We start from the raw sequence: 190,782 nt of genomic DNA on the forward strand, positions 1-190,782 counted from the left end.
TGAACGCCGTTGTCGCGAAGCTTTCGAACGGCTTCGTGCCGGCTGCCGCATAGACAATCCATTGGGCGCCGTTTAAGCACCGCCGCATGCTTCGGGGAATCTACGATTGGACGATGCGAAAGGCGGCGAGCGACAAGGCGCCGTCGGCGCTTGCGGCCGTCTCATTCGCCGAAAGCTCGTTTTTCCCGATCCCGCCCGACGTGATGCTGATCCCCATGGTGCTCAGCCGGCGCGAGAAGGCGTGGTGGTATGCCACCGTTGCGACCGTCGCCTCTGTACTTGGGGGGCTCCTCGGCTATGCGATCGGCTACTTTCTTTACGATGCGGTCGGACTGCCGATCCTGAAGTTCTACGGCCGCGAGCATGCGCTCGACGGTTTCATGACGTTCGTGCACGATTATGGCGTGCCGGCCGTCATCATCAAGGGCATGACGCCGATCCCTTACAAGGTCGTGACGATCGCGGCTGGTGTCGGCAAAATGAACCTGCTGGCCTTCATCGGAGCCAGCATCGTCGCGCGGGCGATGCGTTTTTTTCTGGTCGCCGGCCTCCTATATTTCGCCGGCGAGCCGATCCGCGCCTTCATCGAAAAACGGTTGACGCTCGTGATGACGGCATTCCTGGTTCTGCTGGTCGGCGGCTTTGTCGCCGTCAGGTATATTTTCTAGGCGGAGTACGTCGTCATGGCGCTTACGGGAAATTTCGAACGCGGGGCCGACTATCGGTGCGGCGCGGCCGCGCTGTTCCTGACGGCAGCGGCCATTCTGACCGCGCTCGGATTTCAATATATCGGCGGCTACGTACCGTGCATGCTCTGCCTGATCGAGCGATACGCCTACTACGCTGGAATTCCCCTTCTCTTCATTGCCCTTGCCCTGACGTCCGGTGGCTATCGGGGGCTTGCGGCGGCGCTGTTTTTTCTCGTCGCGCTGGCATTCCTCGCCAATTCCGGGCTCGGCGCCTATCATGCTGGCGCGGAATGGAAATTCTGGCCTGGCCCCGAGACGTGCGGGGGTGGGGAGTCGCTCACGACGTCGGCGGGCAGCCTGCTCAACGACATCCAGGGCATCAAGGTGATGAAATGCGATGAGGCTTCGTTCCGCTTCCTCGGCATCTCATTCGCGGGCTGGAACGTGGTTTCGTCGCTTTTGATCATGGCGCTGGCCTTGCGCGCCGGACTTGCCGCGAGGGAGAGGCAGGACTAGCTCCGGCCAACCCGTGGACGTTGTCCACAATTCTTGCATCGCACGAAAACGCTGATTTCGTTGCGCGCTCGATACTGTCAATTGAATATCATCGCAGCGACAGAATCGCGCCTTCGCGTTGCCCGAATGTGACGGCTATTCTCTCTTCGTTCGCGGAACATAAGCCTGGGTGGGGCGTTCCAAGCGTCGAGGGAGTTTTTAGTGGCGTTCCAGTTGCGTTTTTCGGGAGCAGTTCCCGAGATGCCTGCCCTCGGTAGTCCTTCCGAGTGCGTTCGCGTCCCGTCTTTGAGTGCGCGTTGCGTTGTTGCGTATCGTAAGCGTTCGTTGCGTAGCGTTGTGTCTGAGTGCGGACGGACGCCAAAAGAAGTTCTGTCCGGAACCTTCAAAAACCTAAGGCGAACCGCCTCGACAAAAAGGTCGATGCGTATGTCCCGGCGGTTCGCCCGCACTCTGCCTCGTGGTCCGTTGCCGGGTGCGGGCGAGAGTGTGGGATCAGATGAGTGGGCTTGGCGTCCGGTTGGAGATATCGCGCGTGACATTCTCAGACGGGCTGAAAAGCCCTCGGCGAGTTCGTCGGCGCGTTGAGTTCGGTAGTGGCGTTCCGTGTCGGTGTGTGTCGCTGTTTGCGTTCGTCGAAACAAAGATTTGGAAGGCAGCCGGCTTTCCCAATGAGCTGGCAGACACACGGAGCGTGATCGAGTTAGCCCTCAATCGAGACATCACGTGACAAGGTCTCGCGTAGTGGTGTCAAGGCGTTCTGTGTGTCTGCCGCCTGCTTGGGAACACGAATGCCTCCACCCAGGTTCCCCGTTGCGCGGTATTTTATGCGGAGCTGCACAATGACCCCCTCGGTTCCAGACCATCTCAATCCTATTCAGTGGCATCAGGCCGTCGCCGTCAGCCGTCAGGAATGTGCGCGTATCTTCCGCGACGGCGGTGCGCCACACGATGCACTCGTTGCGTTCGGATTGAGTGCAACCGGCGTGACGAGTTGGGAGCGTGCTGTCGATCTCATCGCTGCGGAGATTTGTGCCCGGCCCGTAAAGCGGGCGGCTTAGCATCCAGAAGCCATGACGCTATACGAACTCTATGGCTCGAGCTCTGTGTCCCAGTAGAGATAGTCGAGCCAGCTTTCGTGCAAATAATTGGGCGGAAAAAGCCGCCCATTTCTGTGCAATTCGAACACTGTCGGCCGGTAAGGCTCGTGCGCCGGGAACATGCCGGCGACTTTCGGCATCATGCCGCCCTTCTTCAGATTACACGGCGCGCACGCTGTGACGACGTTGTCCCAGCGGGTCTGACCGCCGCGCGAGCGTGGAATGAGATGATCGAAGGTCAGATCGCTTCTGTCGCCGCAGTATTGGCAGGAGAAGCGATCTCGCAAAAAAACGTTGAAGCGCGTGAATGCCGGATAGAGCGCAGGCTTTACGTACGTTTTGAGTGAAACGACGCTCGGCAGCTTCAGCTCGAAGGATGGGCTCCTGACGTAGCGTTCGTATTCGGAAACGATGTTGACCCGATCCAGGAACACAGCTTTCACCGTATCCTGCCAACTCCACAGCGACAAAGGATAGTAGCTGAGCGGCCGGAAATCGGCGTTCAGGACCAGAGCCGGACAATTGTCCGGGATTGTCGCGTGAGCATTCACGGTTGCCATAAACCTCGCGGTTTTTGATCCGTCGAATCGCGTCGGTCTTGTCAGGACGCGGGGATACTAGCCGCGCATATCAATTCTGTGAAGCATCCGCACCGATGTGAAGCGGCGGCGGGTTTTTTGCCTTATTTGAGGGGCTTGCGCGGTCTTGTGACGCGCTGATCCCAATTATGCCCCCGGGGGGGACGGCAGGTGACCGGCAACGATTGTCCTTTTGGAGCATAAAAAATTCCCGCTTCCACATCATTGCGCCGAACGCCCGCGTGACGATGCGCATCCGTAATCATCAGGCCGGTTTTTAGACACCGTCGTGCTTGGGTCACAAGCCGTCACTCTTGAACGACACTTTAAAGAGCGCCTGTGAGCGCGTAAATTCGCCCATGCCAGCGGGTGGTGGCGCGCGTAGAGGGGGCCTTGCAAGTGGATGCGTTCGGAAAGTCGGCGCTGCTGGCGTCGGCGGTAGTTCTATTGTTTGCGTTTCCCGCTGCTGCGCGTTCGTGGCGCGACATCTGGACGGCGGTGCTCAATGCACGGTGCGGCCTGGCGACGTTCTATCGGCTCGCGACCCTCACATGCCGCGGGAAGCCCACCAACAACTGGGCGATGCTTCTTTATCCGACAGCGGAGCGCGAGAGGTTCGACAAGGTCGCCGATGCCGCTACGCGAACCTATCAACCCGGCGTCGGACCAACAGGCGATTGCACCGAATGACATTAACGACACGATTTGCACCTTCGCCCAACGGCCTCTTGCATGTCGGGCATGCGCTTTCCGCGATCTTCGCGCACGATACGGCGCGTTTGAACGATGGCCGGTTTCTGTTGCGGATCGAGGATATCGACCTCGAACGCAGACGTCCGGAATACGTCTCTGCGATCTATGAGGATCTGAGCTGGCTCGGCCTCACGTGGGAGGAGCCGGTCCTCGTGCAGTCGGAACACTTTAAGGAATACCTCGCGGCGGCCGATAAACTGATTGCGACGGGTCTTCTCTATCCGTGCTTTGCGACACGCAGCGAAATTGCCGCCGCCGCCGATCCCGAAAAAACTGATCCTGACGGCGCGCCTGTCTATCCGGGACTTTGGAAGGGCGCTTCAGGTGAACAGGTCGGTGCGCGTATGGCTGCCGGTGATACGCCGGCGCTACGGCTCAATATGGATGCGGCGCTGAAGGTCGTACGCGCCAAGCGTGGCGAGAAACCGCTGACGTTCACAGAGATCGCAGAAGATGGTTCTGCACAGACGATCACCGCCGAGCCGCAGCGCTGGGGTGATGCGATCATCATTCGCAAGGACGTTCCCGCGAGCTACCATCTTTCGGTGGTAGTCGACGATGCGCGCCAGGGCGTCACGCACGTGACGCGTGGCAGAGATCTCTTTGCTGCGACCGATCTCCAGCGACTTCTGCAGGAGCTCCTGGATTTACCAGAGCCCGTTTATTCGCATCATAGGGTGATTTGCTGGGCGGACGGGCGGAAACTGTCGAAGTCAAATCAGGATATGGGATTGCGCGCATTGCGCGATGAGGGCGCAACGCCCGCCGATATCAGAAAGGTCATTGGACTTGCGTAAGCCGATTTGATTCGGCGTCGGATATTCTCGATTTAATTGCTTTCTCGCCTGGAGCTTTCGACCTCTGCAGCCTAGATCATTAAAATCTAGGGGCAATTTATTAGCCGGCCAAGCATTGAAAACCGGGGCGAAAGAAACCGTTGCCATATGGCAAATCTGCTTTGTCACCTTCACCCATCTATTCGTCTTGAGCAGATTTATTAGCGAACCAATTCTCGGTCGTTAAAAATTAATTGAAATAACGGCGATGCCTCCACTTGTGTATTTCCGCAAATCACCGCAATTTTTAACTACCCACTTATTTTTTCCCGACATCCTGGGAATCATGATCTATACATCGATAAATCGTCCTGTCGGGGATTCAGACCTTTTTACAAGGTTTTTCACGTGGATTCGCGAAGTGCGCCAAATATGGCCCGCAGCGAAACAGCAAAAAATCGAAACGACGGCGTATATCGAGCCGCACCGGCTGACGTTTGTCGAGCAGTGGGGTTATCTCTCGGATACGATCAAAGGCGCTCTTTCGCGCGCCGAAGAGGCAACGCGCTGCCACACGTCGGCGGCTCTACAACTCGATCTTGCGCAATATGCTCTGACGTCGCTGGTCGACGAGCTTTCGGCGGTCATGGATGTCGGCGGACGACGTCGGCCGGCCACTGTCCACATGCTCGACCTTCAACCGCCGCCGTTTGCGCCCCGGCCGTTCGGGGATGCCATCGCGGCCTGAAGCCGTAAAACCCCGATTTTTTGCGGCTCGGCCAAGCCTTTTTGTGCGAAGGCTTTCACGGCCTAAACTATTTTTGGTATTGATTCTCTCACCGGGGCGACAAAGGCATGCTCGTGTCCAGAGATCCAACACTTGCAGACCGGCAGCAGAACAAGACTCAAGGGGCGAAGCTCGCCGATCGCGCCAAAGAAGCACTTGAGGATCTTATCGCCGGTCCGCTCGCTTCCGGCATCTATCTCGTCGCCACGCCGATCGGAAATCTTGCCGACATCACGCTCCGGGCGCTCGCCGTTCTGGCGCGGGTCGATATCGTTTACTGCGAAGATACCCGGCACTCGGCGAAGCTCCTGCAGCATTACGCCATCACGGCAAAGACGTTGCCCTTGCACGAGCACAACGAAGACCGTGAGATCGAGCGGGTGCTCAGCGAAGCGGAAACCGGCAAGCGCATAGCAATCATTTCCGATGCCGGGACGCCATTGCTGTCAGACCCGGGATTTCGGCTGGTTCGGACGGCCGCAGCACGCGGTATATCCGTAATGTCCATTCCAGGTCCGTCGGCCGTACTGACGGCGTTGACAGCGAGTGGTCTGCCGACGGACGCATTTTTCTTCGCTGGCTTTCTGCCGCCCAAGGGGGCGGCGCGGCGAACGCGTTTAGCCGAGATCGCTCATATTCCGGGTTCTCTGGTCATTTTCGAAGCTCCGCACCGCGTCGAGGAGGCACTCGCCGACATGGCGGATGTGCTGGGAAACCGCGCCGCAGTCATTGCACGCGAATTGACGAAGCTGCACGAAACGATGGCGCGCGGAACATTGCGGATGCTTGCCGATCAAACCGCAGATGCACCGTTGAAAGGCGAAATCGTGATCGTGGTCGGTCCCGCCGAACCGCAGCCCGTCAGCGATGATGCGATCAGCATGCGGCTCGATGAGGTGCTTGGCGGGATGAGCCTTAAGGATGCTGCGAAAACGATCGCGAGCGAACTAGGCGTACCGAAATCCCGCGTCTATGCATTGGGCGTCAAGGCAAAGGACGAAAATCCGTGAGTTCGAACGCCGACGAAGGTCCGATCCGGCCGCTCTACGAGCAGCGGCGTCGCCGTTATCGAAGCGGCCTCAATGCGGAGATGATCGTCGCGGCCGTCTATATGGCTTTCGGCCACCGTATTCTTGGCCGCCGTTTCAAAACGCCGGTTGGAGAAATCGATCTCATTGCGATCAAGGGCCGGCGCGTGGCGTTTATCGAAGTGAAGCGGCGGGCAACGACCGAGGATGCGGAGGACGCCATCACTCTGACGATGCGCCGCCGGGTCCGGCGCGCGGCCGACCTTTGGCTCGCACGCAATCCTCGCTATCAGGGCTACGACGTCGGCTTCGACCTCGTCTTTGTCGTGCCCTGGCACTTCCCGATCGTGATGCGAGACGCACTCTAAAAAAAGGGCCCGGAAAGCGGGCCCTAAGTCCAGAGAGGCGAGTGCAAAGACGTAAAATTGCAAACTGATCGGAAACGACCGATCTGGGCAAAGTTGTAATGCGCAACGGGTGAACGCGGTTTGAACGGCGCTTGCAGAAAATGTTCATCTTTCGGGGGAGCTCAGGTCCATGAAAAGCGCCTGTTCTAGGCTTCACGGTGTCTAAATTCGGGGTGTGCTGCTTATGGTTATGCGGCAACGCGCCCCTGAATCCGCTGGTTGAAGGCCGCCATACCACATGTTAAGGGAACCGCGGCTTTCGAGGGGCGGCTGGTGGGTTCTGGCCCTATGCGCTTTTATTTTGTCGAAAGCTTTTCCTTGAAGCGGGTGCAGTCTCGGGCTTTTTCGTGCCCAGCCCCCTATGCGCCCAAGGCGCGACGGTGTGAGCGACGTGGCTACTGACGATACCATCGTTGAAGGCGTGGCCGGGCGCTATGCCTCGGCTCTGTTTGAACTCGCGAGCGAGAGTTCCAAGGTCGCCGATGTCGAAGGCGACCTCGGAAAGTTCCAGGGCCTCCTGGATGAAAGCCCGGATCTCGTGCGGCTTGTCCGGAGCCCGGTGATTGCAGCGGACGATCAGAGTCGCGCCATTGCCGCCATTCTCGACAAGGTCGGCATCAGTGGCCTTGCCGCCAATTTCCTGAAGCTCGTTACGAGCAATCGCCGTCTTTTTGTCATCCAAGACATCATCAAGGCTTATCGGGCGCTGGCTGCCAAGGCGCGCGGTGAAGTTTCGGCCGAGGTTACGAGTGCCATAGCGCTCAATAGCGAACAGATCGCTGCGCTAAAAGAGACGCTCAAAGCTTCCGTCGGCAAGGATGTGACTCTGCAATCACGCGTCGATCCGAGCCTGCTTGGCGGTCTCATCGTCAAGCTCGGCAGCCGCATGATCGATTCCTCGCTCAAGACCAAACTGCAGAACATCAAACTGGCTTTGACCGAAGCTAGTACCTAACTCCAGAACGCCGCGCGGGCGAAAACCGGGCGGCGTTTCGCTGACATAGCCGAGAATTGAACAAGGAGTCGCCTTGCGGCTCCGCCAATGAAACGACCAGGGAAGAGGGTCATACGTCAATGGAAATCCGGGCCGCAGAAATATCGTCGATCCTCAAGGATCAGATCAAGAATTTCGGCAAAGAGGCCGAAGTTTCCGAAATCGGCCAAGTGCTGTCCGTCGGTGACGGTATCGCCCGCGTCTACGGGCTCGACAACGTCCAGGCAGGCGAGATGGTCGAGTTTCCCGGCGGCATTCGCGGCATGGCGCTGAACCTCGAAGCCGACAACGTCGGCGTCGTTATTTTCGGCGACGACCGTACGATCAAGGAAGGCGATACCGTCAAGCGGACGGGCGCCATCGTCGAAGTTCCGGTCGGCAAGGGTCTGCTCGGCCGCGTCGTTGACGGCCTCGGCAATCCGATCGACGGCAAAGGTCCGATCAAAGCGGACAAGAAGATGCGCGTCGACGTCAAGGCGCCTGGCATTCTGCCCCGCAAATCGGTGCATGAGCCGATGGCGACGGGTCTCAAGGCCATCGACTCACTGATCCCGATCGGCCGCGGCCAGCGCGAGCTTGTCATCGGCGACCGCCAGACGGGCAAGACCGCTGTCATCCTCGACACCTTCCTCAACCAGAAGTCCTTGAACGCCGGGAATGACGAGAGCGCCAAGCTCTATTGCGTGTACGTTGCAGTCGGTCAGAAGCGCTCGACGGTGGCGCAGTTCGTCAAGGTTCTCGAAGAGCGCGGAGCGCTCGAATATTCGATCATCGTTGCAGCGACCGCATCCGACCCGGCACCGATGCAGTACCTCGCGCCGTTCACCGGTTGCACGATGGGCGAATATTTCCGCGACAACGGCATGCACGCCGTGATCGCCTATGACGACCTTTCCAAGCAGGCCGTCGCCTACCGTCAGATGTCGCTCCTGCTTCGCCGTCCGCCGGGCCGCGAAGCTTATCCGGGCGACGTTTTCTATCTCCACTCACGCTTGCTTGAGCGCGCTGCAAAACTCGGCGATGCGTCCGGCAACGGCTCGCTCACGGCGCTGCCTGTCATCGAAACGCAGGCGAACGACGTGTCGGCCTACATTCCGACGAACGTGATTTCGATCACCGACGGCCAGATCTTCCTCGAGTCAGACCTTTTCTATCAGGGCATCCGTCCGGCGGTGAACGTCGGTCTGTCGGTGTCGCGCGTCGGATCGTCGGCTCAGACGAAAGCGATGAAGCAGGTCGCCGGTAAGATCAAAGGCGAGCTGGCGCAGTATCGCGAAATGGCGGCCTTCGCGCAGTTCGGCTCGGACCTCGACGCCGCAACCCAGAAGCTGCTTGCACGCGGTGCGCGCCTGACGGAGCTTCTGAAGCAGCCGCAGTTCTCGCCGCTCAAGATGGAAGAACAGGTTGCCGTCATCTTCGCCGGTACGCGCGGCTACCTCGATGCGATCCCGGTTTCGGCGGTCGGGAAGTTCGAGCAGGGCGTTCTAGCCGGGTTGCGCGCGGAAAAGACGATCTTCGAGACGATCGCGAAAGAGAAGGCGCTGTCGGCCGACACGGAGAAGAAGCTCGTCGAATTCCTCGACAAGTTTTCGAAGAGCTTCACGGCTTAAAGATTTCCCTCTCCCCGTTTACGGGGAGAGGGCCAGGGTGAGGGGCTGAGGCGCGGTTCGGCATTTGCCGCCGCCCCTCACCCCGACCCTCTCCCCATGAAGGATGGGGAGAGGGAGATTGGCTCAGATCGGATTAGGACGCTCGGGTGGCCAGCTTAAAAGATATGCGCAACCGCATCGCCTCGGTGAAGGCGACGCGGAAGATCACGAAGGCGATGCAGATGGTGGCTGCGGCGAAACTGCGCCGCGCCCAGGAAGCCGCCCAGGCTGCGCGGCCGTACGCCGAGCGCATGGCCACGGTTCTTGGCAGCCTCGCTTCCAAGGTTGCCGACAAGAACGGCGCTTCGCCGCTGCTCGTCGGCACGGGCAAGGATCAGGTTCACCTGCTGATCGTGATGACGGCGGAACGCGGTCTCTGCGGTGGCTTCAACTCGAATATCGCGAAGCTTGCACGTGCCGATGCACACCGGCTGATCGCCAACGGCAAGACCGTCAAGATCATGACGGTCGGCCGCAAGGGCGCCGACAACCTGCGGCGCGATCTCGGCAAGAACATCGTCGAGCGCAAGGATTTCCAGGGCGTTCGCCAGCTCAATTTCGGTCATGCCGAAGGCGTTGCGAACCGCGTGCTCGAGATGTTCGAAGCCGGCGAATTTGACGTCGCAACGCTTTATTTCTCGGAATTCAAATCCGTCATTGCGCAGAAGCCGACGGCATTGCAGCTCATCCCTGCCAAAGTGGACGAGGCGGGTGTTGAGACGGCGAAGGGCGCGACGGCAATCCACGAATATGAGCCGGGCGAAGACGAGGTGCTTGGCTTCCTGCTGTCGCGCAATATCTCGACGCAGATTTTCCGCGGTCTTCTTGAGAACGCAGCTTCCGAGCAGGGTGCGCGCATGTCGGCCATGGACAACGCGACGCGCAACGCCGGCGACATGATCAACAAGCTGACGATCAAGTACAACCGCCAGCGTCAGGCAAACATCACGAAAGAACTGATCGAGATCATTTCAGGCGCGGAAGCGCTCTGATCCGGAGGCAAGTCTCATGGCTTATGTCACGCATGCGACGACGAAAGGCGGCCGGGACGGTCGTGCCGTTCTCGACGATGGAAAGCTAGCGCTTGCAATGGCGCTGCCGAAGGAGATGGGCGGCTCGGGCGAAGGACATAACCCCGAGCAGCTCTTTGCACTCGGCTGGTCGGCGTGCTTCGGTCAAGCGGTTCTGCTTCTCGCAAAGAAGCACGGACTTGACGGTCAGGCTGCGAAAGTCGGCTGCAAGGTCGAGATCGACAAAGACGCCACGAGCTTCGCCCTCAAAGCTGAACTCACGCTGTCGATTCCCGGTGCCGACAAAGCCAAGCTTCAGGCGCTGATCGAAGACGCCCATCAGATTTGTCCGTATTCCAAGGCGACGCGCAACAACATTCCCGTGACGCTGACCGTCGCCTGAACACATTTCGCTGGAGATAAAAATGGCTGAGAACGTAGGGAAGATTCATCAGGTCACGGGTGCCGTCGTCGACGTGCATTTCGACGGCAAGCTGCCGGAAATTCTGAGCGCGCTCGAGACGAAGAACCACGGCAACCGCCTAGTGCTCGAAGTCGCGCAGCACCTCGGCGAAAACACGGTTCGCACGATCGCCATGGACTCGACCGAAGGTCTCGTCCGCGGTCAGGATGTCGTCGATACCGGCGCACCGATCTCGGTGCCGGTCGGCGACGAAACGCTCGGCCGCATCATGAACGTCATCGGTGAGCCGGTGGACGAAGCGGGCCCCATCAAGACCTCCGGTACGCGCGCGATCCATCAGCCGTCGCCGACCTTCGCCGATCAAGCAACGGAAGCGCAGATCCTCGTCACCGGCATCAAGGTCGTCGACCTGCTCGCGCCTTACGCAAAGGGCGGCAAGATCGGTCTGTTCGGCGGTGCCGGCGTCGGCAAGACCGTTCTGATCATGGAACTCATCAACAACGTCGCGAAGGCGCACGGCGGCTATTCGGTGTTCGCCGGGGTCGGTGAGCGTACGCGCGAGGGTAACGACCTCTATCACGAGATGATCGAGTCGAAGGTGAACCTCGACCCGAAGAAGAACAACGGCTCGGCGAAGGGCTCGAAGTGCGCTCTCGTATACGGCCAGATGAACGAGCCGCCGGGCGCCCGTGCCCGCGTCGCGCTTTCGGGCCTGACGGTCGCCGAGCACTTCCGCGATCAGGGCCAGGACGTGCTGTTCTTCGTCGACAACATCTTCCGCTTCACGCAGGCGGGCTCGGAAGTGTCAGCGCTGTTGGGCCGTATTCCTTCGGCGGTCGGCTATCAGCCGACGCTCGCGACCGACATGGGCGCACTGCAGGAACGCATCACGACAACGCAAAAGGGTTCGATCACCTCGGTGCAGGCGATTTACGTGCCGGCCGACGACTTGACCGACCCGGCGCCTGCAACGTCGTTCGCTCACCTTGATGCAACGACCGTTCTTTCGCGCGCCATCGCTGAAAAGGGCATTTATCCGGCCGTCGACCCGCTCGATTCCACGTCGCGCATGCTCGATCCGCGCATCGTCGGCGAGGAGCACTATCAGGTCGCTCGTAAGGTTCAGGCGATCCTGCAGAAGTACAAATCCTTGCAGGATATCATCGCGATCCTTGGCATGGACGAGCTCAGCGAAGAGGATAAGCTGACGGTCGCCCGCGCCCGTAAGATCGAGCGTTTCATGTCGCAGCCGTTCCACGTGGCCGAAGTCTTCACCGGTTCGCCGGGCAAGCTCGTGTCGCTGCAGGATACGATCAAGGCATTCAAGGGTCTTTGCGACGGCGAATACGATCATCTGCCGGAACCGGCCTTCTATATGGTCGGTACTATCGATGAGGCGATCGCGAAGGCCGAGAAGCTCGCAGAAGCCGCTTAAAACCGGTCAACGCTGCGGGCGAGCAGCCCGCATCGTCGCGGGCTCCAGGAGAAAAAATAAATGGCGGAAGCCGCGACACAGTTCGGAAGCTGCTGCGAAGAGCTCAAAGAAGCTCTGGAAGGCGGCGATTTCGAACCGCTAATTACCGTTGGCCCCGACGGCGTGATCTATATGACCGTCGGGCTTGTCGACCTTGAGGAAGAAGAGCCTGGTCTCGTCGACCATCCGCTTTTCTTCTGTCCGTTCTGCGGCACAAAACTGCAGACTCCGGAAGAGGTCAGGGCCAAGGCCGGAGCGGAAGGCGAGGACGACGAGACACAGAGCGCCTAACGCGGCGTTTCGAAGAAAGAACTGGGTTCCGGGAACAGCGGACAAGCCATGGCAGGTACATTCAAATTTGAACTCGTCTCGCCCGAGCGGGTGCTGCTTTCGATCGACGCCGATCAAGTCGTCGTGCCGGGCTCCGACGGAGAGTTTGCGGTTCTCGCCGGTCATGCGCCGGTTATCGCGACGCTCCGTCCCGGTGTTCTCGACGTGACGGCAGGCGGTTCCAAGCGCCGGCTGTTCGTCAAGTCGGGCTTTGCGGAGGTTGATCCTTCGCGCCTCACGGTGCTGGCGGAGAAGGCCCACGACGTCGAAGAGATGTCTTCGTCTGCCATTGCCGAAGAGTTGAAGGCAGCGGAAGCCGACTTGGCGGCCGCGAAGGACGACAATGCCAAGCGCATGGCCGATACGCTCGTCAACGAGTTGAAGCGCTTATCGGCGAAGGCCGCGTAGTCGACACTTCGGTGATTTCAAAATAATCAAAAGCCGGACGGGACGTCCGGCTTTTTTTATTTAGATACGGCTCGTGGAACGTCAGCCTGCGAGATGTCCGAACGCGGACGTGACGCGCTCATAAACTTCGCGTTTGAACGGTATGATCAGCTTCGGCACGCTCGCGATCGGCGCCCACCGCCAAGCATCGAATTCGGCCTTCGCGCCCTCTTTCGGTGCAATATCGACTTCGCTGTCGTCGCCGAGAAAGCGCATCGCGAACCACTTCTGCCGCTGCCCGCGATAGCGGCCTTTGAGGGCGATGCCGAGGAGGTTCTCGGGCAGTTCGTAGGTCAGCCAATCGGAATATTCCGCGACGACTTCGACGCTGGTGACGCCCGTTTCTTCGCGAAGCTCGCGCAAGGCGGCGATGCGGGGTGGCTCGTATTTCTCAATCCCGCCCTGCGGCATCTGCCAGATATGTGCTGCGTGATCGCCTGCCCATTTCGGACGGCGGCGGCCGACCCAGACGAGGCCGTCACGATTGAGCAGCATGATGCCGACGCACGATCGAAACGGCAGTGCGGCGCGCGATAGCTCGGACGGATTTGGCAGCAACGTCATCGGCAGAATCCGTGCATAATCTGTGGATAAAAAGGTGCCATGATTCGCCATTGTCCAGAAAAACATAGCAGCCGTATGACATTACGCTGTCACATTAGGGACAGCCTGGATAATCCATTGGGGCCCGCGACCAGCCAGCAGGTGTCGAGCGCTGGATAATCGTCCTGCGTTTGGGCGCGCTCGTTGAGGCTTTATCTAGGAAGAGGCTTTGCCAGCGGAGCGAATGCGGCGAGGACGTCGCGATAAACCTCGCGCTTAAAAGGCACAATCAGATCAATCAGTTCGGTGGCTGGGCTCCAGCGCCATTCGATGAACTCGGCTTCGTGTCCAGGCGGTGGCGTGATGTTGATCTCGCTGTCGTCGCCCACGAAGCGGTATGCAAACCAGCGCTGCTTCTGTCCGCGATAGCGCCCGCCCCAGGCCTTGCCGATCAATTCCGGCGGAAGATCGTAGGTCAGCCAACGGGGCAGCTCGGCGATCGGGTCCACCGACCGAATGGCGGTTTCTTCGAACAGCTCGCGCCGTGCTGCAGCCGCGGGATCTTCGCCGGGGTCTATGCCGCCCTGCGGCATTTGCCACCATGAGCCCCGGCCTTCGGCATCATCTTTGGAACCTGCGCGCCGGCCCACCCAGACGTGCCCGTTCCAATTGATCACCATCTGCCCGACGCACGGGCGATAAGGTAAGGTCTCGGGGTCTATCGGCAGCTTGGAAGTCTCGGTCATCGGTCAGGCCTTCCTCAGGGTCACAAACGAAGGGCGCCGTGAGGCGCCCTTCGAAGTTCAGTATTCACGAATGACACCGCTCAATTAGTTGGGCGTCGGCTTGTTGTCGTCGGGCGGCGTCGGTGTCGTTGTGCCGCTCTTCGAGGGCGGAGGAGTCGGAGTTGTCGAGGACGGCGCTGCATTGTTTGCCGCTTCCGGACCTTTGGCAGTGCCATGCAGGAAGTTCAGCGCGTACTGCAGCTGCGTATCCTTATCGGCGTCCTTGGCAACGTAGGACGGGGAGCCGGATTCTTCGTCCTTGCCGTCCTTGTCACTGCCGTCGGGGTTCTTCAGGTGCCCGCGCAGGCTTGCCTCACCACGCGGCTTGTCGGCGCCGAGCTTTTCCTTCAGGTCATCAGGAATGGCCTCGTCGACGACGATATCCGGTTCGATGCCCTTAGCTTGGATCGAGCGGTTCGACGGCGTGTAATAGCGCGCCGTCGTCAGCCGGATGGCACCGTTGGCTCCAAGCGGGATGATCGTCTGGACGGAGCCCTTGCCGAACGAACGCGTGCCGATGATCGTCGCGCGCTTCTGATCCTGCAGGGCACCTGCCACGATTTCAGAGGCCGAAGCCGAACCGCCATTGATCAGCACGACGACTTTCTTGCCGTCCGAGATGTCGCCGGGACGAGCGTTGGCGCGCTGCGTTTCCTCGTTGTTGCGGCCTTTGGTCAGAACGATTGCGCCCTGTTCCAGGAAATCGTCGGAAACGGCGATTGCCTGATCGAGGAGGCCACCGGGATTGTTGCGCAGGTCGACAACGAAGCCTTTGATGTTCGGGCCGATCTGCTTGTCGAGGCTTTCCACCGCTTTGACGAGATTGGCGTGAGTCTGCTCGTTGAAGGTCGAGATCTTCACGTAGCCGATATCGCCTTCGGCGCGGGACTTCACGGGATTGATGCGGATCACGTCGCGCACGACCTTAACGTCGAACGGATCGTCCTTGCCCTTACGCACGACGGTCAGCGTGATCGGCGTATTGACCGGGCCGCGCATTTTTTCGACGGCCTGCTCGAGCGTCAGACCGGAAATCGCTTCATTATCGAGATGCGTGATCAGGTCGTTCGCCATCAGACCGGCTTTTGCGGCCGGCGTGTCGTCGATCGGAGAGACGACTTTGATGACGCCGTTCTCCATCGTGACCTCGATGCCGAGACCGCCGAACTCGCCACGCGTCTGCACCTGCATGTCGCGGAAGTTCTTCGGGCTCATGTAGGAGGAATGCGGATCGAGCGACGACAGCATGCCGTTGATCGCCGATTCGATGAGCTGCGTGTCGTCGGGCTTCTCGACGTAGTCGGAGCGAACGCGTTCAAGCACGTCGCCGAAGAGATCGAGCTGCTTATAGAGTTCGGAATTCTGTGATGACGTTGCCGAGTACGTCTGCGTGACGTTGAGCAGCGTCGTGGCCCCGGCCAAGCCTGTCATCAGCAGGAATGTCCAGAAAGCATAATCTGTCTTGCGCATTAGCCTTGTACCTTCTGCTGACCTGATGCCCACCAGGGATCGGGGTCGATGGGACGCCCGTCCTTACGAAATTCAACGTACAAAACGGGTCCGCTTATTTGCGCCGAAGACGGCGTATTCTTCTGACCACCACTCATTGTACCGACAGGCTCTGCGGCCAATACAAACTGGCCTGACCGGACGTCGATCTGCGACAGGCCGGCGAGCAGAACATGATAGCCGCCGCCCGCGTTGATGATCAAGAGTTGCCCGTAACTGCGAAATTCGCCAGCGTAAACAACCCATCCGTCACACGGCGACGTAATTTGCGCCGCGTATCGCGTCTCGATCACCATGCCTTTCGATTGGCCGCCGTATTGCGTCCGATCGCCAAATGCCAGGGCACGGCGGCCTTGGGCCGGTAGCGGCAGCTTTCCTTGTGCCGAAGCAAACGGGATTGCAGGCTTGATCCGTCCGGCATTGCCGGGAATCAGCGACGTACCGGACGGCGCCAGCTCGACCATCGCCTGCTTGGGTGCAGGAGGTGGCGTCAATATGGCAACCTTGGCCGGAGGTGCTACGGCTTCTGCTGCTGCCCCTGACGCTGCTCCCGACGCCGCGGCCACCGGCGCGGCAGCTGCGGGGGTCTTCGCGGCTACGTCCACCGCTGCCGACGGCGTCTCCGGAGTTTCGGGCGGCGGTGTGATGATCTGGGGGCCTGACGGCGTAGCTGCAGCCAGTTTGGGGGCTTCGGCGTGCCGCCCGGATTTGAGTTCGTCGTTGTAGGCGCCGAGTCCGGTCTTTTCAATAACCGTCCGATCGAGGCGCGTGATGAGCTCGGTCAGGTTGCTGACGTTTTTCGTAATTTCGCCGGCTGCGACGCGCACCTCCGCCAGTTCGGCCTGACGGTCTGCGAGGGACAGCTTCTTGGCTTCCATCAGACTCGCAAGCCGTGTGCGCGTCTCATTGAGGCGATCGGTTTCGGCTCTGAGGTGGGCTCCTTCCGTGCGGATGCTGGCCATCACGCGCTGCAGGTCGCCGAGCCTAGCAGAGAGGCTGACAGCCTGATCCCTCAGCTCGGGAAAGGCAGACGACAGCAGCATGGCGCTTCGCACCATTTTGAGCGCGTCTTCGCGGCGGGTGACGAGGACGGGCGGCGGATTGCGCCCGATCCGCTGGAGAGCCGCCAGCAGCGCTGCAATCTGACCGTGCCGCTGCTCCAGCGAGCCGCGGACCATCTTCTCCTGCTCTGCAAGCTCGGACAGACGGCCTTCGATCGCCGTCATCTTGGCTTCGCCGCGCTGGATGAGGTTGGCTGTTTCGATCAAGCGCGAGTTCAGCCGTTCGCGTTCCGCATCGAGTTCCGCGACGTCGGAACGGATCGTCAGTTCTTTTGCGGCGTTATCATTGAGCTGCTGACGCTTCTGATCGAGGACCTTACGCGCTGTGTCGGCATCCTTGGGAAGAGCATCGTCCGCCGCAAGCGGAGCAGCGAAGGCAATCGAAAGGGCTGCGGCTCCGATGATGCGGAGGCTCTGGCCTGCGCCAGGGCGCCACCGCCGAGTGTTCCGACATGCCGACAACTGGTTTGTCACTGGGCCTCAAGTCGAAAAGCGCATGGGGCCGGGGAGTGAGGAGGTACCCGCCTCGGGGCCGGAGCCAAATATGATGCCGCGCAAGGATTAAGACTTTTGCCGCCAAGAGCAAATTTCAAATGCGTAATGCAGGCCCTTTCACCGGAAAGCTCTGGGCTCCGCGTCGTTTCCGCCGATACTTGGCGATTGCCGCGGTCTGCCCATAGGCTTAAGCCAATTCGGGGATTTTGGAAGCGGATAGGCCGGATGCAAACATTTCTCTATCATGCCACTACCGTCGCCGCTCTGGCTGTACTCGCCGTACTGCTTTATGGCCTGTACACACTGATGAAGGGCAATAATTCCAACCTCAGCCAAAAGCTTATGCGTTGGCGCATCGGCCTGCAGTTTCTGGCCATCCTGATCATTCTTGCCTATGTATTTGTGTCCCGCTAAAGGCCGGACCGGCTCACCCGCGGCGCGCGAGGCGCCTTTTCGCCCCGGAAATCCAAATCAGGAGCCTTTGACCGATGGTCGTCCTCAATAAGATTTATACGAAAACAGGAGATGCCGGGACGACTGCGCTCGGTTCGGGTGAAAGGGTTCCGAAAACGTCGCCGCGCATCGCGGCCTACGGAACGGTCGACGAAACGAACGCCAACGTCGGCGTTGCGCGCGTCCACTTGGCGGGCGCAGACCCGGACGTCGACGCGATGCTGCTGCGCGTTCAGAATGACCTCTTTGATCTTGGCGCCGATCTGTGCGTCCCGGATCGCGGCGAAAAGCTTCCCTATGAACCGCTGCGGGTCGCAGATGCACAGGTCAAGCGGCTCGAAGACGAAATCGATATGATGAATGCGTCTCTTACGCCGCTGAGATCGTTCATTCTGCCGGGCGGAACCCCGGCAGCGGCGGCGTTGCACGTTGCGCGCACCGTTTCGCGCCGGGCCGAGCGCATGATTGTCGAACTTGCGGCTATTCCCGGAGAGCCCGTCAGCACTCCCGTTCTCAAGTACATCAACCGGCTCTCCGACTTTCTGTTCGTTGCTAGCCGCTACGTCAATGACCGTGGAAAGAGCGATATCCTCTGGGTACCCGGCAAGAACCGGTGACGCCTCAGCCGGGGTTCGCCGGGCCTTTGTTTACCCTGGAGCCCAAGGGTGTGCGCCGCGACGAGGCGGCGATTGACTTGAGCACAAGCGGCCCCTAGTTTTCCCTCTTCGCAGTTGCGAGAACTAGCGTCGCCGACCGGCTTTTTGGCCTGCTCGGCGGGTAGCGTTTAGCAGTCAGGAACACCTATCTGCGGCGGTGTGGCGCCGCAAAAGCCGGCGTCCATCCAAGCGCCGGTAAAAACAAGTACTGGGAGCGCCAGACATCTGGCGAGTCGCATGAAAATCGTTGTGCCGATCAAACGCGTCGTCGATTACAACGTCAAAATTCGCGTTAAACCGGACGGCTCCGGAATCGACTTGGCAAACGTCAAGATGTCGATGAACCCGTTTGATGAAATCGCCGTCGAAGAAGCGGTACGGTTGAAAGAAAAAAGCGGGGCCAAGGAAGTCGTCGTCGTCTCCATCGGTCCGGCAAAGGCGCAAGAGACTCTCCGGACGGCGTTAGCGATCGGCGCCGATCGCGCCATTCTCATCGAAACATCGGAGACCGCTGCGGTCGAGCCGTTGGCCGTCGCCAAGCTCCTTAAGGCCGTGGTCGAAGCCGAAAAGCCGGATCTCGTCATTCTCGGCAAGCAAGCCATCGATGACGATTGCAATCAGACCGGCCAGATGCTCGCGAGCTTGCTCGATTGGCCGCAAGGTACATTCGCTTCAAAGGTCGTAACCGAATCGGGTTCCGTCACCGTGACGCGCGAAGTCGACGGCGGCCTCGAGACGATCAAGCTGAAGCTTCCTGCCGTCGTGACGACAGACCTGCGCTTGAACGAGCCGCGTTATCCCTCGCTTCCCAATATCATGAAGGCCAAGAAAAAGCCGCTCGATGTCAAGAAGCCGGAAGACATTGGCGTCGATATCAGCCCGCGCCTGAAAGTCTTGAAGACGACTGAACCCCCGACGCGAAAGGCCGGCGTCAAAGTCGGAAGCGTTGCCGAGCTTGTTCAGAAGCTCAAAAACGAAGCGGGGGTTTTCTGATGTCGACACTTCTTCTGGCAGAAATCGCAAACGGTGCGCTGGCGCCTGCAACGGCGAAGGCACTCGCGGCCGCTAAAGATCTTGGCGGCGAAGTCCATATTCTTGTCGCCGGTTCCGATGCGAAGGCGGCGGCCGAGTCTGCGGCCAAGCTCGCCGGTGTTTCGAAGGTTCTGCTCGCGGATGCGCCGCAGCTTGCCAACGGCCTTGCGGAAGAGGTCGCTGCACTCATCCTCTCGCTTGCCGGAAATTATTCGGCAATCGTCGCCCCGGCGACGGCGTATGGGAAAAATATTCTGCCGCGCGTCGCCGCCAAGCTCGACGTGATGCAGATCTCCGACATCATCAAGGTCGTCTCGCCCGATACGTTCGAGCGGCCGATCTACGCTGGCAACGCCATCCAGACGGTTCAATCGACCGAGAAGACGAAAGTCATCACGGTTCGCACGGCAGCCTTCCAGGCCGTTGGCGAGGGCGGGTCGGCACCTGTCGAAACCGTTGCCGTGCCTTCCGCAGTTGGCACCTCGACATTCGAGAAAGCGGAACTCACAAAATCGGATCGGCCGGAACTCACGTCTGCGCGCATCATCATTTCGGGCGGCCGCGGTATGGGCAATGGCGAAAACTTCACCAAATACATTGAACCTGTCGCCGATCGCCTCGGGGCGGCGATGGGCGCGTCGCGCGCGGCGGTTGATGCGGGTTTCGTTCCGAACGACTGGCAGGTCGGGCAGACCGGCAAGGTCGTTGCGCCGGATCTTTACATTGCTGTCGGTATTTCGGGCGCCATTCAGCATCTTGCGGGCATGAAAGACTCGAAGGTGATCGTCGCGATCAACAAAGACGCCGAAGCGCCGATCTTCCAGATCGCGGATTATGGGCTCGTCGCCGACCTCTTCCAGGCTTTGCCGGAACTCGACGCAGAGTTGCAGAAAGCCGGCCGTTGAGCGCAGCGACTGGGACTCGTGGAGGACATCCGTTCATGGCGCAGACCCAAAAGCTGATGGAGAAAAGCAAAGCCGGCGTTCGGCCGGCGCGCATCATCAGCAAGGTCGGTATCATCGGTGCCGGGCAGATGGGGAGCGGTATCGCCCATGTTGTGGCTCTCTCCGGATATAACGTTGCGCTGAACGACCTCAAGAAGGAGGCGTTCGACAAGGGGTTTGAAGCCGTCGGCAAGAACCTCGCGCGCCAGATCGCCAAAGGCGTCATTCAGGAAAGCGACCGGAATAAAGCGCTGGAGCGTATCAGCTACGCACCGACGCTCGAAGCGTTCGGCGATTGCGATCTTGTCATCGAATCGGCGACCGAAGACGAAAGCCTGAAGCACAAGATCTTTCAGGCGCTCTGTCCGCATCTGAAGCCGACCGCGATGCTCGCGTCCAACACGTCGTCGATCTCTATCACGCGCCTTGCTGCGGGGACCGATCGGCCGGAAGACTTCATCGGCATGCATTTCATGAATCCGGTGCCGCTGATGGAGCTTGTCGAGCTCATTCGCGGCATCGCAACCGAGGATGAAACATTCGCGACGGCGAAAGCGTTTGTCGAAAGCCTCGGCAAGACGACGGCGGTCGCCGAGGATTTTCCGGCTTTCATCGTCAACCGCATCCTGCTGCCGATGATCAACGAGGCCGTCTATACGCTCTATGAAGGCGTTGGCACGGTCGAGGCGATCGACAAGGCGATGCGGCTCGGCGCTCACCACCGGATGGGACCGCTGGAACTCGCTGACTTCATCGGGCTCGACACCTGCCTCAGCGTCATGCAGGTGCTCTACGAAGGGCTATCGGACTCGAAATACCGTCCTTGTCCGCTGCTGGTGAAATACGTCGAAGCCGGATGGCTCGGCCGCAAGACAAAGCGTGGCTTCTACGATTATCGCGGCGAAAAGCCGGTTCCGACCCGATAAAGGGTTCTTACCCCAGCAGATTTCCGACTGTTTCGCCGATCTTGGCCTGCTCGATGACCGCTTGCAGTCCCGGATAGACGACGAGCCACGATGCTGCCGCAATGGCGATCGCAATCGCCCAGGACATGCCCCAGAATCGTGGGTTGGGCATACCGAACGGCGCCGAGTAGAGGCGTGGCAACGCGACGTAGGCCAGCGTTAGCTGGGCGCCGACACAGGCCGTCAGGAAACTCCAGTGCGACCGGTATGCGGGATCGTCCGTCAAACGCAGGATTGTCCGGACCGGGTGCCGGAGAAACGAGATTGCGACGGCGAAGAGTCCGTCACGCTTCAGCTGACTCAAAAATTCGCTTGTGAGCGCGCCCCAGCCTTCCTCATGGTTTCCGGTTGACGAATTTGAGGGCGTCCCGCAGCCGCTGCAGAACGGCCGGGAAAGTGCGGTTCCGCAATTCGCGCATAGTGCCGCCTGAATTCCTTCCGCGTTCCCCACGTTCGGCGAACTCCCCCCTGCCGACCTTGGAAATAGCATGCCGCCACTGTGCCAGAAAACTGGCGTGCACAGATGTTCCTCGTTATTCAGGTCGCTGTGATGGGATTGCAAGGAATGACACCATGGGCGGACAGCCGCGCGTTGCATTGGTCACAGGGGCGGGCTCCGGAATCGGGCGCGCCGCTGCCTTGAAACTTCAGGGCGTGGGCTATGATGTGGTGCTTGTTGGGCGCCGCATTACGGAACTCGAGATAACGGCCGACCAAGCCAAAGCGGACGGGGGGCGATTCCTTGTGGCTCCGGCCGATGTGACCGAAGAAGCGGCCGTCAAAGCAGCGTTCGATAAGACACAGAAAAGCTTTGGGCGCCTCGACGTGCTGTTCAACAATGCGGGGACGTTTGCGCAAGGCGTGCCGCTCGAAAATTTAAAGCTCGAAGATTGGCGACGCGTCGTCGACGTCAACCTGACTGGGCCTTTCCTGTGCGCGCGCGAGGCTATCCGCATCATGAAGGCACAATCGTCGAAGGGCGGCCGGATCATCAATAACGGCTCGATCTCGGCGCAGGTGCCGCGGCCGTTCTCGGCGCCTTATACGGCGACCAAGCATGCAATCACGGGGCTCACCAAGTCCATCTCGCTCGACGGACGGGTCGATAACATCGCCTGCTCACAAATCGACATCGGAAATGCCGCAACTGACTTCACTGCCAAGATGGCGAGCGGCATCCTGCAAGCTGATGGCAGCACCAAAGTCGAGCCACGCATGGACGTCGCGCACGTTGCCGATGCGATCCTTTACATCGCGAACCTTCCGCTCGATGCCAACGTGCAGTTCATGACCGTGATGGCAACGGCAATGCCGTTCATCGGGCGCGGGTGAACGGTTGGTCTTTCGGAACGACGTCTGTCTTGAGAAAATTCGTCAGGTCGCGCGTCAAATAATGAATATGGCCGGGAAGCTCGCGCCAGTCACGGATCTTCATCTGTGCCGGATGGTCGATGTAATCGGAATGGACGAGCACCGTCGTCATGCCGAGTTCGGATGCGACTTCGAGATTGTGCGGCATGTCTTCGAACATGGCGGATTGTGGTGATGCCACGCCGTGAAGTTTCAAAAGCTGATTGAAAGCCGCGCGCTCCGGTTTTGGCACGTACCCGAGTGCCGCGATATCGCAAATATCTTCGAAAAGTTCGAGCACGCCGAGGCGGCGCGCGACGTTTTCCGCATGGCGGCGCGAGCCGTTCGTAAAGATCAGCCGACGACCGGGTAACGCGGCAATGGCTGCCGCAAGCTCGGGCAATTCGGGTACGACAGACAGATCGATGTCGTGCACGTATTCGAGGAACGGGCCCGGCTGCAGCTTATGCACCTGCATCAAGCCCGCAAGCGTCGTTCCGAACTGGCGATAATAGGCCTTCTGCAAATGCCGTGCATGCTCGCGCGGAACGCCGATCGCCTTCGCGATATATTCGCTCATGCGCCGGTCGACCTGCGCGAAGAGATTGCAGGATGCCGGGTAGAGTGTGTTGTCGAGATCGAAGATCCACGTGTGGACGTGGCTGAATCCGCGCCGCATTGCAGTCGCAGAAGCTGTGGCAGGATCGGAGATTGAGGCGGTCGCCTCCATCAGCCTTTGCCCTTCTTGCGATCGGCGCGACGCACAAGCGTACCGACACCGTGCTCGGTAAAGAGTTCAAGCAATACGCAGTGCGGCACGCGCCCGTCGATGATGACGACGCCTTCGACGCCAGCCTCGACGACTTCGATGCAGCCTTCGATCTTCGGGATCATGCCGCCGGAGATTGCGCCACTCTTGATCATGGCATGGGCCTCGTCGATCGTCAGTTCGGGAACGAGCTGCTTGTTGCTATCGAGCACGCCCGCGACGTCGGTCAGGAGCAACAGGCGTTTCGCCTGCATACGTGCGGCAAGCGCCGACGCGAACGTGTCGGCGTTGATATTCAGCGTCTGACCTTCGCGGCTGATGCCGACCGGCGCGATGACAGGAATCAGATCCGATCGCGAGATGACTTCTACGATGTGCGGATTGACCTCGAGGGGGTCGCCGACGAAGCCGATGTCGACAGCCTTCATCAGATTCGACTGCGGGTCGGCCATCTCGGTAATTTTTTTTGCGATCATCAAATTGGCGTCTTTGCCCGAGATACCGACCGCCTTGCCACCCTGGCGGTTGATCGCCGACACGATCTCCTTATTAATCTTGCCGGAAAGCACCATCTCGACGACTTCGACCGTCGGCTTGTCGGTCACGCGGAGCCCGTTCACGAAATCGGATTTGATCTCGAGCTTGTTCAGCATGCTGGCGATCTGCGGGCCGCCGCCGTGCACCACGATCGGGTTGATGCCCGACTGCTTCAGGTAGACGATGTCCTGCGCGAAGGCGTTGGAAAGCTTCTCGTCGCCCATAGCGTTGCCGCCGAACTTCACGACGACGGTTTGCTCATCGTAGCGAATCAGGTGCGGAATGGCTTCGGCCAGAATGCGTGCCTGCAGATGCGCGCTCGGCCGGTCTTCTGTGGGAGCGGCGTTTTTTTCACGAGGGTTCTTCGTTGACGTCACGGGATTCCCCAAAATGCCATTGGACAGTGGGATATTTGTGCTTCGGATGCGCCGGGCGCTTTCGTCGCGGTCTTATAGCGCGGCGGCTCGCAGCCTCAACGGAATTCCCGCGCCTTGACGGGCTGGGGGCCGTCCTGACGCATGGCGGACACGGGTTGGGGACGAAAGGCATTCCAGTCTGCCCACCGCCGTGCCTATGCTGTAGCCTTGCCGTGTGAGCTTGTTTTGACGCTGTTTTTGACCGCATACCTGGAGACGTCGTGGGCGTAACTGCTGCTGATCTTGCTCAAATTCCGATGTCGCCGGATCTCGGTGCAACGCTGTCGCGTGGCGCCGAGTTTGCGGCCGCGGCCGGTGCGTCCGATGTAACTCTTGAGCACTTGTTGGCCGCGCTCTGCGACGATTCGGACGCCATCGCAGTACTCGACGCGAGCAACGTTAATATCGCGTCGCTCAAATCGGACGTCGTGGGGCAGTTTGCTCAGCCTGCCGCCGATCCGGAACAGGCGCCGACGAGCCTCGGCGTTTCGCATGACGTGCGCCGTATTCTCGAAGCCGCTGCTGCTGCGGCGCGCGGCAGCAGACGGCGAGATATTAACGGCGCCATCGTTCTCGCGGCCATTGTCGGCGACGGGCGCAGCTTGGCCGCGGACATATTGCAGGCGCATGGGCTGACATTCGACAGCGCAATCCGCGCCCTGCAGGCCGCGCTCGCGCCTGCGCCGCCTCGGGCTCCGGCCGCTCAGCCGCCGGTTGCCGACGATGTTCTGGCGCGAGCCCGGGAACGCGTGCAGTCGCGTTCGGCGCCGTCGTTGCGCGACCTCATGAAGGATATGCCACAACCCGCTCCGCCGCCGCCGATCGCGGCTCCGGTGGCGACAGGGGCCGCCAGTGAACCTGTAAGTCCCGAGACGCCGAGGACGGAATCGGGGTCTATGCCGCCCGCCTCCGCGCCCCCGTCTTTGGCTCAGCCTGCACCTTCGGCGCCGAATGAAAAGCCAAGTCCGGCATCAGGGGTGGAACCTCGAAGCGCAGCGCAGCCGGACAGCGCCGAAAATGCCGTGTCTCGGCGCGGACCCGATGTTTCACCCGGACATTCACCGCGCCCGCCCTTCGGCCCGTCGTTGGAACCGCCCGATCGGGCGGTTGCGCAGCCGTCGGTCCGAGGCACGCCTCCCGGGCAGCCCTATGCTCCCGCGCCGCCCGTGCGTGGGCTACATCCCGGTGCGCCGTCGCCGATTCAGGGCTTTTCTGGAGATCTTCCGCGTCCGCGACCCACGGGTGGACTGCCGCCGCCGATTCCGTTGCCGCTAGGTCCTGGGGCACCTGGGATGCGGGCGCCCTTCCCGGGTCCGACATTGCCCGCTCCCTCGCCCATCGCGCCGCCAGGGCCGCTGCAGAACGATTCGGGGCTTCGAGCCGACGAGCGCGTGGATCAACCGCCTGCCGGTGCGCCTCCGGCTGCGCAACCGCGTCCGCAACCATCGAGGGAGAAAGGCGCTGGCCGCAAGCGCGGCAGAGGCGCAAAAGCCGAAAGCGGACAGCTTGCCGAAAATATTCCGCGAGCCATGCGTGTCGGTAAAACGGAGCGCGTAGAAGTCCGCATCGCGAAAGCTTCGATCAAGTCTCTGGCGGAGAATCTCGATGGGGGCGGCGCCGTCTGGCAGCACCAGATTACCGTGACAAAGGCGATGGCGGTGCGCGTTCGCGCTCCGGACGGCGGCTTTTTCATCGAGACGGCATCGCCTGAAACGCAATGGATCGAAAGCAACCTCGGCTATGGGAGCGACGATTTTGCGAGCTGGCGATTTCTGATCACGCCGCAGTCGCGCGGCTGGTCGCAATTGCAGATTGTCGTATCGGCCCGGACGATCGGCGCGGACGGCGTGGCGGCAGAGACGGCGCTTCCCGATCAAGTCATCGAGGTCAAAGTTCGCCGGAACCTCAAACGTACGTTTGCGCGCCTCTTTAGCTGGACGGTCGCGGCAATCATTGGTGGCGTGCTTTCGACGTTCAGTGAGTCGGGCCTGACGACTGCGAAGACCTTGCTGGAAAGGCTCATCCACTAGGCTCGGCAAGAGCTGCGGATTGCCGCGGTCAAGCGCCGTGCGCGTCGAGCAGTTTTGCCACGACGGCGCGCAAGTCCTCAAATCCCATTGCGGTTTCCGCAGACGTCGCGATGACGTGCGGATAGGCGGCCGGATGCTTGGAGAGCGATTGGATGGTGTGCGCCATGACGCGGTCGAGATCTGTGCGGCTGATCTTGTCGGCTTTCGTCAGGATGACTTGATAGGAAACGGCTGCGCTATCGAGCAATCCCATGATCTCATCATCGACCGGTTTCAAACCGTGGCGCGCATCGACGAGCACGAAGACGCGCAGCAGCGTTCGCCGTCCAGAGAGATAGCCGCGCAGGGTCCGATTCCAGGCAGCAACTTTATCTTTCGGGGCCTCGGCAAAGCCATAGCCGGGCATGTCGACGAGGTAGAGGTCGGCCGCCGGATCGGTGAAGAAATTCAGCTCCTGCGTGCGCCCCGGTGTGTTCGAGGCTCGTGCGAGCGCACGCTGTCCGACGAGGGTGTTGATCAGGCTCGACTTACCGACGTTCGACCGGCCCGCGAATGCAATTTCAGGCCGGTCGTCGGGCGGTAGATGGTCGAGGTCGGGCGAACCGCGCGAAAACGTCCAGGCGCACGCGAACAGCAGGCGCCCGGTTTCGATATCTTCCGCCGAGTGCGCCTCAGACTCTGCCATGGTGCCTATCCGACCGCCGCTCCGGTCCGGCCCGCTCATGCGGGCGCCACTATTTTCCGGGCCCGCTACCGGCTCCGAAGAGCCTTAGGATCGGAGCGAACGTGCGTTTTAAATTTTCAAACAGGTGAATTTCCGCGCCGTTCTTCTTGTTGATGCGGAGCTGCTGCAGGATCGAGAGCGTGTTGCTCCATGCCCAGTAGATGACGAGGCCTGCCGGGAAGCTCGCCAGCATGAACGTGAACACGACCGGCATCCACTGGAAGACCTGCTGCTGGATCGGGTCAGGCTGCGGCGGGTTGAGCTGCATTTGCATCCACATCGTGATGCCCATGATCAGCGGCCAGATGCCGATATGCAGGAACGACGGACCGTCGAACGGCAGAAGCCCGAACAGGTTGAAGAGCGACGTCGGATCAGGGGCCGACAGGTCGTGAATCCAACCGAAGAACGGCGCGTGCCGCATGTCGATCGTGACGAACAGGACCTTGTAGAGTGCGAAAAAGACGGGGATCTGCAGCAATACGGGCCAGCATCCGGCAAGCGGATTTATCTTCTGCGTGCGATAGAGTTCGAAGATTTCCTTTTGCTGACGCTGCGTGTCGTCCTTGTATTGCTCCTTGATGCGTTGCATCTCGGGCTGCAGCTTCTTCATGCGCGCCATGCTCTCGTACTGCTTGTTGGCGAGCGGATAGAAGGCCGCCTTCACGAGCACCGTCAGTATGAGAATGGTGATGCCGAAGTTATGGACGATGCCGTTGATGAACTCCATCAGACGGAAAAGCGGGCGGGTGATGAAGTAGAACCATCCCCAGTCGATCATCCGGTCGAAGCGCAGAATACCGAGCGCGTTTTCATAGCCGTCGATCAACGACGCCTGCTTGGCGCCGGCAAAAAGATGCCCTTCGACGCCCTTGCGCATGCCGGCGGGTACGGTCAGCGCGCCGCGCAGATAATCCGTCTGGAATGCATCCTTTCCGGCTGGATCACGCGCTTTCAGCGCCGAGTACATGGCTCGGTAGGGTTCGTGCTGATCGGGAACGAGGGCGGTTGCCCAGTACTTGTCGGTGATGCCGAGCCAGCCGCCAGTGACGTTGTCGAAGGTCGTCGGAACACCACTTTTCAGGGCATCCGCGAATTTGAATTCCTGCAGGCCGTGCTCACCGGATACGCCGACGAGCCCTTCATGCAGAACAGAGAATACCTGAGACGGCGGATGGCCGCTGCGATGGACGCGTGCGTAGGGCAGCAGCGTCACCTCCGACTGCGTTTTGTTTTCGATCTCGTCGATAATCTTGAACATGTAGTCGTTATCGACCGAGATCGTGCGGTGGAAGACGAGGCCCCCGCCGTTGTCCCATGACAATACTACCGGCGTTTCCGGCGTCAGCTTCGTGCCGCTTTCAAGCGTCCAAAGCGTGTCGCGGCCGGGAACCTTGATCTGGCTTCCGCTTTGCGGGACCCAGCCGTATTCCGCGAAGTAGGGTTCGGGCGATCCGGCGGGCGAGAGCAGTACTACCTTGGGACTGCTGGGATCGACCGTCTCGTGGTACTTCGTCAGCACCAGATCGTCGATGCGGCCGCCCTTCAGATCGATGGAGCCATCGAGGGAGGGCGTTACGATCTGGATGCGTGGCGATGCTTTCAGCGCGTCTTCGCGCGAGACCGGTGCAGCAGCCTGCGGCTGAGCGCCGACCGGCGTTTCGCTGGAAGGCGGCGCGATCGGCGTGTTTCCAACGTTGGGCGGGTTTTCCGGCGCAGCTCCCTTGTTCTGCGCCTCGATCTTTTTATTGAACTCCTGGCGCGCCTGCTCCTGCTGGAGTTCCGGACGCGCGAAGAAGTACTGCCAGCCCATGAGGACGAGAATGGACAGCGCAACCGCGAAAATCAGGTTGTTTTGGTCTTTTGGATCTCTCGGGGAAGTCATCAAGTCCTCGGGTCAGCGCCGGCGTTGGCGAGGCTGTCACAGCCCATGAAGCAATGTTGCGAACTGCTCATAAACGGAAGGGGGCACCCCGTCACGTCGAACCTTTCCTAACGCCCGTTTTCCCCGATTTGGGGCGGGCGTCGTTTGCACGGCCTCGCTTAGCATTGTCGTGTAGCGCTGCGAAAGCGCGTGCGACGTCTTCGAGCAGCGTGGCGAAGGGTCGGTCGAGCGCAGCATGGCGGGCGACGATGACGTAATCGCAGGAGGGGCGCGCGTGTTGTGAGGCCGCCGCGGCAAACGCCGCCTTCAGCCTTCGGCGAATCCTATTGCGGGTGACGGCGTTGCCGATCTTTTTCGTAATGGTGAAGCCAAAGCGCGCTGTCCCGCCGTTTTCCGAGGCTTGGCGTTCCCGCGCCTCGATCAGGAACGCTGGCGTCGAGGAACGACGGCCGCCGCGGACGGCCAGGAATTCCGGGCGCGATTTGAGGGTTTGCAGTATCGGAATCCGAGCCTCCAGAGCTGACGGGCATCCTAAGCTCGTCTAGAAACCGCGACAAAATGCGCGTGTCGCGCTGCTCATATCATGATGGTTGGGAGCCGCTGCAAGGTTCAGGCAGAACGAAAGCCTGCTGTGCCATCTACGTGCTGCCGCCATGGATTACGCATGCATGCAAGCAGACGTGCTGGCAATCGTTGCCAACACGGAAAAATGCTCAGGTTGTAGGTAGACTGGCTCGCTGTCTCTAGGCCGACAGACGCTTGCGGCCCTTTGCACGGCGACGCGCGAGGACCTTCTGTCCGCCAGCAGTCAGCATGCGCTTGCGGAAGCCGTGGCGGCGCTTGCGAACAATACGGCTCGGTTGATACGTGCGCTTCACGGAAGTCTCCGTCCAAATGAGGTTCGCTTCCATCGCGCAGCGCGCGAAGCGAATAATGTTGTCTTTTCCGATGCTTAGAAAGGCCGCAACGCCAAGCGAAAAGCCACGGCGGGACGCGATTTCTCCGGAATTCGGGGTCTTATAATTTGGGCCCGGGGCCAAGTCAACGCGCGGAAACGGCTGCTGCGGCCGATCTTGAAGAACGTGCAACGGGTTCACGCACAGCTTCACACCGTCCCTCTCTCGATTGTTGCGACGATCGGCTTTAGCCTCAACCCATACGAGCGCGTCGTGTTGCGCCACTTTCACTTACAACTTTTGGAAAACGTTCATGCCGAAGGACATTCCCAATGCCGCCTCCGAAAGCCAGAACATCGAAACGGATTTCTGCGTTATCGGCGCGGGATCGGGTGGTCTTGCTTTTGCGGCAGCGGCGGTGGCCTTCGGCCAACGTGTCGTCCTGATCGAAAAGCATAAAATGGGTGGCGACACCCTCAATTATGGAAGCGTACCGTCGAAAGCTCTCCTGGCTACGGCGAGGCGGGCCAACACCATGCGCACCGCATCGCCGTACGGCATTCGCGATGTCGAGCCTCTGATCGACTTCGCCGGTGTGCGCGAGCACATCAAAAGTACGATCGCGCGCGCTGCGCCGAATGCGTCGCCTGAGCGTTTCGCCGGGCTCGGCGTTCGTGTCATCGCCGCCGCGGCCAAGTTCGTCGACAAGTCGACCGTTACTGCGGGTGACTTTCGCATCACCGCGCGGAGGTTCGTCATTGCCACCGGTTCCTCGCCCGTCATTCTGCCGATACCGGGGCTTCAGGATGTCCCCTATTTCACCAACGAAACGATCTTCGAGAACGCCAAGCCGTTAGCGCATTTGATCGTGATAGGTTCCCACGCGACCGGACTTGAACTCGCGCAGGCGTATCGCCGTCTCGGGTCTCAGGTGACGGTTCTCGAAGCCGGACGGGCGCTTGGTGACGAAGACCCCGAGCTTGCCGCTGTTCTGCTGACAAAACTCTACGACGAGGGCGTTGCAATTCGCGAGGGTGTGCGTGTCACGCGCGTCGCAGGTGAGCAGGGGCGTATCGCCGTCGAGATCGAGACGCCCGATGGACCAGAGAGAATAGAGGGGAGCGATCTGCTTATCGTCGCCGGACGGAAATCCAACGTCGCCGATCTGGGTCTTGAAGCCGCGGGCATCAAGTCGACGAGCGATGGGATCAAAGTAAATGCCGGGCTCAGGACACGTAATCGGCGTGTCTATGCCATCGGAGACGTCATCGGCGGTCCGTTGTCGTCACACGCCGCCGCCGAGCATGCCGAGGTCGTTCTTTGGCGCACTCTGTTTCGCCTTCGTGCCAAGGCTGCAGGCCGTGCTTTGCCGCGCGTGGTCTTCACCGAACCGGAGCTTGCCCACGTCGGCCTTTCGGAAACCGAGGCGCGGGCCAAGTATGGTAAAATCCGCGTGCTGCGCTGGCCGTACCATGAGAACGACCGGGCGCAGGCTGAACGTGAAACGGACGGACACATCAAGGTCGTAACGTCGAAACGCGGCGAAATCCTTGGGGCCGGGATCGTCGGCGCGCAGGCGGGCGAACTCATTCAGATGTGGGCACTTGCCATTTCGCAGGGATTGAAGATCAAAGCGATGACCGAATGGGTTTCGCCCTATCCAACCTTGTCGGAAATTAACAAACGCGCCGCGTTTCGTTACTTTGCAACATCTCCCAGCAATCCTTATGTGCGCAAAGTCATCGCATTGCTGGCGAAGCTCGGCTAATCATCTCGGGCAATGGAAGTTCTCAAATCGGTGCAGCGCGCGATTTTCAACGGCAACGGACAGCACGGAGACGACGAGGCGCCGAAGACCTCGGCCTCTGCAGGCCCTTGGCGCGCCTTGAAGCGTTTTTGGGAAAGCCGCGGCCTGCCGTCGAAGCTGATCGCGCTGACGGCGGTTTTTGTGCTTGCCGCCGAGGCGCTCATCTTTCTGCCGTCGGTTGCAAACTATCGTGTGACGTGGCTTCAGGAGCGCCTGACAGCGGCGCAGCTTGCGGCGCTTGCCTCCGATGCGTTTCCCGGCGGCCAAGTGCCTTCTGCGTTGCGCGCCGATCTTCTACAGACAGCGGAAGTGCGTGCGATCGCGTCTCGCCGGCAGGGCGAGCGGCGTCTCGTGCTCGCTCCCCAAGGCGATCTGACGATCGACTATGTTTACTATCTGCAGCCGGAGCCCGATTCATTCTGGGAAGGGCTCGGGCTTAAATTCGAGCAGATGAAAGATGCGATCACAACCATGTTCGGCAACGGCGGCCGGACCATTCGTGTCGTCGGGCACGCCGGACCAGACAACGCGGATCTGATCGAGATCGTCATTCCGGAAGCGCCGCTCCGCGCCGCGATGATGCGCTACGGACTCAACATTCTTTGGTTGTCGATCATTTTGTCGGTGCTGACGGCGGCGGTCGTCTATTTCGCGCTCAGCCGGCTGTTCGTGAAGCCGTTGACACGACTGACGAGAAGCATGCTGCACTTCTCCGAAAACCCTGAGGATGCGAGCCGCATCATGCCGGAGACGGGGCGCATGGACGAGATCGGCGTTGCTGAGCGCGAGCTTGCGAGCATGCAGCGGCAGCTTTCGGGCCTGCTGGCGCAGAAAAACAGATTGGCTCAGTTGGGGCTCGCGGTTTCCAAGATCAATCACGATCTGCGCAACATGCTCGCGAATGCGCAACTCATTTCAGACCGCCTTGTCGATATTCCCGATCCGACCGTGCAGCGTTTCGTGCCGAAGCTTATCGCATCGCTCGACCGCGCTATTCATTTCTGCAATTCGTCGCTGCAGTTCGGAGGTGTCTCCGAGGCGGCGCCACGCCGCGAGCTGATACCGTTGAAACCGCTCGTTGAAGAAGTGGCAGACAGTCAGGGTCTGCCGCGTGAAGGCGCTGTCGCCTTTGTCGACTTGGTCGATGCCTCACTTCTTATCGACGCGGATCATGAGCACCTGTTTCGTGTACTGAGCAATCTTGTGCGCAATGCGATGCAGGCGATCGAGAGCGCCGAGGGCAAGACCGATGGTGAGATTCGCGTCGTCGCGCGGCGTGAGGGCCGCAAGGTCCTCGTCGATGTGACCGACAATGGCGCCGGAGTTCCGCAGAAAGCACGCGAAAATCTGTTCAAGGCTTTTCAGGGTTCGACGAAGAAGGGCGGCACAGGCCTTGGGCTGGTGATCGCGGCCGAACTCGTGCAGGCCCACGGCGGCATGCTGACGCTCGTCGATAGCGCCAAAGGGGCGCATTTCCGCATCGAGCTGCCCGACCGGTCCGTCGATTGACGAGTTTGAGCTTTAACGAGTCACGACGGGCACCTGGGGCGGGCGGATTTGACCGATGGCCGAAGGTTGCGAGAGGTCTTGCGCTCCCGGGCATGACCCACTAGAGAGGGGGGCTTCTCCGCCCCGGTGTTCGCCGGGACCGGGCCGCACGGCCCCGATGTAGCGGAATGCGCCCGTAGCTCAGCTGGATAGAGCACCAGACTACGAATCTGGGGGTCAGGAGTTCGAATCTCTTCGGGCGCGCCATTCCTAAACAAAAGATAGAACTCCGGGCGCAGTATTTTCGAGCCCTCGCGAAGCCGCCCTGGCCAGGGCGGACTTGGAGCCTGATATGCGGATTTCCTTGTCTTTGACGCAGACCTCGCGGACTGCCAGCCGTGTATAGGCTTGCCTCGGTTGGGGTGGTCCATTCCGTAGCTTATCTTTCAGCAGGACGGCCAGCTGCGCGATTTTCTCTGGCGTGATGGTCGGTTCGCCACTCGCCACACGCTTCTGCAGATCGGCAACCTCGGCGGCGAGCTCATCGCGCCGAACCGCTCGATAAGGCGCTCTTTGAGACTCGCGTCTTCGGCCTCCATAAGACCTTGCTCGACGAGGGTCAGGAGACGGGTGATGGCGGCTTCGGCTTCCTTGTGGGATTGCCTGAGGCGGCTCAGCCGTTCCTTGCTTTCGGCCGACCGGTTGTTCGCCGATTTCAAATAAGTCTTCAATAGATCGCCCAAGCGCTCGGGCTGCAGAATGCGGGCGCTCAGCTGGTCGATGATGATCTCGTCGAGCCGATCCATGCGGATGCGTAATCCCCGGCAGATACCGTCCCTTCCCTCGCGGCGCATCCTTCTTGCGCGAACCGCCGACGCCGACCAGGATCTGCACCTGTCTGCATTCCGCGCGTAAGCGGACACGACATCGACTTCGTTCGAATGATGCTCCTGACCCTAAGCCGACATTAGTCTGACGACAGCCTGCTAGGAACGTGAGCTATGAGTTCGCTGTATCACCACCTTTCACAATCGCGGCAAACAGCTTCAGCAGGATACCGCATGAAAGTTCGGTGGCGGCCAAGCCTCACCTAGGTTCCTTCCGCCTCTGCATCACGCGCAGTCGTCAGTCCCCATGCGGAATAAAGGCAACATGGGCGACCTTGCTCTCGACCGTTGTCACACCTTCAACGCCTTGCAGTAAACGGACGGCATCGACGATCATCTGTTCATCGGTCGTTGCTCCCGTGAGCAGGATCTTGCCGCCCAAAACATGCACATCAAAGCAATTTTGATTGGACCTGGGGCCGAACCGGCGATCCATGGCAGCCCGCGCGCGAAACAGAATGAGCTGGTCCAGAAGAACGTTGCGGGATTGCTCGCTCTCTTGAAATGTGGAGCTCTCTGCGAGGCGAACGATATGTTCGACGCAGTCCGCGACCGGAACCCGCGCGGAATTGAGCACGATCGCATAGAGCGACGGATCCTCCCAGTCGATGCCGAAAAGCCTTTGCATTGTTCCATTATGAGCGGCGTCGCTTCGCTCAATTTCCCGCCGCGCGTTTGTGGCGATGCCAACGCCGAGGCGCTCGATCAAAACCCTTTCGCGAAATAACATCGGCGCGCAGATACGGACGCATATGACATGCGGTACCGACTTCAGGAGGTAAGTGGCACCCCAACCCCTGATCAGCACATTTCCCTTTGCAGCAAGCTCCAGGATTTCTTGGGCCGTGTACCGGGACATTCGCTTGCGATCGAGTGTCCACCGCTCCATCAACGACGTCTCGCCCTCGAGAAATCGATGCACCTCGCTTTCGGGCATGCCGGCTCGTTCGGCGATGTCGTGCTCGACAATCTCATGGTGAACAATAGCAAGCCCCAATTGATTTGCGAGGCCCGCCGCAACTTCGCTTCCGCGCGTTGCCATTTCGCGCGTCATGGCAATGACAGCCATCGTGTCCTCCTTTGCGGGATCTCGTGCCGGAGGATGCACACTTGCAGGGCCGGCACTTGACGCAGCGTTGCGAATGCTTTGCGTTCGCGCTCGTCGCCCAAAGGATGAAAAATTTTAGGCCGTTGTTGCCCCCATCGCAACTCCAACGGAGCGTGTTGGCAAGATCACCGACGATCCGCCCGGCTATCGGACTTACATCGACGTGGTGCTGCATTGCGAGAACGCCAGCACAATCAACCAATTTTCAAATCGGGACGGTAGCGCCCTTGAACCCGTTGGACGATCAATTACCTCAAGTACATGAACGCGAATCTCCATGATAGGGTCGCGATGCCAATCGAAGGGGTTGGCAATGGATAAAAGCAAAACATCGCAAGCGATTGGCAGGACTCGCTTAACGTACTGCCCGCCCTTCTTTAAGCGCAATAGACAATGACGTATGTCGTCGACGAGAGATGCATCAAGTGTAAGACCACCGATTGCGTCGAGGTCTGTCCGGTCGATTGCTTCTACGAAGGGGAGAACATGCTCGTCATTCATCCGGATGAGTGCATCGACTGCGGGGTATGCCGACCAGAGTGCCCAGTCGACGCCATCAAACCGGACTCCGAACCCGGTATGGAGAAGTGGCTTAAACTCAATAGTGAATACGCGCTGAAGTGGCCAAACATCACGATCAAGAAGGACATGCCGAAGGACGCGCGCGACCATTGGGACGAGACAGGGAAATTCGAAAAATATTTTTCGCCCAATCCGGGTGCAGGCGACTGAGCTGGTGGAGCAGCATGGTTAGCGCTCCTCGCCTGAGCCTTTGACCAAATGTCCCAGCAGGTCTATCGGAATTGGGAAAACGACCGTGGACGAGCGTTCGCTGGCGACGTCGTGCAGCGCCGCGAAATAGCGCAGCTGCATCGCCTGCGGCTCCTGCGCCAGGATGCGACCGGCCTCGACGAGCTTCTCTGCCGCCTGTTGCTCACCCTCGGCGTTAATCACCTTGGCGCGCCGCAACCGCTCGGCCTCAGCCTGCTTGGCGATGGCACGCACCATGCTCTCGTTTAGGTCGATGTCCTTGATCTCGATGTTCGTCACCTTGATGCCCCAGGAGTCGGTCTGTTGGTCGAGGATCTCTTGGATAGCGGCGTTAAGTCGATCGCGCTCCGTCAGCATCTCGTCGAGTTCGTGTTTGCCGAGGACGGAGCGCAGCGTCGTCTGTGCGAGCTGGCTGGTGGCTGCCATGAAGTCCTCGACCTTGATGATGGCCCGCTCAGGATCGATGATTCGGAAATAGAGCACGGCGTTGACCTTGACCGATACGTTGTCGCGCGAAATGACATCCTGTGGCGGCACGTTGTGGACAACGACCCGGAGATCGACCTTCACCATCTGCTGGACGAAGGGTATGAGGATGATCAGGCCAGGCCCCTTGACCCCGGTGAAGCGGCCGAGCGTGAAAACCACGCCGCGCTGATATTCGCGCAGAATGCGGATCGCCGCGAACAGAAAGACGACAGCGATGATGGCGAGGAGCAGGTAAGGCAGATAATCGAGTGTCATCGAGGCTCTCCTTGAGTGGCCGTTGGGTCCGTCCGACGCCGCACCATCAGGGTGAGGCCATCGATAGTCGCGACCTCGACCATTTCGCCGGGGGTGAAGGGTTCGTCGCCGCGGGCCTGCCAGCGTTCGCCATTGGCACGCACGTGGCCTGCCCCGGCCCGCCAGTCGAGGATCTCGGCCGGGAGGCCATGCATCGCCTCACCGCCGACGCGTGGCGGCCGGCGGCGGACGCGCCAAAGCGCCTGGCCGACGAAGATGACAAGGATGAAAATCAGGACTGCTGTGAGATCGATCATTGCCGGCGATAGACGGAAGCCTGGCGCCTCGACCTTGAGGAGCATCGCCGTGCCGAGCAGGAAGGCGGCGAGGCCGCCGAGGCCGATGACGATGGTAGGGTTGAATGCCTCAATGGTCAGGAGGATCAGCCCGAGCAGCATCAAAGCGAGACCTGCATAGTCGATTGGCAGCAGGTTGAGCGCGTAGAGCCCGAGAAGTAACGCGATGGTACCGATAACGCCGGGCGCGACCGCTCCGGGGCTGGTGAATTCGAAGATTAAGCCATAAACGCCGATCAGCAGCAGGATCACGGCTACGTTCGGGTCGGTAATGACCGAGAGCAAGCGCACGAGCCAGTCCGGCTGAAACGTCTCGACGACAAGTCCACGTGTCGCGAGTGACCGCGGTGCGCCGCCCACCACCGTGACGGTACGGCCGTCGATTTTCGCTAACAACTCTGCTGTGTCACCGGCAATGAGGTCGATCACGCCAGCTTGCAGTGCGGCGTTGGCCGATAGGCTCGCGGCCTCGCGCACGGCCTTCTCCGCCCAGTCGGCGTTGCGGCCGCGCAGCTCCGCCAGGCTGCGGATGAAGGCGACTGCGTCATTGGTCATCTTCGCCGTCATCGCGTCAGGCGGCGCAGCAGGAACCGTGCCCTTGTCGCCCTTGTCAGGCTGGCCTGGAAGGCCCGGAATGGGCGCGCCAATCTCAACCGGTGTTGCGGCGCCGAGATTGGTCCCGGGCGCCATGGCAGCAATATGCGTCGCGTAAAGGATGTAGGTACCGGCGCTCGCGGCATGGGCACCTGACGGCGCGACGTAGCCGACGACCGGGATCGGTGAGGAGAGTACGTCGGCGATAATCTCGCGCATACTGGTGACGAGACCGCCAGGCGTATTAAGGCGCAGAATAACAACTTCAGCACTGCGCTCGCCCGCGGTCGCTAGCGCCTCCTTCACGTATCGTGCGGTAGCGGGGCCTATTGCACCGTCGATATCGATTTCAAAGGCAAGCTTAACGGAACCGGCCTTGTCGGCCGCAACGGGCGGCGAGAAGGCCGCTACGGCAGCGGCGAGACCCGCAGCAACAAGAAGGGGCGCGCGGAATTTCACGCTCTAAACTCCCTCTCGAAGATTTGGGGTGTGAGCGCGCGGCATTCCAGATACCAATGCATTCCAGATACCAATATTGATCCCTGCTCCAGCCCAAAGTATTCGGTGCCACTTCCCGAGACCTGTACTGTGCCGGTTGAGCCCGACAGAGCCTGATGCATCAACGGGTCCGTGTGATTTGGTCGGCGCCATTTTTACATATTCAAATCAGCGACACCGGATTCTTCGCAGCTTCTCTAGGCTGGTGCGTCGAAATTGCGCCAAAGTCTAAAGCACCCCTGCATATAAAGTGATGCCGTGCCGACCTTCTGCTTGGGTCAAGACGTCAGTCAGTCGAGGCCCCAATAGAAATAAATTAACTGGCAAAAGGCGTTGATCACAGACCGTTCACCGGCTTGCAAATGCGAACTGGTCGACGAAAGGAGAACCACCGTGAAATGCCTATCTATCGCCATTCTTGTGCTCGCTCTGACTGCGGGCATCGCTGGCGCCGAGGAAAGAATTGCCGCCACCCTCTACAAGAAACCCGGCTGTCAATGTTGCGAGACCTACGCGAACTATCTTCGCGAGAATGGCTTCGACGTCACGGTGTTGGAACGCCCGAAAATGTCAGGGGTTACGCCGCAGTCCGCCGTACGCAAAGACCTCGAGGGTTGCCATTCGACGGTGATCGGCAAGTACGTGATCGAAGGCCATGTCCCGGTTGGTCCCATCAAGCGGCTACTCGCCGAAAAACCGGATATCAAGGGCATCTCGCTTCCCGGTATGCCGCAAGGTTCGCCGGGTATGTCGGGCATCAAGCAGGGTCCATTCGAAATTCTTTCCATCACCGGCAAGGACGGCCCAGCACCGGTTTACACGAAGGAATGATCTAAACGGCGAAGATCAAAACAGAGTCCACAGAGAGGTTCGCAACCCAAAAAGTACGGACTGCTGCGGAGTGTAACTGGGGCGCGGTCGTTGTGCACGCGCTGGCGACGCGCAAAGGCATGGGCGGGCAGAATGGCGCCGGTTTTCCGATCGTGAGATGCAGATGCGAAGATCCCGTGCCGCTGCCGTGCTTTGCGATGATCCAGGGCTTTGGTTCCTGATTTCGAAGACTGGTTTTAGGAAAGCGAAGTGATCGCGATCTGATTGACGGCATAGCCGGACGACTTTGACAGAGCCGATTGCGTCTCGATAGCACATACCGGCATCGATTATATCGCATTACGATGTATGTCGATTTATACGCCCGTCTTCGCGGCGTTCAGAGCCGGCATCTCAGAAAAATGAATCTCAGACATGCTTGAGAGAAGTCGCGTTCATGACTGTGCCATCGAAGTACAGTTTTGGTGTCGATACGTCTGAAGATGGGCAATTTTTTCGCGTTTTTCTCCGTAGGCGGAATGATGCTGCCGGGAGAAGGCGTTCTTCAGAATGGACACTCGGCTTTCGTTGCCATGTACCGCCCGATTGGCCGGAGTCGAGTTCCACTAAAACAGAAAGGACAATTCTCGGTGACAACCTCAAGTGCAAGCCCGCTCGTTACAGCCGATTGGATCAAGGATAATCTTAACAATCCGAAGATCAGAATCTTCGAAGTCAGCGTCGATCCTGAAGTCTATAAGCGCGCGCATATTCCAAGTGCCGTCAACCTCGATTGGCACGTCGATCTTGTCGATACCGTGAACCGGGACATCGCCTCGCGCGATAAGTTCGAAAAATGCTTGCGCAAGGCCGGTGTAAACAAAGACACGACGATCGTTATCTACGGCGATCATAACAACTGGTTTGCAGCATGGGGTGTCTGGATTCTTGACATTTATGGGCTCGGCAACAACGTGAAGCTGCTCGATGGGGGCCGCAAGCTTTGGGAGGCTCGTTCGCTTCCTGTCACCGCAGACGTGCCAAGCTTTTCCGAATCCTCAATCGTCTTGCCCGAACGCAATGAGCGCTTGCGGGCCCGCCTCGTCGACGTTCTGGCGATTGCGGAGGGCCGGGCCGCCGGCCGGTTGATCGATATCCGTTCGCCCGACGAATACAGCGGCAAGATTTTCGCGCCGGAAGGCGTCAAGGAATTGTCCATTCGTGCCGGACACATCCCGGGTGCCGAAAACGTTCCGTGGGGTACGATCGTGAACGACGACGGCACGTTCAAGCCGGTCGACGAAATCCGCGCCATCTATGCCGCAAAGGGTGTCGACGGTTCGCAGCCCGTCGTGACCTACTGCCGGATCGGAGAGCGGTCGAGCCATTCATGGTTCGCATTGAAGCGAATCCTGGGCTACGATGTCCGCAACTATGATGGGTCATGGACCGAATACGGCAACGCCGTCGGGGTGCCGGTGACCAATAAGAGCGGAACGATCTGGCTCGGCAAATAAATCGTTGAAACGCGGGGGCGGGCGACGGCCCCCGATTGACGTCGGGGCGCTCGACGCGCCAACCATGTCGGGATCTGATCGGCGACAGCTAAAAGGGCACCCATTCGTGGTTTATTCCGAGAATCTCATTCATGCCGTCGGCAACACGCCGTTGATCAAGCTGCGGCGAGCCTCGGAGGAAACAGGGTGCACGATTCTCGGCAAAGCCGAGTTCATGAATCCCGCGCAGTCGGTCAAAGACCGGGCCGCACTTTTTTTGATTGAGGATGCGCTTGAGCGCGGAGCCATCCAGCGTGGCGGCGTCATCGTCGAGGGGACGGCGGGAAATACAGGAATAGGTCTGGCGGCGCTCGGTTCGGCGTTCGGACTGCGCACGGTCATCGTCATGCCCGATACGCAATCGATAGAAAAAAAGGATGCGGTACGCGCGCTCGGTGCGAAGCTCGTCGAAGTGCCGGCTGTGCCCTACGCGAACCCCAACAACTATGTCCACTACTCGCGCCGCTTGGCGGAAGCGCTTGCGAAGACGGAGTCGAAGGGAGCCGTATGGGCGAACCAGTTCGACAACGTGGCTAATCGCGACGGGCACGCCCGAACGACTGCGGAGGAAATCTGGCAGCAAACGGGCGGCAAGGTCGATGGCTTCGCTTCCGCCGTCGGGACGGGGGGAACACTCGCGGGAATTGCTCTCGGACTCAGATCGCGAAGCGCATCCGTGAAGATCGCCCTCGCGGATCCGCCCGGCGCCTCGCTCTATTCCTACTACACGCGCGGCGTTCTCGAAGCCCACGGATCGTCGATAACCGAAGGCATCGGTCAAAGCCGCATTACCAGAAACCTCGAAGGCTTTTCACCTGACTTCTCATTTGAAATCCCCGATACCGACTCGATCCCCCTGGTGCATCGACTCGTCGTCGAGGAGGGTCTTTGCCTTGGCGGCTCCAGCGGGGTCAATATTGCAGGAGCCGTGGCGCTCGCCCGCTCGCTGGGGCCGGGTCATGTCGTCGTGACGATGCTCTGCGATTCCGGGACGCGCTATCAGTCGAAGCTGTTCAACCCGTCGTTTCTCGCGTCCAAAGATCTGCCGGTCCCCGCGTGGCTCTCGGCGGAGGACGTCAGCGTGCCGGCGGTGTTCGCGTAAGCCCCCGCAAGCGCCCTCCTCTCCGCCGTTCGATCTGCTCGGCGCGGCCAGCAGTAGGCAGTTCGTGCCGCTTTGGCGCACGTGTTTTCCGACCGGAAACCTAAGCTCGAAATTGGGCCAGCCATATACCTGACGGCAATATTTGCCGCCGAAGCTGGGATCAGCAAATATTCGCCGAAGTCATTCCAGGGAAAGAACGGTCATGAGAGGGATAGCGCTTGTCTTCTTTGCCTCGATGGCAATGGCAGGCTCGGCAATGGCCGGAGATACGTACGGACGTGGTCATGGCAACGGCGGCCGGGGTTGGGGTTGGAATTCGGGTCTCAACGTGTTCGTTGATGTGCCGATGACCGGCGCCGCCGCGGGAGTTCCTGAAGACCCGCGGAACGATTATTGCCGCGAAGCGCGTCACAGTTGCTTTGGCCAATGGGGTGTCGATGAGCCCGGCTATGGCCGCTGCATGCGGCGCAGTGGATGCTAAGGGACGCTTGAGTTCAAACGCTTTGCTTCAAGGCCGGAAAAACGAGTTCCCGGCCTTTTTCATTTGAAGGATGTCCGTCATTGGAGGAGCGTTCCTGCTCCGGATCATTGATCTGCCTTCTGTCCGGTGATCTCGTTCCACTTTGCTCCGAGCTGCTTTTTCAAATCCTCGACCTTTTTCGAGGCTTCGTCGGTTTTTGCGGTGAAGGCTGCTCGAGCCGCAGTGTAATCGGCGTCAGAAAGCTCGAACTCTGTCATGAATGGGCAGCCCCCGTGACTGAGTTGAGGTGCGAGATAGCGAACGCGCACGGTGTTGGCTGTCGCGCCAGGACCGACCTTCATGATGACCGAGTCCTTGTCCATTCGGCACTTTTCGCCCTTCGCGATCTTCTTCATATCGATGGTGACGAACTTGCCGTTTTCATTGAGTAACGTAACGCCCATCGTGCTCGGGATGAATGCCATTTCGATGCTGCTGGAATCCTCGGCGTGCGCCGCGAGGGGGACGGCGAACAGCGCGAGTGCAATGATCGTGGCTATGGATTTCATCTGCGTGGTCCTTGTGGGATGCGTTGAAAACGAAGGAATGCTTAGTTAGGCGTCCTGCGGGATTCTACAATCTCGATGTTAGACGCCACGACGCGAAGCATTGAGATATTCTCGCGGCGGGTTCATCGCTTTCCGTACGAGTTCGACGCAAAGTGCGTATATCGTCACAAGTCCGGCCTTCGGCCGCCAAGATCCTGACCTGATTGATGAAATATTATGTGTTTCGCCGGTGTTCCATCGATTTGGAATTCGGCGGCCGTGTCGCGCCGGGCGAAAATGCATTCGGCGCTGGGGATACTTCACCAGAAATTTTCGTCGTGATTTCGAGAAACATCAAATTCGCTGTAAATTAAACGCGGGCACACTTAGTGGGGACATTCGCCGATGATCGAATGGGCAAATAGAGAGCTATCGACACTTGAGGGACAACTCGCATTTTGGAAGTCGGGCGTCGCGCGCCTGGTCAACGGCCCCTATGACAACGATACCATTACCAAGTCCGTTATCGACACGCTCGAAAAGCATGTTGCCGAGTGGCGCGAGTTAATGGCTCGGCATGACATTCCCGTTCAGCAACTTCTGCCGTCGGACAGGGAGCATTAGACCTTAGGCGGCGCAAATTGAGTCTGGTGCTGCACGGCTCCGGACTACGCGGCGTCCAGAACGGCCAGGGGCCCGGCAGGGGGGATGCCGGGCCCCTCTATCGAAGCGGCGCGCTTGAGGGGTGAGGGACAGCGCACGTCTTCGATGAATCGTCCTCAGCGGCGCGAAGCAAGCACCGTGGAATTTGGCGTCACGGTTTCAGCCTTGCGAAATCGGATAGGCGTGTGCTGTTCAAGATCTCGATCTGGTATGCGCCGCGCAGGCGAATGACGTTCTGTCGTATCAACTCGCTGAAGCACTGTTCCAGAGCAGCCATCGAGATGCCGAGGTGGAAGGCAATCTCCGCATCCGAACGTCTCACTTCGATGATGTTATCATCTCTGGCGTCCTTGTTGCGATGCTCATGGTGTTGGAGGAACGCTGCGAGCCTCCCGATGTGTGAGGCGTATTTAATGAATTGCGGTGGCGGCTCCTTGCTTTTCAGGGGTATCAGTTTGGCCATGTCCTGAGGGGTCTGCATTGGTAACTCCTGCTAAGCTTGCGCACGGTCGAGCTTCGCGTTGGGATGCGAGCGTTTGCGCGACGCAAAATACCTGCGCTGGATGACTTGCAGACACCATTCAGCAGTGCGGCCTAAGACGGGCTTTTTGCCAATTAGGCCGGATGGCCTAATGCGGTTCACGTGTTTTGTCAGCGAGCAAGACGTGACTTTGAGCTGATGGCATACCGAGATTTAATACGAAGCGGCTTGATATCCGCCCCGATTGCGTTTCAGGCTACCGTCAGTCACCGCGGATGACGGATACCGGATGCGACGCATCTCCTTGAAAGTGCTTATCGCGGCCGCGATCTCGGTCGTATCGCTGTTGCTTACCGCGGCAGTTTCTTACGTCATTGCGCATGACGCAGTGAAGCGTCTGGAATTGCAGATCGGCCGGTCGCTCGCGCTGCTCGCCGACGAAATGCAGGATAAGCTCGACCGTGCGATGTTCGAGCGGTTGCAGTCTCTCGACGACATGACGGAGATTGCGAAGATACCTGCCAAGACCGAGACGCCAGAGTCCTTGCGTGTGTCGCTGGAGCGTTTCCAGACGGATTATGCCGACTACTCCTGGGTCGGGTATGCAAACCGTGACGGTCGGATCGAGAGTGCAACCGGCGGCGTGCGCGAAGGTCAGAATGTCAGTGGACAGGAGTGGTACAAGAAAGGACTTGAGGGGCCCTATGTCGGGGACGTGAAAATTCGTGACGGCGTTTCGGAGAAATCTCCATCCGGACAAGTGACCGATTTCATCGACTTGGCAGTCCCCGTATCAAACGAAAAGGAAACGTTGGGTGTTCTCGGGGCGACGCTCAGCGCGGATTGGGCTGAAGAGGTCAAGGATACGCTGCTTGGCAGCATGAAAAATTCGATTCACGCCGATGTCATCGTTTTGAATCAGAAAAAGCAGGTTCTGTTCGGGCCCGACAACGTGGCAGGAAAAGCCCTCGATCTGCCGAGCATCAAAGGTGCTCGCGCCGGGATCGCGAATTTCGCCGTCGAACAATGGCCGGACGGCCAATCCTATGTCACCGGATTTTCGAAGAGCGACGGATACCGGTCGTATCCGGGCCTGCATTGGATTGTGCTCGTCCGAGAAAATCAGACCCTGGCGTTCGAGCCGGTCAGGAGCCTGCAGCGGAACATTCTACTTTGGGGCGGAGCGTTTTCTGCGCTCGCGGCCGTTCTTGCTTGGATGCTCGCGGGCAAGCTGTCCCGACCTTTGCTTCAACTCGCGGATGCCGCAGAAGGTCTGCGTCGTGGACGTCAGGTCGATTTCCCCGCGGTCGATGGGTACGATGAAGCCCGCGTCCTGGCGCAATCGCTCCGGTCGATGGTCGCGGAACTCGGTGCGCAACGAGCTTCTCTTGCTGCCGCAAACCAAACGCTCGAAAGTCAGGTGCGCGAGCGTACGCAGCGCCTGGCTGAACAGAATATCGGACTCGAGCGCGCCAAGGCCGAAGCAGAGCAGGCGACCGAAGCCAAGTCGCGCTTTCTCGCTGCGGCAAGTCACGATTTGCGACAACCTCTCCATGCGCTCACCCTCTTTGCAAGAGCGCTTTCGCGGCGTGTCCAAGGGAGCGAAGCGACGACGCTGGTCGCGCAAATGGAAGAAGGCCTGCATGGCCTCAAAGGAATGTTCGATGCCTTACTCAATGTCTCCCGCTTGGATGCAAAGCTGATTGAGCCCACCAAGGTCGCGGTATCCGTTTCCGAAATCATCGAGCGTATTTCGGTTGGCTTCAAGGTTGAGGCCGAGCAGAACGGACTCAAATTCCTGAGCCGCGCGCAGAATTGGACGCTTGAGACCGATCCGGCGCTGCTCGAAACCATTATTCGAAATCTCGTTTCGAACGCACTCAAGTTCACAAGGCAGGGTGGCGTCATCCTGGCCGCGCGGCGCAGAAATGGCCAACGTATGATCGACATCTACGATAGCGGCCCCGGTCTTTCGCCGGAGCAGCATGAAAAGATATTTGAGGAGTTTTCTCGAACCGATCAGCGTGCGCGGGGCGCCAACGAGGGGCTTGGCCTCGGATTGTCGATCGCGCGACGTTATGCAGATCTGTTGGGCATGAGGATCGTCGTCTGCTCGCGGTGGCAGAAGGGTTCGCGGTTTACGATCATTCTACCGCCGGAGCGCGTGATCGAGAACACGCCGCTGCGATCTGGAGCTCCGAAGGACGAGACCGACATACATGGTTTCAATATCCTCGTGTTGGATGACGATGAGCTTATCGTCGCCGCGCTGAGCCGCGATCTCAGGGACCGCGGCAATGTGGTGTTCGGATATGAACGAGCCTCGGAAGCAGAAGCAGCGTTTTCTGAAAGACTTACGATCGACGTTGCGATTCTCGATTTCGATCTGCGGGATCAAGAAACGGGGCTCGAATTCATCAATCGAATGTCTAGCGAAATCGGCCGCTTTATTCCGGCTGTTATCCTCTCAGGCGGAACGGATTCTGCTACGCTGGCGACACTTGCCAAATCCGGGAGGCCATGGTTGACGAAGCCTGCCGATCCCGAACTCATTGTCGCGACGCTTTATGCGGTCATCAAGGCGGGCAGGGCTGCAGTACTTACTCCGGCTGCCGAAGAGCGTGTCAGCTTCGATTAAAATTCAGAGTCGTCCATGGTGAATGTCAAACGTGATGCTGTCCTTGTGGCCGACGATCATAGTCTTTATCGAACCGGCCTGGGCTTCCTATTGAAGGATAAACTTGGGTTCGCCACCGTCGTCGAAGCGGCGACCTTCGATGCGGCGCTTGATCGCTTGTCCGAACTCGACAAGATCGGACTTGCATTGTTCGATCTGGCGATGCCCGGCATTTCCGGCCCTGAAAGCCTTGGCGTCGTCAAGGAGACATATCCAGAAGTGCGCGTGGCAATCGTTTCCGGGTCGGAGGAGCGCAGCGACGTGCTGAAAGCGGTTGCAACGGGGCTCAGCGGCTATGTGCCCAAATCGCTGCAGGACGAAGAAATCGTCGCGGCATTACGGGACATTCTCGATGGGCGTATTTATGTGCCCAGGTTCATGACCTCTTCCGGTTCACCGGCCGGTGGTAAAACATCCACATCAGAACAGGTCGAGAAGAAGGGGGGGGCCAGCGGTGGGGCTGCCACGAAATCCATTTCGCCGCGTCAACGCGATGTCTTGGAATGCGTCCGCCGGGGCCTTTCCAACAAGGAAATCGCGCGGGAACTTGATATTGCAGAAGGCACGGTGAAAATTCACCTTGCGGCCCTCTTTTCCCATTTCGGCGCCAGGAATCGCACCGAACTTGCTACGAGGCGCTGACGTCCAAATCATTTACGCGCCTGCAGGGCCGGGCGTCGGACTCAGCCGTAGCCGAGCTTTTGGACAAGCCAAGCGTGCAGGATGTCGGGATCAAACGGTTTCCGGATCACGGGAAAGGGTCTGCAAGCCGCCGCGTAGTCGCCGTGGCCGATGGTCACGATCGTGGGGATCGACCGACCGAGAGCGGAAGCAATTGCCAGCGCGTCCTTAACGCCGCGCATCTGACCGCCAATTTCGACATCCGTAACGATTGCTGCGATCTGGTTCAGGCGGTTGCCTAGGGTCTTGATTGCCTCTTGCGAACTCCGCGCCGCAATGCACGCGTAGCCCCAATCGTCGATCAGCATCGTGAGCGCGAGCGAGGACTGGTAATTATCTTCTATGACCGCAACCAAGCGCCTCGAAGATGCCTCGGCGGGCAAGACCGATCGTTCGGTGTCAGAAACAAGCGCGGGCCCTATCATAAGTCGACTCCTGACCTCATCGTGTGGCGTCAGGAGAAATCTTTTCGACGCTGTTCGCCATTCAGCGGGAGGCTATAGGCTACACGACCTATTCTCTCAGCGCGGTCCGGCTATCCGGCCGAATAGTCAGAGATGGGATAATTCGTACACTATGTTAGTGGGTTAAGGAAAAGAGATGAGGCGGAGGGTGGCCGAATCGTCCGCGATTGTTGACCGGCAGCCGCAGCGTTATATGTTGCACGGCCGTCGGCAGTGAAAGGCGTTTGCGACCGGCTCGTACGTCTACCGGCAGGACCCAAGATCGCTTTATGAGCAGCTCCGCAGCGACGGTTCGCAAACGCGCGAATTGGTACAGCCCTCTCTCGATTTGGCGCTCTCTCGTCTTGCGTCCCCGGGCCTTCGCCGGCGCCATTTCCGGGCTTGCAGTTCTCTTGTTGCTGCCGGAGTCCTTTCATGGTCCGGTCCGCGAAGCCATGGCGTGGTGTGCCGGGGGTGCCGTTTACCTCATCATGGCGTTTCGCGTCATGCGGAGTTGCTCGGGGGAGGCTTTGCGTACGCGAGCAGCTCGCCAGGATGACAGTGCCGTCGTCATTCTCGTTCTCGTCCTGCTTGCCATGTTTTCGAGCTTCGCGGCCATCTTCGGGATCATCGCGGAGGCCAAGAGCGCGTCGAACGACGGCAAGCTCTTCTTTGTCGGGCTTGCCGGAACAACGATCGTCATCTCGTGGCTGGTGACGCAGGTCGTTTTCACGTTGCACTATGCGCACGAATTCTATGCGCCACACAGGCTCGTTAACAAGGACGCTCCGCAAGCCCTGGCATTTCCGCAGGACACGCAGCCCGACTATTGGGATTTTTTCTATTTTGCGACGTCCTTCGGTGCGGCGTCGCAAACATCCGACGTGATGATCAACTCGAAGTCGATGCGGAGGCTTACGACCCTGCATGCCATCGTTGCTTTCTTTTTCAATACGATGGTTTTAGCGCTAACCATCAATCTGGCCGCCAGCCTCGCCTGATCCGGTGGGTACCCCCGATTTATCTCGACAGACGACCCAATCTGGGGAACGGATTGCTGGAACAAATCAGCTGTTTCGGCTGTTTTGTTACTCTTAGCTCTATGCCATGGGGCACACCAAGCGCGCAAGAGGTCAAGTCGGTGGATGACAAGTCCGTTTCGTCCGAAATTCCGATTATGAGTCAAATGGCTGATCAGAGTGCGGAATGCCATTCAGACAAGGAACGGCAGCTTCTTGCCGCAATCATCGACGCAACGTCGGAATGCATCAAAATCGTCGGTTCCGATGGCCGGTTGGTGCAGATGAATGCTGCCGGTCTTCGGATGATCGAAGCAAACAACTGGGCGCAGGTTGAAGGGGCTCCTGTCATAAACCTCATTGCGCCAGAATTTCGCGACGAATGGCGGGCTAATCACAAGCGTATTTGCGCCGGTGAAAAGGTGAGTTGGACATTCGATATCGTCGGATACGCCGGCACTCGGCGGCATATGGAAACGCATGCGGTACCGATCCGTCTTCACGATGGCGAGACCGGTCAACTCGCGATCACACGCGACATCACGGCTCGGCGCGAAGACGAACTGCAGGCTGCTCGGCTTGCGGCAATCGTTGCGTCCTCCGACGATGCGATCGTCAGCAAGACACTCGAAGGTTTCATTACGAGCTGGAATGCGGGCGCGGAGAGAATATTCGGCTATTCAGCCGAGGAAATGATAGGGCAGCACATTACCCGCATCGTTCCTCCGGAGCTTCAATCCGAGGAAGAGGATATTCTCGCGCATCTTCGGCGTGGCGAGCACGTCGATCATTTTGAAACCGTGCGTCTTGCAAAGGACGGTCGTAGAATTGACGTGTCGGTTACAGTATCGCCGATGCGTGATAAGTCCGGCAAGCTTATCGGGGCCTCGAAAGTCGGGCGGGATATCACGGAGCGCAAGCGCTTCGAAAGACTGCAGCAGCTTTTGATCGGTGAACTCAACCACCGCGTAAAGAATACGCTGGCGACCGTCCAGTCCATTGCCAATCAAACCGTCTATCGTGCGAAAAGCGCCAACGATTTTGCAACGAGCTTCGGCGGCAGATTGCAAGCGCTGGCGAGAACGCACACTCTGCTAACGCGATCAACGTGGCAGGGCGCCGTGCTATCGGATATCGTTCGTGATCAGGTCCCGCTCAGCGAGATCGAGGGCGATCGTATTTCCTATTCCGGTCCTATGGTGATGCTGAACGCGCAGGCTGCGCTGCACCTCAGCCTCGTTCTGCACGAACTCGCGACGAACGCAATGAAATATGGAGCTTTGTCCAATCCGCTAGGAAAGCTCTCGATCCGGTGGATGGTTCGCACCGACGCTGGCCGTAACCTCGTTTTGAAATGGCAGGAACGCGGGGGTCCAACTGTCACGGTTCCGCAAGCGCGCGGCTTTGGCACGACCCTTATCGAAAAGAGCCTCGACGCACATGGCGGCCTCACATCAATCCGCTACGAGGCGGAAGGTGTCACGTGCGAAATCATGCTGCCGCTTCCGGAGAGCGAGCCTGCGACCGGCGGATCTTATTATAAGCCATTGCCCGAGAGGCCTCAGGCTCCCAGGTCGATGCAATCCAGCGTAGAGAAGCCGGTTGCGGGAAAGCGCATTCTTATCGTGGATGACGAGCCGCTGATTGCGATGGACATCGTCGCGAGCCTTGAGGATGAAGGCTGTCAGATCGTCGGTCCGGCAGGGACACTTCAAAAAGCGCTGAATCTGATCGAACGCAAGGAAATCGACGCCGCGTTGCTCGATGCCAATCTTTCGGGTGATCCCGTCGATACGATTGCCGCCGCGCTTGCGAGGCGGAAAATTCCCTTCGCGTTTGTCAGCGGCTATGGACGGGAGGGATTGCCGGAAGCTTACCAGCAGGTGGAATTGATCAAGAAGCCGTTCCAGCGCCAACAGCTGGTCGACGTCATTCAGCAGATGCTGACCGAAGACGATACTGTCGTGCCGTTCAGGAAGACGACGTAAGCCGGCGACGGGCGGGACGATGACGATGGGTGATTATAGCTTCTCGACGAATACAGTACCTGCGGAATAGCCGGCCCCGAAGCTGCAGATGAGACCGCGCTCGCCGGCTGCAAAATCGTCGTTCGCAGTGTGGAATGCGATGATCGAGCCGGCGGAGCTGGTGTTCGCGAATGTATCGAGAATAATGACGTTCTCGCCAGGGCGCGGATCGCGTCCAAGAACCTTGCGACCGATCATGTCATTCATGTTGATGTTGGCCTGGTGCAGCCAGAGCCGCTTCAGTGCGTGCGGATCGACGCCGATGTCGCGGGCGTGAGCCAGGATCATTTCGGAAACCATCGGCACCACCTCCTTGAAGACCTTGCGCCCCTCTTGGACGAAGAGTTTGTCGGACTTACCGATGCCTTCCGGTGCGGCGCGATTCAGAAATCCAAAGTTGTTGCGGATATTGTTCGAGAATTGTGTCTTGAGGCGCGTGCCGAGAATACGCCATGCGCCTGCAGTTTCAGAGCCGGTGATGATGACGGCGGTTGCAACATCGCCGAAGATGAAATGACTATCACGATCTCTGAAGTTCAGGTGGCCCGAGCAGATCTCGGGGTTGACCACAAGCACGGCTTTCGTGGAGCCGCTCGAGATGAAATCGGCTGCCGTTTTGATGCCGAATGTCGCCGACGAGCAGGCGACGTTCATGTCGAAGGCAAATCCGCCCAGCCCGAGCGTGTTTTGAACTTCGATGGCCATCGCTGGATAGGGCCGCTGCATATTCGATGCTGCGCATATGACGGCGCCGATGTCGTTTTTCGGCCCTGCCCAACGGTTCAACGCATCGGTGGCTGCCGCAACCGCCATTTCAGCGAGGATTGAAATCTGATCGTTTGGGCGTTCGGGAAGAATCGGCCGCATGATCGCCGGATCGAGAATGCCCGTCTTGTCCATCACGTGGCGCGACTTGATGCCCGATGCTTTCTCGATGAACTCCGCCGACGAGGGCAGCAGCGGCGCGATTCTTCCATCGGCGATTGCCGCGGCGTTTTCGGCGTTGAACCTCTCAACGAATGCGTTGAAGGCGCTGACCAGCTCCCGGTTACTGATACTGTGAGGCGGAACGTAAAGCCCGGTTGCGGCAATTACGGGTTGTGGCACGGCGGGTGTTTCCAAGATCCGGCGGGGCCCGTTCGGGCGGCCCCTTGTTCTTATCGATGTGCTTCCATAGCACGCCGATGAAGCACTGTCCCATGGGTACGGAATGGCATCGGCCCTGCGGTTTAAGCCCGCCCGATGCGTCGAATCTCGCTTGGAAAATTGCAGGAAATGGTGCGGCCACGCTTCAAATGTACCGAGCCCTTAAGAGCCCGCAGAGCGCGGCCGCAAGGAAACCCGGATACGCGATACCTCATTCCGGGATCCCTCAATACATAACTGAAATTGGTTGCGATAAAGCAAACGGGAAACGAACGGATACTTAACGCCGAAAGAATTCTCGCCTCAGAAGACCGCGCATCATCGGTACGGTGACGATGTGTGGAAGAACCTTTAACGCGACGACGAATGCGGTGTTGAAAATTCCCGGCACAATGACGCGCTGGCCGAACATGAATCCGCGATAGGCGCTTTTCGCCACGCGATCGGGAGTCAAGGATGGAAGGATGATCCGATAGAGCGATCTCTCGGCGCCCATGTCGCGATGAAATTCGGTATCTACAGGTCCCGGTGTCAAGGCAGAGACGCGAACGCCCTGACCCGCAACTTCGCTGGCGATCGCCTCGGTCAGCGACAGGATGTAGGATTTGCTGGCGTAATAGGCGGCTTGGTTGGGGCCGGGTATGTAGGCGCCGAGGGACGCAACATTCAAAATGCCGCCCTGTCTGCGTGCGATCATATCCGGCAAAGCGGCGCGCGTCAGGCGCGTCAGGCTCTCGATGTTCACTGCGAGAAGGCTCGAAAGGTCCTTTGGCGTTTGTTCCAGGAAGGGTCCGGCGAGGCCCATTCCGGCATTGTTGACGAGCACATCGAGGTACAGATTTGCGTTGGCGAGCCCTGCCGAAATGACGTCTGCGGCGTTGGGTTCGGTAATATCGCAAAGGATTGAAACCGGTTCGACGCCCGTTGCGGCCTTCAGCTCAGCAACTGCGTCGGCGAGTTTCAGTGCATTGCGCGCTACGATGACGGTCGTGCAACCCGCCTCAATGAAGCACTTTGCCAGGGCCAAGCCTATGCCACGCGATCCGCCCGTGACTACGACCGCCGGCTTCAGGTCGGCGACCGCAGCCCGTGCCGCATGAATGGCATTCGGGTCGACGGGCGCCCGCCATGGCATCAAACGGGAAAGCCAAACGGCGGGTTCATACGGCATGCGTTCTCCGTGGTATCCCATGAGCGGGCCGCATGGAACGTAGGCAGGCTTGCCGGGGTCAGCAAGGGCGACCCATTATACTGGTGGTACAGTCCGCGAACGCGTCCGATGTGTCGTTCGGGGCGCAAAAAATTCCTCCGATGCGGGGGGACGATCCTATTCTGTGTTCGCGAGCGTGACTTTCCATTTTTTCGGGGAAGTCCCAACCTAATTTCTCCATTCTTTCGCGGCACGGCTTTGTTAAAAAGGGGTCGCGGCAGGTCAGGGCAGGCCACGCTTCAGCTTTTTTCGGACACACGAAGCAATCGTCGGGTGGGGTGTCAGGGTGAGTCTTGCGCTTTTGAAGGACCGTGTACGCAGCAATGGCTACGTTTTGCTGCGGCGGATGGCTGTAATCCTGATCGCTGCTGTCACGGTCGCAGTCAGCGCCAGTATGCCGGTGAGCGTTGACGCGGTCGATGACGCAGAAGCGGCACAACGGCCGCCCTTGAACGTCCCCATATTCGTAACGTCGCGGGATGATCTTTGTTACGATAACGGTCAGCTGGCGGCCATCAAACGTCTTACTGTGCTGGAGCAGCGCCGTATCAATCGCAACGGCGGCGTTGCTGGTCGGCGTCTGCAATTGATGTTTTTCGACGATCGGCGCGACGGGAAGACGGCGGCCGCAAATCTGGCGTCGGCCCTCGCCGATCCTCAAACGCTTGCGATGATCGGTATGTCGAATTCGACGCGCGCGAAGGCGGCTTTCGATGCTGGTGGCAAAAACCTCAAGAAAAGCGGAATTCCTTTCATATCGGATATTTCCGTCGGCGGTCTCATCGCCGATTATCCGAACGTGTTCACGACCCGGCCTTCCGAAGACGAAGAGCGTATGCCGGTTATTGCAGAGTTTACCAAGCAGATGAAAGTTGCGGGCCCGGCATTCATCGGCTTGGAATCGGCTTTCGCAAGTAGCAGTTTCGGCGACGCGCTTACGAAGGTTCTAGGCGCGGGCGTGATGGCGGGCGATCACCGGCTGCATACCGTGGGCGACGATATTCTCGATGCTGGAGAACTCGCGTCGGCAATTACCGATCTCAAAAGCAAGAATATTGATCTTCTGTTTCTCAGCGTTGGCAGTAGCCGGACGAAGGATGTCCTGAAACAACTCAAGGAGGCGAATTTTACACCGCCGCTGTTCGTTACCGGCCGGTTGGACACGATTGCGTCGGATGGCGCCGATACCTATCCCAACGATATCTATCAGCTTGCCTGGGATGGACTCCCGAACGTTTACAACGATCGGCTTCGTAAGCTCGTTTCGGATTCTCCCAACCCCGGCGTCTGGATTTTCCAGGGTGCCAAGAACAAGGCGGCACCGGGTTGGAAAAGCGGCAAGTGTAAGCCGAGAGACGAGGACGTTCCTCTGAACGTCGTCGATAACGAAAACATGCGAGCGCTTTCGGTCGGCACTCAATACGCCGACATGGTCGGGCTCATCGCGGAAGCGGCGCGCGGCAAGGACGCCACGACCGGTTTACCGGAACTTCGCAGTTTGATCGTTCAGCGCCTTCAGACGGCTTATGCGTTAGGCCGCGGCACTTTCCAGGGTCGGTTCGATAACTGGTCGTTCCAGCCCTCCTCGCGGGCGGCCGCGCGGACGCCAATGATCCTCATGCTCCCGCGTGGCCTCGTGCATACGCAACTTGCGCCCTTGCAGTTCGCGCATCTGCGTAACAACCACATGCAACGCATCGATACGCTTTACGCCGACATCGATCTTATTGGGGCCGAACACATCGACGATAACGACAAGACGTTCCTGGCCGATTTTTATCTTTCGATGAACGACCGCGGCGGCGCGTCCATCGATCAAATCGAATTTTCGAACGCTTACCTGGAGCCCGGATCAAATGACCGGCAGATCACGGTTCGGCCCATTCATGATGGCGGGAAGAGCGAGGCGTTCCCGGACCACATGAAGATCTATCGGATATCGGGCAAGTTTCTCTACGAGCCGCAACTCCTCGACTATCCCTTCGATACGCAGAGGTTTTCAATCGACATTCAACCGAAGCACGGGAATGCGCCGTTCATTGTGCAGCCGCCACCGGACAATTTGCGCGATAGACTCGTCAGGGTCGACGGGTGGCTGCCGAAAGACCAGTACGTTGGATACGACGAAGATTTCGTGCGGACCGTCGATGCGCAGACGCTCGAGCCGAGTGTCGTACCATTTTACAAGGCAAATTTCGTTTGGCTGATGAAACGGCAGACGACCGATTATTTTCTGCGTGTCGTCGTGCCTCTCGGCTTCATCCTGATGATCGCCTATCTGTCGATCTTCATCTCGACACATCACTTCGAGGCGATTGTCACGATCCAGGTGACCGCGCTTCTGTCGGCGGTGGCGCTCTATTTGGCGCTGCCGAAGCTCGATGCGAACGTCGAGACTCTGTCGGATCGGATGTTCTTATTCAGTTACCTGATGCTGAGTGTCATCATAGCCATCACCATCGCGCGCGTGAACAAGTGGATAGAGCCAGTCAGGTGGCTTCGAAAGTCGCTGAGCTTCCTGCATATCGTCGGTGTGCCGCTGGCGACGGCGGCACTTGCCTTTTATGTTTACGAGGTCAGTTTGGGCTGATCCCGGCTGGTCGCCGAACGATCTTCACGTGGCGTCGCGCCGCGCGTGCGACATTGCAAGTCCTATCAGCGGCGTTAATGGCGTCAAAATTACTGCTCGATTTGATTATAACGAGCCATTAGCTTGCCTGGAAGCTAGTCTTCTGCCCGGGATAACCGTGTGGGAGACCGACGGGAGAGAGACGCGGGCATTCTGGCAACCCGTTGCCAGCCGAGGCGGTTTTGTCGCTGTCGAATTGTAGTCGCGCGGAGACGGATTGAGGTGTCTCCGGCAGTTAAACGCCGAAGGCTCGGCGATTGAGTTGCGTGCGAGCGGGGCGGAGAAATTTGATTCATGGCTGCACTTGTACGCATCGCGCTGCGGCTGCCATACACGTTCATCGTTCTCGCTCTCCTTATTCTGATCGCCGGAGGATTCGCGGCTCTCAGAACGCCGGTCGATATCTTTCCCGAAATCCGCATTCCAATTATCAGCACGATCTGGAAGTACACGGGGTTGCCCGCCAATGAATTGGCCGGCCGTATCGTAACATCGTATGAGCGAGCTCTGACGACGACCGTCAACGACATCGAGCATATCGAGTCGAGTTCGTTCGGCGGTATCGGGATTGTGAAGACTTTCTTTCAACCGGAGGTCAATATCAGCGTTGCGAACGCGCAGGTGACGGCGATCGCGCAAACGCTGATCAAGCAGATGCCGCCGGGAACAACCCCGCCGCTGATTCTAAATTATAGCGCATCGACTGTTCCGATCGTTCAGCTAGCTCTCGGTGGCGAAGGATTGAGGGAACAACAACTCTCCGACATCGGCCTCAATCAGATCCGGACGCGCCTCGTTACCGTGCCCGGAGCCGCTTTGCCCTATCCTTATGGCGGCAAGTTGCGGCAGATCCAGATCGACCTCGACACGCAGGCGCTTCATGCGCGCGGACTGTCTGCGCAGGATGTATCGGATGCGCTCGCCTCGCAGAACCTCATCAATCCGGTCGGTACGCAAAAGATCGGCAGTTTCGAGTATACGGTGCAGCTCAACAATGCGCCGTCGGAATTGAGCGCACTCGGAGATTTGCCGATCAAAGCAGTCAATGGCGGCATGGTCTATATCCGCGACGTGGCACACGTCCGTGATGGAAACCCGCCGCAAACGAATATCGTTCACGTCAATGGCTCGCGCTCGGTTCTTTTGTCGGTCTTGAAGAGCGGCGCCAATTCGACCCTCGACATCATCGCGGGTATCAAGAAGAAGCTCGAAGAAATTAAGCCCGGGCTGCCGGATGCGCTCAAGATCGAAATCCTTGGCGATCAGTCGGTCTTCGTTGGGAATGCCGTCAAGAATGTCATCCATGAAGGCGTGCTCGCCGCTGTGCTGACAAGCGTGATGATCCTGTTGTTTCTCGGGAGCCTGAGGTCGACGCTGATTATTGCAATTTCGATTCCGCTAGCTGTGCTCTCCTCCGTTGCTGCGCTCTCTGCAATCGGGGAGACGATGAATATCATGACACTCGGAGGGCTGGCGCTCGCAGTCGGAATTCTCGTCGACGAAGCAACCGTCACGATCGAGAACATCAATTATCATCTGGAGCAGGGGAAGGACGTCGAGACGGCCATTCTCGACGGCGCTGATCAGATCGCGACTCCGGCTTTCGTCTCGATGCTCTGCGTTTGCATCGTCTTCGTGCCTATGTTCTTTCTGGAAGGCGTGGCGAAGTTTCTGTTCGTGCCGATGGCCGAGGCCGTCATGTTTGCGATGGTCGCGTCATTCATTCTGTCGCGAACACTCGTGCCTACGATGGCCAAGTATCTGCTGAAGCCACACAAACCAAGCGAGCACGAACAACCAACGCGCAATCCGCTGAAAATTCTCCAGCACCGTTTCGAACTGGCATTCGAAAACATGCGGTTGAGCTATCGGAATCTGCTTGAGCGCGCGCTCAGCCAGCGTGCGCTGTTTCTTGCCTTCGCGTTTGCGTTTATCGCCGCCTCGTTTTATCTGGTGCCCTATCTCGGGCGGAATTTCTTCCCTTCCGTCGATTCGGGACAGATCCTCATGCACGTTCGATGCGAGATCGGCACGCGCGTCGAGGAGACGGCACGACAGTTGGCGCAAATCGAGCGCGCTATCCGGACGATCATCCCCGAAAAGGATCTTGGTGCGATCGTCGACAACATCGGCATCCCTTACAGCGGCATTAACACGTCCTACAACAACACGGGCACGATCGGGCCGCAGGACGGGGATATTCAAGTCGCGCTCAAGGAGGGGCATCGGCCGACTCCTGAGTATGTGAGCCTGCTCAGAGACGAGCTACCGAAACAGTTTCCCGGGGTGGTGTTCTCGTTCCTGCCGGCTGACATCACGAGTCAGATTTTAAACTTCGGCGCGCCGACTCCGATCGATCTTCAAATCCGCGGCAACAACTTCGCCGAAAACTACGCTTATGCCCAGAAGCTATTGCGTAAGATTCGCTTGGTTCCCGGCGTCGCGGATGCGCGTATTCAACAGTCGCGTTCAGCGCCTATGATCAGAGTGAACGTCGATCGCTCGCGCGCTCAATATGTCGGAGTGACCGAGCGTGACGTCACCGAGAGCTTGGGAACAACTCTTTCCGGGACGGGGCAAGTGTCGCCGACATACTGGCTCAATCCGAAAAACGGAGTGTCATATTCGGTTGTCATTCAGACGCCCGAATACAAGGTAGATAGCTTGCCCGCTCTCGAGAATACCCCAGTCAACGCGCCGGCGGCGCCGTCTCCACAGATTCTAGGCGGTGTCGCCAGCTTTGAGCGGGGTACGACGAATGCCTCGATATCCCACTACGATATACAGCCGGTGGTGCAGATCCTGACGACGACAGAAGGTCGAGATCTCGGAGCCGTCGCGGAAGATGTTCAGAAAATCGTTGACGACGCGCGGGCGGAACTGCCGAAAGGCTCGACAGCGGTGCTGCTTGGGCAAGTGCGCACAATGAATAGCGCTTATTCCGGAATGTTATTCGGGCTCGTCGGTGCTATCGTGCTTATATACCTGCTCATCGTGGTGAACTTCCAATCCTGGACGGATCCTCTGGTCATCATCATGGCGCTTCCGGCTGCGCTTGTCGGCATTGTGTGGATGCTGTTCACAACCGGTACGACGCTTTCTGTTCCGGCGCTGACAGGCGCGATCATGTGCATGGGTGTCGCGACGGCGAACGCCGTGCTTGTCGTCAGCTTTGCGCGCGAACGGCTTGCAGAGCACGGCGATCCGATCATTGCGGCGGTTGAATCAGGCTACATTCGTATTCGCCCGGTGTTGATGGCGGCGCTGGCCATGATCATCGGCATGGCGCCGATGGCGCTCGGTCTGGGTGAAGGTGGCGAGCAGAACGCACCTCTCGGGCGCGCCGTGATCGGCGGTCTCATTTTCGCGACGGCCGCAACATTATTTGTTGTTCCTGTCGTTTTCAGCCTGATGCATCGGCGCAAGGCAGCAGCTTCGCCAAGCGATTTCATTCCGGGAGATTACAATGTCGCCTGAGTTGCCCAAAGAGGTGCGGGCACGCTCGCGCTGGAAGATGTCGCTGGCAGCGGTCGTATTTATTAGCGCTACGTCGTTTATAGGTTTCACCGGCATCGAATGCCGGGAGCAAACGCTGGCGAGCCTCAGGGTAAAATCCGCCGAGCGATCCGTGCCGACGGTGGCCGTATCGACGCCCAATGTGCAGAAGAGCATCGGTACGATCGATCTTCCTGGGCGCCTCGACGCATATTCGCAAGCCGCGATTTTTGCGCGCGTCAGCGGCTACGTCGCGAGCCGAAAGGCGGATATCGGCACCCGAGTCAAGGCAGGAGATCTGCTCGCGGAAATCGATGCGCCAGATCTCGATCAGCAGCTTTTTCAGGCGCAATCCGAACTCAACAACGCCAAGGCCAATGCCGCGTTGGCGAAAGTTACGAATGAACGCTATCAGGCATTGCTGCCGAAGGATTATGTGACGCGCCAGGCGGCCGACGAAAAAGCTGCGGATTTCGAGGCGAAGACGGCGCTCGTCAAGTCGGCGCAAGCCAACGTCGATCGCCTTAAGGCGCTTTCGGAATACAAGCGCATCGTTGCGCCCTTCGATGGTATCGTGACGGTGCGTAACACTGATGTCGGCAACTTGATCAATACCGGTAGCGCGACGGGGTCGGAAATGTTCGTCGTCGCCGACATTCACAAACTCCGGCTCTATGTGAACGTGCCGCAAGCTTACGTGCCGATGGTCACGAACGGCACGACAGCGGTTCTGACGGTTCCCGAGCGGCCCGGCAAACAGTATGAGGCAAAGGTCGAAGCCTCCGCCGGGGCTGTCGATGTCGCTTCGGGAACGACACGCATGCAGCTTGTGGTCGATAACACGCCTGGTGAATTGATGCCGGGCGCTTATGCAAGCGTGCGTCTGACCGTCGGCGACAAGCGCGATGTTCTGGTCGTTCCGTCGAGCGCGGTTATTTTCGACAAGGATGGTCTGCATGTCGCGACCGTGACCTCAGATGATCGGGTTTTATTGAAACACATCACGATCGGACGCGATCTCGGGAGCAAGATCGAAATCGCATCCGGACTCGCGCCAGAAGACAGGGTGATCGAGAGCGCTCCTGATGACATTGCCGACGGTGACAAGGTGAACGTCAAAGAGCAGTCAAACCCCGCGACTGCACCGTCGTCGTCGAATAGTGTTCATCTGAACAACAAGGGCTGATCTCTCTTCCAGGAACGCCAGAGCAGCCGGGCGCGTTTTCCTTCTATCCAGTGATAGAGGAGTTTGCCTCGCATGCGGAAATTGCTTCTGACTGGTGCATCTGTGGTGTTCTTCGGCGTGTCGACGGTGGTCGCACAATCCGATCCTGGTGGCACCGCCCCGGAAAACTCCGAACCCGGTGCGAGGAACGCTGAGCAGGTCGAGCCAGGAAAAGTCGGCCCCGGCAGCGAAAAGAATTCGCGGGTTTCGCCCACGTCACCTGATATTCCGGCGCACGCGCAGCCGCCTCCAGACATCAATCTGCCAGCCGATTCCGGGTCATCGGGCAGCGGTGGTGGCGAACAAGGGCAATCCAACAAGAACTCCACTGCGCCGCATCCCGGGTCGCGTTAAGGCGTGTCCTTCGTGAGCTGGCCACCGTCCGTCTTGTGGATCTCCGAAGCAATGAAAGTGAGAATGGTGGTTAGATTGGCAGCTAGGCTCACGGCGATGTAAACTGGATACAATGGTGGGGAAAACTATCCGCACGCATTTCTTTCACTTGGCATTGCCACAAACGAGAGATTTGCTGCTGCCGTCGTCCGCAGCAGTTTGTGTATTTGTGTAGCCGCTGCAATCGCTATTCGCCAATCTAGCGAGGGTGACAGCCACAGAATGCCTTCGGTGTTCTGAAAAAAAGGCAAAGGCCTGGGAGCGATGGCAAAACCGTCGCTCCTTTTTCTTTATTGCGTTCAGCTACATCTATTGTGACTTGTTCATGACGGCAGTATTAGCTACCGCTCAGGATAGCGGGAAGAGCATCGCTGCTTGCTAGGTCGGACGAGCGGGACCGAAACCGGCAGACGTGAGGGTGGTGCAGTCCTGTAAGCCCTGCTGCCAATCAGCAGGGCTTCTTATTGATTTTTCGCTACAATAAATGGAACTTGGCGGTGCGGTAAGGCGCGCACTACATGCACTGAAGATCTTTGATGGATCGGGGGTGGGAATTTGGCTTCTCAGTATGAAGCGGCAGAAGAGATTAGATTTGAATCTCTTTCATTTTCGTCGCTTCGGCTTTCCGTTTCGCCTTAGGATATCTTTTTTCATATGAGGAACATCTTGCGCCTTGTCTACCGTCACAATTCTCCACGTGGCGCGAACTGATAGAACGGTAGCTGCTTTGCATACACGGGAGGCATATTGTCGTAGTAGTGCAAGAGGATTGAAAAAAGCAAACAGGCCCAAAAGCGATACTGCGATAAGAAAAACTGCGCATATCCAGGAGGCCTAATTGCGCGATCCAATGTTTAGACGTTATGCCACGTCCAATTTATAACGCAGGTTGTGCCCCAATATTGCCGCCCGAGCCCCTGAAATGGGTGGTTCGATTTGTCGTTAAATAGAGGATGGCTACGTGAATCGCCTTTCAAAAGAGATACTTGAGACGGACACAGCGGTTGGTCGGCGCGTTCGCGATCTTCGAATGGCTGCGAACAAACCAAAGGCGGACGTGGCCGCCCACTCTCAAATGTCGCTGGCTGACTATGCCATGTCCGAACGGGGAGAACGTCGGTTTCGCGCTATCGAGCTTTTCGGGATCGCGAAGTGCCTCGACGTTCGGATGAAGGACATTATGTCCGGCATCTAAAGCAGGGGGTTGGCAACAAGTTGAAATTGCGCAGTGTAGTATTTAAGCCGTATTTTCCCCACATATATAAAGTCAAATTCGAACTATTCTCCATAGTCTATTTTAGCTTGACCGGGCGGTTGCGCGCCGCGCTTTGCGGAGATGAAGTAGGGTAACGCGAGACTACTTGCGCGCACATCGGCGGAGACGTGTCATTACCAACATCTGCAAGCTGATTGGCGAACGAGTGGGAGATCTTCGAACGAAAGCTAACATGACAGCCGAGACCGTAGCTGAAGCTGCGAAGATGGACGTGTCAGATTACGTGCGGAGCGAAGCAGGCGAACGCAGATTCAGAACGTCTGAACTCTATCTCATTGCAAAGACGTTAGGGGTTGAATTGAAGGACATTGTGTCAACCTTATAATGTCGACCTGAATCCCTCAGCTTTCGCGTCGATCAAAACAGCCGTTTGCACGAGCAAGTTCTTTATCGCTTCGTACGTTTGCTTGTCTCGTGTTTGCGACGCTGCATCAAGCGCGTCCATTAACGTATCGCACACATCAAATAGCAGACTCGTCGTTTCGTCGGGCTCGAAATAAGACATGAATTGCCGGCACATTCGCGTACCCCTACATGGCAGCACAAGCGCTAGAACTGACGGGGTTGCTACTATCTCGCGAGTGAGATGATCTGGTGGACGACTCTGAAACGAAAGGAACACCCCTCCGTTCCTTTTGACACATGTGTTTATACTCAACATCATGCGCCCGTTACGCACCCACTATGCGATAGAACAGCCAAATGAGGCCAAGCCCCCGCTCCCTCAACGGAACGTTAGTATAAGCTTGTCCTTAGGTCGAGAGTAACTGTACACAAATATCACAACGGAACGATGTCCGGCGCCTCACTCGAAAAGCGATAGTCTTCTTAGGAGCACCGATGGTGGTCTCAGGGGCGAATAGCTTGGTTTGCGGTGCTTGGGCGGGTTGAGATTGACGTGTGCGTTCGTTTCCCGTCGCGTTGCCGTGCCCCGTATTGTTGCTCGTCTGAGGTTTGGCGTGGAACCAGAATTGTTGTCAGGGGCGGAGGGCCGTCCGGCAGCGCTTGTGTTCCCGTGCTCGAAATCGCAGTCATTCGGATTGTCGAGTATGGCGACGACATTTTCGCACGAAGATACGTCCTGGCAATCAATATTGCTGCTCTGCGGTATTTATCCTGCGAGACTGTTATGATGTGTAGTTCTTCGTCCACGCAACGAAGGCTCGCATCCAAGCACTGCAGTAGAATGCGCGCGCCTGAACCCATGATCTCATCAGGTTCGCCGTCCGGTGGCCAAATCTCTTCTGACAGCAACAGACAATCGACGCGATGGAAACGCGCATGTGCTTTTTTGAAAAATGCTGCGGCTTGCTTTGGAGAAGATCGGTCGAACTCTTCGCAGTGCACATTCTCCTGACCAAGGAACTTTGCCTTGAGTGCGGACAGATGTTCTCGGGGCGCACCGAGAAACAAGCGCGCCCCGTCGCACAATGCCGTTTTGGCGGAGCCCAAGACGCAGTCGGAGACCGCCACGGGAATGACGATCACTTTATTGTCCATTGATCCCATGGCGATCCCTGCAATCTAAGCGTGTATATCAGTATGAATGCACGTCAGCGGACACAATTCAATCGTGTGCCGGCGATTGCTGAATCATTCTGTGGATTGGCGGCCGCTGCCCAGCATCCGCCGCCGCTCGCCAATTTGCGGGGTTGCAAGCATAGCCAACACATAACAGCGCCGCGCGAGGGCGTCCGCAGAGCCTAATCGCACCGACGACCTTAGACCGCAGAAAGTGCGTGGCTCACTCGGTGGTCGGCAACGAGCACAGCTCGCGCTCAACAAGCCTTTGCCACGCGCGTTGTTTGACAGTCTAGAGCTTGGGGATTTGGCGTATCAGCATGAAGTGAGCGAAGGTGACGAGACTTGAGGCCATTTATTTTCGGCGCATCTTGCCGCCCACGCTTCGGCTTGTTTTCCAGCTCGATAAACTCCCACCAAACCGCGCTGAAGGGACCATATCTGTGAGCGCGCTTTCACTCCACGTACCTGTTAGCGGAAAATGAGGTTCGCAACTGGCGACACTGTGGAAGTTTGGGAGAATGCATGTTGTGTCAAGTACCTGCCTTGTGGTTGAAAGCCCGGCACCTCTTCAAATGGTTCCATAATGGCTAGTGGCACTTCGCGAATCCCCTCCATAGATGGACTGCGAGCAATTGCTGTGCTGGCGGTCCTTCTTTTTCACGTCGATCACAAACTACTGCCAGGTGGCTATCTCGGCGTAGATTTATTTTTTGTGATTTCTGGATTTGTCGTCACCAAATCCCTGGCTGAAAATAAGCTTCGCTACCGCGAGTTCTTGCTTAGGCGCTTCTATCGATTATTTCCCGCGGGAGCGACGACCATTCTCGTCACGCTTCTTGCTTTTGAGTTTGCGGGACACGGCTTGCTGTCGAAGCAGCATGTCCATTCGGCTATTGCTTCGTTCACTGCCACGTCGAACTTCTACTTCATGCGGCACAGTGGTTACTTCGACACAGCCTTACAGGGGAACCCCTTTCTACATTTTTGGTCGCTTAGCGTAGAAGAGCAATTTTATCTGGTTTGGCCCTGGCTCATAATTCTCATATCTGCTTGGCGCTTCTTCGCGAAAGCCGCATTTTTGATCGTCCTCGCTATTATGTCCGCTGCGATCTTTTGGTGGGCGCCTGTTGAGGCTTTTTACCTGATGCCGGCAAGAGCCTTTCAATTCGGGGCGGGCGCATTGGCATACTTCGTCTTAGGCCAGTATCGGCTTCTACTTCCAAGCATCGGAATATATGCGATGCTTGGATCGTCTATTATTCTGTTTTTCACGCATGACGGTACGCAATCGTGGTCGACAGCAATTCTATTGCCAACGGTAATTTTTGCGAGTCTCGTGTTACTGGCTGCGAACCAACCTTTGGATCGGCTTCTACTGCTGTTTCCAATTCAATATTTAGGGCTGGCGTCTTATTCCATATACTTGGCTCATTGGCCTATCATCGTCTACAGCAACATCGTTTACGATGCTGGTATTCAGACCAAGGTATTAGCTTTTTTGCTATCGATCGTGGCCGGAGTTGCTCTCCATTATGCGATTGAACGGCCGCTTAATTTTCGTATTTCCCAAAAAACTGCGCGTAAAAAGAGCCGCTTCTTTGTGATCTTCGGCGGGCCGGTGATTGCTGCGACAACGGCGTGCGTAATGGCCGTCATATTCGCTCAGATTCACGCGTCTGCAATGCCAAGCTCGCTTACCGCAAGTCGACAGGATAGCGATCTGGACGAGGCTGAGAAAATTTATGCGCAAACCGAAACGATACGGGCTGCAGCGATTAAGAAGTCCTGGGCATGTAACACCTTCGAACCTGGGAGGCTCAATGGCAATAAAAAATATAAATTGCTGGATGATCTGAACCTTGGCGAATGCCTGAAAGGAAAAAACTTACTTCTTGCCGACAGCACCGCTGAAGTTGCCGTCTATCTCCTTGCGACCACAGGCAAAGCCGACAGCTTGGCGCAACTCGATAGTGCTGGTTGCTCTTTCTTACTTTCTACGACTGCACCGGACTGCACTAAGATGAATGCACTCCGATTGACGCTCATAACAAATACGAGTTGCGCGTATTCAACCATCTATCTGGCTTTCAGCTGGGCAAAATATAAGCCCGACGATCTTCGTGCTCTTTTTGCATTGGTGGCAAAATCACCCTGCAGTTTTGTCATTTTAAGCCAGCTTCCATCTTTTACGGTAAACCCAGAGCAAGCATTGCGCGCCAATAATTCGAACAACGTAGATTTTACTTTCGAAAGTGAGCGAGAATGCCCGAAAGGCAACGGGTCTCATTGATGAGGTCTCGCGAGATCAGCCAAATGTTCAAATGCTTCGCTGGTCGCCTCTCGACAATCCCCATCCCGAACTTCCCGTTCTAACGCCAAAGAGTGAAATCATTTATCGCGACAGCTATCACTACACGGACGCGGGGAAGAGATGGCTCATGTTACAATACCTACGGGCGAAGGCGGGCGCGTCATGACAGCCTTACAGCTTGTCTGTGGGCCGGAATCGATTGCTCAGAGCCTGCCAGCAGTTGGCAAGTAAGCGACGCTCGCGCAAGGTTTCCAGGCTCAGAACGTCGGTAATTGAACCATCAACTGCCGCTGTTCGGGCGTGCCGTGCCAGTCTTTTATGTATGTTCCCGGCCGCTCGACTATCTGATGCAGATCGGCGTCTAGAGGCAGTGGCCGTTGCGAGGCGCGGAACCGATAGACGGCTTTGACGCGGTTCGACATCAGCAAGAGAGCCGGGGCGAAGCTGCCAGCTCCGATGCAGACGATCGACGCGCTGATGATCGTTCGCGCATCGGACACGAAGCCGAGAGACGTGCACTTCCAATTCAATTTTGTGGTGGCAAGCCATTCTTCCAATGCCGAAACGCAGGGGTTTGACCTGTCCTCGAAAACGACATGGACGGCATTGACGCCATAGCGTTGAACGGCATCACGGATCGCGACCTGATAGTAGCTGAGCGGCGGTTGCGTGTATCCGGGATGAGGCACTGCGTCAGTGAAGATGTCCCCGGCCTTGATATGAATGACCATCTTGCGGGGCCTCGGACCTTCGCGGCCGATATCTTTCAGAACGTAGTTCGATCCCAGCGATTTGGTTAGGGTAATCCGCTCTGCCGCTGTTGGCGCAAAGTCCTCGAAGCCTGCAAGGTGGAAGAACGTGCCTGAGAGCGTCGTCTCGCGCGAGGCCGACCTTGAGGCGATCAATTCGATACCGTCGAAAGTCCCGTCCTTGAGAACGAGATCGGGCGGCATATCGAGGTTGCCGACGTGGATGCGCTTGATCCCGCAACGTTTTGCGATGTGGACCGCGTTGACGAGTTGGATTACGGCGTTACCGAACCTCCCGCCTTTCTTGATGCTGAAAGCCGTGATTGGCGAAGCGCCGCAGTTCGTAATCTGCCATCGGTCGTTCGCGACCTGGTTCCGCGCCCCTGAGGCCACGAACTGCGCGCACGCGCCTAGAAAGCCAGTGTTCCGCATTGATGCTCCCCGTGCGAACATTATTCTCGCGGCTTTCCGTGTTGCCATGCGAAAATCTACCCCCGCTCAATCCTGCTAGCCGAACCTGACTTCAGCAAGACTGTTTCCCAGCACTCCCTTGTTGAGTGTCCGCGGTGTTCCTCGTCAGGACCTCTTGAGCGAATGCGTAGTAAAGGAGCAAGCGACCGAGCGTCGAGTACAGCAGGAACCGGGGTGCATCTGGTGATATTAGGCGGGATCAAACCGGGGATCGTGGTGTAGGTGTACGTGTGACTTGAGCGCCAACTTATTGATATTATTGGTGCCGCTTGTGTGACTCGAACACACGACCCCGTCATTACGAATTACAAGGTCTTGCTATTTCATCAGTTTTTCTTTGCGAATTTTTCTCCGTCGGTTGTAGCTGAATCAATGTGTTTAGCGCTCTAATTCAACCAATGACTCCGATCCTGTTCTCGTGTCAGGACAGGGAAGCGCGGGTTTATGTGCTAGGGATGTGCTAGCGGCCATTGAAAATGAACATCGCATGTGCTAGAAGTGACGTGTTCTTATCTGGGGCACGGGGCACATGGCGGGGAAATCTCAACACGTATTGCCGTTCAACAGTCAGGCCGTCGAAAAGGCGGGCACGAGAGACGGCAAGCAAACGGAATGGCGCATTGACGGGGTGCGCGGGCTGACCCTGATCGTCACTGAAGGCGGGGTGGCCACCTATGCCTATCGCTATCAGGTGAAGCAGGGGAAGAAGCGCAAGTTCAGGACGATCAAGCTAGGCCGTCGCGATGCAATCACCCTGCACGACGCGAGGAAAGCTTGCGAGGAACACAGGCGCGAAGTCGAGAAAGGAACCGACGTAGCGTTAGAACGCACCCTGAAGGCGCAAGAGTTCACGCTTCGGGAGTTGTTTGAAGAGCGCAAAGCCAAAGAAGACAGGCGCGCTGCCTCAACTATGAAGGGCTACGAAGAGATTTTAAAGGCCGATGTATTCCCGACCTTGGGCGACATTCCCGCCGCTGACATTAAGCCGGAACAGATTGTCGGGGTTCTGGCGGCAATCGAGGAACGGTCGAAATCCTTAGCACATCGGGCACGGTCTGCGCTGGGGTCAACATACCGATTCGGCCTGAAGCGACGGCTCGTAAAGCTCAATCCAACAGCGGGCCTTGGTTTCATCCATGTGTCCAAGCCTCGGAAGCGCGTGCTGAAGGACAAAGAGATTCGCGCTATCTGGAATGGCCTTAGCGCGTGTGTCGAAGTGTCAGAGCGTATGGCGCTGTTGCTGAAGTTTTGCCTGCTTACTGGGCAGCGCGAGGCGGAATGTGCTGGAGCACAGTTGAGTGAGTTCAAGCTAGGCACCGCAAATCCGCGCTGGGTTATTCCCGCAAACCGCATGAAGCGCAAAGAGCGGGATCAGTATGTGCCGCTCAACTCTGAAGCCGTCGCAGTGATCGAAGCCGCAAAGAAACTCGGAACGCGTGGCGGTTATCTGTTTCCGGCCGACACGGACAAGATAAAGCTGATCGAAGACGAGAGCGGCAAGATCGCACGGAAGAAGCCAAGAACTCCGCACATCAACCGCGAGAGCATGTCCCGAGCAATGGCGCGGCTAACGTCGAAGCTCAAAATCAACGACGCACACGGACACGACTTCCGCAAAGCTCTAACAACTTGGATACGCGAGAACGGACATTCCAAGGACGTGAGCGATTTGATTTTGCACCACGCCAGCGGAAGCGTAACGGGCTCACACTATGACTTCGCGGTTCTCGACGGGCCGGTGAGAAAGGCACTTCAAGCATGGGCAACACACGTAACGACACCACGTCAGAGCGCCGAAATCAGAAAGTTGACAGCATAAGTATACTTTTTAGGCCAACATTCTTTGAGTGCAGGACCATTTCGACGCTCCGCACGTAGGTTTTGCCCACAATTTATTTGGAAAATTTGAAATGGAAGTTCTGAAAACTATCGTCAACACGGCCGAAGATGGCAGGTTCTATTTAGTCGATACCGTTGAGAAAGACGGGAAGCTTTGGCTCGTCACAGCGTGGCTTGAAAAAGGGTTCTTGCCGGAACGAATGGTGAGAATTGATGACCTGCGAGCGTGCAAAGCAACCCCCTCCCCGGATGGTCGCCAACGAGCGCACTACGCACTTGATAAGCCGTTGCCACGAGCATTGTTTGATGGTTCCGATCTTGGCGATTTGAAGTATCAGTATGAAGTAAGGGACGGGGACGAAGTTTAGAGCATATGGCTGAGGTACACGAAACCGCTGCATCTCTTCGTTTTCATGGTGACGACCTCGATCCGGAGGAAATATCACGTGTGCTCGGTGCTCAGCCGACGCGCTGCAGAAAGAAGGGCGGGATTTGGATTACGCCTAGTGGCAAAGAGAAAATTGCCCGTACAGGTTCGTGGAATTTCGCCGCCAAAAAAGAACCTCCGTGTGACCTCGACAAGCAGATAAACAGAATCTTCTCTGACCTTAGTGACGATATCAACGCTTGGAAGGTCATTGCATCACGGTATCGAGGCAACATATTCGTTGGTCTGTTCCTATCCAGCTTGAATGAAGGACTAACTCTTTCTCCGACCACACTCAGTGCCATCGGATCGCGCGGGCTTGTGCTTGGCTTCGATATTTATAGCGGTGATGGCAAAGAGTAAGAGACACATTGAGGTATTAGCGCTTCGACTTCCCACCCCACTTCGGTCTATCCTTCGGCTCCATAAACTCCCCGCCGAACCGCGTCTGAAATTTCTCGACGTCGTCTCTCGTTCCAAAGCACCACACATTCCACCACTCGTCGTCGCGCACGAATGAGTGGCCGCGCCGTGCAAGTGATAGGTCTTCGCAGAACTCGCGAACCGCCTTTCCGACCGTCACGCTCTGACGCAACGCGATCTAGTAAGGCCAAAAACCGTCGATTTGTCGTGAAGTGATTTGGCCTTTGCGTCCAACCACCCACATGGGCGGAGAAAACCTCACTTCAGTATACCAGCAGTATATCTTTGGATTATAGACTATAAGTGGCATAAAATTCTCGGTATACTTCGCGTTGCTCAAATTTTTTAGATGTGCTTCGTTTGTAAAATTCTACGATTTATTTTTATTTTTACGTGGAAATTCTTGATTAGAACACTATTGATGCTTACATCGCTAGATAGATGATTTGAATAATCAGTGTTCTCATCGTTCTTTTTCTAGAAATATTTAAGGATTTTTCCCTCATGGCAGACGCCAACAAAACATCCGGCATGCGTTCTGAAATCGCGAACAAGTGGTCGAAAATCAGCGCTCAGGAAGTCTCGGCGCTCAAAACGACAGACGATCTCGTCTCGCAGGTTCAGTCCAAGTATCAGCTGGATAAAGCCCAGGCGCAAAAGGACGTAGATGCCTTTGCCAATGGTCGACAGCTCTAGTTCTGCGTCGCTGTTGACACGTCGCTCCTAGCATCAGCTCTAGGGGCGGCGAAGACCGCTCAAAACACCTCGGAGGCTGTCGTGCAGGAGCGAACAACGCGCAAGTCCGTTACGTTTCTGCATCCTTTCTCACTGTCTGGCATCGATGAGAAATTGGAAGCCGGAACTTACGAGATCGAAACCTGCGAAGAACTTATCGACGGATTGTCGTTCGTTGCCTATCGGCGCGTATCAACGACGATAGTCATAGCGGCGAATGGATACGGGCATGGCGCAAGACAAGTGGTAGCCATCGATCCGTTGGACCTCGAAGTCGCCCAGCAGATTGACGCCCTCGAAGCGAGCATGACGCCGAACTTTGCGTAGTGTTTCGCCCGCTAATTAGCGCTTAAGGAGCTTTGATAGTGGAAAGTGAATACATCCTGGTAACCAAAGGACCAGAGCGGGCGTGGACCGTAGTCCAAGAGCCGCGCCGACGAAATATGTTGAGCTTCGAGGTAAAATCACACGCCGTTGCGTTTGCACGTGCAGTTTCTTTTTCCCGCAAACTCACGCTCTTCATAGATGATGCATCTGGAGTTTCGATCCGTCAGTCGTCGGCTAGTCTGACCTATCCGACAGTTCTAAATTAATGCGTGTGCGCGGTAGAAATTGATAGCGGGGGATCGCATCTTTTGACACGGAGTATCCGTACGCTATGTGGGATTACCCGAAGAGCGCTGCGCATCAGGCGGCAATTAATGCGATGAAACCAGAACGGGACATTGCAGCAGCTAAGGCCATGGCGGCTCAGAGCAAACTCCAGCGGGCTCGCGACGCCGTGGCAGCTTTGAAAGAGCGCGAGGCCGAAATAGTCGCCACCCGCGAAAAGACGGCCCGTTTGCGAGCCGCACGGTTAGCTCGCGAGGCCAAGGATCAAGTGGAAGCTAAGCCATCACAGCTTGCTGCTCGCCGCTAAGCCCCGTTCCTCAAGGTCACCACTCGATTGAAGTAAGGGCCGCGCGCTTCGCCCGTCAGCGGTCCAGTTTTTCCAATTTCCGTAGACGTTCGAGCCTGTCCAAGAGCAGTGATGGAAGCTCATCGTTTTCGTTCGCCATCACTTTACGCAACAGTGGTGCCGCTCGCTTCGCAAATTCGACAGCCCACAAATCATCCGCCATCGCCCGCCTTATTGCAATCTTTGCGTCATCATCCATACGGAGCCAACCTCTGCTCATGGGTTCAGTTCCAGCTTGGTCCGATTTCGAATGGCCAAAGTGCGTTAAGATGCGAAGCTGCTGACGTATCTTCACACTTCGCCGATGCATGAAGTAATCGCATGTGCCCAGCGGTACAGGAACGAATGCCGCGCTAGGCTAGGTCCGCTTCAGCCGTAAGGAGGCGGCGGATATGGCGGACATGGAAGCGAAGTGCGACTATCCTTACTTGCTATCGACGCGCACACGGTTCTTGAATTTTGTTTTCAAGGGCGCGCGCCCGCTCGGCATGTCCTGGAAAGAATTCAACGGACGCCGCGAGCAACGAGAGATAGCGCTCGCAGCAACTCGCAAATTACCGGGCCAAGCGGCGGGATAAATCGGCGCGGCGGCCGAAGCCAAACGAAAAAAGGGGCACCGCTGATGGCACCCCTTCCGGTATCAAGGAGGTTTGGGTTACGCAGAGTAAGGGTATGAGCAATGTGCCTTTGATGCCCCGTCTTCCGACCAGGACGATTGACGCTAGGCTGATTCTGCTCCGTCTGTCTCAAACGGCCAACGTTCAATTATGCGAATTATTTCGCGGTGCAGCCGTTCAGCGTTTGCTCCCGGGCTTCTGGGATTTTGCGAACGTAGCCAAGACAGAGCCCGACCCGGCCGGGGGCTTCTGTGCGGGGACCTTCTTCGGCTTGCGTTTTTCTCTATTGGAATGCTGTTGGCCTTTGGCCATGGAAACCTCTTTGGGTTATGGAACGCGACCTTGCTATCCGGCGCGTCGCGTCGAGTGTTGCATACTGTCTATATGATCGCGAGCAATACCGAGAGAGGCACGGGCCAAATCCGGCTCGGTTCAAATGGCGGGCGGCCACCGTAGTCAGGTTCTTTTTCGTAGCCGGACGGCATTTGCACTACCTGTACTACCCCTGCACTACCTTGGTTTTGGGGGTAGTGCAGTAGATTACTGATTTATTTCAATATGCTATAAGCATTTACACTACCTGCACTACGTTTTCGACGTTTTTCACTTCGCCCGGCGCGCACAGCACGCACGCTGCACGCCACACGCATATTACACATACATATCCATACGATTTAAAAAGGTAGTGTAGGTAGTGTAGGTAGTGAGCAGGCCCGTATTTATTGGGCTTTTTGCATGCACTACCTCAAAACCAAGGTAGTGTAGGTAGTGCAGCCCAACCGCGCGCTCATCCGTGCACCCGTGCATCTGCGCCCAACCACGCGCAATCGAACAGAAACGGGGTCCACAGACTCATTTGCGAATTGGACGGGGAAATGCCAGCCGAATTAAACCAGCCGCCCACGACTCTCCTATTGCGAATATGAATCGCAAATACAACGAGTGGACAATTCTGTTGCTGCCGAATCACATTCGACGCGCCAATTCGGGCAGCGGGCGTAAATGTCCCCGACTTATCACCGGAAGCGCGTTATATATTAGGAATGGATTAACGGCACAGCAAATCACACCCCGCGATTAACGGGGCGATATACGGGTCACTTTCACAACAAGTCACGGGGATATGTCAAGTCACATAAGAAAGAAAATTGAGGCCATGGATGGAGAGGCCCGCGAAGAATTACTTCGCTTCGCTCAACATCCGTTTCGTGCAAAGGCGGATGCGCGTATTTGGCCAGCGTTTTTGTATAGAGAGTACAGGGCAGCTAAAGAGCGGTTGAAAGTAGCGAAACGTCGCTCGCGAATTGGTCTAGCTACGAAAGAGGTTGTCGATAAAAACGAGCGGGACGTAGCCACCACTATTTCAAACGCAAATGCTTATTGGGTAGAAGCACGCACCTTACTGCCGGTAGACAAATTGAAGCGCAGTCCGCCCGGAGTTCGCGGTAGGCACAAGACGCTTATTGCTGACCCTTCTTACCAAAATGGAGCAGTAGGCAAAATTGGCGGTGGTAGTGCGGGTCAAAAAATAGACCGTAGTCGTGGCATCGCGGGTATCTTAGTTCGGACGCGCCAGCTTTCAGAGCTTGATCTTACCTCACCACAGTTGGCTGAGCAGGTAGCGGAATTTATCCGGGCGGATCGGGTAACACTTAAGAATTTTGGTTTTGGTGCAGCGGTCGGGGACGGGCGCGCACATACCAATCTCCCCAAATCATTCTACGACGATTCCTTTCGTATAACCGAATGGCCAGATGCGAATGCGCATGTGCTGGCTTGGAAACGTCAACAACAGCGAGTGCGACATGTACCAGACAGGTCCACCGCGCGTATAACTTACCCAAAGCTTCATCCTGATCAGCCCGTTTGGGCCAAACAGGGTTCTACCCCGGGAAAGACTGTTAGCAAGGCGTATTGGGAAGAACGACACGCGGCACGAGTCGCGGAAGACTTGGCTCGTGCTGAAAGGCACCATGACGATTTTGTACGCTTTCTCGCTCGCAGGGATTTGCTCCGCGCTCTCAAATCTCGTGGCTACAAAATCAGAAAAGTGCCTAAGCGCCGAGTATACAAGCCAGCCGTATCCGGCAAATGGTTTCCCAAAATAGCGGATCGGCTTTGCAGTTCGGTCACGCCAAGTTTGGCTCCCCGCATGAGCACTCACACACAAGGAGAAGAAGAACGTATTGGTTTCCTACTCTATCATAACCCAAACAGACGTAGGCTTTAACAGGAGTAAAATGGAAAAAAGACATGGACTGCCCGCTGACTAGTGGCTTTCAACGAAGCAACTTGCAGCGGTCTACGGTGTTGCTACCGGCACCGTGAATATTTGGCGTTATCTGCGGGGCTTTCCTGAAACCGCAGTACAGAAATTTGAAGGTCGCGTTTTTTATTATAAGCCTGCCATTGACGAGTGGCGCAAGACTCGACCCCGCGCAACTGCCCGCGTAGCGTAACGGTCAACAACAACACTACCCCCCAATTAGAGACTTCCAAACTTGGCGTGCCATCCCGGTCCGTCGGGTGATGTGCGTTGTCACGAATAAAGGACTTACGAAGTGCCACTGATTGCAATTGATACTAATCAGAATGCTCCAAACGTTACTACGGAAACGGTGCAGTCATCGGGCTTTACAGTGCCCAAAGTGCTGCAAGAAATATTAGACAAAGAAGGGCCCGATGTTCCGAGGCTCGTGAGAGTACGGCGTCGAGTTGATAGGGTTATGACCCAGGTTGTTGCTCTAGCCTTAAAGGACGGCGGCGGCGGCGTTGTGCTCAATTTCGAAGATGATGGAGCATTGTTTGGGCTTCATCGCCGACCGGGCATGACAATCACCGCACATGGGCTAACGCCACAACGGTTGCGTCGTGTACTGATGGTTGCTTGCGATGCACTTGCGAAAGCCCAAGAGGAAATTTCCAACGAAGGCTTGCGCGCGTAACAATGCAAACAGAAAAAGTAAAAGTCACGAGTTCGTTAAACGGCGAAGCTCAGCGTTTCCTTGCATTGCTCGCGCCTGAAGCCAAGGAGTTTGATTGGCGGTTCATTTTACCCGATAGCCGATTAGACGATATCGGAACCGGCCTGAAGATCATCAATCAGCGGGGAAGTGCAAGATTTTCGAAAACTGCGGCACAGACTGCAAACGAAAAGGGATATGGCGTCTTCGTCACTGTGAACGAAACAGACGGCGCGGGTATCAAGGCGAAGAACATAACGCGTGTAAGAGCAGTCTTTGCGGACTTCGACGACGGTCTTCCCGATCAGTTTCCATTGCAGCCGTCTATGATTGTGCAAACGTCGCCCGGCAAAGCGCAAGTCTATTGGCTGGTCGAAGACGATATGGCTCCGGCGCAATTCGCGAGCATAGAAGCGCGCCTTGTTCAAACTTATAACGCTGACAAGAACGCCAAAGACATAGCGCGTGTCCTTCGCGTACCGGGGTTCATGCATACAAAAGGCGAACCATTCCCCGTCAAACTTGTTTCTCCAAAGAACGGCAAGAACGCGAAGCGATACAATACTCGCCAACTTCTTGATGCCTTTCCAGCAGTTGCCACGGAACGGAATAGCCAGCGTCCGCGCAATATTGAAAAGTTCGCCATAACGCTGGGCGTCAATGCTTTCGATACCGAGAAAGTTCAGGCCGCTCTCGCCTTCATTCCTAACGGTGACCGTGACGAGTGGCTTAAGGTCGGCATGGCTTTGCACCATGAAACGGGTGGTAGCGAACAGGCTTACGATTTTTGGGTGCAATGGTCGCGAACTTCGCCCAAATTCAATGAAACTGATCAGCGTGCAAAGTGGCTATCGTTCAATCCTGAAAACTACGACGGCCAGTTGATGAAGCTCGGGACGCTGTTTGCGTTGGCAAAAGAGCACGGATGGAAGCCGCCACAACGGCGCGAACTTATAATTGTCCCTCTCGAAGTTTCTGAGAAAGTCGCCTTCGACGAAAGCGCATTGGAGTGGGGAACCAAGCTTTGCCGCGAGAAGGCTGAAACCAAAGGCGATTGGGACGCAGACGAGCTTGGCGAACTCATGCAGCGTATGAACGCGGACCATTCCGTTGTTGATATCGGCGGCAAGGTTCTCGTCACAAAGGCGGAAGCAAATCCGCTTATTGGAAATCAGATTGTATTCATGTCTACGGAGGCCGCTCGCCAGAAATATGGTGCGGTGGTTGTCGGTGGCACGGAAAATAGGCCGATCACTGCATTCAATAAATGGGAGCGTTGGCCCGGGCGGCGCTACTACGAAGGCGTTGGGATGTTTCCGGGTTCGTCTGTGAAACCATCAATCGTCCAGAGAAATTATCTAAACCTTTGGGGTGGCCTTCGGATCACGCCGCGTAAGGGTGATTGGTCGCTTGTCAAACAGCACATGCTGATGATGTGCAGCGGTAATGAAGACCATTTCAATTGGCTTCTTGATTGGAATGCGCAGCTTATACAAGAGCCACAGAGGAAGCCGGGTTCTGCAATCGTGCTGCGATCCGCTCAGAAGGGCACAGGCAAATCTATGTTTGCAGGCTTCTGGCAGAAAATCTATGGGATGCAACACGTCGCCACGGTAACGAATTCTGATCAGATTGTTGGCCGGTTCAACGCCGTCATTGGGCAAAGCGTGTTGGTGTTTCTTGAAGAAGCGAGCTGGGGCGGTTCGCGCGCAAGTGGCAACGCTTTAAAGGAACGCATTACCGGTGCGACGACGACGTTGGAACGGAAGGGATTAGACCCGATCACGCAGCCGAACTATGCGCGACACTGGTTCAATAGTAACGAGGATTGGATTGTTCCGGCTGGCACGGATGAGCGGCGCTACTTCATTGCCGACTTCAACTTTGACCGCGCTAACGACCGTTCCTACTTCGACCCAATCTTTCGACAGATGTATGACGACGCCGGTGTTGAGGCGATGGCGCATGAACTGCTGGATCGAAAAATTGAGAGCGATTTGTACACACCGCCTGCCACCGCTGGACTTGAACGGCAACGGGAGTTCTCATTGAGCGGTGTTGAGCGGTTCTTGTTCGAAACGGCGAAGTCCGGGCAGATACCAAGAGACGATCTTTCAAGTTTTGCCCATGACCTCGGAACTTCTTCAACCGTCGTTTCCACAACCGCCGTTCAAAACACGGCGCGAGGTTATTGCGATGAATACGAGGGGCGTGCGCTCGATACTCGCCTTGGTATGATCCTCTCGGAAGTGGGTGTGCTGAAAAGCATGAGAATGGCTAGCGGTATGCGACGTTACCACTATGTCTTCCCGCCAATTGATGAGTTCAGAGCACGAGTTTCCAAGAAACTAAATTTGCCGATCACAATTTGTGAACCATTAGGGCATGAGGCTAACTTACGTGGCTCGAACGAAAACCAACGTGATCAACTTTGAGTCCGTAGCAGCATCGATCAGAAAGAAGTATTCCGCCGAAGCGGTCACACAGCGCGAGCGGGAGTTGCGATTTAAGGCGCTCGTCCATAAGCAGCAGAGACACCCGCTCGCGAACGTGACGGCTGATGAGCTTATTGCCGAAATCGAAGCATGGCATCAGATCGCAGATACGGTAAGCGGTACTGCAAAAATCTGGCGCAAACTTTATCGGCAAACCGGCCGTCAACTTCGATCAGCAAACAAGAAAATCGCGCGACTCGAAAAGAAGCTTGAGACGTTGCGGAAGCGTTCTGCGTAGTCCGCTTAGTGAAGGGCGTAGGTTATCCCGCTGACCGAAACGAGCGGTTCAAACGTAAACGAGGGAAAGTTCGCCCGTGAATGCACGATAAGCTTTTGCCCGTGCGAGTAGCGGCAAGGCGTAAGATGCCGAGTTAGTATTTTTAGTGTCAGAGAATGTTTGAAACACCGGAAGAATTTGTCCGAGCCGTCGAAGAAACGATGGCGCGCGACTCGTCAAAAGAAAAGGATCGCGGGCATGGGGACCTAATTCACTATGGCCGTGCCTGCTATCGCGAGTTCGCAGATCACTTCAAACGACTTGCAGCGCCAGACGAAGAACTCACTTTTGAGAACTACATAAAACGCTGCATCGCTATCGATTTCGTGTGGGCTAAGCGTGGGAATTACCCGCCATCACACGTAGTCGGAACGCTTGGCAAATTGTTCAACGTCACGCCATCTGTCGTCGCAAAAGAAGAAGCTCTTTATTACGCCGACTATATGGCTGCGTAACGGATAGGCTAATATGAATTGGCGGCGGGAAATAGCTAATCTCGTCGCCAATTTAGCAGTGAAAAGTACAGTACTGTATACATACCGTAATACAAACTGTACTAACATATTGATTTTATTTCCTATTTACCGAACTCGCAAATCAGCCCATTTTCTCGAATGTCACGGAATGGGCGTTTCGTGATTTTATTCAGAGAGGGCAGAAACAATGATTATTCATCCACAAGAAGTTGAGCGGCTTCCGAAATGGGCGCGAGTTCTTTCTACGGCGTTTAATAAATGGACACCGCAATCAATCCGAGAGGCAATAGACGACTGTGCGCGTGAGGTTTTCGATAACTGCGTCGGTCTTGGTCGGCTTCCTCAAAAGCTCAGCCACAACCTTGAAGCGCTCGTTACTTGGTGGTGGCGCTTGAAAATGGGCGAACGCGAGTGGGCAAATTGGATGCGGGAGATTGCCGAAGACGATGCCTACGAGGCGGAATGCGAAATAGACAATATCGGATTTGGCTTCGGGCAGGATGCGCGCGCATTTGAGGGGAATTTAATTTTCGCGTAACCGAAACGAATCAGACTCCCAAAAAGCACGAGGGCCGGATGCTGGAAACATCCGACCCTCATTTGATTCAACCCCTGTCTCAAGCAGGAGCTAAACCCATGACTCTTCCTAGTAACATTGCGTTAACTTGGCAAGCTAAAACGGCTTACGCTTGCACTGCACTTTTCTCGCTCGCATCGATCAGCACGAACGCCGTTTACGGTTGGTCTAAGGGCGACACGCTGCCATCACAAATCATTTGGGCAGTCCTTGCTATTGCGGTTGGCACGACTCTTTTGCTTGCGACCGCTGCACTTTTCAAAGCCTTGGCCGCTAAGAGCTACGGGCACGCGACCTTCATTGCGTTGGGCCTTGCGCTCTGTGCCACCTATAGTGTGGTTGCGGCTGTCGGTTCGGCCACGGGTCAAAGAATGTCTGCGGCTCTTTCCGAAGATAGCGCCGCAAGCCATCGTACAGACTCACAGAAGGCCATTAGTGAAGCTACCGCTCACCTATCGCAGCTCCCTGAGAAACGGCCTAGCAGCGCAATAGATGCTGAAATACAGGGCATCCTGATAGACCCGAAGCTTGAAGGCTGCAAAGAAATCAACGGGCCTCGCACAAGGGAGAAATGTCCCCATGTTGCGGAGCTTCGGAAAGACCTTGCGGAAGCCCAAGCGACAGAGATTGAGCAACGGGATTGGCAAGGCAAGCTCGATACGGCTCGGACTGAACTAGCCGCACTCCCGCCGCCCCGCGTCGTGAACAGCGATGCGCGGACCCTTGTCTCGTTCTTGGCAGCACTTGGCTATTCCGTAACGGTCGCACAGGTGAACACGGCGTTGGCTCTGTTGTCAGTGCTACTTATCGAATTGGGCGGCTCGGTGAGCTTGGCAGTCGGGATGGCCCTAAGTCTTCCTGAAGGGGATTTCGGAAAGCCTGTTTCCCAAGAGTCCGCGAAGGAAGCACAAGTCCCCTCGTCGTCCGCTACGCCCTTGTTATCGCAGGCACGCAATGCTGACGGCTCTTTGAAGGGGCTTCAGGAAGTCGAACGACAAGCCCCTGTCACTCCCTTGCTGAGCGTTCGCGAGAGACTTTTGTCAGAAGTTAACACTGCAAAGGGTGGATTGCGTTCAACGTATGAAGGGCTTGGGAAGCGATACGGAGTCACTGCAACTCGTATTGGCCAGATCGTTCGGGACTTAAAGAGGGACGGAGTTGTCCGCGTCAGAAGTTCGCGGAACGGGACGACGATTGTGCCCGCTCTCGGGATCGTAACAGCGGTCTAAATCACCTAGTCGCGGACGGCGTGCAAAAGATTATCACTGAGCATCTGAGATAGACCGACTAGCTCGTGCATCCCAGTGTTGCCGCCTTGAAGCACGCCCAATGTTACGCTCTCACCGTCATTGTCGATAGTGGCATAACACATGGCTCTGAGTTCGCCGCTTTCCGCTTTCGCTAATAATTCCTGAAGGCCGGTAACAAGTCTTTGCCGTTGTTCTTCGGATTTTTTGGCGCGCTCTTCACTAATCAAAACCAGATTGGCGGTCATAGCAGCTTACCTCTCGTGCAAAAACGAACAGGCATCACGCGTCCCGATAAGCCATCTGATTTGGACGGCTTCTGTCAACTCAACGACGGCAGAGGGAATTGAGTTCCTGCGCGCTGAGTCATTGCCGACACACACGCATGCTAAAACATTGTAATTCTGAACATAGAAGGATTGGATGAAATCAATTGAAGTTCTGAGAACGAGAGGTTTACCGTTCTCGCTGATGACGACTACGCATGATTTGCTTGTCGTGGCAGACGCAGAAAACAACGACCTCTTCACCTACTGTCCGAAAAAAGGAGTGATGCTTGGCCTTGGTGACTTTGACGACCGGCCTAGAATGTACACTCCAAAATGTCTTCAGCTTTTTATTGCGCCTATTGAAGACTTGCGCAGAATGAAACGGGAGTGGAAGGAAGCGGCGGCACGAGATAGTGGTAACGCTCTTCCCTTCATACCTGCTCTGACTGAGCCGGTGTACGTTGACGAAAGCCACAGTACAATGATTGCCAAGTTTGGTAAGTCGTGTCGCGAAATAGAAATGGAGGGGGAAGATTGATGACTCGGCAGATCACATCAGCAAGCGATAGATTGGACGAGTCGATTGCTAGGCTTGTGGCATTCGCTAACGAGCCCGCACAATCGGCTATTGCGGAAGTGCCAGAAGACATTCTTTCGCTAATTGAGCGTCATTCTGGCCCACTAACTGCCTGTGCTTACGATCAACTCGCGAAACCTGAAGCGCAGCGGAGATTGCTGTATGTTCAGCACATTGTCTCCGAACGAAAGATGGAAAAGCAGCGTAGCGGTACACGCGTTCAAAAGGCTTTCGCAACTTTCAAGTGGGCGTGTGGCCTTGACGTGCCGCCTGCTCATAAATCGTTAGGTGATGCTGAGAATGACCGCTTCAGCATACGGTTCATGGCGGTGATGACTCTGATTCCCGTTGGCGCTTTGGCGCTTATGATAATCACCGCCGTTATGAAACATCAGTAAGTCGCGCAAACGCGAACACGTAATCTTTCATACAGACATCTAATGTTGCTCCGTGGCCATTCGGTCGCGCGAGCTTTTTTGCTTTCAGACACAGGGAAGATGACAGACAACGTAGACAAACTACCGGGCGAACTCGCTCGCAATCTCGCAAAGTACCAAGAAGACATGACACCCGAAGAGGGCGCGCTTATCCTTGCGCCAACTAATCCCGACGAACTGATTGAAGCGCACAATACCGTAGCGTGGGCTGCTCATTCACTCAGTCAAGCAGCGATGACTCCCGAAGACCTTGACCCTTCATTTGCTGAAATCGTCGGCGCAGAGTTTCGCCAGCACAACACTATCGGCTCGATATTTTCGAGCAAGGCGCTCGCAAATGCTTTGTCGGAACAGGACGACTCCCGGCCGTTAACGCACCACGATATTGTGCAGAAGGTGGAAGCCCAAAACTTCCAACCGTACTTCGACTATTTCAAAGGTGCGCGGACTGAAGCGGAATTTGATGCCATTCATGCTGACATTGAACGCGAACTTGAAGACAAGCGCATTCAGCAGGCATCGGGTTGGACGGGAGCAGCGTTAGGATTTGCTGCCGGTCTAGCCGACGTTCCGACGTTGCTGCCGGGCGGCATTGCGGTGAAAGGCGCGGCCAAGCTCGGAAGCGCAGCCCGTGCGGCGTTAGAAACTGCGTTGGCCGGTACGCTTGCGAGCACAGTTGGGGAAATCCCGCTTCAAGCGTCGCAGCAACTTCGAACCAAAGAAGACGCGGCTCTATCTATCGGCTCTGCAACGATCCTGAGCGGCGTTCTTGGCGCAAGCGTACATGGCATCCTTGGCGGCGAAGCTACGAAAGCCATTGATCGCCTCGATAATGTGAGAGCGGACGCAGCGACGGGCTTCAAGCAAGCGACGACTGCCGGTGCTAAGCAACTCGACATTTACGAACAGACGGCGGCTCGCGGGCTAGATGGTCCTGACCGTCTCTTTTCTGGCGGCGCGTTCGAGTCGTTAGAGAAGCTTGGCAACGTTCCGTTCGTCGGTGATCTTCTTCGCAATCCTCGCATCGATTCCGAGGGCAGTATGTCCGGTGCCGTTCGTGACATCATTGCCAGGATGACGAACAACCCTTCCATCTCGTCTCAGAATGCAGCGGGCATTGCGTCGAAGGAAAGCGTTCAAGCAATCATCGGCCGCTATCATGGCGAGTGGGCGCAGGCTGTTCGCGAAGTCAACGAGATTTGGCGTAAGAATAAAGCCGCATACGGTAACGACCGCGAAGCCTTCAATGACAAGATTGCCACCTCTCTCGCCAATGGTCAGATGTTCGAAGACCCGGTTATCAATCAGGCCGCACAGGTCATGCATGATAGGATTTTCGAGCCGATCAAGAACGACCTAATCAAGAACGGCATGTTCACAGAAGACCTTCAGCCGAAGAACTCGATTGGCTACTTCCCTATTGTGTACGACGCCAATCAGGTCATGGCTCAGAAGGGTGACTTTCTATCGTACCATGCTGGCGCTTATCAAAGGGAAATAGAAGACCAAGCCCGGCAAGCACTGATCGCGAAGGGCGTTAAGGCATCCGATGTTGAAGATGCGAAGATTGCGAACCTTGGCGTTTCCAAAAAGGTGCTGAAAGTTGATGAGAACGGCGCACCTGTAATCAATCCGAAGACCGGCAAGCAAGCCATAGAAACTCAGGTTGTGACACCTGGCACTGTTGGCGAAACGCGGGTGGAAGCGTGGAAGGCATTTCAAGCTGACTCTGCGCGCATCACTGGCGAACGAGACAAGGCGTTAGAGAGCTTCGATAAGGACGAGGCAGCACCGGCCCCGACCATTGACGCTGAAGGCAACACCGTCTCCGATCTTCGCCCACATTTTGAGCAGCGCGACAAGATCAAAGATGCGAGGATTAATGCGACGGTTGTTCGGGACGAGAAGCTTCAGGACATTGCCGCACAGCGCCAGAAGGACGTTGACGAGGTTCAGGATGCTTGGCGTCAGAAGAATATTGAAGGCAGTCTGACTCGCGATCAACGTAGAATAGCAACGCTGGAGCGTGACAAGCAAATCTCGCGTATCGATGCAGCGGCGGAAAAGGAAGCCGGTCGCGTTCGGAGAGAGACAGAGAAGGAAATTAGGAAGTTTGACGGCCAGCTAAAGGAAGTACGGAAGACGGTTGTTGAAGAACACGCCGTACGGATCGATGCCTCCCGCACTGAACGTGACAGGCTCATTGCGGAAGCTGAAGACGAAGGGCGAGCCAATGTCCTAGCCGCTCGCGGCGTGAAGCTCGAAGACGGTGTTGAGAACACACTTAGAAAGTACACTCGAAATGGTGCGATTGATGCTGAGCGTGTTGCCAAGGATGCAGAAGCGCGAGCACAGGGTCTTTACGACGCCATAACGGGAAAGACGCGGTACATTTTTGGTCACGAGCTTCCAGGTTCGACACGCGGTTACTTCAAAGCTCGCAAAAATCCAGCCTACCATACTGACTTGATGGACCGGCGTTGGGTTGTTCGCGATCCTATGAAGCTTTCGGAAATGTACGTTCATGCTGCCGGTACTGACGCCGCGCTCGGAACGATCTTCAAGAAGTCTGTGCCGAAGATAGGTGATGACGGGAAGAAGCTCGTTGATGAGGCAGGCAAACCCGTCATGCACGAAGTTGGTGACGTTGGATTGTCCGAAGCGCTTAAAAAAGTCACGGCCGAATACGACAACTTGCTTTCCAATGTGACGGTGCCAAAGGAAGTCCAGGCGAAGCTCGAAAAGAAATACCACAACGATCCGGCCAAGCTTGCTGAGAACATGAACGTTGCCCGTCGTGAAGCTGAGAAGAATATTCAGTATCGCCGTGACAGGGACATTGCAAACATTGAGCTACTTCGCGACTTTGCCCGTGGCGTCCAAAAGAACCCGAGCCCGGCAAGCATCACTCGTGCAGCCGAAGCGGTGGGCATCTTCAACTACGTCACGAAAATGGGCGGTACGGTTCTTTCGTCTCTCGGTGATCCGATTAACATTGCTCTGTCGCAGGGTTTCGGAAATGCAGTGAAGTTCGGGTTGCTCCCCTTAGTTCGCGATATGCGGAAGGCGTTGTTGAGCGGTGACGATGATTTGCGCAGGCTGTCTCGTCTGTCTGCTGCGAACATGGAACTTGAGTTTAACTCTCGCATGGCGGCAATGGGCGATCTTGGGAACGTCTATTCCCAGGCGGACCCAATGTACAAAATGCGTCGGATGGCAGAAGAGTTTTCAAAGTATTCAGGCATCACGTATTGGAACACCTTCGTCAAACAGGTTGCCTACAACACAACGCAGGCTCGGATTGTTCAGAATGCTATGGCCGGTTGGGCAAAGGCATCTAAGGGCGAACGAGCTTGGATGGCGTCTCTTGGAATTGACGAGGGGCGATTAGCGCAGTTCCGCGATCACTACCTTACGCAGCCTGACAACCGGAAACTTGCTGCCGGTATTCCCGTAGCTCATTGGGATACGTGGGCAGATAAGAAGGTTGGTGAGGCATTCCGTCAAGCCGTCTACAACGAGAGCTTCAACACGATTACGACGCCGACGTTTTCTGATCGCATAGCTTGGGCAGGTTCGCCAGTCGGTCGCACAGTGCTTCAGTTCCGAAACTTTATGATCGCTCAGCAAATGCGGCTGATCGGGCGAAACGTGCAGCTTGCTTCAATCGACAAACAGTACGCCGCTAACGTCTACACCGGACTTATGGGCCTCGTGTTCATGGGTGCTCTGATCGATGCAACGAAGCGAGTTGTGAACGACCAAGGTTTGACCGGCACTCGGGGTGAAGACGGCGCTTGGGAAAAGTACGTTCAGGAGTGGCACGATAAACCGTCTCAGCAACTTTATAATGCCCTAGATCGTTCGAGCGTGTTTGGTGTTCTGTTCGAGGGCTCAAACATTCTCGACAAGCTCGGCCTTCCCTCTATCCAGTCTGCCGGTCGGTTTGTAACTGGCGAAGACAAGGACGAATTGGGCGGGACTTCACGAACTCGGAATGTGAGCACGGCGGGAGTCTTGTTTGGTCCGAGCCTTGGGCAGTTGGACGATTTGCAGAAGACACTTCGTTCCGTGAGCGACGGTGTGTTTGATCCTGACCACCAGTTGACGAGGCAGGATTACAGGCGGGCTATGCGTATGATCCCCGGCAGTTCAATCTTCTGGTTGAAGCCTGTCTTGAACGAAGGAGAGCGATACGTCGGGAACGTGATGGATTGGCCACGAAATTAAAAACAACGCGGGGAGAACCGCCTAAGGCTGCCTTAACTCCGGAACGCTGTTTATTGGGTAGTCGGTCGTTCTAATAAATTTAAGGGACTCGACTCGGATGCCATTCGAGCGATCATCAAGGGTTCGCAACTCAAGTTCAAACTTGTTCGCTGTTTCGGATGATGATTTGGCGAGATCATCAGCTATTTTTTGGAGATCGGCAGTTGATTTCGCCGAATCGATTTCAGGAGTTGCGTCAGCACCCAACGATGTTTTTAGCATGGAGGCCTGTGAGGCCAGCGTTAAAGCAGAGGCGATCACTGTCAAAGTTTGTGAGGCCGCTTGAGCCCGACGCGACCGCTCCAATGCAGCCTGTAGCTGGTTTTCGATTTCGTGAACTTTACTTTCAGTCTCTGCCTGTTGCCTTTGCAGTTCAGTAATGCGAGCGCGTTCTTCGGCGCTTTTCACCTTATTTTGCATCTGTACCACAGCAAGCTCTAGTGCCCGTGTCTGAGCGGCTTTGTTTTCAGCGTCTAATAATTTTTCATCGGCAAATCGACGTGCCGTGTCGTTTATAAGTTGTGTAGCTGGTATAGTTGATGCCTTAATTTTGTTCCCCTCTTTCGAGAACCACAGGAAGTAGGACATCGACCTATCTATTGTTGCCCCGGTGCTCGGAGCAGGGGCAATCGTGTCTTGTTGTTGGGCGGCTGTGTTTACAGAAAGTGGCGATGTTCCTGCTCCTACCAGTTGGACGCCGTCGCCAACCACGGAATAAAAGGGCGTTTCACCTTCAACTTTTTGAATATCAACTCGGTATAAAACTCCAGTTTGGCCCGTCGTTTTCAAAAGTTCTGCAATATTGTTGTCTTCGTGTTTTAGGTACTTTTGAATGACGTGGCTCAAACCCCACTTATTAAATGCTCCGGCGGCGGATTGTGCCAACGAAGCGGCGGCTGAAGCTGTGGTGGCACGGGCTGTCATTGATGAAGGCACAGCAAGGCCGTACGGATCAGGAGGGCCGCTGCCAGTTCCGGAAGTAGCGGCAAAACATGCGTGGGGCGGACCGGCAATAGTGGCAATGAGCACGAAGACGGCAAGCTTAGATGGAGAATAAATCATCACGAATACCTTCTAAGTAACTCGTGTAAATTCTGAATACCAACCTCCGCTGCGACGACTGCGTTACTGCCGAGCGCAATCCGGCTCCTTTCAAAGTTGATTTGATCAATAATTAAGCTCAGGGCATCGAACGTAGCTGACATATCAGTTCGTCTCTTCATCGCTTGCATATGTGCGAGTCTTGCATTCGCGTCAGGGATACTTGCGGTGTCAATTTGACAAAGCGAATCTGAAGGGACAGCGGGATCACCAGCGTTTGCCCTCCTGTCTGATGCTTTCTCCAAAACAAAATTTAGAATTCCCGTCGGCTTGCCGTCAATTTTTAGTTCTTCCTCTTTCAATGTTACATCGAGTGCGAGCCGATCATGGGCTCCGTCGCGAGCGTTTCTTATTTTTAGACTTCCGTGGCACATCCTTCGCGCGACTTGGTTTGGCTCAGTGAGCGGTGCTGATTGCGGGCGAGAGTCAATCGGATCGAACGAAGCAGCTGGTTTGACTAAATTATAAGGTGCCAACTCATTGAATTGATAGCAACCTATATCATCGTTCAGCCACTCTGCGTCGTCGTGGTCATTCACCCCAGTACAAGCAAGTAACACGGAACTGGGGACCATTTTTAGGGACGCTCCGATAGGATTGAGCGATGCAGCCTTCATTTGGTCAGTTAGTCTGTTTTTTGCACTCATAGCGTATGACATGGCAGAGTTAGGATTGCTTGGATCAACTACGCTATTGAGCCATGGAAGATAAACTTCGCGTATCGTAGAAGTGATTTCAAAGTTATTGTACCCAAGCAGGTTTTTTAGGTTCGTCTCTACAAACCCCAAAGGGCAAGCGACAAGAGCTGTTACGGGGTCTGTTAAATTTAAGACATTGACCTGTTGCCGGGCTGATTCGAGTCGAAAGAGAAGTTGTGAGAACACACGTTGAGTATTCGGATTTGTTCGCCACTGCTCATCGCTGATGGAGGGGTCATGCGATTTAAGCAATTCGACATAACCTCTGATAACCGCAAGCAATTCTGTTTGCAGTCGTCGTGTGTCTTGCTGCTTTAGTAACTGATCTATTTGATCCGGCAACTCGTCCAATTTTGTTAGGACGGCGGCTAGTTCCGTTTGAATCTCGGTGAGCTTCTGAAGCGCAACCTTCAAAAGCTGATAATTGGCGCTGATAATTTCACCAATTCCGCCGTCGCTACGATTATTGGCGGCGACCATGCTTGCCACCATCGAAGCAACCGCAATTGCAACTTGGACCCAAGCTTGCGCGAGAGAAGGGAAGAGTGTGAGAAGGGGAGTACCAACGAAAGCTGCTTTACCAATTGTGCGAGCCGAAAAAATTAACACGGTACTCTTCAGAAACTTTCGGCGGTCCATCGTCATGCGATTTTGACCCGCAAAATAATCGAAGCATTCGAATCGGCGTGTGGGGCACTTGAGCCTTTGCCCAGACTTATGGAAAAATAGAAACAAAGTTGTGACTTGTAAAGCAACACCGATAACGTCTGAAATCGTGCGGTCAGCGTTAGGAAAAAAGCACATCTTCTCGCTTCGACAACTCGCCAAAGCCATTGGCGTACACCGCGAAAAGCTCCGAAGAGTCATCAAGGCTGATCCCGCGCTTGCCCGTTTGACCGACCCCATCAGAGGTTGGAACGGGCCACGCGGCGGGCGAACCATTGAAGACCGTGTTGCGATAATTGAAGAAGCAAAGCGCGCGGGCAAGGTCCGAACAGTGGCCGACGCACTTATAATCTCGGACATTCATTGGGTTCGGTACAATCAGTATCTAAAACAGTCCGAGGCATGGCGGCGTGCTTTTGGTGGCATACCGTTCCCTGATCCTCCGCACGCTGTGTATGGCACGGGGCATAGGGCACACGTTCTCTATACGAAATATGTTCGCGAGAACGAGGCCAAGGGGATTGCTCAGCCGGAAGCGTCTTGGGGTGCGCTCGACAAGGCCATGAGGGCCGTTGAAAAACACATAAAGAAGAAGAACGCTGAATGCCGAAAGCTGAAGTGGGGTGACGCTTCAATCGATGTGCAGAAGAGAAAGCGGCGAGGAAGGAAGCAAAAGTTTTTCACGAAGAAGGACGCGGACAAGATCGCGAAGAGAAGATTATCGCACTTCTCAACTTACAACCTCCTTCGCTATCTCGCGGCTAGTTCGGGGAAGACTGTTGACGAGGTGGCAGCAGAAGGGGCAACGACGGCTCTAAGGAAGAAGTACTTCGCTGCGATTGCCGAAATGCGAGACAAGAAGTCGTTCAAGGAAGCGGTGGTACGGACTGCGCAGAAAAAGAAAGAACGTGCAGAGCTAGAAGCTAAGGCGGCAAAGTTCAGGAAGAGGCCGGATTTAGTTCGCCATCAATTTTCTTGTTAGAAGGGAATTTCGTCGTCAATATTTACGGGTTCGTCGTGGTCGCCAACCGGGGCTATTCCGGCCAAGACTAGTGCTTTGTTGAGCTTATCTACGAATGATTTATCACCCATCAGTGCGGGGTACGCCGGTACGTTTTGACGAACTGTTTCCCAGGCATCGCGAGGCACATTCTCTATCGAAGCGAGTTTATCGACCCGAAAAGAAGCAAACGTAGAGTCCGCTGACGCCGCGATTGTTTTTGATAGACACTCAATTATGCGGTCGCGCGTTTTTGGGCTATCCTTTATCGCTGTAAAGACCTTCTCGGCAACTTCTACGGCATCGCCGCCAGTCTTCTCAGCTTGAAGCTCTCCTATAAAACCATAGGGGGCCGCGCCTTTGTCGAGAGGAATAATCAATACATCACGGCAAACAGCAATTCCTACTTCTTGATCGGTCCAATTGCTCTGGCTGAAGTCCTTCGTAATAATGGCAACAAAGGCATCCATCGAATGCAGCGACCGTAAGATTTCATCGCGCCACTTTGCAGACACTTTGATGTCATCGTGCGCGACGAACGAAGAAATGCCATAACGCTTGAGCACTTCCCGCAAATTGTGCGCGCTAGTCTTTGCGGTGTGAACGTGGCTGATGAAAACTCGGAGATGATCAGTTAGCCAATATTTGCTTTCACCAATCGAGGGCGTATCTGGGCAACGGCCCCTTGATGGTATCAAGGCCAAGCTGCTTGGCGACATCAAACAATTGGTCTTCAGTGCAACTGTCCAAGAAATAGCGCGCAAGGCTTTCAGCGTAATAATTTCCGATGTTTTTTGGTGTGGCCAATCCCATCATTGTGAAGAACGTCAGCACGTCGTCGCGTGTCATTTCTTCGGCAATGGTATGCTGTGCTTGATTGATAGCTCGAACGCGATCAATAGGGCGCATTATGCGAAACTGCACCTTTTCCCCCTTTAGAAATGCGAGCAGGAATCAGAAGTCGTAAGATATGCCAAATACTGCATGCACAACCAAAATTGCGTATGATGTAAACTGAAAAAATGCAAAGTTCGCCCTGCGATCCTGATAGCTAACTAGAGTCTCATACGCGTTTTTGCCCACCCCGCCTCGAAGCACCCACCCCCTCGTTTTCGCGGACCACTACCCCACCCCCTCGCATTTCCGCAGCACATTAGCCCCCACATACGAAGCACGCGTTTGCGGAACGTCCCATGATCCGTGCACACGGCGTGACTCGAACAAGCTAGCGTTGCTCGCGTTTGTCTGCGGCTGCGTCGTTGTTGTGCGATTAGATCGTACAAGGAGCGCAATGCTCAATCGCAATGAACCGCGTCAAAGTGGGGCGGCAAGCAGTATATTCGGCAACAACTCGTTCATCGGGGGTTCAGTGGGCCGTGGTACGTTTCCAGCATTGAGGGGAACGGCATTCGAGCTTCACGATGGAAAAGTTTAAAGTTGTTCTGTGGGATGACTCGTGGGCGGCCAAAAGCTGGTACGGTGGCCAAGAAGAGTGTTTGCCTTCGATCCCTTGCTCGGAATACGCAGTAGCACCGAAGCGGCACGAAGCCGACGACTGCGACGAACTATCGGCACGCGCGGGCGAAGGCGACTGACTTTTAGGCCTGCCTCAGCATATAGGGGCTCATGGCTAGCGACCCTCTTCCGTGGGGCACTGTTTATACGCAGCTAGCGGTCCTTACCTGTCAGCTTCTTTATATCGGCGTAGCGGTGCCCAATCCGACGCTCACTGATCTGCACGGGTTTGGGAAGGCGACCGTCCTGAACCATGCGCTTGACGGTAGCGACTGAGGACCCAAGCATCCTCGCAACCTCTTCGTGCGATAGAAGCTGTTGGGCTGTTTGCTCGCGGGTTTCTGCGGTCAGGTATTCCCCGAGCTTCCGCCACGACGCATCGTATGAATTTGCGAGTTCGGCGGCTTTCTCGTCTAACAGGTGATCAAGCACGGGGCGTATGGCTTCGCCGTACTGTTTGATAATCCGCGCTTCGTCTTGTGCCGGGAGAAGCTTCTCCCGAACCGTTGTCGTCCGCTGCTTATTCCAATCGATCCCCATGCCCAAAGACTCGGTGATTTGCTCAACTCGAACAAGTCAGGACGGCTTGATTCAGAAGGGGGTTTTCAGCACTTTATGTGCTAGGGATGTGCTAGCGGAGCAATTTGCAAGCGACGATAGTGAGGGAAATTTAAGTCTCTGATATGCTCGTAACTATCTGATTTTATTGCAATTAATTGCAATGGTGCCGCTTGGGTGACTCGAACACCCGACCCCGTCATTACGAATGACGTGCTCTACCGGCTGAGCTAAAGCGGCAAACCGTCCCGAGGATTGGACCACGCGGGAAGGCGCGAGGGATACCCTCACCGGTTCGGAATTGCAAGCGCCTCCAGCAGCGCCCGATGCGATCGCTGGCGGCTCCAAGAGCCGCATAATATGCGACCTTTCGTGACGATCTAGCTGACCGCCCTAAAGCTGCGCCTCGCAATCGGCTGTTCCGGCTCGGGCGCAGGCGGTTCCGTTCCGGGATCGTCGGGGGCACGCGGCGCGACGAAAAGCTTCGTATCGTCCTTTTGAATGGATTGAACGGGCCGTATCTCGCGTTGCGCCTGAGCCGGCGGGATGTCGGTCGCTGTGGCTTTCGCGGCGGTGGCGAGCTTAGCGGCCTCGGCCGGCACAGTCTGTTCGGACGGCTCGTCCGATACGGCAGCCGTGTTTGCGCTTGCCGCTTCCGGCGTGGGCTTCACCGTGACCGTCACAGGCTCCGCGTCGATGACGTCGTCCTGTGTTGCGCTGGCTCTATCGGGGTTTGGGGTTGCAGGCGTCTCAGCCGGTGCCTCGATTGCAATCAGCTCCTCAAGCCGCCGCGCCAGGATTTCAGTGCGTGTCGCGTCGCGTGTCTCAACGGGGACACGCCACTGGAAGGCATCAAGCCTGCCGTCGACTGGCGAGATCGGCTCCCAGTGATCGGAGATGACGCCGTCGGCGATCCACGCCGGATCACGGGCGGCGTTCATCGCACGTGCCAGCCATTCGCGGACGCGGCCTTTCTCGCCGTTCTCGCCGGCTTCGATCCGCGCCATCAACGTCGCGACGCGCTGGGTCAGGCGCTCAGGCAGCAACGGCTCGAGAACGCGGCGGGCTTCGTCGTACATTCGAGCCTCGATCGCGGCCGTTGCGACGGCAATCGGGCTTTCGATCGAATGCGGGTTGAGCGCCGCGAGCTGACGTTCGCGATCGAATCGATCGCGCGTGCTATCGCCGACGCGCGCATAGGCATAGGCAGCTGCGAGATCGGGATGCGGTGACTTCGCCCACGTCTTCTGCAGCACCTTGGCGGCCTTGGAGGTGTTGCCGCGGGATGCGAGAATGCGTCCGGCAATTGCCGCGGCGGGCACCAAGTCCGATGCCAGACCATGCGCTTCCAGCGCCAACGCGAGAGCTTTGTCCGGCGAATCTTCCTCAACGTTCTGGGCCTTGGCGGTGAGAAGGACGGCGCGCTTGCGGTCGGCTTCGGCCTTGGCGATGTGTCCGTTCTTCCTGGCGTGGTCCAACGTCTGGAGGGCCGCCGTCCAATCCTTCTGTTTGCACTGCTGCTCGAACAGTGCGGTAGCGGACCAGCCGAGCTTCGGGTTGGCCTTCAGCGCGCGGCTCGCGAATTGACGTGCCGCCTCGCCCGCGCCTTGGCGCTCTGCCTCAAGGAAAAGTCCGCGTAAGCCGAGCTGCTCCGTTTCGGGCGATGCGAGCATCGCTTCGTAGATACGCCGCGCGGTCGCACGGTCGCCGGACAGTTCCGCCGACTGGGCGCGCAGGAGGTGCGTCAGCGGCTCGTGTGGCAGCGATTTTCGGGCCTGCAACGCGAAGCGCGAGGCCAGCATGCTGTCGCCCGCGCCGACTGCGATCAGGCCACTCGATACTGCATCGAGCCCTTTGCGCTGGCGCCGTTGGACGAGCCGGTCCCCGATGGCCGCGGGGCTGTTCCAGAGTGCGCGGAACACCGACCACAAGAAGACGATCGAAGCGATTGCCGCGGCGAGGAGCACGACGGCGCGGAACACCGATGTTTCTATATCGTACCCCTGCCAAACGATCTGCAGCGTCCCAGGGCGATCGGCAAGCCAGGCAAGACCCGACGCGATCAATGCGATTGTGAGCAGATAGACTACGAGGCGCACCATGACGCAAACCCTTCGCTGATTAAGGCGCTGACTTAGCCGTGGGCGCGGAGCCCGGAGCAATCGACGATTTGAGCTGTGCCTCGAGTTGGGCGAGCGTACTGTCGACGCCGACACGTGCATTCAGTCTGTCGAGGAAGGGGCGGGCTGCATCTTGCGCTGTCTGCGACAGGTCTTTCGACATTTCAAGAACGTCGCCCAGGCGGCCATCGTTAAGTGCAACCTGCATGCGGCCGAGAACTGCTTCCGTGCTCTTGTCGTCGGGTTTCAGATCGATACGGCGGACGCGAACCACGGACTTTGCTTCCGACCACAGACGATCCATGACGCCGGTATTCTGGGCTTCGGATTCGGCGTCCATTGCGGCATTGGCGGCTGGGCGGAACTCATTCTTGAGGTCGGCAAGCGTCGGAGCTCCGGTATTCTGCAAGTCTTTCAGCGCACTTAAATCGAGCGAACTGCCGGCGAGACTTTCAATATCGGCGAGTTGCGTTGAATATTTCTGGCCGCCGTCGATGAGCCGTTTCAGGTTCTGAAGCTGGAGAGCCAGGACGACCTGCTCGGCGGTTTTTTGTCGGGCGCCTTCGCTCTGGACGACCTGCTGAATGCTTTTTTCGAGGGCAGCGGTGCGCTCCGCGATCGGTGCGACGGAGGCTGCGATCTCGGCCGGTTTTGCGACGTTCGCTTTAAGAGCGTCGAGCGCCGTCGCTACCTGAGCCGTTTGGTCCTGGGCGGTTTTGAGATCGGCGGCGATGCGGGCGGTTGCATCCTTGTTGGCATTCACGTTTGCTTCGATCCGAGCTGCGTCGGTCTTGAGGCTCGCGACATCCTTGTCGAGCCGTAGCGAGCCTGCCTGTGCGGTCTCGCTGGCGGCCGTTGCGACCTGGACCCGGCTATCGACATCCTTCGTCACGCTCGCGCGCAAGGCGGCAAGCTGCGTCGACAGGCTGGTTTCGAGGTCCGTGACTTTTGCGGTCAGGCCCGCAAGTTGCTCGATGCGGGTGGGGTTCGGATCGTTAGCGCCGGCATCGGCCAGAGCCTTGAGCTTGTCTTCGAGTTTGCCGACGCGCTCTATGAGCTGCGTCGAGCCGGTATCCGATGCCGCCGAAGCAAGTGCGGCTTTGGTTTCTGCGATGAGGCGTTTCTGGCTGTCGGTCAGCGCGGGTATCGTCTGCGCGGTTTTTTCGAGATCCGCGACACGATTTGCGATGACGCTTAGATCGGAAGCCGACGCGTCTTGCGAGACTTTCTTTTCAAGCGCTCCGACGCGTTCGGAAAGCGATGCCGTGTCGTTGACGAAGCGCGACGATGTTGTTTCAAGCCCAAGCTCCGGTATCGCCCATTGCAACGCCAGGAATGATAGAACGCCGCCAACGATACCGGCGACGAGATGGCTGAAAAAGCCGCCGCGCCGGTCGACGACGACTCTTGCGTCTGCCGGTTTGCCTGTTGCCGAAGAGGAGGACCTCGCCTGTTCGGACTTTTGGGGTTCGGCTTGCATCCTGGCCTCAGAGTTCGATTGGGTGCGTGTGCTCGCTGACGCCGCGTACGTCGAAGCAGCGGCAGGAAGGGGAACTTGTTGTTCCGATAAAGGGGTGGTGCGGGAAGCGCCCTTCGATGTCGCGGACTCCGTGCCTTTTGCGACCGGCGTGATCTTGATCTCGGTCGCTTTCAGATCGAGCGTCGCGTAGGGCCGTTTGGCTGGGCCGCCGGGGGTGCTGCCCGTACCTTTACTCGATTTGTCGTCTGCCATTAGAAACTCACGACTCCGTACGAAACTCGCGATGAATTCCGGGGTGGATTAAACTCCGGGCAAAAATTGATTGAGCCTGCTGGACTTTCCCGCCGGACTTCGAATTCGCTCCTGCGTTCGCCTTCTTACTCCGCTTCCGGACGTGCTGCGAGACGTTTCAGCACGATAAATATTTCTTCGAGATTGGGGCGGTCGGCAATTATGATGTTTTGCGTTCCCAGGCGCAACCTTAGGACGTTCGCCACGGCCTCGGAGATGCATGCGTAGCTTATTCCGGAAAGATCGTTCGGTTTTGCGACGTCGGGGGCAACACTGGCCCAGGTTTCGGCCGTTTTCGGTGACATTAAAACGACGACATCGATAACACCTTCGCGAAGCGCTTCGGCAATGCGCGGCGATAACGTTTCCGCTGCAACAGAACGATAGGCGACGACCCGCCGGATATTCACGCCTTGTTCGGTGAGAACTGCCGGGAGGTCGAAGGCTAATTTATCGCCCGCAAGGTAAACGAACGTTCCTCCGTCCGCTTTCGATTTGCGGACGATTTCCGGGGCAAGCTCGGCGCCGGTACCGGGGCCTTCGAAAACGTCCTTGAAGCCCAATTCAAGCGCCAAGGCTGCGGTTCCCGGTCCGACGGCCATCAGCGGCAACATCGTTGCCGGCACGAGCGCGGCGGACGCTGACAGCGTTTTGAGGGCGTTACGGCTTGTCACGATCAATGTCGATGCGCCATCGATCGCGCTCGGAGGAATCTCGTTCGGTACGATGCGGATCAGCGGTTCAAGGCTGACCTCCCAGCCAAGCTGCTCAAGCTGCGCCTTCAGCTTTTCTCCGTCGCCTTTGGGGCGCGTGACGAGGACGTGCATCAGGCGCTCGAACGGGCAAGAATGGCGGGATCTGCGTTGCTCAAGACTTCGTCCGCGGCGGCAAGGCCGATTTCGTGGGCCGTATTCGACGGACCGGTGCGCGAGACGTCATATCTCTGCCTGCCATCGACGGAGAGAACCTGTCCGCGGAACGATAGCCGGTCGCCGTCAATGACGGCATATCCGGCGATCGGCGTTCGGCACGAGCCTTCGAGACGGGCAAGGAACGCGCGTTCCGCCGTGACGGCGAGCGCTGTCGGGGCATCGTTCAGCGGTGCGACGAGCGCCGCTGCCCCTTGATCGCCGGCGCGAATTTCAAGTCCGATTGCTCCCTGCGCGGCAGCCGGAAGCATGTCTTCCGCCGGCACAATCGCAGTAATCCGATCTGCCAGGCCAAGCCGGTTCAATCCGGCGACGGCGAGGAATGTTGCTTCGGCGACGCCGTCTTTGAGCTTGCGCAATCGCGTCTCGACGTTCCCGCGAAAATCAATGACGCTGAGATCGGGGCGCACACTGAGCACTTGCGATTTGCGCCGGAGGGATGACGTTCCGACGACCGCTCCCCGAGGCAGCGCGCCGATGTTGGCGTGCTTCAATGAGATGAAGGCATCGCGCGGGTCCTCGCGCGGCAATGTCGCGCCGATGGCAAGCCCGTCCGGCAGCGCAGTCTGCATGTCTTTCATCGAGTGTACGGCGACATCGATTTCGTTTGCGAACAGCGCGTCTTCGATCTCTTTCGTAAACAGGCCTTTGCCGCCGATGTCGGAGAGCGGCCGGTCGGTCACACGGTCGCCGGTGGTCTTGATAATCGTGATCGCGATGGCGTCCTCGGGAAGACCGTGGGCTTTGGCAAGCCTGTCGCGGACCTCATGGGCCTGGGCAAGCGCCAACGGCGAGCCACGTGTCCCGATACGAATGCGGGCAGCTTGCAAAAGGGTTTCTCCGGATGCTAGGCGGGGCTCTCGGCCCGCTGGCCAGTTCGGGCGACATTAATGCTCCAAAGGAACGCGAATTCCAACCTCGCCCATCAAGAACTTAACGAGATGATGCCGCACGTCGATTCCGCCCAGGGTTTGTCGCTTGTTCTCGGCATCGAGACGAGCTGCGACGAAACGGCTGCTGCCGTCGTCGAGCGGCGCGCCAACGGGCAGGGCCGAGTTCTGTCCAACGTCGTTCTTTCGCAATTCGACAAGCACGCGATCTACGGCGGCGTCGTTCCCGAAATTGCCGCCCGCGCGCATACCGATTGCCTTGACCGGCTCGTTCATGCTGCTTTGGCGGAGGCAAAAATCGGACTTTCCGATCTTTCCGGAATCGCGGCGGCGTCGGGGCCGGGACTTATCGGCGGTCTCATCGTCGGGGCAACCACCGCCAAGGCGCTGGCGCTCGCGACCGGCAAACCGTTTCTTGCGATCAATCATCTTGAGGCGCATGCGCTGACCGTCGGTCTGACTGACGGCGTCAGGCCGCCCTATTTGATGCTTCTCGTGTCGGGCGGGCATACACAACTGCTGCTGGTGGAAGACGTCGGCCGTTATCGCCGGCTTGCAACCACGATCGACGATGCGCTTGGGGAAGCTTACGACAAGACGGCGAAGCTGTTAGGCCTGTCGATGCCGGGCGGTCCGGCAGTCGAGAAAGCTGCGCTCAGCGGCAACCCCCACCGGTTCGATCTGCCGCGACCCATGGCCGGGCGCGACGATCCGCATTTCTCGTTCGCCGGTCTGAAAACAGCCGTGCGGCATGCGGCGATGAAAATCGCGCCTTTGTCGCAGGCCGACGTTGTCGATCTCTGCGCATCGTTCCAGGCGGCGGTTTGCGAAAGCGTCGTGGATCGTGTGCAGCGTGCAATGCGCGCCGTTCTTCCGTCTCTTCCCGAAGGACGGCCGAAACCTTTTGTCGTTGCCGGGGGGGTTGCGGCGAATAAGGTCTTGCGCACGGCCCTTGTCGGCATCTCGGAGGAATTCGGATTCGCATTTCATGCGCCGCCGCTCGGCTTATGCACCGATAACGGCGCGATGATTGCCTGGGCCGGAGCAGAACGGCTGGCACTGGGATTTATCGACGGACTTCAGGCGCCCGTCCGGCCGCGATGGCCGCTCGATCCCGACGCCGTGAAGGCGGCCGGTGCCGGGATCAAGGCATAAGTCTGAAGCATGCATCATAATGGCGTGCTAAGCTTTGCCGATATCGGAGTGGGGGAAGCGTCTTTGCAGTTGCGGTCAGTCAGCATCATTGGCGGAGGAGCTTGGGGGACGGCGCTTGCGCAAACGCTCTCGCACGATACCGTGGTCACGCTCTGGGTGCGCGAGCCCGAGATCGTCGAAGATATCAACGCGCGTCACGTCAACCGCGTCTTTCTGCCGGGCGTTGACCTCAACCATTCCGTTCACGCCACAGGAGATCTTGCGAGCGTCGCGACCGCAGATGTAATTCTTGCCGTAGCTCCGGCGCAGCATTTACGTGGTGTGCTGGTAAATCTTGCGCGGCACCTGACGAACGGTGTTCCCATCGTCATTTGCTCGAAGGGGATCGAGCAAGAGACCGGCAAGTTCATGGGCGACGTCCTCGAAGACATCGTGCCGCAAGCGACCCGGGCGGTGCTTTCCGGTCCGAGCTTTGCCGCCGACGTGGCCCGCGGATTGCCGTCGGCACTTACTCTTGCATGCCGCAACGAAGCCGTGGGGCGGGCTCTTGCGGCATTTCTATCGTCGCGGCAAATGCGACTTTATTGGTCGAGCGACGTGATCGGCGCCGAACTCGGGGGTGCCGTCAAGAACGTGCTGGCAATTGCGGCCGGCATTGTCGAAGGGCGAGGGCTTGGCACCAGCGCGCACGCAGCCATCGTGACGCGGGGCTTTGCCGAATTGAGACGCTTCGGAGAGGCGATGGGCGCGCGGCCGGAAACGCTGCTCGGATTGTCGGGGCTCGGCGATCTCATCCTAACGTGCGGCAGTACGCAGTCGCGCAATATGTCGCTTGGCCGCGCATTGGGCGAAGGACGATCGCTTTCAGAGATTCTCGGGGCGCGGTCGGCCGTTACCGAAGGCGTCTATACGGCTGCTGCACTCGTTCGCCTGGCGCGCAAAAAGAATGTCGAGATGCCGATTGCGGAAGCCGTGCATGAGATCATCGAGGGGCGACTTGGCGTCGACGAGGCGATCACTGGGCTGATGCAACGTCCGCTCAAGGCTGAGGATTGAGCAGACCGTTCGCGTCGCTTAACGGAATTGATGACGGCGCCTTTACCGAATTTCAAGAGAGTTTCGGCAAGATGTCTCTATCCGGCGACCGCGATCCTCCAGGTCCAGGCGCCACGCTGTAGAAGCGTCCCTTGTCGTGTCGCGTCCAAAGACCCCGTGCTTGCTGAGCATGGGGTCTTTGATTTTTAGACGGGTTGAGCGGTTTCGCGTTTCACGCTACGCAACATTTAGGTGGTTCGCGAAGGCGCCTGCACATGCCTGCTTATTGGCTATTGAAGTCGGAGCCCGATGCGTTCTCGTGGGATGACCTTGTGTCGCGAGGAGCGAAGGGCGAATCCTGGGATGGCGTGCGCAACTATCAGGCGCGTAATAATATGCGCGCCATGAAGGTCGGCGATCTCGGCTTCTTCTATCATTCGAATGAGGGAAAAGACGTCGTCGGCATCTGCCGCATCATCGCGCTGGCGCATCCCGAGGCCAAGGACGAAACGGGTAAATGGGAGTGTGTCGACGTCGCGGCCGTCGCGCCGGTGCCAAAGCCCGTAACGCTCGACGCCATCAAGGCCAATCCGAAACTTGCAGAGATGGTGCTCGTCAACAATTCTCGCCTCTCGGTTCAGCCGGTTTCGGCCGATGAATGGAAAGAAGTGTGCCGCATGGGTGGGGTCGATCCACGGAAGCTCAAGGTGTGAGCAGCGAACGTCTCGACCAGGCCGACCCTCAGGCGCTCGCCCATTTCATCGAAGCAAACACCGAAATGCTGGCGCCGCCGCTGGTCCCGGAAATTGTCCTGCATCTCGCTGCCGAGTCGCTGCCGATCTGGCAAAAGACGGAAGACGAACTGGGGGAAATGAACGTGCCGCCTCCTTATTGGGCCTTTGCGTGGGCCGGAGGGCAGGCGATGGCGCGCTACCTGATTGACACCCCCGATATCTGCCGGGATCGGCCTGTGCTCGACCTGGGCTCTGGGTCCGGGATCTCCGCGATCGCTGCCGCAAAGGTCGGGGCAAGATATGTTCTTGCCGCCGACATCGACCCTCTCGCACTCGCGGCGATCGAGCTTAATGGTAAAGCCAATGACGTGCCTATCGAGACGACGGGGGACGATCTTCTGGCTCAGCCGGGTCCGCGAGAAGGCGTCGTGATCATCGGCGATCTCTTTTACGAGCGCGAACTTGCCGATGGGGTCCTCGGGTTCATTGATTCCGCGAAAGCGGCGGGCTGTACCGTCTTGATCGGCGACCCGCAACGGAGTTATTTCCCGCGCGGTCGCTTCGAAAAGCTCTTTGAATATCAGGTCCCCGTAACTCGCGAGCTCGAGGACGCAGAGATCAAGCGCACGGCCGTCTGGCGTGCCTGAATTTGTTGAGATTCGGTATCTTCTTCGGTTCTACCTTCGAGCATGTTGTGGGGCACTGATTGTCGCATCATAATGTGGTGAATAGTGGCCGCACCCTAGACGGCTAGCCGGAGGAACGCACGAATGTCCGACAAAGTCTATCCTGTGTCCAGAGAGTGGGCCGAGCGCGCCTACATCAACGCCGATAAGTATCGGGAGATGTATGAGCGGTCAGTCTCCGACCCCGAAGGGTTCTGGTCGGACGCCGGTAAGCGACTCGATTGGATCAAGCCTTATACACGTGCCAAGAACACCACGTTCGGACCCGGCAAGGTCGATATCCGCTGGTTCGAGGACGGCACGCTGAACGTCTCAGTGAACTGCATCGACCGGCATCTCGCGACGCGCGGCGACCAGACGGCGATCATTTGGGAAGGCGACAATCCGAACGAAAGCGAGACGATTACGTATCGACAGCTTTCCGAACGCGTGCAGCGGTTCGCGAACGTCCTCAAGAAGCACGGCGTCAAGAAGGGCGACCGTGTCACGATCTACCTGCCGATGATTCCGGAAGCAACCTACGCGATGCTCGCGTGCACGCGCATCGGTGCGGTGCATTCGATCGTTTTCGGCGGGTTCTCGCCGGACAGCTTGCAGAATCGCATCGAAGATGCGGAATCGACGGTCATCATCACGGCGGACGAGGGATTGCGCGGCGGCAAGCCCGTTCCGCTGAAAAAGAACGCCGATGCCGCGCTTGCCAAATGCGCGGGCGACAAGAAAGTGCTCGTCGTGCGCCGCACCGGCAATCCGGTGTCATGGACGCCGGGACGGGACCTGTGGCTGCATGAAGAACTGGCGACCGTTTCAGCCGAATGTCCACCGGAAGAAATGAGTGCGGAAGATCCGCTCTTCATCCTCTATACGTCGGGATCGACAGGAAAACCGAAGGGCGTGGTGCACACGACGGGCGGCTATCTGCTCTTCGTCGCGATGACGCATCAATATATTTTCGATTATCACGACGGTGATGTCTACTGGTGCACGGCGGATGTCGGCTGGGTAACGGGCCACAGCTACATCGTCTATGGACCGCTTGCGAACGGCGCGACGTCGTTGATGTTCGAAGGCATCCCGACGTATCCGACCGCGTCGCGGTTCTGGGACGTCATCGATAAATGGAAAGTCTCGATTTTCTACACCGCGCCGACAGCCATCCGATCGCTGATGGGTGCGGGCGACGATCTCGTTAAACGCACGAGCCGCGCTTCGCTTCGGCTTCTCGGGTCGGTCGGCGAGCCGATCAACCCCGAGGCTTGGGAATGGTACTATCACGTCGTCGGCGAAGGCCGCTGTCCGATCGTGGACACCTGGTGGCAGACCGAGACCGGCGGCATCATGATCTCGCCGCTGCCCGGCGCCACGGATTTAAAGCCCGGCTCCGGAACGAAGCCTTTCTTCGGCGTGCGACCGGCACTCGTCGACGACAAGGGACAGATCCTCGAGGGTGAGGCACAGGGCAACCTCGTCATCCTCGACAGTTGGCCCGGGCAATCGCGCACGATCTATAAGGATCACGACCGCTTCGAGAAGACGTACTTCTCCGCCTATCCCGGAATGTACTTCAGCGGCGACGGCTGCCGGCGCGATGCCGACGGCTACTACTGGATCACCGGGCGCGTCGACGACGTCATCAACGTCTCGGGGCACCGCATGGGTACGGCGGAAGTCGAGAGCGCGCTGGTGTCCCATCCCAAGGTCGCGGAAGCCGCCGTTGTCGGATACCCGCACGATCTGAAGGGTCAGGGCATCTACTGCTACATCACCCTGATCATAGGCGAGTACGGCGATGACGGTTTGAAGAAAGACTTGGTCGCGCACGTGCGCAGGGAAATCGGTCCGATCGCATCTCCCGATCTCATCCAGTTTTCGCCGGGCCTGCCGAAAACGCGCTCGGGCAAGATCATGCGCCGTATCCTACGCAAGATCGCGGAAGACGATTTCGGAAATCTCGGAGATACCTCGACGCTGGCCGATCCGGCGGTCGTCGACGAGTTGATCTCGAACCGGCAGAACAGGCGCGCGCCGTAACCTAGAAATCGGAGGCGATGCCGCCTTTTTCCCAATCTCCGAAGCGGGTCGGCTCAGGGCCGTCCCGCCCGCCGACCTCAGACGGTCTTGGCTGATTGGCAGCCTGCTGGCGGCGCGCTTCGGCCTCCGCCAGGGCTCGGCGTGCCTCCGGCGTCAGCGGGCGCGCCTCGTTTTCCGCCTCGGCTGCTTTGGCGCCATCGCCTCGATTAGGATCCGTGTTCACTATCGGTGTGCCTTCAATTGCAGGCGGAGCCTGGTTCTTTCAGCCCTTTATACGATCTTGACGTGACCATATATATGCTGCGGTCAGCCGCAGAAAGGCCTGCGGCCGTTTTATGGGAACCGTCACGAATGCCGATGAACTATGCCAGGACTGCGCTTCTTCTGGCTGTGCTTACCGCGATTTTCGTGGCGCTTGGCGCTGCGGTCGGAGGTAAGTCCGGCCTCGTCGTCGCGTTCTTCGCGGCGATGGTTATGAACGCGTTCAGCCTTTGGAAGTCTGACACGGCCGTATTGCACATGTTCAATGCACAGGAGGTCGACGGCAGAACCGCGCCCGAATTTGTGCAACTGGTTCGCGATCTCGCTAAGCGGGCGGCGCTGCCAATGCCGCGGGTCTACGTCATGAACAATCCGCAGCCCAATGCATTTGCGACGGGGCGCAATCCGTCGAATGCCGCAGTCTGTGCGTCGACAGGGCTGCTTGAGACCCTGAACAGGGGCGAGCTTGCGGGCGTGATGGCGCACGAGCTTTCGCACATTAAAAATCGTGACACGCTGACAATGGCCGTCGCGGCCACGATCGGCGGCGCGGTTTCGATGTTCGCGCAATATTTGCAATTCGGGATGCTGTTCGGGGGCGGCCGTAGCGATGATCGCGGCGGTCTTGGCATTCTCGGTACCCTTGCCGCCATTATCATCGCACCGATGGCGGCAGGGCTCGTGCAGATGGCGATCAGCCGATCGCGCGAATATCAGGCCGATCGCATGGGCGCGATGATTTGCGGTAATCCGCTTTGGCTCGCATCGGCGCTCAGGAAGATCGACAGGTCGGCGCGGCGAATTGAAAACCCCGAGGCGGAATCCGTTCCGGCCGCCGCGCACATGTTCATCATCAATCCGCTCAACGGGCACGGTGTCGATAACCTTTTCTCGACACATCCCAACGTTGAGAACCGTATCGCTGCGCTCGAAGCATTGGCGCGTGAGATGGGTGTAACGGCAGGTACGCGCGGCGAGGCAGAATCCTCAGATTGGGATGCGATGCCCGATTCTTCGGACGACAGCCGCGGCGAGGTCTGGATCGGCGGCCAAAGATACACGAAACCTCCGAGCCCTTGGGGGTGACGTGTCGAAAGCAATGACTAACAACCGGCGCGCCAGGGGTGCGCCGATGCATGATGCTCGCACCCGACTCAAATCATCTGCTTCACGAGCGGGTAGCGATGGATTGCCGGCGCGTGACGTTGCCGTTTCGGCGCTGTTTTCCGTGCTTATTGAAAAGCGCCCGTTCGACGATGTCTTTGCAAAGGCCACGGCGACACGGGCGCTCGCGGCGCGCGATCGCGCTTTTGCGCGGCTGATCGCGACGACAGTTCTGCGCAACCGCGGTTCGCTGCAGGCGGTGCTCAAAACGTACCTTGAGAAGCCCTTGCCCGAGCATCTCGGCCGGCTTGAACAGATCCTTCTCGCGGCTGCTGCGCAATTGCTGCTCCTTCAAACGCCTCCGCATGCCGCCATTTCACTCGCGGTCGATCAGTGCCGGGCCGATCGCAATGGGCGGCGCTTCGGCAATCTCGTCAACGCGGTGCTCCGGCGGTTGAGCGAAAGCGGCAGCGGGCGTCTCGCTTCCCTCGACAATATTATGCTGACGTTTCCGGATTGGCTGCTTGACAGGTGGAGTCGGACTTATGGAGTTGCCGAGGCGCGGCAGATCGCGCGCGCTTCGCTCTCCGAGCCGCCGCTCGACATCACTGTCAAATCCGACGCGGAGGAGTGGGCGTCGCGTCTCAACGGCATCACCTTGCCGACGGGGTCTGTGCGCTGCTCACATGTCGGACGCATCGAAGATCTCGAGGGTTATGCAGATGGCGCGTGGTGGGTACAGGACGCTGCCGCTGCCTTGCCGGTTAAGCTCCTCGGAGACGTGACCGGGTTGTCCGTGCTCGATCTTTGCGCTGCGCCCGGCGGGAAAACGGCGCAGCTTGCGGCGGGTGGCGCGCGCATTCTCGCCGTCGACAAATCGGCGGGACGGTTGGCGCGTCTTCAGGAAAATCTTCGACGCCTCGGGCTCTCCGCGGACGTTTCGGTAGCAGACGCGCAAAGCTTTACCAGCGAGACGATGTTCGATGTCGTTCTTCTCGATGCGCCGTGTACCGCGACAGGGACGATCCGCCGTCATCCCGATATCCTTTACTTGAAGCGCTCGGAGGATATTGCCGCACTCGCCGCATTGCAGGCGAAGCTGCTGCGGCAGGCGGCTCGGCTCGTTAGGCCTGGCGGCACGCTGCTCTACTGCACGTGCTCGCTTGAACCTGAAGAAGGCGAGCATCAGATCGCAGCCTTTCTTACCGAGCGCAGTGATTTCCGGCGCCAGCCGATTCAACTCGATGAGACGGTTATTCCACTGCTGTGGCGGACGGCCGATGGCGATCTCAGGACGCTTCCCTCTTATTTTTCGGAGCTTCCCGAAGGGATTCGTGGACTTGACGGTTTTTACGCGGCGACGCTTGTGAAATCCGATTGTTAACCGATACCTGATCGTCACGCCTTGTTTTCGCGCCGGTGCAAGGTTAGGTCGAAAGTGACCGTGCACCAGTCAGGGAAACGCATGTCGAGCCTCAACGTCACTGAGCGTTTGAAAATTCGCTCGCTGTCCGTCGAGCGCCTGCGTCGCCGGGCTCTGACGCGCACGCTTTCTTCCCCAATTTTTCGCTGGCGTTACGCCGGGGCTGGTGCCGACCAAATTCTTATTGTGCCGCAAGAGCTGCGCGCTGCCGATCCGAGTTTCTGGAGCGAGGTCGCGCATGGCCACTTCGGCCTTGCGTCACAAATCGCGGATCTCAAGGGTGCTTCGCCGTTTCGTGTCGAGCCCCCGAGCCTTGCCTGGGCGCGCGAGCTTCATGGTTTCGGCTGGCTTCGCCACCTCGCGGCAACGGAAGAAGAGGAAGCCGCCGCTGCGGCGCGTGATCTGGTTCTCGATTGGATCGCGCTGCGGCGTACCCCGAGCGGCATCGCATACGAACCGGAAATCGTCGGCCGCCGGCTCATTTCCTGGATCGCACAGGCGGGCATGCTGCTCGAAAGTCTCGATGCGCGGTCGTACTCGGCAGTCATGTCGAGCATCGGTCAGCAGATCGTCACGTTGAAGGCGACGTGGCGCAATGCGCCGGACGGGATTCCACGACTGGTCTGTCTGATCGCGCTCGTCCTATCCGATCTCGCCGTCTCGGGTCACGACCGGCAGCTCAAGGACGCACAGGATGCGCTCATCGAGGAATTGAGCCGGCAAATCCTTGATGATGGCGGGCACGTGAGCCGCAGCGCCAGCGTCTTGGCCGACCTGATCCTCGATTTGCTTCCGCTCGGCCAATGCTTCCATTCGCGGGGTCGCCAGCCGCCCGAAGAGATCAGCGCCTCGGTCAAGAAATCGCTGGGCTTCCTGCGATTCATGCGTCTCGGCGACGGTATGCTGGCGCGTTTCAACGGCGTCAGCACCGGTTCGCCGGCAACGGTTGCGACCGTTCTTGGGTACTCTAGCGGCGATCTCGAAATGCCCTCTGCCGCTCGCGCCTCCGGTTACGTCCGTCTGGAGCGCGGCGATACGACGATCGTCGCTGACATCGGCGTGCCGCCGCCGCTCGAAATGGCGACCGAGGCCCAGGCGGGCGCGCTCTCTTTCGAAATGTCGTCGCGGCAATATCTCGTTCTGGCGAATGGTGGATTTCCGGGGCCAGCCGATCAAAGCTGGGTTTCTGCCGCGCGTGCTACCGCAAGCCATAACACGCTCGTTCTCGCTGAAGCATCGTCGTCGCGGCTCGTGCGGCATCCGCAGTTGGAGGCGATGATCGGAGGGCTGCCGATCAGAGGTCCTGATAACATCTTCTCGGAATATGGCGACGAGAATGGCCAGGCTGTCCTCAATGCCAATCACGACGGCTATCTGAAGCGCTTCGGGCTGATCCATTCCCGTCGCCTTTCTCTATCTGCTGTCGGCGACACGCTCGAAGGCGTTGATGCGCTGAGGCCGCCCAAGGGCCAGCTTCGGCTTAAGACTGATTTACCCTATGCGATCCATTTCCATCTGCATCCGGATTGCCGTTGCACGCTCGGCGACCGGACCGTCTGCCGTGTGAAGCTGCCGGACGGGCGTTTCTGGATTTTCAGTGCCAAGGATGTGTCGCTGTCGATCGAGGAAAGCATTTTTTACGTCGATAGCGCTGGGCCGAGACCGTCGCTCCAGATCGTGCTTCGCGGCACGACATTCGGCGAAACGGACGTTCACTGGTCGATGCGGGCCGAGTCCTCGGATATACTCAGTTAAGCGTCCGCTCTGTTAACGCGGCACAATCGCGCGTTTCTCCGCGGGTAGGATGGTCTTGCCGGTAAGAGCATGATAACCGCCTTTCGCAACCATGCGGGGTGACTATGGCCGATCCGAAAATACGACGTGCGCTGCTCTCGGTTTCCGACAAGTCCGGGCTTCTTCCCTTTGCCAGTGCATTGGCCGAGCGCGGCGTGGAGATCATTTCAACCGGCGGTACGGCGGCGGCTCTCAAGTCTGCCGGACTTAAGGTGATCGATGTTTCGGAATTGACCGGCTTTCCCGAAATGATGGATGGCCGGGTGAAGACGCTGCATCCGCGCGTCCACGGCGGTCTTCTCGGCATTCGCGGCAACCCGGACCATGAAAAATCTGCGAGCGATCATGGCATCGTGCCGATCGATCTTCTTGTCGTGAATCTCTATCCGTTCGAGGCGACGGTCGCGAAGGGCGCCTGCTACGAAGATTGCGTTGAAAATATCGACGTGGGCGGTCCTGCGATGATTCGCGCCGCTGCGAAAAATCATGAAAGTGTCGCGGTCATCGTCGAGACCGAAGACTATGCGCGGCTGCTTTCAGAGCTTTCCGAACACGGCGGCGCGACGACGTTGGCATTTCGCAAGGAGCTCGCGGCCAAAGCATTTGCGCGTTCGGCGGCCTACGATGCGGCGATCGGCAATTGGTTTGCGGGCGTCCTCGAAACTCCCGCGCCGGAGTGGCGCGCATTCGGCGGCAAGCTCACGCAATCTCTCCGCTATGGAGAGAACGCGCATCAGTCGGCGGCGCTTTATGTTTCAGATCGCCGCCGTGCCGGTGTCGCGACGTCACGGCAACTGCAGGGCAAGGAACTCTCTTACAACAACATCAACGATACGGATGCGGCTTTCGAGCTGGTGTCGGAGTTCGATGCGAAGTCTCCGGCGGTCGCGATCATAAAGCATTCCAATCCGTGCGGCGTGGCGATCGGCGGTTCGCTCAAGGATGCTTATTTGAAGGCGCTTGCGTCGGATTCCGTTAGCGCGTTTGGCGGCATCGTGGCGCTCAACCAGCCGATCGACAAAAATGCGGCCGAAGAGATCACGAAAATCTTCACCGAGGTCGTCATCGCGCCTGATGCGGCTGAGGATGCGAAAGCTGTTTTTGCGGCTAAGAAAAATCTGCGGCTGTTGCTGACGGGCGGGCTTGCCGATTCCCGCGCGGCGGGCTTGCTGGTCAAATCGGTTGCGGGTGGGTTCCTCGTGCAAACGCGCGATGACAAGAATTCCGATGATCTTGATCTGAAGGTCGTTACGAAGCGCGCGCCTTCGCCCGCTGAGCTCGCTGATTTGAAATTCGCGTTCAAGGTCGCAAAACACGTCAAGTCGAACGCCATTGTTTACGCGAAAGGCGGCGCAACGGTCGGCGTCGGGGCTGGTCAAATGAGCCGAGTCGACTCGGCGCGCATTGCAGCCTGGAAGGCGGCGGAAGCTGCGAAGGCGCAAGGCTTAGACGCGCCGCTGACGGTCGGTTCGGTCGTCGCCTCCGATGCCTTCTTCCCCTTCGCCGATGGCTTGATCACGGCGGCGGAGGCGGGCGTGACGGCGGTCATCCAGCCCGGTGGGTCGATGCGCGACGACGAGGTGATCAAGGCTGCCGATGAGCGTGGTCTGGCGATGGTCTTCACCGGAGTCCGCCACTTCCGGCATTGACGCTGGCTCACTCGGCTATACCAAGCAAGTGCCGCAAAATCATTGAGCGTTGCTTGGCCGCCCACCCCTGACCCCTCCCCGCGAAGGGGGGAGGGGAATTTGTGGTTGCTGCGCTATTTCGCGTGCTCCTTAGTCCTGACGAACAGCATCAGGACGACGCCGATCAGCAGGAACGCGAGAACGGCCGACATGCCGATGCGCTGGCTGCCGGTTTCCTGCGTGAGAAATGCGACGGCGAAGGGTGCGAGGAAGGCTGTCACCTTTCCGGAGAAGGCGAAGAGGCCGAAGTATTGCGTCATCTTCTCGGCTGGTGCGAGGCGGGCGAGAAGCGAGCGGCTGGCGGCCTGTACGGGTGCCGCGACGAGGCCGACAAGAATGGCGAATGCGAGGAAGACTTGCTCGCCCGTCGAGGAGAACGGCTTCGAGCCCACCATTTTTTCGGCGACCTCGATCGTAAACAGTACGTGCGTTTTGTCGACTGAGAGAATTCCTATTGCTCCTGCGACGAGGGCCAGTAGCGCGCAAATGATCACGGTTTTTGGGCCGAGCCGGTCATCGAAACGGCCACCGATCAGCGCGCCGAACGCACCGACCAGCGTCAAGATGATTCCGAAGATGCCAAGCTCCAGCGGTCCCCAACCGAAGACTGACGCGCCGTAGATACCGCCGAACGCAAAGATCGCCGTCAGGCCATCGGTAAAGATCATGCGTGCGATGAGGAAGATCATCAGGCTCGGCATCGACGGCAGCGACTTGACGGTGTGCCAAAGTTCGGCCGCAGCTGAGCGCTGCGGTTGTGCTGAACCGTTCGCCGCTCTCCGGTCCGGAACGAACAGGAAGAACGGAATGATGAAGATCGCGAACCAGACGGCTGCGAACGGTCCGGTGATGCGGTCGCTTTGATGCGAGGCGCTATCGAGGGTCAACAGCGGATCGAGGCCGAGGAGCGTTTTCGTCTCGCCCGGCATCGGCACCAGGAAGCCCGCGACGAGAGCCAAGCTCACCAGGCCGCCGAAATAGCCGACGGCCCAGCCCGTCCCAGACAGGCGTCCGAGTTCGCCCTTCGGCACGAGGCCGGTCATGATCGCGTTAGAAAAGACGGCCATCAGCTCGGCCGCTAACGTCGCCGCGACGAAGCCTGCGAGCACCAACAGGATAGTCATCAAGGGCGCGCCGGGCGTTCCGAGCCAGAGCGCACTCAAGCCTGCGAGAAAGACGAGCGAGAGTGCGGCCATCCATGGTTTGCGTGCGCCACGACCGTCTGCCGCGGCACCGAGGAAGGGGCTCAAAACGGCGATCAGAAGACCGGCGACCGAGGCGGCGTAGCCCCAGAGCGCCTGTCCGCAGGCTGCCTTCTCGCTGCCTTCCGCGATCAGCGTGCCGCAGACCGGATTCTGAACGATGGCGTTGGCAAAATAGGGGGCGAAAAGGAATGTCTGCACGAGGGTGTAGTGTGGCTGCGTCGCCCAGTCGAACAGCATCCATGAAACGAGCGCGCGTGCCGGTGCGCGTCTTATCGGGAGACCTGCCGCCAGTGCTCCGCTCGCGGCGGCGCCGCCGAGATCGACTGTCGCCATGCTTTTCCCCTTTATCGGTGCTGCAGCGCGCGTGCCCGCGAGCGCCTCAGCACATTTCGGTCGTTAGTTTCGTAGAACGATCAGGTGGTCTGGAAGCTCGTTCGGGTCGATTGATCCAGGCGGGAAGTGCTCGGAAAGATGTGCGCCGATCCGTTCTATCGCGCGAACAAAGCCATCCAGTGCCCTGCCGGCGCCGATCTCGCTCGTGAATTCATCGACAATCGATTGCCATGTTCCTTTTGGAACGCGCGTATCGATGCCGCTGTCGGCGATGATCTCGACGCGTTGTTCGGCGACGGAGACAAAGATCAGGACGCCCGTGCGGCCGGTCGTCGTGTGCAGGTTTTGGGCGAGGAACTGCTCGGCGGCGCGACGCCTGGTATTGGCATTCAGGATCGAACGCGGGACGAGCGCCATTCGTACCTTCGGATGCCAGGTGAGAAAGAACAGCGCCAGAAAAACGATCAGTTGAATGAGAAAGATAATCTGCACCTTCATCCAGGTGAAGTAGATCAGCGGCCAGGGGACGATCAGCGCCAAGAGTGCCGCCCACATAAGCGGGATATGCTGATAGCGGCTGCTCTGATCCGCGACCACGGCAACGATCTCGCCCGACGTTTTCCGCTCGGCCTTTGTGATCGCCTCAGAGATCAGCTCAGCGTCCTTGCTGCTGATGAAGCTCATAGCTCGCAACCGTTCTGTTTGTTTCGTCATTAGCGCTACCAGCTTCCCGAAGCACCGCCGCCGCCAAAACTGCCGCCGCCACCGGACCAGCCCCCACCTCCTCCGCCACCGGACCAGCCGCCGCCCCAGCTGCCGGAGCCGCCTGGGATGATGATGATACCGCCGCGTCGTCGTGGTCCACCCGGCACGCCCGTCTGCATGGATCTGGCGTTGTTGTAGGAGACCCACAGAATGAATGCGACGAACAGCAGGAAGACGAGCAACTGAAACATCTCTGCCGAATCGCCCTGGGGCGGCTGACCGCCTTGCGCCCGGCGCCTGACCTCTTCGGGATCGCCCAGAACGACCGTCTTGATGTCGCGTACGGCATCCTTGATGCCGCCTGCATAGTCGCCGCGCCGGAACTTCGGCAGGATCGCATTCTGGATGATGAGCGCCGACATCGTGTCGGTCATGTACGGTTCGAGACGGCGGCCGACCTCAATGCGCACCTTGCGGTCGTTCGGCGCGACGATGAGCAGGATGCCGTTATCCTTGCCCTTCTGGCCGATGCCCCATTTGCGCGCGAGGCCGATGCCGTAGTCCTCGATCGCGTAGCCATCGAGCGATTTGACCGTGACGACGGCGATCTGGTCGGTCGAAGTCTGCTCGAGTTCGGCGAGGGCGCGTTCGATGTCCACCTTCTCCTCCGGCGAGAGAAGTCCGGCCTGATCGGTGATGCGGCCGGCAAGCTCAGGATAGTTCGGAGCTGCGTAAACCGGGGCGATGAAAAATGCACACGCCGCCAGCAGGCTGAGCAGCGCGAGACGCACGCCCGCCCAGGGCTCGCGACGTGGCATCAAGGACCGAGCGGCGATTGCTGCGCCAGTCATCGGGCGGATTCCGTCAAGTTTGAAACCGTCGCCGTTACGGTTTGCTGAAATCGACCTTCGGCACCTTCTGTTCCTCGGCGGTAATATCGAACGTCGCCATTTCCTTGGCCGAGGGATAAAGAGCGGTTTTCCAGAGGCGTCCGGGGAACGTGGTGATCTCCGTATTGTAGGCGCGGACGGCATCGATGTAGTCGCGGCGCGCGATGGCGATGCGGTTCTCGGTGCCCGCGAGTTCGCTCTGGAGCGCCAGGAAGTTCTGCCCCGACTTGATGTCGGGGTAGCGTTCGACGACGGCCATCAGCCGGCCGAGCGCACCGCCGAGCGTCGATTGCGCATCCTGAAATTTCTTCATGGCTTCGGGATTAGTCAGGATGTCGGGCGGGATCTGAACGTTCGTCGCTTGCTTGCGTGCTTCGGTGACTTCAGTGAGCACCGACTTCTCCTGGTCGGCGAAGCCCTTCACAGACTCGACGAGATTCGGGATAAGATCGCTACGCCGCTTGTATTGGTTGAGCACCTCACTCCAGGCCGCTTTTGCCTGCTGCTCATATGTTGGAATCGTATTGATGCCGCAGCCCGCCATTGCAAGCGCAGCTCCGAGGATCGCGAGAAACGCGAGCGGCCGTACGACGAACATTCTGGTGATGGCAGTCATGGCGCGGATCGTCCCTGTTCTGGCGCCTCATAGGCGCACACGCAGTGAGCTTCGCAAGGCCGTTACGGCCCGCTCCTTTCCTATGAGCTTCCATTACCGCGTTCAAGTGACGGAACGGAGAAGCAACCGTCTCTACAACGATTAATGCGCTTGGCAATTGTTTTACCACGCGTGCGTCCGGCGGGCTTGGTCGTCTTTTCGCATCCGCCTGTCGTCGGCGCAACGCGCGAACAGCTCTGATCCGCCCGGCGGATATGCTTGGGTTCGTTCGCCCCGGCGCGGCCGATCGCTGATGAAGCGGCGCAGCCATTTACGACAAAGGCCGCATTCCAGTGCGGCCTTTTCAATTCCAGCTGGGTTCGCGCTAGGTCGGCAGATTTTTATTCGCAGGCTGATGAATTGGGAATAGCTGCTTCCAACGCGATAGCGATACATCGACGTGTATCGGGAAGGCCATAGCAAATAAGGGAACGCTGAATACCATGGCCACCATAATCATACATGCGAGTGTCGCCTGCATGACTTGAATGATGTGCTTCAATCGAATGCACCCTTCTTTGACATTGCGAGTGCATTATGGCGATTGAGTATGGCGCCAGGTTGGCGCCTCTGCGGCGCAGAAAAGGAAGTGCGGCGAGCGGAACGTCGCCGCACTCGGAATAGCTTACCACCAGCGGCAAAAGCGACGGCCGTGCCTCCACCAGCAGTGACGGTGGTGGCGATGGTGCCAGCGGCGCCAATACACATCTTGTGTCGGCGATGCTTGCTTGGAGATCAGGTTCAGTGTGTGAACGTTCCCGTTGACGGTTGCGCTGGCGTATCCTCCACCAAGCACCATCGCGGCAGCAACAATTGCTACCCCCAATGTCGTCCTCATTTCTGTCGTCTCCTTGGTTTTTGGCGCCGCCTTGACGCCGGGAGCGACTATAGTGAGTGGCTTTCCTCCATCTCTATACGGATTCGTAAAGTGGGATGTTTTCGGATGCGGGATGCAATTGGGCTACGCTCATGCAGGTATGAACGAAATAAATTGTGTTCCGCGATCGAGGCTCACCAACGAAGCCATTCGAGAGATTTCGGCCCGCGGCAGAAATCTTGGTGGTGCAAATAATAGCAGCGGCGGCCATCGAAATAATCGTCGCTGTAGAATGGATCGCCCGCGTATGTCGAAAAGCCGAAACGATATCCGTAGAGAGGTCCGGGGCGCGAATAGCCTTTATGCAGGTAGGCGTTGTGCTTATGGTGGGTTTTGACATGCGCCTTGTGTGAATGGCGCGAATGCTGGTGGTAGGTCGTGTTCGCGTCGGCGCCGGGTGCAAGCATCGCCAGTGCGGCCGCCGCCATGGCAAGTGCGCTTATGCTCTTCTTCATGTGCTGCCTCTCGGTGTGATCCCGCGCATACCTTCGCGGCTCTGCAAGGATAGATGTCACCGGGCTCTTGCGCGCAAGAATGGCTCCGGACGGTTAAATCCGGAGCCAGGTTCAAGGGAGCTTGGGTTTATAGTTGCAGTCTAGTAGCGGCAGAAACGGCGTCCGTGTCGCCAATAGCAGTCCGCATAGTCATAGTCGTAGTCATAATAGTCGTCGTAGTATGGATCGCCGAAATAAATAGCCGGGCCCCAGCCATACCAGCCGCCGCCTCGCCAATGGCCGCCGTGGCCACCGTGCCATCCCCCATGGTGGCCGCCTCCGAAATTGCGAGCCATGCGGGAACCGCCAAAGCTTCCGCCTCTTGCTGCGAAGCCGCCGCCGGCATGACCGCCACCGCTGAAACCGCCACCGCCGTGACCGCCGGCTGAGAACCCGCCTCCGCCACCTACATGCGCGGCGTCAGCCGCCGGAACGAAGGCCGCCAAAGACAACGCTGCGCCGAGCGCAGCCAGTGCGCTTATATGCTTTCTCATGTGGACCTCTGTGCTTTTTGAGCCGCGTTCGATGTTCCGCTGGTCTCGAAGCCGCCGGCTCTCCATGCATGAGCAACGCGCCTTCCGGACGAAGGTTGCCCGGACTGTGAGTGTCTCGGTTGGGCCCGTGAGATTCGAGCGCCCCGGGGCGAGAATCGCCCGCAAATACGGGCGTCGGCTCGGAAATATGGGCTGCGGTCACGCTGACGCACGGCGCCTGCTAGGCGGCTTTTCAGCGATCAAGCGATTGGCGACAGGGTGGGGTGGCCCTGGAACGTCTGGAGCGGGCGAAGGGATTCGAACCCTCGACCCCGACCTTGGCAAGGTCGTGCTCTACCCCTGAGCTACACCCGCAATTCCGTGACGTTCGGCACCTTGCGGCGCCGAGAGACACGCCTTATGGCGCATGTGCTAACCCATTGCAAGGGGCCGATCGCGGCTGGCCATGACGCCGCAGGATCGTTGATGTGGGAAGGCTGTAACGGCTTTGCAGCGAAAGAAGAATGTCGATATGCCTCTCAACCGCGACGACCTGCTGATCCGTCTCGGGGAGCTTGATATCAAGACGACGACTGTCGAGCATTCCGCCGTATTCACGGTTGCCGAAAGCCAATCGGTCGAGATCCCGCTGCCAGGAGCGCACACGAAGAATCTCTTTCTGAAGGACGAGCGGGGCACGCTTGTTCTCGTCATCGCAAAAAGTACGACGGCCGTCGATCTCAAGGCGCTCGCAAAGCGTCTTGGCATGGGGCGTTTTTCGTTTGGAAAACCCAGCCTGCTGATGAGCACGCTTGGGGTAACGCCGGGATCGGTGACGGCGTTTGCCGTTGCAAACGATATTGAGGGGCGTGTCAACGTGGTCATAGACGAGGCGCTGATGGTGCATGACAGCGTGAACTGTCATCCATTGGAGAACACGGCGACGACCAACATTGCGTGCGAGGATCTTTTGCGGTTCATTCGATCCACTGGCCATGAGCCCAGCGTCATGGCGCTGACCGCCGGAGACATCGCGGCGAGGAGTTGAAACCCATGGAATTCGGTACGAAAAAATCTGGCCCGGGGACTGCCGGTGCCGGGGACGTCATCAAGGACACGACTTCGGCGTCGTTCAAGTCCGACGTGATCGATGCATCCAAGTCCACGCCGGTCATCGTCGATTTCTGGGCGTCCTGGTGCGGTCCGTGCAAGCAATTGACGCCGCTGATCGAGAAGGTCGTGCGCAGCTACAGCGGCAAGGTGCGGCTGGCGAAAGTCAACGTCGATGAAAATCAGGCGATTGCCGCGCAGCTCCGGGTACAGTCGCTGCCGACGGTGCTGGCGTTTCGCGACGGTCAGCCGATTGACGGGTTCGTCGGCGCGCAGCCTGAGGGCGCAGTCAAGGCTTTCGTCGACCGTCTGATCGCAGACGACGCCGATCTCGGCCTTGGCGAACTGTTGAAGTCGGCCGAAGATTTGTTGGAGCAGGGGGATCTGCAGGGCGCCGCGGAGGTTTTCGCGACGGTTCTGCAGGAGGATCGGAGCAATGCCGAGGCGCTGGCTGGTCTTGCGTCCTGCTATCTGCGCAGCGGCGATACCACCCGGGCCAAACAGACGCTCGCGCTCGTTCCGCCTGACAAACGCGATGTTGCCGCCGTTAGGAGCGTCGAAGCTGCCGTTCTGCTTGCTGAAAAGGGCTCGACGGCGGGCGATCTTTCGGTTTTGAGACGGCGCCTTGAGGAAAATTCCAAGGATCATCAAACACGTTTCGACCTTGCCGTCGGACTCGCGGCGAACGGCGAGAGAGGCGAAGCCCTTGATCTTCTGCTTGATCTCGTCAGGATGGACAGCCAATGGAACGACGAAGCCGCGCGCAAGCAGCTTTTGCAGTTTTTTGACGCTTGGGGTCCGAAGGAACCGCTCGTGAACGAAGGACGCCGCAGGTTGTCGTCGATCTTGTTTCGTTGAGAGAGCGCGTGTGTCCGCGGAGATGAGTTAATTTGACGCTTACCGAACGTTACACGCGGCCGGCCGATTTGCCAGCGAGGATTCCGGTCTTTCCGCTTCGCGGCGCCATACTGCTGCCACGCGCCACCTTGCCGCTCAATATCTTCGAACCTCGTTATCTGGAAATGATCGATGACGCGATGTCGGGCGCGCGCATCATCGGCATTCTGCAACCTATTCTCGCGGATGACGATGATCAGGAAAGCCCCCTCGATAAGGCCGCGAAATTGCGCTCCGTCGGTTGCGCGGGCCGGGTAACCTCATACCAGGAACTCGATGATGGGCGGGTGATCATCACGTTGACCGGCATCACGCGTTTCGAATCCATCGGCGAAGCCGAAACGGACAAGCCGTATCGCATTATGAGCGTCAGCTACGACCGGTTTGCGAGCGATTTGACGGAAGGGCTTGGAGAAGAGTTTGTCGATCGGAAGAATTTGCTGCGTGTGCTGAAGACTTATCTCGAGGTCAACCGACTCAAGACCGACTGGACAACGATCCAGCGTGCATCGAACGAATTTCTTATTAACGCGCTATCGGTCATGTGTCCTTACGGACCGGAAGAGAAACAAGCTCTGCTCGAAGCGAAAGATCTTAGATCACGCGCCGAAGTCCTGGTGGCGCTCGCGGAAATCGATCTGGCATCGAACGGCAGCAGCGGTTCGACGCTGCAATAGCGTGCGGCCAATTTGCGGGAGGTTCTTGCAAGTGGTCACGGACATAGAAAACGAAGACGAGCAAACGAGTGCAGTCGATCCGAAGCTGCTTGAACTGCTTGTCTGTCCGCTGACCAAGACGCGGTTAATCTACGATGCATCGGCGCGCGAGTTGATCAGCATGGCGGCTGGTCTGGCTTTTCCGATCCGCAACGGCGTTCCATTGATGATAGAGGATGCCGCACGTCCTTTGACGGACGATGATTTCAAAGCACGTTAGGCTTTTGGATTTGTAGTCTCCGTGCTGATTGCTGCTACGAGTTTAAAGAAATTGGTCATAAAGTTCGATCATTTTTGCTGCTTAACCAAATCTCTTTAGAGTCCATAAAACATGAAGGTCGACTGTCTCCGCATTTCAGGGGCAGGCAGCTTTGTTGCAGAAATTATTTCGTGCGCGATTTGCCGATTGGCGCACTGTGCTGTGTCACGCAATTGCGTTCTGTTGGCGCTTGTCGAACTCCCGGCGCGTGGCGTTGGTGTTAGCGTCGTCGGGCTTCGTGCTGGCGGTCTTCGGCGTCATTCTCGAATGGCTGACACTACATTCCGGTATGCCTGGTATTGCCGTAGGCATCGTTCTCCTTTCGCTTGGTTCATTGTTCAGCTTGGCCCAGACAGGTCGCACGGCGCACACGATCGTCTACCCCAAGAACGATATCTATAGTCATGAAGCAGCGGGCCTCGAAGACGTCAAAGATGCCCATTGGGAGTTTGCGGATCGCGCGTTGCACTACCGCGAGCTTCTCGATGTTCAGCGGGATTTCGTTATCCGGCGTTCGGCCGATGGCCGCCTTGTTTTCGCGAACCGTGCATTTTGCGATGCGTTCGGCGTTCGCAGCGAAGCCTTGCTTGGGTCGACATTCGAGCCGCCCGTTCTTATAGAGGATGAATGGCCGGAGCCTTCAGCTTACGATCGCAGGGTCGTCCAACTGTTGCGAACGCAAAAGGGAAAACGCTGGATCGCCTGGGATGTCCAGGAGATCAAAGACGAAGAAGGCAGGATCGAATTTCAGAGCGTCGGACGCGACATCACTGTCGAGCGGGGAGTAGAGCGCGAGCTGAAGGAAGCGCGCAATCAAGCCGAAACGGCGAGCCGCGCCAAGTCCCGATTCCTTGCGTCCATGAGCCATGAAATCCGGACGCCGATGAACGGCATCCTTGGAATGATCAGCCTCATGCGCGATACACAACTCGATGCCGAGCAACGGACATGTGCGCGCATCGTTGAAGATTCCACCCGAGCGTTACTCAATCTTATCGACGATATTCTTGATTTTTCAAAAATCGAGGCGGGTAAACTCGATCTTGCGAGCCGGGCATTCTCGCTTAAAGCCTGTGTCGCGCAGGCGATGCAGCTATTGGCGCCGAGTGCTGCCGCAAAGCGTCTATCGTTTACCTCGACCGTCACGAACGATGTGCCGGAGTGGGTGCAAGGCGATGAAATGCGTGTCCGTCAGATTGTGCTCAATCTGCTGTCGAATGCCATCAAGTTTACCGAAAAGGGCGGCATCGGTGTCTGTCTGTCGCTCGTGGACGAGAACCGCAATTCGGATGGCCGATGCGCAGTTGCAATCAAAGTGACGGATACCGGCGTCGGATTTCCGGCAGAGTTCATGGCGCACCTGTTCGACGAGTTCGAGCAGAGCGCTGCGACAATGGTCCGTCATCCGGGAGGAACCGGGCTCGGGCTCGCGATCTCCAAGCGGCTTGCGCATGCGATGGGCGGCGATATTTTTGCCGAATCCAATCCGGAGCAAGGCGCGTCGTTCACGGTGGTCCTCCGTTTCCATGTTGCGGAGAGACCTGAATCTTATAGCCCGATCGTGCCGGCGCCGAGACTGCCTCTCGCTTGCAACGACAGCTTGGCAATGGACATATCGGCCGCCTGCAGTGTTGGAGGCAGCTTCAACGTTCTCATTGCCGAAGACAATCCGATCAATGCGCTGCTCGCTCGAAAGATCGTTGCGCGCGCCGGCGGTACTTCGACCATCGTTGGGGATGGCCGCCTTGCGATTGCGGCGGCGTGGGAGATGCTTCAGCGTCGCCAACCTGCCTTCGATCTCATTCTGATGGATGTTTTGATGCCGGGGGTCGATGGCCTGACGGCGGCGAGGTCGATCAAGGAGCTTTTTGACGAGCGCAAGCATTCCGGGCTTGTTTGCCCGCCTATCGTCGCGTTGACGGCCAATGCTTTTGCGGAAGATCGCGAGCGATGCTACGCGGCCGGGATGGACGATTACCTCGCAAAGCCCTTTGAAGCCCGTCAGCTTCACGAGGTGCTGTTGCGCTGGATGCCGCAACGGGTGGAGAATGCGTCCCCTGCGGCCTAGTTTGGGCGTTATAAATCTCAAAACTGTCACGGAATCATGCTAGCTCCCACACTGGGAGTCAGGTGAGGAAGGTTCGGCGATGTGGCAGCCGATTGCGGCCCGCGAGAAGCGGCGCGCTGGATTGCCGGTCAAAATTCTGGCGGGGCTCGGAACACTCGAGGCGCTTAAAGGTTCGTCGCGAGGTCTCAACGTCTTTTCGCGCAACATCGAACCCAAAATTTACGGCCGCGTTGGAAATCTCGAAGTTCGCTTGGCGCGGACCTGGTCGGAAATCAAGCTCGCTCAGCGGCTGCGCTATCAGGTCTTTTACGAAGAAATGTCGGCTACTCCGACGCGGCTCGCGCAATTCCGCCGCCGTGACGAAGATGCCTACGATGCCATTTGCGATCATCTGCTGGTCATCGATCTCGATCAGACGAAGCCGGCGCGTGGCGGCCGCCCGGAGCGCCCCAAGGTCGTCGGCACGTACAGAATTCTTCGCCAGGATGTCGCTGAGCGGGGACCTGGATTTTACTCCGCGAGCGAATACGACATTTCCGTTCTGCTCAACACTAGGTCGCGGACTCACCGCTTCATGGAGCTTGGCCGGTCTTGCGTGCTCGCGCCTTACCGCAGCAAACGTTCCGTCGAGCTTCTTTGGCACGGCCTCTGGACGTATGTGCGAGAGAATCGCATCGACGTGATGATTGGATGTGCGAGCTTTGAGGGTACCGACCTCAAAGAGCACGAGGTGGCGCTCAGTTATCTGCACCACCGCGCACTAGCGCCAAAGGAGTGGCGTTGCCGGGCGCGAGAAGATCTCTATGTTTCGATGGATCGCTTGCCTTTAGGTGCCATCGATACGAAGGCTGCGTTGAGAGCCATGCCACCGCTGATCAAAGCCTATCTGCGCCTCGGCGCCTACGTCGGAGACGGGGCGGTGATCGACCGGCAATTCGGCACGACGGACGTGCTGATCATCATGCCGGTCGAAAATATCGATCCGCGGTATTTCGAGCATTACGGCACGCCGGCCGAGACCAAGAGTCGAATTGCTGCCGACGCTTGAACGGGGACGCGCGAAATTCGTGGCTCGGGCGCGCAAAATGGCAACACTCATCCATTCATGTGGATTAGCGGGCTGCTTGGCGCCGATAGGGCCTTTGTTTGTGCTGGGAATTACGCAACGGCACCCGGGATAAGCCGGGGCTTGGCTGGTTGCCGTTCGTCCCGCCGCAACCTATGCATAGCGCGGGCTTCGACCGGGCTATGGGATTTCGTCCGGGAGGCCGCTGGGGCTAACCGGAACGATTTTCTGAATGTCGAAACACGACGTGCAACGCCGGAACCGGCACGTTGAATCTGATGCGCCGTCAACGGAAAAAAGCGCGAACTCAGGTGCCGGGCGCGCGGTTGCGGACGCCACGCCATCGATGGCGCAATACCTCGAGATCAAAGCCGCGAACCCGAATAGCCTGCTCTGGTACCGCATGGGCGATTTCTACGAGCTGTTTTTCGAGGACGCCGTCGTCGCATCGGAAGCGCTGTCCATCGTTCTGACGAAGCGCGGTAAGCATCAGGGCCAGGAAATTCCGATGTGCGGCGTGCCCGTCCATCGCGCCGATGAATACCTGCAGAGGCTCATCAAGCAGGGGTACCGGGTCGCGGTATGCGAGCAGCTTGAAGATCCTGCGGAAGCGCGCAAACGCGGCGCCAAGGCCGTCGTCAAGCGGGACGTCGTTCGGCTCGTGACGCCCGGCACCGTGACGGAAGAGGCCCTTCTCGACGCCAAGGCGCGCAACTATCTGACGGCAGTGTACTGCGAAACGCCACATGAGATCGGAACGACCGATGCCGACGCGCGTCTGGCTCTTGCTTCGCTCGACATTTCGACAGGCGAGTTCGAGGTCGGCGACGTTGCAGGCTCCGATCTCACAGGGGAACTGATCCGGCTGGCAGCCCGCGAGATTATCGTCGCGGATGGCTTGCTGGGCGATCAAAACTTCGTTCGGGCAGTCGAATATGCGGGCGGCAAAGTGACGCCGATCCCGGCTGCCTATTTCAATTCTGCGGCTGGCAGCCGCGATCTGAAGACGTGTCTCGGAGTCGCAGATCTTTCGGGATTCGGTGCGTTTTCGACGTCCGAGCTAGCGGCTATCGGCGCGGTTCTGAAATACGTCGACCTCACGCAGATGGGGCGGAAGCCGCTCGTCAATCCGCCGCGTAAAACTGCTGGGGCGCGGCTTTTCATTGATGCGGCAAGCCGGGCCAGCCTCGAGCTCATCAGAGCCGCGTCGGGCGAGAAATCCTCGACACTGCTCGCTGCGATGGATCGTACGGTGACGGGTGCCGGCGCACGCGAACTGCAGGCACGGCTGTCGAGCCCGTTGACCGATCCGGCTGCTATCGAGGCGCGGCTCGATGCTGTCGCCTATCTCGTCGACAATCGTCGCCTTTTAGACGAACTCCGATCGACGCTTCGCTCAGCGCCGGATTTAGCACGTGCACTTCCCCGCCTCGGATTTGGGCGCGGTGGTCCGCGAGATCTTGCTGCCGTGCGAGACGCGATCGGTGTTGCGCGTCGTGCAACGTCGCTCATCGAGATGTCGGCGCAGCCTTTGGGTTTGCCCGCCGAACTCAAGTCCGTTTGCGAGCGGCTGACGCAGGTTCCGGGGGATCTCGCAGAAGCTTTGGGTTCGGCGCTCGTCGACGATCCGCCGCTGCTTCGCCGCGATGGCGGATTCGTGCGGCCCGGATTCAACGGCGATCTCGATGCGGCTCGCACTTTGCGCGACGATAGCCGCAAAGTAATGGCCAAGCACGAAGCGCGCTATATCGAGGAAACGGGAATTAAGACGCTTCGCGTCCGCCATAACAATATCCTCGGTTTTTTCATCGAGGTGACGCAGCTCAACGCGAAGCCGCTGCTGTCGCCACCGCTGAGCGATAGGTTCCGGCATCGGCAGACGATGGCGAACGCGGTGCGCTTCGCGACGGCTGAGCTTCTCGATACCGAAGGGATGATCGCTTCGGCAAGCGAGCGTGCGCTCAATCTCGAACAGGAGATCTTTACCGATCTTGCCGAGCGCATCGGCGCTGCGGCTGCAGCTTTGGGCGCAGCTGCGGCTGCGCTTGCCGAACTCGATGTCTTTGCTGCGCTGGCGCATCTTGCACTTGAGCAAGGTTATACTCGGCCGGTGATTGACGCGAGCATGGCATTCGAAATCAGGGGCGGGCGCCATCCCGTCGTGCAGCAGGCGCTTGCGAGAAGCGGTGCGCCTGCGTTCATCGAGAACGATTGCATCCTCGGCAAGGACGGTAGCGAAGCACCGGCAGGCTTCGAGAACGCGCCTGACGCGCGCATATGGCTCGTCACGGGGCCGAATATGGCCGGCAAATCGACATTTCTTCGGCAAAATGCGCTGATCACTGTGATGGCGCAGATGGGATCTTACGTCCCGGCGAGGTCTGCCCGTATCGGCGTCGTGGACCGGCTTTTTTCACGCGTCGGTGCTTCCGACGATCTGGCGCGCGGCCGCTCGACGTTCATGGTCGAGATGGTCGAAACGGCGGCGATTCTGAATCAGGCGAGCGAGCGCTCGCTCGTCATTCTCGATGAGATCGGGCGTGGGACTGCGACGTTCGATGGATTGTCGATTGCGTGGGCAACAGTCGAATATCTACATGGCGTCACGAAAGCGCGCGCACTGTTTGCAACTCATTATCACGAGCTGACGGCGCTCGCGCGCAGGCTTAACGGTATCGCCAACGTGACGATGGACGTTACCGAGTGGCATGACACGATTGTCTTTCTACATAAGGTTAAAGCCGGTGCCGCGGATCGATCTTACGGCATTCAGGTCGCCAAGCTTGCAGGGCTACCACACGCCGTCGTTGCCCGGGCGCGGGAAGTCCTCGATCGCCTCGAGAAGGCAGACCGGCGTCCACGCACCGGCGACGATGGGCTCGGAGACCTGCCGCTTTTCTCGGCGATGCGTCCAAAAAGCGGACTTAACGAGCGTGCACCTTCCGCCGTTGAAAAGATGCTGCGCGCCATGCATCCTGACGATCTGTCGCCGAAATCGGCGCTTGAGAAAATCTATGAATTGAAGGCGCTGGCTGAAACCGAAAAGAAGACGCAGTCTTGACCCAAGACACGCTGACCAGGCTCGTTCCTCCGCCCTATTTCGACGGCGTGGCGGCGCGTCATGAGCTGACGAAGCATTTCAACACCAGCACCTCAACGGTCGATGCACGGCCGAAGGTTCTCGAAAGCCTCAAACGTCTGGTGAAGCTCGGGCGGGAATCGGCGCGGACTGCGCTTGAAGTCGACGGCAACGGGCGGCGCTGTGCTGCCGGTCTCAGCCTGTTTCAGGATGAGTTGATCCGGTTGATCTACGACTACACCGTGGTCCACGTCTATCGGGCAACGAACCCATCGGACGCGGAACGCATGGCCATCGTTGCGACCGGCGGTTATGGACGCGGATTGCTCGCGCCGGGATCGGACATCGATCTCCTGTTTCTGCTGCCGTACAAGCAGACGCCATGGGGTGAGAGTGTTGCCGAATATATGCTTTATCTGCTCTGGGACCTCGGCTTCAAAGTCGGGCATGCTACCCGCACGGTCGATCAGTGCCTAAAGCTCGGCTACGCCGATATCACCATCCGCACCGCGCTTCTCGATTCCCGGTTGATCCTCGGTGACAGCCAGCTCTTTGCAGAATTCGAGGATAGATTTCGGGCCGAGGTCATCAACGGAACGGCGCGGCAATTCATCGACGCCAAGATGGCCGAACGCGACGAGCGCATGCGCCGTGCATGGGAGAGCCGCTACAAGGTCGAGCCGAATATCAAGGATGGCAAGGGCGGTCTGCGCGATCTCCATACGTTACAGTGGCTGTCCAAATATATTTTTGGACAGGAAGTCGGCTCGGCTGCCGTCGAAGCGGGCATCTTCATGCCGGAAGAAGTCCAGACATTCCGCCGCTGCGAAGATTTTCTCTGGCGCGTGCGGTGTTTTCTGCATTTTCTGACCGGACGCCCGGAGGAAATCCTTTCGTTCGAAGTGCAGTCGGCAATGGCGCAAAGTCTCGGCTATACCAACCGTGGCGGGATGCGCGCCGTCGAGCGTTTCATGAAGCACTATTTTCTGGTCGCCAAGGATGTCGGCGATTTGACGACGATCCTCTGCGGCGCGCTCGAAATGCAGCAACTGAAATCGGCGCCGACCTATAAAAGCCTTCTCAATCCCCTCAATTGGAAGACGCGGCGCGAGGTTCGCCAACGAACCGAATTCCGCGTGGACAACGATCGGCTGAATGTCGCGGATCCTGATGTGTTTACGCGCGATCCGGTCAATCTCATACGGTTCTTCGCGCAAGCGGCAAGCATGGGGATCTATCTGCATCCGAGCGCGATCCGCGTGCTTCGGAGTTCGCTCCGGCTCATCGACGACAACCTGCGCGCGGACCCGGAAGCGAACCACATCTTTCTGTCGCTCTTGACCGCAAAGGGCAATCCCGAGGCGTCGCTGCGGCACATGAACGAGGCCGGGGTGCTCGGCCGGTTTCTTCCGGAGTTCGGCCGCATCGTCGCGATGATGCAGTTCAATATGTATCACCACTACACGGTCGACGAGCATCTGCTCCGGACCCTCGGCAATGTCACGGCGATCGAGCGGGGGGAACTCGCTGCCGAATTGCCGCTTTCGACGTCGATTTTTCGGTCCATCAAGAATCGGCGAGCCTTGCTTGTCGCGGCGTTTCTGCACGACATCGGCAAGGGCCGAAAGGAGGCGCACTCGGTAGTCGGTGCACGTATCGCGCGGAAAGTCTGTCCGCGACTTGGTTTGACGGCGGCTGAAACGGAACTTGTCGCGTGGCTGATCGAAGAACATCTGACGATGAGCAATTTCGCGCATTCGCGCGACGTCTCCGATCCAGATACGATCCGGGCGTTTGCCAACATCGTGCAAAGCCCTGAGCGATTGAAGCTGCTCCTCGTGCTGACCTGCGCCGACATCATGGCGGTCGGACCCGGTGTATGGAATGGCTGGAAGGGGCAGTTGCTGCGAACGCTCTATCATGAGACCGAGCCGTTGGTTGCGGGTGGACACACGCAAATCCCGCGTGACCAGCGAATCGATCACGCGCTTGCCGCGTTGCGCGAGGCGCTCGCCGACTGGCCCAAAAGCGATGTCGACGATTTCATCGCGCGCAACTATTCGAACTATTGGCTCCGTACCGATACGGCGACGCAAGTCGCGCACGCGCATGTCGTTCGCGAGGCAATCAAGTCACAGACCAAGCTTGCGACGTCGGTCAAAACAGATGCATTCACGGCCATTACGGAGTTGACTGTTTTCGCGCCCAATCACGCGCGGTTGCTCGCGCTCTTTGCGGGTGCCTGCGCAGCGTCCGGCGCCAATATCGCCGGGGCTCACATCACGACGACGCGCGACGGATATGCGCTCGACACTTTTTTGCTCAATCGAGAGTTCGATGACGATGCGGACGAGCTTCGCCGGGCGAAGCGGATTTCCGATACGATCGAGCGATTGCTAGCGGGTAAAGAAAAACTGCCCGTGCTTCTCGAGCGCCGTAGAGCGAACGCGCGCGGGGTCGAGGCCTTCGCGGTCGAGCCTGAAGTCATTATCAATAACGACCTTTCCGGCCGGTTGACCGTTATCGAAGTTTCTGGGCGCGATCGTCCGGGACTGCTCTACGAATTGACGTCGGTGCTTTCGGACCTATCGCTCGATATTGCCTCGGCGCATGTCACGACGTTCGGGGAAAAGGCTGTCGACGTTTTCTACGTGACCGACCTCGTCGGCAAACAGATTTTGAGCGAAGTCAGGCAGCGGGCTATACGGGACAGGCTTCAGTCGGTCATGCTTGACAAAGACGCCCCTGTCGCGCCGGAACGGCTCGCCGAGAGCTGAGATCAGAGCGCGTCCGCTGCACAGGAACAGGGCCGTTGGATGGCACTTGAATAAACGAGTTGCGGACTGATCGAGCTTCGGCTCAGGGGGAAAGGACTAACGCTTGCATGCGGGATCGAACCTCTATACGCCGCTTCCGCCATGAAGCTCTATAGATCGTTCGCAACTGTCGGGGGATGGACGCTACTCAGCCGCTTGTTCGGCTTTGTGCGTGACATTCTCATTGCCGCCACGCTCGGGTCGGGTTGGGTGGCCGATGCGTTCGTCGTTGCCTTCCGTTTTCCGAACCTCTTCCGGCGCCTGTTCGGCGAAGGCGCCTTCAACTCGGCGTTCGTTCCAATCTTTGCAAAGAAGCTCGAAGGCGAAGGCCCTCAGGCGGCGCGCACGTTCGCCGAAGAGGCAATGGCCGGACTACTATTCATTCTGCTGATCGTGACGATCTTCGCCGAATTGACCATGCCGTTTCTGATGTACGGCTTGGCGCCGGGCTTCGACGCGACTCCGGACAAGTTCGAACTCTCTGTCGTGCTGACACGCATTACGATGCCGTATCTCCTGTGTATGTCGCTCGTCGCGCTGATGTCGGGGGTCCTGAATTCGGTCGGCCGGTTCTTCGAGAGCGCCGCCGTTTCTGTCGTGCTCAATCTCGTGATGGCGGTTGCGACGCTGATTTCGCTTTGGCTCGGCTACAAGCGAGAGCCGGAAGCCGGCGTCATCCAGGCCTGGGCTGTATTCGTCGCGGGCTTTCTGCAGCTCGCGCTTTTGATATGGGGCATGCATAAAGCCGGCATGTTGCTCGGTCTGCGGTGGCCGCGCATGACGAACGACATGCGCAGGCTCGTGCAGCTTGGCATTCCCGGCGTCGTTTCCGGCGGCGTGACGCAGATCAACATCGCGATTGGAACGGTCATCGCATCGTTGGAGCCCGGTGCCGTCTCTCAACTTTACTATGCGGATCGTGTCTACGAATTGCCGCTGTCGATCGTCGGCATCGCCGTCGGCATCGTGTTGCTGCCGGACGTGGCACGGCAACTCAGGGCCGGCAATACGGCTGGCGTCATGGACAGCCAGAACCGATCCCTGGAATTCGCGATGCTTCTGACGATACCCGCGACGCTCGCGCTTGCCGTCATTCCGCACGATATCGTCCGCGTGCTTTTCGAGCGCGGCGCGTTCCACCCGGGAGATACGGCCGCGACGGCGTCCGTGCTGGCGATGTTCGCGCTCGGCTTGCCGGCATTCGTGATGATCAAAGTCTTTTCGCCGATCTACTTCGCGCGTGAGGACACCAAAACGCCGATGCGCTACGCGGTCATCAGCCTGACCGCCAATACCACCGGCTCGATCGCGTTGTTTTTTGTGCTGCGCGAACTCGGCATGATGCCTCAGCTCGGCATCGCCATCGCGACGACGCTCGGCGGTTGGCTCAATGCCTATCTGCTCTGGGCGCAGCTTCGGAAACACGATGATTTCATCGCCGACGCGCGGCTCCGGCGTAATATCCCGTTGATCATCGTTGCGAGCGTCGCGATGGTCGGGGGTCTTGTGGCTACGAGCTATCTGCTGACGCCTTATCTCGGGGTCGAGGCCAGGTTCGTTGAAAAGACGGCGGCGCTCGCCATCGAGATTGGAATCGGGGTTTCGATCTTTGGCCTATTTATCCTGGCTTTCGGCGTCATGTCATTCAGGCAGCTCGGTGCTTTCATGGGGCGCGGCAGCAAGGCCTGAGAGCAGGCTTGCCTCCAGGCGCTGAGCACGCGATAAGGCGGCCCAATCCTCGCAACACGGTATCTCCCATGAAAATCGCGCCGCTCGTTTTTTCCGGTATGCAGCCGACCGGAAGTCTGCACCTCGGCAACTATCTCGGCGCGATGGTCAACTGGATCGAGATGCAGAAGACCCATAGCTGCGTTTATTGCGTCGTCGATCTGCATGCGATCACAGTTTGGCAAGAGCCGGCCGAGCTTCGTCATGCCATCCGGCAGGTGACGGCGACCTACATTGCTGCCGGTCTCGATCCCAAGAAGAGCATCCTCTTCAATCAATCGCAGGTCAGCGCGCACGCGGAGCTCGCCTGGATCTTCAATTGCGTGGCGCGGCTCGGGTGGTTGAACCGCATGACGCAATTCAAGGAGAAGGCGGGTAAGGATCGCGAGCAGGCCTCCGTCGGCCTTTATGCCTATCCAAACCTGATGGCGGCCGACATTCTGGCCTATCGCGCGACGCATGTGCCGGTCGGCGAGGATCAGAAGCAGCATCTCGAGCTGGCGCGCGACATCGCACAGAAGTTCAACAACGACTTCAACAAGGAGATCGTTGCTGCAGGCTTCGAGGACGGCATTTTCTTCCCGTTGCCGGAGCCGGTCATCACCGGGCCGGCGACGCGGGTCATGAGTCTGCGTGACGGTACGAAGAAGATGTCGAAGTCCGATCCATCCGACCTGTCGCGGATCAACATGACGGACGACGCGGATACGATCGCGAAAAAGATCCAAAAGGCGAAAACCGATCCAGAGCCGCTACCGAACGACGAAAAGGGTTTTGAGGGGCGGCCGGAAGCCGAGAACCTTGTCGGCATCTATGCGGCGCTCAGCGGTCAGCCGGTGGCAGCCGTTCTGAAGGATTACGGCGGTCAGCAGTTCTCCTCCTTCAAAAAGGCGCTCGCCGAGGTCGCAACGGAGAAAGTCGGCCGCATTGGCGCGGAGACCCAGAAACTGATGAGTGATCCCGCCGAGATCGACCGTATTCTGGCCGATGGTTCGGCGCGGGCGCGTGCCGTTACCAAGCCTGTGATGGCCAAGGTCAAGGACATCGTCGGCTTCATCAGGAGTTGAAGTTCGGGCGGGATGCGCTGAGCGCGGCGTTGCGGCAAAGCGGAAGGAGTGGCAGCATCGCGAAATGAAACCGCGCCGCTCCTTCGAAGAAGGCCATCGCCGCAAGTTCCTGATCGTCGTCGACGAGAGCCAGGAAGTTGAAAGCGCGCTTTATTACGCGGCGAGCCGCATGCAGCGTTCGTCCGGCTCCATCGTCATGTTGTACGTGATCGAGCCCGGCGAACTGCAGCAGTGGTCCGGCGTAAGGCAGGTACAACTCGAAGAAGAGACGACGAAGGCCAAGGCGCTCTTCCGTCTCTTTCGCAGGAAACTGTCGCTCGCAGGCTTCGACACAGTCGAGACGGAGGATGTGATCCGCGAGGGTCGCCTCGCCGAGGAGGTGGTTAAGGCCATCGCGGAGGACGAGGACATCGCCGTTCTGGTTCTCGCCGCGTCCCTCGACGCGAATGGACCGGGACCACTTGTTGCTTCTCTGGCGGCTGGGCGCGTGGCGGGGGGTTTTCCGGTGCCGGTAACGGTGGTGCCGGGGCAACTTTCCCTCGCCGATATTAAGGCATTGGCTTAAAATCGCCGCGAGGCAGGGCGAAACAGCCGCGCTCGACAGCGCTTCAGTCCTACCTATATTAGAGGAATTCTAACGAAGCGCTTTGCTGGACGCTGTTACCTGCCAAGCGCCGCGAGCCGAACCGAAGCGAGATGCCATGTTCATTCAGACTGAAGCCACACCGAATCCGGCAACTTTGAAGTTCATTCCGGGCAGGGATGTGCTTGCCGGGGGGACGGCTGATTTTCGCACCAAGATGGACGCGGTCGGCTCGCCGCTCGCGACCCGCCTTTTTGCGATCGAAGGTGTCGACGGTGTATTTCTGGGCTCCGATTTCATATCGGTCACCAAAGGAAATGTCGAATGGCAGCACCTGAAACCGATGGTGCTTGGTGCCATCATGGACCACTACATGTCCGGTGCGCCCATGACGGACGAGGAAGATTCGAACGACGAGACGCCTGAGAGCTACGATCCAGAAGACGAGGCGACTGTCGCGACCATCAAGGAGCTTCTTGAGACGCGCGTCCGGCCAGCCGTGGCGCAGGACGGTGGCGACATCACGTTCTCCGGATTCCGGGAGGGCGTCGTCTATCTCCACATGCGCGGAGCGTGCTCGGGCTGTCCGAGTTCGACGGCGACGCTTCGGCACGGGATCGAGAATTTGCTCAAGCATTTCTGTCCCGAGGTTGTCTCGGTTCAGTCAGTTTAACGCCTGAAACCCTTTCATTGAGCCCCGCTCCGGCGGGGTTCTTTATATCTGCTCCTGGAATGACGAGGACCGGATGGGACAACCGCTCGATAGCGCGGCGCTCGATCAATTGTTCGATAAGGCGCACACGAACAATAAATGGCAACCGCGCGAAGTGCCGGATGCGCTATTAAAACGCATCGTCGATCATATGAAATGGGGGCCGACGAGCGCCAACTGCTCGCCGGCTCGAATTGTCTTCGTAAAGTCGAAAGAAGCGAAAGAGCGGCTGAAGCCGCATCTCAACGAAGGCAACGTCGCGAAGACCATGGCAGCGCCGGCGACGGCTATTCTTGCCTACGATCTCAAGTTCTATGAGTACCTGCCAAGGCTTTATCCGCCTGCGGATGCAAAAAGCTGGTTTGCGGGAAAGAAACAGCATGCCGACACCACGGCCTTCAGAAATGGTTCGCTGCAAGGCGGCTATTTCATCCTTGCGGCGCGTGCGCTGGGCCTCGATTGCGGCCCGATGTCGGGGTTCAATAATGCAGGCGTGGATGCCGAGTTTTTCGCCGGGACGGAAATAAAGTCGAATTTCCTGTGCAATCTGGGCTATGGCGATCCGGCCGGCATATATCCGCGCTCTCCAAGATTTAATTTCGACGAAATGGCAAAGATCATATAGTTCTCCTCGGAATGAACATTCTTTCGCTCGATACCTGCTTTGATGCTTGCTCGGCGGCCGCGGGCCGGGGGCTGCGCACGCTCACGCCCGCCATTTCGTTTGCCTTCGAACCGATGCAAAAGGGGCATGCGGAACAATTACTTCCGATGGTGCAGAGGGTCATGTCGGAAGCAAATCTGGAATTCGCGGCGCTCGACCGTATCGCGGTCACGTACGGACCCGGGACGTTCACGGGTACGCGGATTTCTGTCTCGGCCGCGCGCGCCCTGGCGCTTGCGACGGGGGCCGAGATCGTTGCCATCTCCAGCCTTCGCCTGATGGCGATGAACCCGCTCATTCCTGCAGCGCCGACACGTCATATCGCCATCGCGACGGACGCCCGGCGCGGCGAAGTCTATCTTGAGGTTTTCGATCGTCATTCATTGCAAAGCGTCATCGGTCCGCAATGCGCAGCAATCGGAGATGCCGCCCGCATGCTCGGACCATCGCCCATCGTCATTGCGGGCTCGGGCGCGGAAGCGCTCGCAGAGACGGCCCGTCAATCGGGTACTGAAGCGACCGCGATTCTTCCGGGACTTCTGCCTGACGCGTTCGATATGCTGTTTGCGGCTGCGGAACTTCCAACATCGGCAACGGTGCATCCCCTTTATTTGCGACCCCCTGATGCGAAACCGCCGGCGCCAAGTCCATTCGTCGGAGCCGGGGCATGAGCTCCAACGTTACGCCGTTCCGCAATGTGAAGCACGCAAGCATGCTATGGGCCGCACCGGAACGCGCCGAGGAAATCGCGGCGCTTCATGTCAAACTTTTCGATCCGCCGTGGGATGCCAATGCGATCAGGGGGCTGCTCGAACACCCCGCGGCCACGTCGCTGATCGCCGTTGCCGGTTCACCGAAAGCGGTCATCGGGTTCGTCATCGGCCAGCTCGCGGCGGATGAGGCCGAGATTCTTTCCATTGGCGTTTCACCGAACTGGCAGCGGGCAGGCGTCGCCGCGGGACTGCTTGAGGGTTTGGCGCGCGCGGCGCGCCGGGGCGACGCAAAGCGGATTTTTCTCGATGTTGCGGAGGACAACGAAGCCGCGCTGGCGCTCTATCGCAAGCTCGGATTTATCGAGGTCGGACGGCGCAAGCGATATTATCAGCGCGCTGGCCGCGAGCCCGTCGATGCACTGACGCTTGCTTTGACGCTTTAGCGAAAAGCGGGCTATGCGCCCTGATGTAGACGTAGCACCCTGCTGCTGCCTATAACGCGAGGAAGCCCGAGCGATTCAGGTTCAGACTCAGAGCCGCCTCCATTCGATGTCGGATGCCATGTCCGCGAGACGCGCGAAAAGCCTTACGCCCATTGAATCTCGTTGCGCCGAGTACGGCCTGCGTATGACGGGACAGCGCCGCGTCATCGCGCAGGTGCTTTCGTCTGCGACCGATCATCCCGACGTCGAGGAAGTGCATCGGCGCGCGCACGCGATCGATTCCCACATCTCGCTTTCGACCGTTTACCGGACACTGAAGCTTTTCTCCGCGAAGGGTATCCTCGAGCGGCACGATTTCGGACACGGACGCGGCCGCTACGAAGCGTCGATGGGAGACCACCATGACCATCTGCTCAATGTCGAGACTGGGCAGGTGATCGAATTTTCCAACGCCGACATCGAGGCTCTGCAGGAGCGCGTGGCGCGAGAACTCGGTTTCGAGCTTGTCGGTCATCGGCTGGAGCTTTACGGCGTGCCGCTCGCGAAAAAGAAGACGGCAGGCCGCAAGGCCTGAGTGACGCTTATGGCAACAACGGGATCGCTTCGCGCTTCTGCCGTTCTCACAGCCTTTTTCGGGCTGACGTTGCCATTGATGCCTGTGCAAGCGCTTCTACTCAGAGTGTCCGATAAGGCCGCGCGTCGCTTTCCGCACTGGTACCACCGGCAGGTGTGCCGACTTCTCGGCGTCAGGCTGAGCATCGAAGGCACCGTGGCAAAGGGCGCGCCGGTACTGCTTATTTGCAATCACACATCGTGGCTCGATATTCCCGTGCTCTCGGCGCTGGCGCCCGTCTCGTTCGTTGCGAAGCTCGAAGTCGGAGGGTGGCCGTTCGTTTCGGCGTTGGCGCGGCTGCAGCGGTCGGTCTTCGTCGATCGGACGCGGCGACTGGCTGCGGGTGATGCGGCGAACGAAATCACAAAGCGGCTTCGGCAAGGCGACACCATCGTGCTTTTTGCGGAGGGAACTTCCAGCGACGGCAATCGCGTACTGCCCTTCAAGACCTCGCTTTTCGGTGCCGTTGCGGGTGCGACGATGCCCGCGGCCGATCAGGTCGTCGTGCAGACGGCGGCGGTCGTCTACACCCACATTCACGGCGTCCCCGTTACGCGGGCCGAACGGCCACGGCTCGGGTGGTATGGCGATATGGAAATGACGTCGCACGCCTGGGGCGTTTTGAAGTCCGGCTCCATTACCGTGACCATCAAGGTCAGTCCGCCGGTGCCGCTCGCGGAGTTCAAAGACCGTAAGGATTTGGCGCTGAAAAGCGAACGCGCCGTGCGCCGCGATGTCCTGGCCATCCTGCGCGGGCGGTCGGACAGCGATCTGGTACCGGTCGAGCCGTCGGAGGAGGCGCGGAGGGCCAAGCTGATGGTGCCGGTGCGAAAAAGCGAGAAATGGACATGATGGGCCGCTTTTGTGCTATGCGCGTCGCTTGAGAATTCCTGTTTCAACCCTTTCGCCGGCTGATTTGACGACGTGAACCGTCCCGAACGCAAAACCTACTTCCTGAAGACTTTCGGCTGTCAGATGAACGTCTACGACAGTGAGCGCATGGCCGAAGCTCTAGCGCGGGACGGATATCGCGAAACTGCCGATGTCGACGGCGCCGATCTCGTCATCCTCAATACGTGCCATATTCGCGAAAAGGCAGCGGAGAAAGTCTATTCCGAACTTGGCCGCATCCGCGACGTGAAGGCTGCGCGCGCCCAGGACGGTAAGAACACGGTGATTGCGGTGGCGGGCTGCGTCGCGCAAGCCGAGGGGCCGGAGATCACGGCGCGGCAACCGGCTGTCGATCTCGTCATTGGACCGCAGAGCTACCATCGCCTGCCTGAGTTGATCACACGCACGACGGCCGAGCGGTCCCATATCGTCGAAACGGAATTTCCCGGGGATGAGAAGTTTGCGCGCATGAAGGCGCCGCGCCGCGTTTCGTCGCCGTCGGCGTTTCTCACGATTCAGGAAGGCTGCGATAAATTCTGCACCTTCTGCGTGGTGCCTTATACGCGCGGCGCGGAGTATTCGCGTTCTGTTGCAAAAATCGAGGCGGAAGCGCGTGAGCTTGTCCACGCCGGCGCGAAAGAGCTCGTGCTGCTCGGTCAGAACGTCAACGCCTATCACGGCGAAGGGCCCGGTGGACGGACGGCGAGCCTAGCCGATTTAATTGGAGTGCTTGCGCGTATCGATGGCGTGGAGCGTATTCGGTATATGACCAGCCATCCCCGCGACATGAGCGACGATCTGATTGCCGCGCACGCCGAGGTGCCGCAGCTGATGCCGTTTCTGCATTTGCCGGTGCAGTCGGGTTCCGACCGCATTCTTTCGAAGATGAACCGCAAGCACACGGCGGCCGAATACGTCGATCTCATCGCGCGCATCCGTAAGGCGCGGCCCGACATTGCGCTTTCGAGCGACTTCATCGTCGGATTCCCGGGAGAGACCGACCAGGATGCGGAAGACACGATCGCACTGATCGAGGCAATCGGCTTTGCCCAGGCTTTCTCGTTCAAATACAGTCCGAGGCCTGGAACTCCTGCCGCCGGGCACGATGATCAAGTTGATGACGCGCTCAAGTCGGAGCGGCTGTTGCGGCTGCAGGCACTGCTCGATTCCCAGCAAGTCTCCTACAACGTCCAGAGCCTTGGCGGCGTAGTTTCCGTGCTGTTCGAGCGGAAGGGCCGCGAACCCGGTGAATTTGTCGGCCGGACACCCTATTTACAGCTCGTTCACGCTGCCGGAGCGGGCGATCTCGTCGGGCGGACGGCCAAGGTTACGGTCAACGAAACGCGCCGGTCGAGCCTTTCGGGTGTCATTGCGTCGGCATAATGTGACTATAGGGCAGGGCTCCGATGTGGTGGGTTAACCACAGGACCCCTGTCCCGGCCGTCGTTGCCGCGTGGTAACGTGGGCAAGTGTGGTCGATTCGATTGATCATCAAAAGGAGTGTCGGGATTGGCAGCATTTCGCGGGGCGTCCGCGCCAGCGTCGAGACGGCCGAACAAGCCGGAACAAGAGACTGCTCGCATCGTTGTGCCCTTTGAAGACAACCGTCTGCTGACGCAGTTGCTCGGCGAATATGACAGCCATCTCGCACTGATAGAAGATCGTCTGGGCATCGACGCGCACGCACACGGCAATGTCGTGATTCTGACGGGCGCCACCAATTCCTGTGACATCGCCCGCAACGTTCTGGAAAAGCTCTACGCGCGCATAGCCAAGGGTGAGACGGTGGGAGCCGGTGACATCGACGGGTTGATCCGCCATTCACGTTCCGAGGGAACCGTTACCGACGGACAAGCGCAGATTGCGACGCGACGGAGAGTCGTCAAGGCCCGGACGCCGACGCAAAGCATCTATATTCGATCCATCGAAAAGAGAGATCTGGTTTTCGGCCTCGGTCCGGCGGGTACGGGCAAGACCTACATCGCCGTCGCCTTCGCCGCGCATTGCCTCGAACGCGGCCTTGTCGAGCGCATCATCCTGTCGCGACCGGCCGTCGAAGCGGGAGAGCGGCTCGGTTTTCTGCCGGGCGATATGCGCGATAAGGTCGATCCTTATCTCCGGCCGCTTTACGACGCGCTTTACGATGTCCTGCCGCCGGAAAAAGTCGAGCGTGACATCGAGACGGGCGTCGTTGAAATCGCGCCTTTGGCGTTCATGCGCGGTCGCACGCTGTCCAATGCGTTCGTGATCCTCGACGAAGCGCAGAACACGACCAGCATGCAAATGAAGATGTTCCTGACCCGCATCGGCGAGGGCTCGAAGATGGTCGTGACCGGTGACCCGTCGCAGATCGATCTTCCGTTCGGGACGAAGTCGGGCCTTGTCGAGGCCGTCGACCTGCTGTCGGAGGTGGACGATATTTCGATCATACGCTTCGAAGCTGGCGATATCGTGCGCCGCGACCTCGTCGCGAAGATCGTCGACGCCTACGAAAAGCCAAAGCACGGCTGATGCCCGAACCTCTACAACCGGCTGTACCTCGTGTGCTTGAGGTCGATGTCGTCGAGGATGACGGCGATTGGTCGGCGCTGGCCGATGCAAAAACTCTTATCGAACAGGCAGTTGCGGCCATCGCCCGGGAAATGGGTGGGGGCAAGGGTGCAGGGGCGATTGCGGTCGCGCTCTCCTCGGATGCCGGCGTCGAGGTTCTGAACGGTCAGTTTCGCGGCAAGCCGACGCCGACGAACGTGCTCTCTTTTCCGGCGGGCGAGGGGGCTCCGGACGGATTCGTCGGCGACGTTATCCTGGCGGCGGAGACAGTCCGGCGCGAGGCCGACGAGCAAGGCGTACCGCTTGCGCATCATGTGCAGCATCTGGTCGTCCACGGCATTTTGCATCTCTTTGGCTACGATCACATCTCAGCCGCCGATGCAGAACTCATGGAAGCCATTGAAATTTCTATTCTTTCTAAGCTTGGCGTCGCTAATCCCTACACGGGCGCCCAGGAAACCGGTACAAATGACTGACCGGCCCCTCGATTCATGGCTATGACCGACCACACACACGACAAATCGACATCTGACATTCTTGCCGAGAAAGGCCGGTCGCTCGGTGTTCAGGGCTGGCTACACGTTCTCCGCGCGAAGCTTGGCTTTGCTGTCCCGCAGAGCGTCCGGGACGCCCTCGAAGGGGCGCTCCGGACCGATGCGTCGACGAGCTTCACCGATGCCGAGCGCAAGATGCTGGAACGCCTCCTGCGTTTCGGATCGAGCCGGGTCGCCGAACTGATGGTGCCCAGAGCCGAGATCACAGCACTCGACGAGAACGAGCCGATCTCGGAACTTCTGGAGACATTCGAGGAAGCGGGGGTTTCGCGCATCCCTCTGTTCCGCGAAACGCTCGATGACCCGCGCGGCATGATCCACATTAAGGATCTGTTCCGGTGGTTCATGGCGGAAGCCTCGGGGCGTCCGCTGCGGTCAGGAAAATCGGATGGCGCGGAGGAAGCTCCAGTCCCGACGAAGATCGTGCTGCAAAATATCGATCTCAGCCGACCCATCACGACGGTCAAGATTCGCCGCCAGATCCTCTACGTGCCGCCATCGATGCCGGCTGTCGATCTGCTCATCCGGATGCAGTCGACCCGCATACACATGGCGCTCGTCGTCGACGAGTATGGCGGTACCGACGGGCTCGTCACGATCGAAGACCTCGTCGAGCAGGTGGTCGGTAATATAGAGGACGAGCACGACGACGATGAGGAAATCAACATCGTTTCCGATCCGAAACTCGGCGTCGTTGCGGCGGGACGCACGGAAATCGAGGAGCTTGAAAAGCATCTCGGGCTGAAGCTCATGCCGGACGACGAGGAGAACGACGTCGATACCTTGGGCGGCTTGATCTTCTCGATGCTCGGTCGCGTGCCGGCGCGGGGTGAGCTGATCCATCATCCTTCGGGCATCGAGTTCGAAATTCTCGATGCCGACCCGCGGCGTGTGAAGAAGGTGAAAATCCATCCGGCGCGCACGCTGCCGCAAAGCACAAAGACATCAGCCGAAGCGCCGAAGGCTTGATGGACGCCCAGAGCCAGACATTGCCGGTGCCTACTCTGGCAGCTCTGCGCTCACGGGTCATGGGGATTAGCGGCTGGAGGCGGGCGGTTGTCGCGATTGGCGCGGGCGGCCTTTCTGCGCTGGCTTTTGCGCCGATCTTTGCCTTTCCGGTCCTTTTCCTGACGTTTCCGGTTTTCGTCTGGCTGATCGATGCGAGCCCCGGATGGCGGCGCGCGGCGAGTGCCGGATGGCTGTTCGGCTTCGGCTACTTCTTCTTCAACCTGTTCTGGGTCGGCGAAGCCTTTCTCGTTGAGGCGGACAAGTTCGCGTGGCTATTGCCGTTTGCGGTGATGCTGCTGCCGGCCGGTCTGGCACTGTTCTGGGCAGCGGCGGCGGCCGTGGCGCGGGCATTTTGGCTGCAGGGCCTTGGCCGGGTTTTCGTGTTCGCGATTGCGCTTGCCGTCTTCGAATGGCTACGCGGCCATATCCTGACGGGCTTTCCGTGGAACGTCGTCGGCTATGCGCTGACCTATCCGTTGCCGTTGATGCAAAGCGCGGCGCTGTTCGGTGCCTATGGGCTGACTGCGATCGCGGTTTTCATCTTTCCCGCACCATTGGTCATGATGGCCGACCGAAAAGAGCGGCTTACGAGCGCAGACATTGCCCGTGCGAGCGCCGTTGCCGCCATTCCGATCGCGGCGCTCTGCCTTTATGGCGGCTGGCGGCTCAGTGTGCCGGAGGCATTCGTCCCTGACGTTAAACTGCGCATCGTGCAGCCGAGCGTGCCGCAGCGCGAGAAATGGATGGCCGAATATCAGCGCCGCATTTTCGACGATCATATCGCGCTGTCGCTCGCCAATCCCAAGGGTGAGAAGGATTCCCTTGCGGGGATCACGCATCTCGTCTGGCCGGAAGCCGCGATGCCGTTCTTCCCGCTCGAAACGCCGGAAGCGCTCGACATTCTTTCGGCGATGCTGCCGCCGGGCACGACGCTGATCACGGGTGCGATCCGGCACGATCCGCCGCTCGGGGCGGACCGGCACCTTCTTCCGACGACGAAAACACTGAACAGCATTCTCGTGCTCAACGAGCAGGCCCAGGTCGAGGCGATCTACGACAAGATCAAGCTCGTGCCGTTCGGCGAATACGTGCCTTTGGAATCGGCGTTGTCGCATATCGGCATCGAAAAGCTCACGCATGGTCGCGGTGCCTTCGCGGAGGGCGTGTCACCACGTCCTCTGATGACTATTCCCGGGCTGCCTCCGGCGCTGGGCCTCGTTTGTTACGAAGCGCTGTTTTCGGGTGATATCGTGCAGAGCAGTGCACGCCCTGGCGTTCTCCTCAACGTGACGAACGACGGATGGTTCGGGCAGTCGACGGGCCCTTACCAGCATTTCCACCAGGCGCGCATCCGGGCTGTCGAAGAAGGCGTGCCGCTAATCCGTGCCGCCAACAATGGAATTTCGGCCATCGTCGATCCTTATGGACGGGCTCTGCAGACACTCGGTCTCGACGTTCGCGACGTGATAGACAGTCGCTTGCCGCAGGCGCTACGGCCAACAGTTTATGCGAGAGCGGGCGACTGGATGTTGGTCCTGGTGCTCACTGTATTTGCGGCGCTCGCTGTTATACTCCCGAAATTGTACCGTTAATCAAGGATTTGAAGGCAACTTGTCGCGGCGGCGCTCGATGATTGACCTTGGCCACCCGTACACCTAGGAAGTGTGCAGCTATCTCTGGTTTAACTGTTGGCTGTAGAGCGATGGCGGACAATATTTCGACCGAAGAAGATTCTGGCGAGGAAATTTCTCGCGGTTCGCGCCGTGCGAACCCCATGGATGTTCACGTCGGCTCGCGAGTCCGATTGCGCCGTATGCTGCTTGGCATGAGCCAGGAAAAGCTCGGCGAGCACCTCGGCCTTACGTTCCAGCAGGTGCAAAAATACGAGAAGGGCGTGAACCGGATCGGCGCCAGCCGGCTTTTCGATCTTGCAAAGGTCCTGGGCGTGCCGGTGCAGTTTTTCTACGACGAGGCGCCGTCGGGCGTACAAACGACAGGCAATGTGATCGCCGGCTTCGCCGAACGGCCCGGCGAAAGCTACGTCGTCGATTTTCTTGGGACACGCGAGGGGCTTGAGCTGAACAAAGCTTTTGCCCGCATCTCCGACTCCAAAGTTCGCCGATCGATCGTCGATCTCGTCCGCTCGCTGGCTGGCGACGAGAACTGATGGGGCAGATTCCAATCGCGGATGCCGGCGTCGACTTTAGCAGAGGTGCCGGGCGTTTCGGTTAGAAGCGTTTTCGCTAGCCAAGGCCTGCTTGACCAATATTGTCGGGGCTGCGACAAACCGGCGCTTTTCCGAAGGTCGGCACCTGCTACATCGGCCATGCCTTCCGTTGGGCACATCGGAAGCAACTTCTTTCAACATGGGGGCCACAGTGGCGCGAAAGTCATTTCTGTTCACCAGCGAATCCGTTTCCGAAGGCCACCCGGACAAGGTCTGCGACCGCATTTCGGACGAGGTGGTCGATGCCTTCTATCGCGAGGGGCAGAAAGAGGGCATCGACCCTTGGAGCATTCGAGCCGCATGCGAAACAATGGCGACGACCAACCGGGTCATCATTGCTGGCGAATCGCGCGGTCCCAAGGACGTCACCGTTGCGGCGATCGAAGCGATCACGCGTAACGCTATCAAGGATATCGGATACGAGCAGGCCGGCTTCCACTGGGCAAACTGCAATATCGAGGTTCTTCTGCATTCGCAGTCGGCCGATATCGCACAGGGCGTCGATGCGCAGCAGCCGACCAATCAGGAAGAGGGCGCGGGTGACCAGGGCATCATGTTCGGATATGCCTGCAACGAGACGCCGGAGCTGATGCCGGCGCCAATTTATTACGCGCATAAAATTCTCTTCGATCTTGCGACAGCGCGAAAAGCCAAGACGGGCGATGCCGCCAAGCTCGGCCCGGACTCTAAGAGCCAAGTCACCGTTCGTTATGAAAACGGGAAGCCCGTCGGCGTCACGCAGATCGTCGTTTCGCACCAGCATATCGATGAAAATCTGAGCTCCCGGCAGGTGCGGGAAATCATAGAACCTTATGTTCGCAAGGCGCTTCCCGACGGCTGGATCGGTAGCGACACCATCTGGCACATCAATCCGACGGGTAAATTTTTCATCGGTGGCCCGGACGGCGATACCGGCCTGACGGGCCGCAAGATCATCGTCGACACTTATGGCGGCGCGGCTCCGCACGGTGGCGGCGCTTTTTCCGGCAAGGACCCAACGAAGGTCGACCGCTCGGCGGCTTATGCGGCGCGTTATCTCGCGAAGAACGTCGTCGCGGCGGGTATTGCTGACCGCTGCACGATTCAGCTTTCCTATGCCATCGGCGTCGCAAAGCCGCTGTCGATCTACGTCGACACGCACGGCACCGGAAAAGTCGATGAAGCGGCGATCGAGCAGGCACTCGGGACCGTCATGGATTTGACGCCGCGCGGCATCCGCAGCCATCTCGATCTCAACAAGCCGATCTATGCACGGACGTCGGCTTACGGCCATTTCGGACGTCCGGCGGAAAAGGACGGCGGCTTCTCCTGGGAGCGCACCGACCTTGCGCCAAAGATAGCCAAGGCCGTGGGCTGAGCATATCAGCGATTTGGTTTAATTTGAGCGGCTGCGAAAGCGGCCGCTTTTGCTTGGGTGCTTTGCCGACTTACATACCCTCACTTCATGGCCGGGCCTGACCCGGCCATCCAGGTACCTAGGCAATAGAGTTCATAGTGTAGCCCTGGATGGCAGCCTCGGAGGGCGGCCATGATGCGGGTGAAACGGGTGACGCGGGTCGTGATCAGCGACGTAGACAAAGAAAGCGAGCAGGAGCTTCGGTCGTATGGGCGGCGGCGCGGGCGCAAGCCGAGCGCGCGACAGGCCGCGCTCTTGCGCGAAGCCCTTCCGCGCTTTGCGGTTGATCCCGCCGCGCTACCCGAGGCGGCTCAAACGTGGCTCGAGATTGGCTTTGGCGGCGGCGAGCATTTGCTGTCGCAGGCACGTCGCAACCCGCACGCTCTGATCATCGGATGCGAGCCTTACGAGGACGGCGTCATCAAGGTGCTGAGCGCCATCGAGAGCGAAGGGCTAAAGAATATCCGCGTTCACATGAGCGACGTCCGCGACATGCTGCGCCAACTCGCGCCGGGTTCACTCGATCGCGCTTTCATCCTGTTTCCGGACCCGTGGCCGAAGCGAAAGCATCGCAAGCGCCGGCTGGTTAATTCTTTATTGCTGGATCTTCTGGCGCGCGTTCTAAAGCCCAACGCCGAGCTTCGGATTGCGACGGATATCGGCGATTATGCGCGGACGATGCTCGAAGCTTTCCGCCAGGAGCCGCGCTTCGTTTGGCGGGCCGAAGGTCCTGGCGATTGGCGCGTTCAGCCTGCAGATTGGGTCGAAACCAAATACGAAGCCAAAGCCGCGGAAGCCGGGCGGCGGAGATACTATTTCCGCTTTTTAAGGACCTGAGTGCGCGTGAAAGTCTTGCGCGTCGTTGCAATCTCGCCTATTTAACGGTCATTCCAATAACTCGATGATCAAATTGAGAGTGGACCTCCGGGCCCGCTCCAAACGGTCATTAAGCTCAGGACCGCCATTGAACGAGACGATCGCCAGCAACGTACCGCCTACGGAAGGAGGCCCCGATACGCGCCGCTTTCTGCGCGAGACGGGCGTTGCCGCCGAGATCGCCGCTATTGTGGAACCCGTGATCGAGGATCTCGGATTCCGGTTGGTGCGGGTGAAGATCCAGGGCGGCGGCACGGCCGACAAGATCGTGCAGTTGATGGCTGAGCGCCCGGATGGGTCGATCACCATTGATGACTGCGAGACGATTTCGAAACAGGTTTCGCCGGTGCTCGATGTCGCGGACCCGATCTCGGGCGCGTATCGCCTCGAAGTCTCATCGCCCGGTATCGACCGCCCGCTTGTGCGTCCGAGCGATTTCGAGGACTGGTCCGGACACGAGGCAAGAATCGAATTGACCGAGCCGGTCGGCGGACGCAGAAAATTCAAAGGCATGCTCGAAGGCTTCGAAGACGGAGAAGTTCGAATCGAGGCCGATACAGGCGAGCACGGCATTCAGCATCTCGGTCTACCCATGCATCTCATCTCGGATGCGCGGCTGGTGCTGACGGACGAACTCGTTCGCGATGCGCTCGCCCGCGCCAAGAAACGCCATTCTGACCGGCCCGGCGACGGCGCCGAACTCGACGAAGACGATCTGGAGGATTGATCCCATGGCCATGGCAGGCATAAGCGCCAACAGGCTTGAGCTTTTGCAAATTGCCGACGCTGTCGCGCGCGAGAAGACGATCGACAAGAAGATCGTCATCGAAGCGATGGAGGATGCCATCCAGAAGGCTGCCAAATCGCGCTACGGCGCGGAAAATGACATCCGCTGCGAGATCGATCCGAAGACGGGCGAAGCGAAGCTGACGCGTGTTCTTGCCGTCGTCGATACGGTTGAGAACGACGCGACGCAGATTACCGTCGAAGACGCCAAAAAGCGAAACCCCGAAGCCAAGGCCGGCGACATGATCGCCGAGACGTTGCCACCATTGGAATTCGGCCGCGTCGCCGCGCAGAACGCCAAGCAGGTCATCGTGCAGAAAGTGCGCGAGGCCGAACGCGACCGGCAGTTCGCCGAGTACAAGGATCGCGTCGGCGATACCACGAACGGAACGGTGAAGCGGGTCGAGTACGGCAACGTCATCGTCGATCTCGGCCGGGCCGAGGGCATTATCCGCCGCGATGAAATGATCCCGCGCGAAAACGTCAGGCTTGGTGATCGCATCCGCGCCTACATCTATGACGTTCGACGCGAACAACGGGGTCCGCAGATTTTCCTGACGCGAGCGCGACCGGAATTCATGTCATCACTGTTCCGCGCGGAAGTTCCGGAGATTTATGACGGCGTCGTCGAGATCAAGTCGGTCGCGCGCGATCCGGGAAGCCGGGCCAAGATTGCAGTCATTTCGAAGGATTCCTCAATCGATCCGGTCGGTGCCTGCGTCGGTATGCGCGGCGCGCGCGTGCAGGCCGTCGTCAACGAGCTGCAGGGCGAGAAGGTCGACATCATCCAGTGGAATCCGGATGCAGCGAGCTTCATCGTCAACGCGCTGGCGCCTGCGGAAGTCACGAAGGTCGTGCTCGATGAAGATTCCAACCGCATCGAGGTCGTCGTTCCTGAAGCGCAGCTGTCGCTTGCAATCGGGCGGCGCGGTCAGAACGTGCGGCTTGCGTCACAACTCACCGGCTGGGACATCGACATCCTGACGGAACAGGAAGAAAGCGAACGCCGCCAGAAGGAATTTGCGGAACGCACGCAGTTGCTGATGGATTCACTCGATGTCGACGAAGTCATCGCGCAGCTTCTCGTTACAGAGGGATTTGCGAGTATCGAAGAAGTCGCTTACGTCGATATTTCGGAGATCGCCCACATCGAAGGATTTGACGAAGGAACAGCCGAGCAGATTCAAAGCCGCGCGCGCGAGTATCTCGAGCAGCAGGAAGCAGAGCGCGATGCGAAACGGCGCGAGCTCGGCGTTGCGGATGAACTGGCGGAAATTCCCGGCATCAATACTGCGATGATGGTGGCGCTCGGCGAGAACGGCATCAAGACCGTCGAGGATTTTGCGGACTGCGCGACTGACGAGCTCGTCGGCTGGACGGAGCGCAAGAAGGAGAAGGACGCCGAGCCCGTCAAGCACAAGGGCATTCTCGATGGCTTCGAGCTTTCGCGCACGGACGTCGAAAACATGATCATGGCCGCGCGCGTTCACGCGGGTTGGATCAAGGCGGAAGATCTTGAGAAGCCTGCGGAAGGCGAACCTGAAGCCGCGTCGGATGACGCCGGCGCTCAAGGCTAAAGGAAATGTTCGGAGGAGCAGACAACGCGCGTGATGGCAGAGCGGCAAGAACAGCTGGCGACGGATCGGGGCGGCAACGCTTCCGGGTCGGAACGCATGTGCGCCGTCTCGCGGCAAAGCCTTGATCCGAGTCACCTGATCCGGTTCGTGCTGTCGCCCGACGGCGCCGTCGTGCCCGATCTCGAACGGCGGCTGCCTGGGCGCGGCGTTTGGGTCGGATGCGACCGCAGGCTTGTTGAAAAGGCCGTTAAAGCCAATACGTTTGCGAGGAGCCTCAAAACACGGGCCGAAGTCTCGGCGGACCTCGCTGAGCGCGTCGATGCCTTGATGGTTAAGCGACTTGCGGGGACGCTATCGCTCGCCAATAAGGCCGGTTTGGCCGTTTCGGGCTTCGAGAAGGTGTCGGCGGCCCTGGACAAGGGGCCTGTGGCCGTCGTGCTGCACGGGGCGGAGGCCTCAGTGGACGGGCGATCCAAGATCGACCGGAAATTTAAAGCTATTCAAGGTTCTCGGGGCCTTGTGGCGCCGATCGTCGATGTTCTGACGGTCGATCAAATGAGCTTGGCCATTGGCCGCGGAAGTGTGGTACATGCTGCGCTCACACCCGGAGGCCTGTCGGATCGGTTTCTCGAGGAAGCGGAACGCCTGATGCGTTACCGATCTTCGGCGACAGAGACCGCCAATGTTTTTTCTGAAACGCAAAGCGAAGGCTGAACGGACAACGCATGACGGATTCGAACGACCAGACCGATAAGACCATTCGCGTCGGAGCGCGCAAGCCGCTGTCGCTGCAGCGAACGGTCGAGTCTGGGCATGTGCGGCAGAACTTCAGTCACGGGCGCTCGAAGTCCGTCGTCGTCGAGAAGAAGAAGACACGGAGGCTTAGCGGCTCCGGTCCGGAGGGCGGCGAGGTTGCGCCAGCGGCCCCAACGACGAGCGAAGCGCCTCCGCTGCCGGTCAAAGCTCCACCTGCTCCGGCAGCAAGGCCTGCATCGTCAAGCTCGTCACAAGCGCGGACACTTTCCAACGAAGAGCGCGCAGCGCGTGAGCGCGCGCTTGCTGCCGCGCGAGCGGAGGGTGCAAGCCGGGCCGTCGAAGCAGAGCCCGTGCGTTTCGAGCCGGTGCGTCCACCCGAGCCCGAGCCGCGCGTCGAGGAGGCTCCGGCACAGAATGCACCACCGGCCGCTACTGCGACGCCCCCCGCTGCGCCGAAGCCGGCGGAAGCTCCTCCGGCGCCTGTCGCACGCGAAACGGCAGCTCCGCGCGAACGTCGCGATAATAATGCACCTCAGTCCCGCGAGGGTGGACGTCCGCCGTTTCAACGGACGGGTGGCCGTCCAACGGGCAACACTGCTTATATGCCGCGTGAGGCTGGCCGTCCGCGCGAGATCGAACTGCCAGTGCCGCCACGGCGCGGCGCTGCTCCGGCCGACGCAACGACAATCGAAAAGCCGGTTCGCCCGCAGCGGCCCGTGGTTGCTCGCGAGCAAGTCGAGGACGACGACAGCCGCAAGCGCGGCCCCGGCGGCGCGAAGGTGCCGCGTCCCGCCGTCAAGACCAACGACGACGGCCGCCAGCGTCAGAAGCTGACGATTACGAACTTCGATCGTGAAGCACAGGTCCGCTCGCTCGCTTCGCTGAAGCGCAAGCGCGAGAAGGAAAAGCTGAAGGCGATGGGCATTCAGCAACCGCGCGAGAAGATCGCTCGCGAGGTCGTCATTCCGGAAGCGATCACGATTCAGGAACTGTCGAACCGCATGGCGGAACGCGCCGTCGATCTCATCAAGTATCTGATGCAGCAAGGCGCGATGCATAAAATTACCGATGTGCTCGACGCCGATACGGCGGAACTCATCGTGCAGGAATTCGGGCATACGCCGAAGCGCGTTTCCGAAGCTGACGTCGAAATCGGTTTCGTCGGCGAGGAAGACGCGGATAGTGCCGCGCTGGAGCCGCGTGCTCCCGTCGTCACGATCATGGGCCATGTCGATCACGGCAAGACGTCGCTGCTCGACGCAATCCGTTCTGCGAACGTCGTAGCTGGTGAAGCCGGCGGCATCACGCAGCACATCGGCGCTTACCAGGTGAAGGCCGCGAACGGCGATAAGATCACGTTCATCGATACGCCGGGCCATGAAGCCTTTACAGCGATGCGCGCGCGCGGCGCGAAGGTGACGGACATCGTCGTCCTGGTCGTTGCGGCGGATGACGGCGTCATGCCGCAGACGGTCGAGGCGATCAATCACGCCAAGGCCGCGAAAGTTCCGATCATCGTCGCGATCAACAAGATCGACAAACCGCAAGCCGATCCCAATCGCGTACGCACCGATCTCTTGTCGCAAGAGATCGTCGTCGAGAGCATGGGCGGCGAGACGCTCGAAGTGCCGGTTTCGGCGCTGAAGCGGACGAACCTCGACAAGCTGCTTGAGGCGATCCACCTGCAGGCCGAAATCCTCGATCTCAAGGCGAATCCGACACGAACCGCCGAAGGCATTGTCATCGAGGCGAAGCTTGAGCGCGGGCGCGGTCCCGTGGGTACGGTTCTCGTCCAGCGCGGTACGCTGCACGTCGGCGACATCATCGTCGCCGGTACGGCGTGGGGTCGCGTCAGGGCGCTGCTCGATGACCACGGCGCGAATATCGACTCTGCCGGGCCGTCGGTGCCGGCCGAAGTCCTGGGCTTCGATTCGGCTCCGGAAGCGGGCGATCAGTTCGCTGTTGTCGAAAACGAGGCGCGGGCGCGCGAATTGACGGACTATCGCGTCCGCAAGCGCCGCGAGACGCTGGGTTCTGCGGGCTCCAAGAGCACGCTTGAGCAGATGATGCAGCAGCTCAAAGATGCCGAGCGCAAGGAATTTCCGCTGGTCGTCAAGGGCGATGTGCAGGGTTCTGTCGAGGCGATTGCCGGTGCGTTGCGGAAGGTCGGCAACGATGAAGTCGAGGCGCGGCTCGTGCATTCCGGCGTCGGTGGCATCACCGAGTCGGATATCGCGCTCGCAGCGGCATCGAAAGCCGTCGTCATCGGCTTCAACGTTCGCGCCAACGCGCAAGCGAAGCAGGCCGCCGACAGCCAGGGCATCGAGATCCGCTACTACAACATCATCTACGATCTCGTCGATGAAGTGAAAGCGGCGATGTCGGGTCTTCTCGCTCCGACAAAGCGCGAGGTCTTCCTCGGCTACGCGACGATCAAGCAGGTCTTCAATATCTCGAAGGTCGGCAAGGTCGCGGGTTGTCAGGTTACCGAGGGCAAGGTCGAGCGTGGCGCCAAGGTTCGTCTGCTGCGCGACAACGTCGTCATTCACGAAGGCACGCTTGCGATCCTGAAGCGCTTCAAGGACGACGTGAAAGAGGTCGTCGCGGGTCAGGAATGCGGCATGTCGTTCGCGAACTATCAGGATATTCGCGAAGGCGACCAGATCGAGTGCTTCCAGGTCGAGACGATCGCGAGAAGTCTTTAATTGCTCGCGCAAGCTGTTCCGCGCGCTAAGAAGCGCGCGGGCTTGCTCCGCGAGGGCGCGGCTCGCCGCCGGCGGCCTTTGACCACCCGGCTCTTTGAGCCGAAGTGTTTATTTAATTCGAGAGAAGAGGCTGCACGCGGTCCGATCCCGCGGCAGGAAAGAAATGACAAGAAAGTCTTCGCATTCCGGCGCGAAAGCGCCGTCGCAGCGCATGCTGCGCATTGGCGAACTCATACGCCACAAACTCGCAGAGATGCTGTCGCGGGGCGAAATCCACGACGATGTGCTCTCGTCGCACGTCATTACGATCCCGGAAGTGCGCCTGTCTCCGGATCTTAAGCTGGCGACCGTTTACGTGATGCCGCTCGGCGGCAATGACGTGAAGCCCGTTGTCGAGGCGCTGACGCGCAACAAGAAATACATCCGCGCCGAAGTCGCGCATACGCTCAACCTCCGCTACGCGCCCGATCTCAGGTTCCGCGAGGACGAAACGTTCGAAGAGGCGACGCGCATCGACCGGCTGCTCGACAGCGAGAAGGTCAGACGGGATACGGGGAAATAAAACCAATGGGACGCCGCAAAAAGGGATTGCCGGTTCACGGCTGGCTCGTGCTCGACAAACCAGCGAACATGACGTCGACACAGGCCGTCGGCATCATACGGCGCGTATTCAATGCGCAGAAGGCTGGGCATTCGGGAACGCTCGATCCGCTCGCGACGGGTATCCTGCCGATTGCGCTCGGGGAGGCGACGAAAACCGTATCGTTCGCGGTCGATGGCGAGAAAGCCTATCGCTTCACCGTGCGCTGGGGCACGGAGACCGAGACGGACGACACCGAAGGCGCGGTGACGAAAACGAGCGATCAGCGTCCGGATCGCGCCAGTATCGAAGCACTGCTGTCGCAGTTTCACGGCGAGATCATGCAGGTGCCGCCTGCCTATTCGGCGATCAAGGTCGATGGCGCGCGCGCCTATGATCTGGCGCGCGACGGAGAGACGGTCGTGCTCGAAGCGCGGCCCGTCTTCATAGACAGCTTGCAATTGGTCGATACACCGGACGCCGCGACGAGCGTGTTCGAGGCGCGCTGCGGCAAGGGAACGTATGTGCGTGCCCTGGCGCGCGACATGGGTCGCCTTCTCGGCTGCTACGGGCATGTCATCGCTTTGCGCCGGACGCAGGTCGGCCCATTCGACGAAGCCATCGCGGTCACGATGGACGAGCTGATGGCTGCGTCCGATTCCGGCGACCCCGAACAGCTTTCGCGATTGCTGCAGCCTGTCGAAGCGGCGCTTGCCGATCTGCCGGAGCTGCTCGTGTCGCAGAGCGATGCGGCAAGTCTGGCGCGCGGGCAAACGGTTCTGATCCGGGGACGCGATGCGCCGATCCTGTCGGGGCCTGCTTATGCAACTTCCAAGGGGCGGCTTGTCGCGCTCGGTGAGCTTGCAAAAGGTGCGCTTCACCCCACCCGCGTTTTTAACCTCGGTTGATGTGTAAGCCTGCGACGTAGATGTAATGCATTGAAATTACAAGAGTATTTACATTGCAATTCAACCTCGCGTTTGTCTGAGGTTCGTGTATAAGTAGCGCCGACCGCGCGGGGTGCTCGCACTTTCGCGCGGCTTTCATTTGCGACCCCGCTGGACGACATCCCGGCCGTGGCCGCTTCGAGCCAACTCCCAATTCGAAAGGAACAACCGATGTCGCAGATCGCACCTCACCGCCGTGAGGCGAAAACGGCCATCATCAAAGACAACGCGACGAAGGCCAACGATACCGGCTCGCCGGAAGTCCAGATCGCAGTGCTGACCCACCGCATCAACGAGCTGACCGAGCATTTCAAGCTGCATAAAAAAGACAATCACTCACGCCGCGGGTTGCTGAAGATGGTCAGCCAGCGCCGCCAGCTGCTCGACTATGTGAAGAGCAAGGACAACGCGCGATATCAGAAGATCATCGAGAAGCACGGTATTCGCCGCTAAGCCGCGAAGTCGCTTCGCGTTCAAGACGGGGCCAACCCATGGCCGTACGTGCAAAGATCTAAAAGAAGAGAGCCGTCGGCGCCGTTGCGGTGCCGGCGCGACAGGTGCTCGCCCGGCATGAGGCCGGCGGGCAAGTCCGACCGAACAGAAAAAGCGAAAACGAAAGATCCAACATGTTTGATATCCATCGAGTCGAAATCGATTGGGGTGGCCGCAAGCTAAAGCTCGAAACCGGCCACTATGCCCGCCAGGCCGACGCGGCCGTGATGGCGCAATACGGCGACACGACGGTTCTCGCGACCGTCGTCGGCGCACGCTCCGTAAAGCCCGGCATCGACTTCTTTCCGCTCACCGTGAACTATCAGGAGCGCACCTACGCGGCCGGCAAGATCCCCGGCGGCTATTTCAAGCGCGAAGGCCGTCCGACCGAAAAAGAGACGCTGACGTCGCGTCTCATCGATCGTCCGATCCGGCCGCTTTTCGTCGAAGGTTTCAAGAACGAGACGCAGGTCGTCGTGACGGTGATGTCGCACGATCTCGAAAACGATCCCGATATCCTCGGCATGGTTGCCGCGTCCGCGGCGCTGACGCTGTCGGGCCTGCCGTTCCTCGGACCGATCGGCGCGGCGCGTGTCGGTCTCATCGGCGGCGAACTCGTGCTGAATCCGATGATCGATGAGATGATCGAGAGCAAACTCGATCTCGTCGTCGCCGGCACAGCCGACGCGGTGATGATGGTCGAATCGGAAGCGAAGGAGCTGCCCGAGTCGCAGATGCTCGAGGCCGTGATGTTCGGTCACAAGCACATGCAGCCGGTCATCCAGGCGATCATCAAGCTTGCCGAGAAGGCCGCGAAAGAGCCGTGGGACATCCAGATCCCCGACAAGGCCAAGTACGCCGGCGAGGTCAAGAAGCTCGCCGAGAAGACGCTCAAGCAGGCGTTCTCGACCAAAGAAAAAGGCAAGCGCCAGGATCTCGTCGGGGAAGCGAAGAAGGCAGTTAGCGAGGGCATCGCAATTCCTGCTGATGATCCGAATGAGAAAGTTCTGCTTTCGGACGCCTTCAAGTCTCTCGAAATGGACATTATGCGCGGCGACGTTCTGAAAACGAAGATGCGCATCGATGGTCGTGACCTGAAAACGGTTCGCCCGATCCTTTCGGAAGTTCGCGTTCTGCCGCGCACGCACGGCTCGGCGTTGTTCACGCGCGGCGAGACGCAGGCGCTTGTCGTCGCGACGCTCGGCACCGGCGAGGATGAGCAGTATGTCGACAGCCTCGAAGGGACGAAGAAGGAGCGCTTCCTGCTCCATTACAACTTCCCGCCTTATTCGGTCGGTGAAGTCGGACGCATGGGCTCACCGGGCCGCCGCGAGATCGGCCACGGCAAGCTTGCATGGCGCGCGATCCATCCGATGCTGCCGTCGCAGGAGGACTTCCCCTACACGCTGCGCGTCGTTTCGGAGATCACCGAATCCAACGGCTCGTCGTCGATGGCGACGGTCTGCGGTTCGTCGCTGGCGCTGATGGATGCAGGCGTGCCGCTCAAAGCACCGGTCGCCGGCATTGCGATGGGTCTCATCAAGGAAGGCGACGACTTCGTCGTTCTGTCGGACATCCTTGGCGACGAAGACCATCTCGGCGACATGGACTTCAAGGTGGCGGGTACCGCAAACGGCGTGACTTCGCTGCAGATGGACATCAAGATCACGGGCATTACGGAAGAGATCATGCGCATTGCGCTCGATCAGGCGCACGACGGCCGCATCCATATCCTGGGTGAGATGGCGAAGGCGCTGACCGGCGCGCGTGAAGAGCTCGGCGAGTTCGCGCCGCGCATCGAGACGATCAAGATCCCCGTCGACAAGATCCGCGAAGTTATCGGGTCGGGCGGTTCGGTCATTCGCGAGATCGTCGCGGAGTCGGGTGCCAAGATCGATATCGAAGACGATGGTACGGTGAAGATCGCATCTGCCAATCGCGAGTCGATCGAGAAAGCGCTGGCGCGCATTCGCGGCATTACGTCGGAGCCCGAGGTCGGACAGATCTACAAGGGCAAGGTCGTAAAGGTCATGGAGTTCGGCGCGTTCGTGAACTTCTTCGGTGCGAAGGACGGACTCGTTCACATCTCGCAGCTCGCGCCGGGTCGTCCGGAATCGGTTGGTGCGGTCGTGAAGGAAGGTCAGGAAGTCTATGTGAAGCTTCTCGGCTTTGATGATCGCGGCAAGACGCGGCTGTCGATGAAGATCGTCGATCAGACGACAGGCCAAGAAATTCCGCGCGCCGAGGGTGAGCCGGAAGAAGTTTTTGAGAGCCGCCCGCCACGTCGCGAAGGCAACCGCGGCGGCGGTCGCGGTGGTCCGCGCCGTGAGCGCGGCTGATGCAGCATCCAAAGTTGCCAACATGAAAGGAGCCGCCAAATCCGTTGATTTGGCGGCTCTTTGTTTCTCTATCGAACGTCTAGAACCAATAGCATTTGCCGTGCCTGCAAACGTGGTTCGTACATTGGACGCGACCAATGCCCTTCACGTGCTTGTGCCAGCCGTTCAGTCCCCGGCGACATTTGCGATGCCAGAAGTGCGCCTCCACGACGTTCGACGATTGTGCGCTTACGTCTTTGAGCAGGCTCAGCGGTGCGGGTGAGGCCGCGTTGGCGGATGCGCCCGACATCGCAACCCCCGCTGCGAGCGCAACGGTAGCCAGCCAAATCTTGCTGTTCATTGATTTACTCCTCTCCCCGAACTCCGGAGATTTATCTCCAGTTGGCTCTAACGGGGCAAGGCTAGCGTCGCCCAAAAGGACCGCCAACTGATCAATCGCCGAGAAATGAGATCGGCGCGCCGCTGTTGCAACTTAGCGTCTCATGCGCGTCCGAAAGCGGGGACGTCCGGCCAGAATACGCGAGCTTTTTTGCTGACTTCTGCGGGATCGCCAGTGGTCAGGAGAGTCAGCTTTCCGGATTCGTCGCCGTTCAAATAGTGAGGCCGGCGCGCAAGATAATCTTCAAAGCTGTCGGAAACGACCTCGGGCTGCGAGAGAATGCGCGTGAACGGCGGCAAGTGTTTGCGAAACAGATGCTCGACGAGCGGGAAGTGCGTGCAGCCGAGGATCGCACGATGCGGGGGCATTCCATCCGTTTCGTTCAAAAGCCCGGCGATGCCTGCACGCACGAGGTCTTCGAGGTGTGCCTCGGGCCGTTTTTCCTCGATAGCGCCTGCGAGTTCGGAGCAAACCTGCTGGACGACCGTCACCTTCGGGCAGCGCTTGCCGATCTCTTCGGGATAGACACCCGACATCACCGTCCGCGTCGTTCCGAATACGCCGATCGTGTCGGTGTTGTACTTCTGCGGATATTGCGGTGAGGTCACTGCCCAGGGCGTTTGCGTGGCGGCTTCGACGGTCGGCGCGACAATGCCGAGAACGTTGTGTGTCCCGGCCCGGCGGCTATGCGGTAGCCACTCCTGTTGCAGACGTCTGAGTGCGACGGCGGTTGCCGTGTTGCAGCCCAGGAGCACGAGCTTGGCACCGCGCCCGAACAGATCTTCGACGCAATCGCGGGTGTAATCGACAATCGCTTCCGATGGGCTGTTGCCGTAGGGCACGTGCGCATGGTCGGCCAGATAAACAAAATCGGCGGCTTTGAACCGCTCGATGAGGACACGCAGAACGGTGAGGCCGCCAAGCCCTGAATCAAAGACGCCGATCATGGCCCGAGTGTTTGCGATGCTCGGCGGCGGACGTCAACGGCTTCCAAGATCACTCCGCCGCTGCGGACGGCGAGGCGCTCGGACCCTTCGACTCGGTGTCGTGCTCTTTCAGGCTCTGCAGCGACGGCATCGAGACGGTGTTGTAGCCGCAGTCAACAAAGTGGACCTCGCCGGTAACGGCGCCGGACAATGGCGACAGCAGATAGAGCGCCGAGCCTGCGACCTCGTCGAGCGTCGGAGTTCTCTGCAACGGTGAATTATCGCGCTGGAAATTGAAGATGACGCGGGCGTCCGAAACGCCTGCGCCGGAGAGCGTGCGCATCGGTCCGGCCGAGAGCGCGTTGACGCGGATGCCCTGCGGTCCGAGATCGGCGGCGAGATAACGGACGGAGGCTTCGAGTGCGGCCTTGGCAACGCCCATGACGTTATAGGACGGCACCCAGCGGGTCGCGCCGCCGTAAGAGAGTGTGATCAACGCGCCGCCGTTCGGCATCAGCGCGGACGCGCGCTTCGCAATCTCGGTGAACGAGAAGCACGAGATCACCATCGAATTGATGAAGTTTTCGCGGGTGGTATCGGCGTAGCGCCCGGCAAGCTCTTTCGGGTCGGAATAGGCGAGCGCATGCACCACGAAATCCAGGCTGCCCCATTCCTGTTTGATGCGGTCGAAAACCCGATCGACGCTTGCCAGATCGAGAACGTTGCATTCCTCGATGATCTTCGAGCCAAGCGACTGAGCGAGCGGCGCTGCTCGGCGACCGAAGGCTCCGCCCTGATACGTAAACGCAAGTTCGGCGCCTTGGCCTGCGAGCACCCGCGCGATCCCCCAGGCGATGGAGCGATCGTTGGCAACGCCCATAACAAGACCGCGTTTGCCCGCCATGATCGGACCCGGCCTGGCGATATCGATGTCGGTCATTGGAAGCCTCGCTTTGTCACCAAAACTACGTCCGCGGACGTCGAACCAACCACTACCGCGCTTATATACTCTCATCGTGTGCCGCCAGCCTGCCGGTCGACGACAGACAGGCAAGGCGCAGGATCGCACCGTTACTCAGGCATCGTGGCGGCCGAAAATCAGAGTGGCATTGGTGCCGCCGAAACCGAAGCTGTTCGACATCACACAGTTAAGTTCGGCGTTGTCGATGCGACTCAGGGCGATCGGCACGTCCGCGAACGCCGGATCGAGTTCCTCGATGTTGGCGCTCTCGCAAATGAAGCCGTTGTTCATCATAAGCAGGGAGAAAATCGCCTCCTGCACGCCGATGGCGCCGAGCGAATGGCCGGTGAGCGATTTAGTCGCAGAGATCGACGGGATGTTGCTGCCGAACACCGCGCGAATGGCGTCGATTTCCTTGGCGTCGCCGACCGGCGTGCTGGTGCCGTGCGGATTGATGTAGTCGATTTTGGGGAGGCCCTTGCCGTCGAAGCCTTTGAGGGCGAGGCGCATGCAGCGCTCGGCGCCTTCGCCAGACGGCGCGACCATATCGTAGCCGTCGGAAGTTGCGGCGTAGCCTTTGACTTCGCCGTAGATCTTGGCGCCGCGGGCTTTCGCGTGCTCCAGCTCTTCGAGAACGACGACACCGGCGCCACCCGCGATCACGAAGCCATCGCGGTCTTTATCGTAAGCACGGCTGGCTTTTTCGGGCGTCGCGTTGAAGTGCGTCGACATCGCACCCATGGCATCGAAGAGATTCGACAACGTCCAGTCGAGTTCCTCGCAGCCGCCGGCAAACATGACGTCCTGCTTGCCCCATTGGATGAGCTCAGTCGCGTTGCCGATGCAGTGCGTGCTCGTCGCGCAAGCCGAAGCGATCGAATAATTGACGCCCTTGATCTGAAATGCCGTCGCCAGCGCAGCGGATGGTCCGGAGCACATGGCCTTTGGAACCTCGAACGGGCCGATCTTTTTCGGGCCGCCGGTTTCGAGCGTCGTCTCGGCGGCTTCCACGATGGCACGTGTCGACGGGCCACCGGAGCCGAGAATAACCCCCGTGCGTTCGTTGACGACGGTCGTCGGCTCAAGGCCGGCGTCGCGGATCGCCTGATCCATGGCGATCCAGTTCCAACCGACGCCGGGGTTCATGAAGCGCCGAGGTTTTCGCGGCACCATGCTTTCCCACTCGAGATGAGGCGCGCCATGGACCTGACATTTGAAGCCGAGGTCGGCGTACTTTTCGGCGCGCGATATGCCCGGCTTCGCCTCTCTCAGGGAAGCGAGCACTTCCTGAGTATTATTTCCGATAGAGGAAATAATGCCCATTCCAGTCACAACAACGCGCCGCATGCGCTCCTAATCTCCTGCGGTTTTTGCGTAGCCCGCGAGGCCATCGGGGCGGTGCGCAACGCTTAAGGGCCTTCGCTCGATTTGAGTAGGACCCTCAGATCCTTGGCTGTGTATATCACCTCACCGTCGGCTTTAAGGATGCCATCGGCTTCGGCGAGCTTCAATTTCCGGGCGATCACTCTTTTGATGTCTATGACATATTCAAGCAATTTGACGTCCGGCGTCACCTCGCGCGTGAACTTGACTTCGCCAACGCCCGAAGCGCGGCCTTGGCCGCTCAAGCCAAGCCAGCCGAGAAAGAAACCCGTCAACTGCCAGAGAGCATCGAGGCCCAGGCATCCGGGCATCACCGGGTCGCCCTTGAAATGGCAGGCGAACAGCCAATCGAGGCGTTCGTTTCCTGCGACTTTAAGCTCAGCGACGATCTGGCCCTTCCCGTGCGCGCCGGCGTTCTCGGAAATTGCTGCAATGCGGTCGACCATTAGCATTGGCGGCAGCGGGAGCTGGGCATTTCCAGGACCGAAAAGCTCGCCACGCCCGCAGGCCAAAAGATCGTCAAATTCGTAGCTCGAACGGCGCTCCGCCATGCAATCCCCTCGTCTCCTCCCGGCCAAGTGAGATTAATTTTAAATAATCCCACGCCGGTCACACGTCTGCGGCTCCTAACACAGCCTCGGCGTAACGCCTAGCACAGCCCGCTGTGGCGTTGTAACGACGGGATTTTGGACCAAATAACGTATTCTTGTCGCAAGTTGCGGGTTTTCAGGCATAAGATTATACTTCAATCTAACAGTGTGTTGCGCCGGGATAGGTGCAACGTGGGAACTTCAGAGCGATTGTTCAAACGGAAATGTCTGAGAAATTGCCGGCGGAGCCGGATGCCAGACCGATGGCCACGATACCAGGCATGCTACGGCAGGCGGGATTGCGCCCGACGCGGCAACGGTTGGCGCTCGGTCGCCTTCTGTTTGGAAGCGGCGACCGGCACGTGACTGCTGAGCAGCTGCATGCCGAAGTCTCGTCGCTCGGTGAACACGTGTCGCTTGCGACCGTTTACAATACGCTGCACCAATTCAAGAAGGCAGGTCTCGTGCGCGAACTCGCGATCGAGGGCTCAAAAGCCTACTTCGACACTAACACGTCGAACCACAACCACTTCCTGCTCGAGAGTAACGGCGAGCTTATGGACATTCCTGGAGACGCGATCCGCGTGGAGGGTCTGCCGCAGCCGCCGGAAGGTATGAAGATCACACACGTCGACGTGGTCGTTCGTCTTTCGAAGGACTAAGGCTATTAACCGACGAAGCGGTGGTTCGGCCCGGCCTCATTTGATCGTTTCGCCTTCGTATACGCCCCAGAGCTTCTTCTGCTCGATGTAGCCGCTGTAGGCATCGACCGTCACGCGGCACCAGCGTCCGTCACACGTATGGAGATCAGCGATAACGCCGGCCTCGACGTTGACGACGACGTTCGAACGCTCGCTGTCGTTCGCGTGAATCGGAACCAGCGGTGGTGTCGCGCTGGCCTTCCGCTCCCACGGCAGAACCAAGGCTGTCCTGCGGCCGGACAGAAATGATTGCAGGACCCATCCGGTAGCGCCTTCAGAATCGCGAACCTGACGCCAGCTTTCGTATTCCTTGACGATCTCAAGGGGCAGGCCGGCACGGCGATAAACCCAGCCGGTCGGATAATCGGTTCCGGGCCCGTTCCTGAGATTGACCCGATCCGATTTCAGGCTGACGAACCGTGGCACCGGCAGGCCGCTGCCTGAGGGGGTGGCCGAGGTCTCACCGGGCTGAGCGCCCAAGGGCGCGAGCGCTGCTACGAATATCATAGCAACGTACGAGAGAACGGCCACGAAAGGCCGTGGGCTACGGGCTTGCAGGACACGTTTCGAGCGAGAAAAGAGCGATGCGGTCATCTGAAGCGTTTCGCGAGCTTCTATTTGATGATGGGTTCAGAGATGAAGGGTAGTCGCGGCACATAGTGAATCAGCACTTTGTCTTCGCGAAGGCCATCTGATAGACACGGGGCCGCACTTTCTCAAGCGGGCACGCCCATTGGGCCGAATCGGTCGGCCTTTGTGCAACGGAAAGCGAATGCCAACTCCCACGAAAAAACCTGTCGTCGTCGTCACACGTAAACTTCCCGACGTCGTCGAGACGCGCATGTGCGAACTGTTCGATACCCGGCTCAACGTCGAAGACAAGCCGATGACTCAAGCACAGCTCGTCGAAGCGGCGAAAGCGGCCGACGTTCTCGTGCCGACCGTGACGGACCGCATCGATCGTGCCGTGCTGACGCAAGCGGGGCCGCGTCTCCGGCTGATCGCCAACTTCGGCACCGGCGTCGACAATGTCGATCTCGATACGGCGCGCAATCGCGGCATCCTCGTCACGAATACGCCGGGCGTTCTCACGGAAGACACCGCGGACATGACGATGGCGCTGATCCTTGCGGTGCCGCGCCGGCTTGCCGAGGGCGCGGCCTACATGCGCGATCCGGCAACGAAGTGGTCGGGGTGGTCGCCGACGTGGATGCTCGGGCATCGGATTTACGGCAAGCGCCTCGGGATCATTGGAATGGGCCGCATCGGGCGCGCGGTCGCGCGGCGTGCCCAAGCCTTTGGCCTGCAGATCCATTATCACAATCGCCGCCGCTTGCCGGAGGACGCCGAAGCCGAGTTCGAGGCGACATTCTGGGAGAGCCTCGACCAGATGCTGACCCGCGTCGACATCGTGTCGATCAATTGTCCGCATACGCCCGCGACGTACCATCTTCTTTCGGCGCGGCGGCTGCGGTTGCTCAAGCATTCGGCGTACGTGGTCAACACGGCGCGCGGCGAGGTCATCGATGAGAATGAGCTGGCGCGGCTTCTCGAAACGGGCGCGATCGCCGGAGCGGGTCTCGACGTCTTCGAAAACGAGCCGGTCGTCAACCCGCGGCTTCTTGCGTCCGACCGCGTCGTTGCGTTGCCGCATATGAGCTCGGCGACGATCGAGGGCCGCATCGACATGGGCGAAAAGGTCATCATCAACATCAAGGCCTTTGCCGACGGTCATGCGCCGCCCGACCGCGTGCACGTCGCGATGCTCTGATCTGGCAATCGCTTCAAGACACGGGCGCTGCTATTCGGCGGCGCAAGCGCTCCCGCCCGTCGATCGATGGATCGAGAGATCGGTGATTGTCGGCATCCGGCCTGACAGTGGATTATCGGGATCCCAGGGAATCGACACGACTTCGAAGCGGCTCGCCAGTACGTCGCAAATCAGGAGCCGCCCTGCGAGACTTTCACCAATCCCAAGGATTTCCTTGACGATCTCGGCTGCCTGCAGCGTGCCGATGACGCCGGCGACCGGTCCGAGCACGCCGACCTCGGCGCAATTCGCTACAAGTCCTGGGGGCGGTGCTTCCGGGAACAGGCAACGCAGCGTCGGATAGGGTGTGCCGTCGGCTTTCTTTTCGTACGGCTTGAATAGTGAAACGTATCCGTCGAATGCACCAAGCGTCGCGTAGGCAAGCGGACGTTTCGCGAGATAACACGCGTCCGCCACGAGATAGCGGGTTGCGAAATTATCCGAGCCGTCGGCTATGACGTCGTAACGGCCGATGAGGTCTAGGGCGTTTTCGGCGTTAAGTCGCTCGGCATGAACCTCGACGTTGACCAGCGGATTCAGGCGATGAATGGTATCGCGCGCGCTCTCGACCTTGAGACGTCCAGCATCCGTGTTGTCGTGAGCAATTTGACGCTGCAGATTATCGAGCGAGACGCGATCGTCGTCGATGATGCCGATGGTGCCGACGCCTGCAGCCGCGAGGTACATCAGAACGGGCGAGCCAAGGCCGCCCGCTCCGATGATCAACACGCGCGCTGCCTTGAGCTTCTGCTGCCCCGGTGCGCCGACGTCGCGCAGCACGAGGTGGCGCTTGTAGCGTTGCACCTCCTCAGCCGTCAGCGTCGTCATTGTCTTTGCCTTTCGAACCTTAGCTTCGCGGCTGCGGTTCGACGAACAGTTCGCTTGAGAAATAGCGCTCCGCCGACGAGGGCGCGAACGTCACGATCGTCTTGCCTGCGTATTCCGGCCTTTCCGCGACCGAGATCGCAGCCGCGACGTTGGCTCCGGTCGAAATGCCGCCAGGGATGCCTTCGACCTTTGCGACCATACGTGAAACTTCGAATGATGTTTCGCTGGAAACTGTCACGACTTCGTCGATCAGATCGGTTTCGAGGTTCACTGGAATGAATCCGGCCCCGAGGCCCTGGATTTTGTGCGGGCCTTTAGGCTGGCCGGAGATCACAGCGCTGGTTGTCGGCTCGACGGCAATGACTTTGAGGCCCGGAATGCGCTTTTTGAGCACGCGGCCGCAGCCGGTCAGCGTGCCACCGGTACCGACGCCGATCACCACGGCGTCAACTTTACCCTGCGTGTCGTTATAGACTTCTTCGGCTGTCGTTTTTTCGTGAACGAGAGGGTTTGCCGGGTTGCTGAATTGTCCCGGAATGACGGCGTCTGGTAGAGATTTCGCCAGTTCTTCGGCTTTCGTCAACGCGGCGGGCATGCCGCCCGGTCCCGGCGTCAATTCCAACTCGGCGCCAAGATGGGTCAGAATCTTGCGGCGCTCGATCGACATCGTTTCCGGCATCACCAGGATGAGGCGATAACCGCGTGCCGCCGCAACGAACGCCAAGCCGATGCCGGTGTTGCCGGAGGTCGGCTCGATCAGAACGGTCCTGCCGGGTTTGATGCGTCCTTCCGCTTCGAGCGCGTCGATCATGGCGACGCCGATGCGGTCTTTGACGGATGAGAGCGGATTGAAGAATTCAAGCTTCAGGAGAATGTCGGCCTTGAGATTTGCGGCCGCCTTGATTTTCGATAGTCGCACGAGCGGCGTATGTCCGATCGTCTCGTCGATACTCTCGTAGACGCGCCCTCGTCCCCACGTGCGCGTGGCAGCGAGTGTCTTGATCTCAAGCGTTTGTGTCATTGGCTTCTCTCGGTCTTCGTTGATCTGCTGTGAGCGCATATGGGATGTGGCGGCTGTTCTCGCAGTTTCGGGGCTGGTCCTCAAGTCCTCGAAGCTGCTAACAAGCATTTAATAAGCAAAGCACTTTTCCGTCTTAGCGGCTTCGCGTTCTTCCTTCTTGCGGAGATTTGGATTTCTTAGGAGGCGGCTTTTTCGTAACCGCGTTTTGTTTTTTGACCTTCATTGAGGATGAGCTTGTTTTCGTTCCGGTCGAACCGAAGCCTCCGGCTCCTCGTTTCGTCGCGGTGATCTTCGCAACTTCTTGAAGATCGACGTGGGTGACCGGCGCGACGATCATCTGCGCGATCCGTTCGCCACGTTTGATCGTGAAGGCCTCTTTACCGAGATTGATCAATATGACCGAGACTTCGCCCCGATAGTCGGAATCGATCGTGCCGGGGCTGTTTAAAACAGTAATTCCGAATTTCGCCGCGAGTCCGGATCGCGGCCTGACCTGAGCTTCATTTCCCGGCGGCAATTCGAAAATCAATCCGGTTGGGACGAGCACGCGGTCGCCCGGCAGGAGTATCACCGGGTTATCGGCAGGAACGGCGGCAACGAGATCGAAACCTGCAGCTTCTGCCGTTTGATAGGCGGGCAAGGAAAGATCTTCGGCGTGCTGCAAACGCCGGATATTGACCTTGGTTTTTACGGGCTGGCGGGGCCGGCTCATTCGGCGGCGGCTCGCTTCAGACTCGCCAGATGTTTGGCGGCGCGTTCGACGATTTTGGCGGCGACGTCGGCTTTGGTCATCTCAGGCCAGCTTTCAACGCCAGCACTCGTCAAGAGATGAACAGTGTTGCGATCGCCGCCCATGATGCCCGTTTGCGGCGATACGTCGTTTGCAACGATCCAATCGGCGCCCTTGGACTTCAGCTTCTTTTTCGCATGAACTAGGACATCGTGCGTCTCGGCGGCGAAGCCGACGACGAGGGCTGGGCGTCCTTTGCTCCTTTGCGCAATTGCTTTCAGAATATCGGGATTTTCGGCGAGGGACAGAGCTGGTGGGGCGTTCGAAGCGGACTTCTTGATTTTGGATACGCTCGGTGCGGCGACGCGCCAATCGGCGACGGCCGCTGCAAATATGGCGATATCGGCCGGAAGTGCGGCTTCGACCGCCTCAAGCATTTCTTTCGCCGTCGTCACGCGGACGACGCGAACGCCCGGCGGGTCGGCGATCGATACCGGGCCAGATACAAGCGTGACGTCCGCGCCAAGCTTTGCCGCTGCCATGGCCAGCTCACACCCTTGCTTTCCCGACGAGCGGTTCGCGATGTAGCGCACCGGATCGATAGGTTCGTGGGTCGGTCCGCTCGTGATGATGACGTGGCGTCCGGCGAGAGGCTTATTTTCAGAGCCGGAAGAAAAATGGTTTTCGATGGCGGTGAGCAGGTCTGGCACTTCAACGAGCCGTCCGGGCCCGGCTTCGCCGCGCTCCGCCATCTCTCCGACTGCAGGACCGATGAAACGGATGCCGTCGCGCTTGAGCTGTTCGACGTTGCGGCGCGTCGCCGGATTGAGCCACATGTGCGGGTTCATTGCCGGCGCAACGAGCACGGACTTGTCCGTTGCGAGTAGGATCGCGGTCGCGAGGTCGTCGGCGTGTCCGCCCGCCATACGCGCGATTAGGTCGGCGGTTGCCGGTGCGGCAATAACCAGATCGGAATCGCGAGCCAACCGGATGTGTCCGATCTCACGCTCGTCATCGAGATCGAAAAGATCGGTAAAGACACGTTCATTGGTCAGCGCCGCGACAGAAAGGGGTGTGACGAATTGCTGGGCAGCCTTGGTCATCACGACACGAACGTGATGGCCGCGTTCTCTCAGGCGCCGGATGAGATCCAGGCACTTGTAAGCCGCGATGCCGCCGCCGATGATCAGTAAAATCCGTTTCGCCGAGGACAACTCTGTAAAGCCCTATGAGGACGCAAGAGGCCAAGACTTTATCATATTCCGGCCGGCCGGAAGTTAAGGCAGTTGAGGCGACAACCGAGCCTTGCGCGCGATTCTGCATGACCCAACGGCACCATCCCGCCTATATCCGCCCTAACCATTCCATTTTGGAGGCGTCACCCATGCGCTTTAGATTTCTGCTTTTGAGCTTAATGGCTCTACTGCCTGCCGCGGCCCACGGTCAGGGGGCCACGAGCAAGGGCGTCACCGTCGCGAACGCTTGGGCGCGAGCGACACCGGGCGGTGCAACCATCGGCGCGGCCTTTCTCGAAATCCGGACGGACAAGAATACCTCGGACCGGTTAACCGCCGTTTCGTCGTCCGTCGCCGACAAGGCCGAGGTTCATTCAAGCTCGATGCAAAACGGGGTCATGAAAATGCGCCGCCTGGACGCGATCGATCTGAAGCCTGGCGAGACGTTGGTTTTGAAGCCGATGGGGGACCACATCATGCTCTTCGACTTGAAGCAGCCCCTGAAGGAAGGCGATACCGTCGATTTGACGCTGACCTTCGAGAAAGCCGGTCCCATTGGTGTCAAGGCGGGTGTCAAAGGGATGGCGGACATGGGTCCGCAAGGGGTCCACCATCATTCCGGCGGCAACATGGACTCAATGTCGCATGACGGAATGATGTCACCTGATCAAACGCACGGCGACATGCATCATTGAGAGCATTCTCCGTGATCGGACTTTCCGCGAGTGCGACGAATTTTTTATGTCGCGCGGTTACTTGACGCAGAGCGAATGATGGTACATGGTGCGCGCGCTCACGACGGCCGGACCGGTCGTGGGTTTCAAACAAAACGAATAAAGGTCCAAGTCTAGGGACGAAACTATTGGGGTGGTGCGCTTGGCGCGCCGCCCCAATTCAATTTTGGCCTTTGCTCGCGTCCTAAAGGCGCGCTCAGAGCGCGACACGTGTCCTGCAGCGGACAACCTTCGGTGACGCACGTGCAGTGTGTGCCTAACTCGCCTTTCCCGGCGACTATCGCCAAAATTCTGCACACCTCGCGCCCAGCCGCCTTGATCGGGGCGTCTTTCTCGCGGCAATAACGCCCGCTGTTAGGCTACCATCCGAGCAGAAGGGGAGAAGATGGGCCGACAAGGGGACATCGCTGATGCCAGCCGACCCTCACGCCGCCTCATCCTGGCGAGCGTGGCGATCTGGCTCGTCGTGGCGCTTGCGCTGCCGCTTTCGGCTCTGACTCTCAACTTCTTCCGTCTCGGTGGTTCTCCGCTCGGCTTTTGGATCGCTGCTCAAGGCGCGTTGATCGCGCTCGTCGTTCTCGCGTTCGTTTACGCCTGGCGCGCTGGAGGCCGTGCCCCTGCGGAAAACATTTGGTCGAGTTTGGCATTCGCAGGCGAAGCCGTGGGTGCCGCGACGCTCGTCGGCTTCACGGGATACATCGCAGCTATCGGATATGACGCTCTGGCGTTGCCGATTGGGCTTATTGCAGGCCTGACGTTGCTTGCGATCCTCATCGCTCCGCGGTTCGTTCTTTACCCGGTGCGGTCTATCGGCGGTTTTTTTGCCGTTCGATACGGCGGGAATTCCGCGCGCCGACTTGCCTTGCTGATTGTGGCCGCGGCGACAGCGGTTCTGCTTGCCGCCGATCTGAAAGCGGGTGCCTATGCTTTGCAGAGTCTGGCGCGAATCGAATTTCCGGAAGCTGTGACGGCACTCGTTTTTGGTGTGGCCGCCGTCTGGCTGGTTGGCCGCGTGCTGGCGGTGCGAAAACTTGCTGGCATCGGTTTTGCGGCGATGCTCATCGGGCTGATCATCACGCTTGTGGCGATCGCGGCACGTGCCCGAGGCTGGACCATCCCGCATCTGACGCTTGGAGCGGCGCTCGAAAATCACCTCAACCTCAATATGACGCTGGTTGTCAATCGCCTTGCCGACGTCGATGCGCTGACGCCGATGACCTCGCCCTTCCTACAGCTTTCGATGCGAAATTTTGCGGGACTTCTGCTCGCCGTTGCGCTCGGCGTGGTGGCGGCTCCGCATCTTCTTGGGCGGCATGTTTCGCAATCGGTCGTCGCGCCGGGAGGGGCGGTGCGCCGTACGGCGTTGGCGCTGATCGGGGTTGCTGTCGTCGTAGCAAGCCTGCCGCCGCTTGCCGTTTATAGTCGTGTCGCTTTCGAGACGGTGCTGGCTAAGGGCATCGAAGACGCAGTCATTCCCAATAAGTTTGCCGAGGCCAGCGAACTCGGATGGGTCAAAATCTGCGACAGGAATTCGGGCAACGTTGCCGACCTTGCTGCAGCGTGCGCCAAGGCACCCGAGCAGCGCGGATTTCTAAGGCTCCAGGATCTCACATTCTCGACGGACGGGTTCGTCGTCGCTGCGCCGTTCATGGCGGGTCTCGATCGTTTCTTGCAGTATCCGCTGCTATTGGCCGTTCTGATTGCGACGCTCCTAATGGGCCATGCGCTTCTCGCCAGCCTCGTCGATGCCGATGCGGAAGTCAGAAAAAATTCGTCACAACGAGATTTGGATTTTCGTTCAGCGACAATCGGCGCCAGCGTGCTTGCGCTGGGGGCCATTATCGCGAGCGTGTCGACGATCGGGAGCGGCTTGCTTTTGGCGGAGGGATTCGCATTGCTCGCTGCCGGTCTTTTCGTGCCGATCGTTCTAGGCCTTTATTGGCGGCATATGAATTCTGCGGGCGCCGTCGCCGCAATGGCGGCGGGTACGTTCATTGCAGCGGCTTATCTGCTCGGTGTCCACGTCTGGCCGGTCGAGTTCTTCCGAATCTCCGGCGGGCTGTCGGATGCGGGAGCCGAAGCGGTGCAGAGATTTGCCGACCTCGATACGGCTGTCACTCTTGCGGTCGATCCACAGTCACAGGCGGCGGCGTGGACTGCTTTGCGGGAGCACGCGGCAACGCTTGCCAACTGGGGTGGGTTGAAGCCCGCCGCGATCGTACTGGTGGCGGTGCCGCTCGGGTTTGTCGTTGCGATTGCTGTCAGCCTTCTTGTCCGGGATCGAAAGACGGCGCGTCCCGCGCGCTAAGCCTTCGCGCACGGAGCCGAGTCATCTAAGCTCGTTTGTAGACGGACGATGCGGAGCGGCGTCAACGGATGTCGTACGAGATCTACGATCTGGTCGTGATCGGCGGCGGCATCAACGGCGCCGGCATCGCAGCCGATGCTGCGATGCGCGGGTTGCGCGTGCTATTGGCTGAAGCCGACGATTTGGCAGGCGCGACGTCGTCGGCGAGCTCGAAGCTCATTCACGGCGGGCTCAGATATCTCGAGCACTATGAATTCCGCCTCGTCCGGGAAGCATTAGCGGAACGCGAGGTTCTGCTCGCCAAGGCGCCGCACATCATCCGGCCGATGCGTTTCATTCTGCCTCATGTCGCGGGCATGCGGTCGAGAGCGTTGATCAGGGCCGGACTTTTCCTCTACGATCATCTCGCAACGCGCAGAACATTGGGCGGATCGCAGGCAATCGATCTCGGCGCCGACCCTGCGGGTGCGCCGCTGGCGTCCAACCTGAAGCACGGGTTCAGCTACTGGGACTGCGCGGTCGACGATGCACGTCTCGTCGTTCTCAATGCCATTGCTGCGCGCGAGGCGGGTGCGCGCATCGCGACGCGAACGCCGGTTCGCGCTCTTCGTGTCGAAGGCGGGCTTTGGATCGTGACGCTTGGCGACGAAGCTCGTCACGTGGCGGCACGCGCCGTTGTCAATGCGGCGGGCCCTTGGGTCGGTGATGTGGCGCGGCTGCGGGGATCGTCCGGCGCGCGAACGGCGGATGTCCGGCTGATCAAGGGTAGCCACATCGTCGTTCCGAGAATTGCGGGTGCGTGCGACGCGTACACCTTGCAAAACTTCGATGGCCGCGTCGTGTTTGCATTGCCTTTCGAAGCCGACTTCACGCTGATCGGTACGACTGAACAGCCGCAGACGCAAAATCCACGCATGGCGAGCGTGACGGCAGAGGAGGAAACCTACCTTCTCGACGCCGCAAATCGGTATTTCCGCGTTTCGCTGAAACGTGAGCAGATTATCTGGCGATTTGCAGGCGTCCGGCCGCTCGACGATGACGGCAGCGACAACGCTTCTGCGATTACCAGGGATTATCGCCTCGTCGTTGAATCCGATGGGACGCCACCGATCCTGCATGTCATCGGCGGGAAGATCACGACCTATCGAAAGCTCGCGGAATCGGCGCTCGATCTTCTTGGAGCATACTTTCCGGCAGCGGGTTCGTGTTCGACTAAGACTGCACCGCTTCCCGGCGGCGATTTCGAGGGTGGCACGTTCGAAGCGTGGTTCGACGATTTCGCTCGCACCAATGCCGGTTTTGGAAGAAACACGCTGCTGCGGCTTGCGCGCCGGTATGGCACGCAAACAGCCCGTGTCATCGAGGGCGCGTTATCGGAACGTGATCTTGGGAAAGATTTCGGCGCGGGTTTAAGCGCCGGAGAGATCGCGTATCTCAAATCCGAGGAATGGGCGGAAACGGCCGACGACATTCTCTGGCGGCGGACGAAAACGGGCCTGCACATTGCTCCGGAGGCGCGTTCAAGCGCCGCCGATGCGATACAGTCTTACCTTGATACGTCGTGAGCGTCTCGCGCTTGGGATCACATCAAACGGCGGCGCTTGGCGCGAAGTGCGCACGTCGCCGGACAGACGGACTCGGGGCACAACAACTGGTTCGCCTTGCGAAGCGCTGCGGCGAGGGCCTGAGCGCCGTTGAGCGTGTCGCCGATGTCATCCGAGCCGATCAATGCCGCCGCCGAGGCCGTCAACGCCTGGCGCTCGTCGTGTTGACATGCTGCGATGATCGAAATTGCCAGACATTCGTCACGGCAGAAGCTGCGGCAGCCGGACGGTGAAATTTCGATGTCGCGCTGGGCGTTGGCTTTGACGGCGCGAACGAATTTGGACAGGTCGAGAAGCAGGGCTTTCGCGTGCTCCGGACCGAGAATACCTGAGAACGAGTTCCAGGCATCTTCCCAACACTTGATGTCGCCCGTCGAAAGGCCCGCGAGCCAGCATCGAAAGCCGACGCCGACGAGTCGCTCGGGCGCTTTCGCGGGGAGCGGCACGACTTTCGCTGTCGGACGCGCCGTATCGGTTCGGGTGCTCAGTGAAGAACTAGCCATGAAAGCGTTCCTCCGTCGGCTGAGCCGGTCGAGGAAGACGGCTATTCGCGCAACGGAGCGCGCAAGAAATTCGTTTCATCATCTGCTCCAATATGCGGGGTTCAAGGCCCCGGTATCGGGTTGGCGCCGGTCGTTGACGCGCGATGCCGCTGCGGCACCGTAGGTGTGTGCTAACCTGATCGGAATGTGCGGGTCAACCGTTAGCGAACGGACAGCAATACATTAGAATTTTTATAATTTTCAATTGGCTATGACTGGGAAGATTTGTCCGATCCGGGCTGGTGTTTTCAGGCGGGCCAGCGCGCGAACCCTGCGAAAGATATCCGCGCAACCGTTCCCTTTTCAGGGGCGCTCTCGATTTCGAATTCGGCACTCATTTCGCTGACCAAACGACGGACGAGCGGAAGTCCGATTCCGCTGCCGCTGAGCCAAGGCTGTCTTGTTCCGCCCTGCTCTGGACTGCTTGTCGTGACCGCGCTGCCGCCGCTTATTCCGCATCCGGTATCGCGAACCGCCAGAAATACGCGACCGTCGGCGAGATAACCCGTTTCGACGTCAACGTCGCCTCCGGGCGGCGTGAACTTAATGGAGTTGGTCAGAAGGTTGAGAAGGATCTGGCGCAACGACGTCGGATTGGCGATGACGTGCGGCCGGCTTTTTTCTGCCTTGAGCGTCAGAGTGAGATTCCGCGACTGTGCGAGGGCTTGTACGCTGGAGACAGTACGCTCCACGACTGCATTGAGGTCGAGTGCGATCAGGCGCGGCAGTGTGGCTCCGGACTTGACGCTTTCTGAGAGAAGCGACGCAATGACGTCGAGCGCGTGTGTCGCGTTTTCGTGAATGTCGGCGGCATAATTCAAATAGCGCGGGTTGCCCATCACGCCCAACCGTTCGTCGCGCATGATCTCGGCTGCGGCTGCAATCGCCGTCAGCGGCGTTTTAAGTTCATGCGCGAGCTTTGCGAGATGATCGGGATCGAGAATGGACGTTGGCGCCAGCCGGAGATCGGGGGTTGCCGCCGGAGCCGCAGTCTGGAGACGCGCTCCGCCGATCCGCGGTCGATCTTCTTGTGCGTCGACAAGGGCTGCTTCGGAGCAGGTCTCGTCGATGACATGCAGGACAAAAACTCCCGACCGGTCGTTTGCCTGCTGACTGACGGTGCATTGAAGCGCCTTCAGCCGGCCGTTGCTCCAGAACGTCAACCTTTCGATGGATTTGCCATTGGCGGTCCCAAGGGTCGCGATCTCGCGCAAGCGAGCGAGCGCCGGGGTTGATGCATCGAGAGCGATCGGAAATGCCGCATAGGCGAATAGACCCATAGCGCGCGAGCCAGCGGTATTGGCAGCCACGATTTCGGCGCGTTCGGGATCGACAACGATGACGCCGGGATCGTTTCCGAGGTCGAGCGCCGGACCGCTGTCATGCGTGTGCTGGAGCGCGGGCGTAAGTGCAGCCGTCATCGCGGAATTCATCAAATCCCAAGAGCTACTCAGGCACTCCTGTCGAATGCATCTACGCGATTTGCCGACCGGCATTATATGGAAATCGCTTATTTTCCACCGTTGTCCCATGGGTGCGGATTGTTTTGCACGGCTTGCAGCGTCGGGGGCTCGATCCCGACCAGTGTTGGCAGCGCAAGACGGCAATCAAAGTGCAACTTTGCCTCACACGATACTCAAACCAAATGCGGTATCCGCATTTCAGACGCTTTCGGCGAAATCGGGAATTTTACTAACTGACGCGGCTGCTTTTTCGCATTGAGAGTAGTAGTAGGGCGGGCTTTGCCGCGACGAGCGTCCGGCACGCTGGTTTTGGAGCTAAAGTTGCGGACGGCGCGTCAAAAGCGTTGCGAAGACAAAGTCGGCGTCAATCGCGGAGTCTTGGGACGCATCGACTGGTCTGTCGTCGGAGCGATCGTCGCGCTAGCGGCATTCTCGTATGCGGTGACCGTTCTCTACAAGAATCTCGAAAACATCTCGTGGGACCAAGTTCGTCAGACCATCGTCACGTTTCCTGCGTCGCGACTCGCTCTCGCAGGACTTGCAACCGCCATCTCGTATCTTGCTCTGGTCGGATATGACGTCATCGCGCTACGGCTGGTCGGCGCCGATCGCGTTCCGCTTCGAACCACCGCCATCACCTCGTTCATCAGTCATGCCGTGACGTTCACGCTCGGCTTCGGCGTTCTGACCGGTGGTGCGGTCCGGATGCGTCTTTATCGCCCGTGGCGGGTGTCGACCGACCAAGTTCTGGCTGTCGTGCTGCTTTGCGCGTTGAGCTTCTGGGCGGGGCTTGCGGCTATCGCTGGCATCTGTCTGACACTCAATCCGGAGCTCGTCGCCGCTCTGGTCGGTCTCGATGCGGTGACCTGCCGAATTCTGGGCCTCGTCATTCTGGCAGCGCTGGCGCTGTGGCTAGTCATCGCTGCTCGCAAGCGGACGGCGATCGCAATCCGGGACTGGCAGTTGCCACTGCCGGGAGCGGGAACTTCGCTTGCGGCGATTTTGGTGGGCATGGCGGACGTCGCCGCTGCTGCCGCCGCGCTATGGGTGCTGCTACCGAACGATCTCGCCGTCACGTTGCCGGGATTCCTGGTCGTCTTTTCACTCGCGACCGTAGTTGGCGTGATCAGCCATGTCCCCGGCGGATTCGGTGTGTTCGACGCAATCGTTCTGCTCGGTACCGCCAAGGGCGCGCCGTCGCCCGAACTCGTCAGCTCGCTCTTACTTTTCCGGCTCGTTTATTATTTCGTGCCGGTTTCCATCGCGGCGATGATGCTCGTCGTCTATGAAGTGCGAGCGAGGTCGCGGGTTGCGCACGAAGACAGCAACCCGACCGCGGCGCTGTTCGATCCGATCATTCCACCGCTTGCGGCGATAGCAACCTTTTTTGGCGGGTTGGTGCTCCTCATCTCGGGAACGCTGCCGGCGGAGCGCATGTCCGTCGTGCGCAATTTCATCCCGCTGCCGTTCGTCGAAGCCTCGCATTTCATCGCCAGTCTTGTTGGGACCATCCTTCTCGTCGTTGCGAACGGTCTTGCACATCGCCTTCGGTCGGCTTGGCAGCTGGCGCTTCTGTTGCTCGGCGGGGGAGTTGTCTTTTCGGTGACGAAGGGGCTCGACTTCGGCGAAGCGCTCATCTGTCTCGCCGCGGCCGGGTTGCTCTTCGTCGGCAGAAAGGAATTCTATCGCCAGGGCGGCGTGTTCTCGGGCCGTCCGTCGGCATCTGCGTTATTAGCCGTCGCCGTTGCCGTCGGCGCTTCGGCATTCATCGGTCTCGCGATCTACCGAGGCGTTCCCTACGACAACTCTCTGTGGTGGGAGTTCGCGTATCATCAGGATGCGTCGCGGTTTTTGCGCGCAACCCTCGGCGCAGCGACGATCGCCATCGTCATCGCCGCCTATCAGCTCATGCATAGGGTTACGCCGAAACGGCACAGCATTTCGCCGAGCCAGGTTCTCGAGGTCGAGGCGATCGTCCGTGCCTCGAAGCAGATCACGTCGGAGCTTGCCCTTATCGGCGACAAGCAGTTCCTGTTTTCCCAAAGCGGCGACGGCTTCGTAATGTACGGCGTGCGTGGCTCGACATGGGTTGCTATGGGCGATCCGATTGCGGTCAGAAGCGCCGATCTCATCGATCTCGTATGGCGGTTCAAGGAGAACGCCGACGAGCACAGGGGCGTGCCGGTGTTCTATCAGGTCGCAGCCGACCACCTGCCGGTTTATCTCGACGCTGGGTTCTCGCTGATCAAGCTCGGGGAAGATGCGTGGGTTGATCTCGAAGCGTTTACGCTTGATGGCAAAGTTGGCCGGAGACTTAGACAAACGAAGTCGCGGGTCGAGCGAAGCGGTGTCTCGTTTGAAGTCATCAAGGCGGCCGACGTTTCGAACTTCTTTTGGGCCTTGAAGCGTGTTTCGGATGCCTGGCTTGCGGTGCACGGTCGGCGCGAGAAGGGCTTTTCGCTCGGCTTCTGGAACGAAGATTATCTGCGTCGGCACGATATTGCGGTCGTTCGGCACGAAGGACGAATCGTTGCCTTTGCGAACATCTTGAGGAAACCCGCCGCAGCGACGGCGTCGCTCGATCTGATGCGGCACGTGCCGGACGCACCGGAAAGCGTCATGGACTATCTGGTCGTGATGCTGCTCGAACAGGCCAAGACAGAGGGCTACAAATGGTTCAATCTCGGAATGGCTCCGTTGTCCGGTCTGCCTGAGCATCGGCTTGCGTCACGCTGGGCGAGATTCGCCGGGCTGTTCTTCCGCTACGGCGACCGGCTCTACAACTTCGAGGGTGTGCGCATCTTCAAGAGCAAGTTCAAACCCGAGTGGCGGCCGAAGTATCTCGCCTACGAGCAAAGCCTGCGCTTGCCACAAACTCTGCTCGACATCGCTGGGCTCATCAGCTCAAGCCCGCAACGCGTCATGGCGGGACGTCAACAGCATGAGGCTTAGGGTGGGACTGGGCGACTTCGTTGGCAGGGCAACGCTCGCCGCGAGCGCGGTTGTGCTTGCGGGGGTTCTGGCGGCCAGCGCCGCGGCGGCCGCGACGATGACCATGACGCAGCCGCGGTTTGGTACCGTCGAGCTTGTTATGCCCAAAGCGGAGGCGTCTGCGTTCGTGATCTTGTTGAGCGACCCGAATGGTCCGGCATCTGCCAACCGGGAGATTGCAGGCGGACTCGCCGACCGGGGCGCCGCCGTTGCCGTCATCGGTGAAGCTGCCGTCCGGTCCATCCTCCAATCGCCCGACAGCGGCAAGCATTGCATCGACCTGTTCGGCGATCTCGAAGGTCTGGCACGCACGGCGGAGCGGCAGACCGGCATGCAGAGCTGGCAACAGCCTGTGCTGCTTGGCATCGGCGATGCAGGCGCCATCGCCTACCTCGGCTTGGCGCAGACACCGTCGAATACGTTTGCGGGGGCGGTGAGCTTCGGATTTTCGCCGACGCTGGCATCGGCGCAGCCCTTTTGCGACGTAACGTCGACTGCCGGGCCGAAGCCTGGAACATTCACGTATGCGCCCGCGAAACTGGCGGGACGGTGGATCATCGTCACCACAAATCCCGACGATCAGAGCTCGCAGCCGTTCGTCGACGCCAATCCGGGGTCGAAGGCGATGGCCGGGTCGCCGCAGGACAAGTCTTCGCGAGACGTTGCGATCAACGCCGTCTTCGAGGTTGCCGCGACAACGACTGCGGCGCTCAGCGATTTGCCGCTCGAAGAGTTGCCGGCGACACAGCCCAAAATTCTGGTGATTTTTTTCTCTGGTGATGGCGGCTGGCGCGACATCGACAAGCGGCTCGGCGAAATGCTGTCGAAGGACGGCGTTGCGGTGATCGGCGTCGATGCGCTGCGCTATTTCTGGAGCAAGAAAGAGCCTCAGACGATTGCGGCCGATATCGGGCGTATCATCCGTCATTACGGGCCTGCATGGGGTGTGAAATCCTTCGCGCTCGCGGGGTATTCGTTCGGCGCGGGCATCATTCCGCTCACTTGGCCAAAACTCGATCCCGCGACGCAAAGCGAGATCAAGCTGATCGCAATGCTCGGACTGGAGCCCGTCGCGCGCCTGCAGATGTCAGTGGCAGGTTGGCTCGGGTTGAATTCATCCGCGGACATTCCGCTCGGGCCTTACTTGGCGCAATTGCCAAAGGACCGTGTGATGTGCGTCTATAGCGTCGAGGAGCAGAAGGACAACGATACCGGATGCACGCTGCCTGAACTTGACGGTGCGACGCGTGTGGCTCGCACCGGCGGGCATCATTTCGGGGGCGACTACCAGGAGATCGCGCAGATCATTCTCGATCGGCTGCGTGCCGTGAGCGCCGAGCGGTGAGCAAAAGATAACTTTAGGTGAATGGTACCGCCTCCCAGAGTTGAACCGGGGACCTCTAGATCCACAATCTAGCGCTCTAACCAGCTGAGCTAAGGCGGCACAGGCTTTGTTCACAAAGCAATAAATCGAGGCCGATGCCTGCCAGCCGTTTGGAAAGGTCCGGCGAACCTCGATTTCAGGGTTCAGCTATCACCACAGCTCTCCCCGAGGGTCAAGGGCCGAATGGCGCTGTCAGGCGGTTCGCGACGGACCACCGCGGCCGCCGAACAGGAAGGCCAATACAAGCCCCGCGACGAAGCCGCCGACGTGCGCCATATAAGCGATGCCGCCCGTGCCCGCAGTCTCGTCGGTCTGGGCGATCGAGCCGAAGCCGCTGAAAAGCTGCAGCACGATCCAAAATCCGATCACGGCGAGGGCGGGGAGCGAGACAATCTGGCGGATGACGAGCACGTCGACGCGCGCGTGCGGGAACATCAAAATGTAAGCACCAAGCACGCCGGCTATGGCGCCGGAGGCTCCGACGTTCGGGACGCTCGAGCCGCTGTTGAAGTAATATTGCGCAAACGTCGCCGCGAGGCCGCACACGAGGTAGAACGCGAGGAAGGGGAGGCGGCCGAGTCGATCCTCGACGTTGTCTCCGAAGATGTAGAGATAAAGCATGTTGCCGAAGAGGTGCATCCAGCCGCCGTGCATGAACATCGCCGTGAAGAGCGTCGGCATGTTGGCGGCGGGATCGTCGCTGAAGCGGCTCGGAATGAACGACCAGTCCTGGATGAATTGGTCGCCGCCGTTGAGTTCGGTAAGAAAGACAAGAACGTTGATGGCGATCAGGCCGTAGGTGACGATTGGCACATTTCGGACTGCGCTATCGTCGTCGCCGATCGGAAACATTTGCGCCCCTCGTTTGACCTAGGCTGCCGGCGGTTTTTTAACAGACATCAGATAATTCACGTCCGTGTCGGGATTGCGAGTCCAGACGTCCCGCATCGGAGCATAGGTGATGCCTTCAAAGTGCGGTGCGGCGAGACCGGCGGCTTCAGCGTAGCGCGCCAGTTCTTCGGGGGTCACGAAACGGTCCCATTGATGGGTGCCGCGCGGCAGCCATCCCAAGACATACTCGGCGCCGACGATGGCCAATGCCCACGCCTTGAAGGTGCGGTTCAACGTCGAAAAGACGGCAAGGCCGCCGGGTCGAACGAGGGACGCGCACTCGGCGATGAATTTTTTCGGGTCGGGAACGTGCTCGACGACTTCAAGACAGGCGACTATGTCGAACGTCCGTCCTTCCGCGGCGAGGTCTTCGACGCGTACCGAGCGATAGTCGACCGAGAGGCCCTGTGCCTCGGCATGACTTTTCGCGATTGCGATATTGCGCTCGGAGGGATCGATTGCCGTTACCGTGGCGCCCATCCGGGTCAGGGGCTCGGACACGAGGCCGCCGCCGCAGCCGATGTCGAGTGCCGTCAGACCTGACAGCGGTTTCAGGGTTTTGGTATCGCGGCCGAAATGCGCAACGGCCTGGTCGCGAATAAACGACAGCCGGGGTGGTCCAATTTGGTGCAGAGGCCGGAATTTTCCGTTCGGATCCCACCATTCGGAAGCAAGGCGAGAAAAGCGCTGCACTTCCTTGGGGTCGAGGGTCGTGCTTTCGGGTGTCGGATCGTCGGGCTGGCGTTTGGCGGCGGTCATTGCGGGCTCCGGTTTGAGGCTAGTCGCCAGCGGGTCGGGGGACTTGTCAAGCGCGGCACGATCCCGCTCATCTTTTCGTTGACTTTTCGGCAGTTGCCCGAGACCTCGCGAGCCGCTAAGAAGCCGAGGCTCAATCCAGACATTAAGGCTCAACAGGTCCTTTCTGGGCCGCCCTGAGCCTGCAGCAGGTGCAGGAAACCCGTTCAGGATGGCGACGGTTGTGATGAAATTCGGCGGCACTTCGGTCGCCACCATCGAGCGCATCCAGAACGTGGCGCGACACGTCAAGCGCGAGGTCGACGCCGGCAACAAGGTGGCCGTGGTCGTCTCGGCAATGTCGGGCGTGACGAACCAGCTTGTGGCTTGGGTCAAGGAGGTGTCTCCGCTTTACGATGCGCGCGAATATGACGCCGTCGTTGCGACCGGCGAGCAGGTGACGGCCGGACTTCTGGCGCTGGCGCTGCAGGCGATGGGCCTCAAGGCGCGTTCCTGGACTGGATGGCAGGTGCCAATCAAAACGGACTCGGCGCACGGTGCAGCGCGTATCATCGATATTCCCGGCAGCGATCTGAAAAAGCGGATCGATGCCGGAGAGGTGGCGGTGATCACCGGTTTCCAGGGCATCGAACCGAAGGCCGACCGCGTTTCGACGCTTGGCCGCGGCGGCTCGGATACGAGTGCGGTTGCGATTGCGGTCGCGCTCGAAGCCGACGTCTGCGATATCTATACCGACGTGGATGGCGTCTACACGACCGATCCGAGGATCGTGCCGAAGGCGCGGCGCTTGGCCAAAGTCTCTTATGAAGAGATGCTGGAGATGGCATCGCTGGGCTCGAAGGTGCTGCAGACCCGGTCGGTCGAGCTGGCCATGGTCTACAAGGTGAAAACACGTGTTCTGTCGAGCTTCATCGCGCCCGATGCGATGAAGCCCTTCAGATCCGACAATATCGAGAACATCGGAACTATCGTTTGCGACGAGGATGAGATCGTGGAACAGCAAGTCGTGAGCGGCATCGCCTACGCCAAGGACGAGGCCAAGGTAACGCTTCTGAAGGTCGACGATAAGCCGGGTGTCGCGGCGCGCATTTTCGGGCCGCTGTCGGATGCGAGCATCAACGTCGATATGATCGTTCAGAACGTAACGCCGGACGGCAAGCACACCGACATGACGTTCACCGTTCAGGCTGCAGAGTTGCCGCGCGCCCTCGACGTTTTGAAAAAGGCCAAGGTCGACATCGGCCATTTCGATGTCAAAAGCTCGGCGGACGTCGTGAAAATCTCCGTCATCGGCGTCGGCATGCGCAGCCATGCCGGTGTTGCAGCGCAGATGTTCAAAACTCTTTCGGAAAAAGGCATCAACATACACGCCATCTCAACGTCAGAGATTAAAATCAGTGTATTGATCGATGCTGCGTATGCCGAGCTTGCCGTTCGCACCTTGCACACGGTTTACGGTCTCGATAGCGACTAGACGCGGATTCGTTCCGGCCGCGCCTTTCTTACCTACTGATGGACCGTCCAGACGGGCGGGACGACTAGCATGATCGTGCGGCCCAACGACCCCAGACCCCTACCGAGCGAAACCTCGCTCCGCGTCATCATGCGCGGATTGCGCGAGATCATGTCGGAAGGGGGCGAGGGCCAGGACAAGCTCGATCGCATCGTTCGCCAGATCGCCGGCGTCATGATCGCCGATGTGTGCTCAATCTATCTCAAGCGCCAGGACGGTTCGCTGGAACTGTTTGCGACCGAGGGCCTCAACCCATCAGCCGTCCATAAAACGCGGATGAAGCGCGGGGAAGGCCTGGTCGGGCGATGCTCGGAGCTGGGCGTGACGGTCAACGAGCCGGAGGCTTCGAGCCATCCGGCGTTCTCCTACCGTCCGGAGACAAGCGAAGAAATCTATCATTCTTTGCTGGCTGTGCCGATCTCGCGCTCGGGTCAGGTGCTCGGCGTGCTCGTCATCCAAAACCGGACGCCAAAAGAATATTCGGACGAAGACGTCGAGGTTCTGCAGGCGACCGCGATGGTGGTCGCCGAGAATCTCGTTTCGGGCGCCGTGGCGGGAACGGGTGCCGCGCTCGAAGGCTCGCTATCGCAGCCGATGGTGATCGAGGGCGAGCCGCTCTCGGAAGGCATCGCGCTCGGGCATGTGGTGCTGCACGAGCCGCGCATCGTCGTTACCCACCTTTTGTCCGACAATCCGGTCGCGGAAATCGAACGGCTCGAGCTGGCGCTTGCGAAGCTCCAGGCGAACATCGACGAAATGTTCGAGCACGAGCATCTATCCGCGATTGGAGAGCACCGCGACGTGCTCGAAGCCTATCGCATGTTCGCGCACGACAAGGGCTGGCATCGGCGCCTGCGGGAAGCGGTCGAGGGTGGATTGACAGCGGAAGCCGCAGTCGAGCGCGTGCAAAATGCCATGCGTACCCGCATGCTGAAGCAGCACGACACTTATTGGCGCGAGCGCCAGCGCGATCTCGATGATCTTTCCGACCGGCTACTCAGGGTGCTTGCCGGCCGGCTCAAAAGCTCGGAAGACGGCAGCTTGCCGCCGGAAGTAATCCTCATTGCACGCACGATGGGGCCGGCGGAGCTTCTCGATTACGATCGCAGCCGGCTTCGAGGGCTAGTTGTCGAGGATGGTTCGAGCCAGAGTCACGTCGCGGTCGTGGCGAAGGCGCTGGGGATCGCGGCGGTCGGTCAGGCGGCTGGAATCGTCGACCGCGTCGCGGCTGGCGACGCAGCGATCATCGATGCGGTGACAGGCGAAGTTCATCTTCGCCCGACGAACGAGGTGATCGCTGCCTATTCCGATAAAGTGCGCTTCCGGGCGCGCAAGCAGAAGCGCTATCAGTCGCTGCGCGGCCGTCCGGCTGTCACCAAAGACGGAATTCGCATCGCCCTGCTAATGAATGCCGGGCTTCTCGTAGACATGTCACATCTGATCGAATCTGGCGCCGATGGGGTCGGGCTCTACCGTACCGAATTGCAATTCATGCTGTCGGACGCCTTTCCGAGGCTCGATCGCCAGACGCAGCTCTACCGATCGGTGATCGAGGAAGCGGAAGGCAAGCCGGTCGTTTTCCGGTCGCTCGATATCGGCGGCGATAAGGTGCTTCCCTATCTCCGGCAGCCGAAAGAAGAAAACCCGGCCATGGGCTGGCGCGCCATTCGCATGGCGCTCGACAGGCCGGAGCTTTTCCGCCTGCAAATCCGCGCTCTTCTGAAGGCTGCGGCCGGCCGCGAGCTTCGGGTGATGATCCCGATGGTTTCCGCACCCTATGAGCTCGGCGCCATCCGGGCATTGATCGAACGCGAAAAGGCGTTCCTGACGAAGCACGGCCATCAGCTGCCGAGCAGCATGCTGGTCGGGGCGATGTTCGAAGTTCCGGCACTGCTGTTCGATCTCGACGCGTTCCTGACGCGTGTCGATTTTGTCTCGATCGGCTCGAATGATCTGATGCAATTCATGTTTGCAGCGGATCGCACCAACGCACGCGTTGCAAGCCGCTTCGATGTCCTGACCGCAGCGCCTCTCAGAGCGCTCCGCATGCTGATCAAGGCAGCCAAGAAGCATAAGGTGCCGCTGACGCTCTGCGGTGAAATGGCAGGCAGTCCGCTCGAAGCCATGACTCTTATCGCGCTCGGACTCAGGTCGTTGTCGATGGCGCCCGCTTCGATTGGCCCAATCAAGACGATGATCCTTTCGCTCGATGCGGAAAAAGCGACGACTTACGTCGAAGAACTTCTCAAAGAAGATGCCAAAGACCTGCGCATGTCCTTGCAGCAGTTTGCCGAAAAGGAGGGCGTCGCGATCGACGGCTGACGCGCACTAAAAGCCTTTGACAAAAAGACTTTTTTAACCAAGATACGGATGAGGGTTGAGGGACCGGTGCGTAGTACCGGATTGTGTATGCGTCGAGGCGTTGGGCGGAACGTTTCGGTCGGCGGCCGTGTGCGGGTGGAGCGCACGGCGCGCGATCGCAGTGAGTTCTCAAATCAAGTACAAGTCTCGCATGACCGGGAGCTGATTGCCCGGTTCTTCATGGATTTGCGTCGCGCGTTGCGGTTGACGCTTCCGCAGGCCGCGTATTATCTGCAGGTCCACACAAGCGTCATCGAAGCGCTCGAGACCGGGCAAGTCGAATACCTGCCGCCGTGGCCGCAGACGACCCAAATCGTCATGGGCTATGCGTCGATGGCCGGAGTTGACGGCCGGCCGGTTCTGAATGCCATCGGCAATCTCATCATTATGCTTCAGCCTGCGCCGGACGAGCCGAAGGAGAAGTCCGCGGGCTATACATCGCAGGCGGGGGGCCATTTTCTCCGCGCTGGATCGGCCATTGCAAGCGGCGCCCGGCGGTTGCCGAAGGACGCCATACACCAGATCCGGCAAAGGCCGCAGCGCGCGCTTTATGCCCTGTCGCTGCCGCTGTTCATCCTGTTGTTCTTCCACGTATCGGTTTTTGAGGCCGTCGCGCAGCCTTTCAGCACGGCCGTCAATCGCGTGAGTGTGTATTTTCAAGAGCATTTTGCGCCGGTCCAGGACGGTTTGCGCTGGATCGACGTGCGCGATCCCCGGTCGCGCCGGACCGACAAATTGCAGATTGCAGGCGGTTCGTATTAGATGCGCGCCTGAGCGCCGCGGTCGTATGGCTGCGGCCCAATCGGACCGTATCCATCGGACATCATGACTTCATTGCCGCGCGATAAACTCGACCGTCTTTTCGAGCGCTGGATGGCTATCCAGGATGAGCTCAATCATGGCGTGTCACAGGCCCAGTACGTCAAGCTGACGAAGGAGTTCGCGGAGCTGTCCCCGGCCGCTGCGCAAATCGAAGCGCTGCGCAAAGCCGAAGCCGAAAGCGCAGACCTGGAGCAATTGATCCGAGATCCCTCGGCCGACAAGGACATGGTCGATCTCGCTTATGCCGAGCGGGCGACACTTGCCTCGCGCATCGGCGAACTGGAGCAGCAACTACGGATCGCGCTTCTGCCCAAAGATGCGGCGGATGAGAAAAGCGCGATCCTTGAAGTGCGGGCGGGTACGGGCGGCGACGAAGCGGCGCTGTTCGCGGCCGATCTCTTCCGCATGTATTCGCGCTACGCCGATCTCAAAGGCTGGAAGGTCGAAGTTATCTCGGCGTCTGAAAACGATCTCGGGGGCTACAAGGAGATCATCGCGTCGATTACGGGCGAGGGCGTGTTCGCGCGATTGAAATTTGAGTCGGGCGTGCATCGCGTGCAGCGGGTTCCCGCGACGGAAGCCAGCGGGCGCATTCACACGTCCGCCGCGACGGTGGCGGTGCTACCCGAGGCAGAGGACGTCGAGATCGACATCAAGCCCGAGGATATTCGCATCGATACGATGCGCGCAGGCGGCGCAGGCGGCCAGCACGTCAACAAGACGGAAAGCGCGGTGCGTATCACGCACCTGCCGACGGGGATCGTCGTCGTTTCCGCGGAAAAATCGCAACATCAGAACCGCCGTTTGGCAATGAACGTCCTGAAAGCCCGCGTCTACGAGCTTGAGCGCGAAAAGGCCGCAAGCGAGCGCTCGGATGCCCGCAAATCTCAGGTCGGCTCGGGTGATCGCTCGCAGCGGATTAGGACGTACAACTTCCCGCAGGGGCGGGTGACCGATCATCGGATCAATCTGACGCTCTACAATCTCGATGAGGTCATGGCCGGAAACGGGCTCGACACGCTGGTTGACGCGCTCATCACCGATCATCAGGCGACGATGCTGGCCGAACTCAACGCCGCGTAAAGGGTCGACCATCGTGGCGGCACAACAGCAAGGTTTCGAACGCGATCAGACGGTCGGTGCGGCGTTGGCGGAGATGACGCGGGCATTCGCCGCTCAAGGGATTGAGTCGGCGCCGCGCGACGCGCGCATTTTATTACAGGGCTTGCTCGGCGTCGACGGCACAGCGCTGCTGACCAGACCGGAACAGCGTCTTGGCGATGCGGCAGCGCGCATAGGCGATGCTGTGCGCCGGCGGCTGGCGCGCGAGCCCGTTTCCCGCATCCTTGGTGTTCGCGAATTCTACGGACGCGAATTCCTCGTCACACCCGATGTGCTCGATCCGCGGCCAGATACGGAAACCGTCGTCGACCTCGCGCTTGAGATCGTTCGCTCGAACGGGCTTCAATCTGAAACGATCCATATCGCGGACATCGGAACAGGCTCCGGCATCTTGATCGCGACGTTGCTTGCGGAATTACCCAATGCACGTGGTGTTGCGACGGACATCAGCGCGGCGGCACTCGCTGTTGCGCAACGGAATGCAGACCGGCTTGGCGTCGCGGGCCGTGCAAGCTTCGTTGCGACACACCGTCTCGATGGGTGCGCGGGGCCTTTTGATCTGGTCGTCTCCAATCCACCTTATATTGTGACGGGCGAGATTTCAGGATTGGAACCGGAGGTTCGCGATTACGATCCACAACTTGCGCTTGACGGCGGTGTGGACGGCTTGGGCGTGTACCGCGAGATCGCCGGAATTGCGCGAAATCCGTTGCGGCCAATGCGCCTCGTAATGGAGGTTGGCGCAACGCAAGCCTCTGATGTAACAGATATTTTCAGCGCTTACGGATGGCAGCCGCTGGATCAGAAAAAAGACCTCGGAGGCCACGTGCGCGCTGTGGCTGTGGAGATACATCCTTAACGCCATCAATCATTTCTATTTGCGGAATTACGTTTCCGGAGTAAGATCGCAGCTGACGAGTTTGATCGGATGTGCCTGGAACAGGCGACCCCGCGATGCGGTGCAAGAAGCCGGCCGTCCCATCTCAGATCATCAGCGCAAATTTCGCGGATGTTTCCGTCCGCTGAATGGCGAGTGTCGAGTTGCTTTTTCTCGATACCGCGAGTGCTGCAGAAACGCTCCTTGCAGATGCTTTGGACGTGAGTTGCAGTCCGTCGTGGCGAGGACATCGTAATTTGCCCGGTCGCGGGCGTGAGAGCCAAGGGGCTACAGCCTGTGTGGGGCACAGGCGACTTTAGGACCGTCTTTTGAACTGGAATTGGATCGAAGGATCCATGACGCGGCCCATCGTCGATGGCACGCGTGGATGTTAAATATCAACAATTGTGAACGGGAGCCCATGAGGCAAGGACAACAGAACCGCCGCGGCCGCGGTCGAAACAATAACAATAACCGCAAATCACAAAATCCCTTGATGCGTAGCTTCGAGAGCTCGGGTCCGGATGTGAAAATCCGCGGCACTCCTTCTCACATCGCGGAGAAGTACGTCTCCCTGGCTCGCGATGCGCTTTCGTCCGGCGACCCGGTCCTCGCTGAAAACTATCTTCAGCACGCCGAGCACTATAACCGCATCATCCTGAGCTACCGCGAGCAGATGGCGCAGCAGGGCGGCATGGACCCGCTCGGCAACGGCGCCGCCCGCACGCATACGCTTGCCGGTTCCGAGGGAAGCGACGGCGACGAGTTCGGTGAGGATGAGGGCGACGAGTTCGGCGTCCAGGCGCAGCAGCAACAGCCGACGGGAGAATCGTCGCAGCCGCCGCCTTATGCCCAGCAACCGCGCAATTTCGATCATCAGAACCGCTACGATAACCGCCAGCCGCGAAACGACCGCGATCAGCGCTACAACAATAATCGGCATGATCGAGGCGATCGCCAGGATTTCCGAGGCGACCGAAACGATCGGCATGACCGTAACGGATCAGGCGGCGAGAACCGCTATCGCGACGATCGCCGGCAGTTCGGCAATGGTGGCGATAACCGTTCCGAAGGTGGTTTCCGCCGCCGGGACCGCTACCAGGACTCCAGCGGTGCGGACCGGGAATTCAACAACGGCGGTTTCCGTCAGGATGCCGGTCAGACACCGCAGCCTCAGTCGCAGCCGGCACCAGCGGCGCCGGAGCGTGCAGCGCCCCCGCCTCCGCCACAGGCCGTGGCGCCTGAGCAGGAGCAGCCAGCCTTCCTGAGACGCCCGGTTCGTCGCCCGCGTCGCGAGGAACCGACTGAGGCAGTGGCAGCACCACCGGCCGCGAACCCGAGCGAAGACCAGGAATAAGCAGAGAGCTTCGGCAGGCGCGTGCGACTTCGTTTCGCGGCCTATCGCAGCGGTCACGCATGACGATGTATCTCGGCACAGACGTTCTGGCGCGCTCCGCGGCAGGCATTGCTTTGAAACGAGTCGCGGACCCTGGCGTTCGCCGGGACGACTAGCTTCCGGCTTTTCGCATTTATGTTCGGTAGCGCCGGCCAACGGGGTTAACGTCGCGCTTTCTATTTGTTCTGGCGCCGAACCTTTAACGAGGTTTGGCTAGAGGGTCTTGGCGGCCGCCCCGTGCGGCGTCCGACATGCCGCGGATAATCTTCGGCTTTTGCCGCCTTAGCCTCTTTTTCGCACAGTGCCCGATTCCTATATCGCTAACGTACAAGTTCGGAGGGGGATGCCTGCATTTGGGGTCTTTGGCCGCGCTTGAGGTCGGAATAAAACTCAATGGTATGTCTTTCGCGCCTGATGGGCGGAGGGCGTGCGCTGGAGGTCAGTCATGAATTTCGAACGCTACACGGATCGCGCGAAAGGCTTCATCCAATCGGCCCAGGCCCTGGCGCTGCGTGAAAATCACCAACAGGTTACCCCAGATCATCTTCTGAAAGTTTTGCTCGACGATCCGGAAGGGCTCGCAAGCGGCCTTATCCAGCGCGCCGGCGGCGACTCGCGGGCTGCGCTTCGGAACGTCGAAGCTGCGCTCGCCAAGAAGCCCAAAGTCACGGGTGGTTCGGGAGGCGTTTACGTGTCGCCCGAGTCGGCGCGCCTTTTCGATTCAGTCGAGAAGCTGGCGGACAAGGCCAGCGACAAGTTCGTCACCGCCGAGCGGCTTTTGCTGGCTTTGGCTCTCGATACATCGACCGACACCGGGAAGGCGCTGCGCGATGCGGGCGTGACGGCAGACAAGCTCAATGCTGCGATCAACGATCTGCGCAAGGGCCGTACCGCCGACAGTGCGAACGCCGAGCAGGCTTACGACGCGTTAAAGCGTTACGCGCGCGATCTCACCGAGGCCGCAGCGACGGGCAAGCTCGATCCGGTCATCGGGCGCGATGAAGAAATTCGCCGTACCATTCAGGTGCTATCGCGGCGCACAAAGAACAATCCTGTCCTGATCGGCGAGCCGGGCGTCGGCAAGACGGCGATCGCCGAAGGTCTGGCTCTGCGCATCATCAAGGGCGACGTGCCGGAAAGCCTCAAGCACAAGAAGCTTCTGTCGCTCGACATGGGCGCGCTAATTGCGGGCGCCAAATATCGCGGCGAGTTCGAGGAGCGCTTGAAAGCGGTTCTCTCGGAGGTCGAAGCCGAGGGTGGCAACATCATCCTTTTCATCGACGAGCTTCACACCATTGTCGGCGCCGGCAAGACCGAAGGCTCCATGGACGCGGGCAACTTGCTGAAGCCTGCATTGGCGCGTGGCGAGCTGCACTGCGTCGGCGCTACGACGCTCGACGAATATCGCAAAAACATCGAGAAGGACGCGGCGCTGGCGCGGCGTTTCCAACCGATCTTCGTCTCCGAGCCGACGGTCGAAGATACGATCTCGATCCTGCGCGGCCTCAAAGAGAAGTACGAGCTGCATCACGGCGTGCGCATCACCGACAGCGCGCTCGTTGCGGCTGCGACGCTGTCGAACCGCTACATCACCGATCGCTTCCTGCCTGACAAGGCCATCGACCTCGTTGACGAAGCGGCGTCGCGTCTCAGAATGCAGGTCGATTCCAAGCCTGAAGAGCTTGACGCCATCGATCGCGATCTCATGCAGATGATGATCGAGCGCGAAGCCTTGAAAAAGGAAACCGACGCCGCGTCGAAGGATCGGCTCGCACGCCTTGAAAAGTCCATTGCGGACCTCGAGGAAAAGTCCAAGGCGATGACGGCGCGCTGGGAGAGCGAGAAGCAGAAGCTCGGTTCGGCGCAGAAGATCAAGGAAGAACTCGACAACCTGCGCAACGCCCTCGAACAGGCGCAGCGTAAGGGTGATCTCGCGCGTGCAGGCGAACTCCGCTACGGCAAAATTCCGGAGCTGGAAAAGAAGCTCGCATCGATTGAATCGCAGGAAGGCAAAGGCGCGATGGTCGAAGAGGCCGTTACGCCGGACCAGATCGCGGCGGTCGTGTCGCGCTGGACGGGCGTGCCGGTCGACAAAATGCTCGAAGGCGAGCGGGATAAGCTCCTCAAGATGGAGGAAGCGCTGTCGAAGCGCGTCATCGGTCAGAAGGAAGCTGTCATCGCTGTTTCGACTGCGGTCAGGCGTGCGCGCGCCGGGCTGCAGGACCCGAACCGGCCGATCGGCTCGTTCATGTTCCTTGGGCCCACCGGCGTTGGCAAAACCGAGCTGACGAAAGCGCTCGCCGGCTATCTCTTCGACGACGACACGGCGCTCATTCGCATCGACATGTCGGAATACATGGAGAAGCATTCGGTTGCGCGTTTGATCGGCGCGCCTCCGGGTTATGTCGGCTATGAGGAAGGCGGCGCGTTGACTGAAGCGGTTCGGCGGCGGCCTTATCAGATCGTGCTCTTCGACGAGATCGAGAAGGCGCATCCGGATGTCTTCAACGTGCTGCTGCAGGTTCTGGACGACGGACGCCTGACTGACGGTCAGGGCCGCACGGTCGACTTCAAGAACACGCTGATCGTGCTGACGTCGAACATCGGCGCGGAATATCTCGTCAACCAGAAGGAAGGCGAAGATACCGAAGCGGTGCGCGAGGAGGTGATGACGGAAGTCCGGTCGAAGTTCCGGCCGGAGTTCCTGAACCGGCTTGACGACATCATCCTGTTCCACCGTCTGCAGCGGAGCGAGATGACGAAGATCGTCGATATCCAGATTTCACGCCTGCAGAAGCTGCTTGTCGATCGCAAGATCAAGCTCGAGCTCGATGAGAACGCGAAGACGTGGCTCGCAAACCGGGGCTACGACCCCGCATATGGTGCGCGGCCGCTGAAGCGAGTCATTCAGCGTCATGTTCAGGACCCGCTCGCCGAGCAGATCCTGGCAGGCGGTGTCAAGGACGGCGACACGGTGCACGTGTCCGTTCGGGACGGCGATCTGACGATCAACGGCTGGCCGGTGAAAGCCGCGGCTTGATTGTTGGCGCGGGGCTTGATGATACTTTCGAGATAAAAATTGCAGATCCCCGGCGACTGCGCTCCGCGCAGCCGGCCGCCGGGGACGGACTTGTGGCCCCGTTCTCAGGTAACGAATTAGGAGACGCGGTGCGATGAGCATCGCGTCTTCATTTTTTTGGCGGACGGCTATTGCGCCGATGGATGCACCATCAGGTTGCGACGTGGGTTTTCGGCAAGCCGATGGGGCGGTTGGGATGGAGTTAGTGGCACGCACTTGCCACACCGTGCTCACAAGAGGCCTCAAGCCACGGCGGTAGCTCGGATTACGGGTTGTGCCGCCATCGCTTCGATGCAGTATCAACCCGATCCGCCGCGGAAACGGGGCAATGTGGTCGGCGGGCACGTTCTAGAAGGGGGTATCTCGTATGGGAAAATTGCTGTCGCTTGCCGCGCTTTGCTGCGCGATGGCCCTGGCAGTTGGGGGCTTTGCTCCGCGCGCAAGCGCCGCGCAACTTCCGGCCGGACTTCTCGCGCTCAAGACCGACAAGATCGGCTCAGTCCAGGAAGTGCGTTATCGCTGCTGGTGGCGTCATGGTTATCGCCATTGCGGTTATGGGCATCATCGCGGATGGCGCCATCACCGCTGGCATCGCGGCTACTGGCGCAATCGCCATTGGCGCCATCGTCATTGGCGTCACCGCTACCACGGTCATCGCCACTACTACTATCGCTCCTACGCGCGGCCGTATCAGGGTACCTACTATCGTCGGCCGTATGCGTACTGCATCGGCTTGTGCTGGTGGTAAGTCCAGCGGCGCGATGACGTGACTTCAAAATGAAAACGCCAGGGGCTGAACCCTGGCGTTTTTATTGCGACGTCCGAATAAGGCTCGGTATGCGCGCGACAAACTTTATCTGCGATACCGATCGCGGCGGTAATGCGAACGGCGATAACAGCGTTTCGCCCCGATCTTGCAGGCGATCCTCGGGCCGGCCGTGTAGCCGATAACGCCACCGGCGACCAATCCGACCGGGCCGAAGACCACGGCGCCTGCCAAGCCGCCCAAAGCTGCGTCCGTGACGCGCTCACCTGCGTTCGCCGCCATCGGCGCTAGGACGACGCCGGCAGCAACGATCGCAACTCGTGCAAAAGCTTTCATAGACTGGGTCCCCTCTATCTTTCTAGCTGGTTCCAAGCGGACCTCCCCGGAACATCTATAGCATCTTTGGTGATTCGATTTTTAGCGCGCACATGCGGCGACAATGGCGACGCATCTCCTCCGACTTTATTGTGCTCAGTCACTCAAAAATAGATCGGGATGTCTGGCGAACTGTGTCCTCGCGGCCGCGGTCCGACGGCTGCCCGATCCCTCGCACAAAATCTTGTGCTCGTCGTTCGTTCGCGCGCTAATCTTGCAGGAGGTTGCTTTGAGGGACCCCACGTGAGCCTGCTGATCGCCGTTGGTGCGCTCGTCTTTCTTATGCTCGCGGCGTACCGCGGCTTTAGCGTCATCCTGTTTGCGCCCGTGGCTGCCATGGGCGCGGTGCTGCTCACCGATCCGCATGCCGTCGCGCCCGTCTTTACCGGCCTTTTCATGGAAAGGATGGCCGGGTTTCTGAAGCTGTATTTTCCGGTCTTTCTGCTTGGCGCAATCTTCGGCAAGCTGATCGAAATTTCCGGGTTTGCGCGCGCTATCGTCGCAAGTTCGATCGCGCTGCTCGGAGCCGAACGGGCCATGCTCGCCATCGTGCTGGTCGCAGCGCTTTTGACTTACGGCGGCGTGTCGCTGTTCGTCGTGGTGTTCGCCGTCTATCCGTTCGCCGCCGAGATTTTTCGCAGCTCGAATATTCCGAAGCGGCTCATTCCGGCGACGATCGCGCTCGGCGCATTCACGTTCACGATGGATGCGCTGCCGGGCACGCCGCAAATCCAGAACATCATCCCGACGACATTCTTCCGGACGACTGCCTGGGCAGCGCCGGTGCTCGGCACGCTCGGGTCGATTTTTATTCTGGCGCTCGGGATGGCCTATCTCGACTGGCGACGCCGCAGGGCTTTCGCCAGCGGCGAAGGTTACGGCGAACATCATCTGAATGAGCCGATCGCTGCAGCCGACTTCGACGTGAAAGGCGTGAACCCGGTGATCGCCGTTCTGCCGCTCGTGATCGTCGGTGTTGCGAGCAAGCTTCTGACACTTCTGATCCCTGCGATCTACGGCGATAAATTCGAAGTCTCCCTCACGCCGGGCGGCAAAGCCGTTGCCGCGGACGTCGGCGCGACGACTGCGATCTGGGCTGTCGAAGGTGCGCTTTTGCTCGGCATTGTGATGGTTGTCGTGTGTGCGTGGCGGGCCGTTCGCGCAAATTTTGCGGAGGGCTCGAAGGACGCCGTTGCGGGGGCGCTGCTCGCCGGAACAAACACTGCGTCTGAATATGGATTCGGTGCCGTCATCGCAGCGCTTCCGGGATTCCTCATCATTGCCGATGCGCTGAAGGCCATTCCCAATCCGCTGGTCAACGAAGCGGTGACGGTGACGACGCTTGCGGGCGTGACCGGCTCGGCGTCCGGCGGCATGAGCATCGCTCTCGGTGCGATGGCAGACCGATTCATCGCGGCGGCGAATGCGGCGGGTATTCCGCTCGAAGTCCTGCATCGCGTGGCGGCGATGGCATCGGGCGGCATGGACACGCTGCCGCATAACGGGGCGGTCATTACTCTCCTGGCGGTGACAGGGCTGACGCACGTACAATCGTACAAGGATATTTTCGCGATTACGTGCATCAAGACGCTCGCGGTCGCGTTTGTTATCGCGCTCTACTATGCGACGGGATGGGTGTGAGCGTTACTTGTTCGCGGTCATGACCGGCGCGCGGTGCATCAACTCGTCGATGCGGGCCCGCTCCTTCTCGAATTCAGCGAGATCCTTGCCTTCAAGCTTTCTTTCGTGCGGCACCTGGATCGACATTGGATCGACGAAGCGGCTGTTGACGAGCACTTCAAAATGCACGTGCGGTCCGGACGACAATCCAGTGGACCCGACGTATCCGATTATCTGGCCTTGGCGCACCTTCATGCCCGGATGGACGTCGGCGAAGCGGCTCATATGACCATAAGCCGTCTGATAGCCGTTGGCGTGCCGGATGCGGATGTAATTGCCGTAGTAGCCTTTCCGCCCGACCTCTTCGATCGTGCCGTTGCCCGCGGCGATGATCGGCGTTCCGGTGGCGCAAGCCCAGTCGACGCCCGTGTGCATCTTTCGAGAATTGAGCAGCGGGTGAAAGCGGACGCCGAAGCCAGAGGTCAGGCGCACGTCGTCGCCGCGAACCGGCTTGCGCATGAGGAACTTCTTCGAGTTGTTGCCGTCGGCGTCATAGAAATCGACCACGCCATCCGCAGAACGGAATCGATAGAACTTGTAGAGAGAGCCACCGCTGCTGATGGCTGTGTAAAGGAGCTCGCCGGGGTTTCCCTCCGTCGATTGGTCGTCCTTCATATCGAAGAACATTTCGAGCGTATCGCCCGGGCGGACGCGGCGGCGGAAGTCGGTATCGAAGGCATTGATCCGCAAGATCTGCGTGATCGTGTCTGGCGGCAGACCTTGCATCAGGCCGGCATTGTAGACGGCGGCATAAAGACTGGCGTTCTGCGGATCGCCGCCGTCGTTCTTGGCTATCTGCGATAGTTCCGCGTCGAACGGCGG

173 protein-coding genes, 4 tRNA genes and 1 pseudogene (2 of these 178 only partly in view) are annotated in these 190,782 nt (G+C 58.8%); 118 read left to right on the forward strand and 60 right to left on the reverse strand.

Annotated elements, in window-relative coordinates; translation table 11 throughout:
- The 4 genes from hemW to HYPDE_RS17355 all read left to right on the forward strand — a co-directional run.
- On the forward strand, positions 1-53 hold the 3' end of the coding sequence (gene hemW / locus HYPDE_RS17340; RefSeq protein ID WP_348226061.1) for a radical SAM family heme chaperone HemW. The gene continues 1,228 nt to the left of window position 1, outside the view; only the last 53 of its 1,281 coding nucleotides appear in the window; the start codon falls outside the window, past its left edge; the stop codon is at positions 51-53.
- A 33-nt stretch (positions 54-86) separates the two neighbouring features.
- A complete protein-coding gene (locus HYPDE_RS17345) occupies positions 87-668 on the forward strand; it encodes a YqaA family protein (RefSeq protein ID WP_015599848.1) in 582 nt (193 codons plus the stop codon).
- Positions 669-683: 15 nt separating this feature from the next.
- On the forward strand, positions 684-1,205 hold the full coding sequence (locus HYPDE_RS17350; protein WP_015599849.1) for a disulfide bond formation protein B: 522 nt from the start codon (positions 684-686) through the stop codon (positions 1,203-1,205).
- Positions 1,206-2,044: 839 nt separating this feature from the next.
- Positions 2,045-2,263 (forward strand): hypothetical protein, encoded by a 219-nt coding sequence (locus HYPDE_RS17355; protein WP_015599850.1) that lies wholly within the window; start codon positions 2,045-2,047, stop codon positions 2,261-2,263.
- Positions 2,264-2,292: 29 nt separating this feature from the next.
- Here HYPDE_RS17355 and HYPDE_RS17360 read toward each other — a convergent pair whose 3' ends face one another.
- Positions 2,293-2,862, reverse strand: coding sequence for an HNH endonuclease (locus HYPDE_RS17360; RefSeq protein ID WP_041320619.1), 570 nt, complete (start codon positions 2,860-2,862; stop codon positions 2,293-2,295).
- Between the two features lie 417 nt (positions 2,863-3,279).
- On the opposite strand from HYPDE_RS17360, the gene HYPDE_RS17365 reads away from it, so the two are divergent.
- The 12 genes from HYPDE_RS17365 (at position 3,280) to HYPDE_RS17420 (ending at position 12,920) form a co-directional block, all read left to right on the forward strand.
- On the forward strand, positions 3,280-3,570 hold the full coding sequence (locus HYPDE_RS17365; RefSeq protein ID WP_015599853.1) for a hypothetical protein: 291 nt from the start codon (positions 3,280-3,282) through the stop codon (positions 3,568-3,570).
- Positions 3,567-4,430 (forward strand): tRNA glutamyl-Q(34) synthetase GluQRS, encoded by an 864-nt coding sequence (gluQRS, locus tag HYPDE_RS17370; protein ID WP_015599854.1) that lies wholly within the window; start codon positions 3,567-3,569, stop codon positions 4,428-4,430. The genes HYPDE_RS17365 and gluQRS overlap by 4 nt, the downstream gene beginning before the upstream one ends.
- Before the next feature lie 400 nt (positions 4,431-4,830).
- The gene (locus HYPDE_RS17375) at positions 4,831-5,157 is read left to right on the forward strand and encodes a hypothetical protein (protein WP_015599855.1); all 327 of its coding nucleotides are present in this window, start codon (positions 4,831-4,833) and stop codon (positions 5,155-5,157) included.
- A 107-nt stretch (positions 5,158-5,264) separates the two neighbouring features.
- The gene (rsmI, locus tag HYPDE_RS17380) at positions 5,265-6,206 is read left to right on the forward strand and encodes a 16S rRNA (cytidine(1402)-2'-O)-methyltransferase (RefSeq protein ID WP_015599856.1); all 942 of its coding nucleotides are present in this window, start codon (positions 5,265-5,267) and stop codon (positions 6,204-6,206) included.
- Positions 6,203-6,592 carry a YraN family protein gene (locus tag HYPDE_RS17385; RefSeq protein WP_015599857.1) on the forward strand — a complete coding sequence of 130 codons (390 nt, stop codon included), beginning with the start codon at positions 6,203-6,205 and terminating at the stop codon, positions 6,590-6,592. The genes rsmI and HYPDE_RS17385 overlap by 4 nt, the downstream gene beginning before the upstream one ends.
- Positions 6,593-7,022: 430 nt before the next feature.
- The gene (locus HYPDE_RS17390; RefSeq protein WP_015599858.1) at positions 7,023-7,586 is read left to right on the forward strand and encodes a F0F1 ATP synthase subunit delta; all 564 of its coding nucleotides are present in this window, start codon (positions 7,023-7,025) and stop codon (positions 7,584-7,586) included.
- Between the two features lie 119 nt (positions 7,587-7,705).
- On the forward strand, positions 7,706-9,235 hold the full coding sequence (gene atpA / locus HYPDE_RS17395) for a F0F1 ATP synthase subunit alpha (RefSeq protein ID WP_015599859.1): 1,530 nt from the start codon (positions 7,706-7,708) through the stop codon (positions 9,233-9,235).
- Positions 9,236-9,381: 146 nt separating this feature from the next.
- The gene (locus HYPDE_RS17400) at positions 9,382-10,266 is read left to right on the forward strand and encodes a F0F1 ATP synthase subunit gamma (protein ID WP_015599860.1); all 885 of its coding nucleotides are present in this window, start codon (positions 9,382-9,384) and stop codon (positions 10,264-10,266) included.
- Between the two features lie 16 nt (positions 10,267-10,282).
- Positions 10,283-10,687, forward strand: a complete 405-nt coding sequence (locus HYPDE_RS17405; protein ID WP_015599861.1) for an organic hydroperoxide resistance protein — start codon at positions 10,283-10,285, stop codon at positions 10,685-10,687.
- Positions 10,688-10,709: 22 nt separating this feature from the next.
- Positions 10,710-12,143 (forward strand): F0F1 ATP synthase subunit beta, encoded by a 1,434-nt coding sequence (gene atpD, locus HYPDE_RS17410; protein WP_015599862.1) that lies wholly within the window; start codon positions 10,710-10,712, stop codon positions 12,141-12,143.
- A gap of 60 nt (positions 12,144-12,203) precedes the next feature.
- The gene (locus tag HYPDE_RS17415; RefSeq protein WP_015599863.1) at positions 12,204-12,473 is read left to right on the forward strand and encodes a hypothetical protein; all 270 of its coding nucleotides are present in this window, start codon (positions 12,204-12,206) and stop codon (positions 12,471-12,473) included.
- Positions 12,474-12,521: 48 nt separating this feature from the next.
- Complete coding sequence (locus HYPDE_RS17420) at positions 12,522-12,920, forward strand: F0F1 ATP synthase subunit epsilon (RefSeq protein WP_015599864.1); 399 nt, start codon at positions 12,522-12,524, stop codon at positions 12,918-12,920.
- A gap of 81 nt (positions 12,921-13,001) precedes the next feature.
- Here the strand turns inward: HYPDE_RS17420 and HYPDE_RS17425 are convergent, their stop codons facing one another.
- The 4 genes from HYPDE_RS17425 to HYPDE_RS17440 all read right to left on the reverse strand — a co-directional run bounded on the left by HYPDE_RS17425 (position 13,002) and on the right by HYPDE_RS17440 (position 17,331).
- Positions 13,002-13,523, reverse strand: a complete 522-nt coding sequence (locus HYPDE_RS17425; protein WP_051112101.1) for an RNA pyrophosphohydrolase — start codon at positions 13,521-13,523, stop codon at positions 13,002-13,004.
- Between the two features lie 191 nt (positions 13,524-13,714).
- The gene (locus tag HYPDE_RS17430) at positions 13,715-14,248 is read right to left on the reverse strand and encodes an RNA pyrophosphohydrolase (RefSeq protein ID WP_015599866.1); all 534 of its coding nucleotides are present in this window, start codon (positions 14,246-14,248) and stop codon (positions 13,715-13,717) included.
- Between the two features lie 84 nt (positions 14,249-14,332).
- Entirely contained in the window at positions 14,333-15,757 is a 1,425-nt protein-coding gene (locus HYPDE_RS17435) for a S41 family peptidase (protein WP_015599867.1), read from the reverse strand.
- Complete coding sequence (locus HYPDE_RS17440; protein ID WP_144061308.1) at positions 15,757-17,331, reverse strand: murein hydrolase activator EnvC family protein; 1,575 nt, start codon at positions 17,329-17,331, stop codon at positions 15,757-15,759. The genes HYPDE_RS17435 and HYPDE_RS17440 overlap by 1 nt, the downstream gene beginning before the upstream one ends.
- 246 nt (positions 17,332-17,577) lie before the next feature.
- Between HYPDE_RS17440 and HYPDE_RS17445 the strand changes: the two genes are divergently transcribed.
- From HYPDE_RS17445 to HYPDE_RS17465, 5 genes are all read left to right on the forward strand, one after another.
- The gene (locus tag HYPDE_RS17445) at positions 17,578-17,766 is read left to right on the forward strand and encodes a twin transmembrane helix small protein (protein WP_041320621.1); all 189 of its coding nucleotides are present in this window, start codon (positions 17,578-17,580) and stop codon (positions 17,764-17,766) included.
- A gap of 74 nt (positions 17,767-17,840) precedes the next feature.
- A complete protein-coding gene (locus tag HYPDE_RS17450) occupies positions 17,841-18,422 on the forward strand; it encodes a cob(I)yrinic acid a,c-diamide adenosyltransferase (RefSeq protein ID WP_015599870.1) in 582 nt (193 codons plus the stop codon).
- A 276-nt stretch (positions 18,423-18,698) separates the two neighbouring features.
- A complete protein-coding gene (locus tag HYPDE_RS17455) occupies positions 18,699-19,454 on the forward strand; it encodes an electron transfer flavoprotein subunit beta/FixA family protein (RefSeq protein WP_015599871.1) in 756 nt (251 codons plus the stop codon).
- A complete protein-coding gene (locus HYPDE_RS17460; RefSeq protein WP_015599872.1) occupies positions 19,454-20,398 on the forward strand; it encodes an electron transfer flavoprotein subunit alpha/FixB family protein in 945 nt (314 codons plus the stop codon). Before HYPDE_RS17455 ends, HYPDE_RS17460 begins: the two co-directional genes overlap by 1 nt.
- Before the next feature lie 35 nt (positions 20,399-20,433).
- On the forward strand, positions 20,434-21,363 hold the full coding sequence (locus tag HYPDE_RS17465; RefSeq protein WP_015599873.1) for a 3-hydroxybutyryl-CoA dehydrogenase: 930 nt from the start codon (positions 20,434-20,436) through the stop codon (positions 21,361-21,363).
- 7 nt (positions 21,364-21,370) lie between these two features.
- Here HYPDE_RS17465 and HYPDE_RS17470 read toward each other — a convergent pair whose 3' ends face one another.
- On the reverse strand, positions 21,371-21,706 hold the full coding sequence (locus tag HYPDE_RS17470; protein ID WP_244437727.1) for a hypothetical protein: 336 nt from the start codon (positions 21,704-21,706) through the stop codon (positions 21,371-21,373).
- Positions 21,707-21,975: 269 nt separating this feature from the next.
- Here HYPDE_RS17470 and HYPDE_RS17475 point away from each other — a divergent pair, with 269 nt between their 5' ends.
- Positions 21,976-22,734: an SDR family oxidoreductase gene (locus HYPDE_RS17475; protein WP_015599875.1), complete on the forward strand. Its 759-nt coding sequence runs from the start codon at positions 21,976-21,978 to the stop codon at positions 22,732-22,734.
- Here HYPDE_RS17475 and HYPDE_RS17480 read toward each other — a convergent pair.
- On the reverse strand, positions 22,718-23,482 hold the full coding sequence (locus HYPDE_RS17480; protein ID WP_015599876.1) for a pyrimidine 5'-nucleotidase: 765 nt from the start codon (positions 23,480-23,482) through the stop codon (positions 22,718-22,720). The genes HYPDE_RS17475 and HYPDE_RS17480 overlap by 17 nt on opposite strands.
- Entirely contained in the window at positions 23,482-24,435 is a 954-nt protein-coding gene (gene argB / locus HYPDE_RS17485) for an acetylglutamate kinase (RefSeq protein ID WP_015599877.1), read from the reverse strand. The genes HYPDE_RS17480 and argB overlap by 1 nt, the downstream gene beginning before the upstream one ends.
- Positions 24,436-24,695: 260 nt before the next feature.
- On the opposite strand from argB, the gene HYPDE_RS17490 reads away from it, so the two are divergent.
- Positions 24,696-26,504 carry a Clp protease N-terminal domain-containing protein gene (locus tag HYPDE_RS17490; RefSeq protein ID WP_015599878.1) on the forward strand — a complete coding sequence of 603 codons (1,809 nt, stop codon included), beginning with the start codon at positions 24,696-24,698 and terminating at the stop codon, positions 26,502-26,504.
- Positions 26,505-26,532: 28 nt separating this feature from the next.
- Here HYPDE_RS17490 and yihA read toward each other — a convergent pair whose 3' ends face one another.
- The 4 genes from yihA to rpmH form a co-directional block, all read right to left on the reverse strand.
- The gene (gene yihA, locus HYPDE_RS17495; RefSeq protein WP_041320622.1) at positions 26,533-27,189 is read right to left on the reverse strand and encodes a ribosome biogenesis GTP-binding protein YihA/YsxC; all 657 of its coding nucleotides are present in this window, start codon (positions 27,187-27,189) and stop codon (positions 26,533-26,535) included.
- A 49-nt stretch (positions 27,190-27,238) separates the two neighbouring features.
- Positions 27,239-29,113 (reverse strand): membrane protein insertase YidC, encoded by a 1,875-nt coding sequence (gene yidC / locus HYPDE_RS17500; protein WP_015599880.1) that lies wholly within the window; start codon positions 29,111-29,113, stop codon positions 27,239-27,241.
- A gap of 91 nt (positions 29,114-29,204) precedes the next feature.
- Positions 29,205-29,630, reverse strand: coding sequence for a ribonuclease P protein component (rnpA, locus tag HYPDE_RS18935; protein WP_348226100.1), 426 nt, complete (start codon positions 29,628-29,630; stop codon positions 29,205-29,207).
- A gap of 226 nt (positions 29,631-29,856) precedes the next feature.
- Positions 29,857-29,991 (reverse strand): 50S ribosomal protein L34, encoded by a 135-nt coding sequence (gene rpmH, locus HYPDE_RS17505; protein ID WP_015599883.1) that lies wholly within the window; start codon positions 29,989-29,991, stop codon positions 29,857-29,859.
- Between the two features lie 331 nt (positions 29,992-30,322).
- On the opposite strand from rpmH, the gene HYPDE_RS17510 reads away from it, so the two are divergent.
- From HYPDE_RS17510 to HYPDE_RS17520, 3 genes are all read left to right on the forward strand, one after another.
- Entirely contained in the window at positions 30,323-31,777 is a 1,455-nt protein-coding gene (locus tag HYPDE_RS17510; protein WP_015599884.1) for a dihydrolipoyl dehydrogenase family protein, read from the forward strand.
- Between the two features lie 12 nt (positions 31,778-31,789).
- Entirely contained in the window at positions 31,790-33,325 is a 1,536-nt protein-coding gene (locus HYPDE_RS17515; protein WP_015599885.1) for a sensor histidine kinase, read from the forward strand.
- A 169-nt stretch (positions 33,326-33,494) separates the two neighbouring features.
- Positions 33,495-33,571, forward strand: a tRNA-Arg gene (locus HYPDE_RS17520).
- Positions 33,572-33,750: 179 nt separating this feature from the next.
- Here the strand turns inward: HYPDE_RS17520 and HYPDE_RS17525 are convergent.
- Positions 33,751-34,110 carry a hypothetical protein gene (locus HYPDE_RS17525; RefSeq protein ID WP_015599887.1) on the reverse strand — a complete coding sequence of 120 codons (360 nt, stop codon included), beginning with the start codon at positions 34,108-34,110 and terminating at the stop codon, positions 33,751-33,753.
- Positions 34,111-34,429: 319 nt separating this feature from the next.
- On the reverse strand, positions 34,430-35,260 hold the full coding sequence (locus tag HYPDE_RS17530; protein ID WP_041320624.1) for a cytidylate kinase-like family protein: 831 nt from the start codon (positions 35,258-35,260) through the stop codon (positions 34,430-34,432).
- Between the two features lie 432 nt (positions 35,261-35,692).
- Here HYPDE_RS17530 and fdxA point away from each other — a divergent pair, with 432 nt between their 5' ends.
- Positions 35,693-36,031 carry a ferredoxin FdxA gene (fdxA, locus tag HYPDE_RS17535; RefSeq protein WP_015599889.1) on the forward strand — a complete coding sequence of 113 codons (339 nt, stop codon included), beginning with the start codon at positions 35,693-35,695 and terminating at the stop codon, positions 36,029-36,031.
- An 18-nt stretch (positions 36,032-36,049) separates the two neighbouring features.
- Here the strand turns inward: fdxA and HYPDE_RS17540 are convergent, their stop codons facing one another.
- Complete coding sequence (locus HYPDE_RS17540; RefSeq protein WP_015599890.1) at positions 36,050-36,814, reverse strand: slipin family protein; 765 nt, start codon at positions 36,812-36,814, stop codon at positions 36,050-36,052.
- Entirely contained in the window at positions 36,811-38,202 is a 1,392-nt protein-coding gene (locus HYPDE_RS17545) for an NfeD family protein (RefSeq protein ID WP_015599891.1), read from the reverse strand. Before HYPDE_RS17545 ends, HYPDE_RS17540 begins: the two co-directional genes overlap by 4 nt.
- A gap of 432 nt (positions 38,203-38,634) precedes the next feature.
- Here HYPDE_RS17545 and HYPDE_RS17550 point away from each other — a divergent pair, with 432 nt between their 5' ends.
- The 4 genes from HYPDE_RS17550 to HYPDE_RS17565 all read left to right on the forward strand — a co-directional run bounded on the left by HYPDE_RS17550 (position 38,635) and on the right by HYPDE_RS17565 (position 42,190).
- Positions 38,635-39,072 carry a DUF411 domain-containing protein gene (locus HYPDE_RS17550; RefSeq protein ID WP_015599892.1) on the forward strand — a complete coding sequence of 146 codons (438 nt, stop codon included), beginning with the start codon at positions 38,635-38,637 and terminating at the stop codon, positions 39,070-39,072.
- A gap of 482 nt (positions 39,073-39,554) precedes the next feature.
- Positions 39,555-40,568: a sulfurtransferase gene (locus tag HYPDE_RS17555; protein ID WP_015599893.1), complete on the forward strand. Its 1,014-nt coding sequence runs from the start codon at positions 39,555-39,557 to the stop codon at positions 40,566-40,568.
- 64 nt (positions 40,569-40,632) lie between these two features.
- Entirely contained in the window at positions 40,633-41,709 is a 1,077-nt protein-coding gene (locus tag HYPDE_RS17560) for a cysteine synthase A (protein ID WP_051112026.1), read from the forward strand.
- Positions 41,710-41,911: 202 nt separating this feature from the next.
- The gene (locus HYPDE_RS17565) at positions 41,912-42,190 is read left to right on the forward strand and encodes a hypothetical protein (protein WP_144061309.1); all 279 of its coding nucleotides are present in this window, start codon (positions 41,912-41,914) and stop codon (positions 42,188-42,190) included.
- 104 nt (positions 42,191-42,294) lie between these two features.
- Here HYPDE_RS17565 and HYPDE_RS17570 read toward each other — a convergent pair whose 3' ends face one another.
- Positions 42,295-42,738 carry a hypothetical protein gene (locus HYPDE_RS17570; protein WP_015599896.1) on the reverse strand — a complete coding sequence of 148 codons (444 nt, stop codon included), beginning with the start codon at positions 42,736-42,738 and terminating at the stop codon, positions 42,295-42,297.
- Between the two features lie 384 nt (positions 42,739-43,122).
- Here HYPDE_RS17570 and HYPDE_RS17575 point away from each other — a divergent pair, with 384 nt between their 5' ends.
- Positions 43,123-43,341: a hypothetical protein gene (locus tag HYPDE_RS17575; RefSeq protein ID WP_015599897.1), complete on the forward strand. Its 219-nt coding sequence runs from the start codon at positions 43,123-43,125 to the stop codon at positions 43,339-43,341.
- Positions 43,342-43,531: 190 nt separating this feature from the next.
- On the opposite strand, the gene HYPDE_RS17580 is transcribed toward HYPDE_RS17575, so the two are convergent.
- Positions 43,532-43,861, reverse strand: a complete 330-nt coding sequence (locus HYPDE_RS17580) for a helix-turn-helix domain-containing protein (protein ID WP_041320626.1) — start codon at positions 43,859-43,861, stop codon at positions 43,532-43,534.
- Between the two features lie 289 nt (positions 43,862-44,150).
- Here HYPDE_RS17580 and HYPDE_RS17585 point away from each other — a divergent pair, with 289 nt between their 5' ends.
- Positions 44,151-46,499, forward strand: a complete 2,349-nt coding sequence (locus HYPDE_RS17585) for a hybrid sensor histidine kinase/response regulator (protein WP_015599899.1) — start codon at positions 44,151-44,153, stop codon at positions 46,497-46,499.
- A 15-nt stretch (positions 46,500-46,514) separates the two neighbouring features.
- Positions 46,515-47,180 (forward strand): response regulator, encoded by a 666-nt coding sequence (locus HYPDE_RS17590; protein ID WP_015599900.1) that lies wholly within the window; start codon positions 46,515-46,517, stop codon positions 47,178-47,180.
- Positions 47,181-47,221: 41 nt separating this feature from the next.
- Here the strand turns inward: HYPDE_RS17590 and HYPDE_RS17595 are convergent, their stop codons facing one another.
- Positions 47,222-47,644: a response regulator gene (locus HYPDE_RS17595; RefSeq protein ID WP_015599901.1), complete on the reverse strand. Its 423-nt coding sequence runs from the start codon at positions 47,642-47,644 to the stop codon at positions 47,222-47,224.
- 308 nt (positions 47,645-47,952) lie between these two features.
- Between HYPDE_RS17595 and HYPDE_RS17600 the strand changes: the two genes are divergently transcribed.
- Complete coding sequence (locus HYPDE_RS17600) at positions 47,953-48,663, forward strand: DUF1345 domain-containing protein (protein ID WP_081625142.1); 711 nt, start codon at positions 47,953-47,955, stop codon at positions 48,661-48,663.
- Between the two features lie 185 nt (positions 48,664-48,848).
- Positions 48,849-50,669, forward strand: coding sequence for a PAS domain S-box protein (locus HYPDE_RS17605; protein ID WP_244437728.1), 1,821 nt, complete (start codon positions 48,849-48,851; stop codon positions 50,667-50,669).
- 33 nt (positions 50,670-50,702) lie between these two features.
- On the opposite strand, the gene HYPDE_RS17610 is transcribed toward HYPDE_RS17605, so the two are convergent.
- Both HYPDE_RS17610 and HYPDE_RS17615 read right to left on the reverse strand, forming a co-directional pair.
- Positions 50,703-51,815, reverse strand: coding sequence for a beta-ketoacyl-ACP synthase III (locus HYPDE_RS17610; protein ID WP_041320628.1), 1,113 nt, complete (start codon positions 51,813-51,815; stop codon positions 50,703-50,705).
- Positions 51,816-52,134: 319 nt separating this feature from the next.
- On the reverse strand, positions 52,135-53,025 hold the full coding sequence (locus tag HYPDE_RS17615; protein WP_015599907.1) for an SDR family NAD(P)-dependent oxidoreductase: 891 nt from the start codon (positions 53,023-53,025) through the stop codon (positions 52,135-52,137).
- Positions 53,026-53,350: 325 nt separating this feature from the next.
- On the opposite strand from HYPDE_RS17615, the gene HYPDE_RS17620 reads away from it, so the two are divergent.
- The 6 genes from HYPDE_RS17620 (at position 53,351) to HYPDE_RS19870 (ending at position 62,407) form a co-directional block, all read left to right on the forward strand.
- On the forward strand, positions 53,351-55,654 hold the full coding sequence (locus HYPDE_RS17620; protein ID WP_015599908.1) for an ABC transporter substrate-binding protein: 2,304 nt from the start codon (positions 53,351-53,353) through the stop codon (positions 55,652-55,654).
- Between the two features lie 333 nt (positions 55,655-55,987).
- Positions 55,988-59,170, forward strand: a complete 3,183-nt coding sequence (locus tag HYPDE_RS17625; RefSeq protein ID WP_015599910.1) for an efflux RND transporter permease subunit — start codon at positions 55,988-55,990, stop codon at positions 59,168-59,170.
- Positions 59,160-60,374, forward strand: coding sequence for an efflux RND transporter periplasmic adaptor subunit (locus HYPDE_RS17630; RefSeq protein WP_015599911.1), 1,215 nt, complete (start codon positions 59,160-59,162; stop codon positions 60,372-60,374). The genes HYPDE_RS17625 and HYPDE_RS17630 overlap by 11 nt, the downstream gene beginning before the upstream one ends.
- Positions 60,375-60,446: 72 nt before the next feature.
- A complete protein-coding gene (locus HYPDE_RS17635; RefSeq protein ID WP_015599912.1) occupies positions 60,447-60,767 on the forward strand; it encodes a hypothetical protein in 321 nt (106 codons plus the stop codon).
- A gap of 1,000 nt (positions 60,768-61,767) precedes the next feature.
- A complete protein-coding gene (locus tag HYPDE_RS19220) occupies positions 61,768-62,001 on the forward strand; it encodes a hypothetical protein (RefSeq protein ID WP_015599913.1) in 234 nt (77 codons plus the stop codon).
- A 226-nt stretch (positions 62,002-62,227) separates the two neighbouring features.
- Positions 62,228-62,407, forward strand: a complete 180-nt coding sequence (locus HYPDE_RS19870; protein ID WP_015599914.1) for a helix-turn-helix domain-containing protein — start codon at positions 62,228-62,230, stop codon at positions 62,405-62,407.
- 524 nt (positions 62,408-62,931) lie between these two features.
- Here the strand turns inward: HYPDE_RS19870 and HYPDE_RS17645 are convergent.
- Positions 62,932-63,582: a hypothetical protein gene (locus HYPDE_RS17645; RefSeq protein WP_015599916.1), complete on the reverse strand. Its 651-nt coding sequence runs from the start codon at positions 63,580-63,582 to the stop codon at positions 62,932-62,934.
- A 607-nt stretch (positions 63,583-64,189) separates the two neighbouring features.
- On the opposite strand from HYPDE_RS17645, the gene HYPDE_RS17650 reads away from it, so the two are divergent.
- The gene (locus tag HYPDE_RS17650; RefSeq protein ID WP_015599917.1) at positions 64,190-65,896 is read left to right on the forward strand and encodes an acyltransferase family protein; all 1,707 of its coding nucleotides are present in this window, start codon (positions 64,190-64,192) and stop codon (positions 65,894-65,896) included.
- Positions 65,897-66,174: 278 nt separating this feature from the next.
- Here HYPDE_RS17650 and HYPDE_RS17655 read toward each other — a convergent pair whose 3' ends face one another.
- The gene (locus tag HYPDE_RS17655; protein WP_015599919.1) at positions 66,175-67,098 is read right to left on the reverse strand and encodes a hypothetical protein; all 924 of its coding nucleotides are present in this window, start codon (positions 67,096-67,098) and stop codon (positions 66,175-66,177) included.
- A 568-nt stretch (positions 67,099-67,666) separates the two neighbouring features.
- Here HYPDE_RS17655 and HYPDE_RS17660 point away from each other — a divergent pair.
- From HYPDE_RS17660 to HYPDE_RS19440, 6 genes are all read left to right on the forward strand, one after another.
- On the forward strand, positions 67,667-68,956 hold the full coding sequence (locus tag HYPDE_RS17660; RefSeq protein ID WP_081625144.1) for a tyrosine-type recombinase/integrase: 1,290 nt from the start codon (positions 67,667-67,669) through the stop codon (positions 68,954-68,956).
- Positions 68,957-69,047: 91 nt separating this feature from the next.
- Complete coding sequence (locus tag HYPDE_RS17665; protein ID WP_041320632.1) at positions 69,048-69,344, forward strand: hypothetical protein; 297 nt, start codon at positions 69,048-69,050, stop codon at positions 69,342-69,344.
- Between the two features lie 5 nt (positions 69,345-69,349).
- Entirely contained in the window at positions 69,350-69,766 is a 417-nt protein-coding gene (locus tag HYPDE_RS17670) for a DUF4279 domain-containing protein (RefSeq protein WP_015599922.1), read from the forward strand.
- 564 nt (positions 69,767-70,330) lie between these two features.
- On the forward strand, positions 70,331-70,522 hold the full coding sequence (locus tag HYPDE_RS17680) for a hypothetical protein (RefSeq protein ID WP_015599924.1): 192 nt from the start codon (positions 70,331-70,333) through the stop codon (positions 70,520-70,522).
- Positions 70,523-70,603: 81 nt separating this feature from the next.
- Positions 70,604-70,888, forward strand: a complete 285-nt coding sequence (locus HYPDE_RS17685) for a hypothetical protein (RefSeq protein WP_015599925.1) — start codon at positions 70,604-70,606, stop codon at positions 70,886-70,888.
- Between the two features lie 331 nt (positions 70,889-71,219).
- The gene (locus tag HYPDE_RS19440; protein WP_015599926.1) at positions 71,220-71,480 is read left to right on the forward strand and encodes a hypothetical protein; all 261 of its coding nucleotides are present in this window, start codon (positions 71,220-71,222) and stop codon (positions 71,478-71,480) included.
- A gap of 55 nt (positions 71,481-71,535) precedes the next feature.
- On the opposite strand, the gene HYPDE_RS19225 is transcribed toward HYPDE_RS19440, so the two are convergent.
- Positions 71,536-71,718, reverse strand: a complete 183-nt coding sequence (locus HYPDE_RS19225; RefSeq protein WP_144061311.1) for a hypothetical protein — start codon at positions 71,716-71,718, stop codon at positions 71,536-71,538.
- Between the two features lie 1,574 nt (positions 71,719-73,292).
- Here HYPDE_RS19225 and HYPDE_RS19230 point away from each other — a divergent pair.
- From HYPDE_RS19230 to HYPDE_RS17725, 7 genes are all read left to right on the forward strand, one after another.
- A complete protein-coding gene (locus tag HYPDE_RS19230) occupies positions 73,293-74,366 on the forward strand; it encodes a hypothetical protein (RefSeq protein ID WP_015599929.1) in 1,074 nt (357 codons plus the stop codon).
- Positions 74,367-74,697: 331 nt separating this feature from the next.
- Complete coding sequence (locus HYPDE_RS19235) at positions 74,698-75,081, forward strand: hypothetical protein (RefSeq protein ID WP_015599930.1); 384 nt, start codon at positions 74,698-74,700, stop codon at positions 75,079-75,081.
- 2 nt (positions 75,082-75,083) lie between these two features.
- A complete protein-coding gene (locus HYPDE_RS17705) occupies positions 75,084-77,534 on the forward strand; it encodes a DUF5906 domain-containing protein (RefSeq protein ID WP_015599931.1) in 2,451 nt (816 codons plus the stop codon).
- Positions 77,521-77,832 carry a hypothetical protein gene (locus HYPDE_RS17710; protein ID WP_015599932.1) on the forward strand — a complete coding sequence of 104 codons (312 nt, stop codon included), beginning with the start codon at positions 77,521-77,523 and terminating at the stop codon, positions 77,830-77,832. Before HYPDE_RS17705 ends, HYPDE_RS17710 begins: the two co-directional genes overlap by 14 nt.
- Before the next feature lie 155 nt (positions 77,833-77,987).
- Positions 77,988-78,326, forward strand: coding sequence for a hypothetical protein (locus tag HYPDE_RS17715; protein ID WP_015599933.1), 339 nt, complete (start codon positions 77,988-77,990; stop codon positions 78,324-78,326).
- A gap of 208 nt (positions 78,327-78,534) precedes the next feature.
- Entirely contained in the window at positions 78,535-78,885 is a 351-nt protein-coding gene (locus HYPDE_RS17720) for a hypothetical protein (RefSeq protein WP_015599934.1), read from the forward strand.
- A 38-nt stretch (positions 78,886-78,923) separates the two neighbouring features.
- Complete coding sequence (locus HYPDE_RS17725) at positions 78,924-80,153, forward strand: hypothetical protein (protein WP_015599935.1); 1,230 nt, start codon at positions 78,924-78,926, stop codon at positions 80,151-80,153.
- A gap of 5 nt (positions 80,154-80,158) precedes the next feature.
- Here the strand turns inward: HYPDE_RS17725 and HYPDE_RS17730 are convergent, their stop codons facing one another.
- Entirely contained in the window at positions 80,159-80,419 is a 261-nt protein-coding gene (locus HYPDE_RS17730) for a hypothetical protein (RefSeq protein ID WP_015599936.1), read from the reverse strand.
- A 175-nt stretch (positions 80,420-80,594) separates the two neighbouring features.
- Here HYPDE_RS17730 and HYPDE_RS17735 point away from each other — a divergent pair, with 175 nt between their 5' ends.
- The 3 genes from HYPDE_RS17735 to HYPDE_RS17745 all read left to right on the forward strand — a co-directional run bounded on the left by HYPDE_RS17735 (position 80,595) and on the right by HYPDE_RS17745 (position 85,684).
- Positions 80,595-80,978: a hypothetical protein gene (locus HYPDE_RS17735; RefSeq protein WP_144061312.1), complete on the forward strand. Its 384-nt coding sequence runs from the start codon at positions 80,595-80,597 to the stop codon at positions 80,976-80,978.
- Positions 80,978-81,415, forward strand: a complete 438-nt coding sequence (locus HYPDE_RS17740; RefSeq protein WP_015599938.1) for a hypothetical protein — start codon at positions 80,978-80,980, stop codon at positions 81,413-81,415. The genes HYPDE_RS17735 and HYPDE_RS17740 overlap by 1 nt, the downstream gene beginning before the upstream one ends.
- Before the next feature lie 99 nt (positions 81,416-81,514).
- Positions 81,515-85,684 carry a hypothetical protein gene (locus HYPDE_RS17745; RefSeq protein ID WP_144061313.1) on the forward strand — a complete coding sequence of 1,390 codons (4,170 nt, stop codon included), beginning with the start codon at positions 81,515-81,517 and terminating at the stop codon, positions 85,682-85,684.
- A 21-nt stretch (positions 85,685-85,705) separates the two neighbouring features.
- Here the strand turns inward: HYPDE_RS17745 and HYPDE_RS17750 are convergent, their stop codons facing one another.
- Both HYPDE_RS17750 and HYPDE_RS17755 read right to left on the reverse strand, forming a co-directional pair.
- Entirely contained in the window at positions 85,706-86,788 is a 1,083-nt protein-coding gene (locus HYPDE_RS17750) for a hypothetical protein (protein WP_144061314.1), read from the reverse strand.
- Entirely contained in the window at positions 86,785-88,167 is a 1,383-nt protein-coding gene (locus HYPDE_RS17755) for a hypothetical protein (protein ID WP_015599941.1), read from the reverse strand. The genes HYPDE_RS17750 and HYPDE_RS17755 overlap by 4 nt, the downstream gene beginning before the upstream one ends.
- Positions 88,168-88,261: 94 nt before the next feature.
- Here HYPDE_RS17755 and HYPDE_RS19240 point away from each other — a divergent pair, with 94 nt between their 5' ends.
- Complete coding sequence (locus HYPDE_RS19240; protein ID WP_144061315.1) at positions 88,262-89,170, forward strand: hypothetical protein; 909 nt, start codon at positions 88,262-88,264, stop codon at positions 89,168-89,170.
- On the opposite strand, the gene HYPDE_RS17770 is transcribed toward HYPDE_RS19240, so the two are convergent.
- The 8 genes from HYPDE_RS17770 to hemC form a co-directional block, all read right to left on the reverse strand.
- Entirely contained in the window at positions 89,167-89,907 is a 741-nt protein-coding gene (locus HYPDE_RS17770) for a toll/interleukin-1 receptor domain-containing protein (RefSeq protein WP_081625145.1), read from the reverse strand. The two genes, HYPDE_RS19240 and HYPDE_RS17770, sit on opposite strands and share 4 nt — an antisense overlap.
- Entirely contained in the window at positions 89,840-90,112 is a 273-nt protein-coding gene (locus HYPDE_RS19445; RefSeq protein WP_187290848.1) for a hypothetical protein, read from the reverse strand. Before HYPDE_RS19445 ends, HYPDE_RS17770 begins: the two co-directional genes overlap by 68 nt.
- Before the next feature lie 744 nt (positions 90,113-90,856).
- Positions 90,857-91,243, reverse strand: a complete 387-nt coding sequence (locus tag HYPDE_RS17780; protein ID WP_015599945.1) for a helix-turn-helix transcriptional regulator — start codon at positions 91,241-91,243, stop codon at positions 90,857-90,859.
- A gap of 182 nt (positions 91,244-91,425) precedes the next feature.
- Positions 91,426-91,501, reverse strand: a tRNA-Thr gene (locus tag HYPDE_RS17785).
- 140 nt (positions 91,502-91,641) lie between these two features.
- On the reverse strand, positions 91,642-93,363 hold the full coding sequence (locus HYPDE_RS17790; RefSeq protein WP_015599946.1) for a heme biosynthesis protein HemY: 1,722 nt from the start codon (positions 93,361-93,363) through the stop codon (positions 91,642-91,644).
- Positions 93,364-93,382: 19 nt separating this feature from the next.
- A complete protein-coding gene (locus HYPDE_RS17795; RefSeq protein WP_015599947.1) occupies positions 93,383-95,113 on the reverse strand; it encodes a hypothetical protein in 1,731 nt (576 codons plus the stop codon).
- Positions 95,114-95,238: 125 nt separating this feature from the next.
- Entirely contained in the window at positions 95,239-95,979 is a 741-nt protein-coding gene (locus HYPDE_RS17800) for a uroporphyrinogen-III synthase (protein ID WP_015599948.1), read from the reverse strand.
- Positions 95,979-96,911, reverse strand: a complete 933-nt coding sequence (gene hemC, locus HYPDE_RS17805) for a hydroxymethylbilane synthase (protein ID WP_015599949.1) — start codon at positions 96,909-96,911, stop codon at positions 95,979-95,981. The genes HYPDE_RS17800 and hemC overlap by 1 nt, the downstream gene beginning before the upstream one ends.
- Positions 96,912-97,022: 111 nt before the next feature.
- Here hemC and tsaD point away from each other — a divergent pair, with 111 nt between their 5' ends.
- The 5 genes from tsaD to acs all read left to right on the forward strand — a co-directional run bounded on the left by tsaD (position 97,023) and on the right by acs (position 102,612).
- Positions 97,023-98,126, forward strand: a complete 1,104-nt coding sequence (gene tsaD / locus HYPDE_RS17810; protein ID WP_051112103.1) for a tRNA (adenosine(37)-N6)-threonylcarbamoyltransferase complex transferase subunit TsaD — start codon at positions 97,023-97,025, stop codon at positions 98,124-98,126.
- A 9-nt stretch (positions 98,127-98,135) separates the two neighbouring features.
- Positions 98,136-99,182, forward strand: coding sequence for an NAD(P)H-dependent glycerol-3-phosphate dehydrogenase (locus HYPDE_RS17815; protein WP_015599951.1), 1,047 nt, complete (start codon positions 98,136-98,138; stop codon positions 99,180-99,182).
- A 254-nt stretch (positions 99,183-99,436) separates the two neighbouring features.
- Positions 99,437-99,874 carry an EVE domain-containing protein gene (locus HYPDE_RS17820; protein ID WP_015599952.1) on the forward strand — a complete coding sequence of 146 codons (438 nt, stop codon included), beginning with the start codon at positions 99,437-99,439 and terminating at the stop codon, positions 99,872-99,874.
- The gene (locus HYPDE_RS17825) at positions 99,820-100,542 is read left to right on the forward strand and encodes a class I SAM-dependent methyltransferase (RefSeq protein ID WP_432263857.1); all 723 of its coding nucleotides are present in this window, start codon (positions 99,820-99,822) and stop codon (positions 100,540-100,542) included. Before HYPDE_RS17820 ends, HYPDE_RS17825 begins: the two co-directional genes overlap by 55 nt.
- A 123-nt stretch (positions 100,543-100,665) precedes the next feature.
- A complete protein-coding gene (gene acs, locus HYPDE_RS17830; RefSeq protein ID WP_015599954.1) occupies positions 100,666-102,612 on the forward strand; it encodes an acetate--CoA ligase in 1,947 nt (648 codons plus the stop codon).
- Between the two features lies 1 nt (position 102,613).
- Here the strand turns inward: acs and HYPDE_RS17835 are convergent, their stop codons facing one another.
- Positions 102,614-102,835 (reverse strand): DUF1674 domain-containing protein, encoded by a 222-nt coding sequence (locus HYPDE_RS17835; protein WP_015599955.1) that lies wholly within the window; start codon positions 102,833-102,835, stop codon positions 102,614-102,616.
- A 134-nt stretch (positions 102,836-102,969) separates the two neighbouring features.
- Here HYPDE_RS17835 and htpX point away from each other — a divergent pair, with 134 nt between their 5' ends.
- From htpX to purH, 4 genes are all read left to right on the forward strand, one after another.
- Positions 102,970-103,959, forward strand: a complete 990-nt coding sequence (gene htpX, locus HYPDE_RS17840) for a zinc metalloprotease HtpX (protein WP_244437846.1) — start codon at positions 102,970-102,972, stop codon at positions 103,957-103,959.
- Between the two features lie 46 nt (positions 103,960-104,005).
- On the forward strand, positions 104,006-105,361 hold the full coding sequence (locus HYPDE_RS17845) for an RsmB/NOP family class I SAM-dependent RNA methyltransferase (RefSeq protein ID WP_244437730.1): 1,356 nt from the start codon (positions 104,006-104,008) through the stop codon (positions 105,359-105,361).
- An 81-nt stretch (positions 105,362-105,442) separates the two neighbouring features.
- Positions 105,443-107,155 (forward strand): heparinase II/III family protein, encoded by a 1,713-nt coding sequence (locus tag HYPDE_RS17850; RefSeq protein WP_041320641.1) that lies wholly within the window; start codon positions 105,443-105,445, stop codon positions 107,153-107,155.
- Between the two features lie 104 nt (positions 107,156-107,259).
- A complete protein-coding gene (purH, locus tag HYPDE_RS17855; RefSeq protein ID WP_015599959.1) occupies positions 107,260-108,843 on the forward strand; it encodes a bifunctional phosphoribosylaminoimidazolecarboxamide formyltransferase/IMP cyclohydrolase in 1,584 nt (527 codons plus the stop codon).
- A gap of 113 nt (positions 108,844-108,956) precedes the next feature.
- Here the strand turns inward: purH and HYPDE_RS17860 are convergent, their stop codons facing one another.
- The 7 genes from HYPDE_RS17860 to HYPDE_RS17895 form a co-directional block, all read right to left on the reverse strand.
- Complete coding sequence (locus HYPDE_RS17860; RefSeq protein WP_015599960.1) at positions 108,957-110,420, reverse strand: MFS transporter; 1,464 nt, start codon at positions 110,418-110,420, stop codon at positions 108,957-108,959.
- A gap of 63 nt (positions 110,421-110,483) precedes the next feature.
- A complete protein-coding gene (locus HYPDE_RS17865) occupies positions 110,484-111,134 on the reverse strand; it encodes a TPM domain-containing protein (RefSeq protein WP_244437732.1) in 651 nt (216 codons plus the stop codon).
- Between the two features lie 5 nt (positions 111,135-111,139).
- Positions 111,140-111,976 carry a TPM domain-containing protein gene (locus HYPDE_RS17870; RefSeq protein ID WP_015599962.1) on the reverse strand — a complete coding sequence of 279 codons (837 nt, stop codon included), beginning with the start codon at positions 111,974-111,976 and terminating at the stop codon, positions 111,140-111,142.
- A gap of 34 nt (positions 111,977-112,010) precedes the next feature.
- The gene (locus tag HYPDE_RS17875) at positions 112,011-112,631 is read right to left on the reverse strand and encodes a LemA family protein (protein WP_015599963.1); all 621 of its coding nucleotides are present in this window, start codon (positions 112,629-112,631) and stop codon (positions 112,011-112,013) included.
- 1,050 nt (positions 112,632-113,681) lie between these two features.
- Positions 113,682-114,002 (reverse strand): hypothetical protein, encoded by a 321-nt coding sequence (locus tag HYPDE_RS17885; protein ID WP_051112028.1) that lies wholly within the window; start codon positions 114,000-114,002, stop codon positions 113,682-113,684.
- A 140-nt stretch (positions 114,003-114,142) separates the two neighbouring features.
- A complete protein-coding gene (locus HYPDE_RS17890; RefSeq protein WP_041321491.1) occupies positions 114,143-114,535 on the reverse strand; it encodes a hypothetical protein in 393 nt (130 codons plus the stop codon).
- A 279-nt stretch (positions 114,536-114,814) separates the two neighbouring features.
- Positions 114,815-114,889: transfer RNA gene (locus tag HYPDE_RS17895), tRNA-Gly, on the reverse strand.
- 157 nt (positions 114,890-115,046) lie between these two features.
- Between HYPDE_RS17895 and HYPDE_RS17900 the strand changes: the two genes are divergently transcribed.
- The 33 genes from HYPDE_RS17900 to pnp all read left to right on the forward strand — a co-directional run bounded on the left by HYPDE_RS17900 (position 115,047) and on the right by pnp (position 152,732).
- Positions 115,047-115,562 (forward strand): prolyl-tRNA synthetase associated domain-containing protein, encoded by a 516-nt coding sequence (locus tag HYPDE_RS17900; RefSeq protein WP_041321492.1) that lies wholly within the window; start codon positions 115,047-115,049, stop codon positions 115,560-115,562.
- Between the two features lie 5 nt (positions 115,563-115,567).
- Positions 115,568-116,482, forward strand: coding sequence for a thioredoxin (trxA, locus tag HYPDE_RS17905; RefSeq protein ID WP_015599971.1), 915 nt, complete (start codon positions 115,568-115,570; stop codon positions 116,480-116,482).
- Between the two features lie 32 nt (positions 116,483-116,514).
- Positions 116,515-117,198: an LON peptidase substrate-binding domain-containing protein gene (locus HYPDE_RS17910; RefSeq protein WP_015599972.1), complete on the forward strand. Its 684-nt coding sequence runs from the start codon at positions 116,515-116,517 to the stop codon at positions 117,196-117,198.
- 31 nt (positions 117,199-117,229) lie between these two features.
- On the forward strand, positions 117,230-117,457 hold the full coding sequence (locus HYPDE_RS17915; RefSeq protein WP_015599973.1) for a Trm112 family protein: 228 nt from the start codon (positions 117,230-117,232) through the stop codon (positions 117,455-117,457).
- 247 nt (positions 117,458-117,704) lie between these two features.
- Complete coding sequence (locus tag HYPDE_RS17920; protein ID WP_244437733.1) at positions 117,705-119,564, forward strand: PAS domain-containing hybrid sensor histidine kinase/response regulator; 1,860 nt, start codon at positions 117,705-117,707, stop codon at positions 119,562-119,564.
- 79 nt (positions 119,565-119,643) lie between these two features.
- The gene (locus HYPDE_RS17925) at positions 119,644-120,612 is read left to right on the forward strand and encodes a GNAT family N-acetyltransferase (protein ID WP_015599975.1); all 969 of its coding nucleotides are present in this window, start codon (positions 119,644-119,646) and stop codon (positions 120,610-120,612) included.
- A 250-nt stretch (positions 120,613-120,862) separates the two neighbouring features.
- Positions 120,863-123,691, forward strand: a complete 2,829-nt coding sequence (gene mutS, locus HYPDE_RS17930; protein WP_015599976.1) for a DNA mismatch repair protein MutS — start codon at positions 120,863-120,865, stop codon at positions 123,689-123,691.
- A complete protein-coding gene (locus HYPDE_RS17935; RefSeq protein ID WP_015599977.1) occupies positions 123,688-126,486 on the forward strand; it encodes a [protein-PII] uridylyltransferase in 2,799 nt (932 codons plus the stop codon). The genes mutS and HYPDE_RS17935 overlap by 4 nt, the downstream gene beginning before the upstream one ends.
- Positions 126,487-126,627: 141 nt before the next feature.
- Entirely contained in the window at positions 126,628-128,214 is a 1,587-nt protein-coding gene (gene murJ / locus HYPDE_RS17940; RefSeq protein WP_015599978.1) for a murein biosynthesis integral membrane protein MurJ, read from the forward strand.
- Positions 128,215-128,282: 68 nt separating this feature from the next.
- Positions 128,283-129,320, forward strand: coding sequence for a tryptophan--tRNA ligase (gene trpS / locus HYPDE_RS17945; RefSeq protein WP_015599979.1), 1,038 nt, complete (start codon positions 128,283-128,285; stop codon positions 129,318-129,320).
- A gap of 64 nt (positions 129,321-129,384) precedes the next feature.
- The gene (locus HYPDE_RS17950; protein WP_015599980.1) at positions 129,385-129,885 is read left to right on the forward strand and encodes a universal stress protein; all 501 of its coding nucleotides are present in this window, start codon (positions 129,385-129,387) and stop codon (positions 129,883-129,885) included.
- Positions 129,886-130,021: 136 nt separating this feature from the next.
- A complete protein-coding gene (locus HYPDE_RS17955; protein WP_015599981.1) occupies positions 130,022-130,576 on the forward strand; it encodes a NifU family protein in 555 nt (184 codons plus the stop codon).
- A gap of 73 nt (positions 130,577-130,649) precedes the next feature.
- The gene (locus HYPDE_RS17960; protein ID WP_015599982.1) at positions 130,650-131,240 is read left to right on the forward strand and encodes a malonic semialdehyde reductase; all 591 of its coding nucleotides are present in this window, start codon (positions 130,650-130,652) and stop codon (positions 131,238-131,240) included.
- Between the two features lie 11 nt (positions 131,241-131,251).
- Entirely contained in the window at positions 131,252-131,950 is a 699-nt protein-coding gene (gene tsaB, locus HYPDE_RS17965; RefSeq protein ID WP_015599983.1) for a tRNA (adenosine(37)-N6)-threonylcarbamoyltransferase complex dimerization subunit type 1 TsaB, read from the forward strand.
- The gene (gene rimI, locus HYPDE_RS17970) at positions 131,947-132,435 is read left to right on the forward strand and encodes a ribosomal protein S18-alanine N-acetyltransferase (protein WP_015599984.1); all 489 of its coding nucleotides are present in this window, start codon (positions 131,947-131,949) and stop codon (positions 132,433-132,435) included. The genes tsaB and rimI overlap by 4 nt, the downstream gene beginning before the upstream one ends.
- 118 nt (positions 132,436-132,553) lie before the next feature.
- On the forward strand, positions 132,554-133,009 hold the full coding sequence (locus tag HYPDE_RS17975; RefSeq protein WP_041321495.1) for a Fur family transcriptional regulator: 456 nt from the start codon (positions 132,554-132,556) through the stop codon (positions 133,007-133,009).
- Between the two features lie 9 nt (positions 133,010-133,018).
- Positions 133,019-133,900 carry a lysophospholipid acyltransferase family protein gene (locus HYPDE_RS17980; RefSeq protein WP_041321496.1) on the forward strand — a complete coding sequence of 294 codons (882 nt, stop codon included), beginning with the start codon at positions 133,019-133,021 and terminating at the stop codon, positions 133,898-133,900.
- A 72-nt stretch (positions 133,901-133,972) separates the two neighbouring features.
- Positions 133,973-135,322: a tRNA (N6-isopentenyl adenosine(37)-C2)-methylthiotransferase MiaB gene (gene miaB, locus HYPDE_RS17985; protein ID WP_015599987.1), complete on the forward strand. Its 1,350-nt coding sequence runs from the start codon at positions 133,973-133,975 to the stop codon at positions 135,320-135,322.
- A 126-nt stretch (positions 135,323-135,448) separates the two neighbouring features.
- Positions 135,449-136,450, forward strand: a complete 1,002-nt coding sequence (locus HYPDE_RS17990) for a PhoH family protein (protein ID WP_015599988.1) — start codon at positions 135,449-135,451, stop codon at positions 136,448-136,450.
- Positions 136,450-136,965: an rRNA maturation RNase YbeY gene (ybeY, locus tag HYPDE_RS17995; protein WP_051112029.1), complete on the forward strand. Its 516-nt coding sequence runs from the start codon at positions 136,450-136,452 to the stop codon at positions 136,963-136,965. The genes HYPDE_RS17990 and ybeY overlap by 1 nt, the downstream gene beginning before the upstream one ends.
- Before the next feature lie 21 nt (positions 136,966-136,986).
- Entirely contained in the window at positions 136,987-138,012 is a 1,026-nt protein-coding gene (locus HYPDE_RS18000; RefSeq protein WP_244437734.1) for a hemolysin family protein, read from the forward strand.
- Positions 138,012-139,643 carry an apolipoprotein N-acyltransferase gene (gene lnt, locus HYPDE_RS18005; protein ID WP_015599991.1) on the forward strand — a complete coding sequence of 544 codons (1,632 nt, stop codon included), beginning with the start codon at positions 138,012-138,014 and terminating at the stop codon, positions 139,641-139,643. Before HYPDE_RS18000 ends, lnt begins: the two co-directional genes overlap by 1 nt.
- Positions 139,644-139,753: 110 nt before the next feature.
- Complete coding sequence (locus tag HYPDE_RS18010) at positions 139,754-140,218, forward strand: helix-turn-helix domain-containing protein (RefSeq protein WP_015599992.1); 465 nt, start codon at positions 139,754-139,756, stop codon at positions 140,216-140,218.
- Between the two features lie 199 nt (positions 140,219-140,417).
- The gene (gene metK, locus HYPDE_RS18015; protein WP_041320642.1) at positions 140,418-141,635 is read left to right on the forward strand and encodes a methionine adenosyltransferase; all 1,218 of its coding nucleotides are present in this window, start codon (positions 140,418-140,420) and stop codon (positions 141,633-141,635) included.
- A 171-nt stretch (positions 141,636-141,806) separates the two neighbouring features.
- Positions 141,807-142,511, forward strand: coding sequence for a tRNA (guanosine(46)-N7)-methyltransferase TrmB (gene trmB / locus HYPDE_RS18020; RefSeq protein WP_015599994.1), 705 nt, complete (start codon positions 141,807-141,809; stop codon positions 142,509-142,511).
- A 127-nt stretch (positions 142,512-142,638) separates the two neighbouring features.
- On the forward strand, positions 142,639-143,277 hold the full coding sequence (rimP, locus tag HYPDE_RS18025; protein ID WP_015599995.1) for a ribosome maturation factor RimP: 639 nt from the start codon (positions 142,639-142,641) through the stop codon (positions 143,275-143,277).
- Positions 143,278-143,281: 4 nt separating this feature from the next.
- Positions 143,282-144,913 carry a transcription termination factor NusA gene (gene nusA, locus HYPDE_RS18030; RefSeq protein ID WP_015599996.1) on the forward strand — a complete coding sequence of 544 codons (1,632 nt, stop codon included), beginning with the start codon at positions 143,282-143,284 and terminating at the stop codon, positions 144,911-144,913.
- A gap of 33 nt (positions 144,914-144,946) precedes the next feature.
- Positions 144,947-145,627 (forward strand): RNA-binding protein, encoded by a 681-nt coding sequence (locus HYPDE_RS18035; RefSeq protein ID WP_015599997.1) that lies wholly within the window; start codon positions 144,947-144,949, stop codon positions 145,625-145,627.
- Positions 145,628-145,638: 11 nt separating this feature from the next.
- The gene (gene infB / locus HYPDE_RS18040; protein ID WP_015599998.1) at positions 145,639-148,374 is read left to right on the forward strand and encodes a translation initiation factor IF-2; all 2,736 of its coding nucleotides are present in this window, start codon (positions 145,639-145,641) and stop codon (positions 148,372-148,374) included.
- Between the two features lie 163 nt (positions 148,375-148,537).
- The gene (gene rbfA / locus HYPDE_RS18045) at positions 148,538-148,936 is read left to right on the forward strand and encodes a 30S ribosome-binding factor RbfA (RefSeq protein WP_015599999.1); all 399 of its coding nucleotides are present in this window, start codon (positions 148,538-148,540) and stop codon (positions 148,934-148,936) included.
- Positions 148,937-148,941: 5 nt separating this feature from the next.
- Complete coding sequence (gene truB, locus HYPDE_RS18050; protein WP_015600000.1) at positions 148,942-149,862, forward strand: tRNA pseudouridine(55) synthase TruB; 921 nt, start codon at positions 148,942-148,944, stop codon at positions 149,860-149,862.
- A 210-nt stretch (positions 149,863-150,072) separates the two neighbouring features.
- Positions 150,073-150,354, forward strand: a complete 282-nt coding sequence (gene rpsO, locus HYPDE_RS18055; RefSeq protein ID WP_015600001.1) for a 30S ribosomal protein S15 — start codon at positions 150,073-150,075, stop codon at positions 150,352-150,354.
- Positions 150,355-150,527: 173 nt separating this feature from the next.
- The gene (gene pnp / locus HYPDE_RS18060) at positions 150,528-152,732 is read left to right on the forward strand and encodes a polyribonucleotide nucleotidyltransferase (protein WP_041321501.1); all 2,205 of its coding nucleotides are present in this window, start codon (positions 150,528-150,530) and stop codon (positions 152,730-152,732) included.
- 79 nt (positions 152,733-152,811) lie between these two features.
- On the opposite strand, the gene HYPDE_RS18065 is transcribed toward pnp, so the two are convergent.
- The 5 genes from HYPDE_RS18065 to fabA all read right to left on the reverse strand — a co-directional run bounded on the left by HYPDE_RS18065 (position 152,812) and on the right by fabA (position 156,932).
- Complete coding sequence (locus HYPDE_RS18065; RefSeq protein ID WP_015600003.1) at positions 152,812-153,072, reverse strand: hypothetical protein; 261 nt, start codon at positions 153,070-153,072, stop codon at positions 152,812-152,814.
- 140 nt (positions 153,073-153,212) lie between these two features.
- A complete protein-coding gene (locus HYPDE_RS18070; protein ID WP_015600004.1) occupies positions 153,213-154,058 on the reverse strand; it encodes a glutamate racemase in 846 nt (281 codons plus the stop codon).
- Positions 154,059-154,107: 49 nt separating this feature from the next.
- Entirely contained in the window at positions 154,108-154,977 is an 870-nt protein-coding gene (fabI, locus tag HYPDE_RS18075; RefSeq protein WP_015600005.1) for an enoyl-ACP reductase FabI, read from the reverse strand.
- 135 nt (positions 154,978-155,112) lie between these two features.
- Positions 155,113-156,345, reverse strand: coding sequence for a beta-ketoacyl-ACP synthase I (gene fabB, locus HYPDE_RS18080; RefSeq protein WP_015600006.1), 1,233 nt, complete (start codon positions 156,343-156,345; stop codon positions 155,113-155,115).
- Between the two features lie 62 nt (positions 156,346-156,407).
- Positions 156,408-156,932: a bifunctional 3-hydroxydecanoyl-ACP dehydratase/trans-2-decenoyl-ACP isomerase gene (gene fabA / locus HYPDE_RS18085; RefSeq protein WP_015600007.1), complete on the reverse strand. Its 525-nt coding sequence runs from the start codon at positions 156,930-156,932 to the stop codon at positions 156,408-156,410.
- 263 nt (positions 156,933-157,195) lie between these two features.
- Between fabA and irrA the strand changes: the two genes are divergently transcribed.
- A complete protein-coding gene (irrA, locus tag HYPDE_RS18090; protein ID WP_015600008.1) occupies positions 157,196-157,633 on the forward strand; it encodes an iron response transcriptional regulator IrrA in 438 nt (145 codons plus the stop codon).
- Between the two features lie 36 nt (positions 157,634-157,669).
- On the opposite strand, the gene HYPDE_RS18095 is transcribed toward irrA, so the two are convergent.
- Entirely contained in the window at positions 157,670-158,179 is a 510-nt protein-coding gene (locus HYPDE_RS18095; RefSeq protein WP_144061316.1) for an SH3 domain-containing protein, read from the reverse strand.
- A gap of 265 nt (positions 158,180-158,444) precedes the next feature.
- Between HYPDE_RS18095 and HYPDE_RS18100 the strand changes: the two genes are divergently transcribed.
- Positions 158,445-159,443, forward strand: coding sequence for a 2-hydroxyacid dehydrogenase (locus tag HYPDE_RS18100; protein ID WP_015600010.1), 999 nt, complete (start codon positions 158,445-158,447; stop codon positions 159,441-159,443).
- A gap of 30 nt (positions 159,444-159,473) precedes the next feature.
- Here the strand turns inward: HYPDE_RS18100 and HYPDE_RS18105 are convergent, their stop codons facing one another.
- From HYPDE_RS18105 to coaBC, 4 genes and pseudogenes are all read right to left on the reverse strand, one after another.
- On the reverse strand, positions 159,474-160,310 hold the full coding sequence (locus tag HYPDE_RS18105; protein WP_015600011.1) for a HesA/MoeB/ThiF family protein: 837 nt from the start codon (positions 160,308-160,310) through the stop codon (positions 159,474-159,476).
- 19 nt (positions 160,311-160,329) lie between these two features.
- Positions 160,330-161,331: a cysteine synthase A gene (gene cysK, locus HYPDE_RS18110; protein ID WP_041321503.1), complete on the reverse strand. Its 1,002-nt coding sequence runs from the start codon at positions 161,329-161,331 to the stop codon at positions 160,330-160,332.
- A 244-nt stretch (positions 161,332-161,575) separates the two neighbouring features.
- Positions 161,576-162,043, reverse strand: a pseudogene (dut, locus tag HYPDE_RS18115) (dUTP diphosphatase); the annotation flags it as partial.
- On the reverse strand, positions 162,040-163,275 hold the full coding sequence (coaBC, locus tag HYPDE_RS18120; protein WP_015600014.1) for a bifunctional phosphopantothenoylcysteine decarboxylase/phosphopantothenate--cysteine ligase CoaBC: 1,236 nt from the start codon (positions 163,273-163,275) through the stop codon (positions 162,040-162,042). The gene coaBC and the pseudogene dut, both read right to left, overlap by 4 nt.
- Positions 163,276-163,445: 170 nt before the next feature.
- On the opposite strand from coaBC, the gene HYPDE_RS18125 reads away from it, so the two are divergent.
- From HYPDE_RS18125 to glpD, 3 genes are all read left to right on the forward strand, one after another.
- Positions 163,446-163,991 (forward strand): copper chaperone PCu(A)C, encoded by a 546-nt coding sequence (locus HYPDE_RS18125; RefSeq protein ID WP_041320644.1) that lies wholly within the window; start codon positions 163,446-163,448, stop codon positions 163,989-163,991.
- Positions 163,992-164,415: 424 nt separating this feature from the next.
- Positions 164,416-166,338 (forward strand): sodium:solute symporter family transporter, encoded by a 1,923-nt coding sequence (locus HYPDE_RS18130; RefSeq protein WP_015600016.1) that lies wholly within the window; start codon positions 164,416-164,418, stop codon positions 166,336-166,338.
- 68 nt (positions 166,339-166,406) lie between these two features.
- Positions 166,407-167,903, forward strand: a complete 1,497-nt coding sequence (gene glpD / locus HYPDE_RS18135; protein ID WP_015600017.1) for a glycerol-3-phosphate dehydrogenase — start codon at positions 166,407-166,409, stop codon at positions 167,901-167,903.
- A 17-nt stretch (positions 167,904-167,920) separates the two neighbouring features.
- On the opposite strand, the gene HYPDE_RS18140 is transcribed toward glpD, so the two are convergent.
- Together HYPDE_RS18140 and HYPDE_RS18145 are read right to left on the reverse strand one after the other, a co-directional pair.
- A complete protein-coding gene (locus HYPDE_RS18140) occupies positions 167,921-168,445 on the reverse strand; it encodes a hypothetical protein (protein WP_015600018.1) in 525 nt (174 codons plus the stop codon).
- A gap of 287 nt (positions 168,446-168,732) precedes the next feature.
- Entirely contained in the window at positions 168,733-169,905 is a 1,173-nt protein-coding gene (locus HYPDE_RS18145) for a sensor histidine kinase (protein WP_244437735.1), read from the reverse strand.
- A 363-nt stretch (positions 169,906-170,268) separates the two neighbouring features.
- Here HYPDE_RS18145 and mprF point away from each other — a divergent pair, with 363 nt between their 5' ends.
- Together mprF and HYPDE_RS18155 are read left to right on the forward strand one after the other, a co-directional pair.
- Positions 170,269-172,899, forward strand: a complete 2,631-nt coding sequence (gene mprF / locus HYPDE_RS18150; protein ID WP_051112104.1) for a bifunctional lysylphosphatidylglycerol flippase/synthetase MprF — start codon at positions 170,269-170,271, stop codon at positions 172,897-172,899.
- On the forward strand, positions 172,889-174,283 hold the full coding sequence (locus HYPDE_RS18155; protein ID WP_144061317.1) for a virulence factor family protein: 1,395 nt from the start codon (positions 172,889-172,891) through the stop codon (positions 174,281-174,283). The genes mprF and HYPDE_RS18155 overlap by 11 nt, the downstream gene beginning before the upstream one ends.
- Before the next feature lie 22 nt (positions 174,284-174,305).
- Here the strand turns inward: HYPDE_RS18155 and HYPDE_RS18160 are convergent.
- The 3 genes from HYPDE_RS18160 to ubiG all read right to left on the reverse strand — a co-directional run bounded on the left by HYPDE_RS18160 (position 174,306) and on the right by ubiG (position 175,972).
- Positions 174,306-174,382: transfer RNA gene (locus HYPDE_RS18160), tRNA-His, on the reverse strand.
- Positions 174,383-174,514: 132 nt separating this feature from the next.
- On the reverse strand, positions 174,515-175,174 hold the full coding sequence (locus HYPDE_RS18165; protein WP_015600022.1) for a rhomboid family intramembrane serine protease: 660 nt from the start codon (positions 175,172-175,174) through the stop codon (positions 174,515-174,517).
- Positions 175,175-175,192: 18 nt separating this feature from the next.
- The gene (gene ubiG / locus HYPDE_RS18170; protein WP_041321505.1) at positions 175,193-175,972 is read right to left on the reverse strand and encodes a bifunctional 2-polyprenyl-6-hydroxyphenol methylase/3-demethylubiquinol 3-O-methyltransferase UbiG; all 780 of its coding nucleotides are present in this window, start codon (positions 175,970-175,972) and stop codon (positions 175,193-175,195) included.
- 208 nt (positions 175,973-176,180) lie between these two features.
- On the opposite strand from ubiG, the gene HYPDE_RS18175 reads away from it, so the two are divergent.
- The 8 genes from HYPDE_RS18175 to HYPDE_RS18210 all read left to right on the forward strand — a co-directional run bounded on the left by HYPDE_RS18175 (position 176,181) and on the right by HYPDE_RS18210 (position 187,887).
- Positions 176,181-177,443 (forward strand): aspartate kinase, encoded by a 1,263-nt coding sequence (locus HYPDE_RS18175; RefSeq protein ID WP_015600024.1) that lies wholly within the window; start codon positions 176,181-176,183, stop codon positions 177,441-177,443.
- A gap of 69 nt (positions 177,444-177,512) precedes the next feature.
- Positions 177,513-179,804, forward strand: a complete 2,292-nt coding sequence (gene ptsP, locus HYPDE_RS18180) for a phosphoenolpyruvate--protein phosphotransferase (RefSeq protein WP_015600025.1) — start codon at positions 177,513-177,515, stop codon at positions 179,802-179,804.
- Positions 179,805-179,891: 87 nt separating this feature from the next.
- Positions 179,892-180,605 carry a helix-turn-helix domain-containing protein gene (locus tag HYPDE_RS18185; RefSeq protein ID WP_015600026.1) on the forward strand — a complete coding sequence of 238 codons (714 nt, stop codon included), beginning with the start codon at positions 179,892-179,894 and terminating at the stop codon, positions 180,603-180,605.
- Positions 180,606-180,668: 63 nt separating this feature from the next.
- The gene (gene prfA, locus HYPDE_RS18190) at positions 180,669-181,748 is read left to right on the forward strand and encodes a peptide chain release factor 1 (protein WP_015600027.1); all 1,080 of its coding nucleotides are present in this window, start codon (positions 180,669-180,671) and stop codon (positions 181,746-181,748) included.
- A gap of 13 nt (positions 181,749-181,761) precedes the next feature.
- Positions 181,762-182,646 (forward strand): peptide chain release factor N(5)-glutamine methyltransferase, encoded by an 885-nt coding sequence (gene prmC, locus HYPDE_RS18195; protein WP_015600028.1) that lies wholly within the window; start codon positions 181,762-181,764, stop codon positions 182,644-182,646.
- 514 nt (positions 182,647-183,160) lie between these two features.
- Positions 183,161-184,021: a DUF4167 domain-containing protein gene (locus HYPDE_RS18200; protein ID WP_244437736.1), complete on the forward strand. Its 861-nt coding sequence runs from the start codon at positions 183,161-183,163 to the stop codon at positions 184,019-184,021.
- 484 nt (positions 184,022-184,505) lie between these two features.
- Positions 184,506-187,100 (forward strand): ATP-dependent chaperone ClpB, encoded by a 2,595-nt coding sequence (gene clpB, locus HYPDE_RS18205; protein ID WP_015600030.1) that lies wholly within the window; start codon positions 184,506-184,508, stop codon positions 187,098-187,100.
- Between the two features lie 406 nt (positions 187,101-187,506).
- Positions 187,507-187,887 carry a hypothetical protein gene (locus tag HYPDE_RS18210; protein ID WP_015600031.1) on the forward strand — a complete coding sequence of 127 codons (381 nt, stop codon included), beginning with the start codon at positions 187,507-187,509 and terminating at the stop codon, positions 187,885-187,887.
- A 105-nt stretch (positions 187,888-187,992) separates the two neighbouring features.
- Here the strand turns inward: HYPDE_RS18210 and HYPDE_RS18215 are convergent, their stop codons facing one another.
- Positions 187,993-188,241, reverse strand: a complete 249-nt coding sequence (locus HYPDE_RS18215; protein ID WP_015600032.1) for a hypothetical protein — start codon at positions 188,239-188,241, stop codon at positions 187,993-187,995.
- A gap of 282 nt (positions 188,242-188,523) precedes the next feature.
- On the opposite strand from HYPDE_RS18215, the gene HYPDE_RS18220 reads away from it, so the two are divergent.
- Complete coding sequence (locus HYPDE_RS18220; RefSeq protein WP_015600033.1) at positions 188,524-189,921, forward strand: GntP family permease; 1,398 nt, start codon at positions 188,524-188,526, stop codon at positions 189,919-189,921.
- Positions 189,922-189,924: 3 nt separating this feature from the next.
- Here HYPDE_RS18220 and HYPDE_RS18225 read toward each other — a convergent pair whose 3' ends face one another.
- Positions 189,925-190,782, reverse strand: partial view of a M23 family metallopeptidase gene (locus HYPDE_RS18225; protein WP_144061318.1) — the 3' portion only. It continues 1,224 nt past the right edge of the window; the window shows 858 of its 2,082 coding nt (coding positions 1,225-2,082); its start codon lies off the right edge, out of view — the gene reads right to left on this strand; its stop codon occupies positions 189,925-189,927.

The organism is Hyphomicrobium denitrificans 1NES1, from assembly GCF_000230975.2.
GTDB classification, from domain to species: domain Bacteria; phylum Pseudomonadota; class Alphaproteobacteria; order Rhizobiales; family Hyphomicrobiaceae; genus Hyphomicrobium_B; species Hyphomicrobium_B denitrificans_A.

Excerpts from the sequence above, each read along its gene's own strand:
- HYPDE_RS17975 (WP_041321495.1), top strand. The coding sequence starts at position 132,554 with ATGTCCGCGAGACGCGCGAAAAGCCTTACGCCCATTGAATCTCGTTGC.
- HYPDE_RS17635 (WP_015599912.1), top strand. The coding sequence starts at position 60,447 with ATGCGGAAATTGCTTCTGACTGGTGCATCTGTGGTGTTCTTCGGCGTG.
- HYPDE_RS17890 (WP_041321491.1), bottom strand. The coding sequence starts at position 114,535 with ATGAGAAAGCATATAAGCGCACTGGCTGCGCTCGGCGCAGCGTTGTCT.
- HYPDE_RS17525 (WP_015599887.1), bottom strand. The coding sequence starts at position 34,110 with ATGGATCGGCTCGACGAGATCATCATCGACCAGCTGAGCGCCCGCATT.
- HYPDE_RS17860 (WP_015599960.1), bottom strand. The coding sequence starts at position 110,420 with ATGGCGACAGTCGATCTCGGCGGCGCCGCCGCGAGCGGAGCACTGGCG.
- ubiG (WP_041321505.1), bottom strand. The coding sequence starts at position 175,972 with ATGACCGCCGCCAAACGCCAGCCCGACGATCCGACACCCGAAAGCACG.
- HYPDE_RS17465 (WP_015599873.1), top strand. The coding sequence starts at position 20,434 with ATGGCGCAGACCCAAAAGCTGATGGAGAAAAGCAAAGCCGGCGTTCGG.
- HYPDE_RS17425 (WP_051112101.1), bottom strand. The coding sequence starts at position 13,523 with ATGACGTTGCTGCCAAATCCGTCCGAGCTATCGCGCGCCGCACTGCCG.
- HYPDE_RS17925 (WP_015599975.1), top strand. The coding sequence starts at position 119,644 with ATGTGGCAGCCGATTGCGGCCCGCGAGAAGCGGCGCGCTGGATTGCCG.
- nusA (WP_015599996.1), top strand. The coding sequence starts at position 143,282 with ATGGCCATGGCAGGCATAAGCGCCAACAGGCTTGAGCTTTTGCAAATT.
- HYPDE_RS17630 (WP_015599911.1), top strand. The coding sequence starts at position 59,160 with ATGTCGCCTGAGTTGCCCAAAGAGGTGCGGGCACGCTCGCGCTGGAAG.
- gluQRS (WP_015599854.1), top strand. The coding sequence starts at position 3,567 with ATGACATTAACGACACGATTTGCACCTTCGCCCAACGGCCTCTTGCAT.
- atpD (WP_015599862.1), top strand. The coding sequence starts at position 10,710 with ATGGCTGAGAACGTAGGGAAGATTCATCAGGTCACGGGTGCCGTCGTC.
- trpS (WP_015599979.1), top strand. The coding sequence starts at position 128,283 with ATGAAAATCGCGCCGCTCGTTTTTTCCGGTATGCAGCCGACCGGAAGT.
- HYPDE_RS19225 (WP_144061311.1), bottom strand. The coding sequence starts at position 71,718 with ATGGATGATGACGCAAAGATTGCAATAAGGCGGGCGATGGCGGATGAT.
- clpB (WP_015600030.1), top strand. The coding sequence starts at position 184,506 with ATGAATTTCGAACGCTACACGGATCGCGCGAAAGGCTTCATCCAATCG.
- htpX (WP_244437846.1), top strand. The coding sequence starts at position 102,970 with ATGAACTATGCCAGGACTGCGCTTCTTCTGGCTGTGCTTACCGCGATT.
- HYPDE_RS17900 (WP_041321492.1), top strand. The coding sequence starts at position 115,047 with ATGCCTCTCAACCGCGACGACCTGCTGATCCGTCTCGGGGAGCTTGAT.
- HYPDE_RS17445 (WP_041320621.1), top strand. The coding sequence starts at position 17,578 with ATGCAAACATTTCTCTATCATGCCACTACCGTCGCCGCTCTGGCTGTA.
- ybeY (WP_051112029.1), top strand. The coding sequence starts at position 136,450 with ATGCCCGAACCTCTACAACCGGCTGTACCTCGTGTGCTTGAGGTCGAT.
- HYPDE_RS17770 (WP_081625145.1), bottom strand. The coding sequence starts at position 89,907 with ATGTCGCCAAGCAGCTTGGCCTTGATACCATCAAGGGGCCGTTGCCCA.
- rbfA (WP_015599999.1), top strand. The coding sequence starts at position 148,538 with ATGACAAGAAAGTCTTCGCATTCCGGCGCGAAAGCGCCGTCGCAGCGC.
- HYPDE_RS17715 (WP_015599933.1), top strand. The coding sequence starts at position 77,988 with ATGTTTGAAACACCGGAAGAATTTGTCCGAGCCGTCGAAGAAACGATG.
- HYPDE_RS17515 (WP_015599885.1), top strand. The coding sequence starts at position 31,790 with ATGGAAGTTCTCAAATCGGTGCAGCGCGCGATTTTCAACGGCAACGGA.
- HYPDE_RS17670 (WP_015599922.1), top strand. The coding sequence starts at position 69,350 with ATGGCTGAGGTACACGAAACCGCTGCATCTCTTCGTTTTCATGGTGAC.
- HYPDE_RS17430 (WP_015599866.1), bottom strand. The coding sequence starts at position 14,248 with ATGACCGAGACTTCCAAGCTGCCGATAGACCCCGAGACCTTACCTTAT.
- HYPDE_RS18215 (WP_015600032.1), bottom strand. The coding sequence starts at position 188,241 with ATGAAAGCTTTTGCACGAGTTGCGATCGTTGCTGCCGGCGTCGTCCTA.
- HYPDE_RS17755 (WP_015599941.1), bottom strand. The coding sequence starts at position 88,167 with ATGACGATGGACCGCCGAAAGTTTCTGAAGAGTACCGTGTTAATTTTT.
- metK (WP_041320642.1), top strand. The coding sequence starts at position 140,418 with ATGGGGGCCACAGTGGCGCGAAAGTCATTTCTGTTCACCAGCGAATCC.
- purH (WP_015599959.1), top strand. The coding sequence starts at position 107,260 with ATGGCCGATCCGAAAATACGACGTGCGCTGCTCTCGGTTTCCGACAAG.
- HYPDE_RS18100 (WP_015600010.1), top strand. The coding sequence starts at position 158,445 with ATGCCAACTCCCACGAAAAAACCTGTCGTCGTCGTCACACGTAAACTT.
- HYPDE_RS17350 (WP_015599849.1), top strand. The coding sequence starts at position 684 with ATGGCGCTTACGGGAAATTTCGAACGCGGGGCCGACTATCGGTGCGGC.
- glpD (WP_015600017.1), top strand. The coding sequence starts at position 166,407 with ATGTCGTACGAGATCTACGATCTGGTCGTGATCGGCGGCGGCATCAAC.
- HYPDE_RS17575 (WP_015599897.1), top strand. The coding sequence starts at position 43,123 with ATGATCGAATGGGCAAATAGAGAGCTATCGACACTTGAGGGACAACTC.
- HYPDE_RS17705 (WP_015599931.1), top strand. The coding sequence starts at position 75,084 with ATGCAAACAGAAAAAGTAAAAGTCACGAGTTCGTTAAACGGCGAAGCT.
- HYPDE_RS18155 (WP_144061317.1), top strand. The coding sequence starts at position 172,889 with ATGAGGCTTAGGGTGGGACTGGGCGACTTCGTTGGCAGGGCAACGCTC.
- HYPDE_RS18130 (WP_015600016.1), top strand. The coding sequence starts at position 164,416 with ATGGGCCGACAAGGGGACATCGCTGATGCCAGCCGACCCTCACGCCGC.
- HYPDE_RS17475 (WP_015599875.1), top strand. The coding sequence starts at position 21,976 with ATGGGCGGACAGCCGCGCGTTGCATTGGTCACAGGGGCGGGCTCCGGA.
- truB (WP_015600000.1), top strand. The coding sequence starts at position 148,942 with ATGGGACGCCGCAAAAAGGGATTGCCGGTTCACGGCTGGCTCGTGCTC.
- lnt (WP_015599991.1), top strand. The coding sequence starts at position 138,012 with ATGGACGCCCAGAGCCAGACATTGCCGGTGCCTACTCTGGCAGCTCTG.
- HYPDE_RS17885 (WP_051112028.1), bottom strand. The coding sequence starts at position 114,002 with ATGAAGAAGAGCATAAGCGCACTTGCCATGGCGGCGGCCGCACTGGCG.
- HYPDE_RS17795 (WP_015599947.1), bottom strand. The coding sequence starts at position 95,113 with ATGGCAGACGACAAATCGAGTAAAGGTACGGGCAGCACCCCCGGCGGC.
- tsaB (WP_015599983.1), top strand. The coding sequence starts at position 131,252 with ATGAACATTCTTTCGCTCGATACCTGCTTTGATGCTTGCTCGGCGGCC.
- irrA (WP_015600008.1), top strand. The coding sequence starts at position 157,196 with ATGTCTGAGAAATTGCCGGCGGAGCCGGATGCCAGACCGATGGCCACG.
- HYPDE_RS17480 (WP_015599876.1), bottom strand. The coding sequence starts at position 23,482 with ATGGAGGCGACCGCCTCAATCTCCGATCCTGCCACAGCTTCTGCGACT.
- HYPDE_RS17415 (WP_015599863.1), top strand. The coding sequence starts at position 12,204 with ATGGCGGAAGCCGCGACACAGTTCGGAAGCTGCTGCGAAGAGCTCAAA.
- HYPDE_RS17570 (WP_015599896.1), bottom strand. The coding sequence starts at position 42,738 with ATGAAATCCATAGCCACGATCATTGCACTCGCGCTGTTCGCCGTCCCC.
- HYPDE_RS17725 (WP_015599935.1), top strand. The coding sequence starts at position 78,924 with ATGCTGGAAACATCCGACCCTCATTTGATTCAACCCCTGTCTCAAGCA.
- HYPDE_RS18035 (WP_015599997.1), top strand. The coding sequence starts at position 144,947 with ATGGCAGAGCGGCAAGAACAGCTGGCGACGGATCGGGGCGGCAACGCT.
- pnp (WP_041321501.1), top strand. The coding sequence starts at position 150,528 with ATGTTTGATATCCATCGAGTCGAAATCGATTGGGGTGGCCGCAAGCTA.
- fabI (WP_015600005.1), bottom strand. The coding sequence starts at position 154,977 with ATGACCGACATCGATATCGCCAGGCCGGGTCCGATCATGGCGGGCAAA.
- HYPDE_RS17950 (WP_015599980.1), top strand. The coding sequence starts at position 129,385 with ATGAAACCGCGCCGCTCCTTCGAAGAAGGCCATCGCCGCAAGTTCCTG.
- HYPDE_RS17455 (WP_015599871.1), top strand. The coding sequence starts at position 18,699 with ATGAAAATCGTTGTGCCGATCAAACGCGTCGTCGATTACAACGTCAAA.
- tsaD (WP_051112103.1), top strand. The coding sequence starts at position 97,023 with ATGATGCCGCACGTCGATTCCGCCCAGGGTTTGTCGCTTGTTCTCGGC.
- HYPDE_RS17345 (WP_015599848.1), top strand. The coding sequence starts at position 87 with ATGCTTCGGGGAATCTACGATTGGACGATGCGAAAGGCGGCGAGCGAC.
- fabA (WP_015600007.1), bottom strand. The coding sequence starts at position 156,932 with ATGGCGGAGCGCCGTTCGAGCTACGAATTTGACGATCTTTTGGCCTGC.
- HYPDE_RS17510 (WP_015599884.1), top strand. The coding sequence starts at position 30,323 with ATGCCGAAGGACATTCCCAATGCCGCCTCCGAAAGCCAGAACATCGAA.
- HYPDE_RS17735 (WP_144061312.1), top strand. The coding sequence starts at position 80,595 with ATGAAATCAATTGAAGTTCTGAGAACGAGAGGTTTACCGTTCTCGCTG.
- infB (WP_015599998.1), top strand. The coding sequence starts at position 145,639 with ATGACGGATTCGAACGACCAGACCGATAAGACCATTCGCGTCGGAGCG.
- HYPDE_RS17865 (WP_244437732.1), bottom strand. The coding sequence starts at position 111,134 with ATGACGAAACAAACAGAACGGTTGCGAGCTATGAGCTTCATCAGCAGC.
- HYPDE_RS17360 (WP_041320619.1), bottom strand. The coding sequence starts at position 2,862 with ATGGCAACCGTGAATGCTCACGCGACAATCCCGGACAATTGTCCGGCT.
- yidC (WP_015599880.1), bottom strand. The coding sequence starts at position 29,113 with ATGACTTCCCCGAGAGATCCAAAAGACCAAAACAACCTGATTTTCGCG.
- fdxA (WP_015599889.1), top strand. The coding sequence starts at position 35,693 with ATGACGTATGTCGTCGACGAGAGATGCATCAAGTGTAAGACCACCGAT.
- HYPDE_RS17780 (WP_015599945.1), bottom strand. The coding sequence starts at position 91,243 with ATGGGGATCGATTGGAATAAGCAGCGGACGACAACGGTTCGGGAGAAG.
- trxA (WP_015599971.1), top strand. The coding sequence starts at position 115,568 with ATGGAATTCGGTACGAAAAAATCTGGCCCGGGGACTGCCGGTGCCGGG.
- yihA (WP_041320622.1), bottom strand. The coding sequence starts at position 27,189 with ATGGCAGAGTCTGAGGCGCACTCGGCGGAAGATATCGAAACCGGGCGC.
- HYPDE_RS17820 (WP_015599952.1), top strand. The coding sequence starts at position 99,437 with ATGCCTGCTTATTGGCTATTGAAGTCGGAGCCCGATGCGTTCTCGTGG.
- HYPDE_RS18165 (WP_015600022.1), bottom strand. The coding sequence starts at position 175,174 with ATGTTTCCGATCGGCGACGACGATAGCGCAGTCCGAAATGTGCCAATC.
- cysK (WP_041321503.1), bottom strand. The coding sequence starts at position 161,331 with ATGACACAAACGCTTGAGATCAAGACACTCGCTGCCACGCGCACGTGG.
- HYPDE_RS17955 (WP_015599981.1), top strand. The coding sequence starts at position 130,022 with ATGTTCATTCAGACTGAAGCCACACCGAATCCGGCAACTTTGAAGTTC.
- HYPDE_RS17420 (WP_015599864.1), top strand. The coding sequence starts at position 12,522 with ATGGCAGGTACATTCAAATTTGAACTCGTCTCGCCCGAGCGGGTGCTG.
- HYPDE_RS18065 (WP_015600003.1), bottom strand. The coding sequence starts at position 153,072 with ATGAACAGCAAGATTTGGCTGGCTACCGTTGCGCTCGCAGCGGGGGTT.
- HYPDE_RS18125 (WP_041320644.1), top strand. The coding sequence starts at position 163,446 with ATGCGCTTTAGATTTCTGCTTTTGAGCTTAATGGCTCTACTGCCTGCC.
- HYPDE_RS18200 (WP_244437736.1), top strand. The coding sequence starts at position 183,161 with ATGCGTAGCTTCGAGAGCTCGGGTCCGGATGTGAAAATCCGCGGCACT.
- HYPDE_RS17680 (WP_015599924.1), top strand. The coding sequence starts at position 70,331 with ATGGCAGACGCCAACAAAACATCCGGCATGCGTTCTGAAATCGCGAAC.
- HYPDE_RS17850 (WP_041320641.1), top strand. The coding sequence starts at position 105,443 with ATGTCGAGCCTCAACGTCACTGAGCGTTTGAAAATTCGCTCGCTGTCC.
- HYPDE_RS18105 (WP_015600011.1), bottom strand. The coding sequence starts at position 160,310 with ATGACGACGCTGACGGCTGAGGAGGTGCAACGCTACAAGCGCCACCTC.
- HYPDE_RS17355 (WP_015599850.1), top strand. The coding sequence starts at position 2,045 with ATGACCCCCTCGGTTCCAGACCATCTCAATCCTATTCAGTGGCATCAG.
- HYPDE_RS17555 (WP_015599893.1), top strand. The coding sequence starts at position 39,555 with ATGGGCAATTTTTTCGCGTTTTTCTCCGTAGGCGGAATGATGCTGCCG.
- HYPDE_RS17540 (WP_015599890.1), bottom strand. The coding sequence starts at position 36,814 with ATGACACTCGATTATCTGCCTTACCTGCTCCTCGCCATCATCGCTGTC.
- HYPDE_RS17825 (WP_432263857.1), top strand. The coding sequence starts at position 99,820 with ATGGAAAGAAGTGTGCCGCATGGGTGGGGTCGATCCACGGAAGCTCAA.
- rimI (WP_015599984.1), top strand. The coding sequence starts at position 131,947 with ATGAGCTCCAACGTTACGCCGTTCCGCAATGTGAAGCACGCAAGCATG.
- HYPDE_RS17450 (WP_015599870.1), top strand. The coding sequence starts at position 17,841 with ATGGTCGTCCTCAATAAGATTTATACGAAAACAGGAGATGCCGGGACG.
- HYPDE_RS18000 (WP_244437734.1), top strand. The coding sequence starts at position 136,987 with ATGACCGACCACACACACGACAAATCGACATCTGACATTCTTGCCGAG.
- HYPDE_RS17660 (WP_081625144.1), top strand. The coding sequence starts at position 67,667 with ATGGCGGGGAAATCTCAACACGTATTGCCGTTCAACAGTCAGGCCGTC.
- atpA (WP_015599859.1), top strand. The coding sequence starts at position 7,706 with ATGGAAATCCGGGCCGCAGAAATATCGTCGATCCTCAAGGATCAGATC.
- acs (WP_015599954.1), top strand. The coding sequence starts at position 100,666 with ATGTCCGACAAAGTCTATCCTGTGTCCAGAGAGTGGGCCGAGCGCGCC.
- fabB (WP_015600006.1), bottom strand. The coding sequence starts at position 156,345 with ATGCGGCGCGTTGTTGTGACTGGAATGGGCATTATTTCCTCTATCGGA.
- HYPDE_RS18140 (WP_015600018.1), bottom strand. The coding sequence starts at position 168,445 with ATGGCTAGTTCTTCACTGAGCACCCGAACCGATACGGCGCGTCCGACA.
- HYPDE_RS17435 (WP_015599867.1), bottom strand. The coding sequence starts at position 15,757 with ATGCGCAAGACAGATTATGCTTTCTGGACATTCCTGCTGATGACAGGC.
- HYPDE_RS17595 (WP_015599901.1), bottom strand. The coding sequence starts at position 47,644 with ATGATAGGGCCCGCGCTTGTTTCTGACACCGAACGATCGGTCTTGCCC.
- HYPDE_RS17790 (WP_015599946.1), bottom strand. The coding sequence starts at position 93,363 with ATGGTGCGCCTCGTAGTCTATCTGCTCACAATCGCATTGATCGCGTCG.
- HYPDE_RS17565 (WP_144061309.1), top strand. The coding sequence starts at position 41,912 with ATGAGAGGGATAGCGCTTGTCTTCTTTGCCTCGATGGCAATGGCAGGC.
- HYPDE_RS17405 (WP_015599861.1), top strand. The coding sequence starts at position 10,283 with ATGGCTTATGTCACGCATGCGACGACGAAAGGCGGCCGGGACGGTCGT.
- HYPDE_RS17615 (WP_015599907.1), bottom strand. The coding sequence starts at position 53,025 with ATGCCGTATGAACCCGCCGTTTGGCTTTCCCGTTTGATGCCATGGCGG.
- HYPDE_RS17845 (WP_244437730.1), top strand. The coding sequence starts at position 104,006 with ATGCATGATGCTCGCACCCGACTCAAATCATCTGCTTCACGAGCGGGT.
- HYPDE_RS18210 (WP_015600031.1), top strand. The coding sequence starts at position 187,507 with ATGGGAAAATTGCTGTCGCTTGCCGCGCTTTGCTGCGCGATGGCCCTG.
- rpsO (WP_015600001.1), top strand. The coding sequence starts at position 150,073 with ATGTCGCAGATCGCACCTCACCGCCGTGAGGCGAAAACGGCCATCATC.
- HYPDE_RS17745 (WP_144061313.1), top strand. The coding sequence starts at position 81,515 with ATGACAGACAACGTAGACAAACTACCGGGCGAACTCGCTCGCAATCTC.
- HYPDE_RS17870 (WP_015599962.1), bottom strand. The coding sequence starts at position 111,976 with ATGACTGGCGCAGCAATCGCCGCTCGGTCCTTGATGCCACGTCGCGAG.
- HYPDE_RS17665 (WP_041320632.1), top strand. The coding sequence starts at position 69,048 with ATGGAAGTTCTGAAAACTATCGTCAACACGGCCGAAGATGGCAGGTTC.
- HYPDE_RS17585 (WP_015599899.1), top strand. The coding sequence starts at position 44,151 with ATGCGACGCATCTCCTTGAAAGTGCTTATCGCGGCCGCGATCTCGGTC.
- HYPDE_RS17720 (WP_015599934.1), top strand. The coding sequence starts at position 78,535 with ATGATTATTCATCCACAAGAAGTTGAGCGGCTTCCGAAATGGGCGCGA.
- HYPDE_RS18010 (WP_015599992.1), top strand. The coding sequence starts at position 139,754 with ATGGCGGACAATATTTCGACCGAAGAAGATTCTGGCGAGGAAATTTCT.
- mutS (WP_015599976.1), top strand. The coding sequence starts at position 120,863 with ATGTCGAAACACGACGTGCAACGCCGGAACCGGCACGTTGAATCTGAT.
- HYPDE_RS18185 (WP_015600026.1), top strand. The coding sequence starts at position 179,892 with ATGCGTCGAGGCGTTGGGCGGAACGTTTCGGTCGGCGGCCGTGTGCGG.
- HYPDE_RS17740 (WP_015599938.1), top strand. The coding sequence starts at position 80,978 with ATGACTCGGCAGATCACATCAGCAAGCGATAGATTGGACGAGTCGATT.
- HYPDE_RS18175 (WP_015600024.1), top strand. The coding sequence starts at position 176,181 with ATGGCGACGGTTGTGATGAAATTCGGCGGCACTTCGGTCGCCACCATC.
- HYPDE_RS17530 (WP_041320624.1), bottom strand. The coding sequence starts at position 35,260 with ATGGCTGTCATTGCCATGACGCGCGAAATGGCAACGCGCGGAAGCGAA.
- HYPDE_RS17875 (WP_015599963.1), bottom strand. The coding sequence starts at position 112,631 with ATGACTGCCATCACCAGAATGTTCGTCGTACGGCCGCTCGCGTTTCTC.
- HYPDE_RS17605 (WP_244437728.1), top strand. The coding sequence starts at position 48,849 with ATGGCTGATCAGAGTGCGGAATGCCATTCAGACAAGGAACGGCAGCTT.
- HYPDE_RS17560 (WP_051112026.1), top strand. The coding sequence starts at position 40,633 with ATGTCGGGATCTGATCGGCGACAGCTAAAAGGGCACCCATTCGTGGTT.
- HYPDE_RS17980 (WP_041321496.1), top strand. The coding sequence starts at position 133,019 with ATGGCAACAACGGGATCGCTTCGCGCTTCTGCCGTTCTCACAGCCTTT.
- prfA (WP_015600027.1), top strand. The coding sequence starts at position 180,669 with ATGACTTCATTGCCGCGCGATAAACTCGACCGTCTTTTCGAGCGCTGG.
- HYPDE_RS17960 (WP_015599982.1), top strand. The coding sequence starts at position 130,650 with ATGGGACAACCGCTCGATAGCGCGGCGCTCGATCAATTGTTCGATAAG.
- HYPDE_RS19230 (WP_015599929.1), top strand. The coding sequence starts at position 73,293 with ATGGATGGAGAGGCCCGCGAAGAATTACTTCGCTTCGCTCAACATCCG.
- HYPDE_RS17655 (WP_015599919.1), bottom strand. The coding sequence starts at position 67,098 with ATGCGGAACACTGGCTTTCTAGGCGCGTGCGCGCAGTTCGTGGCCTCA.
- HYPDE_RS17650 (WP_015599917.1), top strand. The coding sequence starts at position 64,190 with ATGGCTAGTGGCACTTCGCGAATCCCCTCCATAGATGGACTGCGAGCA.
- HYPDE_RS18070 (WP_015600004.1), bottom strand. The coding sequence starts at position 154,058 with ATGATCGGCGTCTTTGATTCAGGGCTTGGCGGCCTCACCGTTCTGCGT.
- HYPDE_RS17460 (WP_015599872.1), top strand. The coding sequence starts at position 19,454 with ATGTCGACACTTCTTCTGGCAGAAATCGCAAACGGTGCGCTGGCGCCT.
- HYPDE_RS17590 (WP_015599900.1), top strand. The coding sequence starts at position 46,515 with ATGGTGAATGTCAAACGTGATGCTGTCCTTGTGGCCGACGATCATAGT.
- HYPDE_RS19440 (WP_015599926.1), top strand. The coding sequence starts at position 71,220 with ATGTGGGATTACCCGAAGAGCGCTGCGCATCAGGCGGCAATTAATGCG.
- HYPDE_RS18095 (WP_144061316.1), bottom strand. The coding sequence starts at position 158,179 with ATGATATTCGTAGCAGCGCTCGCGCCCTTGGGCGCTCAGCCCGGTGAG.
- murJ (WP_015599978.1), top strand. The coding sequence starts at position 126,628 with ATGAAGCTCTATAGATCGTTCGCAACTGTCGGGGGATGGACGCTACTC.
- trmB (WP_015599994.1), top strand. The coding sequence starts at position 141,807 with ATGATGCGGGTGAAACGGGTGACGCGGGTCGTGATCAGCGACGTAGAC.
- HYPDE_RS17625 (WP_015599910.1), top strand. The coding sequence starts at position 55,988 with ATGGCTGCACTTGTACGCATCGCGCTGCGGCTGCCATACACGTTCATC.
- HYPDE_RS17600 (WP_081625142.1), top strand. The coding sequence starts at position 47,953 with ATGAGCAGCTCCGCAGCGACGGTTCGCAAACGCGCGAATTGGTACAGC.
- HYPDE_RS17800 (WP_015599948.1), bottom strand. The coding sequence starts at position 95,979 with ATGCACGTCCTCGTCACGCGCCCCAAAGGCGACGGAGAAAAGCTGAAG.
- ptsP (WP_015600025.1), top strand. The coding sequence starts at position 177,513 with ATGATCGTGCGGCCCAACGACCCCAGACCCCTACCGAGCGAAACCTCG.
- rsmI (WP_015599856.1), top strand. The coding sequence starts at position 5,265 with ATGCTCGTGTCCAGAGATCCAACACTTGCAGACCGGCAGCAGAACAAG.
- HYPDE_RS17580 (WP_041320626.1), bottom strand. The coding sequence starts at position 43,861 with ATGCAGACCCCTCAGGACATGGCCAAACTGATACCCCTGAAAAGCAAG.
- HYPDE_RS18145 (WP_244437735.1), bottom strand. The coding sequence starts at position 169,905 with ATGACGGCTGCACTTACGCCCGCGCTCCAGCACACGCATGACAGCGGT.
- HYPDE_RS17730 (WP_015599936.1), bottom strand. The coding sequence starts at position 80,419 with ATGACCGCCAATCTGGTTTTGATTAGTGAAGAGCGCGCCAAAAAATCC.
- HYPDE_RS17815 (WP_015599951.1), top strand. The coding sequence starts at position 98,136 with ATGCATCATAATGGCGTGCTAAGCTTTGCCGATATCGGAGTGGGGGAA.
- HYPDE_RS17645 (WP_015599916.1), bottom strand. The coding sequence starts at position 63,582 with ATGGACAATAAAGTGATCGTCATTCCCGTGGCGGTCTCCGACTGCGTC.